The organism is Escherichia sp. KS167_9B (assembly GCF_030295215.1).
Classification (GTDB): Bacteria; Pseudomonadota; Gammaproteobacteria; order Enterobacterales; family Enterobacteriaceae; genus Escherichia; species Escherichia coli_F.
Genome location: NZ_AP025754.1, coordinates 3953421 through 4182418 on the forward strand (window position 1 = coordinate 3953421; position 228998 = coordinate 4182418).

Below are 228998 nucleotides of genomic sequence, written 5' to 3' on the forward strand. Positions count from 1 at the left end.
TCCACCGGATAGCTCTCAACATGAAACTGCTCATTCGCGGAGTAGTAACTGGCACCTTGATTGCCGCGCTTCACAATCACCTCTTTAACACCTTCTTCAAGAAAACCAGCGATTGCACGCTCCGGTGTCGAGTGTGGCGACAAGAGCAACACTTCTCCCTCGCTGGGCATATAGATATCTGTTAACTCAAGAACAAAGTGGAGGGCGTCACGCATTTCTGGAATATCGAGCATCTCTTTACGAATATTCGGGTCGAAAGAAATAACGCCACCATTTGCTTTAACGATGGTTACTGCTTTTTTTACTGCGTCTACCATATGAAATGAAAACAGGGATGAGCCCATAATATGAAAATGGGTACAGTCTTTCAGTATATTTTCATCAACATGCTGCGCCGATAATTTACCGCAAGCGGCATTCTTGATATTAAAAATAAAATCGCGATCGCCAGAGTTATGATAAGTAACAAAGGCACTCCCGGTGGCTTCCAGAGGTAAGACTGAAATCCCCCTGATATCCACACCATCAGCAGCCAGACGATGTATATTAATATCACCAAAGCCATCATTCCCCACACAGCTAATGATGCCGCACGGAACACCAAGACGTGTCACCTGGTCGATAAAAATAGCGGGCGCACCACTGGGATAAGGGCCGTTCCAGATACCTGGTTGATCAAATGGCTGGCCGATTTTACTCGCCATAATTTCAACCAGAATTTCTCCAATTGTGAAGACCTTACTCATATAATTAATTCCTTGAAATGATTAGCTACGTTTTCTTTTATTTCTTACGTCAAAATAAACGGCTACAAGAATGACTAATCCTTTAACCACCATCTGATAGAAATAGGGAACGTTCATTAAGTTCATGCCATTATTAATAACGCCGATGGTTAATGCCCCGATTACCGTCCCCACCACCGTTCCATAGCCGCCGTTCAGGCTGGTGCCTCCCAGTACAGCCGCGGCAATAGCATCCAGTTCGTAGCTCAACGCGGAATTCGGTTGCCCGGAATAGAGGCGTGAGGCGAGGATCATCCCGCTGATACCTGCCAGCACTGCAGTAATCATAAAGACTTTAATTTTCAAGCGGGTGACATTTATCCCTGAATAAACTGCCGCTTCTTTATTACCACCAGTGATATAAATTTTTCGTCCAAAGGTTGTTTTAGTAAGAATGAAGTGGTTAATCAGCAATAAGATGATTAATATCCAGATAGGAATAGGTATATAGAGAAATTCTCCATTCCCCAGCGCCAGAAAGGCATCATCTTTAATCATGATGGGCATACCATCGGTCACTATATAAGCGATACCACGGAAGATCCCCATTGTAGCAACGGTGACAATAAACGAAGGGATACCCGCTATAGCCGTCAAGCCACCATTTATCATCCCCAGAGCCAGGGCTGCAATAATGGATAATGGGACCAATAAAATAAATGGAATTCCCCATGAAGCCCCAAGCGCAGCAAATGTGCCAATCAATGCAATGGTTGAACCGACTGATAAATCAATATCGCCAAGCAAAAGTACATAAGTCATTCCATAGGCGGTAATTGCAATTATCGAAACCTGAAGAATAATATTAGTAATGTTATTGGCAGTAAAAAAACTGTCATTAATAAGACTGAACAGAATGATTAACACCACCATTCCACTGAGGATACCGCCATATTGCCTGAAGACTTTTTTAAAATTATTTGCAATGGGAATTTCCGAAGGTTTCGGACTGGCAAGAGTTTTCTCTGTCATTTAACGTACTCCTGTTGCAGCGGTCATTACCTGTGTCTGCGTTAAATTTTCACATGAATAAATATCGGCAATCGTTTTATTACGCATTACCACCAGACGATCGCTAAGTGCCATGACCTCTGGCAGTTCAGAGGACACCAGAATAATTGCTGTCCCTGCCGCAGCCAGTTGACGTATCACGTTATAGATTTCAAATTTTGCGCCGACATCCACTCCGCGCGTTGGCTCATCGAGCAATAAAATACGCGGAGTTTTCTCCAGCCACTTGGATAACACGATTTTCTGTTGATTACCGCCGCTCAGCGCTCCCACTGCCTGATGTACAGAACTCACTTTAGTGTTCATTCTGGCAATAGATTGCAGCGTCTTCGCCTCTTCTTGTCGGTGATTGATGAGTCCCATCCGCGAAGCGTTATATTGAAACGCCACATGGTGCGTGTTCATATTGACGTCGTGCATCAGCACTAACCCTTCTTCCTTGCGGTTTTCGGTCACAAAAGCAATGCCATGATCAATAGCCTGTTTGGGATTAGCGATCCTGACTTCCTTACCATCAATCAACACAGTCCCGTGATACGAAACGAGGCCAAATAGCGCCTTCATCACATCGGAACGCCCGGCCCCCACCAGGCCAAAAAATCCGAGGACTTCCCCCGGACGCACAGCGAAACTGACCTCTTTAAAAAGCGAAGGATGGGAAAGGTTTTTTACTTCCAGTTTTGCAGGAACATTTTCATCCGGCTTTTCCCCAAGACGTGCTGGCCAAATATTTTTCATTTCCCGACCAACCATTTGGGCAATCAAATGCTGGATATCACTGTTTTTCTTTTCATGCGTAGCGATATACTCACCGTCGCGGATCACCGAAATATCATCTGAAATCCGCATAATTTCATCCATGCGATGAGAGATATAAATAACCGCACAACCTCGCTGCTTTAATTTCTCAATAATGTTAAACAGAATCTCTGCTTCATTATCACTTAGCGAAGATGTCGGTTCATCCATAATCACGACATCTGCTGCATAGCTTAAGGCTTTGGCAATTTCTACCAGTTGCCTATGTGCCATCGACATATTGCCGACCATTTCCAGCGGATCCAGTGGGATGCCCAGTTCCGCGAGGAGATTCTGGCAATCTGCGAGCATTTTTTTATCGTTAATAATGCCAAAACGTCGCGGTTCATTATTGGCATAAATATTTTCCGCCACTGTCATATTATTACTCAGGCTCAGTTCCTGAAAAATAATAGCAATCCCTAACTGACGTGAATGCTGCGGATTATTAATTGTGATAGTTTCACCACGTAGTTTTATTGTTCCCTGGGTTGGCGGATAAACACCGGCCAATATTTTCATTAATGTCGATTTACCGGCACCATTCTCACCTAATAAAGTATGTACCCGCCCTTTACGTAAAGAGAGTGTAATATCTTTTAATGCCTGAACATGACCAAATGTCTTCGCAATATGCGAAACATCAAGAATAACATCCGTCATAATGACCTCGGTGTCACAACAAAACGTCGATAACGTTTTGTTGTGAAATGAAGATGTTTATTATTTACCTGTATAAACGCCGGGTTGTACCGGGATCATTTTCTCTACCGGTTTACCATTGAGGTGATCAACAGCGGCATCAATGGCTTTAGCACCCATTTGATCGGGATATTGCCGAATCACGGCCGCAAACGTTTTTTCACTATCAACGGCATCTCGCGCTTCTTTCATACCATCAAAACCAATGATTTTGATGTTGTCGTTATGCGCAGATTTCGCCGCTATAACCGCCGCCAGCGCCGCATCATCACCAAAGCCAAACAGACCATTCAGGTTGGCGTTGGCCTGCATAATGTTTTGCGCAGTCGTTAACGCTTCAGCCCGCGTTATACCCGGCTGTTCAGCAACAATTTTAATATCCGGCGTATCGCTTAATCCTTTCTTAAAGCCATCAACGCGTGCAACCACCGATTGTAGTGCAGGATAAGAAATAATGGCTACAGTACCTTTACCATTCAAAAGTTTGCCCATTAACTTACCAGCTTCAACGCCTCCCGCGTAATTATCGGTCGCAACATGCGATACGACCGGAACGCCTTCCGCGGCAACGTCAACGGTGATAACGGGAATACCAGCCTTATCGGCTTTAATTATCGCTGCCTGGACACCTTTCGAATCGACCGGAGAGATAATAATGGCATCTACCTTTTTAGTAATAAAATCCTCAACATCAGAAAGCTGTTTGTTTAAATCCTGATTGGCAATAGAGACACTTAAATTGACATTGTCTTTTTTCGCCTCTTCTTTCATTGCATTTGCGAGGTCGATATAAAAAGGGTGTTGCTGTGTTAATAATGAAGCTCCAATTTTATACTCTTTTGCCAATGAACTTTGCGAGAACAATGCCAGGCTCACCATCATAGCGGAACCAAGTAATTTAATATTTTTCATAAACAATCCTCATTGTTTTTGTAGGGTACAACGTCTTAAATTTTTCCTTCACTGCCACAGACGCCAATAATGCGGGTTACAACTTCCTTCATGGCGGCCTTTGCCGGCTGCATATAATGACGAGGATCATTTGCCGCTGGATTGTTGTAGAAATATCCTTTTAATGCATCGGCAAACGCAATTTTCAATTCTGTCGCGACATTTACTTTACAAATACCGTGGCGAATACAGAGCTGAACGTCCTGTTCCGATAGACCTGAAGCTCCATGCAACACCAGCGGAATTTCTACCAGCTGGCGAATTTGTTCCAGCCGCACAAAATCCAGACGTGGTTCATGCGCATATAAACCATGTGCAGTGCCTATTGCTACCGCCAGAGAGTCAATTTGGGTACGTTGAACAAACTCTGCAGCTGCGGCTGGTGAGGTATAAGCTGAATCTTTTTCATCCACCAGCAGATCGTCCTCCTGACCGCCAAGACGCCCTAGCTCGGCCTCAACGCTAACATCAAAGCAATGGCAAAAGGCGGTAACTTCTTGCACTCGCGCAATGTTGTCTTCAAATGGCAAATGGGAACCATCAATCATGACAGAACGGATCCCTGCGCGGACCTTGTTAAAAATGTCATCACACTCTTCATGATGATCGAGATGCAGGACTAACGGTAGGTTGTACTCGCGAGCCAGCGATTGTACTAACGAAATCAAACTTCCCACGCCGCCATAACGATAAGTACCCGGTGTTCCCGCCAGCATAACGGGAGAGCGAAGTTGTGCAGCGCTCTCAACAACTACCTGTAAAGTTTCAAGGTTATGAATGTTGAAAGCAGGGACGGCATATCCCTCTGACTGGGCTTTTCTCAGCATGTTTTTGCTTGAAATGATGTACATCGCAGCTCCTGATATTTGTCGTTCACCTTACAAAATGAAGAAAGAGAATCTTCACTTTCATTTTGAAAGCAAACTAGCACAGCAAAAGCGGTAAAAAGCGTGATGCATGTCGAATATCATCAAAATAACTTACAAAAAATAACTTAATTTGTTTTTCACTTTGCAAGTGAAACCAATAACACCTCTGCATAAATATGAATTAATTCATCTATTTTTCAATGCATTAAGCTATTTTCGTTGCGATTTCTGGCCCATGATTTCCTTTTCGAATTGTCGATATTATTGAAGGATAACTTTCAAAGAAAAATACAAGGGGCTATAGTGTTACGCATTAAAGGCCAATGAAGAGTGTTAACGTGCCGAGAAAATCGTCTAACCTACTGAAACGCAGATTAAAAATTGCAGAAATTGTTGCCGCCCAGGGTGAAATCAAAGTTGATGACTTATCTGCGCAACTTGGTGTCTCTGGCGTGACGATCCGCGGCGATCTCAGTTATCTGGAGCAACAGGGATATTTAAAGCGATCATTTGGCGGTGCTATTGCGACCCCCCTCTCCTCTGAACCAGAAGCGATACAACCGATCGCGCCATTGTCTCTGGCACAACAAATGGAAATAGCACGACATTGCGCACGGTTAATTCGCGATCGTGACACGCTATTTCTTGGACATGGGACAATCTGCCGTAAGATCATTCCATTGCTCAGCGAAGTGAAAAAACTGCGTCTGATCACCAACGATCCCGAACATGCGCTGCTGGCAAATCAGTTTATTGATGGCGAAATAATACTGGCTGGCAGTGAAATGCTGCGCCCCGACACCGCACTGGCCGGAAAACCGCTCGAACAGGCACTTCAGCATTTCACCATTACACACAGCATTCTGGAAATCAGCCATCTGGATGCTGATGGTACTTTAAATATCAACGTTCCCAGACTTGCCGCTGCCTGGCAGCTCTGTTTCGATCATGCCCAGAATAAGACTGTTATCGTTGCCGCCGATCCTGCGCCATCAACGGCTGCCATTGGACATTTGCATCAGGCAGAAAATGTGATCGTCAGCCGCAGCATTAACGAACAATATCAGCAACAATTGCAGTCGGCTGATTTCGTTATCCTTTATACCAGTAATGAGTGCTTTACCTGGTCCAATCGCGAAAGGCTTCAGGAATGAGAGGGGTTTTGTGACAATAACTATCTGCGCTATGGGCGAATTGCTGGCCGAGTTTTTGTCCCGCAACCCACATCAAAAATTCACTCAGCCTGGGGAGTTTATCGGGCCATTTCCCAGCGGTGCACCAGCAATTTTTGCTGCTCAGGTGGCAAAACTGTCCCATCGGGCCATCTTCTTCGGATGTGTTGGTAATGATGATTTTGGCCGACTCATTATAGAGCGCCTCCGTCATGAAGGTGTCATTACCGATGGGATCCATGTTATGAACAATGCCGTAACAGGTACGGCATTCGTGAGTTATCAAAATCCCCAGCAGCGGGATTTCGTCTTTAATATCCCTAACAGCGCCTGCGGTTTGTTTACTGCCGAGCACATTGATAAGGATCTGCTAAAACAGTGTAACCATCTGCATATTGTGGGCTCATCATTGTTCTCATTTCGCATGATCGATGTCATGCGTAAAGCAATAACGACGATCAAATCGGCTGGCGGCACCGTTTCTTTCGATCCCAATATTCGCAAAGAGATGCTGAGTATTCCTGAAATGGCGCAGGCTCTCGATTATTTGATTGAATATACGGATATTTTTATCCCCAGCGAAAGCGAACTCCCTTTCTTCGCGCGTCACAAAAATCTGTCAGAAGAACAGATTGTTAGCGATCTTCTCCACGGCGGCGTAAAACATGTGGCGATAAAACGCGCCCAGCGTGGGGCCAGCTATTACAAGCTTAAAAACGGAACATTACACGCCCAGCATGTTGCAGGCCACGATATCGAAATAATCGATCCAACGGGTGCAGGCGACTGCTTTGGCGCAACGTTTGTCACTCTTTTCTTATCCGGTATCCCGGCACACAAGGCGCTGCAATATGCAAATGCCAGCGGCGCGCTCGCCGTAATGCGACAAGGTCCGATGGAAGGGGTATCCTCACTGACTGACATTGAAGACTTTTTGCGGCAGCACTGAACGGCAATTTTCTGTCAGATTATTTTCCCTGCCTGAAGAGTTGCCGTAGAATTGCCCGTTTCTCGTATCCCCCCATGAGGAGGACCCCTTCCGTGGACACTCGTTTTGTTCAGGCCCATAAAGAGGCGCGCTGGGCGCTGGGGCTGACCCTTTTTTATCTGGCGGTATGGTTAGTAGCCGCTTACTTACCTGGCGTTACCCCCGGTTTTACCGGCTTTCCACGCTGGTTTGAGATGGCTTGCATCCTGACGCCGCTGCTGTTTATTGGACTGTGCTGGGCGATGGTGAAATTTATCTATCGCGATATCCCGCTGGAGGATGACGATGCAGCTTGAAGTGATTCTACCGCTGGTCGCCTATCTGGTGGTGGTGTTCGGTATCTCTGTTTATGCGATGCGTAAACGGAGCACCGGCACCTTCCTTAATGAGTATTTCCTCGGTAGCCGCTCTATGGGCGGTATTGTGCTGGCGATGACGCTCACCGCGACCTATATCAGTGCCAGTTCGTTTATCGGCGGGCCAGGAGCTGCTTATAAATACGGCCTGGGTTGGGTATTGCTGGCAATGATTCAGCTACCTGCGGTCTGGCTTTCGCTCGGTATTCTCGGCAAGAAGTTCGCGATTCTCGCGCGCCGCTACAATGCGGTGACGCTGAACGATATGCTGTTTGCCCGCTACCAGAGTCGCCTGCTGGTGTGGCTGGCGAGTTTGAGTTTGCTGGTTGCGTTCGTTGGTGCGATGACCGTGCAGTTTATCGGCGGTGCGCGCCTGCTGGAAACCGCGGCGGGTATCCCTTATGAAACAGGTTTGCTGATTTTTGGCATCAGCATTGCGCTCTACACCGCCTTTGGCGGCTTTCGCGCCAGCGTGCTGAACGACACCATGCAAGGGTTGGTGATGCTGATTGGCACCATTGTGCTGCTTATTGGCGTAGTCCATGCTGCTGGCGGCTTAAGCAATGCAGTAGAGACGCTGCAAACCATCGATCCGCAACTGGTTACGCCACAAGGCGCTGACGATATTCTGTCACCTGCGTTTATGACGTCGTTCTGGGTGCTGGTGTGTTTTGGCGTGATTGGCCTGCCGCATACTGCGGTGCGCTGTATCTCTTATAAAGACAGCAAAGCCGTACATCGGGGGATCATCATCGGTACGATTGTGGTCGCAATCCTGATGTTCGGTATGCACCTGGCCGGAGCGTTAGGTCGGGCGGTGATCCCCGATCTCACCGTACCGGACCTGGTGATCCCGACGTTGATGGTAAAAGTGCTGCCACCGTTTGCTGCCGGGATCTTCCTGGCTGCACCTATGGCTGCGATCATGTCGACGATCAATGCCCAGTTGCTGCAAAGTTCCGCTACGATCATTAAAGATCTCTATCTGAATATCCGTCCGGATCAAATGCAAAACGAGACGCGTCTGAAGCGGATGTCGGCGGTGATCACGTTGGTTCTCGGTGCGTTGCTGCTGCTTGCCGCCTGGAAGCCACCAGAAATGATCATCTGGCTGAATTTGCTGGCCTTCGGTGGGCTGGAAGCCGTTTTCCTGTGGCCGCTGGTGCTGGGTCTTTACTGGGAACGCGCCAACGCCAAAGGCGCGCTAAGTGCGATGATCGTTGGCGGCGTACTGTATGCCGTACTCGCGACGCTGAATATTCAGTACCTGGGCTTCCACCCTATCGTGCCCTCGTTACTACTAAGTTTGCTGGCTTTCCTGGTCGGAAACCGTTTCGGTACATCCGTCCCGCAAGCTACCGTTTTGACTACTGATAAATAAAGAGTTTTGCCATGCCTTGGATCCAACTGAAACTGAACACTACCGGCGCGAATGCTGAAGAACTTAGCGATGCGCTGATGGAAGCGGGTGCCGTTTCTATCACTTTTCAGGATACCCACGATACGCCTGTATTTGAGCCGCTTCCGGGCGAAACGCGCCTGTGGGGCGACACCGATGTGATTGGTCTGTTCGATGCTGAAACCGATATGAACGACGTGGTGGCGATTCTGGAGAATCATCCGCTGCTCGGCGCAGGCTTCGCGCACAAAATCGAACAACTGGAAGATAAAGACTGGGAGCGCGAATGGATGGATAATTTCCACCCGATGCGCTTTGGTGAACGACTGTGGATCTGCCCAAGCTGGCGTGATGTGCCGGACGAAAACGCCGTTAACGTGATGTTAGACCCAGGGCTGGCGTTTGGTACAGGGACTCATCCAACCACCTCTCTGTGCCTGCAATGGCTCGACAGCCTCGATTTAACCGGTAAAACAGTCATCGACTTTGGCTGCGGTTCCGGCATTCTGGCTATCGCGGCGCTGAAACTGGGTGCAGCAAAAGCCATTGGTATTGATATTGATCCGCAGGCGATTCAGGCCAGCCGCGACAACGCCGAACGTAATGGCGTTTCTGACCGTCTGGAACTCTACCTACCTAAAGATCAGCCAGAAGAAATGAAAGCCGACGTGGTGGTCGCTAACATCCTTGCAGGCCCATTACGTGAACTGGCACCGTTAATCAGCGTCCTGCCGGTTTCAGGTGGCTTGCTGGGCCTTTCCGGTATTCTGGCAAGCCAGGCAGAGAGCGTTTGTGAAGCTTATGCCGACAGCTTCGCTCTGGACCCGGTCGTGGAAAAAGAAGAGTGGTGCCGCATTACCGGTCGTAAGAATTAACTTTCGCATCACCGTATAGTGATGCAGAGCGAAGTGCGAGCAATATCACAAAAGGCACGTTAATTTGCCGATTATTTACGCAGATTTGCGTGCCAAAATTTTCATTCATAAAGAAAAATTGAGAACTTACTCAAATTTCTTGGAGTGTAAATTTTAGTCACTATTTTCTAATATGATGATTTTTATGAGTAATTATCGCGCCAAGCTCATTTTAAATGCAATTCTTTGATCCATCTCAGAGGATTGGTCAAAGTTTGGCCTTTCATCTCGTGCAAAAAATGCGTAATATACGCCGCCTTGCAGTCACAGTATGGTCATTTCTTAACTCATGCGCATCGGACAATATCAGCTCAGAAATCGCCTGATCGCAGCGCCCATGGCTGGCATTACAGACAGACCTTTTCGGACGTTGTGCTACGAGATGGGAGCCGGATTGACAGTATCCGAGATGATGTCTTCTAACCCACAGGTTTGGGAAAGCGACAAATCTCGTTTACGGATGGTGCACATTGATGAACCCGGTATTCGCACCGTGCAAATTGCTGGTAGCGATCCGAAAGAAATGGCAGATGCAGCACGTATTAACGTGGAAAGCGGTGCCCAGATTATTGATATCAATATGGGTTGCCCGGCTAAAAAAGTGAATCGCAAGCTCGCAGGTTCAGCCCTCTTGCAGTACCCGGATGTCGTTAAATCGATCCTTACCGAGGTCGTCAATGCAGTGGACGTTCCTGTTACCCTGAAGATTCGCACCGGCTGGGCGCCGGAACACCGTAACTGCGAAGAGATTGCCCAACTGGCTGAAGACTGTGGCATTCAGGCTCTGACCATTCATGGCCGAACACGCGCCTGTTTGTTCAATGGAGAAGCTGAGTACGACAGTATTCGGGCAGTTAAGCAGAAAGTTTCCATTCCGGTTATCGCGAATGGCGACATTACTGACCCGCTTAAAGCCAGAGCTGTGCTCGACTATACAGGGGCGGATGCCCTGATGATAGGCCGCGCAGCTCAGGGAAGACCCTGGATCTTTCGGGAAATCCAGCATTATCTGGACACTGGGGAGTTGCTGCCCCCGCTGCCTTTGGCAGAGGTTAAGCGCTTGCTTTGCGCGCACGTTCGGGAACTGCATGACTTTTATGGTCCGGCAAAAGGGTACCGAATTGCACGTAAACACGTTTCCTGGTATCTCCAGGAACACGCTCCAAATGACCAGTTTCGGCGCACATTCAACGCCATTGAGGATGCCAGCGAACAGCTGGAGGCGTTGGAGGCATACTTCGAAAATTTTGCGTAAACAGAAATAAAGAGCTGACAGAACTATGTTCGAACAACGCGTAAATTCTGACGTACTGACCGTTTCTACCGTTAACTCTCAGGATCAGGTAACCCAAAAACCCCTGCGTGACTCGGTTAAACAGGCACTGAAGAACTATTTTGCTCAACTGAACGGTCAGGATGTGAATGACCTCTATGAGCTGGTACTGGCTGAAGTAGAACAGCCCCTGTTGGACATGGTGATGCAATACACCCGTGGTAACCAGACCCGTGCTGCGCTGATGATGGGCATCAACCGTGGTACGCTGCGTAAAAAATTGAAAAAATACGGCATGAACTAAAGTCAAGCTGTAACGGCATGAAATTAAAGGGGCTATTTCAGCCCCTTTACTTTTTGTTGCAACCGTACTGACAACCCTTATGGTGTTTGCGCGCCATCTATCATCATGCTTCGCTGCCTTACTGCTTGTTGCTGTCGTAGTTGCTGTATCACCTTCCGGGCTAATGCATCTTCATTCATACCAGGTTCTGCCTTCACGCTGATGTGGTACTGGTCGTTGCTATGCACCGTAGTGCCACCAGAGCGGTTGGCCAGTGCAGGTGACGGCAGGGCAGCACCAGAGGCAGTGGTTGCTGCTGGCTGCTGTACATCGTCGCGGAATGGTGCGGTAAAGAAATCTTTGGTTTTCTGCCACGCACCACCAGCAACATCAGACACGGCGTTTTTAAACTCCAGTGCCTTGTTGGTCAGGTTGCCAATGTTGTCAGAAACCCAAATGATCTTATCAATCAGGAACTGAATCGGCCCCAGCACAAAATCAATGCCTGCGGCCAGCGCCTTGCCGAACTGCTGGCCAGCGTCACCGGCCTTTTTCAGTTCTTCGCCGCTGTAGCTCACCGGTTCGGCCAGTTTGGTGAACCAATCCCACGCCTTGCCAGCAGCGTCAGCAACCCACTGGAAAGCGGTTTTGACTGGTCCTAACTTATCCCACAGCGCCTGGAATTTCTCCGTTACTGGCTGCAATCCTTGCTGGATGCCCTGCAACGTGCCGGTCATGAACGCTTTGACGCCAGCCCAATTGCGGTAAATCCACAGGCCGCCAAGCGCCAGGCCGGTAATCAGGGCACCAATGCCGGTGGAAATGAACGCCGCACCGATGGCGCGCACGCCGGTAGCCACCGCAGGCAGGCCACGAGTGCTGGCCAGAACGGCGGATGCGTTCATGCGGGCAAACAGGCTGGACACGTTCAGCAATCCGCCTTTCAGGAACGTGAACGCAAAGCCAGCGGCGAACGTCGCCACACGCAGTGCCACCAGTGCACTGGAACCAATAACCACTGCTTTGGTCACGGTAGGGTATTCGCGCGCCAGTTCGGCAACCTTGCCGATAACCGGGCCAACGGTAGCCAGAACGCCGTTGAATGCTGGCAGCAGCACTGTGCCGATCGTGACGCCCAGGTTAGACACACGGTTGTTGAAAATCTTAAGCTGCGCCGACGTTTTGGCGGTGGCTGCCTCATATTCAGCCTGCATAGAACCGGCATATTTGGTCTTGTCTTTGACCATATCCAGATTCTTTTGGTACGTATCAAGCTGTGTCAGCATTGGTGCGATAGCGCCAATCGATTCCTTACCAAACAGTTGCGAAAGCGTTGCCGCCTGCATGTGTTTTGGCAGCTTGCTGATCTTGGACAGGATGACGCGGATTGTTTCATCGGCGTTCAGTTGCATTGATTTTGCAACCTGCTTGGATGTGAAGCCAAGCTGTTTAAACGCTTCACGCTGTGACTTCGTGGCGGATGCGCCAGCGGTCAGGGATAGCAGCAGGTTTTTAATACCGGTGGCCGCAATCTCATTCTGCACGCCCATACCGCGCAGCGTTGCACCCATCGCAGCGATAGAACCGGAAGCTGCACCAGCGACGCTGCCAAGTGGCCCGATGCGCTGCGTGATTTCCAGGATGTCTTTGGCTGATGCGGCGGTGTTGTTGCCCAGGTAGTTGATCTTGTCGGCCAGAACGTTCATCTGGTCCTGCGTCATCCCGAAGGCGGCGCGCATCTCTGCCATTGCCTGGCCTGCCTGGTCGGCGCTGACGTCAAAAGCCACACCCATTTTGATGGCCGATTCAGCAAACTTGGTTAGTTCGCTGGTGGCGATGCCTGATTGAGCACCAGCGGCAACAATCTTGCCGATTTCGTTGGCTGCCATCGGCATTTTGGTTGACATATCCTGGATAGCCTGGCCCATCTTAACCAGGCCGTCAGGGGTTTCGAAGTTGGCAACCTTGCGGATATCTGCCAGCGTATCTTCAAAATCCATAGCCTGTTTGATCGGTACAGCTACCGTTGCGCCAAGTGCGACAGTCCCCAGGATTCCTTCTTTGTAGCCTTGACGCTTCGCCAGGTTGCGTTCGCGGGCATCCTCCACGCGTTTCAGGCGTTCGGTGGCAGAACGAAGGCGTTCAACCTGCCCGACAACCGTTTGATAGCGGTCCTTCATGCGGGAGAATATCGCGCTATCCTGGCCATAACGCTTCATTGCTTCATTTAACTGGCGCTGTTCGCGCGACAGCTTAGAGATTGCGCTACCAATCTCGACGGTATTTTTCTTTACAGTTCCAAATGCACCACGAAGGCTGCCGGAAACGGCCCCACCAATCGTGATTGTTGCATTTAACTTCTTGTTGGCCATAATAATTGTGCTCTCAAGGAATTAATTAAGTAAATTTTCTGCAAGGGTGTGTTCACCGATTGCCCGCAAGGCGGCAGCGGCCAGTTGCAGGGCGCATTCGGTGCGGTAGTCTCGCTGTTTCTGCATTTCCTCCGCTGTGTTGCACGCCAGAACTTTTGGCAGGACCATATCCACCAGTTCAGGCCAGGGGTTTGTTCCTTCCGGTTTTGTGTGAATACGGTCCAGCATGGTGCCCCCTTATGCACTCCGTACCAGGATAGCGCCGCGCTTCACCGCCTGGCGTTTGGCCCGTTCACCGGAACTGATGCGGCTGGATGGTTGCCACTTCGTGCGTCCCAGGGCGGATGCGTGGCTTTCCGCTTCGTCACGCATGATGCGGCCCGCTTCATCGGTCATGTGTTCGAATGCGTTTAAACGGTTGCGAAGGCTTGCCAGCAGGTCGGCTGCTTCGTAGCTGATAGGGTTTTTCTCTGAAATGGTTTGGAAACGCTTTGTTTCGCTAAGGATCAAACGCGCTTCTTCTTTCATTGATTCGTACAGGTCATGTTTTTTCATAGTATTGGCCGCTAACAATAGTTGTTGATGATTAAGTGAGTGCGCGCTTTTAGGTGACAGGTGCGGCGCAACCGGTGTGGAATTAGTGGTGGTTTTGACCGTCCAGGATGACCACCAACCTGGTTCCAGCATCCATCGTCTGAGGAACGATGAAGGTTAAATTTGGCCGGTTATTTGGGGCACAGGGAACCGGTGAAACCTGTATTCTTGGCCATTATTTGCCGTTCAGCCCGCTACTCAGAAACTTTTCAATCACCTGGCTGCGTGAAGGGCGGATGCCTGTTCTGCGTTCCAGTTTGGCTTGCTCTCTTTCGACCTGGCGCACCAGGTCAGGGGCGAGGCGTACCGTTACGTGCTGGCGTGTTTCTTGTCGTTTCATGGCTTAGTACCTGTTCATCCAGCTTTCGCGCTTCTGTTTCGGGCGCTGCTCGCGGTAGTGACTGCGCACCAGGGAAGCGAGGTAATTCACGGCGCGTTCAATCTGGTACTGCTTAAGCTCCGGGTAAGCCTTGCGAATCCATTTTTCAGCAGCGTCATCGCTGTAGATGAATCCTGACCAGCCAACCGGCTGCACTACGATGCGCGGTGTGTTTTCATCACCGTGGCGCACATACATGGCCACACCTTCGATAGCTGCCAGGATTTCACCCGGCAGGGCAGCGCGCTCCGCTGCCGCTTTTTTGCTGCCCCACCACATGATCAAGCCTTCCAGAACATAGTTGAGTCAGGCACCAGTGCGGATGCGTTCACCCACACAACGATTTCAACGGCACCATTCAGCACGCGGCGGGCGGTGACGCGGATTTCATCATCCAGGGCAACGGCTGCATTGCCGAAAGCGCCAATGATTGTGCTGGAAGTCTGGCCGCTGATTTCAGCGCGTACACCGTAGGCACGCAGAACGCCGTCTTGCAGTTCCAGGCCGGTGCAATCACCGCCAACAATGGCTTTAACTTCATCAAAGCGCAGGTTTTTGGCTGCAATCTTCTGCGCCACTGCGGTGAATGACGGGCTGGCCAGCGTTTCCGCTGCGGTTTCCAGGTGGTTCAGCAGTACGAAATCAGCCAGGTCAGCAATTCCGCGTTCAATGGCGGTGTTGACCACTTCCAGCGTGGTATCGTCTGCGAAGTCGTGTTTCATCTGCTTGCGGCTAAGGGTGTAGCCCACGCCGTAAGCCGGTGCGTTGTTGTGGTTGAACGCTGATACCAGGTAAGGCAGGCCGCTCATGGTGATTTCTTCGCCGTCAGCCACTTTGGCGAACGCACCAGGGCGAACGACAACGAAGCGGTCAGCCACTTCGCGGCCAGTCGTTGCGCCGGTGTTGCCAGTCGGAGGCGTGGTCATCGGGCCAGGGATGCGGATGATTTCAGCGCCTGCCTGTGCCACCAGTGAACGTTCAGCCAGAACAGCGTTGAAGGTGGTCTGCTTGCCGCCTTTCGGGGTCAGCACGTCATTCATGGACAGGTAGCGAACTGCTGCAGGTTCCACAGGGATGAATTGAGTAATGTCACCGTTGCCATCAGTGCGAATGTGGCCGCCCTGGTGGTTCAACGCGTCGTTGATAAGTTGAGATAAAACGTTCATTAAAAATGCTCCGGTTGTTGTGCAATAAATCGTCTGGAATGACTTAAAGATATACAGTAACCAGGCCGAACACAATAGCCACAATGTGAGCTTTTTAATTTAAAATCAGTAACTTATAACCATGAATACTTGCAAATAACCAGGCATAATCCGGCGTAATCGATATTTACACATCTTTACAATTCAGCGTGTGTAAAACGTGTTCGCTTTATTTTGCAATCTCGCAAGTATGGTTCCAGTGCTTTGATAGGATTCACATAAATGATTGATTTACTTGACGTAATCATAAAGTGAGTTTTGTAGGGGCACGCACAACGCGAATTACGCGGGACCAATGCCCCCGCAGGCTGTACCCCCCTCGGAAGTACCTTGACTTTTTTGGCAGCAGATGGCGATGACACCTAATGTCACCATGACGGCGTTATGTTGGAAAGGTGTCATTAGGTGTCATAGCGGGAAACACGCTGATTATTAAAGAAAAATACAAACAAGATACTGTAATGAATGACACCTGTGACACCATGACACCCATTTCTATAAAGTATAACGACCACTGTTACATTATTGTAAGCGTCAACGGAGCACCGTATTGACGCTTATTTATTGGTGAGAACCACGTTCCATGGCAGGAGTTCGTCAACACGGTTGGAGGGCCATTCCGGCAGTACGCTCAGAATATGGCGCAGATACGCTTCCGGATCGATACCGTTCAGACGGCAGGTGCCGATCAGCCCGTATAGCAGTGCACCACGCTCGCCACCGTGATCGCTACCGAAGAACACGTAATTTTTCTTTCCAAGACAGACTGCACGAAGCGCTCTTTCCGCTGTGTTATTGTCCGTCTCCGCCAGTCCGTCATCACTGTAATAACAGAGGGCGTCCCACTGATTCAGTACATAGCTGAACGCTTCGCCCAGTCTGGATTTTTTCGACAGCGTGCCATTCTTCTCCACCATCCATTCATGCAGCGACGTCAGTAACGCTTTGCTTCGCTGCTGTCTGACTGCAAGACGCTCTGACTCTGGTAATCCCCGTATTTCATCCTCGATGGCGTACAGTTCACTGATTCGCTTCAGGGCTTCTTCTGCCGTCGCACTTTTGCTGCTGATGTATACATCGTGGATTTTTCTCCGGGCATGGGCCCAGCACGCAACTTCTGTCAGCGCACCACCTTCACGTTCTGCACTGAACAGCCTGTCATAACCTGTGAACGCATCCGCCTGCAGGATACCCCGGAAGGGGCGGAGGTGTTGCTCCGGGTGTTTCCCCTGCCGGTTCGGTGAGTACGCGAACCAGACCGCCGGAGGAGATGACGAACCCGCATTGCGATCATCCCGGACATACGTCCAGATGCGCCCTGTTTTCGTCTTTTTCAAGCCCGGTGCCAGTACCTTTACCGGTGTGTCGTCAGTGTGAAGCTTGCGGGTATTCATCACATAACGGTACAGGGCATCATTCAGCGGCATCATTAACTGGCAGCACGCGTCAACCCAGTTGGAGAGTAATGCACGGCTCAGTTCGACACCCTGTCGGGCAAAGATTTCACTCTGACGATACAGTGGCAGGTGTTCGCAGTATTTTCCCGTTAACACGCGGGCAAGTAATCCGGGGCCCGCGATACCACGCTCTATCGGGCGGGACGGCGCCGGTGCTTCAATGATGCAGTCACATTTTGTACAGGCTTTTTTTACCCGTTCTGTGCGGATCACTTTCAGGGCGCTGCTCACCAGTTCCAGCTGCTCAGTACTGACTTCCCCCAGATAATCCAGCTCGCCGCCACATTCCGGGCAACAACTTTCTTCAGACTCCAGACGGTGTATTTCACGGGGAAGGTGTGCCGGTAACGGACGACGATGGCGCGACTGTCGCAACTGGCGGGGAACCTGTGGATCGTCTTCCCGCCCACTGTAACGATCGCTGTCCTGTTCGCGTTGTTTCAGCAGGGCCTCAGCCTGTTCAACTTCACGACGCAGTTTTTCAGAACGGGTACCGAACAGCATCCGGCGCAGTTTTTCTATCTGAGCCCGCAGATGTTCTATTTCCCGTTCATCTTCTTCGATCTTTTCTTCGGCACGTGCCAGTGCAGAGCGCAGGAAGGCCTCCGTCTCTTCAACCAGACTCAGTTGCTGGTCTTTCTGACGGAGCTGGCTTTCCAGTTCTGCAATGCGAATGAGGTATTTCTGACTCATGGCCGTTTTTATAATGCGGCCAGGCGTTTTTTACAACATTGTCAGGGCGTTAAGGCGGGATGTTTTTGGCTGACGCCAGTCCAGCTTATCGAGGAGCATTGCCAGTTGCGAGCGGGTAATGGATACCTTACCGTCACGCACCGCAGGCCAGATAAACTGGCCTTCCTCCAGGCGTTTGGTGAACAGGCACAGACCATCAGCATCAGCCCAAAGAATTTTAACGGTGTCACCCCGTCGGCCACGGAAGATAAACAGGTGACCGGAGAAGGGATTAACATTTAACACATGCTGTACCTGTTCACCCAGCCCGTTGAAAGACTTACGCATATCGGTTATCCCGGCAACGAGCCAGATACGGGTACCGGATGGGAGTGAGATCATCTTCCCCTCCCGGTCAGTTCACGAATCAATACAGTGAGCAGCTCTGGTGAAGGATTTTCCAGCGTCATGTTACCGTGACGGAACTCCACCTTGCAGGAGCTGGCACTGACAGTAGTCTGAGTGGATAAGGGCGGAGTAAGAGCAGCCATCGGTTCTTTCGGCTCATCAGAGGTTATCTCTACAGGTAATAATTCAAGGCCTGCATCAGAAGTGGTTGTCACCGGAAGACGCCGTGATATACGCCCTTCGTTTTGCCAGAGTCTGAGCCATTTGAAAATAACATTATCATTGACGCCATTTTCTCGTGCAATCTGAGCCACACAAGCACCGGGTTGTGATGCCAGTTCAACCATACGAAGTTTGAATTCATTCGAATACTTTTTACGAGGTTCTTTTCGCCAGTCCTGTAATTCCATACTTAGATGTCCGTCTGTGTCAGATGGGCGTCTAAGTTACCAATTCTTGTCTAATGGCTACATACGGCGGTCGGTTTACGCTTACACATTATTACAGTGGTCGTTATTTTCTTTAAAAATGCTGTCATAGGTGTCATAGGTGTCATTAGTAATGTCGCAACCCTTGCGGGTTATGGCTTGAGAACAATGACACCTACCATGACACCTTATAAATTAATGACACCTAGGCGTCACTTTGAAAATAAAAAAAGCCCCGGCATTCGCCAGGGCAATGGGTAACAACCGTTGTGATATTATGAGCGGAGAAACGGCAAGATTTCAGCGGAATCCACTACCCTTATGCGGTAGCTGCATAGCAGGTTTTCACCCAACTTGGCCAGTTCCTGCTGCACCTCTGGCAGCCTATTGCGAGCATGGTCTACCGCTTCCTGTTCAGTGGCGAAACCTTCCATGATTTCGGTTTCGGTGTAGGTGCCGTGTTCCGGGTCAAAAGCAATGATATATACGCGATAACTCATAGTATCACCTCAAAACTGGCGGTTAGGCCCATCAAAATAGCTATGGTCTTGCTGTCCAAAAACTTTCGGTGGCATTAGGTAAAAACGCCCTTTACTTGTTCTACGTGCATCCCTTCCAGTCAGTTTTCGCAGAATGTTACCGCACTGCGTTGCCTGGGATTTTGTTGGCCGATCCTGCCCAATAGACAACAGAACATCCGTTGCAGTCATTTCTATATATGCAGCCAGGCGATCACTGTTCCAATCAAAACGCGCCAATATCATTTCTTCAATCGGGTCAGTTTGCCCGTGCTGTTCGTTCACTACTTCCAGCATGGCTTCTTCATCACGATCCAGCCACCAGCGTTCACCTGCTTCAAACCAGGAAAGAACTTCGGCCCATAATTGTTGTGTGTCTATGCCATGCTCGTAGTTAACGGCAGTTACAGGAATGGTCCACCAGCGCACGTTCCCGGTGTCATCCGCCAGGAAGTGTTTCGGGTTCACTGACGCAAAAAACACGGTGCGGCGCTGGTACTTCGATTCAAGCCGGTCATAAGGGCGGCGCAGGTCATCACGGTCCTGGCTGATAAATGCTTTGAGCTTGGCAATATCCGCCTTGCGAAACGTCGCATCCAATTCGCCTAGCTCAACAAGCCAGTGACTAATTGCGCTGGCCACGCTGTCTTTATTGCCGGGGTCAATAGTTGCTCCCACCTTAACCAGGTTGCGATTGTCAGGGGGCAGAAGCGCTTTAAACCATGCTGTTTTACCCAGTGACTGCTCGCCCTGGAAAACCAGCACGCCTTTGGACCAGAAACCCGCTTCTAAGTAAGCAGCCGCCACGGCAGACAGCAACCAACGACGCACCAGCATGGCCAGCAGATCGCGACTGTAGTCATCTGGCGTGCTGATAGTATTCAGCAGGTCTGCAAATCGGCTTCGTCCATCCCATTCACGTTGATTGATGAAATCCCTGACAGGATTATAAGTATTGCGCACAGCGATAGTTTTGATATGACCTTCAATATTACTCATTGGTAACCGGTTCAGTGCGGCGAGGCTTAAAATTTCACTCACAGCGCAGTTATCGCGAGCATCTGAACCGCCACTAACGCCAGGTACTAAAACCTCAACGTCCTTGCTAATCTCATTATATTTTGCAGAAATGCTGTAGTTATCTAATAGACGTTCAACATTAGGGCGTGTGTTTAAAGGCTGGCCATTGCTTCCAATATTTGGCCAGGTTGTCATTAATACAGGAGCCATATCGTGAATGTCTTTTACAGTTGCTGCGGCGGTTGCTCGTTCTTCTTTGCGCAGCATGCCCACCAGGCTTTCACCGCGTAGGGCGGCGTCTCTAAGCCTGTCCATGTTCCATTTTTCCGGTTCACGGTCAGTAATGCCTTTAAATAAACGGGCTTCCTTAACTCCAGCCACTGCCAGCTTGTCAGCAATAGTGCTGATTTGAAGTTGCTTAATATCACCAGCCAGATATACCCGCGCAGACCGGCGACCATCGTCGATAATTCGTAGATTATCTAAATCATCCAGTTGTCTTGGCCCAAGATAGACAGGAGGAGTAGTGTCACCGGCAACTTGTTTACCCATTCCTTCTTCCCAGCCCTTGGCATGGCTCCAAGCGTCAGAACCGGCAAAAATAATTGCTTCCGTAAAAGGGTCTTTAGGTAATAGCTTAACGTTAGGCGCGTTTCTCATATCGCACCCCGCGTTTTAACTCCAGATACATCGCCCATGATTCAGAATCGCTGATGCGAAACGGCACCAGGCTATCAGCCATAGCGGCGTGACGTGAAACAATAGTCCACGGGCGGTTTACACCTTCGCGAATGCATGCTTGCAACAATAATTGTGCTGCCGCCATACGCTGGGCGGTAAGTTCGCCAACGGTTAACTGGCGCTGTGGGTTACGCAACAGGCTGTTATAGCGACTGATAGCCTGATTTACGGTTGTTTTCTTCATAAGCCACCTCAGCGCTGTACTGGCTGGCGGCTTTCAAGCCACGCCATAACATCTTTGCGCCGCCAGGCCACGCGTTTTGGCCCTAATTTTATGCAATTAGGAAACGTGCCAGCCTGGATATAGCGCCAGATAGTCATGCGGGATAATGTTGTTAGTGTTGTGACTTGCTTAGCAGTCAGTAATTCCATCTTACGGCCCTCAAAACATGGCCGGTGGATATGTGGTCTGTAATGATTTATGATTATGTTGCGTTAACAAAGAACGCGACCATTACAGCCTTCACCGGCTTTTTGGTATTAAGGGGTTCGGTTTTCTGTTTGGCGACGTGAACCGATCCCCGCCTTATTCAAGCCCTCAGTTCTGCTGGGGGCTTTTTATTACTACATGACAATAATACTCAAATTGTATCAGCAGTAAATACCCTTTAAATTCATAAACTTAACTGCAAATAACGCTACATAACTCTATATAATCATCAATTTTTAATTATCTGATTTTAAAAGGTTTATTTTTTCTAAATATTTTATCCATTTGTCCAAGGCTAACCGTTTTTCCGGGATGTACTGGCTACGGTTGTACACCGCCATCACTCCTGGCATTGAGTGGCCCAGCAACTGTTCAACCACATGCGGGGCTATCCCCAAGTTATTTAGACTGGTGGCAAAAGTGCGGCGCAGGTCATGCAACGTCCACGGCGTTGAATGCTCTAATCGTCTGTATAAGATACGCCCCCACTGGCTGACAGCTTCGGGTTTCTTCATTTCACCAAGCAGCATTCCGCTATCAAGATGATTTTGGCGTAGCTGTAAAATAAATGGCTGTATAGATTCAGGCACGGGTCTGATGATTTTCTCCCCACCCTTGCTATGTTCTCGCGGAACTGTCCAAATCCATTCTTTCACGTTCCATTCCGACCATGTCGAAAGACGAATTTCTTGTGTTCTTGCACCAAACACTATTAGCAATTTTAAAAGCGCGGTGTAGTAAGGTAGAAACGCATATTCGCTTTTTAGCGCATTCCAAAGGCCACTAAGTTCTTCAGAAGTTAAAACACGATCACGTTTTGCCTGCTTTCTTCCAACATCAGTAACTTTGATATCCTCCAGCGCATCACTGTAAACATCGTGCAGCCTGCGGTTGTGAATCAACGCCTGCTTGCAGTTACCTAATATGTAGCCGCTTGCTACCGGCGCGACTTTTTTGATTCTGCTAAATGTCTCCATCCATCTTGCTTTAGAGCACTGTTCAAGTGGCAATTCGCCGATGAAAGGATAAATATGTCTTTCGAATTGGCGTCTATGCCTTTCAAAGTTGACCCGGTTTTCCGCCGCGTACTCATTAATCCAGCGTTCCAATGCTTCCCTGATAGTGACAGGTTTCATGGTTTTTGCTGACTCTTGGTCAAACTGGTCTTTAGGATCTAGATTATGAGCAAGCCACCGTTTGCATTGGTCGCGTTTCACCCTCGCCTCAGCAAGAGATAAGGCAGGATACTTGCCCAGCACTAGCGTCAAAGTATTGGCGCTTTTATGCTTATTCTTATAACGGAACAACCATTGGATGTTATTGGCCGGTCTCTTCTCGCCATCAAGGATTTTGCGCCTTGATGGTGTAACGCGAACAGAAAGGCTGCCACCGTCAGCAACATCAAAAGGTTTTTCGATGACTTTGCGGGTTAACGCACGCAATTGAACATCTGAGAGTTTATTTTCGGCCATAGAGTTAATGACAACCTTTTTGACAACTGTATGCAGGGAGTAACTGATAACTGATGATACAATGCGAGCCAATAAAAAATAAATATCTCGTTCTGCATCAATTATTTATGATGAATACAAATTATCTAGAGTGATAATAAATTACGTATAATGACTCTGTATTTTACAATACGGCATGAACTAATTCAGGTTAGCTAAATGCTTGATTAAAAAGGCGCTACTCGGCATGGGGAAGCGCCTTTTTTATAGGTGTCACAAAGGGAGTGACCATGAGAACAGGATGTGAACCGACCCGATTTGGTAATGAAGCAAAGACCATCATCCAGGGTGATGCATTAACCGAACTTAAAAAGATCCCCGCCGAAAGTGTAGATCTGATCTTTGCCGACCCACCGTATAACATCGGTAAAAATTTTGATGGTCTGATCGAAGCCTGGAAAGAAGATCTGTTTATCGACTGGCTGTTTGAAGTGATTGCAGAGTGCCACCGCGTTCTGAAAAAGCAGGGCAGCATGTACATCATGAACAGCACGGAAAACATGCCCTTTATCGATCTCCAGTGCCGCAAGCTTTTTACCATCAAAAGCCGCATCGTCTGGTCATATGACAGTTCTGGAGTGCAGGCGAAAAAACACTACGGCTCCATGTACGAACCCATCCTGATGATGGTGAAAGACGCAAAGAACTACACGTTCAACGGTGATGCTATTCTGGTAGAAGCCAAAACCGGATCGCAGCGCGCGTTGATCGATTATCGCAAAAATCCTCCACAGCCTTACAATCATCAAAAAGTACCGGGTAACGTCTGGGATTTTCCGCGCGTGCGTTATTTGATGGATGAATATGAGAATCACCCGACGCAAAAACCGGAAGCCTTACTGAAACGCATTATTCTCGCCTCTTCCAACCCAGGCGATATCGTTCTCGACCCGTTTGCCGGTAGCTTTACTACCGGTGCCGTAGCCGCCGCCAGCGGGCGAAAATTCATTGGTATTGAGATCAACAGCGAGTACATCAAAATGGGGCTTCGACGGCTGGATGTCGCGTCGCATTACTCTGCGGAAGAACTGGCGAAAGTGAAAAAAAGAAAGACCGGCAACCTGTCAAAACGAAGCCGGTTAAGCGAAGTTGACCCCGATCTCATTGCAAAGTAAAGGAAGTGTAAGCCTGGTTTTCAGATTATTCATTTCGTGTATATTTCCTGCCAGACTTGGTTAAACATGCACAGGCTCAGGTAATGATTCGCAAGTATTGGTGGCTCGTCGTTTTCGCTGTCTTCGTTTTTCTGTTTGATACTTTACTGATGCAGTGGATTGAACTGCTGGCAACAGAAACAGACAAATGCCGCAATATGAACTCAGTTAATCCACTAAAACTGGTTAACTGTGACGAACTGAATTTTCAGGACAGAATGTGAATTTATATGACACTTAATTCATTCGTTTGATGAATTAATTTCGTTATGTTTTCATCTGGCATGAACATTCTTAATACGTTATCGACCAGTGCGGGTGCTTGTTTATAAAGATCATAACCCGCCATATTCATTAACCAGTTTTGAACAATACCGCTGAAGGCTCCATCAATAATAATCATCACAACATCTAAATCGAGATTATTTGCTATACAACCTTGTTGCTGACATGCCTGCAATACTTCGCGGAGAGTCTGCGGATTAAAGCCCATCTTTTCGCGTATCACTCCCTCTGCCAGCATCTCATCATTAAATTCACATTTGTGATATAAGATTTTCAGCAACGCCTGCTGGCGGGGAATTTTGGCAATATATTGCAAGCCAACAATCAATTTTTCACGCAATTGCTGAAACGGGTCATGCTCTAACCCAGCAGTCAAGTGATCCTGGATTAACTCCCGCAATGAAGGCTGTTGCAACCACATCTCATTAAACAGTTGGGTCTTGTTCTCGAAGTGCCAGTAGATAGCGCCACGCGTAACGTTAGCGGCGTCGGCAATGTCGTTGAGCGTCGTCTTGCTTACGCCATGCTGCGCAAACTGGGCGATGGCAGTTTCAATCAGTTCTTGCCGGGTCTTCAGGGCTTCAGCTTTGGTTCTTTTTGCCATGATTAATTATTCAGGAAATAAATATATTCGACACAGGATGAGAAAATAGCGAAGGTTAATCTATCACCTAATGTATATTTATACGAGAGGCTAATATTGAGTTGCTATAAATCGTCAAATAAATAACATTTATTATTTACCTAAAATACATTCACTCTATCAATATATATTTCAATTTACGAAAATTTGATTCTACCTCTTTCAACCCGCGTCAAAATAAAACAGTAGAATATTAATCTTTTTTTGTGTTTATGTGCCTTGAGACGCCAGTATTCATAACTATTCCTTACATCGACGAATGATAATTTGTAGGATAGCGAACTGTATTTTTCTTTCTGCGAGTTAACGCGTTGCCTTTTTAGGTAAATAACGCGCTTTTGGTTTTTTGAGGAATAGTAATGACGAAACATGCCAGTTTTTTCCTCCTGCCCTCCTTTATTCTGATCTCCGCGGCTTTAATCGCCGGTTGTAACGATAAGGGAGAAGAGAAAGCTCACGTCGGTGAACCGCAGGTTACCGTTCATATTGTGAAAACGGCCCCGTTAGAAGTTAAGACTGAATTACCAGGCCGCACCAATGCTTACCGTATAGCCGAAGTTCGCCCACAGGTTAGCGGGATCGTACTGAGTCGCAATTTCACTGAAGGCAGCGATGTGCAAGCAGGCCAGTCTCTGTACCAGATCGATCCCGCGACCTATCAGGCAAGTTATGACAGCGCGAAAGGCGAACTGGCGAAAAGTGAAGCCGCCGCCGCCATCGCGCATTTGACGGTAAAACGTTACGTTCCGCTCGTGGGTACGAAATACATCAGTCAGCAGGAGTACGACCAGGCCATTGCTGATGCTCGCCAGGCCGATGCCGCCGTGATTGCCGCAAAAGCCACGGTCGAAAGCGCTCGCATCAATCTCGCTTATACCAAAGTGACTGCGCCAATTAGCGGACGTATCGGCAAATCTACTGTGACCGAAGGCGCTCTTGTCACTAATGGGCAAACGACTGAACTGGCGACTGTCCAGCAGCTCGATCCTATCTACGTTGATGTGACCCAATCCAGCAACGATTTTATGAGGGTGAAGCAATCCGTAGAGCAAGGAAATTTGCATAAGGAGAACGCCACCAGCAACGTAGAGTTGGTCATGGAGAACGGTCAAACCTATCCCCTGAAAGGTACGCTGCAATTCTCCGATGTTACCGTTGATGAAAGCACCGGCTCCATAACCCTACGTGCCGTCTTCCCTAACCCGCAACATACGCTTTTACCTGGTATGTTTGTGCGCGCACGGATTGATGAAGGCGTCCAACCTGATGCCATTCTTATCCCGCAACAAGGCGTTAGCCGCACACCGCGTGGTGATGCAACCGTGCTGATTGTTAACGATAAAAGTCAGGTTGAAGCGCGCCCTGTCGTTGCCAGCCAGGCGATTGGCGATAAATGGTTGATTAGCGAAGGGCTGAAATCTGGCGATCAAGTCATTGTCAGCGGCCTGCAAAAAGCGCGTCCGGGAGAGCAGGTTAAAGCCACTACCGATACCCCCGCAGATACTGCATCGAAGTAAGGCAATCTGACATGGCAAACTTTTTTATTCGACGACCGATATTTGCATGGGTGCTGGCCATTATTCTGATGATGGCGGGTGTACTGGCGATCCTACAATTGCCCGTCGCCCAATACCCAACCATTGCGCCGCCTGCAGTTTCTGTTTCGGCAAACTATCCGGGCGCTGATGCGCAGACCGTGCAGGATACGGTGACGCAGGTTATCGAACAGAATATGAATGGTATCGATAACCTGATGTATATGTCCTCCACCAGCGATTCCGCCGGTAGCGTGACAATTACCCTTACCTTCCAGTCCGGGACCGATCCAGATATCGCGCAAGTGCAGGTGCAGAACAAACTCCAGCTCGCCACGCCGTTGCTGCCGCAGGAGGTACAGCAGCAGGGGATCAGTGTTGAAAAGTCCAGTAGCAGCTATTTGATGGTGGCGGGCTTTGTCTCTGATAACCCAGGCACCACACAGGACGATATCTCGGACTATGTGGCCTCTAACGTTAAAGATACGCTTAGCCGTCTGAATGGCGTCGGTGACGTACAGCTTTTCGGCGCACAGTATGCGATGCGTATCTGGTTGGACGCCGATCTGCTAAACAAATATAAACTGACGCCGGTTGATGTGATTAACCAGTTGAAGGTACAGAACGATCAGATCGCTGCCGGACAGTTGGGCGGAACGCCAGCGTTACCAGGGCAACAGTTGAACGCCTCGATTATTGCTCAGACGCGGTTAAAAAATCCGGAAGAATTCGGCAAAGTGACCCTGCGCGTAAACAGTGACGGCTCGGTGGTACGCCTGAAAGATGTCGCACGGGTTGAACTTGGCGGTGAAAACTATAACGTTATCGCTCGCATCAACGGTAAACCGGCGGCGGGCCTGGGTATTAAGCTGGCAACCGGCGCGAATGCTCTCAATACCGCGAAAGCCATTAAGGCAAAACTGGCGGAATTACAGCCATTCTTCCCGCAGGGAATGAAGGTTCTCTACCCTTATGACACCACACCATTCGTCCAGCTTTCTATTCACGAAGTGGTAAAAACGCTGTTCGAAGCCATTATGCTGGTGTTCCTGGTGATGTATCTGTTCTTGCAGAATATGCGAGCAACGCTGATCCCCACCATTGCGGTACCCGTGGTGTTGTTAGGGACGTTTGCCATCCTCGCCGCTTTTGGTTACTCCATCAATACACTAACTATGTTCGGGATGGTGCTTGCCATCGGGCTGCTCGTCGATGATGCGATAGTGGTGGTGGAGAACGTCGAGCGCGTGATGATGGAGGATAAGCTCCCGCCAAAAGAAGCGACGGAAAAATCAATGTCGCAAATCCAGGGCGCACTGGTGGGTATCGCGATGGTGCTGTCAGCGGTATTTATTCCAATGGCATTCTTCGGCGGTTCTACTGGGGCAATTTACCGCCAGTTCTCTATCACCATCGTTTCGGCAATGGCGCTTTCTGTTCTGGTGGCATTGATTCTTACCCCAGCGTTATGTGCAACACTGCTCAAACCCGTCTCTGCTGAGCATCACGAAAATAAGGGCGGTTTCTTCGGCTGGTTTAATACCACCTTCGATCATAGCGTTAACCACTACACCAACAGCGTCGGCAAAATCCTCGGTTCCACAGGACGATATTTACTGATCTATGCACTAATTGTTGCTGGAATGGTGGTGTTGTTTTTACGTCTTCCGTCTTCCTTCTTACCTGAAGAGGATCAGGGTGTCTTTCTGACTATGATTCAGTTACCCGCTGGCGCGACGCAAGAGCGGACGCAAAAAGTGTTGGATCAAGTGACGGATTACTATCTGAAGAACGAGAAAGCGAACGTAGAAAGTGTCTTTACGGTTAACGGCTTTAGCTTCAGCGGCCAGGCACAAAACGCCGGTATGGCTTTCGTCAGTCTGAAACCGTGGGAAGAGCGTAGTGGTGACGAAAACAGTGCGGAAGCGGTAATCCATCGTGCCAAAATGGAATTGGGCAAGATCCGCGACGGTTTTGTCATTCCATTCAATATGCCAGCCATTGTTGAACTGGGCACGGCAACGGGTTTCGACTTTGAGTTAATTGATCAGGCTGGGCTGGGTCACGATGCCCTGACCCAGGCCCGTAACCAGTTGCTTGGCATGGCGGCGCAACATCCTGCCAGCTTAGTCAGCGTGCGTCCTAATGGTCTGGAAGACACCGCGCAGTTTAAACTGGAAGTTGACCAGGAAAAGGCGCAGGCATTAGGTGTTTCACTTTCTGACATCAATCAGACCATTTCAACGGCGTTGGGTGGGACTTACGTTAACGACTTCATTGACCGTGGTCGCGTGAAAAAGGTGTATGTTCAGGCGGATGCCAAATTCCGTATGCTGCCAGAAGATGTCGATAAACTTTATGTCCGCAGCGCCAACGGCGAAATGGTGCCATTCTCTGCCTTTACCACTGCACATTGGGTGTATGGCTCTCCGCGACTGGAGCGCTACAACGGTCTGCCGTCAATGGAGATTCAGGGGGAAGCCGCGCCAGGAACCAGTTCCGGCGATGCCATGGCGTTGATGGAAAACCTTGCATCACAATTACCAGCTGGCATTGGTTATGACTGGACGGGTATGTCATATCAGGAACGCTTATCGGGAAACCAAGCTCCCGCTCTGGTAGCAATTTCCTTTGTGGTTGTTTTCCTGTGCCTTGCTGCACTCTATGAAAGCTGGTCAATTCCTGTCTCGGTTATGTTAGTCGTGCCGTTAGGGATTGTCGGCGTGCTACTGGCGGCGACACTCTTTAATCAAAAAAATGACGTCTACTTTATGGTGGGCTTGCTAACGACAATTGGCTTGTCGGCCAAAAACGCTATTTTGATTGTTGAGTTCGCTAAAGATCTCATGGAGAAAGAGGGTAAAGGTGTTGCCGAAGCAACACTGATGGCAGTACGTATGCGTCTGCGTCCTATCCTGATGACCTCTCTCGCCTTTATTCTCGGCGTATTACCGCTAGCTATCAGTAACGGTGCCGGCAGTGGCGCGCAGAACGCAGTGGGTATCGGGGTAATGGGCGGGATGGTCTCTGCAACGTTGCTGGCAATCTTCTTCGTGCCGGTGTTCTTTGTGGTTATCCGCCGTTGCTTTAAAGGATAAATCAGAAACATAAAGGCGCTTTCGGGTGCCTTTATTATTTTCAGTGAAACCCATAAAAATTAATAAGATATTCTTCTACTCACTCTTTAAAAAATTTCTATAGTTCCCGCTCCCTTCACTATTTTTACAATTCACATAATTTGTCATTATTCATGCCGCAAGATTTATAACCTCCAGTGATAAAATGGCATTCAGCTCGTTAATAAGAGAGTTAACTTATTAAGCGTTAGCGTTTATTACTGAGGTAACACCATGAAAAGATTAATTCCTGTAGCATTGCTCACCGCATTGCTGGCGGGCTGTGCTCACGATTCGCCCTGCGTTCCGGTTTATGACGATCAGGGTCGACTGGTTCACACCAATACCTGTATGAAAGGCACGACTCAGGATAACTGGGAAACGGCTGGGGCTATTGCTGGCGGGGCAGCAGCTGTTGCTGGCCTGACGATGGGGATCATCGCTCTGTCGAAATAACTGAACAGGGCGCGGAGTATCGCGCTCTGTTTAACGATACAGTATCTCTCCATAAGATAAAATATTGCTATATTCTGCTGGGTAATTCCCTGCTGATTTAGCATGTTATATCGCGTTATTTCGCTGCTTTCGAAATAACGCATCAATTTAATTTTCACAATTCCTACCAGAAATATACTCACGCTAACAATCATTATTCTGCTTAGTAAAAATGCGTAAATATTTTGCGCCAAAATGTGGCGCATGTTTCATTTTCGCACCATTGCGGGGCGCTGTTTTTATTATTTCCTGTCTACACTCAGCTTATTGCGACGCGAAATCGTGCGCAAAAGCTGGCACTACTTTTGCTTATAAGAGGATGGCCACAGACAGGTAAAAGACGTTTCCCAAACGTCCTATAACGATAATTTTCGCCTCACAGGAAGCATTATGAAAAAGATGATGATAGCCACACTGGCTGCCGCCAGCGTGCTGCTTGCCGTTGCAAATCAGGCGCATGCTGGCGCGACGCTTGATGCCGTTCAGAAAAAAGGTTTTGTGCAATGCGGGATCAGTGATGGATTACCTGGGTTCTCTTATGCCGATGCTGACGGTAAGTTTTCAGGTATTGATGTAGATGTTTGTCGTGGTGTTGCGGCAGCTGTATTTAGTGACGACACGAAAGTGAAATATACCCCGCTCACTGCAAAAGAACGCTTCACGGCTTTACAGTCAGGGGAGGTGGATTTGCTCTCCCGTAATACGACCTGGACTTCCTCTCGCGATGCCGGTATGGGAATGGCATTTACTGGCGTCACTTATTATGACGGCATTGGTTTCCTGACGCACGATAAAGCGGGATTAAAAAGCGCGAAAGAACTGGATGGCGCAACAGTCTGTATTCAGGCGGGTACTGATACCGAACTCAACGTCGCCGATTACTTCAAGGCAAACAATATGAAGTACACACCAGTGACTTTCGATCGCTCTGACGAATCCGCGAAGGCACTGGAATCTGGTCGCTGCGATACGCTGGCCTCGGATCAATCACAACTGTATGCCCTGCGCATCAAATTAAGCAACCCAGCTGAATGGATTGTTTTACCGGAAGTTATCTCTAAAGAACCGCTTGGGCCGGTAGTTCGTCGTGGCGATGATGAATGGTTCTCTATAGTGCGCTGGACGCTTTTCGCCATGCTGAATGCTGAAGAGATGGGCGTTAATTCGCAAAACGTTGATGAAAAAGCGGCTAATCCTGCAACGCCTGATATGGCGCATCTGCTGGGTAAAGAGGGCGATTACGGTAAAGATCTGAAGCTGGATAATAAATGGGCTTACAACATCATCAAACAGGTGGGTAATTACTCGGAAATTTTTGAGCGTAACGTAGGTTCAGAAAGCCCCCTGAAGATTAAACGTGGGCAAAATAATCTCTGGAATAACGGCGGTATTCAGTACGCGCCGCCCGTGCGTTAAGTCGGTGTGAGGTAACGAGCGTCGCTACGGCGGCGCTCTCTTCAGCGTTATGCTTTCCGAGGTTTCTATGTCTCATCGCCGCTCAACCGTTAAAGGCTCACTCTCCTTTGCCAACCCTACGGTTCGCGCCTGGTTATTCCAGATCCTTGCCGTTGTTGCTGTTGTCGGCATTGTTGGTTGGCTATTTCACAACACTGTGACGAATCTCAGTAATCGTGGCATTACTTCGGGTTTTGCCTTTCTGGATCGCGGCGCTGGCTTCGGTATTGTCCAGCATTTGATCGATTACCAGCAGGGTGATACCTACGGACGCGTTTTCATTGTTGGCTTACTCAATACGCTGCTGGTTTCTGCATTGTGTATTGTATTCGCTTCTGTTCTGGGCTTCTTTATCGGTCTGGCACGACTTTCGGATAACTGGCTGCTACGAAAGCTTTCCACAATTTATATTGAGATCTTCCGTAATATTCCGCCGCTACTGCAAATCTTCTTCTGGTACTTTGCCGTGTTGCGCAATTTGCCCGGACCACGCCAGGCAGTGAGTGCGTTTGATCTGGCCTTTTTAAGCAATCGTGGGCTTTATATTCCGTCGCCGCAGCTGGGAGACGGGTTCCTTGCATTTATCCTGGCTGTTGTTATGGCTATAGCCCTTTCTGTTGGGCTATATCGCTTTAATAAAAAACACCAGATAAAGACCGGACAACTGCGCCGAACCTGGCCGTTCGCCGTTGGATTAATCATTGGCTTGCCTTTACTGGCGCAATGGCTTTTTGGCGCGGCACTGCACTGGGATGTTCCAGCCCTACAAGGTTTTAATTTCCGCGGCGGGATGGTTTTAATTCCTGAACTGGCAGCCTTAACGCTGGCGCTTTCGGTTTATACCTCTGCATTTATCGCCGAGATTATCCGCGCCGGGATTCAGGCGGTGCCTTATGGTCAACATGAAGCTGCCAGGTCACTGGGATTGCCCAACCCGGTTACGCTACGCCAGGTCATTATTCCTCAGGCACTGCGAGTGATTATTCCTCCATTAACCAGCCAGTATCTCAACATCGTCAAAAACTCCTCTCTTGCCGCCGCTATTGGCTATCCGGATATGGTTTCGCTGTTTGCTGGCACCGTACTAAACCAGACGGGGCAAGCCATCGAGACTATAGCCATGACCATGTCGGTCTATCTGATTATCAGCCTGACTATCTCGCTGCTGATGAATATCTATAACCGCCGCATCGCGATCGTTGAACGCTAAGGAGTCATGATGACAAAAGTATTGCTGTCTCATCCCCCGCGCCCGGCGAGCCATAACACAAGCCGCGCGATGGTGTGGGTGCGGAAAAATCTGTTCTCCAGCTGGAGCAATAGCCTGCTGACTATTGGCTGCATATGGTTGATGTGGGAACTGATCCCACCATTGCTGAACTGGGCATTTTTGCAGGCTAACTGGGTTGGCTCAACGCGTGCCGACTGCACAAAAGCAGGTGCCTGTTGGGTCTTCATCCACGAACGATTTGGTCAGTTTATGTATGGGCTTTACCCACACGACCAACGCTGGCGAATTAACCTGGCATTACTGATTGGCCTTGTTTCTATCGCACCAATGTTCTGGAAAATACTCCCGCATCGCGGTCGCTATATTGCGGTCTGGGCGGTGATTTACCCACTGATTGTCTGGTGGCTGATGTATGGCGGGTTTCTTGGTCTTGAACGGGTTGAAACCAGGCAATGGGGCGGGCTGACGCTCACTTTAATTATTGCATCAGTTGGGATTGCGGGGGCGCTGCCGTGGGGGATCTTACTGGCGTTAGGTCGCCGCTCCCATATGCCGATTGTGCGTATCTTATCGGTCATTTTTATCGAGTTCTGGCGCGGTGTACCGCTGATTACCGTTCTGTTTATGTCTTCGGTCATGCTGCCGTTGTTTATGGCAGAAGGCACCAGTATCGACAAATTGATCCGCGCGCTGGTTGGCGTGATCCTGTTTCAGTCAGCATATGTTGCGGAAGTCGTGCGAGGCGGATTACAGGCGCTGCCTAAAGGGCAATATGAAGCGGCAGAGTCGCTGGCGTTGGGTTACTGGAAAACCCAGGGGCTGGTTATTCTGCCACAGGCGTTGAAGCTGGTGATTCCTGGGCTGGTAAATACCATCATCGCACTCTTCAAAGATACCAGCCTGGTGATCATCATCGGGTTGTTCGATCTTTTCAGTAGCGTTCAGCAGGCAACCGTTGATCCCGCCTGGTTGGGTATGTCGACGGAAGGGTATGTTTTCGCCGCGCTGATCTACTGGATCTTCTGTTTCAGCATGTCACGTTATAGCCAACATCTGGAAAAACGTTTTAACACCGGGCGTACACCGCATTGAGGACACTATGAGCCAAATTTTACTGCAACCTGCTAACGCGATGATTACGCTGGAAAACGTCAATAAATGGTATGGGCAATTCCATGTTTTGAAAAATATAAATTTAACCGTGCAACCGGGAGAACGGATCGTTCTGTGTGGCCCTTCTGGTTCCGGTAAATCGACAACCATTCGTTGTATTAATCATCTGGAAGAACATCAACAGGGACGGATCGTGGTGGATGGCATCGAACTTAATGAAGATATCCGCAATATTGAGCGCGTCAGGCAGGAAGTGGGAATGGTCTTTCAGCATTTCAATCTCTTCCCTCATCTGACCGTTCTACAGAACTGTACCCTGGCACCGATTTGGGTACGCAAGATGCCTAAGAAAGAGGCTGAAGCTCTGGCGATACATTACCTTGAGCGGGTGAGAATTGCCGAACATGCCCAGAAGTTTCCGGGACAGATTTCTGGTGGTCAGCAGCAACGTGTTGCCATAGCACGTTCACTTTGTATGAAACCAAAGATCATGCTGTTTGACGAACCTACGTCTGCGCTCGATCCGGAGATGGTGAAAGAAGTGCTGGATACAATGATTGGGCTGGCGCAGTCAGGTATGACAATGTTGTGCGTAACGCACGAGATGGGGTTTGCGCGAACCGTCGCTGATCGGGTGATTTTTATGGATCGTGGGGAGATAGTGGAACAAGCTGCACCGGATGAGTTTTTTGCGCATCCTAAATCAGAGCGTACGAGGGCATTTTTATCGCAGGTGATCCATTAATTGAATGTAAGTTCGAAAAGCAAAAAGGCCATCCTTTCGGATGGCCTTTCGCTTGATTTGATGTCTGGCAGTTTATGGCGGGCGTCCTGCCCGCCACCCTCCGGGCCGTTGCTTCGCAACGTTCAAATCCGCTCCCGGCGGATTTGTCCTACTCGGGAGAGTGTTCACCGACAAACAACAGATAAAACAAAAGGCCCAGTCTTCCGACTGAGCCTTTTGTTTTATTTGATGTCTGGCAGTTCCCTACTCTCGCATGGGGAGACCCCACACTACCATCGGCGCTACGGCGTTTCACTTCTGAGTTCGGCATGGGGTCAGGTGGGACCACCGCGCTACTGCCGCCAGACAAATTCTTTTCTAATCTGCCGAACTTTAACCTAAAAAGTGGTGCTGATACCCAGAGTCGAACTGGGGACCTCACCCTTACCAAGGGTGCGCTCTACCAACTGAGCCATATCAGCACGCTTAATTTGATGCCTGGCAGTTTATGAATCACTTCGCGATTCACCCTTCGGGCCGTTGCTTCGCAACGTTCAAAAGCTTTCGCTTTTGTCCTACTCTCTTATCGAGTAGTGAACTGCCTCAAAGGTCAGTGCCATTCTTCGTAATTTGATGCCTGGCAGTTCCCTACTCTCGCATGGGGAGACCCCACACTACCATCGGCGCTACGGCGTTTCACTTCTGAGTTCGGCATGGGGTCAGGTGGGACCACCGCGCTAAGGCCGCCAGGCAAATTCTGTTTCATCAGACCGCTTCTGCGTTCTGATTTAATCTGTATCAGGCTGAAAATCTTCTCTCAATCCGCCAAAACATCTTCGGCGTTGTAAGGTTAAGCCTCACGGTTCATTAGTACCGGTTAGCTCAACGCATCGCTGCGCTTACACACCCGGCCTATCAACGTCGTCGTCTTCAACGTTCCTTCAGGACCCTTAAAGGGTCAGGGAGAACTCATCTCGGGGCAAGTTTCGTGCTTAGATGCTTTCAGCACTTATCTCTTCCGCATTTAGCTACCGGGCAGTGCCATTGGCATGACAACCCGAACACCAGTGATGCGTCCACTCCGGTCCTCTCGTACTAGGAGCAGCCCCCCTCAGTTCTCCAGCGCCCACGGCAGATAGGGACCGAACTGTCTCACGACGTTCTAAACCCAGCTCGCGTACCACTTTAAATGGCGAACAGCCATACCCTTGGGACCTACTTCAGCCCCAGGATGTGATGAGCCGACATCGAGGTGCCAAACACCGCCGTCGATATGAACTCTTGGGCGGTATCAGCCTGTTATCCCCGGAGTACCTTTTATCCGTTGAGCGATGGCCCTTCCATTCAGAACCACCGGATCACTATGACCTGCTTTCGCACCTGCTCGCGCCGTCACGCTCGCAGTCAAGCTGGCTTATGCCATTGCACTAACCTCCTGATGTCCGACCAGGATTAGCCAACCTTCGTGCTCCTCCGTTACTCTTTAGGAGGAGACCGCCCCAGTCAAACTACCCACCAGACACTGTCCGCAACCCCGATAAGGGGCCTACGTTAGAACATCAAACATTAAAGGGTGGTATTTCAAGGTCGGCTCCATGCAGACTGGCGTCCACACTTCAAAGCCTCCCACCTATCCTACACATCAAGGCTCAATGTTCAGTGTCAAGCTATAGTAAAGGTTCACGGGGTCTTTCCGTCTTGCCGCGGGTACACTGCATCTTCACAGCGAGTTCAATTTCACTGAGTCTCGGGTGGAGACAGCCTGGCCATCATTACGCCATTCGTGCAGGTCGGAACTTACCCGACAAGGAATTTCGCTACCTTAGGACCGTTATAGTTACGGCCGCCGTTTACCGGGGCTTCGATCAAGAGCTTCGCGTTACCGCTAACCCCATCAATTAACCTTCCGGCACCGGGCAGGCGTCACACCGTATACGTCCACTTTCGTGTTTGCACAGTGCTGTGTTTTTAATAAACAGTTGCAGCCAGCTGGTATCTTCGACTGATTTCAGCTCCACGAGCAAGTCGCTTCACCTACATATCAGCGTGCCTTCTCCCGAAGTTACGGCACCATTTTGCCTAGTTCCTTCACCCGAGTTCTCTCAAGCGCCTTGGTATTCTCTACCTGACCACCTGTGTCGGTTTGGGGTACGATTTGTTGTTACCTGATGCTTAGAGGCTTTTCCTGGAAGCAGGGCATTTGTTGCTTCAGCACCGTAGTGCCTCGTCATCACGCCTCAGCCTTGATTTTCCGGATTTGCCTGGAAAACCAGCCTACACGCTTAAACCGGGACAACCGTCGCCCGGCCAACATAGCCTTCTCCGTCCCCCCTTCGCAGTAACACCAAGTACAGGAATATTAACCTGTTTCCCATCGACTACGCCTTTCGGCCTCGCCTTAGGGGTCGACTCACCCTGCCCCGATTAACGTTGGACAGGAACCCTTGGTCTTCCGGCGAGCGGGCTTTTCACCCGCTTTATCGTTACTTATGTCAGCATTCGCACTTCTGATACCTCCAGCATACCTCACAGTACACCTTCGCAGGCTTACAGAACGCTCCCCTACCCAACAACGCATAAGCGTCGCTGCCGCAGCTTCGGTGCATGGTTTAGCCCCGTTACATCTTCCGCGCAGGCCGACTCGACCAGTGAGCTATTACGCTTTCTTTAAATGATGGCTGCTTCTAAGCCAACATCCTGGCTGTCTGGGCCTTCCCACATCGTTTCCCACTTAACCATGACTTTGGGACCTTAGCTGGCGGTCTGGGTTGTTTCCCTCTTCACGACGGACGTTAGCACCCGCCGTGTGTCTCCCGTGATAACATTCTCCGGTATTCGCAGTTTGCATCGGGTTGGTAAGTCGGGATGACCCCCTTGCCGAAACAGTGCTCTACCCCCGGAGATGAATTCACGAGGCGCTACCTAAATAGCTTTCGGGGAGAACCAGCTATCTCCCGGTTTGATTGGCCTTTCACCCCCAGCCACAAGTCATCCGCTAATTTTTCAACATTAGTCGGTTCGGTCCTCCAGTTAGTGTTACCCAACCTTCAACCTGCCCATGGCTAGATCACCGGGTTTCGGGTCTATACCCTGCAACTTAACGCCCAGTTAAGACTCGGTTTCCCTTCGGCTCCCCTATTCGGTTAACCTTGCTACAGAATATAAGTCGCTGACCCATTATACAAAAGGTACGCAGTCACACCCCAAAGGGTGCTCCCACTGCTTGTACGTACACGGTTTCAGGTTCTTTTTCACTCCCCTCGCCGGGGTTCTTTTCGCCTTTCCCTCACGGTACTGGTTCACTATCGGTCAGTCAGGAGTATTTAGCCTTGGAGGATGGTCCCCCCATATTCAGACAGGATACCACGTGTCCCGCCCTACTCATCGAGCTCACAGTATGTGCATTTTTGTGTACGGGGCTGTCACCCTGTATCGCGCGCCTTTCCAGACGCTTCCACTAACACACACACTGATTCAGGCTCTGGGCTGCTCCCCGTTCGCTCGCCGCTACTGGGGGAATCTCGGTTGATTTCTTTTCCTCGGGGTACTTAGATGTTTCAGTTCCCCCGGTTCGCCTCATTAACCTATGGATTCAGTTAATGATAGTGTGACGAATCACACTGGGTTTCCCCATTCGGAAATCGCCGGTTATAACGGTTCATATCACCTTACCGACGCTTATCGCAGATTAGCACGTCCTTCATCGCCTCTGACTGCCAGGGCATCCACCGTGTACGCTTAGTCGCTTAACCTCACAACCCGAAGATGTTTCTTGCGATTCATCATCGTGTTGCGAAAATTTGAGAGACTCACGAACAACTTTCGTTGTTCAGTGTTTCAATTTTCAGCTTGATCCAGATTTTTAAAGAGCAAAACTTCGCAGTGAACCTTTGCAGGTACACTCTGAAGTATTTTTTATTTAATCACTACAGAGATGGTGGAGCTATGCGGGATCGAACCGCAGACCTCCTGCGTGCAAAGCAGGCGCTCTCCCAGCTGAGCTATAGCCCCATAACATGTAGTTAAAACCTCTTCAAATTTGCGGTGCAAATTTGGTAGGCCTGAGTGGACTTGAACCACCGACCTCACCCTTATCAGGGGTGCGCTCTAACCACCTGAGCTACAAGCCTGTAGAGGTTTTACTGCTCATTTTCATCAGACAATCTGTGTGAGCACTGCAAAGCACAGTTCTTTAAGGTAAGGAGGTGATCCAACCGCAGGTTCCCCTACGGTTACCTTGTTACGACTTCACCCCAGTCATGAATCACAAAGTGGTAAGCGCCCTCCCGAAGGTTAAGCTACCTACTTCTTTTGCAACCCACTCCCATGGTGTGACGGGCGGTGTGTACAAGGCCCGGGAACGTATTCACCGTGGCATTCTGATCCACGATTACTAGCGATTCCGACTTCATGGAGTCGAGTTGCAGACTCCAATCCGGACTACGACGCACTTTATGAGGTCCGCTTGCTCTCGCGAGGTCGCTTCTCTTTGTATGCGCCATTGTAGCACGTGTGTAGCCCTGGTCGTAAGGGCCATGATGACTTGACGTCATCCCCACCTTCCTCCAGTTTATCACTGGCAGTCTCCTTTGAGTTCCCGGCCGGACCGCTGGCAACAAAGGATAAGGGTTGCGCTCGTTGCGGGACTTAACCCAACATTTCACAACACGAGCTGACGACAGCCATGCAGCACCTGTCTCACGGTTCCCGAAGGCACATTCTCATCTCTGAAAACTTCCGTGGATGTCAAGACCAGGTAAGGTTCTTCGCGTTGCATCGAATTAAACCACATGCTCCACCGCTTGTGCGGGCCCCCGTCAATTCATTTGAGTTTTAACCTTGCGGCCGTACTCCCCAGGCGGTCGACTTAACGCGTTAGCTCCGGAAGCCACGCCTCAAGGGCACAACCTCCAAGTCGACATCGTTTACGGCGTGGACTACCAGGGTATCTAATCCTGTTTGCTCCCCACGCTTTCGCACCTGAGCGTCAGTCTTCGTCCAGGGGGCCGCCTTCGCCACCGGTATTCCTCCAGATCTCTACGCATTTCACCGCTACACCTGGAATTCTACCCCCCTCTACGAGACTCAAGCTTGCCAGTATCAGATGCAGTTCCCAGGTTGAGCCCGGGGATTTCACATCTGACTTAACAAACCGCCTGCGTGCGCTTTACGCCCAGTAATTCCGATTAACGCTTGCACCCTCCGTATTACCGCGGCTGCTGGCACGGAGTTAGCCGGTGCTTCTTCTGCGGGTAACGTCAATGAGCAAAGGTATTAACTTTACTCCCTTCCTCCCCGCTGAAAGTACTTTACAACCCGAAGGCCTTCTTCATACACGCGGCATGGCTGCATCAGGCTTGCGCCCATTGTGCAATATTCCCCACTGCTGCCTCCCGTAGGAGTCTGGACCGTGTCTCAGTTCCAGTGTGGCTGGTCATCCTCTCAGACCAGCTAGGGATCGTCGCCTAGGTGAGCCGTTACCCCACCTACTAGCTAATCCCATCTGGGCACATCCGATGGCAAGAGGCCCGAAGGTCCCCCTCTTTGGTCTTGCGACGTTATGCGGTATTAGCTACCGTTTCCAGTAGTTATCCCCCTCCATCAGGCAGTTTCCCAGACATTACTCACCCGTCCGCCACTCGTCAGCAAAGCAGCAAGCTGCTTCCTGTTACCGTTCGACTTGCATGTGTTAGGCCTGCCGCCAGCGTTCAATCTGAGCCATGATCAAACTCTTCAATTTAAAAGTTTGATGCTCAAAGAATTAAACTTCGTAATGAATTACGTGTTCACTCTTGAGACTTGGTATTCATTTTTCGTCTTGCGACGTTAAGAATCCGTATCTTCGAGTGCCCACACAGATTGTCTGATAAATTGTTAAAGAGCAGTTGCGACGCGGCTTTCAGCTCACTGTCGCGAGGTGGCGTATATTACGCTTTCCTCTTTCAGAGTCAACCCTGAATTTCAGGATTTTTTCTCTTTGTTGTTACGACCATCTTGTGAAGTGTTTCACGTTGTCGTCTCAACGGAGGCGCATTATAGGGATCCCAATTTTTTGCACAAGTACTTTTTTGATCTTTTTTTCTGTTTGTTGTTTTTTCACCCTTTTTGCTGCATTCGCACACAAAACGGTGCTTTTTTGCATACTAAAAGACTTGCACTAGGCCAATAATGCACCCAAAGTCATTAGGAAATCATTTATTGTTGAGGTGAGTATGTCTGATGTTTTACGCCCATACCGCGATCTTTTTCCACAAATCGGTCAGCGCGTAATGATCGACGATAGTAGTGTAGTGATCGGTGACGTTCGTTTGGCTGATGATGTGGGGATCTGGCCACTCGTTGTGATTCGTGGTGATGTACATTATGTACAGATTGGAGCACGCACCAATATCCAGGATGGCAGTATGTTGCATGTCACCCATAAGTCCTCATACAACCCAGATGGCAACCCATTAACCATTGGCGAAGATGTCACTGTTGGTCATAAGGTGATGCTCCACGGCTGTACCATTGGCAATCGAGTGTTGGTTGGGATGGCATCAATTTTACTTGATGGTGCAATAGTAGAAGATGATGTGATGATTGGTGCGGGTAGCCTGGTCCCACAAAATAAACGGCTGGAGAGCGGATATCTGTATCTCGGTAGCCCCGTCAAACAGATCCGCCCGTTAAGTGATGAAGAGAAGGCCGGGTTACGCTATTCCGCGAATAACTACGTGAAATGGAAGGACGAGTATCTGGATCAGGGTAACCAAACCCAACCTTGATCATCTTCGCTTTGATCCTGAATCAAGCTTTCTGCTTCTTCTTCCAGGTCCCAGCGATGCTGACGAAAACTCGCTAACCACTGTTCTGGCGTATCTCCTGCAAAGCGGTTCGCCAGACTCTCTCCAGTAATAGCGCAAGTGAGCTGCATACCATTTACAAGAGCGGGAAAACAAACGCATTTTTTACTCTCGTTCCACTCTTCCCTGTCCGGAAACTGGATGGCCTGATTCACGCGGACAACTCCTCCTGCAATTGCTTTATAACTGGTTCTATGTCAGGCAGAACACCGTGCCAGAGAAGAAAGGCATGAGCCGCCTGTGCCACCAGCATCCCCAATCCATCCGCATTACGCTTTGAACCTCGCAGCTCACACCATGCCAGAAAAGGTGTTTTTCCTTTCTGATAGAACATGTCATAGCAACACATGCCTGAATGAATGAGCGATGCCGGGATCGCGGGAATATCACCACTGATGCCACTGGATGTTGCATTAATAATGAGATCGAACTCATGCCCCTCCAGTTCGTCCATACCCAACGCCTGAATACTGCCCGTGTGCGCAAACAATTTAGCCAACTCTTCCGCGCGGGATACCGTCCGATTAGTGATTGTCACCGCGCAGTCCAGAGAAAGGAGTGGAAGTAATACACCACGAGACGCCCCACCAGCGCCGATGAGTAGAATACGTAAACCTGGGCGGATAAAAGACAGACGTTCCAGATCGCTTAACAAGCCTACGCCATCGGTATTGTCACCCAGCAGGCGTCCATCTTCTAACCGCTTGAGGGTATTAACAGCACCAGCCAACGCTGCCCGTTCAGTAAGTTCATCAGCTCTGGCAAAGGCCTCTTCTTTAAAAGGCACCGTCACATTCGCTCCTTTACCACCAGCACTAAAGAAAGCGTTCAGTGTGTTAATGAAATCATTGATAGGTGCCAGCACGCGCCCATAGGGATGTTCAATATTCAATTGCTGAGCAAATTGCTGATGAATGAATGGCGATTTGCTGTGGGCTATTGGATTACCAAAAACAGCATAGTTTTCCATTATGTTACCCCTGTCGAAACAGTTCACCCGTCAGGGCATCGCGGATTTCTGAAGGATTTAAACGCCCTCCCGTTTCACCAGGCACAACCGGAAACGCTGCGCCAAATTGTGCGCGAACTTCGTCTACTGTTCGACAAGGCGGCAATCCACTCAAGTTGGCACTGGTAGAAACCAGCGGTTTACCATAAGCCTGGCACAAAGCAACCACCAACGGATGGTCGGTGACTCGTACAGCAAGCGAATCAAAGCGGCCTGTCAACCAGCGCGGTGTTGTCGCAGGCGCGGGAAAGACAAAGGTGACGGGACCTGGCCAGCGAGAAAAAATGGTTTCACGCTGCGCATCAGTCAGCATGCAGTCATCAATATAGGGTTTAAGCTGCTCGTAATTTGCCGCGATTAAAATCAGCCCCTTATCAACCGGACGCTGTTTTAGTTCCAACAGTCTCATCACTGCTGTTTCGCTATCAGGATCGCACCCGACACCGAAAACGGCTTCCGTGGGATAGGCGATGACACGTTCTTCATTGAGGACATCTATCGCAGCTGCGATAGCGTCTCCTTGCAGGTTATTATTCACGTTATTATTCCGCCGAAACCGGCTTTCCACATTGTTTACTGGCACAAAAGTGTTTTACACCCTGCGCGGTTTTCTTTTCGATGAGTAGCGGATAATGACACTCAGGGCATTCTCCGGCTATAGGTTTGAAGTTAATGGCAAATTGACACTCCGGGTAGCGATCACAGGAATGAAATGTTTTGCCATAACGGGAGCGGCGCTGGACCAGATGGCCCGTCCGACATTGAGGACAGGTAATTGCTGTTTCGTCCGGTTTATCGATAAGTTCGGTATGATCGCATTCAGGATAGTTACTGCAACCAACAAACATACCAAAGCGCCCCTGGCGTAAGACCAGATTTGCGCCGCATGCAGGGCAAATCTGCCCCTCCAGAACTTTGACGATATGTCCATCCGCTGAAGATTTCAGAGGACGGACGTAGTCACACGCCGGATACTGTGAGCATCCAAGAAACGGACCGTGTTTCCCGGATCGAATAACCAGTTCAGCCCCGCACTTTGGGCAGGACTCATTATTACGCACCGTGAACAGTGCTGATTTCGCCATAACAACTTATGCTGAATTAAAGAAATGATTAATGCAGCATACCTTCATTCACTTCAAAGAGTAATTCTTCCATTTGCTGGTACGCATTTTCGCAGCCCGGAATATTGAACAACACCATCAGGATTACCCATTTCAGGTCTTCCAGGTCGAACTCAGCGGTATCCAGCGCGAGCACTCGCTCTATCACCATTTCACGGGTTTCAAGGTTAAGCACCTGAATTTGCTCAAGGAAAAGCAGAAAACCACGACAGCTGGCATCCAGTCTTTCACACTCTTCAGGGGTATAAATACGCATGGAGAGTGGATCAGAGGCCAGTTGCATCGGTTCTGCCAGTCCTTCCTGATAATCCGCAAGCTTTTCCAGCCAAAGCAGGGCATTGTAGATATCTTCTCGATCAAATCCTGCGTCGGTAAGATCCTGTTCAAGTTTGTCTTGATCCACACGCAACTCAGCTTCTGTGTGAATATAGGTTTCAAACAAATACATTAGTACGTCGAACATGGCATGCCCTCCTCAATCGGACATAGCCGCCGGGTACAGCTGCGATCCATCCTGCTAACTCCAGTTCGAGTAGTTGAGTAACTACCTCTGGCACAGGTTGGCCGGCACGTTCAGCGACGACGTCAACAGGTGTTACCTCATCTCCTACGTTAGCCAGGAGCTCAGGAAATGGCAATGCCACGTCTTCCTGATCTGGTGAATAAAATGAATTTTCAGGCGCGTCTGGCAACCAGTGCAATCCAAATTGCAAGTTTTCCAGAATTTCTTCCGGTTCCGTCACAAGAATCGCACCTTGTTTTATTAACCAGTGAGGCCCTTCGCTTCCCGGATTCCCTATTGGACCTGGCAAGGCAAAAACTTCTCGCCCCTGTTCAAGCGCACAACGCGCTGTCACCAGCGAACCACTGCGCAAAGCAGCTTCCACCACAAGTACACCTTTACTTAGACCACTGATAATGCGATTTCTTCGCGGGAAATTGTAAGCAAGAGGTGGAACATCGAGGGGAAATTCCGAGACGAGAGCTCCGCCATGTTCAAGCAGACTGGTAGCCAGCCGGGCATGGCGGCGGGGATGAATGGTATTAAGTCCATTCCCCAATACAGCAATGCTGACGCCATTCACCTGCAAGGCCGCTTTATGCGCCACACCATCGATTCCTCGCGCCAGTCCACTCGTAATTGTCACTCCACGCGTCGCCAGAGTTTCGCAAAATAATCGTCCCCAGCGTTCGCCATACCATGAATGCGCCCGACTCCCCACTACAGCAAGCTGAAATGAATGCAATGCGCGCAGTTCTCCAGCAACAAACAGCGCACCGGGGTAATCTGCTGTCGCCAGAAGTTGGGAAGGATAAAATTCACTATCCGCTGAGATTAAATGATGGTTTGGTTGATTCAACCAACAAAGTGAGCTCTCAATACTCTTTGGCGGAAATGAAAGAAAGCGTTGTGCCTGCCGCAATGTAAGCCCTGTTTGCTGCAATACAACCGCATCAATATGCGACTGTTTTGCCAGCCAGTGAGCTATACGGACCATATCATCGCCGTACAAGCTGCTGACGCTCATTAAACGCAGCCAAATTTCTGTATCGACCATCCTTATCTCCCTGCCATAAGCAGTCTTAGCAATCTTTGCGATTGGTCAGTGATGCTGTCAATCAGAGGGGGATTTGTCTAGAATAGAAGAAATAATCTTTCTAACTCCTGAACACATCTCTGGAGATTTATGTCAGTTTTGCAAGTGTTACATATTCCGGACGAGCGGCTTCGCAAAGTTGCTAAACCGGTAGAAGAAGTGAATGCAGAAATTCAGCGTATCGTCGATGATATGTTCGAGACGATGTACGCAGAAGAAGGTATTGGCCTGGCGGCAACCCAAGTTGATATCCATCAACGTATCATTGTTATTGATGTTTCGGAAAACCGTGACGAACGGCTGGTGTTAATCAATCCGGAGCTTTTAGAAAAAAGCGGCGAAACAGGCATTGAAGAAGGTTGCCTGTCGATCCCTGAACAACGTGCTTTAGTGCCACGCGCAGAGAAAGTTAAAATTCGCGCCCTGGACCGCGACGGTAAACCATTTGAACTGGAAGCAGACGGTCTGTTAGCCATCTGTATTCAGCATGAGATGGATCACCTGGTCGGCAAACTGTTTATGGATTATCTGTCACCGCTGAAACAACAACGTATTCGTCAGAAAGTTGAAAAACTGGATCGTCTGAAAGCCCGGGCTTAAGGATAAGAATTAACGTGTCAGAATCACTACGTATTATTTTTGCGGGTACACCTGACTTTGCAGCGCGTCATCTCGACGCGCTGTTGTCTTCTGGTCATAACGTCGTTGGCGTGTTCACCCAGCCAGACCGACCGGCAGGACGCGGTAAAAAACTGATGCCCAGCCCGGTTAAAGTTCTGGCTGAGGAAAAAGGTCTGCCCGTTTTTCAACCTGTTTCCCTGCGTCCACAAGAAAACCAGCAACTGGTCGCCGACCTGCAGGCTGATGTTATGGTCGTCGTCGCCTATGGTTTAATTCTGCCGAAAGCTGTGCTGGAGATGCCGCGTCTTGGCTGTATCAACGTTCATGGTTCACTGCTGCCACGCTGGCGCGGTGCTGCACCAATCCAACGCTCACTATGGGCGGGTGATGCAGAAACTGGTGTGACCATTATGCAAATGGATGTTGGTTTAGACACCGGTGACATGCTCTATAAGCTCTCCTGCCCGATTACTGCAGAAGATACCAGTGGTACGCTGTACGACAAGCTGGCAGAGCTTGGCCCACAAGGGCTTATCACCACATTGAAACAACTGGCAGACGGCACGGCGAAACCAGAAGTTCAGGACGAAACTCTTGTCACTTACGCCGAAAAGTTGAGTAAAGAAGAAGCGCGTATTGACTGGTCGCTTTCGGCAGCGCAGCTTGAACGCTGCATTCGCGCTTTCAATCCATGGCCAATGAGCTGGCTGGAAATTGAAGGACAGCCGGTTAAAGTCTGGAAAGCGTCGGTCATTGATACGGCAACCAACGCTGCACCAGGAACGATCCTTGAAGCCAATAAACAAGGCATTCAGGTTGCGACGGGTGGTGGCATCCTGAACCTGCTCTCGTTACAACCTGCGGGTAAGAAAGCGATGAGCGCGCAAGACCTCCTGAATTCTCGTCGGGAATGGTTTGTTCCGGGCAACCGTCTGGTCTGATAGTCCACTCTTCTAAGCCCGGTCTTGCCGGGCATTTTTATACTTATGAAAAAACAACGTAATTTACGTAGCATGGCGGCACAGGCCGTTGAACAAGTCGTCGAGCAAGGGCAATCATTAAGCAACATTCTGCCACCGCTCCAGCAAAAAGTTTCCGATAAAGACAAAGCACTTCTTCAAGAATTGTGCTTTGGCGTACTGCGTACGCTTTCACAGTTAGACTGGCTGATTAATAAGTTAATGGCCCGTCCGATGACCGGCAAACAGCGCACTGTGCATTACCTGATTATGGTTGGTTTGTATCAACTGCTTTATACCCGCATTCCACCTCATGCTGCGCTGGCTGAAACGGTTGAAGGTGCTGTCGCAATTAAGCGTCCGCAACTTAAAGGGTTGATTAACGGCGTATTACGCCAGTTCCAGCGTCAGCAAGAAGAGTTATTAGCCGAGTTTAATGCCAGTGATGCACGTTATCTGCATCCTTCCTGGTTGCTGAAGCGTCTGCAAAAAGCGTATCCAGAGCAATGGCAATCCATCATTGAAGCCAATAACCAGCGTCCGCCAATGTGGCTGCGCGTTAATCGTACGCATCATTCCCGCGACAGCTGGCTTGCATTGCTGGATGAAGCAGGAATGAAAGGTTTCCCGCATGCGGATTACCCTGATGCTGTACGGCTGGAAACACCTGCACCTGTTCATGTGCTACCAGGTTTTGAAGAAGGATGGGTTACCGTTCAGGATGCATCAGCACAAGGTTGCATGGCCTGGCTTGCGCCACAAAACGGTGAACACATTCTGGATCTTTGCGCTGCCCCCGGCGGTAAAACAACGCATATCCTTGAGGTGGCACCAGAAGCGCAGGTTGTTGCGGTTGATATTGACGAACAGCGCCTCTCTCGCGTTTACGACAATTTAAAACGCCTTGGTATGAAGGCGACCGTGAAACAAGGTGATGGCCGCTACCCTTCCCAATGGTGTGGCGAGCAACAGTTTGATCGCATTTTATTAGATGCGCCTTGTTCAGCAACCGGTGTGATTCGTCGCCATCCGGATATTAAATGGTTACGTCGCGATCGCGATATCCCTGAACTCGCGCAGTTGCAGTCTGAAATTCTCGACGCCATCTGGCCGCATTTAAAATCCGGTGGAACCCTGGTCTATGCCACCTGTTCAGTGTTACCGGAAGAGAATAGCCAACAAATTAAAGCCTTTCTGCAACGCACAGAAGATGCAATGCTTTGCGAAACCGGAACACCAGAACAACCAGGTAAGCAAAATCTGCCTGGTGCCGAAGAGGGCGACGGCTTCTTTTACGCTAAGCTAATCAAAAAGTGATGAGATAACGGGTCGCGACTGATGAAAATTATCATTCTGGGTGCCGGCCAGGTTGGCGGCACACTGGCGGAAAACCTGGTTGGCGAGAACAACGATATTACTGTTGTCGATACCAACGGTGAGCGTCTGCGGACCTTGCAGGATAAATTTGACCTGCGAGTCGTGCAGGGGCATGGCTCTCATCCACGCGTATTGCGGGAGGCAGGTGCCGACGACGCCGATATGCTGGTTGCTGTAACCAGTTCAGATGAAACCAATATGGTTGCCTGCCAGGTAGCCTACTCACTTTTCAACACCCCTAATCGCATCGCTCGTATCCGCTCACCAGACTACGTGCGCGATGCCGATAAGCTATTTCATTCAGATGCTGTACCGATTGATCATCTGATCGCACCAGAGCAGCTGGTTATCGATAATATTTACCGACTGATTGAGTATCCCGGCGCGCTGCAGGTAGTGAACTTCGCTGAGGGTAAAGTCAGCCTGGCTGTGGTTAAAGCCTATTATGGCGGCCCACTGATTGGTAATGCACTTTCGACCATGCGCGAACATATGCCGCATATCGATACTCGTGTGGCAGCCATTTTCCGCCACGATCGCCCTATTCGTCCGCAAGGTTCGACCATTGTTGAAGCTGGTGATGAAGTGTTCTTTATTGCCGCTTCGCAACACATCCGCGCGGTGATGAGTGAATTGCAACGTCTGGAAAAACCGTATAAGCGGATCATGCTGGTTGGCGGCGGTAATATCGGTGCAGGGCTGGCGCGTCGTCTGGAAAAAGATTACAGCGTCAAACTCATCGAGCGTAATCAACAGCGCGCTGCCGAGCTGGCGGAAAAGCTGCAGAATACGATCGTCTTTTTTGGTGATGCATCGGATCAGGAACTGCTGGCTGAAGAGCACATCGATCAAGTTGATCTGTTTATTGCCGTCACCAACGATGACGAGGCCAATATTATGTCCGCCATGCTCGCCAAACGTATGGGCGCGAAAAAGGTGATGGTATTGATCCAGCGTCGCGCTTATGTGGATCTGGTTCAGGGGAGCGTGATCGATATTGCAATTTCACCGCAACAAGCGACCATCTCTGCGTTGCTTAGCCATGTGCGAAAAGCAGATATTGTTGGTGTTTCCTCATTGCGCCGCGGCGTAGCAGAAGCTATTGAAGCCGTTGCTCACGGTGATGAAAGCACCTCACGCGTTGTCGGCAGAGTCATTGACGAAATCAAGCTACCGCCAGGAACGATTATTGGTGCTGTAGTACGCGGCAATGATGTGATGATTGCCAATGACAATCTGCGTATTGAGCAAGGCGATCATGTAATTATGTTCCTCACAGATAAAAAGTTTATTACCGACGTCGAAAGACTCTTCCAGCCAAGTCCTTTCTTTTTGTAATTAATAAGGCGTCTTATGACGCCTTATTATTTCCCTTTGATTCTCAAGGATTAATTAAATTCATTCCTGGCAGGAAAATGGCTTAACATTTGTTAGACTTATGGTTGTCGGCTTCATAGGGAGAATAACATGAGCATTATTAAAGAATTTCGCGAATTTGCGATGCGCGGGAACGTAGTGGATTTGGCGGTGGGTGTCATTATCGGTGCGGCATTCGGGAAGATTGTCTCTTCACTGGTTGCCGATATCATCATGCCTCCTCTGGGCTTATTAATTGGCGGGATCGATTTTAAACAGTTTGCTGTCACGCTACGCGATGCGCAGGGGGATATCCCTGCTGTTGTGATGCATTACGGTGTCTTCATTCAAAACGTCTTTGATTTTCTGATTGTGGCCTTTGCCATCTTCATGGCAATTAAGCTAATCAACAAACTGAATCGTAAGAAAGAAGAACCGGCAGCCGCGCCAGCGCCAACTAAAGAAGAAGTATTACTGACAGAAATTCGTGATTTGCTGAAAGAGCAGAATAACCGCTCTTAAAAAGCCCCTGAAAGCAGAAGGCCAGTGGTAAAAAAGTGATTTACTTTCTTGCCACTGGCCTCCCAGTTTCCCCGATTGCCATGTTTTCCTTTCCGCATGTAACTACCTTTCCCCTTCTTATTTTTCTCTACACGCTGTCGGAATAAAGGATCATGTAGCAATGCTTCTATCGCATTATCTTTTATCTGTCCTTTAGTATGCTGATATCGGCTCATAAAAACTCCAGTTGGTTATTTAACGGCGCGAGTGTAATCCCGCCAGTGCAAAAAATCAACAACCACTCTTAATGCCACTCGCCCCTTGTTCAAGGGCTTCAAGAATCGAGCAATAAACACTGCTATGGGCGGTCCCACAACAGGCATCGTTAAGGCGTTGGAGGGAACGCTGCATACTCTGCAACTCGGCTATCCGTGCTTCCACTTCCTGTAATCTTTCCTGCACAATGCCTTTTGACTCCTGACAGGTATGGTGCTCAGGATCGATACGGATCGACAGCAACTCGCGGATCGACTCCAGACTGAAACCAAGTTGTCTGGCATGGCGGATAAATTTCAATCGCTGGAGATCGCTTTCGGTATACAGGCGAAACCCACCTTCGGTACGTACTTCATGCTCCATCATCTGCTGCTTTTCGTAATAACGAATCGTGTCGGGTGTTACTTCCGCCATTTTTGCCAGCTCACCAATGCGATACATACATACTCCACTAGTTATCGTTGATTTTATTCAACAACTTGTCAGCATAATCGCCGCGTAAAAAATCGGTACTCAATCCTGCTTGTCGCAGCTTTAACTCCAGTAATGACAATCGACGACTAATCTCTTGATATTGCGGATCATCGTGACGGATACCTTCGAGGATATCCATAAGATGAATTGCTTCCCTCCGTTGCTCAAGTTCTGGCGGTAAGCAACCAGCATTCTTCAACAAGCGATACCCCGCACGTAATTCTGGTGGCACGTGGGAATCATCATCCAGGATTAATGGTTCGCCGCTACCAGGTAGGTTATCAAACTCACCTTTCGCTTGCGCTTCTGCTATATGGCGCTCTGCCCACTGGTCAAGTAACCACATAAATACTCCAGGGGATGAACAAAAAGAGTACAGCTATTGTAGATAAGTGGGGATACTACGGGTATAAAAAAACCCGCCGGGGCGGGTTTTTTTACGTTGCTTCAGATTACTCTGCAGCAGCTTCTGCTTTCTCTGAACGATCAACCAGCTCGATGTAAGCCATCGGCGCGTTGTCGCCTGCACGGAAGCCACACTTCAGAATACGAGTGTAACCACCGGCACGGCTCGCGAAACGCGGGCCCAGTTCGTTAAACAGTTTTGCCACGATCTCGTTATCACGAGTACGGGCGAATGCCAGACGACGATTAGCAACGCTATCAGTCTTGGCAAGAGTAATCAGCGGCTCAACTACGCGGCGCAGCTCTTTCGCTTTAGGCAGAGTCGTCTTGATGATTTCATGACGAACCAGTGAACCTGCCATATTGCGGAACATAGCCTGGCGATGGCTGCTGTTGCGGTTCAGTTGACGACCACTCTTACGATGGCGCATGACCTTATCCTTCTCAGTAAAACCTTAACCTGTGATCCGGTTACTCGTCAGCGATGCTTGCCGGTGGCCAGTTTTCCAGGCGCATGCCCAGAGACAGTCCACGGGAAGCCAGCACGTCTTTAATCTCAGTAAGAGATTTTTTACCAAGGTTAGGCGTTTTAAGGAGCTCAACCTCGGTACGCTGTACCAGATCACCGATATAGTGGATAGCTTCTGCTTTAAGGCAGTTAGCAGAGCGGACAGTCAATTCCAGATCGTCAACAGGGCGCAGCAGGATCGGATCGAACTCTGGTTTCTCTTCTTTCACTTCAGGCTGACGTACATCACGTAAGTCAACGAAAGCTTCCAGTTGTTCAGCCAGAATGGTTGCCGCACGACGAATCGCCTCTTCAGGATCGATTGTGCCGTTGGTTTCCATTTCGATGACCAGCTTGTCCAGGTCGGTACGCTGTTCTACACGCGCTGCTTCAACATTGTAGGCAATACGCTCCACAGGGCTGTAGCATGCGTCGACCAGCAGACGGCCGATTGGGCGCTCATCTTCTTCCGAATGAATTCGGGTAGAAGCCGGCACATAACCACGACCGCGCTGAACTTTGATACGCATGCTAATAGACGCGTTCTCATCGGTCAGGTGGCAGATCACGTGCTGCGGCTTGACGATTTCGACATCACCGTCGTGGGTGATATCGGCTGCAGTCACAGGGCCAATGCCAGATTTATTCAAGGTAAGAATAACTTCATCTTTGCCCTGAACTCTCACCGCCAGCCCTTTCAGGTTGAGCAGGATTTCCAGGATATCTTCCTGAACGCCTTCTTTGGTGCTGTACTCATGTAGTACACCATCAATCTCAACCTCGGTCACCGCGCAACCCGGCATCGATGAGAGCAGAATACGGCGCAGTGCGTTACCCAGAGTATGGCCAAAGCCACGCTCTAAAGGCTCAAGGGTCACCTTGGCGTGCGTCGAACTCATTTGCTCGATATCAACCAGGCGCGGTTTTAGAAACTCTGTCACAGAACCCTGCATTGTGTCCTCTCTTTGGTACTAAGCTTTACTTGGAGTAAAGCTCGACGATCAGGTGTTCGTTAATGTCCGCAGACAGATCAGAACGCTCCGGCTTACGCTTAAACGTACCTTCCATCTTGCCAGCATCAACTTCCAGCCAGGTTGGCTTTTCACGCTGCTCAGCCAGCTCCAGAGCGGCTTTCACGCGAGACTGCTTCTTCGCTTTCTCACGAATGCTTACAACGTCATTCGGACTAACCTGATAAGAAGCGATGTTAACAACACGACCGTTTACCATAATTGCTTTATGGCTAACCAGCTGACGTGCTTCTGCACGAGTGGCACCGAAGCCCATACGGTATACAACGTTGTCCAGACGACCTTCCAGCAGAGCCAACAGGTTTTCACCGGTGTTGCCTTTCAGACGTGCTGCTTCTTTGTAGTAGTTACGGAACTGACGCTCCAGCACACCATAGATACGGCGAACTTTTTGCTTTTCACGCAACTGCACACCATAGTCAGACAGACGCGGTTTACGCGCACCGTGCTGGCCAGGAGCTTGTTCAATTTTACACTTGGTATCGATCGCGCGAACGCCAGACTTAAGGAATAAGTCGGTGCCCTCACGACGGCTCAGCTTGAGCTTAGGACCCAAATATCTTGCCATTTTCTTTCTCCAACAAACCTGGAAAACGAGGCGTTATACGCGACGTTTTTTCGGCGGACGACAACCGTTATGAGGGATCGGAGTCACATCAGTAATGTTAGTGATGCGGAAACCTGCGGCGTTCAGAGCACGAATAGTAGATTCGCGGCCTGGACCCGGACCTTTAACCATAACTTCCAGATTCTTGATGCCGTATTCTTTCACGGCGTCAGCGCAACGCTCTGCTGCAACCTGAGCTGCAAACGGAGTGGATTTGCGAGAACCACGGAAACCGGAACCACCGGCTGTTGCCCAACCCAACGCGTTACCCTGACGATCAGTGATAGTCACGATGGTGTTGTTGAAAGAAGCATGGATATGAGCCACGCCGTCAGAGACTTGTTTTCTTACACGTTTACGTGCACGAATTGGTGCCTTTGCCATTATTCAATCACCCCGATTATTTCTTGATCGGTTTGCGCGGACCCTTACGGGTACGTGCGTTGGTCTTGGTACGCTGACCGCGAACCGGGAGACCACGACGATGACGCAAACCGCGATAGCAACCAAGATCCATCAGGCGCTTGATGCTCATGCTGATTTCACGGCGCAGATCACCTTCAACGACAAATTTGGCAACTTCGTCACGCAGCGTGTCGATTTGTCCTTCAGACAGCTCACTGATCTTAACATCTTCAGCGATACCCGCTGCAGCCAGGATGGCTTTAGAACGGGTCTTGCCGACGCCATAAATCGAAGTTAATGCGATTACGGCATGCTTATGATCAGGAATGTTAATGCCTGCTATACGGGCCACTATGCACTCCTACTATTTAATATGTACGTTCCATGCTGAAAAGCCCGTTTTCAGGATACTCAAATGGAAACGCACAGACATACAAAAGATTGGCTGGCTAATCTAGCCAGCTCAACCCAACTTTGCAAGAAAAATATGCGAAAAAATCAGCCTTGGCGCTGTTTATGCTTCGGCTCGGCACTGCAAATCACACGGATGACACCATCACGCTTAACGATTTTGCAGTTACGGCATAATTTCTTGACGGAAGCACGAACTTTCATTTTTACTCTCCGTAACTTCTCGGGCGACCAATTATCGGCCGTAGCCTTTCAGGTTCGCCTTCTTCAATGCAGACTCATACTGACTGGACATCATCAGAGTTTGCACTTGAGCCATAAAGTCCATAATCACGACAACAACGATAAGCAGTGAGGTCCCACCGAAGTAGAACGGTACTTTCATTGCATCACGCATGAACTCCGGGATCAGGCAGATAAAGGTAATGTACAGCGCACCAACCAGGGTCAGGCGGGTCATTACTTTATCGATATACTTCGCCGTTTGCTCTCCCGGACGAATTCCTGGTACAAATGCACCGGACTTCTTCAGGTTATCTGCTGTTTCACGCGGGTTGAAAACCAACGCCGTGTAGAAGAAACAGAAGAAGATGATTGCAGACGCATAGAGTAACACATAAAGCGGTTGCCCAGGCTGCAAATACAGCGAAATTGTTGTCAGCCAGTTCCAACCAGTACCGCCCCCGAACCATGACGCGATGGTCGCCGGGAACAGAATAATACTGGAAGCGAAGATTGCCGGGATTACCCCCGCCATATTCACTTTCAGCGGTAAATGTGTGCTCTGTGCAGCATAGACACGACGACCTTGCTGACGTTTCGCGTAGTTTACCACAATGCGGCGTTGACCACGCTCAACAAATACAACAAAGAACGTCACTGCAAATACTAATACTGCAACCAACAGCAACACGAGGAAGTGCAGGTCGCCTTGACGCGCTTGCTCGATAGTATGGGCAATGGCTGGCGGGAGTCCCGCGACAATACCGGCGAAGATAATGATTGAAATACCGTTGCCGATACCTCGTTCAGTAATCTGTTCGCCCAACCACATCAGGAACATGGTTCCTGTGACCAGACTTACAACAGCGGTGAAGTAGAATGCAAAGCCCGGGTTAATGACCAGGCCTTGCATACCAGGCATATTCGGCAGACCGGTAGCAATACCGATCGACTGGAATATTGCCAGCACCAGAGTACCGTAGCGGGTGTACTGGCTGATCTTACGACGACCAGACTCCCCTTCTTTCTTAATTTCTGCCAACGTTGGGTGAACCACCGTCAGCAGCTGGATAATGATCGATGCCGAAATATACGGCATGATCCCCAGAGCAAAGATAGAAGCACGGCTGAGAGCACCACCAGAGAACATGTTAAACATTTCAATGATGGTGCCTCGCTGTTGCTCAAGCAGTTTGGCAAGTACAGCGGCATCAATACCAGGGATCGGAATAAAAGAGCCAATACGGAACACAATCAGCGCACCGATAACAAACAGCAGTCTGCGTTTCAGCTCGCCTAAGCCACCTTTGGCACTTTGAAAATCTAATCCCGGTTGTTTAGCCATCTGCTACTTATTCCTCGATTTTACCGCCAGCAGCTTCGATAGCAGCACGAGCGCCTTTAGTAACACGCAGGCCACGAACAGTTACCGGAGTAGTTACTTCGCCAGCCAGGATCACTTTCGCGAACTCGATCTGGATACCGATAATGTTAGCCGCTTTCAGCGTGTTCAGGTCTACAACACCGCCTTCTACTTTAGCCAGGTCAGACAGACGAACTTCGGCTGTAATCGCTGCTTTACGAGAAGTGAAGCCGAATTTCGGCAGACGACGGTACAGAGGCATCTGACCACCCTCGAAACCGCGACGTACGCCACCGCCAGAACGAGACTTCTGACCTTTGTGACCACGACCACCGGTTTTACCGAGGCCAGAACCGATACCACGACCCAGGCGTTTACCCGCCTTTTTGGAGCCTTCGGCCGGAGACAGAGTATTTAAACGCATCTCTTACTCCTCAACTTTAACCATGAAGGAAACCGCGTTGATCATACCGCGAATAGCAGGAGTATCCTCGCGCTCTACGGTGTGACCAATACGACGCAGACCCAGGCCAAGCAGCGTTGCCTTGTGTTTCGGCAGACGACCGATTGCACTGCGGGTTTGAGTAATTTTAATAGTCTTTGCCATGGTTTATTTCCCCAGAATTTCTTCAACGGATTTACCACGCTTGGCAGCGACCATTTCTGGAGAATTCATATTTTCCAGGCCATCGATAGTTGCACGAACCACGTTAATCGGGTTGGTGGAACCATACGCTTTAGCCAGAACGTTATGAACCCCAGCGACTTCCAGAACGGCGCGCATTGCACCACCGGCGATGATACCGGTACCTTCGGAAGCCGGCTGCATGAATACGCGAGAACCCGTATGAACACCTTTAACAGGGTGTTGCAGAGTGCCGTTATTCAGCGCGACGTTAATCATATTGCGACGGGCTTTTTCCATCGCTTTCTGGATCGCTGCTGGAACTTCACGCGCTTTACCGTAACCAAAACCAACGCGACCGTTACCATCGCCAACTACAGTCAGAGCTGTGAAGGAGAAAATACGACCACCTTTAACGGTTTTAGATACGCGGTTTACCGCGATCAGCTTTTCCTGCAGTTCGCCAGCTTGTTTTTCGATGTGAGCCATCTTACACCTCTACCTTAGAACTGAAGGCCAGCTTCACGGGCAGCATCTGCCAGTGCCTGGACACGACCATGATATTGGAACCCGGAACGGTCAAAGGATACATCTTTGATGCCTTTTTCCAGAGCGCGTTCAGCGACAGCTTTACCCACAGCTGCAGCCGCGTCTTTGTTACCGGTGTACTTCAGTTGTTCAGCGATAGCTTTTTCTACAGTAGAAGCAGCTACCAGAACTTCAGAACCGTTCGGTGCAATTACCTGTGCGTAAATGTGACGCGGGGTACGATGTACCACCAGGCGAGTTGCGCCCAGCTCCTGGAGCTTGCGGCGTGCGCGGGTCGCACGACGGATACGAGCAGATTTCTTATCCATAGTGTTACCTTACTTCTTCTTAGCCTCTTTGGTACGCACGACTTCGTCGGCGTAACGAACACCCTTGCCTTTGTAAGGCTCAGGACGACGGTAGGCGCGCAGATCCGCTGCAACCTGGCCGATCACCTGCTTATCAGCGCCTTTCAGCACGATTTCAGTCTGAGTCGGACATTCAGCAGTGATACCCGCAGGCAGCTGATGGTCAACAGGATGAGAGAAACCCAGAGACAGGTTAATCACATTGCCTTTAACCGCTGCACGGTAACCTACACCAACCAGCTGCAGCTTCTTAGTGAAGCCTTCGGTAACACCGATAACCATTGAGTTCAGCAGGGCACGCGCGGTACCAGCCTGTGCCCAACCGTCTGCGTAACCATCACGCGGACCGAAGGTCAGGGTATTATCTGCATGTTTAACTTCAACAGCATCGTTGAGAGTACGAGTCAGCTCGCCGTTTTTACCTTTGATCGTAATAACCTGACCGTTGATTTTTACGTCAACGCCGGCAGGAACAACGACCGGTGCTTTAGCAACACGAGACATTTTTTCCTCCGATTAGGCTACGTAGCAGATAATTTCGCCACCAAGACCAGCCTGGCGCGCTGCACGATCAGTCATAACACCTTTAGAGGTAGAAACAACTGCGATACCCAGACCCGCCATAACTTTCGGCAGCTCATCTTTACGTTTATAGATGCGCAGACCTGGGCGGCTGACACGCTGAATGCTTTCTACAACAGCTTTGCCCTGGAAATACTTCAGAGTAAGTTCCAGTTCAGGCTTGGTGTCGCCTTCAACTTTAAAATCTTCAATAAAACCTTCTTCCTTCAGCACGTTGGCGATTGCCACTTTCAGCTTGGAGGAAGGCATGGTGACCGCAGCTTTGTTCGCGGCCTGACCGTTACGGATACGGGTCAGCATATCCGCGATCGGATCTTGCATGCTCATCTGTCTTTACTCCCGTGATTCAATTGGTGACAATTACCAGCTAGCCTTTTTCAGACCCGGGATTTCACCGCGCATAGCGGCTTCACGGACCTTAATACGGCTCAACCCGAACTTCCGCAGGAAACCATGCGGACGACCTGTTTGACGGCAGCGGTTACGCTGACGAGACGGGCTGGAATCACGCGGCAGAGTCTGCAGCTTGAGAACAGCGTTCCAACGATCTTCGTCGGAAGCGTTCACATCAGAGATGATCGCTTTCAGTTCAGCGCGTTTCGCGAAGTATTTATCAGCTAAAGCTACGCGTTTTACTTCGCGTGCTTTCATTGATTGCTTAGCCATTTAGTAACCCTACCTTACTTGCGGAACGGGAAGTCAAAGGCAGCCAGCAGAGCGCGGCCTTCTTCGTCAGATTTCGCAGTAGTGGTAATGGTAATATCCAAACCACGAACGCGGTCGACTTTATCGTAGTCGATTTCTGGGAAGATGATCTGCTCACGGACACCCATGCTGTAGTTACCACGACCGTCGAAAGACTTAGCGGACAGGCCACGGAAGTCACGGATACGAGGTACAGCAATAGTGATCAGGCGCTCAAAGAACTCCCACATGCGTTCGCCACGCAGAGTTACTTTACAGCCGATCGGATAGCCCTGACGGATTTTGAAGCCTGCAACAGATTTGCGTGCTTTGGTGATCAGCGGTTTTTGACCGGAGATTGCTGCCAGGTCTGCTGCTGCGTTATCCAGCAGTTTTTTGTCAGCGATCGCTTCACCAACACCCATGTTCAGGGTGATCTTCTCGACCCGAGGGACTTGCATGACAGAATTGTAGTTAAACTCAGTCATGAGTTTTTTAACTACTTCGTCTTTGTAGTAATCATGCAGTTTCGCCATCGTACTACTCCAAATTACTTGATAGTTTCGCTGTTAGACTTGAAGAAACGGACTTTTTTACCGTCTTCGAATCTAAAGCCTACACGGTCAGCCTTGCCGGTTGCCGCATTGAAGATTGCTACGTTGGAAACCTGAATAGCGGCTTCTTTTTCAACGATGCCACCCGGTTGGTTCAGGGCCGGAACCGGCTTCTGATGTTTCTTAACCAGGTTGATACCTTCAACAATGACCTTGCCGGAAGACAGGACATTCTTAACTTTACCGCGTTTACCTTTATCTTTACCGGTTAACACGATAACTTCGTCATCACGACGGATTTTCGCTGCCATGATTCGCTCCTTAGAGTACTTCTGGTGCCAGAGAGATAATTTTCATGAACTTCTCACTACGAAGCTCACGAGTTACCGGCCCAAAAATACGCGTACCGATAGGCTGCTCGCTGTTGTTGTTCAGAAGAACACAAGCATTACCATCGAAGCGAATGACAGAACCGTCCGGGCGACGAACACCCTTCTTGGTGCGCACCACTACCGCCTTCAGCACATCACCTTTTTTGACCTTACCACGCGGAATTGCTTCTTTGATGGTGATCTTGATGATGTCGCCTACGCCTGCGTAGCGACGGTGCGAGCCACCCAGAACCTTGATACACATTACGCGACGTGCACCGGAGTTGTCGGCGACGTTCAGCATAGTCTGTTCTTGGATCATTTTAGTGCTCCGCTAATGTCAACTACTACTGAGACCCGAAAATCAGGTCGTTAAAAATCCCCATATCGAGGGCGCGGCATTATAACACCGCTTCAAGGATATGGGTAGAAAAAATAAACGGCTCATTTCTGAGCCGTTTATTCGTATCGAGAGAGTGTACTGTATTACAGAACCGCTTTCTCTACAACGCGAACCAGCGTCCAGGATTTAGTCTTGGACAGCGGACGGCATTCGCGGATTTCAACCACGTCACCGATACCGCATTCGTTGTTCTCGTCATGTACGTGCAGTTTGGTCGTACGCTTGATGAATTTACCGTAGATCGGGTGTTTCACAAAACGTTCGATAGCAACAACAATGGATTTCTCCATTTTGTCGCTAACAACGCGACCTTGCAGAGTACGGATTTTATCGGTCATTACGCACCCGCCTTCTCGTTCAGTAAAGTCTTAACGCGTGCGACATCGCGACGCACTTGCTTCAACAGGTGAGACTGTTGCAGCTGGCCACTTGCAGCCTGCATACGCAGGTTGAACTGCTCACGCAGCAGGTTCAGCAGCTCGGTGTTCAGCTCTTCAACGCTCTTCTCACGCAGCTCTTTTGCTTTCATTACATCACCGTCTTAGTTACAAAGGTGGTTTTAATCGGCAGTTTCGCTGCTGCCAGCTTGAATGCTTCACGGGCCAGCTCTTCCGGAACACCGTCCATTTCATACAGGACTTTACCCGGCTGAATCAAGGCAACCCAATACTCCACGTTACCTTTACCTTTACCCATACGCACTGCCAGCGGCTTTTCAGTGATCGGTTTGTCCGGGAACACACGGATCCAGATCTTACCTTGACGCTTAACTGCACGGGTCATAGCACGACGTGCTGCTTCGATCTGACGTGCAGTCAGACGACCACGGCCAACAGCTTTCAGACCGAAGCTGCCGAAGCTAACATCCGTACCCTGCGCCAGACCGCGGTTACGGCCTTTGTGCATTTTACGGAATTTTGTACGCTTTGGTTGTAACATCAGCGACGCTCCTTATTTACGGCCTTTACGCTGCTGCTTTTTAGGCTGAGCAGCCGGTTTTTCCGGTTGTTCAACAGCAGCCATACCACCCAGGATCTCGCCTTTGAAGATCCACACTTTAACGCCGATTACACCGTAAGTGGTGTGCGCTTCAGAGGTGTTGTAGTCGATGTCAGCACGCAGAGTGTGCAGCGGTACGCGACCTTCGCGGTACCATTCGGTACGTGCGATTTCCGCGCCGCCCAGACGGCCGCTAACTTCAACTTTAATACCTTTAGCGCCCAGACGCATTGCGTTCTGTACAGCACGCTTCATAGCACGACGGAACATAACGCGACGTTCCAGCTGAGAAGTGATGCTGTCAGCAACCAGTTTTGCGTCCAGTTCAGGCTTACGAACTTCGGCGATGTTGATCTGTGCAGGAACGCCAGCGATGTCCGCTACGACCTTACGCAGTTTTTCTACGTCTTCACCTTTTTTACCGATAACGATACCCGGGCGAGCAGTGTGAATGGTTACACGGATGCTCTTAGCCGGACGCTCGATAACGATACGAGATACGGACGCTTTAGCCAGTTCCTTAGTCAGGTACTGACGTACTTTAAAATCGCTGTCCAGGTTGTCAGCGAATTCTTTGGTGTTCGCAAACCAGGTAGAGTTCCATGGTTTTACAATACCCAGGCGAATACCATTAGGATGTACTTTCTGACCCATTGCTAGTCTCCAGAGTCTCAGCGATCGGACACAACCACAGTGATGTGGCTGGTGCGCTTCAGGATGCGATCTGCACGACCTTTTGCACGCGGCATAATGCGCTTCATGCTCGGGCCTTCGTCTACGAAAATTTTCGTAACTTTCAGATCGTCAATGTCAGCGCCATCGTTGTGTTCAGCGTTAGCAATGGCAGATTCCAGAACTTTCTTGACCAGTACAGCCGCTTTCTTGTTGGTGTAGGTCAAAATATCCAGAGCCTGCGACACTTTCTTACCGCGAATCAGGTCAGCAACAAGGCGAACCTTCTGAGCAGAAGAACGAGCATGGCGATGTTTAGCGATAGTTTCCATCTCTTCCTCCTACCTTATTTCTTCTTCGCTTTTTTATCAGCAGCGTGGCCGCGATAAGTACGAGTCGGTGCGAATTCACCCAGTTTGTGACCGACCATTTCGTCGGTTACAAATACCGGAACGTGCTGACGACCATTATGGACAGCGATGGTCAAACCGATCATGTTAGGAAAGATCGTTGAACGACGGGACCAAGTGCGCAGGGGCTTCTTGTCTCCGCTTTCCACCGCTTTCTCTACCTTCTTCAGCAAGTGCAGGTCAATAAAAGGACCTTTCTTGAGAGAACGTGGCATGGCTTATCCTCTAAAATTATTTGCTACGGCGACGTACGATGAATTTATCAGTACGCTTGTTGCTGCGGGTCTTCTTACCTTTGGTCTGAACGCCCCACGGAGTTACCGGGTGCTTACCAAAGTTACGACCTTCACCACCACCATGTGGGTGGTCTACCGGGTTCATCGCGGTACCGCGAACGGTCGGACGAACACCACGCCAGCGTGCAGCACCTGCTTTACCCAGAACGCGCAGCATATGCTCAGCATTGCCAACTTCGCCCAGAGTTGCACGGCAGTCTGCTTCAACTTTACGCATTTCACCAGAACGCAGACGCAGGGTGACATAAGCACCATCACGAGCAACGATCTGAACGTAAGTACCAGCGGAACGTGCCAGCTGACCGCCTTTACCTGGTTTCATTTCTACGTTATGAACAGTAGAACCAACCGGGATGTTGCGCATCGGCAGGGTGTTACCTGGTTTGATTGCAGCATCAACGCCAGACTGAATCTGGTCGCCAGCTTTCAGGCCTTTAGGGGCCAGGATGTAACGGCGTTCACCGTCTTTGTACAGAACCAGCGCGATGTTCGCGGAACGGTTCGGATCGTACTCAAGACGTTCAACAACTGCCGGGATACCGTCTTTGTTGCGTTTGAAGTCAACAATACGGTAAGCCTGCTTGTGGCCACCACCGATATGACGAGTGGTGATACGGCCATTGTTGTTACGACCACCGGATTTGCTGTTTTTTTCCAGCAACGGAGCAAAAGGTTTGCCCTTGTGCAGCTCAGGGTTAACCACTTTAACAACGTGGCGACGACCCGGAGATGTCGGTTTACATTTAACAACTGCCATTGTATTACTCCTCCGACTTACTCAGCGCCGCCAACGAAGTCCAGATTCTGGCCTTCTTTCAGGGTGACGTAAGCTTTTTTCCAGTCGCTACGACGACCGATACGCTGTCCGTGACGTTTAACTTTCCCTTTAACTACCAGGGTGTTAACGACTTCGACTTCGACTTCAAACAGTTTCTGCACAGCAGCTTTGATTTCTGCTTTGGTCGCGTCTTTAGCAACTTTGAGTACGATGGTGTTGGATTTTTCCATCGCAGTAGACGCTTTTTCAGAAACGTGCGGTGCACGCAGCACCTTCAGCAGACGTTCTTCACGAATCATGCCAGCATCTCCTCAACTTGCTTAACAGCATCAGCAGTCATTACGACTTTGTCGAAGGCGATCAGGCTAACCGGGTCGATACCAGTTGCATCGCGTACGTCAACCTTGTGCAGGTTGCGCGCAGCCAGGAACAGGTTTTCGTCCAGCTCACCGGTGATGATCAGCACATCTTCCAGAGCCATGTCTTTCAGTTTCTGTGCCAGCAGCTTAGTTTTCGGCGCTTCTACAGAGAACTTCTCGACAACGATCAGACGATCCTGACGTACCAGTTCGGACAGGATGCTTTTCAGCGCGCCGCGGTACATCTTCTTGTTAACTTTTTGACTGTGGTCCTGCGGACGAGCAGCAAAGGTCACGCCACCAGAACGCCAGATCGGGCTCTTGATAGAACCAGAACGCGCACGGCCGGTGCCTTTCTGGCGCCACGGTTTTTTACCGGAACCAGTTACTTCAGCACGAGTCTTCTGAGCACGAGTACCCTGACGAGCACCAGCTGCATAAGCAACAACAACCTGGTGAACCAGCGCTTCGTTGAAATCACGACCGAAGGTAGTTTCGGAAACAGTCAGCGCGCTCTGCGCGTCTTTCAATACTAATTCCATTGCTATCTCCTTACGCCTTCACAGCTGGTTTAACGATCAGGTCGCTACCGGTTGCACCCGGGACAGCACCTTTAACCAGCAGCAGGTTGCGCTCAGCGTCAACGCGTACTACGTCAAGGCTCTGAACGGTTACACGTTCGTTACCCATCTGACCTGCCATTTTCTTGCCTTTGAACACTTTGCCCGGAGTCTGGTTCTGACCGATAGAACCCGGAACGCGGTGAGACAAGGAGTTACCGTGAGTAGCGTCCTGGGTACGGAAGTTCCAGCGCTTAACGGTACCTGCGAAACCTTTACCTTTAGAGGTGCCAGTTACGTCAACTTTTTTAACGTCAGCAAACAGTTCAACGCTAATGCTCTGACCTACAGTGAACTCTTCGCCTTCAGCCAGGCGGAATTCCCACAGACCACGGCCAGCTTCTACGCCAGCTTTAGCGAAGTGGCCAGCTTCAGGCTTGGTCACACGGTTAGCTTTTTTAGCACCGGTGGTTACCTGAATAGCACGGTAGCCATCGTTAGCCAGGTCTTTAACCTGAGTAACGCGGTTTGCTTCAACTTCGATTACGGTTACTGGGATAGAAACGCCGTCTTCTGTGAAGATACGGGTCATACCCACTTTTTTACCGACTAAACCAATCATTGTTTCAACCTCTCAATCGCTCAATGACCTGATTAACCCAGGCTGATCTGCACGTCTACACCGGCAGCCAGATCCAGACGCATCAGAGCATCAACGGTTTTCTCGGTTGGCTCAACGATGTCAACCAGACGCAAGTGAGTACGGATTTCGTACTGATCGCGCGCGTCTTTGTTGACGTGCGGGGAGATCAGAACAGTGAAGCGCTCTTTGCGTGTCGGCAGCGGGATCGGACCACGGACCTGCGCACCAGTGCGCTTGGCAGTCTCGACGATTTCCGCGGTTGCTTGATCGATCAGACGATGATCAAACGCTTTCAGGCGGATACGGATTCTTTGGTTCTGCATGAGACCAGAGCTCCAATTATTTTATAAACGAAAATGATTACTCCTCAGACCCATTACGATTGATGGGAGAGTGTAACCGTTCTTACGTAGCTCCCCGATTGGGAGCATTGTTAGGTAGCCAAATTCGGCTAACTGAGGTTCAGATTGAACCTGCTGTCAACTACGACAAGCCCGCGCATTATACGCAAATCTGAGCCTGACGCAAGCATCGGGTAGAAATTAATCGCAACGCGCAGATTGCGAGCTGCATTCCACGAAATTTGTAAGGTTGTGAAGATAGCGTTTTTCACCGGAATCAGGTTAACAAATCAGCGATTTCTCTGTTGCTGAGCATCCGCAGTTATTCGATGGTGATACTCCAATTACAGAGGATGTTTTATGGACGCTACCCTTCCCTTTCTGATTTTGTACGCTTGTTTATCAGCCCTACTTTTTTTCTGGGATGCAAAGCATGGCTTGTTACCTGACAGATTTACGTGCCCGTTACTCTGGTCAGGTCTTTTGTTCTATCAGGTTTGTAATCCTGACGGTTTAGCCGATGCGTTATGGGGGGCGATTATTGGTTACGGCACATTCGCTGTCATTTACTGGGGGTATCGCATACTGCGTCATAAAGAAGGATTAGGCTATGGTGATGTGAAGTTTCTCGCCGCCCTTGGTGCCTGGCATACATGGACCTTCTTGCCACGACTGGTTTTCCTTGCTGCCTCATTCGCTTGCGGAGCCGTAGTTATTGGTCTGCTCATGAGAGGAAAAGAGTCATTAAAAAACCCGCTGCCGTTTGGGCCATTTCTGGCGGCTGCGGGTTTCGTTGTAGGCTGGGATAGTTTGCTGGCAGGCCGTTAATCTTTAACTTTTATTTGTGATTGCAGGTAATTTTGTAAACCGATTTTACCGATGAGATCCAGCTCAGTTTCGAGCCAGTCAATATGACCTTCTTCATCGGCAAGGATCTCGATCATCATATCACGGCTAACATAGTCATGAACGCTGTCGGCATACGCGATAGCCTCACGGAGATCCTTCGCGCCTTCCAGTTCTAATCGCAGGTCGGATTGCAGCATCTCCTCGACATCTTCACCAATCCCCAGTTTGCCTAAATCCTGTAAGTTAGGGATTCCTTCTAAAAACAAAATACGCTCGATATATTTATCAGCGTGTTTCATCTCATCAATAGATTCATGGTATTCGACGTCATTGAGACGCATCAGGCCCCAGTTTTTAAACATCCGGGCATGGAGAAAATACTGATTGATTGCGACAAGCTCATTTCCCAATAGTTTATTGAGATAATTTATGATTTTAACATCACCTTTCATTTTATAGTCCCTCCGCTTCCACTATTAGAGCGTAGATGGGGCTAGCGGGATGTCAAAAAATAAGCGTGGGCTTCAGGCAATCTCTTTAAATTCTGGCATCTGCATCAACTCGTCCTGCATCACTTCGCGCGCGGCGCGAATGCACTTACCGCATTGATTTCCCACAGGAATAAACTTACGCAATTGTTGGAAAGATTGCGGATGAAACTGACGGACTGCCTGGCGAATTTTTTTGTCACTTACACCATTACACAAACAAACGTACATGATTGCTCCCGTTCAAATTCTGCGCAAAGTGTAAATGAGAATGGTTATGATTACAATAGCACAGTTTAATTTGCGCCATAGTTCAGCGAGTGAAATTACGACTAAATATTTCGAGCTCAAATTACGGGCAGCAAAAAGGGCGCCGAAGCGCCCTTTTTAATTCGAAACTAATTAACGTGTAATTAGCCCAGAACTTTAGCAACAACGCCCGCGCCAACGGTACGGCCGCCTTCACGGATTGCGAAACGCAGACCGTCGTCCATCGCGATCGGGTGGATCAGGGTAACAACCATTTTGATGTTGTCGCCCGGCATTACCATCTCTACGCCTTCCGGCAGTTCGATGGTACCAGTCACGTCAGTAGTACGGAAGTAGAACTGCGGACGGTAGCCTTTGAAGAACGGAGTATGACGGCCGCCTTCATCTTTGGACAGAATGTACACTTCAGATTCGAACTTGGTGTGCGGCTTGATGGTGCCCGGCTTAGCCAGTACCTGACCACGTTCGATTTCTTCACGTTTGATACCACGCAGCAGAACACCTACGTTCTCACCAGCACGGCCTTCGTCCAGCAGTTTGCGGAACATTTCAACGCCAGTACAGGTAGACTTCTGAGTCTCTTTGATACCAACGATTTCAACTTCTTCACCAACTTTGATGATACCGCGTTCTACACGACCGGTAACAACGGTACCACGACCGGAGATGGAGAATACGTCTTCGATCGGCAGCAGGAACGGCTTGTCAATCGCACGCTCTGGTTCCGGAATGTAAGAATCCAGGAAGCCAGCCAGTTCCAGGATTTTCGCTTCCCACTCTGCGTCGCCTTCCAGCGCTTTCAGAGCAGAACCACGAACGATCGGAGTGTCGTCGCCCGGGAAATCGTACTGAGACAGAAGTTCACGAACTTCCATTTCAACCAGTTCCAGCAGCTCTTCGTCATCAACCATGTCGCATTTGTTCAGGAACACGATGATGTACGGAACGCCTACCTGACGACCCAGCAGGATGTGCTCACGAGTCTGCGGCATCGGGCCGTCAGTCGCAGCAACTACCAGGATCGCGCCGTCCATCTGAGCAGCACCGGTGATCATGTTTTTAACATAGTCGGCGTGCCCCGGGCAGTCTACGTGTGCGTAGTGACGGGTCGGGGTGTCATATTCAACGTGAGAAGTGTTGATGGTGATACCACGAGCTTTTTCTTCCGGCGCGTTATCGATCTGGTCGAATGCACGAGCAGCACCGCCGTAGGTTTTAGCCAGTACGGTGGTGATTGCAGCGGTCAGAGTAGTTTTACCGTGGTCAACGTGGCCGATAGTACCAACGTTAACGTGCGGTTTTGTACGTTCAAATTTTTCTTTAGACACGGCTATATTCCTTACTATAGTGCTCTCCCCTTCAGGAGAGAGCACGGGACTTTGGTATTAACCCTTAGGCTTATTTACCACGGGCTTCAATTACGGCCTGAGCAACGTTACTCGGCGCTTCATCATACTTCAGGAATTCCATGGTGTATGATGCACGACCTTTGGTCAGAGAACGCAGCTGAGTTGCATATCCGAACATTTCAGACAGCGGTACTTCAGCGTGGATCTTAACGCCAGTAACTTCAGATTCCTGACCTTTGAGCATACCACGACGACGGCTCAAGTCACCGATAACGTCACCGGTGTTCTCTTCCGGAGTTTCTACTTCAACCTTCATGATCGGCTCAAGCAGAACTGGTTTCGCTTTCTTAAAGCCTTCTTTAAAGGCGATAGAAGCAGCCAGTTTAAACGCCAGTTCAGAGGAGTCAACGTCATGGTAAGAACCGAAGTGCAGACGAATACCCATGTCTACTACCGGGTAGCCTGCCAGCGGACCTGCTTTCAGCTGTTCCTGGATACCTTTATCAACGGCCGGGATGTATTCGCCAGGGATTACACCACCTTTAATGTCGTTGATGAACTCGTAGCCTTTCGGGTTTGAACCCGGCTCCAGCGGGTACATGTCGATAACAACATGACCATACTGACCACGACCACCAGACTGTTTCGCGTGTTTACCTTCAACATCGGTAACTTTCTGGCGGATAGTTTCACGGTAAGCAACCTGCGGTTTACCTACGTTCGCTTCAACGTTGAATTCACGCTTCATACGGTCAACGATGATGTCGAGGTGCAGTTCGCCCATACCCGCGATGATGGTCTGGTTAGATTCTTCGTCAGTCCATACACGGAAAGACGGGTCTTCTTTAGCCAGACGGCCCAGAGCCAGACCCATTTTTTCCTGGTCAGCTTTGGTTTTCGGTTCAACTGCGATGGAGATTACCGGCTCAGGGAATTCCATACGTTCCAGAATGATCGGCGCATCCGGGTCACACAGGGTGTCACCAGTGGTTACGTCTTTCAGACCGATAGCAGCAGCGATGTCGCCCGCGCGAACTTCTTTGATCTCTTCACGTTTGTTAGCGTGCATCTGAACGATACGACCGAAACGCTCACGTGCAGCTTTCACGGAGTTCAGTACGGTATCACCAGAGTTAACCACACCGGAGTAAACACGGAAGAAGGTCAGGTTACCAACAAACGGGTCGGTAGCGATTTTGAACGCCAGAGCAGAGAACGGCTCGTCATCACTTGCGTGACGTTCAGCCGGAGTATCTTTACCGTCGTCCAGGATACCGTTGATCGCAGGTACGTCAACCGGGGATGGCAGGTAATCAATTACCGCATCCAGCATCGCCTGAACACCTTTGTTCTTGAACGCAGAACCACAGGTTACCAGGATGATTTCGTTGTTCAGAACGCGCTGACGCAGAGCACCTTTAATCTCTTCTTCAGTCAGTTCTTCACCACCCAGGTATTTTTCCATCAGCTCTTCAGAAGCTTCAGCTGCGGATTCGATCAGGTTCTGGTGCCATTCGTTAGCCAGTTCAACCATGTCTGCCGGGATATCTTCGTATTCGAAGGTTACGCCCTGGTCAGCATCGTTCCAGTTGATAGCTTTCATTTTCACCAGGTCAACAACACCGGTGAAATGTTCTTCAGCACCAATCGCCAGCTGCAGCGGAACCGGGTTCGCGCCCAGACGGGTTTTGATCTGGTTAACAACTTTCAGGAAGTTCGCACCCATGCGGTCCATTTTGTTAACGAACGCAATGCGCGGAACTTTATATTTGTTTGCCTGACGCCATACGGTTTCAGACTGCGGCTGAACACCACCAACTGCGCAGTAAACCATTACCGCACCATCGAGAACACGCATGGAACGTTCTACTTCGATTGTGAAGTCAACGTGCCCCGGGGTGTCGATGATGTTGATGCGATGCGGCTCATACTGCTTAGCCATACCAGACCAGAATGCAGTAGTCGCAGCGGAAGTGATGGTAATACCACGTTCCTGCTCCTGCTCCATCCAGTCCATGGTTGCAGCGCCGTCATGAACTTCACCGATTTTATGGTTTACACCGGTGTAGAACAGAATACGTTCGGTAGTAGTGGTTTTACCGGCGTCGATGTGCGCACTGATACCGATGTTACGGTAGCGTGCGATGGGTGTTGTACGAGCCATTTGTTTCCTCGTTTATCTTTTAGGCGTTCAATTTAAGTAGCCCAAAGCGGGCTGCTTACTGGAAGCGCCCGCCTGGTGACTAAAACTCCGAAGGGATTACCAACGGTAGTGTGCGAACGCCTTGTTGGCTTCGGCCATACGGTGAACGTCTTCACGTTTCTTAACTGCAGTACCTTTGTTTTCTGCAGCATCAGAAAGTTCGTTCGCCAGGCGCAGAGCCATGGATTTATCACCGCGTTTACGAGCAGCTTCAACGATCCAACGCATTGCCAGAGCATTACGACGAACCGGACGGACTTCAACTGGTACCTGATAAGTAGAACCACCAACGCGGCGAGACTTAACTTCTACAGTCGGGCGCACGTTTTCGAGAGCTACTTCGAATGCTTCCAGTTCAGATTTACCAGAACGCTGAGCCAGGGTCTCCAGCGCGCTGTATACGATAGATTCGGCAGTAGATTTTTTACCATCTACCATCAGGATATTTACAAATTTAGCCAGCAGTTCTGATCCGAACTTCGGATCCGGCAGAATTTTACGCTGACCAATGACGCGACGACGTGGCATGGAAATACTCCGTTGTTAATTCAGGATTGTCCAAAACTCTACGAGTTTAGTTTGACATTTAAGTTAAAACGTTTGGCCTTACTTAACGGAGAACCATTAAGCCTTAGGACGCTTCACGCCATACTTGGAACGAGCCTGCTTACGGTCTTTAACGCCGGAGCAGTCAAGCGCACCACGTACGGTGTGGTAACGAACACCCGGGAGGTCTTTAACACGACCACCACGGATCAGGATCACGGAGTGCTCCTGCAGGTTGTGACCTTCACCACCGATGTAGGAAGTCACTTCGAAACCGTTAGTCAGACGAACACGGCATACTTTACGCAGCGCGGAGTTCGGTTTTTTAGGAGTGGTAGTATATACACGAGTACATACGCCACGTTTTTGCGGGCATGCTTCCAGCGCAGGCACGTTGCTTTTCGCAACTTTGCGAGCACGTGGTTTGCGTACCAGCTGGTTAACTGTTGCCATTAAATAGCTCCTGGTTTTAGCTTTTGCTTCGTAAACACGTAATAAAACGTCCTCACACAATATGAGGACGCCGAATTTTAGGGCGATGCCGAAAAGGTGTCAAGAAATATACAACGATCCCGCCATCACCAGGCCATCTGGCTGGAGTGCTTAACCGTAAGTCTGACGAAATCAGTATAGTCAATGGGAATGATGTCGTTAGAAATTTGACCAGTCAAACCGCGGGCAATAAGGTCTTCGTTCAGGGCATAGACCTTAATGGGGGCATTACGCAGACTTTCAAGGTAGCGGTTACCGTCAACTGCGGCAGTTACACCATCTTGCAATAATAGCAGTTCGTCGCCTTCACTGAGTAGACGCAACAGCGCAGCAAAATCCGTCAGCCAGGGTGAACGATGTAATGTGTGCAGCATAAACGCCTCAAAACCTCAAAATAACATCGTAGTTGGCGAGTTCGCGGCGTAAGGCATCTGCTTCGAGCGGCGTGGCTTCGACAACAAAGGGGGTCTGCGGATCTAACCCGCGTTCGCGCAGTGAAGCCGCACAAACCCAGCACTGTTCAATGTCGTACAGACCCAACAATTTAAAAGTGGCAATGTAATCACGCGCCAGCACTGCATCGGGCTTTTGTCCTGGCAACAGCTGAAAAACGCCATCAGCAATAAAGAAGACAGCCAGATCGTCAGTTAATGCGGAAGTTGCCAGTAAAGCATCTAAACCTTCCCGGCCTGCAGCGGTACCATGAGGCGCAGTAGAAAAAACAAACGCAATTCGTTTCATCAGAACTGTACCACCCTGTCACAGGTCAGCGAGGCTTCCGCCAGCGCGCCAAGTCCACTTAAGGTAAATCCCGGCTGAAGGTTTGACGAAGCCAGCCCCAGTCTTCCGGCCTCCGTTTCATCAACAACACCACGGCGTAATGCTGCCGCTACGCAGATATTCAGCGCCACACCATGTTGCGTATTCAACTGTTGCCAACCACGCACAAGGTCAAATTCGTCGCTTGCCGGTGAGGTCAATTGGTTAGCGTTATAGACCCCTTCCCGATAGAAAAAGACGCTGCTTAGTTCATGGCCTTCTGCTATCAGCGCCTGCGCAAACTGAAAAGCACTACTCGCCTGTTGCGTACCGTATGCTGGTCCGGTCACCACGATGGCAAAACGCATTACTTATCTTGCCCCTGGAAATCACCGCTCTTGAACTGGCGGATGTAGAGATAGACAGTATGTTTGGAGATGTTCAGACGGTCAGCAACCTGGTTGATCGCATCTTTAATATCGAAGATCCCTTTCTCGTAGAGATTCAGCACGATCTGACGATTTTTGGCGTTATTAGAAACATTGCGATCGGCATTCACTTCTTCGATGGTGAACTCCAGCGTTTGGGTAACCAGATCTTCAACAGAAGAGGCAAAGTTGACGCTTGAACCGACATCCGGGGTTTCTGGCGGCACAAAAGTGCTCATAATCTGCGAGAAGGGAACATCAAGATTCATATTGATGCACAGCAGACCAATTACACGCTGTTCGCGGTTACGAATCGCGATAGTCAGGGACTTCATTAATACGCCGCTTTTGGCGCGAGTAAAGTAGCATTTAGAAACGCTGCTATCCGCTCCCGTCATATCGTGCAGCATACGTAGCGCCAGGTCGGTAATTGGCGAACCAATCTTCCGGCCTGTATGTTCACCGTTAGCAATGCGAATGGCTGAACATTTTAGATCCTGCAAAGAGTGCAAAACGATTTCACAGTGGGAGCCAATAAGCATCGCTAACCCGTCCACCACCGCTTCGTAGGATTTCAGAATATCAAAATCGGTCTGGTCGAAAGGACGTTGATCCAGTAAATCCAACTCACTGGTTTCGTTGGTTAAAAGCGACCTGGACATGAAAAAAAACACTCCTTTTCAGGAGCCTGTCGTTAACTTTTCAGGGCAGGCTCATTAATGATGCGGGTAACTAAATTAATACAGCGGAGGTTCCGCTTTCCAGCACTAATTATATCCGGCCTGTAATAAAAAAAACCGCCGCCTGGTCAGGCGGCGGTTCTTAATGCTTATTTTTTAGCAGAATCTGCGGCTTTCGCATCAGCTTCCGGCTTTGCATCAGCCTTCGGCGCTGGTTTCACATCCAGCAGCTCTACGTCAAACACCAGGGTAGAATTCGGTGGGATCCCCGGAACACCCGCTTTGCCGTAAGCCAGTTCTGGTGGAATAACCAGTTTGATCTTACCGCCTTTCTTGATGTTCTTCAGACCTTCTGTCCAACCCGGAATAACACCGTCCAGACGGAAAGAGAGCGGTTCACCACGGGTGTAAGAGTTGTCGAACTCTTTACCGTCGATCAGCGTACCCTTGTAGTTCACGACAACAGTATCGCTGTCTTTCGGTGCTTCGCCTTTACCGGCTTCTACTACCTGATAAACCAGACCAGTTGAAGAGGTTTTCACACCTTTCTCTTTGGCAAATTTCTCGCGGTACTCTTTACCTTTCGCTTCGTTATCTGCCGCGTCTTTTTCCATCTTCGCCTGAGCAGAAGACTTCACGCGAGCTTCGAATGCTTGCAGTGTCTGTTCGATCTCTTGGTCGGAGAGTTTGCTCTTATCAGCAAATGCATCCTGAACACCCGCGATCAGCTGATCTTTATCCAGTTTGATGCCCAGTTTTTCTTGTTCTTTAAGAGAGTTTTCCATGTAACGACCCAGCGAAGCACCCAGTGCATAAGCTGATTTCTGATCGTCATTTTTGAACGCTGCTTTGCTGTCAGCAGTTGTAGCAGGTTTTGCAGCTTCAGCAGCAAAAGTGATCGGTGCATGCAGGGCAACGGCCATTGTGGTCGCCAGCAGCGTTACTTTAAACAGTGATTTCATCCATATCTCCAGGATCGGGGCATCTCACCCCAGGGTTAACTATTATCAGAAGGGTACTATAAAGCGTTGTCGAACAAATCTACATACAGACACGCCCTATTATCATCTATTTTCAGACTCTTTTTGTTTAAATTAGTTTCGATGACCGCGAAATGAGTGCTGTCTCGGGCAGCAAAGTTAAGTAAAATCCGCGGCGACCATTCGACAAAAGAGGTGAATCATGCAGGATTTATCATTGGAAGCACGCCTGGCAGAGCTGGAGAGCCGACTGGCTTTTCAGGAAATCACCATTGAAGAACTGAACGTCACGGTGACCGCTCATGAAATGGAGATGGCGAAACTGCGCGATCATCTGCGTCTGCTGACCGAGAAGCTAAAAGCCAGCCAGCCGTCGAACATCGCGTCGCAGGCTGAAGAAACGCCACCGCCACATTATTGAGGCGTAAAAAAAGCGGGGATTCCCCGCTTTTTTGTCACTTTTTCGGTATTAGTGGCAACCGCAACCGCCGTTACCTTTACCGCCACAGCAGCCTTCGCCACCGTGCTCATGACCGTGATCGTGGCCATGACCACCGCAGCAACCGTCGTGGTCGTGATCGTGGTGATGATCGTGCGCACCGTGAACGTGGCCATGAGCCAGCTCTTCTTCAGTCGCTTCGCGAATCGCCACAACTTCAACGTTGAATTTCAGGTTCTGACCGGCCAGCATGTGGTTACCATCAACCACGACGTGATCGTCTTCAACCGCAGTGATTTCAACCGGTACCGGACCCTGGTCGGTTTCAGCCAGGAAACGCATACCAACCTGCAGTTCATCAACGCCCATAAATACATCTTTAGGAACGCGCTGCACCAGGTTTTCGTCGTATTGACCATAAGCGTCGTTCGCGCCAACAGCGACATCAAATTTGTCGCCAACTTCGTGACCTTCCAGCGCCGTTTCCAGGCCAGAGATCAGGGAACCGTGACCATGCAGGTAGTCCAGCGGCGCACTCACCGGAGACTCATCAACCAACACACCGTCTTCTGTACGTACCTGATAGGCCAGGCTGACCACCAGGTCTTTTGCTACTTTCATGATATCTCCTGAGCATGGGAAGAATAGTGGCGCAGATTGTAGCGGAATTCTGCAGCCGTGTACTCACTAGCTTAAAAAATCTCGGCGCATATCGCTAGTCCGGATGAAAAATCCCGATCACTTGCTCATCTTTGCGAACGTGATCGCGGGCTTCTTTGTCTGCTTCTCGCATTTGATGTCCGCACTTAACACATTCAACAATATCAATATTATTTTCGCGCCACATCGCCATTGAATCCTGCGCCTGACAGGCCGGGCATTTTGCGCCCGCAATAAAACGTTTTCGGATTGCCATCGTTATCCTCTACTCAAATTCATCCCAGCCATCCAGCTGGCGTCGTTCTTGTTGCATTTCACGCTGGAAGATCTCTTCCAGTTCGCGTCGGGCTTCCCTGGCGCGAGAAATTTGTACGGTATCGGCATGCATCGGTATGAGCTCCCGCAACATCCGCATATCCAGGCGGCGAAAATGCAGTTGCGCCCGCTGTGCCTGATGCGGATGCATCCCAAGCGTAACCAACGTCTTGCGCCCCAGCTCTAACGCACTGGAGAATGTTTCACGGGAAAACTGCGTCACCCCGGCCTGTAATAACTCATGCGCTTCCACACGTCCGCGCGCTCGCGCAAGAATATGCAAATGCGGGAAGTGCTGCTGGCATATTTCCACCAGCTTCATGGTGTCTTCCGGTTCGTTACAGGTAATGACGATTGACTCTGCGGCCTCTGCACCCGCAGAACGTAAAAGATCTACCTGCGTGGCGTCGCCGTAATAAACTTTGTAGCCATATTTGCGCATCAGGTTAACAGCACTGATATCCCGCTCCAGCACGGTAATGCGCATTTTATTGGCCATCAACAAACGACCAATCACCTGCCCAAAACGTCCGAAGCCCACGACTATGACCTGGGGTTTATCATCGTTGACCCACGGTTTTTCGTCTTCTTCTTCCGGTCCGTTAAACTGGCGGGATAGCCATTTATCCACCAGCTTCATCAGCAGCGGCGTGGTCATCATGGAAAGCGTCACCGTCACCAGCAATAGCGCCATCTGGTCGCCCTGGAATAAGCGTTGTGAAGAAGCGGTAGAAAAGAGGACAAAGGCAAACTCACCGCCCTGACTCAACACGCCAGCAAACTGCATCCGCTCTGAGCTACGCACGCCATACAGCCGCGCCAGCAAATACAGCACGAGAATTTTCACCGCCACCAGCACAACCACGCTTATCACTACCCACAACAGATGGGTATAAAGCACCCCGAGGTTGAGCGACATGCCGACAGAGATAAAAAACAGTCCGAGCAGCAAGCCTTTGAAGGGATCGATAGCCGTTTCCAGTTCATGGCGATATTCACTTTCCGCCAGCAGCACGCCCGCAATAAACGTACCGAGCGCCATCGACAACCCCAGCGCATCCATAAACAATGCGGAACCCAACACCAGCAACAGCGTCGCGGCAGTGAACACTTCCCGCACGCCAGAAGCAGCAATAAAACGGAATACCGGACGCAGTAAATAGCGCCCCCCAATCAGCATGCCGACAAACGCCAGCACCTTCATGCCGATCTTCATCCAGTCAAAATGTTCATCTGCCGATCCCGCCAGCAGCGGTACTAACGCCAGTGCCGGGATCACCGCCAGATCCTGAAACAGCAGTACCGAGAAACCTAACTGGCCGGATTCGCTGCGATTCATCCCTTTCTCACGCATCAATTGCAACGCCATTGCAGTTGAAGACATCGCAAGGCCAATGCCACCGACCACCGCCGCCTGCCAGGCGAAATCCGTCAGCATCAATAATCCCGCCAGCAACGCCGCGCTTAACAGCACCTGTGCCGCGCCTACGCCAAAAATCGAACGGCGCAGTTGCCAAAGCTTGGAGGGATTCAACTCAAGGCCGATGATAAACATCAGGAATACCACGCCGAGTTCCGAAAAGTGGAGGATCTCATCGACGTCGCTAATAAACCCTAGCCCCCACGGGCCAATTGCAATCCCTGCCAGCAAATATCCCAACACCGCGCCAATACCCAGCCGCGATGCCAACGGCACCGCAGCCACCGCCGCGAAGAGAAACAGCACTCCTGCGAGTAAAAAATCGGAACCTTCCATCAGCAGCCTCCTGGAGACAGCGGATTTGCCAGCCAGTCACCGTAGGCTCTGGCGTGACTCGCCAGCTCCTGTGCGCTTTGCCGTCTCGCCCAGTAAATAATGATGGGACTTAACCAATGCATCCGGCACATGCCCGCCGCCAGCTCAAAGGGGCGCAGAACATCGCTCATCGGGTAGCGATTCAATGCGTCATAACGGTAAGCACTTTCCGGCTCGCCGGTGGTAATCACGCTACGCCAGTACTTTCCCGCCAGTTGGTTTCCTCCCGGCCCGCTGGCAAAACCACGGCTTAATACCCGGTCCAGCCACTCTTTCAGTAGCGCCGGGCAGCTATAGGTATAAAGAGGGTGCTGAAAGACAATCACCTCGTGCTCGCGCAGTAATGCCTGCTCACGGGGGATATCAATAAAAAAATCGGGATAGTGTGCATAAAGGTCGTGCACGGTAACATTGCTGAGCTGCGTGGCCGGTTTAAGCAGTACCCGGTTTGCCACCGAGTCCTGAGATTCCGGATGGGCATACAGCAGCAAAACTTTCGCTGGCTGAGACATCATCCCCCTCCCGGTATGGTTTTTGTGTATAGTCGCTGTTTTGGGCTACCATTGCGCCCGGTGCGGCAGCTCGCCCATACATTACATTATCATAATGATAAGTTAACATAGTCTGAACATACGGCGCCTTATGATTGTTTTCTCCTCGTTACAAATTCGTCGCGGCGTGCGCGTCCTGCTGGATAATGCCACCGCCACCATCAACCCCGGGCAGAAAGTTGGCCTGGTGGGTAAAAACGGCTGTGGTAAATCTACCCTGCTGGCATTGCTGAAAAATGAAATCAGCGCCGACGGCGGCAGCTACACCTTTCCAGGAAGCTGGCAACTGGCGTGGGTGAATCAGGAAACACCAGCGCTACCGCAAGCGGCGCTGGAATATGTCATTGACGGCGACCGTGAATATCGTCAACTGGAAGCGCAGCTACACGACGCCAACGAACGTAACGACGGGCACGCCATTGCGACCATTCATGGCAAGCTGGATGCTATTGACGCATGGAGTATTCGCTCCCGCGCCGCCAGCCTGCTGCACGGCCTCGGTTTCAGCAATGAACAACTGGAGCGCCCGGTAAGTGATTTCTCCGGTGGCTGGCGTATGCGTCTCAACCTCGCCCAGGCGCTGATTTGCCGTTCAGACTTGCTGCTGCTCGACGAACCAACTAACCACCTCGATCTCGATGCTGTTATCTGGCTGGAAAAATGGCTGAAGAGCTATCAGGGCACGCTGATCCTGATCTCCCACGACCGCGACTTCCTCGATCCGATTGTTGATAAAATTATTCATATCGAACAGCAAAACATGTTCGAGTACACCGGCAACTACAGCTCGTTTGAAGTACAGCGCGCCACCCGTCTGGCGCAGCAACAGGCGATGTATGAAAGCCAGCAAGAGCGCGTGGCACATCTGCAAAGTTATATCGACCGTTTCCGTGCCAAAGCCACCAAAGCGAAGCAGGCCCAGAGCCGTATTAAGATGCTCGAGCGTATGGAGCTGATTGCCCCCGCGCACGTCGACAACCCGTTCCGCTTTAGCTTCCGCGCGCCGGAAAGCCTGCCTAATCCGTTGTTGAAAATGGAAAAGGTCAGCGCAGGTTATGGCGATCGCATTATTCTCGACTCGATTAAACTGAATCTGGTGCCGGGTTCGCGCATTGGTCTGTTAGGCCGCAACGGCGCGGGTAAATCGACATTGATCAAACTGTTAGCCGGAGAACTTGCGCCTGTCAGCGGTGAAATTGGCCTGGCGAAAGGGATCAAACTCGGTTACTTCGCCCAGCATCAACTGGAATATCTACGCGCCGACGAATCGCCTATTCAACATCTGGCACGTTTAGCACCGCAGGAACTAGAACAAAAACTGCGTGATTACCTCGGCGGCTTTGGTTTCCAGGGCGATAAAGTGACGGAAGAAACGCGCCGTTTCTCCGGTGGGGAAAAAGCCCGCCTGGTGCTGGCATTAATCGTCTGGCAGCGTCCGAATCTACTGCTGCTCGACGAACCGACTAACCACCTTGACCTCGACATGCGCCAGGCACTGACTGAAGCGTTGATCGAGTTTGAAGGCGCATTGGTTGTCGTTTCGCACGACCGCCATTTGTTGCGTTCCACCACTGACGATCTCTATCTGGTTCACGATCGTAAAGTCGAACCGTTCGACGGCGATCTGGAAGATTATCAACAGTGGTTGAGCGACGTTCAAAAGCAGGAAAACCAGACCGACGACGCGCCAAAAGAGAACGCGAACAGCGCCCAGGCACGTAAAGACCAGAAGCGTCGGGAAGCGGAGCTGCGTGCGCAAACCCAGCCACTGCGTAAAGAAATCGCCCGTCTGGAAAAAGAGATGGAGAAGCTGAACGCGCAACTGGCGCAGGCGGAAGAGAAACTCGGCGACAGCGAACTGTACGATCAAAGCCGTAAAGCGGAGTTGACCGCCTGCCTGCAACAGCAAGCCAGCGCCAAATCCGGGCTGGAAGAGTGCGAAATGGCGTGGCTGGAAGCCCAGGAGCAGCTTGAGCAGATGCTGCTGGAAGGCCAAAGCAACTGATGGCGCAGATAACGACGACCGATGCCAATGAATTCAGCAGCAGTGCTGAATTCACCCCTATGCGCGGCTTTAGCAATTGTCATCTGCAAACCATGCTGCCGCGTCTGTTTCGTCGCAAGGTGAAATTCACCCCGCACTGGCAGCGACTGGAGTTGCCCGACGGCGATTTTGTCGATCTCGCATGGAGTGAAGACCCTGCCCAGGCGAAACAGAAACCGCGTTTAGTGGTGTTTCACGGGCTGGAGGGCAGCCTCAATAGCCCTTACGCCCACGGTCTGGTCGAGGCGGCGCAAAAACGCGGCTGGCTGGGCGTGGTGATGCATTTTCGCGGATGCAGCGGTGAACCAAACCGTATGCACCGCATTTACCATTCGGGCGAAACTGAAGACGCCAGCTGGTTTTTACGCTGGCTGCAGCGCGAATTTGGACATGCGCCAACGGCTGCCGTCGGCTATTCGCTCGGCGGTAATATGCTCGCCTGTTTGCTGGCAAAAGAAGGTAATAACCTCTCGATTGATGCAGCGGTAATTGTCTCCGCGCCATTTATGCTGGAAGCCTGTAGTTATCATATGGAAAAGGGCTTTTCCCGCGTTTATCAGCGTTACTTGCTGAACCTGTTAAAAGCCAATGCTGCGCGCAAACTGGCAGCCTATCCCGGTACGCTGCCGATTAATCTCGCACAGTTAAAATCGGTACGTCGCATCCGTGAATTTGACGATCTGATCACCGCCAGAATTCACGGCTACGCTGACGCTATCGACTATTATCGTCAGTGTAGCGCCATGCCGATGCTGAACCAGATCGCCAAACCGACACTGATTATTCACGCCAAAGACGATCCGTTTATGGATCATCAGGTGATCCCGAAACCGGAAAATCTCCCCCCGCAGGTGGAGTATCAACTGACTGAACATGGTGGTCATGTTGGCTTTCTTGGCGGTACATTATTTCATCCGCAAATGTGGCTGGAGTCACGCATTCCTGACTGGTTAACAACGTATCTGGAGGCGAAATCATGTTGATTCCGTGGCAAGAACTCTCCCCCGAAACGCTGGAAAATTTAATTGAAAGTTTTGTGTTACGCGAAGGCACCGATTATGGTGAACATGAGCGTACACTTGAACAGAAAGTCGCCGACGTCAAACGCCAGCTACAGTGCGGAGAAGCGGTGCTGGTATGGTCGGAGCTGCACGAAACGGTCAATATCATGCCGCGCAGTCAGTTTCGCGAATAACCTGCAGCCGTCGGCGGACGAGATAATAATGATAGCTAAGTCATGGAGTTACTATGTCTGCCAAACATCCGGTCATTGCGGTAACAGGATCCAGCGGCGCGGGGACCACCACCACCAGTCTCGCGTTTCGTAAAATATTCGCGCAGTTAAATCTGCATGCAGCTGAGGTGGAAGGCGACAGTTTTCACCGTTACACGCGCCCGGAAATGGACATGGCGATCCGCAAGGCGCGTGATGCCGGGCGGCATATCAGCTACTTTGGCCCCGAAGCGAACGACTTCGGCCTGCTGGAACAAACCTTCATTGAATACGGTCAGAGCGGCAAAGGAAAATCACGCAAATATCTGCATACGTACGACGAAGCCGTACCGTGGAATCAGGTGCCGGGAACATTCACCCCATGGCAACCTTTACCGGAACCCACTGATGTACTGTTTTATGAAGGGCTACACGGTGGCGTCGTCACGCCACATCATAACGTTGCGCAGCATGTGGATTTACTGGTTGGCGTGGTGCCTATCGTTAACCTTGAGTGGATTCAAAAACTGATCCGCGACACCAGCGAGCGCGGGCACTCACGAGAAGCAGTGATGGACTCAGTAGTGCGCTCAATGGAAGACTATATCAACTACATCACACCGCAGTTTTCCCGCACCCATCTTAACTTCCAGCGCGTCCCCACCGTTGACACCTCAAACCCGTTCGCGGCAAAAGCTATCCCGTCGCTGGATGAAAGCTTTGTGGTGATCCATTTTCGTAATCTGGAAGGGATCGATTTCCCCTGGCTGCTGGCGATGTTGCAGGGCTCATTCATTTCCCACATCAATACATTAGTGGTGCCGGGCGGTAAAATGGGTCTGGCAATGGAGTTAATTATGCTGCCACTGGTGCAACGATTGATGGAAGGAAAGAAAATCGAGTAACTCTGCTAATATGCCGGATAAACAATTATCCGGCATCGTACTCCTGACATCAAATCACGCGGCAACCACTTCATACGAGTGAGTAATATTCACCGCTTTTTCCAGCATCAACGCCACTGAACAATATTTCTCGGCAGAGAGATCTACCGCACGCGAAACCGCTGCGTCTTTCAGGTCGCGACCGGTGACGATAAAATGCAGATTAATGTGCGTAAACAGGCGTGGTGCCTCTTCGCGGCGTTCAGAGGTCAATTTTACTTCACAATCGACCACATCCTGACGCCCCTTTTGCAGGATAGAAACCACATCGATGGCGCTACAGCCCCCCGCCGCCATCAACACCATTTCCATCGGACTTGGCGCTTTATCGCCTGAGTTGCCGTCCATTAAAATCTGGTGACCAGAGGCGGATTCGCCCAGAAAAGTTAACCCTTCGACCCACTTCACTCGCGCTTGCATTTTTGCTACTCCACTGCGTCAATTTTCCTGACAGAGTACGCGTACTAACCAAATCGCGCAACGGAAGGCGACCTGGGTCATGCTGAAGCGAGACACCAGGAGACACAAAGCGAAAGCTATGCTAAAACAGTCAGGATGCTACAGTAATACATTGATGTACTGCATGTATGCAAAGGACGTCACATTACCGTGCAGTACAGTTGATAGCCCCTTCCCAGGTAGCGGGAAGCATATTTCGGCAATCCAGAGACAGCGGCGTTATCTGGCTCTGGAGAAAGCTTATAACAGAGGATAACCGCGCATGGTGCTTGGCAAACCGCAAACAGACCCGACTCTCGAATGGTTCTTGTCTCATTGCCACATTCATAAGTACCCATCCAAGAGCACGCTTATTCACCAGGGTGAAAAAGCGGAAACGCTGTACTACATCGTTAAAGGCTCTGTGGCAGTGCTGATCAAAGACGAAGAGGGTAAAGAAATGATCCTCTCCTATCTGAATCAGGGTGATTTTATTGGCGAACTGGGCCTGTTTGAAGAGGGCCAGGAACGTAGCGCATGGGTACGTGCGAAAACCGCCTGTGAAGTGGCTGAAATTTCGTACAAAAAATTTCGCCAATTGATTCAGGTAAACCCGGACATTCTGATGCGTCTGTCTGCACAGATGGCGCGTCGTCTGCAAGTCACTTCAGAGAAAGTGGGCAACCTGGCGTTCCTCGACGTGACGGGCCGCATTGCACAGACTCTGCTGAACCTGGCAAAACAACCGGATGCTATGACTCACCCGGACGGTATGCAAATCAAAATTACCCGTCAGGAAATTGGTCAGATTGTCGGCTGTTCTCGTGAAACCGTGGGACGCATTCTGAAGATGCTGGAAGATCAGAACCTGATCTCCGCACACGGTAAAACCATCGTCGTTTACGGCACTCGTTAATCCCGTCGGAGTGGCGCGTTACTGAGTAGCGCGCCATTTTGTTTCCCCCGATGTGGCGCAGACTGATTTATCACCCCGATATCAACTATGCACTTCGACAAACGCTGGTGCTATGTTTGCCCGTGGCCGTTGGGTTAATGCTTGGCGAATTACGATTCGGTCTGCTCTTCTCCCTCGTTCCTGCTTGTTGCAATATTGCGGGCCTTGATACGCCTCATAAACGTTTTTTCAAACGCTTAATCATTGGTGCGTCGCTGTTTGCCACCTGTAGCTTGCTGACGCAGCTGTTACTGGCAAAAGATGTTCCCCTGCCCTTTTTGCTGACCGGATTAACACTGGTACTTGGCGTCACTGCTGAGCTGGGGCCATTGCACGCAAAATTGCTTCCCGCATCACTACTCGCCGCCATTTTTACCCTCAGTCTGGCGGGATACATGCCTGTCTGGGAACCGTTGCTGATCTATGCGCTGGGCACGTTGTGGTACGGACTGTTTAACTGGTTTTGGTTCTGGCTCTGGCGCGAACAACCGCTACGCGAGTCACTAAGTCTGCTGTACCGTGAACTGGCAGATTATTGCGAAGCTAAATACAGCCTGCTTACCCAGCACACCGACCCTGAAAAAGCGCTGCCGCCGCTGCTGGTGCGCCAGCAAAAAGCGGTCGATTTAATTACCCAGTGCTATCAGCAAATGCATATGCTTTCCGCGCAAAATAATACCGATTACAAGCGGATGCTGCGTATTTTCCAGGAGGCGCTGGATTTACAGGAACATATTTCGGTCAGCTTGCATCAACCGGAAGAGGTGCAAAAGCTGGTCGAGCGTAGCCATGCGGAAGAAGTTATCCGCTGGAATGCGCAAACTGTCGCCACTCGCCTGCGCGTGCTGGCTGATGACATTCTTTACCATCGCCTGCCGACGCGCTTTACGATGGAAAAACAAATTGGCGCACTGGAAAAAATCGCCCGCCAGCATCCGGATAATCCTGTTGGGCAATTCTGCTATTGGCACTTCAGCCGCATCGCCCGCGTGCTGCGCACCCAAAAACCGCTCTATGCCCGTGACTTACTGGCCGATAAACAGCGGCGAATGCCGTTACTTCCGGCGCTGAAAAGTTATCTGTCACTAAAGTCTCCGGCGCTACGCAATGCCGGACGACTCAGTGTGATGTTAAGCGTTGCCAGCCTGATGGGCACCGCACTGCATCTACCGAAGTCGTACTGGATCCTGATGACGGTATTGCTGGTGACGCAAAATGGCTATGGCGCAACCCGTCTGAGGATTGTGAATCGCTCCGTGGGAACCGTGGTCGGGTTAATCATTGCGGGCGTTGCCCTGCACTTTAAAATTCCCGAAGGTTACACCCTGACCTTGATGCTGATTACCACCCTCGCCAGCTACCTGATATTACGCAAAAACTACGGCTGGGCGACGGTCGGTTTTACCATTACTGCGGTGTATACCCTGCAACTATTGTGGTTGAACGGCGAGCAGTACATCCTTCCGCGTCTTATCGACACCATTATTGGTTGTTTGATTGCTTTCGGCGGAACTGTCTGGCTGTGGCCGCAGTGGCAGAGTGGCTTATTGCGTAAGAACGCCCATGACGCTTTAGAAGCCTATCAGGAAGCGATTCGTTTGATTCTGAGCGAGGATCCGCAACCAACGCCACTGGCCTGGCAGCGAATGCGGGTGAATCAGGCGCATAACACTCTGTATAACTCATTGAATCAGGCGATGCAGGAACCGGCATTCAACAGCCATTATCTGGCAGATATGAAACTGTGGGTAACGCACAGTCAGTTTATTGTTGAGCATATCAATGCCATGACCACGCTGGCACGGGAACACCGGGCATTGCCACCTGAACTGGCGCAAGAATATTTGCAGTCTTGTGAAATCGCCATTCAGCGTTGTCAGCAGCGACTGGAATATGACGAACCAGGTAGTTCTGGCGATGCCAATATTATGGATGCGCCGGAGATGCAGCCGCACGAAGGTGCAGCAGGCACGCTGGAGCAGCATTTACAGCGGGTTATTGGTCATCTGAACACCATGCACACCATTTCGTCGATGGCATGGCGGCAGCGACCGCATCATGGGATTTGGTTGAGTCGGAAGTTACGGGATTCGAAGGCGTAATATATTCATTGCCTGGAGCAAATCGTAGGTCGGATAAGGCGTTCACGCCGCATCCGACATCTTTTGCCTGATGCGACGCTGACGCGTCTTATTTACGCCCCAATCACCTTCGCCACCGCGTGGGCGAAACGATGCATCCCTTCATCGATATCCGCATCTTCCACCACCAGCGACGGCGCAAAACGCATCACATCAGGCCCGGCATTCAGCACCATTACGCCTGCCTCGGCACCCGCATACAGGAAATCACGCGCCCGACCTTTGTACTGTGGTTTCAGCTCTGCGCCAATCAACAGCCCCATACCGCGAATATCGCTAAACACATCGTACTGCTGATCGATCTTCTGCAAATGGTCCACAAAACGCTGGCGTTTCGCGTGAATGCCTTCCAGCACTTCAGGAGTATTGATGATATCAAACGCCGCGCCAGCTACTGCACAGGCCAGTGGATTACCGCCGTAGGTGGAACCGTGAGAACCAGGATGAAACGCAGAAGCAATCTCCGCCGTAGTCAGCATGGCGCTAATCGGGAAGCCGCCGCCTAACGCTTTGGCGGAGGTCAGAATATCCGGCGTCACGCCGTAATGCATGTAAGCAAACAGATCTCCGGTCCGCCCCATCCCGCACTGCACTTCATCAAACACCAATAATGCCTGATGCTCATCACAGAGTTCGCGCAAGCCCTGCAAAAACTCTGGCATCGCAGCCGTCACGCCGCCCTCGCCCTGAATCGGTTCAACCACCACCGCACAGGTATGATCATCCATCACCGCTTTCACTGCGTGGAGATCATTAAAGGGAACGTGGATGATGTCTGCCGGTTTTGGCCCAAAGCCGTCGGAATATTTTGGCTGCCCGCCCACCGAGACGGTAAACAGCGAACGACCATGAAAAGCGTTATGGAAGGCGATAATTTTGGTTTTGAACGGGCTATGACGCACACAGGCGTAATGGCGTGCCAGTTTAAAGGCTGTTTCGTTAGCTTCCGTGCCGGAGTTCATAAACACCACGCGTTCGGCAAACGTTGCCTCAATCAGTTTACGACCAAGACGCAGCGCCGGTTCATTGGTAAAAACGTTACTGATATGCCACAGAGTTTCGCCCTGGGTTTTTAACGCGTTCACCAGCGCAGGATGGCAATGGCCCAACGCCGTAACTGCAATGCCACCCGCGAAATCGACATACTCCTTGCCTTGCTGATCCCAGATTCTGCTGCCCAGACCTTTTACCGGAATAAACTCTGCCGGAGCATAAATCGGCAGGATCACTTCATCGAAAGTCGCGCGTGTAATTGCTGTTTGTTCAATTGCCATCTCATGATCACCCTGTTACGCATAACTCAATGTGAAATTATAATCACAAAATATGCATAAAAAATCACTGAATGGCAATCAGAAATCAGCGTTCCAGGAAATTAGCCAGCAGTTGATGTCCTTGTTCGCTGAGAATACTTTCTGGATGGAACTGCACACCTTCCAGATCCCACTGGCGATGGCGAATCCCCATAATCTCGCGGGTTTCGCTCCAGGCCGTCACTTCAAAGCACTCCGGTAATGAGTCAGGCTCCACCACCAGCGAATGGTAGCGTGTCACGGTGAGTGGATCTGCCAGCCCCTTAAATACGCCATCACCGTTATGTGTGATCGGCGAGGTTTTGCCGTGCATCACCTTTGCGGCGCGCACAACTTTGCCGCCAAATGCCTGCGCCATTGCCTGATGACCGAGGCAGACACCAAGAATCGGCAAGCGTCCGGCATAGTGACGAATAACGTCAAGGGAGATCCCGGCTTCATCTGGCGTACAGGGGCCGGGTGAGATGACAATTTTTTGCGGTTTCAGGGCGTCGATATCCGCCAGCGTCAACGCATCGTTGCGCTTAACCAACACGTCGGCCCCCAGTTCACAAAAGTACTGGTAGAGGTTCCAGGTGAAAGAATCGTAGTTATCAATAAGCAGGATCATGGCGGCTCCGGTACGAAAGAACCGCGCTATTTTACTCAGATTCCCCGGCTTCGCTTACCACTTTGCTAAATATCGTCTGCAGCGCAGTGAGATCACCCATTGCCCCACTCTGATTTGCCTGATTCCAGGCCTCTTTTTCGATACCCTGCCAGCTCAGTTGATAACCAGCATGAATCGCCAGTTGCTCGAAGAAGATCCGCTGTGCCAGACCACTTCCCGCCCGGAAGGGATGCAGGACGTTGATTTCACAATAGTAGTGTGCCAGCCGCTCGACGAACTTCGTTTTCTCCAGGCCAACCAGATACCCTTCTTCCTCCAGATCCTGCATCAGGGCATTGCCCTCTTTTTCGATATAAGCAAAGTGGCAGAACGGCGTATCGCCCTGATAAATATCAACTTCACGCAGTTGCCCCGCCCAGTCGAAAATATCCTGATACAGCTGGCGATGGAGAGTGCGCAAATGCGGTAAACCGCGCACCAGCGGACCAAGCTCAATGGTCGCAGCACGCAGCGCCGTCATTTCGTAAGCGGCCTGTTCCAGCCGCTGTTGCTGGCGGATGTTCAGCCGGTTACGCATGATATCAAGGCCAGGATAAAGATACGGATCGCGCCCTTCGCCGAATTTATCGCTCATAGTGCCTCCTCAGCTCTTCAAGGCGCGCTAAAGCCTCTGCGGCAGTAAGAGTAACTAAAGGCATCTCGACGCCTTCAAGACGGCGACTGGCCTGGAAATTACGATTACGCTGAAGCTCCCAGAGACGGGACTTTTGCTTATCGGTGAGTTTCTTCACTTGATGCCTCCCTGAACGTGTCCATTTGCCACAAGTATAAGCGGCAAATCCGGGTTACGCCGGGAGAGCAGAAGCGCGGGCAAGATTGCCCGCGCGAGAAATCATTACGGCAGGACTTTAGCGGAAAGGATAACTACCGGTTTTGACGGCACATTCTGGTACGGACCAACGTCATGAGTCGGCACCTGGGAAATCTTATCGGCAACGTCCATGCCTTTCACCACTTTACCAAATACCGCGTAACCGAAATCACGCTGACCGTGGTCGAGGAAGGCGTTATCGGCAACGTTGATAAAGAACTGGCTGGTGGCGCTGTCTTTGTCAGCGGTACGCGCCATCGCGATGGTGCCACGCGTGTTGCGCAGGCCGTTATCGGCTTCATTTTTGATTGGCGGGTTTGGTTTTTTCTGCTGCATCTGCTCGGTGAAACCGCCGCCCTGAATCATAAAGCCAGGAATGACGCGGTGAAAGGTGGTGTTGTTATAAAAACCGCTGTTCACATAATCGACAAAGTTTTGCACAGATACTGGCGCTTTTTGTTTATCCAGCTCCAGTTCGATGTTACCAGCTGAGGTTGTCAACAATACGTGCGGGTCCCCTTTCGCTGCCATTGCTGCGGGAGAAAGAGCAGAAAGAGCGAAAACAGCAGCCATCGCCGCCAGGGTCGATTTGAACATGAGATTTCCTTAACAAACAGAGCAGAAAAAAAGCAAGTGAAGAGATTCTAAATAGCCTTCAAGAACAAGGCCATCCCTTTACCTAATTTTACGTATCTGAAATATATGTAACCTGACGATCACTTTTTATTCCGTGATCAAAATCACCCTTAAAATGCAATTTAGCAACCGATTGCAATAAAACATTTAAACAGATCACAAAATCACCTAAAATCGCCCGCTCGCGGCATATCCCGCTATGCCATTTTATTTTTGAACGCAGGCCAATCATGACTAACAGCAATCGCATCAAGCTCACATGGATTAGCTTTCTCTCCTACGCACTGACGGGTGCGTTGGTTATTGTCACCGGGATGGTGATGGGAAATATCGCCGATTATTTCAATCTGCCTGTTTCCAGTATGAGTAACACCTTCACCTTCCTCAATGCTGGCATTTTAATCTCTATCTTCCTCAATGCCTGGCTGATGGAAATCGTCCCGTTGAAAACGCAGTTACGTTTTGGCTTTCTCCTGATGGTGCTGGCGGTTGCCGGTTTGATGTTCAGCCATAGCCTGGCGCTTTTCTCGGCAGCGATGTTCATTCTCGGGGTGGTCAGCGGCATCACCATGTCGATTGGTACATTCCTGATAACACAAATGTATGAAGGGCGTCAGCGCGGTTCTCGCCTGTTATTTACCGACTCCTTCTTCAGTATGGCAGGGATGATTTTCCCAATGATCGCCGCGTTTCTGCTGGCGCGCAGCATTGAGTGGTACTGGGTTTATGCCTGCATCGGGCTGGTTTACGTCGCTATTTTTATTCTGACCTTCGGCTGTGAGTTTCCGGCACTGGGCAAACATGCGCCAAAAACGGATGCTCCAGTAGCGAAAGAAAAATGGGGCATCGGCGTACTGTTTCTCTCAATTGCAGCGCTGTGCTACATCCTCGGTCAGTTAGGTTTTATCTCCTGGGTACCAGAGTATGCCAAAGGCCTGGGCATGAGCCTGAACGACGCAGGTACGCTGGTGAGTAACTTCTGGATGTCATATATGGTCGGCATGTGGGCGTTCAGCTTTATTCTTCGCTTCTTTGATTTGCAACGTATTCTGACCGTACTGGCCGGTCTGGCTGCGATTCTGATGTACGTCTTTAACACCGGAACACCGGCACATATGGCGTGGTCAATTCTCGCCCTGGGCTTCTTCTCCAGCGCGATCTATACCACCATCATCACCCTGGGTTCACAGAAAACCAAAGTACCGTCACCAAAACTGGTTAACTTTGTCCTGACCTGCGGGACCATCGGTACCATGCTGACCTTTGTCGTTACCGGCCCGATTGTTGAACATAGCGGTCCAAAGGCGGCGCTGCTGACGGCAAACGGTCTGTACGCTGTCGTCTTTGTGATGTGCTTCCTGTTAGGTTTCGTCAGCCGTCACCGTCAGCATAACACCCTGACCTCTCATTAATTGCTCATGCCGGGCGGCGCTATCGTCGTCCGGCCTTTTCCTCACTTACCCCGCTACGTACGTCTATTTCTATAAACCCTTTCATTTTGTCTATTTTTTGCACACGAATGAAATGTCAGACAATTCCGTGACTTAAGAAAATTTATACAAATCAGCAATATACCCCTTAAGGAGTATATAAAGGTGAATTTGATTTACATCAATAAGCGGGGTTGCTGAATCGTTAAGGTAAGCGGTAATAGAAAAGAAATCGAGGCAAAAATGAGCAAAGTCAGACTCGCAATTATCGGTAACGGTATGGTCGGCCATCGCTTTATCGAAGATCTTCTTGATAAATCTGATGCGGCCAACTTTGATATTACCGTTTTCTGTGAAGAACCGCGCATCGCTTATGACCGCGTACACCTCTCGTCTTACTTCTCTCACCACACCGCCGAAGAGCTGTCGCTGGTGCGCGAAGGCTTCTACGAGAAACACGGTATCAAAGTTCTGGTCGGCGAACGCGCTATCACCATCAACCGTCAGGAGAAGGTGATTCACTCCAGCGCCGGACGTACCGTTTTTTATGACAAGCTGATCATGGCGACCGGTTCCTATCCGTGGATCCCGCCAATCAAAGGTTCTGATACTCAGGACTGCTTTGTCTATCGCACCATTGAAGACCTCAACGCCATTGAATCCTGCGCCCGTCGCAGTAAGCGCGGTGCCGTTGTTGGCGGCGGCCTGTTAGGTCTGGAAGCCGCTGGCGCGCTGAAAAACTTAGGCATTGAAACCCACGTTATCGAATTTGCCCCTATGCTGATGGCGGAACAGCTTGATCAGATGGGCGGCGAGCAATTGCGTCGCAAAATCGAAAGCATGGGTGTACGCGTTCACACCAGCAAAAACACTCTTGAGATTGTGCAGGAAGGTGTCGAAGCGCGTAAAACCATGCGTTTTGCCGACGGCAGCGAACTGGAAGTCGACTTTATCGTCTTCTCTACCGGTATCCGTCCGCGCGATAAGCTGGCAACCCAGTGTGGTCTGGACGTTGCTCCGCGTGGGGGTATCGTCATAAATGATTCCTGCCAGACTTCCGATCCAGATATCTACGCCATCGGTGAATGCGCAAGCTGGAACAACCGTGTATTTGGTCTGGTAGCTCCTGGCTACAAAATGGCGCAGGTCGCCGTTGACCATATTCTCGGTAGCGAAAACGCCTTTGAAGGTGCTGACCTTAGCGCCAAGCTGAAACTGCTGGGCGTAGACGTAGGCGGTATTGGTGATGCTCACGGTCGCACGCCTGGCGCACGTAGCTACGTTTACCTCGACGAAAGTAAAGAGATCTACAAACGCCTGATTGTCAGCGAAGACAACAAAACCCTGCTCGGTGCAGTACTGGTGGGTGATACCAGCGACTACGGTAACCTGCTGCAACTGGTGCTGAATGCAATCGAACTGCCGGAAAACCCGGATTCCCTGATCCTGCCGGCGCACTCAGGTAGCGGCAAGCCGTCTATCGGTGTTGATAAACTGCCGGACAGCGCGCAAATCTGCTCCTGCTTCGACGTCACCAAAGGCGATCTGATTGCTGCCATCAACAAAGGCTGCCACACCGTTGCGGCGCTGAAAGCCGAAACCAAAGCGGGTACTGGCTGCGGTGGCTGTATCCCGCTGGTCACTCAGGTACTGAACGCGGAACTGGCAAAACAGGGTATCGAAGTTAACAATAACCTGTGCGAACACTTTGCTTATTCGCGTCAGGAACTGTTCCATTTGATCCGCGTTGAAGGCATTAAAACCTTCGAAGAACTGCTGGCGAAACACGGTAAAGGCTACGGTTGTGAGGTTTGTAAACCGACCGTCGGTTCGCTGCTGGCCTCCTGCTGGAACGAATACATTCTGAAGCCGGAACATACTCCGCTGCAGGATTCTAACGACAACTTCCTCGCGAACATCCAGAAAGACGGCACCTACTCGGTGATCCCGCGTTCTCCGGGTGGTGAAATCACCCCAGAAGGGCTGATGGCAGTGGGTCGTATCGCGCGTGAATTTAATCTCTACACCAAAATCACCGGCTCCCAGCGTCTGGCGATGTTTGGCGCACAGAAAGACGATCTGCCGGAGATCTGGCGTCAGCTGATTGAAGCAGGTTTCGAAACCGGTCATGCGTATGCGAAAGCACTGCGTATGGCGAAAACCTGCGTGGGTAGCACCTGGTGCCGCTACGGCGTTGGCGACAGCGTCGGCCTCGGCGTGGAACTGGAAAACCGCTACAAAGGCATCCGTACGCCGCACAAAATGAAGTTCGGTGTCTCCGGCTGTACCCGTGAATGTTCAGAAGCTCAGGGTAAAGATGTGGGTATTATCGCCACTGAAAAAGGCTGGAACCTGTATGTGTGCGGTAACGGCGGCATGAAACCGCGTCATGCGGATCTGCTGGCAGCGGATATCGATCGCGAAACGCTGATCAAATATCTTGACCGCTTCATGATGTTCTACATCCGTACTGCCGACAAACTGACGCGTACCGCACCGTGGTTAGAAAACCTCGAAGGCGGCATTGATTACCTGAAAGCGGTGATCATTGACGACAAGCTGGGGCTGAACGCACATCTGGAAGAAGAGATGGCGCGCCTGCGTGAAGCGGTAGTGTGTGAGTGGACTGAAACGGTCAATACGCCGTCTGCGCAGACTCGCTTCAAACACTTCATCAACAGCGATAAGCGTGACCCGAACGTGCAGATGGTGCCAGAGCGCGAACAGCACCGTCCGGCAACGCCGTATGAACGTATCCCGGTAACTCTGGTGGAGGACAACGCATGAGCCAGTGGAAAGACATCTGCAAAATTGATGACATCCTGCCTGAAACCGGCGTCTGCGCGCTGTTAGGTGACGAGCAGGTAGCGATTTTCCGCCCGTATCACAGCGACCAGGTGTTTGCGATCAGCAACATCGATCCGTTCTTCGAATCCAGCGTGCTGTCACGCGGGCTGATTGCGGAACACCAGGGCGAGCTGTGGGTCGCCAGTCCGCTGAAAAAACAGCGTTTTCGCTTAAGCGACGGTTTATGCATGGAAGATGAACAGTTTTCCGTCAAGCATTACGAGGCACGAGTGAAAGACGGCGTGGTACAGCTACGCGGTTAATTGTTTTAACGGGAGGCGCAATGCCTCCCCTTTTTGCATTGTCCTGTAATGACCTTAAGTATATTGCAGGACATTTTTTAAACTTTTTGTTTTATTTTTTGTTTTTATTTTTTAAAGGATAATCAAATGTTTACAGACACTATTAATAAGTGTGCGGCTAACGCTGCGCGCATTGCACGCCTGTCGGCAAATAACCCGCTCGGCTTCTGGGTAAGCTCCGCGATGGCGGGCGCGTATGTGGGGCTGGGGATCATCCTGATTTTCACGCTCGGTAACCTGCTCGATCCATCTGTTCGTCCTCTGGTGATGGGCGCGACCTTTGGTATCGCCTTAACGCTGGTGATTATCGCCGGTTCTGAACTGTTCACTGGACACACCATGTTCCTCACCTTTGGGGTGAAAGCGGGCACCATTAGCCACGGGCAAATGTGGGCAATCCTGCCGCAAACCTGGCTGGGTAACCTGGTCGGTTCCGTCTTTGTTGCCATGCTTTATAGCTGGGGCGGTGGTAGCCTTTTGCCAGTAGATACCAGTATTGTTCACTCCGTCGCGCTGGCAAAGACCACTGCACCGGCAATGGTACTGTTCTTCAAAGGCGCATTGTGTAACTGGCTGGTTTGTCTGGCAATCTGGATGGCACTGCGTACTGAAGGCGCGGCGAAATTTATCGCAATCTGGTGGTGTCTGCTGGCGTTTATTGCGTCCGGTTACGAGCACTCCATCGCTAACATGACGCTGTTCGCGCTCTCATGGTTCGGCAACCACAGCGAAGCCTACACGCTGGCGGGTATTGGTCATAACCTGCTGTGGGTGACGCTGGGTAATACTTTATCGGGTGCCGTATTCATGGGATTGGGTTATTGGTATGCTACGCCGAAAGCTAATCGTCCGGTTGCGGACAAATTTAATCAAACTGAAACGGCTGCCGGTTAATTATTAAGGGGTTTTTACGTGGATCATTTGCCTATATTTTGCCAATTACGCGACCGCGACTGTTTGATTGTCGGCGGTGGTGATGTCGCGGAACGCAAAGCAAGGTTGCTGTTAGACGCAGGTGCTCGCTTAACGGTGAATGCATTAGCGTTTATTCCACAGTTCACCGCATGGGCAGATGCAGGCATGTTAACCCTCGTCGAAGGGCCATTTGATGAAAGCCTTCTCGACACCTGCTGGCTGGCAATTGCGGCGACGGATGATGACGCGCTTAATCAGCGCGTCAGCGAAGCCGCCGAATCTCGTCGTATCTTCTGTAACGTGGTCGATGCGCCGAAAGCCGCCAGCTTTATTATGCCGTCGATTATCGACCGCTCACCGCTCATGGTCGCGGTCTCCTCTGGCGGTACCTCTCCGGTCCTGGCGCGACTGTTACGCGAAAAACTTGAATCACTGCTGCCGCTGCATCTCGGCCAGGTGGCAAAATATGCAGGGCAGTTACGCGGTCGGGTCAAACAACAGTTCGCCACGATGGGTGAACGTCGCCGTTTCTGGGAAAAACTGTTCGTTAATGATCGCCTGGCGCAGTCGCTGGCGAACAACGATCAGAAAGCCATTACCGAAACGACCGAACAGTTAATCAATGAACCGCTCGATCATCGCGGTGAAGTGGTGCTGGTTGGCGCAGGTCCGGGCGATGCCGGTCTGCTGACACTAAAAGGACTGCAACAAATTCAGCAGGCAGATGTGGTGGTCTACGACCGTCTGGTTTCTGACGATATTATGAATCTGGTACGCCGCGATGCGGATCGTGTCTTCGTCGGTAAACGCGCGGGGTATCACTGCGTACCGCAGGAAGAGATTAACCAGATCCTGCTGCGGGAAGCGCAAAAAGGCAAACGCGTGGTGCGGCTGAAAGGCGGCGATCCGTTTATTTTTGGCCGTGGTGGCGAAGAGCTGGAAACACTGTGCAATGCAGGCATTCCGTTCTCGGTGGTTCCAGGTATTACCGCAGCTTCTGGTTGCTCTGCCTATTCGGGCATTCCGCTCACGCATCGCGATTATGCTCAGAGCGTACGCTTAATTACCGGACACTTAAAAACCGGTGGCGAGCTGGACTGGGAAAACCTGGCAGCCGAAAAACAGACGCTGGTGTTCTATATGGGGCTTAATCAGGCCGCGACCATTCAGCAAAAACTGATTGAACACGGAATGCCTTGCGAAATGCCGGTGGCGATTGTCGAAAACGGTACGGCGGTAACGCAACGCGTGATTGACGGTACGCTCACGCAACTGGGCGAGCTGGCGCAGCAAATGAACAGTCCCTCATTAATTATTATTGGTCGGGTCGTTGGCCTGCGCGATAAATTGAACTGGTTCTCTAACCATTAATTTTACCCGGGCCAGATAATTCTGGCCCTCTTTATCACTCTTTTTATATATTCAGCAAATAAAGCATACCCTCTTAATAAATATCATTTGCTAATGGATTATATTCACCGTTACAGCGACTTACAAAATTAAGTCATTCACTCACTGACGCCAATTAAATATTCCTGTATCGTTCTTTATGAGCAGTCCGCTTATATTCATATAATCAATGAATATTAATCAATATATAATACATAGGGAATGTAAATGAACAAATTTATTAAAGTTGCACTGGTAGGTGCAGTACTGGCTACGTTAACTGCATGTACTGGTCATATTGAAAACCGTGATAAGAACTGCTCTTACGACTACCTGCTGCACCCGGCAATTTCTATTTCTAAAATCATTGGCGGTTGCGGTCCTACTGCACAGTAAGTCTCTGACAGAAATCGGCTAACGCCGGTTTAATGAGCTAACGCCCTCTGAATTTTCCGAGGGCGTATTTTTCTCCATACTCTGCGAAAACATCGTTCCCAGAATTAAACGCTGGCAATACTCTCGCGCAAAATCCGCAATACCGTCTCATCACCGCTGCGATTCGGGTTAATGCGAATTGCACAATGTTCTAATTGCGGATTCGCCTGACGAAACGTTCCGGAAAGTCGATAAAAGAGCGGCGGGATTTCATATTTCGACTCTGCACCCACCGGGTAAGGCAAGGCACCGCGCTTTTGCGCCTCTTCCAGCACTCTGGCGGCAATCGGCTGATGAAACTCGACAATCAACACCTTCGACTGCGCATTAGCAATAACGGCGCTTTTAACTTCCGCCACCGCGCCACCGTTGAGCAAGGCCAGCAACCGTTCAGATACCCCCGCCTGCACCGCGTGCATCACTGGCGCAAACACCAGACCACGCAATACTTCCAGCGCCTGTGCGCCCTGGATCTGACTGCCGCCGGAATAGAGCGTGGCGCGGATCCGGTTAATAACATCAGCATCGCCTACCACCGCGCCAACACCCTCTGGCCCAAACAGCTTGAAGCAGGAAAATGTCGAGACATTCGCCCCGCATTCACAGCCAATGCGCGCCACCTTCATCACCGCATAGTTGTCATCGGTTAAGGCTGGAACACCTGCTGCGCGCAGCGTTGCCAGCACATCTGCCAGTACATAGCTGTCCTGCGGCTGCTGGCGCGTATGCTGCACCATCGCGGCATCTGGTTGTTGCTCGTCGACGACCTGCTTCAGTGCCGACAGGTCATTAAAATCAGCAGTAATAAGCGTCAGCCCCATCTGTTCAATAATGACCTGAGTCGTCGGGTAAACAGGCGCGTCATGCACCAGAAGACGCTGCCCCGATTTGAGCAAAGCTGCCAGCCCGACGCGAATTGCTCCAGTACCCGCGCCCTGCACCAGCGCCGCCGCTGGCGCATGAAACGCATCAGCCAGCACCTGCTCCACACGCTGAGTAATGCGCGGTTGATTCAGGCCCGGCGTTAAGCCTAAATCCCCGCGGGTAAGAAACTCCGCGCCGGGAAAATGGCGGCAAATCGTATCCACCAACGCAAACTGCTTTTGCTGCGCTTCAATAAGCGTCAGGCTTTGCAAAGGAAACGTCTTCATAGGTGCCTTCTTTAAGCCGGAACGAACAGACCAAGCCAGTAAAGAACATTCAGCAGGATGCCAGTGATCATTACTGCTACGACCGGTGCCGCCATTTTCTGTACCGGACGGCCCAGGGATTCGTTGAGGAAGTAAATGGCAACCGCGATGGAGAATCCGGTATAGCCCGCCATTTTAATTGCTGCGAAAATCGAACCGACCAGCAACGCCACTTCCATCAGCATATTCATGGCGTTACGGATGTTATCCGACGCGTTACGTACCGATGGATAGCGTCCCAGCCATTTGCCGATCGAACGAAGTAACAGGACTTCCGCCGAAATAACCACTGCGCCTAATACCGCTGCAATCATCGGATTCGGCGAGAGATAGCCCACCGCATAAACAAAGGTAAAGCCCGCAACTGCATACACACCTGTTGCTAACGCGGTGGTGGCAATCAACGGCACAAAACCCAGCCCGCGCATAAATTCCGCCAGCGCCGCCTGGTTGATCAGCGTTTGTGATTGTTCCGGCGTTACACCTGCGGAATATGCTTTCTCCAGGGTGAAGATCGACACTTCACTACCAGCAAAAATCTTCATGCTGGCAACGGCGGCAATCAGCGCCCCTACGATGGCGATATAGGGTAAATTTTTGATAATCCTCGACGTACGTTCTTCAAACACCGACATACCGCTGGCATCGATGTCATTTTCATCACGATGACGCAGGTCGTGAGTTATCGCGATCCCCAGCAGCATCACCATGCCAATAAAGATTTCGATGGATTCCGGATTGAGATGCGGGAAATAGCGCACTACCACCACACGGGTCATCAACACTACCACGGCGGCGATCAGACTTTGCTTCCAGCCAAACTGGTAGAAAATCGCCACCAACGGGAACAGTGCAAAAGCTGAAACCACTGGCGAGCTTAATTCCCCCAGACTACCTAATACATCCACCGGTAGCGCGGTCAGCAGCTGGTTTACCGGCAGCAGGCAGGTGAGGATCAGTACGCCCCAGAGTGCACCAAGGCCAAACGCCATCAGGCTGTTTATCGCCAGGACACCGAGGATATCGGTAGGAAGAAAGAGTAACCATGCGTTGAGCAACCCGGTTTTCAGGGTAAAAGAGATCCCCACCGAGGCCACAAAACCAATGCTCAGACCAAAAGCGATACTCCCCGCCTCACGACGGTTCATATAGCCTTCAATCAGTTGCGGCAGGATCGGGCGGATACCGTCATGAAAAACGGCTGCCGAGCGATGCGCCAGAAGCGATGTCATACCCGTCAGGCACGCCACCACGATAATCTGAATATACAGATCCATAGTCGTGCCTTTTATTTCAGATGGTTAATCAGCATCGGAATCGCGTGTTCGACATGCTCAACGGAAAGCCCAAACGCCACTTTCCCTTCGGCGATCATTTTGGCGATATGCTCGTCTTTCGCTTTAATGCCCGGCTTGGCAATAGTGCAACTTTTGTTATAGCCAATCACCGCGATGGCAATCGACAATGCCGCGCCCGCCCCGGTATTACACGCGCCGATGTAGTAATCCAGTTGCCCGGATTTCACCTTCATCGCCGCTTCCATGTCGTTATGAATGAAAACTTCAAAACAGCCAGGAGCCGTCGCTTCAATGGTTTTTTTAATCTGCTCACGCTGTAAGCCTGCAACACCAATCTTTTTCATGAGTCTGTCCTTATTGGAAAAATTGAGAGGGAGTTTCACGTAACATCACATCCACATCGGCCTGACTGAATCCTGACTGGCGCAATTGCGGAATAAAGGTGGTTAATAAATAGTCATAGCCATAACCACCGTTGGCTTTTAAATGAGAGCGGCGCGTAATATCCATCGACAGCATGACGCGGTTCAGCAACCCACGGTCACGTAGCGCGTGGAGCATCGCAATGCGCTTTTCGTCCGGGTAGTAACTGTTCTTGCCGATGGTGTCGAACTGCACATACGCGCCGAGATCGATCATCTTCAAAATGTTGTCGAGGTTGTCTTTCAGATCGCAGTGACCAACGGTGACGCGCGAAAGATCAACTCCGTGGGCTTGCAACAGAGCCAATTGCTCCAGCCCCATCGTGCTGAACGACGTATGCGTGGAGATCGAGCGTCCGGTCTGGTTATGTGCCAGCGCGGCGGCAATAAAAACTTTCTCTTCCAGCGGCGTAATCTTTCCTTCGCTGGAGCCAATCTCCGCGATGATCCCGGCTTTCAGCTCCGTGCCATCGATACCCTGTTCAATTTCATCGACCATCTCCTGCGCCAGTTCCTGCACGCTGCGGGTCGCCACATGTTGCGGGAAAAACGCGTCCTGGTAATAACCGGTGCAGGCCACCACGTTGATCCCCGTCTCGTGCATTACATCGAGCATAAATTGTGCATTGCGCCCCATGTAACGGTTGGTCATCTCAATCACATTACGCACACCCTGTGCCATCAGGTCGTTCATCTCCTGGCAAATGAACGCATACTGATCAAGGCGGCAGTCCACGTTGTTTTTAAAGCCGGAGAGATCAATATGCAGATGCTCATGGGCGAGGGTGAAGCCCGTCGGATCAAAACTCATAGGGTGTCTCCTGCAAACCGGAGGGAGGAAAGAAAAGAGCGACCATTTTGTGGCGGTGGCGCACGGAAAAATTCACACACGGTAGCCCCCACATCAGAAAGCGTGGTGCGCACACCGAGTTGCGTGTGGACCAGCCCTTGCTGATAAACCAGCACTGGCACTACTTCACGGGTATGGTGGCTGTGACCAATGGTCGGATCGTTACCGTGATCCGCCATCACGACCAGGCAATCATCTGGCTGCATCGCCTCAACAAGCCGGACAAGGTTACGGTCAACGACCTGCAAACGTTCAGCATAACGTGCGACGTCTTCTGCGTGACCAGCGAGGTCGGTTTCCTGGATATTGGTGCAAATAAACGCCGTCGGATGCGTGTTAAATTCGTCGAGGGTGACATCCATAATCCGCTGGCTATCCACCAGGTTTTGCCAGCTCACGCCATAAGGATTGCTGACAATATCTGCCACCTTACCCACCAGCACCGTGGGCACGCCCACTTGATGCAGTTGGTGCGGCACCTGCACTTTTTCATCGACGCCGTAGCCCATATGTACGACCTGGAAGCCATTGTCATAAGCGCCAGAACGCGGCGCATTGATGCCAATAAAGCGCCCTTCTTTGCTTTCTGCGGCATCGAGAATGCGCTGACTGTCAGTTAACAGGCCGCCAAATGTAATGACCCGACCGGCCTGTACCTGCTCACGCACGATACGACCAATTTTGATTGCGTCGTCAAAAGAGATCGCAGAGAGATTGGCGGTGATGTTATAGACCTGGCCTAAATCCGCCTCGAGGTTATCGCCAATGGCAACCGACTGATTAACCCACAGAAATTGCAACTCTTCGCCACGGCGCTCAACCCGCCAGCCAGCGGTGACTAATGCCTGTTCAACACGGTCAATCACATCGCGAAAGGGCATCCGCAGCGGCGGTAACGGGCGCGTGCCTAAAATTTCCTGATGCCCCATAAAGGTATCGCCACCTTCATGTTGCAGCTCTGCCACACCCCAGGTTGCGGAGTCTGACGGCTGCATATCGCCTGGCGCATAACCTAATGCGTTGATTAGCCCCAGCTTCTCCAGCGTTGGTAGCTGCAAATGCGGCAGTTGGCTCAGGATGTGACCACAGGTATTCGCCCCGGCATCCTGTGGGCGCACCAACGTGACATCTTTCATTGCGCCTACGCCAAAGCTATCAATCACTAACACCACAAATCGCGCCATTACGCCTCCAGAGAGCTTCCAAGACTGTCATAACGACCAACGATTTCCGGTTCGCCACGGTGAATACCGGACACCAGCACCACATCGCTACGGGTGACAAAAATCTGCGTGCGAAAACAGAGCACCACTGCACTGCTCACCGGATACTCGCCTGCCAGCGGCAGGGTGTAGTCGATACTGCTGTCATCCACAGTTTTGATATTGGTTTCAGTAATCTTTTGATTTTCTGGCGTAAACACCAGCGCATGTTGCGCGTGACCACGACGGTAATAACCGCCGCCGTAGCAGTAGCTGTCGCCACGGAAGTGATGGGAAATTTCGCTCAGCCAAAGCATGGCGATACGTTCGGGTTGGTCGCCCTGCTGGTTTGCCGGAATCGTCCCCGTCAGTGCATGGCCGGGTTCGGCATGAGTCACACCGTATTCCGCCAGTAATGGCAGCGAAGTGCAGCTGGTCGCTGAAGGCGCGTTTAATTGCTCAAGTACAACTCCAGACTTCAGAAGTTGGTTACGAGCATTGACCAGCGTCTGGAGGTTCGGTGTTGGCAAAACTTTCCCGGCAGCCTCATCCCATAGCAGGCAAGGGAAATGGGTTAATCCGGCTAAATGTAACCCCGGTAGTTTCTGGATTTCAGCAACCACCTCATGCAGCGAATGCTGTGCAAAACCGCTCTCCTGCCCCGGATAAAGAAAATCATCGTCGCTATAAACTTTGAGCAGCACAGGCTGGACCCGCCCGGCCGTCACCGCTGCGGCAGAAACTTCCCGCGCTTTGTCGAGTGTAAACACGGTGATGACGTCGGTGCCCTGTTCAACGGCGTCAGAAACCTGATGACAAGGGATTTGTACCAGATGCCCCTGATGCGCCACCGGCAAACCGGCGCGGCGCATGACTCGCGCCTCTTTGTAATCCACCGCCACAATGCCGCTGTAGCCCAATGCCAGTAGTTTTTCCGCCAGCCACGGATTACGACCAAACTGCTTGGTCATCAGATACAGTTCAATGCCGTAAAGCCGCGCCGTCTCAATCAGCCGCTTACCGTTTTCCAGTATCTGATCCACGTCGATTACCCAACTGTCCGGGGCGATCTTGCCCTGTTGCCACAATCTTAGTGCGGCGGAAATCAGTGCCGGGTTCTGGCGTTTCAATGCTTCTACAAACATCTTGTTGCCTCGTTTCTGTTCCTTGAATTAAATATTCATTTTTTTGAATATTTAGGTTGTGCGACGTGGATTTGTCGGGAGCCTCAAACCTCTTCGTTAGCAGCCATCCATAATCCATAAAGGTTGGCCAGCAAATAGCCTTCTTCACACGGGTTAACTTCCAGTGCGAATTCCTTCAACAACACCTGATGCAATTGTAAAATGGCTGACCAGTGGCTGGATTGCGCCAGCTCTGCCAGCAATTCGTTATCCAGCGGCTCTATTTCTTCACCACGGCGACTGCGCATCAGTGCGCTCGCCATATGTGTCATCGCCATCATTCCTTGCTCGCTGCGCACTGGCAAATGGCATTCGGTTTCCAGTACCTTGACGACCTGCATCATGCCTTTGCAGATGTCCTTATCAATAACGCCTGCCTCGCAAAGCAGGTTGAGTCTGGTTTCCATTTCAGATGCCTTTCATTTAATAACTGGGTTCCTGTTCCCCACTCACCACTCGTTGTTGATGGGCAAGCAGGGCCTGTTTATCAACCACTGCACGCAGCAGTTGTTGCATTGGGTAATCATCGGCACGCGTTAGTATCACGGCTTCAGTAGCCTGTAAAAATCGCAGATCGTTCGTCAGTGGCATCGCTTCTAATCCCAGCATGGCCAGTTCGCTCTCCGCTACCACGTTCCAGATCACCGCATCGACATCGCCTTTAACAATGCGTTGTAAACTCTCGTGATAAGAGAGATCGACACGTTCTACATCGCTACTGCCAAAAAAGACATCGGTCATGATTTTCTGATCCGCCGAACGGTTATCCAGCCCCACGCGTTTCACGTTTGCGGACTCGCCTTTACGGCAAATCAACTGGTGCTCGCCAACGTAGGTATGCGGCCCCAACTCCAGCGCGAGGCATAAGCCTTTTTGCGTGAGATAACTTTCTGCCGCCAGTCGGGAAACCACCGCCATGTCATAGACACCGTTAAGCAAACACTCCACGCGAATATCCGCACCGCGCATGTGCGCATAATAAAAAGGAATGCCATCAAACTGAGCTTTCAGTCCACTCGCTAAACCTTCGTACAAGCGGGTATAGGGCAAGGGCATGGCACACACAACGTTGTTGATATCCACATGACTCAGCAGTGCTTTGTTATCCATTTCCACCAGATAACTGCCATTGCGCCCGCGGCGTTCAATTCGTATCGCACCGCTTGATTCCAGCGTTTTCAACGCGGCCTGCGTCAGGCCAACGGATGAATGGCATTCAGTTGCCAGTTCATCTATGGTTTTCAGTCGATTACCGCATTTTTCACCCAACAAATAACGGGCCAGTGTCGTGATGACGACGCCTTCTTTTTTGATAAACGTTCGACGCATAATATATTTTCAATAAAATGAATGTTTATATCTTCATTAAAATGAAGATAAGTGGCAACTGTGAGATGTGGAAACGGCGAGGCGCTTCACATTTTTTCGGATTATTGCAAATGAGGATAAAAAAACCGGGTTTCCCCGGTTTTTGGCATTAATGTTAAATTACGGCTTCGCCACAAAACCAATCGCTTCGTAAACCGCTTTCAGCGTCCGGGAAGCGTGTGCACTGGCTTTTTCTGCGCCGTCTTTCATGACCTGTTGCAGGAAGGCTTCGTCGTTGCGGAAACGGTGATAACGTTCCTGCAATTCAGTCAGCATACCAGAAACGGCATCAGCCACTTCGCCTTTCAGATGACCATACATCTTGCCTTCGAACTGTTTTTCCAGTTCCGGGATACTCTGGCCAGTTACCGCAGAAAGGATATCCAGCAGGTTGGAAACGCCCGCTTTATTCTGCACATCATAGCGAACTACCGGCGGCTCGTCGGAGTCAGTGACCGCGCGTTTGATTTTCTTCACGACCGATTTCGGATCTTCCAGCAGGCCGATAACGTTATTGCGATTATCGTCAGACTTGGACATCTTCTTGGTCGGCTCCAGCAGCGACATTACGCGCGCGCCGGATTTCGGAATAAACGGTTCCGGCACTTTAAAAATATCGCCATACAGCGCGTTGAAACGCTGGGCGATATCGCGGCTCAGTTCCAGGTGCTGTTTCTGGTCTTCACCCACCGGCACCAGGTTGGTTTGATACAGTAGAATATCCGCCGCCATCAGCACCGGATAATCAAACAGACCAGCATTGATATTCTCGGCATAACGCGCAGATTTGTCTTTAAACTGGGTCATACGGCTCAGTTCGCCGAAGTAGGTATAGCAGTTCAGTGCCCAGCCTAACTGCGCATGTTCCGGCACGTGGGACTGAACAAAAATGGTGCTTTTCTCAGGATCGATACCACAAGCCAGATACAACGCCAGCGTATCCAGTGTTGCTTTACGCAGCTTCTGTGCATCCTGGCGCACGGTGATCGCATGTTGGTCAACGATACAGTAAATGCAATGGTAGTCATCCTGCATGTTTACCCACTGACGCAGCGCACCCATGTAGTTACCAATGGTCAATTCACCTGAGGGCTGTGCGCCACTAAAAACGATGGGCTTAGTCATTTTTCGATTCCTGATTTTCGCTATGCGGAAGCCCTAGTGCGGGCAGAAGGTCATTGATAGACTGATAAATTACATCAGGCTGGCTAAGATCGATAGCCTCGCCGTAGTTATATCCATAGGTTAAACCAACAGAAGGGCAACCAGCTGCTTTTGCTGCCTGAATATCATTGCGTGAGTCGCCAACAAACAGCATCTGTTGTGGGGCAATGCCCATCCGCTCAGCCACCAGTAACAGTGGGTCCGGATGCGGTTTTTTGTTTTGCACATCATCGCCGCCAATGACCACGCTAAAGTATTTTGCGATATCTAAGGCTTCGAGCAGTGGCGCGACGAACGGCGTCGGTTTGTTGGTGACCAGACCTAGCGGCAGGCCTTTTGCCTGCAATGCGCCAAGCGTATCGGCAACGTGCGGGAACAAAAACGTCCCCTCTTCGGCAACCTCGCCATAGTAGCGATCGAACAGTTTCCGCAGAATACGTACCTGTTCTTCTGCCGGAATGTCGTCATCAACGGGCGGTTTACCCATTGTTTTACGCAGAGTCGCACGTTCCTGACGCGCCCAGGTCAATGCACGCTCCATCAGAACATCTGCGCCATTACCAATCCAGGTAATAACACGCTCTTCACCTGCGACGGGCAACTCCAGCGCATACAGCGCCATATCTACCGCAGCAGCCAGACCAGGAGCACTGTCCACCAGCGTACCATCGAGATCAAAAGCGACGCCGCGAATATCTTCAAACTTATTCATGACTTACCTTTGCCAGTTCACTGCGCATTTCATCAATGACCTTTTTGTAGTCTGGCTGATCGAAAATGGCCGAACCAGCGACGAACATATCGGCACCTGCCGCAGCGATTTCGCCAATGTTGTTCACCTTCACGCCGCCGTCCACTTCCAGTCGAATGTCGAAGCCAGACTCGTCGATACGACGACGTACTTCGCGCAGTTTATCCAGTGTTTGAGGAATGAAAGACTGACCGCCGAAACCAGGGTTGACGGACATCAGCAGGATCACATCCAGCTTATCCATCACGTAATCCAGATAGCTCAGCGGTGTCGCCGGGTTAAATACCAGCCCCGCTTTACAGCCATTTTCTTTAATCAGTTGCAGCGTGCGGTCAACATGCTCGGAGGCTTCTGGATGAAAGGTTATGATGCTGGCACCAGCGGCAGCGAAATCTGGCACAATGCGATCGACCGGTTTCACCATCAGATGCACATCAATAGGGGCAGTAATGCCATAATTACGCAGAGATTTCAGCACCATTGGCCCAATCGTCAGATTGGGAACATAGTGGTTATCCATGACGTCAAAATGCACGACATCAGCGCCAGCTGCCAGGGCTTTTGCGGTATCTTCACCCAGGCGGGCAAAATCAGCCGACAGAATTGAGGGGGCAATCAAATACTGTTTCATCCGCTTCTCCTTGAGAATTATTTTTTCGCGGGTGAAACGACTCCTGGTTTGTACAAAGCCAGCAGTTCGTCCACCTTTTTACGTGTGCCGCCGTTGCTGCTTATACTGCGTCGAACTTTGACGACATGCAATTTTGCGCGCTGATACCACTCACGCGTTAACATCGTATCGTGATTGGAGATCAGCACTGGAATATGGCGCTCAACCAGACCTTCGGCGATCTCCGCCAGATGCGCTTGTTGTTCAAGCGTAAAACTGTTTGTGTGATACGCCGTAAAGTTGGCGGTCGCAGACAGCGGCGCATAAGGCGGATCGCAATAGACGACGGATGCATCATCTGCGCGCGCCATGCTATCGGCGTAAGACTCACAATAGAAAAAGGCATTCTGCGCTTTTTCAGCGAAGTGATACAACTCTGCTTCCGGGAAATAGGGTTTTTTGTAGCGGCCAAACGGCACGTTAAACTCACCGCGCAGATTGTAACGACACAGGCCGTTGTAACCGTAGCGGTTCAAATATAAAAACAGTACCGCCCGACGGAACGGATCCTGGCTTTTGTTGAACTCTTCGCGGAACTGATAGTAAACCTCGGCGCAATTTGTTTCGGGAACAAACAGCTCGCGTGCGGCCTGTACGTACTCATCAGTACGCATCTTCACAATGTTATAGAGACTGATCAGGTCGCTATTGATATCGGCAAGGATATAACGAGAAAAGTCGGTGTTGAGAAACACCGACCCGGCACCTACAAAAGGCTCAACCAGACATTCGCCCTTGGGCAAATGCCGTTTAATATCATCAAGCAGGGGATACTTGCCCCCTGCCCACTTCAAAAAAGCGCGATTTTTCTTCATGCTGACTAACTAATTACACCTTCTCCGGCTGTGGAGAAAGCTCCGACAGCATCCAGCGCTTCAGGCAACTCCCGCGATGATAAACCATTGCGGGAGATAACCTTGATTACTTCAGATCGGCCTGTACCTGACGCAGCGGTTTCGCCCACGGGTTTTTGGCCTGGACATCTGCTGGCAATGTAGATACCGCTTTTTTCGCCTCTTCTTTCGAAGCGTACACGCCAGAAACCAGGACATACCACGGCTGACCATTACGCGTCGTTTCATAGACAACGTAGTTTTTCAGATTCTCTTTCTTCGCCCAACCGTTCAGGTTGTCGTAGTTAGAGGAACTGCTCAGCTGCAAAGTGTAATGGCTGGACGGTGCCGATTTCAACGAACCAACATTACCTGCGGTCTTCCCTCCAGCGGCTGGTGTTGCCGTGGTTTGCGCCGGGGATGCCGTCTGTACTGGAGCCGTAGTTGCGGTCTCTTTTGGTGCTGACGTAGAGGTCGCAGCCGGTGCCTTCGTGCTCGCCACAGGAGCAGCTGGTTCAGTACGCTTCGGCGTCTGTGCTACCGGCTTCGGTTCCGTTTTCACGGTTGCTTGCGGTTTTTTCGGTTCAATCACCGCCTGCTGGCGAGCTGGACGCGTAGTGGCCGGACGTTCAGCGGTTTGCGTTTTCGCCGTGTCACGCGATGCATTGCCATTGCGAACAGGCGCGACCGTCGCGGGTTCAGTCGGCAACGTGGAATTGACCGCCACATTATTCAACTGTTGCTGATTTTGTGGCTGGGTCAGCGCATTGTTCAGGTCACCCTGCACTTCAACACGTTGTTGACCATCCGTTGCCGCCGGGGTTTGCCCTTGAGTCGGCGTAGAAGAGATCGGCGGCAGAGAAACATCCTGCTGAGTATTTTCCGCAGACGTGGTTCCCGGCGCTGGCTGCACGCCATTCGCCTGATCGGTCGCATTGCCAGCAAGATCAATACTCTTCTCGCCAGACGCGGTTTGATCGCTGGAAGAGGTCGAGGGGGCTTTTAGCGCAGAACCGATACCGATGATCAACAGCAGGAGAACCAGAATGCCGACGCCCATCATCATATACTGACGAGAAGCGGGTTTACTGGCTGCTTTTTTGCGCTTACGCGGGCGACGCTCTACGCGCTCTTCATCCACGGTTTCATCTTCGGATTCGTCAATTTCTTCTTCGATTTCCGGTTCCTCATTGCGCTCTTTTTGCGCACGAGTCGGACGGCGATCGTCAGTGTCATCAAGTTCAATATCATCAAAATTGATCTGCGGTTCGCCACGTTCAGTACGCTCAGAACGTTCAGAAGATTGACGAGAACGACCAGTACGACGATCGCTGGGATCGGGTTTCAGCTCGTCTTCTGGTTTGAATTCATCCATTTAACACCCCACTAAAAGGTTAATGCTTACCACGTTGCAATTAACCTGAAGCTAATAGACCGCTTGATAAGCGGCCTGACCTTTCTTGTTGTTACGCTGATTGACAATCGGCAATGGCGTTAAGAACAAGCTCGTGCGAAACGCCGCTGCGAACTTCACTCTTACCAATTGCCAACGGAAGAATTAAGCGCATCTCTCCCGCAAGGACTTTCTTGTCACGCAGCATATGCGGTAAATACGCCTGCGCGGACATTTCGCGCGGCCCATTGACCGGTAACCCAGCCCGCGTGAGCAGGGTTATAATACGCTGCGTTTCGGCAGAACTAAACTGCCCGAGACGTTCCGACGTCCGCGCCGCCATCACCATACCCGCAGCAACCGCTTCACCGTGTAACCAATTGCCATACCCCATTTCAGCTTCAATGGCATGACCAAAGGTGTGTCCCAGATTCAGTAAAGCACGTAACCCGGTTTCGCGCTCGTCGGCGGCGACAACTTCTGCCTTCAGTTCACAACAACGGCGAATACAGTACGCCATTGCCGGACCGTCCAGACGCAACAACGCATCCAGATTCTCTTCCAGCCAGTTAAAAAACGCACCGTCAAGAATAATGCCGTATTTGATGACTTCTGCCAGTCCCGACGCTAACTCACGCGGGGGAAGCGTTTTCAGACAGTCGAGATCCACCACCACTGAAGCTGGCTGGTAGAACGCGCCAATCATGTTTTTACCGAGGGGATGGTTAACCGCAGTTTTGCCGCCAACGGAGGAATCGACCTGCGACAGTAACGTCGTCGGGACTTGAATGAAACGTACACCGCGCTGATAACTCGCCGCCGCAAAGCCGGTCAGATCGCCCACTACGCCGCCGCCAAGCGCCACCAGCGTAGTATCGCGACCATGCGGCTTTTGTAACAACGCCGTAAAAACGGTATCGAGTACAGCCAGGCTTTTATACTGCTCGCCGTCAGGGAGGATAACGCTATCGACGTTAACACCCGCCTGTTCAAGTACGCCGCGGACCTTATCGAGATACAGAGGAGCCAGGGTTTCGTTGGTAACCAACATGACCTGCTCGCCCGATTTCAGCGGTAAGAATGAAGCTGGTTCATTAAACAAACCAGATGCGATGGTAATTGGGTAACTACGTTCCCCGAGAGTAACGACAATCCTCTCCATAACGCGACATCCACCTTAATTACTGTACCCGCAGACGAGTGTATATAAAGCCAGAATTAGTTGCTTTCCAGCATGTGAATAATCTGGTTTGCGACCACTTTAGCGCTTTGATCATCAGTACGAATGGTCACGTCGGCAATCTCTTCATACAGCGGATTGCGTTCATTGGCCAACGCTTCCAGAACTTCACGCGGCGGTGTTTCAACGTGCAGCAACGGGCGTTTTTTATCACGCTGCGTGCGTGCAAGTTGCTTTTCGATGGTCGTTTCAAGATAAACGACAACGCCACGAGCGGAAAGACGGTTACGCGTTTCGCGGGATTTCACAGAGCCGCCGCCAGTAGCCAGCACAATACCCTGTTTCTCGGTCAACTCATTGATGACCTTTTCTTCGCGATCGCGGAAGCCTTCTTCGCCTTCTAAATCGAAAACCCAGCCCACATCAGCTCCGGTTCGTTTCTCAATCTCTTGATCGGAATCGTAAAATTCCATATTGAGTTGTTGAGCTAACTGGCGCCCAATAGTGCTTTTTCCGGCACCCATAGGCCCAACCAGAAAGATATTGCGTTTCTCTGCCATTTTTTCGGTACTACTAAGACTATTCGTTAATGATAAACCCGCTTCGCTCAGAGAGCGCCGCAGGACATGAACTGAAACCTCATAAGATATTGCGAGAGTCAGACTGAAAATTATCTCAATACTCCAGCGGGTTTGGCAACTGAATAAATCACCCATCCCTCTGCATATCTGGTCGCTGCAAGCGCGCTGCCTTGCTACCACCGCTCTGGCGATAAATCACCGGGTAAGATTAGCGTAAAAAAGACAGCAAAATGCCGCCTGAATGATAAATCATCATCATGGAACGCAGGCAGCGAAGAGCACCAACTCTCAAATCGGTACTCCTTGTATGCTAAATACCTGCGCGCGTCAAATAGATGAAACACGTTCAGCGTAAAAACATTACCGCTTTTACGGCTGTTTACTCACTGGAAACCAGTCGTGGCGTGATAAACACCACTAACTCGCGTCGTTCATCTTCTTTTCCGTCATGACGAAATAATTGCCCGAACCAGGGAATGTCGCCAAGCAACGGTACGCTATCCTGACCCGATTTATTTTTACGGGTAAAAATGCCACCCAGCGCCAACGTTTCTCCGCTTTTGACCTCGACCTGCGTTTCGATCTCCTGCTTATCAATCGCCAGCACTTCGCCATCGGCCTGCTGTAGCACCTGCCCCGGAACGTTCTGGCTGATGTGTAATTTCAGCCGGATGCGACCTTTTTGTAACACCGTGGGCGTAACTTCCATCCCCAGGACGGCCTCTTTAAATTCCACCGACGTCGCGCCACTTTCCCCGCTGGAAACCTGATATGGAATTTCGCTCCCCTGTTTAATGCTGGCAGGCTGAAGATGTGAGGCCAGCAGACGCGGGCTGGCGATAATATCCAGCTGCTGTTTTTGTTCGAGCGCGGAAAGCTCAAGATCCAGTAAACGTCCGTTGATGCGTCCAATGTTAAAACCGACATGCGTTGTCGCCGTCGCTACGGAGAGGTCGCTGCCAAGCGTGGTGACTTGCCCAACGCCACCAGTTTGTTGCGCATCAGCCAACGTCCATTTCACGCCTAACTCACGCAAACTTTTTTCATTAATGGTGACAATATGCGCCGACAGCTCAACCTGCCCGACCGGCAGATCCATTTGCGCTACCCACTGTTCAAGCGCGCTTAACGCCGCTTTGTTATCTCGCAGCAAAAGGCGATTGGTGCGTTTATCGACGGTCATACTCCCTTTGGCACTCAGTAGCTTCTCCCCCGCTTTCGCCAGTTCTCCCGCGTCGGCGTATTGCAGGGTTATACTGCGATTTTCCAGCGGCAGATTTGCCTGCGCCCGCGCCTGCTCCGCCTCCTGACGGGCGATATTGTCATTCTGCCAGGCAACGGAATGCACCGAGAGAATGTTGCCCTCCTGACGCGTTATCAGTCCGGCGCTTTTCACTACAGTTTGTAGTACTTGCTTCCAGGGAACATCTGTTAGATGTAACGACACCGTACCGCTGACGTCTGGCGACACCACCAGGTTCAACTTCTCCTGTTCAGCCAGCGCCTGCAACACCTGAGCTACCGGAACGTCATCCACCATCAGCGTCACTTTTTGCGGCTTTGCCGCCTGTACGCCGGGTATCAGCATCAACAGTAGTGCGGCTATCCATTGCTTCATTTGTATCTCCTTGCCGTTGCCACAACCATTGTGGCGGTTCGCAGTTTGTCCCGGTTCCCAGCGTTAGTGCGTCTGGCGTTAGCTGTAAGATCGTCCAGCCGTTTTCCAGCACATCGTTTTGCTGCACCCGTCGCCATTTTTTTTGCCCATCTTTTATTACACCGATGATGCGCTCGCCTCGCCCTACCATCCCCTGATAGCGCCACTGGCTAAGTTCGCTAATCCGGCATAGATCTTCCGGCGGTTTAAAAGGGTCACGCATACCGGTTAAAAGGCACAATGCAATGCCTGCTAACAACCAGCGTTTAACCCTCATGCGGCGTCTCCAGTTGTAGCGTGAACAAAAGGTCATCACCTTCCACGCTTAACGAAAAACGGCTCACGCTGACGTTGCGCTCTGCCAGCCGTGTAAATGCCGACGGCACTGCTTCCCACAGCGTTTTCAACGCCAACTCACCTCCCTGCGCGGATGGATGCCAGTAAACCAGTTGCGCGCCGGATAACTGAAAATCCAGTGGCGAAAAGGGCTGCGTTTTTTCCTCGCTGAAGGGAGTGGTGTTTACCTGGCGATACAGTGCGGTCCACTGCTGGTAATGACTTGCCCGTAGTCGAATTAATGCGTCGCTCTCTTCCTGGTGTGTCGATGACAGAAAAATGAGCGTAACTAACATCATCAACCAGAATGCCCAGCAAAGCTGGCGGAGGCGGGGTGATGTGGCGAACCACCAGTCAAAGAGCATGTCCATCGCTAACCTTCCTTGTTAACTGATACTCAAATTGCCAGCGTCCCTGCGCATCCTGCTGCGTGGCCCCCCGCTGATTGAGATGAAAAGAAGCATCCTGGCGGAGTGACGTTTCCAGCGCGTTTAACGCGGTAATGCTTGTTGTTAGCCCCTTGATCTCCAGCGTTCCCTGCTGCCAGCTTATCGTTGTCAGCCAGGCGTGCTCGGGTAAAAGCGCCGCCAGTGCTTCCAGCGCAGATTGCCAGTCACGGGTAAATTGTCGCTGGCGCTGCCTTTGCAAACGCTGCTCACGAATTTGTTGGCGCTCCAGCAAACGTGGTTTCGTTATTTGTAAGCTGTGGGCGAGTTGTTGTTCCGCCTGAAGCAAAACGGCATCTACGCGAGCTTCGGCGTTGCTTGTCAGACGCAATATTAGCGTTATCCCGACGGTCAGCAGCAGAGGCGCAACGAACATCAGCAACCAGAAACGAAGAAAAGCGGTCCGGCGTTGCTGTCGCCAGGGCAAAAAATTAATTGGCGGGTTCATCAGTACGCCTTCCCTAGCGCCAGCCCCAGCGCGATGGCAAAGTCTCCACCTGGCGGCGGTAGCGGCGGCTGACGAACAGAAACCGCCTCCCACGGGTCAAATCCGCCTTCGCCACATAGCGCGACGCTTTCGGGATCAACGGATAACGCTGCCGCCAGCTCCTTCGCGCTAGTCATCCCCACCGCCAGTTTGCGCCCCCAGCTATAGCGCGTCGCCCACAGCCACTGTTCGTTATCACGCCAGGCCAGACATTGCTGATGAGAAGGTAAAAAAGGCAGGAATCGCTGTAATGCACTGGCATCCGGGGTGATCGCACTAACATGAACACGCAACCTTTCTGCCAAAGTAAGCAGCGTTGCCAGCTCTTTGCTTTGCGCGGCAGTCACGTTATAGGCGGGACTGAGTGAGTCTTCGCTGTAATCGAAGCGCAGGGAGTCCGGATCCATATCCAGCTCGCGGGCCATCGTCCCGGACAGCCAGGCCGTTTGCTCCCGCTCACCAAGGGACATCGACGGGCGCGGAAATGACCGCTGTAATGTGCGACTGGCGGGAAACGCCAACATAATGTGATGACGCTGCGGCAGTTCGCGACTCCACGGTAACAACGTTTTAGCCAGCCGCTGTGCATCGACAATCCGCCCATCTTTGATTATGTCGTTCGCCAGCGGCAACCGCCACCAGCGTTGCAAAAAGCATTCTTTTGCGCCCCGCACGATCGCAACCGCCACCGCTTCTTGCTGTTGTAAATGCAAACCAATTTGCCAGATCTTAAATGCCATTGTGATGATCTCCTTATCACCCGTCACTCTGACGGGTATATCAATGCGTCTGGCTTGCCTTTATACTACCGCGCGTTTGTTTATAAACTGCCCAAATGAAACTAAATGGGAAATTTCCAGTGAAGTTCGTAAAGTATTTTTTGATCCTTGCAGTCTGTTGCATTCTGCTGGGAGCAGGCTCGATTTATGGCCTATACCGCTACATCGAGCCACAACTGCCGGATGTGGCGACATTAAAAGATGTTCGCCTGCAAATTCCGATGCAGATTTACAGCGCCGATGGCGAGCTGATTGCTCAATACGGTGAGAAACGTCGTATTCCGGTTACGTTGGATCAAATCCCGCCGGAGATGGTGAAAGCCTTTATCGCGACGGAAGACAGCCGCTTCTACGAGCATCACGGCGTTGACCCGGTGGGGATCTTCCGTGCGGCAAGTGTGGCGCTGTTCTCCGGCCACGCGTCACAAGGGGCGAGTACCATTACCCAGCAGCTGGCGAGAAACTTCTTCCTCAGTCCAGAACGCACGCTGATGCGTAAGATTAAGGAAGTCTTCCTCGCGATTCGCATTGAACAGTTGCTGACGAAAGACGAGATCCTCGAGCTTTATCTGAACAAGATTTACCTCGGTTACCGCGCCTATGGTGTCGGTGCTGCGGCACAAGTCTATTTCGGTAAAACGGTCGACCAACTGACGCTGAACGAAATGGCGGTGATAGCCGGGCTGCCGAAAGCGCCTTCCACCTTTAATCCGCTCTACTCAATGGATCGTGCCGTCGCGCGGCGTAACGTCGTACTGTCGCGGATGCTGGATGAAGGGTATATCACCCAACAACAGTTCGATCAGACACGCACTGAGGCGATTAACGCTAACTATCACGCGCCGGAGATTGCTTTCTCTGCGCCGTACCTGAGCGAAATGGTGCGCCAGGAGATGTATAACCGTTATGGCGAAAGTGCCTATGAAGACGGTTATCGCATTTACACCACCATCACCCGCAAAGTACAGCAGGCCGCACAGCAGGCAGTACGTAATAACGTGCTGGACTACGACATGCGCCACGGCTATCGCGGCCCGGCAAATGTGCTGTGGAAAGTGGGCGAATCGGCGTGGGATAACAACAAGATTACCGATACGCTGAAGGCGCTGCCGACCTATGGTCCGCTGCTGCCTGCCGCAGTCACCAGCGCCAATCCTCAGGAAGCGACGGCGATGCTGGCGGACGGGTCGACCGTCGCATTGAGTATGGAAGGCGTTCGCTGGGCGCGTCCTTACCGTTCGGATACTCAGCAGGGACCGACGCCGCGTAAAGTGACCGATGTTCTGCAAACGGGTCAGCAAATCTGGGTTCGTCAGGTTGGCGATACATGGTGGCTGGCACAAGTGCCGGAAGTGAACTCGGCGCTGGTGTCGATCAATCCGCAAAACGGTGCCGTTATGGCGCTGGTCGGTGGCTTTGATTTCAATCAGAGCAAGTTTAACCGCGCCACCCAGGCACTGCGTCAGGTAGGTTCCAACATCAAACCGTTCCTCTACACCGCGGCGATGGATAAAGGTCTGACGCTGGCAAGTATGTTGAACGATGTGCCAATTTCCCGCTGGGATGCAGGTGCCGGTTCTGACTGGCAGCCGAAGAACTCACCACCACAGTATGCCGGTCCAATTCGCTTACGTCAGGGACTGGGCCAGTCGAAAAACGTGGTGATGGTACGCGCAATGCGGGCGATGGGCGTCGACTACGCTGCAGAATATCTGCAACGCTTCGGCTTCCCGGCGCAAAACATTGTCCACACCGAATCGCTGGCGCTGGGTTCAGCGTCCTTCACCCCAATGCAGGTGGCGCGCGGCTACGCGGTAATGGCGAACGGCGGCTTCCTGGTGGACCCGTGGTTTATCAGCAAAATTGAAAACGATCAGGGCGGCGTGATTTTCGAAGCGAAACCGAAAGTAGCCTGCCCGGAATGCGATATTCCGGTGATTTACGGTGATACGCAGAAATCGAACGTGCTGGAAAATAACGATGTTGAAGATGTCGCTATCTCCCGCGAGCAGCAGAATGTTTCTGTACCAATGCCGCAGCTGGAGCAGGCGAATCAGGCGTTAGTCGCGAAGACTGGCGCGCAGGAGTACGCACCGCACGTCATCAACACTCCGCTGGCATTCCTGATTAAGAGCGCCCTGAACACCAATATTTTTGGTGAGCCAGGCTGGCAGGGTACCGGCTGGCGAGCAGGTCGTGATTTACAACGGCATGATATCGGCGGAAAAACGGGTACCACTAACAGTTCGAAAGATGCGTGGTTCTCGGGTTACGGTCCGGGCGTTGTGACCTCGGTTTGGATTGGCTTTGATGATCACCGCCGTAATCTCGGTCATACAACGGCTTCCGGAGCGATTAAAGATCAGATCTCAGGTTACGAAGGCGGTGCCAAGAGTGCCCAGCCTGCATGGGACGCTTATATGAAAGCCGTTCTTGAAGGCGTGCCGGAACAGCCGCTGACGCCGCCGCCGGGTATTGTGACGGTGAATATCGATCGCAGCACCGGGCAGTTAGCTAATGGTGGCAACAGCCGCGAAGAGTATTTCATCGAAGGTACACAGCCGACACAACAGGCGGTGCACGAGGTGGGAACGACCATTATCGATAATGGCGAGGCACAGGAATTGTTCTGATTAAAAAGGCGCTTCGGCGCCTTTTTCTGTTTGCTGACAAAGTGTCACTTTATTTATACCGGATACGGCGTGAACACGTTATCCGTCTGAAAATATCGATAAAAATCAATATATTGCAGGAGCCGCGCAGGCCTGATAAGCATTGTGCATCAGGCAAACTTCACGCATTTACACTCGCCCCTGCTCCTTCAACCACTCGCGCACGAGGAACAGTGCGCTGACATTACGTGCTTCGTTGAAGTCAGGATCTTCCAGCAAATCCATCATATGCGCCAGCGGCCAGCGCACCTGTGGTAGCGGCTCTGGCTCATCGCCTTCCAGCGATTCCGGGTAGAGATCTTGCGCTACTACGATATTCATTTTGCTGGAAAAGTAAGACGGTGCCATGCTGAGCTTCTTCAAAAAAGTCAGATCGTTCGCACCAAATCCAACCTCTTCTTTTAGCTCGCGGTTAGCGGCTTCGTAGACGCTTTCACCCGGATCAATTAATCCTTTCGAAAAACCTAATTCGTAGGATTCCGTTCCCACTGCGTATTCGCGGATCAGGATCAGGTGATCGTCCACAATCGGCACAATCATCACCGCTTCCCGGTTGGTTGGACGCATTCGTTCATAAACACGCCGCACGCCATTGCTGAACTCCAGATCCACGCTTTCGACGGTAAACAGTCGTGAACGGGCTACAGTTTCAACATTCAGAATGGTGGGTTTTTGTAATGATTTGCTCATCGTGGGATCTATGCTGTGAAATCAGCGGTTATTGTGCGATATCGGACACGCTTTCGGCAATGTGAATTGCATGTTATTTACATTTATGTAACTTATTAAATAATCATCCTCAAATCAAATTAAAAGTCAATAGGTTGAAATAACTCCAGGAATTTGCTGATATTCCGCCTTCAGAGGGTTTGCTATGATCAGCGGTTACTGTGATGTGCTTAATGATGCTCAAGTTAAACTCCACGCTTGCCGATAGCCAACCGCAGAATCATGTATTGTGTCCGGTGCGACTGACCACGCCTGACAGACTAAGTAAGATGGGGAAAGCATGAGCACCATTGTGATTTTTTTAGCTGCTTTGCTGGCCTGCTCACTACTTGCGGGATGGCTGATAAAAGTGCGATCCAGACGGCGTCAGCTGCCCTGGACCAACGCCTTCGCGGATGCGCAAACGCGTAAACTCACACCTGAAGAACGTAGCGCCGTTGAAAATTATCTTGAGAGCCTGACGCAGGTATTACAGGTGCCGGGCCCAACGGGAGCCAGCGCGGCACCGATCTCTCTGGCGCTGAATGCCGAAAGCAACAACGTCATGATGCTGACACACGCTATCACGCGTTACGGCATCTCTACCGACGATCCGAATAAATGGCGTTACTACCTCGATTCGGTAGAAGTCCACCTGCCCCCTTTCTGGGAGCAGTACATCAACGATGAGAATACCGTTGAACTGATTCATACCGATTCGCTGCCGCTGGTTATTTCACTCAACGGTCATACGCTGCAGGAGTACATGCAGGAAACTCGCGGCTATGCCTTGCAACCTGTTCCGTCAACACAGGCGTCTATTCGCGGGGAAGAGAGTGAGCAAATCGAGCTACTCAATATTCGCAAAGAAACGCACGAAGAGTATGCGCTAAGTCGTCCGCGCGGGCTGCGCGAAGCGTTGCTGATTGTCGCCTCCTTCCTGATGTTCTTTTTCTGCCTGATTACCCCGGATGTATTTGTTCCGTGGCTGGCAGGCGGCGCGTTACTGCTGCTGGGCGCAGGACTGTGGGGGCTATTCGCGCCCCCGGCAAAATCCTCCCTGCGGGAAATTCATTGTCTGCGCGGTACACCCCGTCGTTGGGGATTGTTTGGCGAAAACGATCAGGAACAGATCAACAATATTTCACTCGGTATTATCGACCTGGTCTATCCCGCACACTGGCAGCCCTACATTGCTCAGGATCTCGGCCAACAAACCGATATCGATATCTATCTCGACCGCCACGTAGTGCGTCAGGGGCGATATCTTTCGCTGCATGATGAAGTAAAAAACTTTCCGTTACAGCACTGGCTGCGCAGTACGATTATCGCTGCGGGCTCGCTACTGGTGCTGTTTATGCTGTTATTCTGGATCCCGCTGGATATGCCGCTGAAATTCACCCTCTCGTGGATGAAAGGCGCGCAGACCATTGAAGCCACCAGCGTGAAACAACTGGCTGACGCTGGCGTGCGGGTTGGCGATACATTGCGTATTAGCGGTACGGGAATGTGTAATATTCGCACTTCCGGTACCTGGAGCGCGAAAACCAATTCACCTTTTTTACCGTTTGACTGCTCGCAGATCATCTGGAATGACGCCCGTTCATTACCATTACCAGAATCTGAACTGGTCAACAAAGCGACGGCATTGACCGAAGCAGTTAATCGCCAGCTGCACCCTAAACCGGAAGATGAATCTCGCGTCAGCGCCTCATTACGTTCAGCAATTCAAAAATCCGGCATGGTATTGCTTGATGATTTTGGCGACATAGTACTGAAGACAGCGGATCTGTGTTCTGCCAAAGATGACTGTGTGCGACTGAAAAATGCGCTGGTCAATCTCGGCAACAGTAAAGACTGGGACGCGCTGGTCAAACGCGCTAACGCCGGGAAACTCGATGGCGTGAATGTGTTATTACGCCCAGTGAGTGCGGAATCGCTGGATAACCTGGTGGCGACCTCCACCGCACCGTTCATCACGCATGAAACAGCGCGAGCGGCACAGTCACTTAACAGTCCGGCCCCAGGCGGATTCCTGATTGTCAGCGACGAAGGCAGCGATTTTGTTGATCAACCCTGGCCTTCAACATCACTTTACGACTACCCGCCGCAAGAACAGTGGAACGCTTTCCAGAAACTGGCGCAAATGTTAATGCATACGCCGTTTAACGCCGAAGGCATCGTCACAAAAATCTTCACCGACGCCAATGGTACGCAGCATATAGGCCTTCATCCGATCCCGGATCGTTCCGGCCTGTGGCGCTATCTCAGCACCACACTTTTGCTACTGACGATGCTGGGTAGCGCCATCTATAATGGCGTGCAGGCGTGGCGTCGTTATCAACGTCATCGCACCAGGATGATGGAGATTCAGGCCTATTATGAAAGCTGCCTGAATCCGCAACTGATTACCTCTTCAGAAAGCCTTATTGAATAACACGTTTGCGCGGCAGGTTATGCTACCCTGTCGCGCAAATTGCTTCACTCTGGAGATTTCCCTCATGCATATCAACATTGCCTGGCAGGACGTAGATACCGTTCTGCTGGATATGGACGGCACGTTGCTCGACCTCGCCTTCGATAACTATTTCTGGCAAAAGCTGGTGCCTGAAACATGGGGGGCGAAAAACGGGGTCACACCACAGGAAGCGATGGACTATATGCGCCAGCAATATCACGACGTGCAGCATACGCTAAACTGGTACTGTCTTGATTACTGGAGTGAGCAACTGGGTCTGGATATCTGTGCGATGACCACCGAGATGGGACCGCGTGCCGTACTGCGTGAAGATACCATTCCGTTTCTTGAGGCACTGAAAGCCAGTGGTAAGCAACGAATTTTGCTCACCAATGCTCATCCGCATAACCTGGCGGTAAAACTTGAGCATACCGGTCTGGACGCACACCTTGATTTATTACTTTCCACCCACACATTTGGTTATCCGAAAGAGGATCAGCGGTTATGGCATGCGGTGGCCGAAGCTACGGGTCTGAAAGCTGAAAGAACGCTGTTTATTGATGACAGCGAAGCGATTCTCGATGCTGCCGCACAATTTGGTATTCGTTACTGCCTCGGTGTGACTAATCCTGACTCCGGGATTGCCGAGAAACAGTATCAGCACCATCCGTCACTGAATGACTACCGCCGCCTGATCCCCTCGCTAATGTGAAGGAGACGCCATGAAAGAAAAACCTGCTGTTGAGGTTCGACTGGATAAATGGCTATGGGCCGCCCGTTTTTATAAAACCCGCGCGCTGGCCCGCGAAATGATCGAAGGCGGTAAGGTGCACTACAACGGGCAGCGCAGCAAGCCAAGCAAAATCGTCGAGCTGAATGCCACGCTCACTCTGCGCCAGGGAAATGACGAACGAACGGTGATTGTAAAGGCGATTACTGAACAGCGTCGCCCCGCCAGCGAGGCAGTCTTGCTGTATGAAGAGACTGCAGAAAGTGTAGAGAAACGCGAAAAAATGGCGCTGGCACGTAAACTTAATGCCTTAACCATGCCGCACCCGGACCGACGCCCGGACAAAAAAGAGCGCCGCGACCTGTTACGATTTAAACACGGCGACAGTGAATAACTGTCACCTGCAAGAGAGATGATTATGCCGCAACATGACCAATTACATCGCTATCTGTTTGAAAACTTTGCCGTACGCGGCGAACTGGTAACCGTTTCGGAAACCCTGCAACAGATCCTTGAGAATCACGATTATCCGCAGCCCGTTAAAAACGTGCTGGCAGAACTGCTGGTTGCGACCAGCCTGTTAACCGCTACGCTGAAGTTTGATGGTGATATCACCGTACAACTGCAAGGCGACGGACCGATGAATCTGGCGGTTATTAACGGTAACAACAACCAGCAGATGCGCGGTGTGGCGCGCGTGCAGGGCGAAATTCCAGAAAATGCCGACCTGAAAACGCTAGTGGGCAATGGTTACGTGGTGATCACCATCACCCCGAGCGAAGGTGAACGCTATCAGGGCGTGGTGGGTCTGGAAGGTGATACCCTGGCGGCCTGCCTGGAAGATTACTTTATGCGTTCTGAACAGCTGCCGACGCGCCTGTTTATTCGCACCGGCGACGTAGACGGCAAACCGGCTGCAGGCGGTATGTTGTTGCAGGTAATGCCTGCGCAAAATGCCCAGCAGGACGACTTTGACCACCTGGCAACGCTAACCGAAACCATCAAAACCGAAGAACTGCTGACCTTACCGGCAAACGAAGTGTTGTGGCGTTTGTATCACGAAGAAGAGGTGACGGTTTACGATCCGCAGGATGTGGAGTTCAAATGCACCTGTTCGCGTGAACGTTGCGCCGACGCGCTAAAAACGCTGCCGGATGAAGAAGTCGATAGTATCCTGGCGGAAGATGGCGAAATTGACATGCATTGTGATTACTGCGGTAACCACTATCTGTTCAATGCGATGGATATTGCTGAAATCCGCAACAACGCGTCTCCGGCAGATCCGCAAGTTCATTAATGAGTATGTCCGGCAGAGAGGGCTCTGCCGGATTTTACGACGTAATGGCCTGATGCGCTGCGCTTATCAGGCCTACGCAATAATTCACAAGTTATTGTTGGTAAGATAAAGCGTCGTATCCGATAAAAGCATTGTCATTTGCTTAAGTTTATTTCCAGCGTTTCACCATCTACCGTCAGATCGCGCCACGCTTTCGGCCTCGTCCCCAGCTTTCCATCCTTCGCAGCTGTGAGTAATTTTTCTTTCGTTATTTCGTTCGGAAGTAAACTCATATCAAGCGCGTCCCATTCTTTTCTGGCTGAGTCAAAGCCATAGACAATGGCTCTGTCATCATTAAAAGCAAACAGGATCCGCTCCGCCTGACCATCACTATTCAGATCTTGCTCGACCAGTACGCAGGCGTCTTTTTCAATACAGGTCATCACGTTATAGCGATCCTGGATTAAGGCCGACCAGAATGCCGTATCCGGTTTGCCAGAGCCTGGGGCAATTAACACATTTTCGGCTAATACTTTTTCCGATACCTGTTCCTGAAGATGTTGCTCTCCATCTAACGTCATCAGCAGATCCCGTGCGCGTTTCGGGTCTTTCATATACTCGGCATCGCTTTTCAGCGACTCAAGCGCCGCACGTCCATAGCGACCGTTCTGTTCGAGCATGTAGAGACTTACCTGATCTGGCGTGTTCTTGCCGCTCTGATAACGTGCCATATGACTGTTCACACTAATGCGCATACTATCCAGCACCGGCGAATTAAGAAGCACCAGTATTACCAACACCAATAACGAAACCGCAAGGTTCACTTTGCCCTGAAGAACAAGAGGGTTTTGCCCTTTACGCCAGACGATACTGACAAAATACCCCAGCGACCATACCAGTAACACCAGCACCGCCAGCGCGCCCTGCAAGCGGTCGACAGTCCAGCCGTACTGAACGACCCGCAGCCATAACGCCCAGGCGGCGACGAACACATACAGCGGAGCAGCCAGCAGAGCGGTTTTAATCAGGCAACGCAACGGCCCCGTCCAGGGAAGTGACGCTTTTTGCGGATCGCGGACAATAGCCATTAAGATCAATTGCAAAAAGGCCAGCGTTAACAGCAACCCAGCGGCGGAGATGTGGCGAGAAATCGCGCTCAGGCCCGTAAACGGCAGGGTGATGATAAACATCAGGGTTAGCAATGATACTAACGTCAGCAACCCCGTGGCGATTAACGTGAACAACTTTTGAATAGAGTCGATTAAACGTGACTGTGTACGCGCGAGGATCACCGCCAGTGCGGTAACCAGACCTAACGTGAGATAAATAAACCAGTCGGTTGCAAAAAAGAGCGTTTTGAAAAACGTGATGCCAACAAGTTTAAACAACTCGCCCCACAGTAAAAGTACCAGCCACGTCAGGCCATTGGCGAGAAAAATCACCAGTAATATAAGTACGTTATGCCATACTGACTGGTAAAAATAGCGATAGCGGCTACTGTCATTGCGGATGCGAAGGCTTTGTTGTATCCACGGTAGCAACAACATTGCCATCAGCAGCAGATAGCAACCAAAATCCCAAAGCGCCTTTTCAGCTATCCAGGGGTTCATGCCATCAGTTTGCCACTTCAGCCAGCCGCTCATTCCCAGCGTGGCAATAAACACCAGCGCCAGCCATCCCCAAAGGCGCTTCTGTTTAAAGGAGATCACGGAGAAGAGTAAAACGGATGAAAACGCGACGGTCGCAGGCACGCCATAAACAATCCAACTGTGATTTTTTCCGGCAAGCCAGGCGATCAGTAGGTAGCAAACCAGACCCTGAAGTAATCCGGTAGCAATCATTCCCCAGCGTGTTGCGGGTGAAAGTTCAACGTTATCCATGTTAGTTATCCAGAATCAAAAGGTGGATTAATTATCGCATCCGGGCCGTAGTATTTTGCTTCTTTCAGAAAATAATCAAAAAAAGTTAGCGTGGTGAATCGATACTTTACTGATTGAATTTGCATCAATTTCATTCAGGAATGCGATTCCACTCACAATATTCCCGCCATATAAACCAAGATTTAACCTTTTAAGAACATTTTCCACACCTAAAATGCTATTTCTGCGATAATAGCAACCGTTTCGTGACAGGAATCACGGAGTTTTTTGTCAAATATGAATTTCTCCAGATACGTAAATCTATGAGCCTTGTCGCGGTTAACACCCCCAAAAAGACTTTACTATTCAGGCAATACATATTGGCTAAGGAGCAGTGAAATGCGCGTTAACAATGGTTTGACCCCGCAAGAACTCGAGGCTTATGGTATCAGTGACGTACATGATATCGTTTACAACCCAAGCTACGACCTGCTGTATCAGGAAGAGCTCGATCCGAGCCTGACAGGTTATGAGCGCGGGGTGTTAACTAATCTGGGTGCCGTTGCCGTCGATACCGGTATATTCACCGGTCGCTCACCAAAAGATAAGTATATCGTCCGTGACGATACCACTCGCGATACCTTCTGGTGGGCTGATAAAGGCAAAGGTAAGAACGACAACAAACCTCTCTCTCCGGAAACCTGGCAGCATCTGAAGAGCCTGGTGACCAAACAGCTTTCCGGCAAACGTCTGTTCGTTGTCGACGCTTTCTGTGGTGCGAACCCAGACACGCGTCTTTCCGTACGTTTCATTACCGAAGTGGCCTGGCAGGCGCATTTTGTCAAAAACATGTTTATTCGCCCGAGCGATGAAGAGCTGGCTGGTTTTAAACCTGACTTTATCGTTATGAACGGCGCAAAATGCACTAACCCCCAGTGGAAAGAGCAGGGGCTGAACTCTGAAAACTTCGTGGCGTTTAACTTAACTGAACGTATGCAGTTGATTGGCGGCACCTGGTACGGCGGCGAAATGAAGAAAGGGATGTTCTCAATGATGAACTACCTGCTGCCGCTGAAAGGTATCGCCTCCATGCACTGCTCCGCCAACGTTGGCGAGAAAGGCGATGTTGCGGTGTTCTTTGGCCTTTCCGGCACCGGTAAAACCACCCTTTCCACCGACCCGAAACGTCGCCTGATTGGCGATGACGAGCACGGCTGGGATGACGACGGCGTGTTTAACTTCGAAGGCGGCTGCTACGCGAAAACCATCAAGCTGTCGAAAGAAGCGGAACCTGAAATCTACAACGCTATCCGTCGCGATGCGCTGCTGGAAAACGTCACCGTACGTGAAGATGGCACTATCGATTTTGACGATGGTTCAAAAACCGAGAACACCCGCGTTTCTTATCCGATCTATCACATCGATAACATCGTTAAACCGGTTTCCAAAGCGGGCCACGCAACTAAAGTTATCTTCCTGACCGCAGACGCCTTTGGTGTGCTGCCGCCGGTTTCTCGCCTGACTGCCGATCAAACTCAGTACCACTTCCTCTCTGGCTTCACCGCCAAACTGGCCGGTACTGAACGTGGCATCACCGAACCGACGCCAACCTTCTCCGCTTGCTTCGGCGCGGCGTTCCTGTCGCTGCACCCAACTCAGTACGCAGAAGTGCTGGTGAAACGTATGCAAGCGGCGGGTGCGCAGGCATATCTGGTTAACACTGGCTGGAACGGTACTGGCAAACGTATCTCCATTAAAGATACCCGCGCCATTATCGACGCTATCCTCAACGGTTCGCTGGATAACGCAGAAACCTTCACTCTGCCGATGTTTAATTTAGCGATCCCGACTGAACTGCCGGGCGTAGACACTAAGATCCTCGATCCGCGTAACACCTACGCTTCTCCGGAACAGTGGCAGGAAAAAGCTGAAACGCTGGCGAAACTGTTTATCGACAACTTCGATAAATACACCGACACCCCTGCGGGTGCCGCGCTGGTAGCGGCTGGTCCAAAACTGTAATCCGATAAGTTAAGCGACGAAATCCCCCGTTTCACCAGATACGGGGGATATGTTATTTTCTGTCAGAATTAAACGGGACAAACAGATAATCCAGCGAGTGGCGTGTTTCACGAAAAAACGTATCCAGTTCAGGCTGCGCTTTTATCGCACTGGTGGGAATGAAAATATCGCAAAACGCTTTCGTCGCTTCTCTGGGACAACTCTTCGGTAAATGCAGAAAAAGCCACAAATAATCTTCTTCATACTCAATGCTATAAAAATCTTCCCAGCGAAGTATGCCCTGCTGATGAGATTCATAAAAAACAATCCCCTCGAAATAAAACGCATAACGCACGGGTTTCGTAAAAGTAACTTGCTTTGTTTTTGACTTAAAATCGTTAATTCTTCTGCTGATTAACAGGAACATTGATAAGAGGAGTGGCAACATTAATAGAAGAATTAACGTACTGATTGCGTTGAGTTTAAAGTCATGAGAAGGTTTCAACCATTGTGGGATCATGGGCAGTATAGCCAATAAGCCAGCGGTTCGGATTCCCCATTTAAACCCTTTAAAACGCTTTTTAATGTAACAGGTATAATGCTTAACGGCAGCGTTGAAGGCGGTTTGGGTGTAGTGGATTTGCACTGTGCCGAGGTAATGTGCGGTTTGTGGATCAAAGGGGCAAGGGGGGCTATTCATTCTACTCGCCAGGAGCGCTCACAGGCGCTTACGTCATCATTAATATATGCATTCAGGTAATCATTAAGATCTTTATAACGTGATTCCCCATTGCAGTCATAAACCCAGACCTCTGGCTCAACGGTACTATCTAGCCAAAGGAGAAAAACCATTTCATAACTGTAATCACTACCGGCAAAAAGTGACAGGCGATGAGAACGAAATAGTCCCAAGGCATGGTTATCCCAATTATCACTTGAAGCTACAGCATTCATTTTGATTTCATCAAGAAACGTATCTTCTATGTGTTCCTGCCAAAGCGTTTCCATGTCACTTATACTTAGCCAGCTTCCATGTGTAGCGCTTAACCAACGTCCACAATGTGCAAAACGCGCCTGCAACATAGGGCTGGCCTTCTGCCAGACACCGTTTTTCAATGTCGGGATCCGGCTATCAAACGCAGTGCTTGCAGGTTCAGGAACAACATTGAATGGGCCATCAAAGGCTAACCTATTATTTATCGCTTGCTGAATATGTTCCCTGATCATATTTTTCTCCGCGTTAGATCATTTCTGAACCATTAATTTATGGCTTATGTCCCCACGTCCTGAGATAGTAGTTTTCTCGTAAAATGGTCAGTTCAGGGAAACGAGTTGCAGCTTCATCAACCAATGGTGGAATACGATTATCTTTAACTTCAATGAGCAACAAAATAGCCTTCCTTACATTCTCCATCTTTGATGATGCAAAAAGCGGTAATACCAACTCAATGAATCCTCGGCTTTCATTGAAATCAGGCGCCTTACTCATCGCCCACAATAATGTTTGCTGACGGTCATCAGTGATACGTTCGAGAAGCGGCAGAAAAGTATCATATTTATTATACTCTGTTTCTCGTATAGCAAAGACAGCTGAGGATAGAGTGTCATCGTCAAGTTCAGGCATTATTATTAACAGTGAATGAATATAATCCTCAATATTCACCACACTATCTCTACAGGCAAAACGGAGATCTTTAATAGCAATATCACGTAATTCATCTGGCATTGTAAAATAGAGTCGAAAAATATCTGCAGCACAAGAAACTTTTTTTTGGCGTAATCTTATGAATGCCTCTTCACACAATTCTTTATCATTCTCTGTGTGGCAAACATGTTCCCAAAGGGCAAATGTTTCGGGTTCTATCTGTGGAAAACGGCATAGCGAGAATAAAATGGATCTACGTAAATCCGGGATTTTCTCAGTTAAAAACCACTCACGCAGTTGAATTTGCGTTCCTGGCAAACTTCTATCGAAACCCTTCATACTCATGCCAGCAATAAAATCGTCCAGCCAGCGTTCATACCAGTTGAGGAAATTTTTATCATATATAAAATCAAACGGATAATCTTCATCACCATCAGTCAGCATTAACCTTCCGCGATACTGCCCCGTCACCACCAGGCAAATATCATAAGTACATCCCAGGGTGAGAATGGTCAATGCGCCGTCAAAAAAACTATATTCTTCATCATCTTCTGTACGGCCAGCATTCAACACATCAACATCCTGCTGCGTCATATAAAGCGGTACAGGGCTTTCTTTTGTTATATCGCCATAAATATCTGTACCGCCTAAAGATTCAAGACCGTAGGCATGTGCCGGACCGCCATTAGCGATATAGCGAAGAAAAATTCGATATTCCCGTGGCAAAGTGACGCTATGTTTTTTCTCCCAGGAAGCTATTTCCGCCTCGCTGGCAGGCTTCGGCCATTGATATTTCCAACCTTCAGAACCGAATAACTTACATTCAGGATCCAGTGCGGCAATGCGTGGGATTTTTTCTTTTATACGAGCAATCTGTACTTGTTCTTCGTTGGTAAGTTGCATCAAGCTATTCCTTTAGTGTGCTTTTACTAATCAGGATACGCTAGCCTGCAATCAGCTTACAGTACACTTTACTTCGTATGGTGCCGATGTCTGAAACCGTATTCATTCAGTAGATACTGAGTGCACAAAATAAAACGGGAGGCACCTTCGCCTCCTGTTTTATTTACCCTTCTTTTGTCGTGCCCTGCGCCCGCGTTACCGGCACAGGCAGCCAGGCGCGAATGGAAAGCCCGCCCCGTTCGCTGGTGCCAAGCTCCAGCATGCCGTTATGGTTATCCACGATACGCTGCACAATCGCCAGGCCTAGCCCAGTGCCGCTAATGGTGCGCGCACTGTCGCCGCGGACAAACGGCTGGAACAGGTGCTTACGCTGTTCCGGCGCAATTCCCGGACCGTCATCTTCCACCTGGAACCAGGCGCGATTCGGCTCCGTGCCGCTGCTGACTTTAATCCAGCCGTTGCCGTAACGAGCAGCGTTCACCACCATATTCGCCACTGCACGTTTGATCGACAGCGGGTGCATTTTCACTTCAATGCTACCAGGGTAAAGCGCGGTTTCAATTTCCCGCTCGTAGCCACTTTCGGCAGCAATCACCTCACCGAGCACTGCGTTGAGATCCGCCATTTCCATCGGCATCTCCTGCCCGGTGCGCAGGTAGTCGATAAACTGTTCAATGATGGCATTGCACTCTTCGATATCTTTATTGATCGATTCTGCCAGGTAGCCATCCTGCTCGCTCATCATCTCGGTCGCCAGGCGAATGCGCGTCAGCGGCGTACGCAGATCATGACTTACCCCCGCCATCAGCAGCGTGCGATCATCCGCCAGTTGCTTAACACCAGCCGCCATATGGTTAAAGGCGCGGGTAACGGAACGCACCTCCGAAGCGCCATACTCACGCAGCGGCGGCGGAATAATCCCCTTACCCACCTGCAAGGCAGCGTGTTCGAGATCGACCAACGGTCGGTTCTGGATACGAATAAATAACCACGCCCCACCTATCGCCAATAGCATAATCGCCAACGTATAGCGGAACAGCGGGGAGAAATCGCCCTGATGAATTTCGGTCAGCGGCACGCGTACCCAGATATTGGGCGACAGCCAGGTTTTCAGCCAGACGACAGGCGAGCTTTTGTTGACCTCAACGCGTACTTCCGTCGGGCCGCCCAGTTGTTGCGCCATCTGATGGCTTAAGAATTCATAGTGTTGTGCCCAACGCAGGCCTGCCTCTTCGGCAGCTTCGTTGGAGTAGAGAGAGATCCCCAGCTCACGGTAGATCTCCCGACGGAAAGCGGGAGGCACAACCAACTGCGTGCCGTCCTCCAGTTGCAGTTTGTCGGTCATCAACATACGCACTTCGTATGCCAGGACTTTATTAAACTGCTGGAGGCTCGGCAAAATCGCGAAGTTCAGCACCACCAGATAAGTCGTCACCAGGCTGACGAACAGCAAGGTGACGATGAGCAATAACGTGCGGGCAAATGAACTTCGTGGCGAGAAGCGCAATCGCCTCATGCTTTAGAACCGTCCGGCACGAAAACGTAGCCCAGACCCCAAACGGTCTGAATATAACGCGGATGCGCTGGATCTTCTTCCACCATGCGGCGCAGACGCGAGATCTGCACGTCGATGGAACGTTCCATTGCGGAGTATTCACGACCACGGGCAAGGTTCATCAGCTTATCGCGGGATAGCGGCTCACGCGGATGGCTAACCAGCGCCTTCAGTACCGCAAACTCACCGCTGGTGAGCGGCATCGGCTCATCTTCGCGGAACATTTCACGCGTCCCGAGGTTAAGTTTGAACTTACCGAAAGCAATTACCGCCTCTTCCTGTGACGGCGCGCCCGGCAGTTCGTTGGCCTGACGACGCAGCACCGCACGAATGCGGGCCAGCAGTTCACGCGGGTTAAACGGTTTTGGAATGTAGTCGTCAGCGCCAATCTCCAGACCAACGATACGGTCCACTTCTTCCCCTTTCGCCGTCACCATAATGATCGGCATCGGGTTGCTCTGGCTACGAAGACGTCGGCAAATCGACAAGCCATCTTCACCAGGTAACATCAAATCCAGTACCATAAGATGGAAAGATTCACGAGTCAGCAGGCGATCCATCTGTTCTGCATTAGCGACGCTTCGAACCTGGAAGCCTTGTTCGGTGAGATAACGTTCCAGCAGCGCACGCAGGCGCATGTCGTCATCGACCACCAGAATCTTGTAGTTCTCTTGCATTCTTTGTACTCCCAAAGGTTCGCAACAATTTGTAAGCGTGTATTCTTAAAAAAGCTTACGTTCGTCACCAGCTAAATCTGGTATGAATTTCAGCCTAAATTGTTACAAAGCATATTAAACAGCAGCTTAAGTATACAATTTATTCGGCGAAACATTATTGATTCTGTTGATATGATCACGTTATACCCAATGTGCGCATTATCAAACAGACAAAGGGAATCAACGAGATGAAAACGCCCCTGGTTACCCGGGAAGGGTATGAAAAACTCAAACAAGAGCTAAATTATCTCTGGCGTGAAGAACGCCCGGAGGTCACAAAGAAAGTGACCTGGGCCGCAAGTCTGGGCGACCGCAGCGAAAATGCTGACTATCAGTATAATAAAAAGCGCCTGCGTGAAATCGACCGTCGCGTGCGCTATCTCACTAAATGCATGGAAAATCTCAAAATCGTCGATTACTCCCCGCAGCAGGAAGGCAAAGTCTTTTTTGGCGCGTGGGTGGAGATTGAAAACGACGATGGCGTGACTCACCGTTTCCGTATTGTCGGCTACGATGAAATTTTTGGCCGTAAAGATTACATCTCTATCGATTCCCCAATGGCCCGCGCATTGCTGAAAAAAGAGGTGGGCGATCTGGCGGTGGTGAATACCCCTGCCGGGGAAGCGAGCTGGTATGTTAATGCTATCGAGTACGTGAAACCGTAAGGAAGAGTCTTAACCTCCTGCCGATGGCTGGCATTTTTGCCAGCCAGTCCGTATAACTATCCCCTGATTTTTGATCCGAAAAGATGAACTCAAACCATGATGAATGATTCGTTCTGCCGCATTATTGCGGGTGAAATTCAGGCGCGCCCGGAACAGGTTGACGCTGCCGTTCGCCTGCTTGACGAAGGGAATACCGTGCCGTTTATCGCACGTTATCGTAAGGAAATCACCGGCGGTCTGGATGACACGCAGCTGCGTAATCTGGAAACGCGTCTGAGCTATTTGCGCGAGCTGGAAGAGAGACGTCAGGCAATCCTCAAGTCCATTTCCGAGCAAGGCAAACTGACCGACGAGCTGGCGAATGCTATTAACGCCACCTTAAGCAAAACCGAACTCGAAGACCTCTACCTGCCCTACAAACCTAAACGCCGCACCCGCGGGCAAATCGCCATTGAAGCAGGGCTTGAGCCACTGGCCGACCTGCTGTGGAACGATCCGTCGCACACGCCAGAAGTCGCCGCTGCACAATATGTTGATGCCGATAAAGGCGTAGCAGATACCAAAGCCGCGCTGGACGGCGCGCGCTATATCCTGATGGAACGGTTTGCCGAAGATGCCGCGCTGCTGGCGAAAGTGCGTGATTATCTGTGGAAGAACGCGCATTTGGTTTCTACGGTGGTGAACGGTAAAGAAGAGGAAGGGGCGAAATTCCGCGACTATTTCGATCATCACGAACCGCTGTCAACGGTGCCTTCTCACCGCGCGCTGGCGATGTTCCGTGGGCGTAACGAAGGCGTACTCCAGCTTTCGCTAAATGCCGATCCGCAGTTCGACGAACCGCCAAAAGAGAGCTATTGCGAGCAAATCATCATGGATCACCTCGGTCTGCGCCTGAACAATGCCCCGGCGGATAGCTGGCGCAAAGGCGTGGTGAGCTGGACGTGGCGCATCAAGGTGCTGATGCATCTGGAAACCGAACTGATGGGCACAGTGCGTGAACGCGCGGAAGATGAAGCAATCAACGTCTTTGCCCGTAACCTACACGATCTTCTGATGGCGGCCCCTGCCGGACTGCGTGCAACGATGGGCCTCGATCCGGGTCTGCGTACCGGGGTAAAAGTGGCGGTGGTCGATGCAACTGGCAAACTGGTGGCGACCGATACCATTTATCCACATACCGGACAAGCCGCAAAAGCAGCGATGACCATTGCTGCCCTGTGTGAAAAGCATAACGTTGAACTGGTGGCGATCGGCAACGGTACAGCTTCCCGCGAAACCGAGCGTTTCTATCTCGACGTTCAGAAGCAGTTTCCGAAAGTGACTGCACAGAAAGTGATCGTCAGCGAAGCAGGCGCGTCGGTTTACTCGGCTTCCGAACTGGCGGCGCAGGAGTTCCCGGATCTCGATGTTTCGCTGCGTGGCGCGGTGTCTATCGCCCGTCGTTTGCAGGATCCGCTGGCGGAGTTGGTGAAAATCGATCCGAAATCTATCGGCGTAGGTCAGTATCAGCATGACGTCAGCCAGACGCAGCTGGCCCGCAAACTGGATGCAGTAGTAGAAGACTGCGTAAACGCCGTTGGCGTCGATCTCAACACCGCTTCCGTTCCGCTGTTAACCCGCGTGGCGGGCCTGACGCGCATGATGGCGCAAAACATTGTGGCCTGGCGCGATGAGAACGGCCAGTTCCAGAACCGCCAGCAACTGTTAAAAGTCAGCCGCCTGGGGCCAAAAGCCTTCGAGCAGTGCGCAGGCTTCTTGCGCATTAACCACGGTGACAACCCGCTGGACGCCTCTACTGTTCACCCGGAAGCCTATCCGGTGGTGGAACGCATTCTGGCAGCAACACAGCAGGCACTGAAAGATCTGATGGGTAACAGCAGCGAACTGCGTAACCTGAAAGCGTCTGACTTTACTGATGAGAAATTCGGTGTGCCGACGGTAACCGACATCATCAAAGAGCTGGAAAAACCGGGTCGCGATCCGCGTCCGGAATTTAAAACCGCCCAGTTTGCCGATGGCGTCGAGACAATGAACGACCTGCAACCGGGTATGATCCTCGAAGGTGCGGTGACCAACGTCACCAACTTTGGCGCGTTTGTCGATATTGGCGTACATCAGGACGGCCTGGTTCACATCTCTTCATTGTCGAACAAGTTTGTGGAAGATCCGCATACCGTGGTGAAAGCGGGCGACATTGTGAAGGTGAAAGTGCTGGAAGTGGATCTTCAGCGTAAACGTATCGCCCTGACTATGCGTCTGGACGAGCAGCCTGGCGAAACCAACGCCCGTCGCGGGGGCGGTAATGAACGCCCGCAAAACAACCGCCCGGCAGCCAAACCACGCGGTCGTGAAGCGCAGCCTGCCGGTAACAGCGCGATGATGGATGCGCTGGCGGCGGCAATGGGCAAAAAACGTTAAACCTCCTGATTGGCCTACGGTTCGAATTTGCACAAGATCGTAGGCCAGATCAGGCGTTCACGCCGCATCTGGCAATAAACGCCATGCCTGACATAAAAATGCCGGAGAATATCTCCGGCATTTTTATTCCACAACGAAACTCACACTATATTTCGTCAATATTTATCACTTCATTAACAACTGAAACCTTAATTAAACATTAACCCGCCCTGATAATTCGCCATTCGAATTATATTTTCGCTGCGATATAACCTTGAGCCACATCAACATTCACGCAGATTATTATCTAAACCAACATTCGCACACATTTTAAGTATTGCTGATAGAAACCATTCTCATTATCATTGTACTGTTGATTATTTAATCTCTCCCTCGTTGGCAAATCATCTGGTCTCATGTCGCTGTCAAACGCCCCATGAGGTAGTTATCCAGTTAATGAGAAACAAGTAGGCACCTATGCAATACACTCCAGATACTGCGTGGAAAATCACTGGCTTTTCCCGTGAAATCAGCCCGGCATATCGCCAAAAACTGCTTTCTCTTGGCATGTTACCTGGCTCCTCTTTTAATGTGGTGCGCGTCGCTCCACTTGGCGACCCCATTCATATCGAAACCCGTCGTGTGAGCCTGGTATTACGCAAAAAAGATCTGGCCTTATTAGAAGTGGAAGCGGTTTCCTGTTAATACGGTGATAACAACAATGAAAAAATTAACCATTGGCTTAATTGGTAATCCAAATTCTGGCAAGACAACCTTATTTAACCAGCTCACTGGCGCACGTCAGCGTGTAGGTAACTGGGCTGGCGTTACCGTCGAACGTAAAGAAGGGCAATTCTCCACCACCGATCATCAGGTCACGCTGGTGGACCTCCCCGGCACCTATTCTCTGACCACCATCTCATCGCAGACCTCGCTCGATGAGCAAATCGCCTGTCACTACATTTTGAGTGGCGACGCTGACCTGCTGATTAACGTGGTGGATGCGTCTAACCTTGAGCGTAACCTGTACCTGACGCTACAACTGCTGGAACTCGGCATTCCCTGCATCGTGGCGCTGAACATGCTAGACATTGCCGAGAAGCAAAATATTCGCATTGAAATTGATGCTCTGTCGGCGCGTCTTGGCTGCCCGGTGATCCCACTGGTTTCAACTCGTGGTCGCGGTATTGAAGCGCTCAAGCTGGCGATTGATCGCTATAAAGCTAACGAGAATGTGGAACTGGTGCATTACGCACAGCCGCTGCTCAACGAAGCAGATTCACTGGCAAAAGTGATGCCTTCCGACATCCCGCTGAAACAACGTCGCTGGCTGGGCCTGCAAATGCTGGAAGGCGATATCTACAGCCGCGCCTACGCCGGTGAAGCGTCGCAGCATCTTGATGCCGCCCTCGCCCGTCTGCGTAATGAGATGGACGATCCGGCGCTGCACATTGCCGATGCGCGTTACCAGTGTATTGCTGCCATCTGTGATGTGGTAAGCAACACCCTGACGGCAGAACCCAGCCGTTTCACCACTGCGGTAGATAAAATCGTGCTCAACCGTTTCCTCGGTCTGCCGATTTTCCTCTTTGTGATGTACCTGATGTTCCTGCTAGCTATCAACATCGGCGGGGCGTTACAGCCGTTGTTTGACGTCGGCTCCGTGGCGCTATTTGTGCATGGTATTCAGTGGATTGGCTACACGCTCCACTTCCCGGACTGGCTGACTATCTTCCTCGCCCAGGGCTTGGGTGGCGGTATTAACACCGTTCTGCCACTGGTGCCACAGATCGGCATGATGTACCTGTTCCTCTCCTTCCTCGAGGACTCCGGCTATATGGCGCGTGCGGCGTTTGTGATGGACCGTCTGATGCAGGCGCTGGGCTTGCCCGGGAAATCCTTTGTACCGCTGATCGTTGGTTTCGGTTGTAACGTACCGTCGGTAATGGGCGCACGTACGCTTGATGCACCGCGTGAACGTCTGATGACCATCATGATGGCACCGTTTATGTCCTGCGGCGCGCGTCTGGCTATCTTCGCCGTATTCGCGGCTGCCTTCTTCGGGCAGAACGGTGCGCTGGCGGTCTTCTCGCTGTATATGCTCGGTATTGTGATGGCGGTGCTGACTGGCCTGATGCTCAAGTACACCATCATGCGCGGTGAAGCGACGCCGTTTGTCATGGAGCTACCGGTCTACCATGTACCACACGTTAAAAGCCTGATTATCCAGACCTGGCAGCGTCTGAAAGGCTTCGTTCTGCGTGCGGGTAAAGTGATTATCATCGTCAGCATTTTCCTGAGCGCTTTCAACAGCTTCTCTCTGAGCGGGAAAATCGTCGATAACATCAACGACTCGGCGCTGGCTTCCGTCAGCCGGGTGATCACCCCGGTCTTCAAGCCGATTGGCGTACATGAAGATAACTGGCAGGCAACTGTTGGCCTGTTTACAGGCGCAATGGCGAAAGAAGTGGTGGTGGGTACGCTCAACACCCTCTACACCGCAGAAAATATTCAGGACGAAGAGTTCAATCCGGCGGAATTTAACCTCGGTGAAGAGCTATTCAGCGCGGTAGATGAAACCTGGCAGAGCCTGAAAGACACCTTCAGTCTTAGCGTACTGATGAACCCCATTGAAGCGAGCAAAGGCGACGGTGAAATGGGTACCGGAGCGATGGGCGTGATGGATCAGAAATTTGGAAGCGCAGCAGCTGCTTACAGCTACCTGATTTTCGTTCTGCTGTATGTACCGTGTATCTCGGTGATGGGTGCTATCGCGCGTGAATCCAGCCGTGGCTGGATGGGCTTCTCCATCCTGTGGGGGCTGAATATCGCTTACTCGTTGGCAACATTGTTCTACCAGGTCGCCAGCTACAGCCAGCATCCAACCTACAGCCTGGTATGCATTCTGGCGGTTATCCTGTTTAACATCGTGGTTATCGGTTTGCTGCGTCGCGCGCGTAGCCGGGTCGATATCGAACTGCTGGCAACACGCAAATCGGTAAGCAGTTGCTGTGCAGCCAGCACCACTGGCGATTGCCACTAAGGATACAGCAATGGCTTCGCTCATTCAGGTGCGTGATTTGCTGGCATTACGGGGCCGTATGGAAGCGGCCCAGATAAGCCAGACATTGAACACTCCGCAACCCATGATTAACGCCATGCTGCAACAGCTGGAAAGTATGGGCAAAGCCGTGCGGATTCAGGAAGAACCTGACGGCTGCCTCTCTGGCAGTTGTAAAAGCTGCCCGGAAGGCAAAGCCTGTCTGCGTGAGTGGTGGGCGTTACGTTAACCTTGTTTTACTGCCTGTTTTGAAAGCCCGGTATGCGTTTGCAACCGGGCTTTTTTGCGTGCGGCTTTCCATAATAATGCAACTCTTGCAGTACAACGTAAGTTCCTCTGAAAGCGTCTCGCAGGGATGAAAACTCGCTAATGCACAGGTGTGGAGTGGCGCGTAGAGTCGCGGCATTCAAACAACAGGTGAAGGAACGCCATGAGCAAAAAGCAGAGTTCCACCCCACACGATGCGCTGTTCAAACTCTTTTTACGCCAACCGGAGACGGCGCGCGATTTTCTTGCGTTCCATTTACCGGCACCTATTCACGCGCTCTGTGATATGAAAACCCTCAAGCTGGAGTCGAGCAGCTTTATTGATGACGATCTGCGTGAAAGCTATTCCGACGTGCTGTGGTCGGTGAAAACGGAACAAGGACCGGGATATATCTATTGTCTGATTGAACATCAAAGCACCTCAAACAAACTGATCGCATTTCGCATGATGCGTTACGCCATTGCCGCAATGCAAAATCACCTGGATGCCGGATACAAAACGTTGCCGATGGTGGTGCCATTGTTGTTTTACCACGGCATTGAAAGCCCATATCCCTATTCACTGTGTTGGCTGGATTGTTTCGCCGATCCCAAACTGGCCAGACAGCTTTATGCCTCTGCATTCCCGCTGATTGATGTCACTGTCATGCCTGATGATGAAATCATGCAGCACCGACGTATGGCGCTGCTGGAGTTAATCCAAAAACATATACGTCAACGCGACCTGATGGGGCTGGTAGAGCAAATGGCCTGCTTATTAAGTAGTGGATACGCTAATGACAGACAAATCAAAGGGCTGTTTAATTACATACTGCAAACTGGCGATGCAGTACGTTTTAATGATTTTATCGATGGTGTGGCCGAACGTTCACCGAAACACAAGGAGAGTTTAATGACTATTGCGGAAAGATTGCGGCAAGAGGGGTTTCAGAAAGGTATACGTACCAACGCCCTAAATATTGCCAAAACCATGTTGGATGCCGGAGTCTCTCTTGAGGACGTTCTGCGATTTACCAGCCTGACGGTTGAAGACCTTGCTGAAATAAATCATCAATAACGTTAAGGATGGTTTTAATGACGGATGCAGAAAGAGAATATCTTATTAGTTACCTGATTGGTTATTTATTGGGTCGACGCCTGGAAGCCCTGGATATCGCCAAAAGAATGCTGTAATCCGGAGTCCCTCTTGCAGACATCATGCGCTTTACCGGGCTGTCAGAAGAAGAGTTGGCTGCGGCGAGCCAGTAAAGTTCTGTCTCGCCATTTCAACAGCTGTCTACACCCTCTGCTTCAACGCCACCAGCAGGTGACAAAACTCGTCCGGATGCGAAATAAACGGCGCATGGGCCGCTTTGGCGAAGATGTACGACTCGCTGTGTGGCCAGAGTTTATCCAGCATCGGCACCACTTTGCGCGGCACCAGACCATCGAGATAGCCATACAATCGCAAAAACGGCATGGACACGTTTTGCAGCGGCTGGCGGAGATCGACCGTTTTCAGTATTTCCAGCCCACCATTGAGCACGTCAACCTTCGGCATCGGCAGCGCCAGAACGGTTTTCTTCAGCGCTCGCGCATCCTGGCGTGCCGTTTCTGTACCCATGGTTTGTAACGCAAGGAACCGTTCTACCGTGCGCTGAAAATCGTCACTGAGTTGCTGCTGGAAACCTGCCAGCACGTCCGGTTTGATCCCCGGCCAATCGTCACGAGCACTAAAACATGGCGACGACGCCACGGTGACCAGCGCCTGAACCCGCTCGGGATGGGTTAACGCAATCTGGCTTGCCACCAGTCCGCCCAAACTCCAGCCTAACCAGATAGCTTTGTCCGGCGCTTGTCGCAGCACGACTTCAGCCATATCAGCAAGTGACATCGCACCAAATCCCTGGCTGCGCCCGAAGCCGGGCAGATCAACGAGATGCAGCGTAAAATGCGAGCTAAGTTCCTCATCAATGCAACGCCACACTTCGGCATTCAGTCCCCATCCGTGCAGCAGCACAAGATGAACATTCCCCTGACCTTTGGTCTGCCACCAGATGTTATTCATCCGCTATTGTTCTCTTTTTACTTACAAGGATGAACATATGCTAACAGTACCGGGATTATGCTGGCTATGCCGAATGCCCCTGGCGTTAGGTCATTGGGGGATTTGTTCGGTATGCTCTCGCGCCACCCGTACAGATAAAACGTTATGCCCACAATGTGGATTACCCGCAACACACTCCCATCTTCCCTGTGGTCGCTGCCTGCAAAAACCACCGCCGTGGCAAAGACTGGTCACGGTTGCCGACTATGCACCGCCGTTAAGTCCGCTCATCCACCAGCTTAAGTTTTCCCGGCGTTGCGAAATCGCCAGCGCCCTGTCACGTCTGTTACTATTGGAAGTCTTACACGCTCGTCGCGCCACCGGTTTGCAATTGCCGGACCGCATCATCAGCGTGCCGTTATGGCAGCGGCGTCACTGGCGTCGGGGATTTAATCAGAGCGATTTGCTGTGTCAGCCGTTATCACGCTGGTTGCACTGCCAATGGGATAGCGAAGCCGTCACACGTACACGGGCCACTGCGACCCAGCATTTTCTTAGCGCCCGGCTGCGCAAACGCAACCTGAAAAATGCCTTTCGCCTTGAATTGCCGGTGCAAGGTCGCCATATGGTGATAGTGGATGATGTCGTTACCACCGGAAGTACCGTCGCAGAGATTGCGCAGTTGCTTTTACGCAATGGTGCGGCGACTGTCCAGGTCTGGTGCCTTTGTCGAACCTTGTAGAGCCTCGATGATGGGCGTATTATAACCAACTAAAATAGTCAACTATTAGGCCATTACTATGATCCGTATTTCCGATGCTGCACAAGCGCACTTTGCCAAACTGCTGGCAAATCAGGAAGAAGGGACACAAATCCGCGTATTTGTGATTAACCCTGGCACGCCTAACGCTGAATGTGGCGTTTCTTATTGTCCGCCGGACGCTGTGGAAGCCACCGACACTGCCCTGAAATTTGACCTGCTGACCGCGTATGTTGATGAGTTAAGCGCGCCTTACCTGGAAGATGCAGAGATCGACTTTGTTACCGACCAGTTGGGTTCTCAGCTGACGCTGAAAGCCCCAAACGCCAAAATGCGCAAAGTAGCTGACGATGCGCCGCTGATGGAGCGCGTGGAGTATATGCTGCAGTCGCAGATCAACCCACAGCTTGCCGGTCACGGTGGTCGCGTTTCGCTGATGGAAATCACCGAAGACGGTTACGCCATTCTGCAATTTGGCGGCGGTTGTAACGGTTGTTCAATGGTCGATGTGACGCTGAAAGAAGGGATCGAAAAGCAGCTGCTGAACGAATTCCCGGAGCTGAAAGGTGTACGCGATCTCACCGAACACCAGCGCGGCGAACACTCTTACTACTAAGTTATCCTCTCTTTTATAGATTGCCCGATGCGACGCTAAAGCGTCTTATCGGGCCGTCTGCCAGGCGTTGGCGCTACATTGCCTCGGCAAATCCAGTCCCTACGTTTCCCCGCGATAATATGACCAACCTCTCATAATTTAAATTTACCCCGCTCTGGTGATTCTCAAACGCCAGATGTTACCCGTATCATTCACGCGGGTACCAAACATACTCCTGACATCTGACTACAATAATTAGTTTTAGTGGGTATCAGTCGTGGTGCCGCAATATCTCTGTTCCCGATTGGGATAATTAGAGTTTGTCGTCAGAAAATTGACGTTACCCATAACAAATGAAAGGCCAGGTAAATCATGCCATTAGTCATTGTTGCTATCGGTGTAATCTTGTTGTTGCTCCTGATGATCCGCTTCAAAATGAACGGATTCATCGCTCTCGTCCTCGTGGCGCTTGCTGTTGGATTAATGCAGGGAATGCCGCTGGATAAAGTTATTGGCTCCATCAAAGCTGGTGTCGGCGGGACGCTCGGTAGCCTTGCCCTGATCATGGGTTTTGGCGCGATGCTGGGCAAAATGCTGGCAGACTGCGGTGGTGCACAACGTATCGCCACCACGCTGATTGCCAAATTTGGTAAAAAACACATCCAATGGGCGGTAGTGTTAACCGGTTTTACTGTCGGTTTTGCCCTGTTCTATGAAGTGGGCTTCGTGCTAATGCTGCCGCTGGTGTTTACCATCGCGGCTTCCGCGAATATTCCGCTGCTGTATGTTGGTGTACCAATGGCGGCTGCGCTGTCTGTGACCCACGGCTTCCTGCCGCCACATCCGGGCCCAACTGCGATTGCCACCATTTTCAATGCCGATATGGGTAAAACCCTGCTGTACGGGACTATTCTGGCAATCCCGACCGTTATTCTCGCGGGTCCGGTTTACGCTCGCGTGCTGAAAGGTATCGATAAGCCAATCCCGGAAGGTCTGTACAGCGCGAAAACCTTCAGCGAAGAAGAGATGCCAAGCTTTGGCGTCAGCGTCTGGACTTCTCTGGTGCCGGTTGTGCTGATGGCGATGCGTGCAATTGCCGAAATGATCCTGCCGAAAGGTCACGCTTTCCTGCCAGTGGCGGAGTTCCTCGGTGACCCGGTAATGGCAACGCTGATTGCCGTGTTGATTGCGATGTTCACCTTTGGTCTGAACCGTGGTCGTTCAATGGATCAGATTAACGACACGCTGGTTTCTTCCATCAAAATCATCGCGATGATGCTGTTGATCATCGGTGGTGGCGGTGCGTTCAAGCAGGTGCTGGTAGACAGCGGCGTGGACAAATACATTGCTTCCATGATGCACGAAACCAACATTTCTCCGCTGCTGATGGCCTGGTCGATTGCCGCCGTACTGCGTATCGCGCTGGGTTCCGCAACCGTTGCGGCAATCACTGCGGGGGGTATCGCGGCACCACTAATTGCAACGACGGGTGTTAGCCCGGAACTGATGGTTATTGCGGTTGGTTCCGGTAGTGTGATTTTCTCTCACGTGAACGATCCGGGCTTCTGGCTGTTCAAAGAGTACTTTAACCTGACTATCGGCGAGACCATCAAGTCCTGGTCGATGCTGGAAACCATTATCTCGGTGTGCGGTCTGGTAGGCTGTCTGCTGCTGAATATGGTGATTTGATAATACTGACTGCCGGATGCATCGCATCCGGCATCAACCGCTCTCTACTGCTTCTTCGCAGCCGCTCTGCGCCGTCTGTCCAAATCCTTCAGCAACTTGTTCACGCCATCATCGGCAAACATCGACTCAAGCGTTGCAGAAAGCTTACGTCGCCAGTTTTTATACTGGTAACTGGTTCCGGGAATATTTACCGGTTCGGCCATATCCAGCCAGTCTTCTGGCTGAAGCCCTAACAGAGCACTGTTACTATCAGCGATATAACGTTGCAAACCACGATTAAGCATCGGCGTCATCGACATTAACGATGCCTTATGCCCCGCACGTTTTGGCAGGCAACCATGTTTATGCAGTGCATCCAGTAACCCTTGCTTCGCCAGTTCGCGATCCTGATACAGACCGCGCAATACCACTTCATCCGGGTACAGCCCCAGCGTTTTGCCCAGTGTTAAATCCCCGCTCTCCCAGTAGCCACGCAGTGTAGGCAGGTCGTGTGTCGCCGCAACCGCCATCGACTGCTCCGGATACGCTTTCGGCGCGCGGAATGTCTTCTCGTGGTCGCTTTCGAAATAGAGCACTTTGTAGGAGTACACACCGCTGCTGCGCAGTTTACCGACAATCTCTACCGGTACAGTGCCGAGGTCTTCACCAATCACCATGCAGCGATGGCGCTTACTTTCGAGTGCCAGAATCGAGAGCAGATCATCTACCGGATAGTGAACATACGCGCCCTGATCTGCCGTCTCGCCATACGGTATCCACCACAAACGCAGCATCGACATCACATGGTCAATTCGCAACGCGCCGCAGTTTTGCATATTGGCACGCAACAGCTCGATAAACGGTTCATAGGCACGCGCGGTGATGATATGCGGATCCATCGGCGGCAATCCCCAGTTCTGCCCCAACGGGCCGAGGATATCCGGCGGCGCGCCCACCGACGCTTTCAGGCAATACAACTCCCGGTCGCACCAGGTTTCTGCTCCACCCTCTGCTACGCCAACCGCCAGATCACGGTACAAGCCAATCGGCATTTCATGGCCCTGGCTTATCTCCCAGCAGGCGGCAAACTGGCTGTAAGCCAGCCACTGCAACCAGAGATAAAAATCGACGTCATCACGATGTTCTTCGCAGAACTGACGCACTTCTGGTGAATCCACGTTCTGATACATCTCTGGCCATGCAGGCCAGCCCCAGCGCATTTCGTCTTCTTTCACTTGCTGGGCATGTAACGCGTCAAACGCCGCCTGCCAGAACAGGCTGTCGCCCTGCTCTGCAACAAACTGGCGAAACGCGGCCATCTGCTCATCATCACGTTGCGCAAAACCTTTCCACGCCATCCGCAATGCTGTCATTTTCAGCGCAGTGACGGTGGAGTAATCGACCCAGTCGGCATCCCGTGCCTGTTGCAGCGTCTGTTGCGTGGTCGGTAACTGCCACCAGGTCTGAGCCTCTTCGCTAAGATGGAAATCTTCGACGGCGTTAACGTCGATATAAACCACATTTAGCCAGCGACGAGAAGACGGGCTATACGGGCTGGCACTTTCCGGATTTGCCGGATAGAGCGCATGAATCGGGTTCAGACCGATGAAAGCCCCGCCACGTTTTGCCACATCCACCAGCATCACTTTGAGATCGCCAAAATCCCCAATACCCCAGTTTTTTTCCGATCGCAGCGTATAAAGCTGGACGCAGGCGCCCCACAGCTTTTGTTTATTCAGCAACGCCTGCGGTTCGTAACAGCGTTTCGGGGCGACAATCACCCGACAATGCGCGCGCTGGTCGTCCTGGGTGAGTGTCAACGTGTGATAACCTTCCGGCAACTTCGTCGGTAAATTGAACGCTTTGCCCCCCGTTACATGGCCTTTGTACTGCGTTCCTTCTTCGGTGGTCAGCAGCCAGCTATATTCGCCGCTGCCCTCCACCGCCATCGGCATTTTTTTGCCGCTGGTATAGACCATGACATTCGGGACTGGCGTTACCGCCACTTTCGTGGCGGTACGTTGATGCATCGCGTCAAGCAAACGCCGTTTGGTTTCGGCGCTAATCGACTGCGGTTTACCGTGGGCATTGATGTAATTGGGGCTGATCCCCGCCGCCAGCGCGGCATTATCCAGACGTTTGCTTTCCATCGAGCTTCCTTAGCGTTTTGCCTGCCAGATACGAGCCTGATAATCGCGAATAGAGCGATCCGAGCTAAACATACCGCAGCGGGCGGTATTGAGGATCGCCGCGCGAGTCCAGGCCTCCTGGTCGCGGTACAGCACATCCACCTGCTTTTGTGCCTCTACATAGGCTGCGAAATCCGCCATTACCAGATACGGATCGCCGCCCTGTTTGCCGATACTGTGCAGCATCTGGTCGAAGGCATGCTTATCGCCGTCGCTGTATTTGCCACTTTCCAGCTCTTTCAATACTGCGTCCAGCACCTTATCTTTCTTCCGCCATTTCACCGGGTCGTAGCCTTTGGCCAGAATTGCCTTCACTTGTTCCACGGTATGACCAAAAATAAAGATATTTTCTTCACCAACTTTCTCGGCGATTTCAACGTTCGCACCATCCAGCGTACCGACAGTAAGCGCACCATTGAGCGCCAGTTTCATATTGCCGGTACCGGAAGCTTCTTTACCTGCAGTCGAAATTTGTTCGGAGATATCCGCCGCCGGGATCAGTTTTTCCGCCGCCGAAACGCAATAATCCGGCAGGAACACCACCTTCAACTTATCGCCAACCTGTGGATCGTTGTTGATCACATCAGCCACTTTGTTGATCGCAAAGATAATATTCTTCGCCAGGTAGTAGCCCGGTGCCGCTTTCGCGCCGAAGAGGAAGACGCGCGGTACGCGGTCAGCCTGCGGGTTTTCACGAATCTCTTTGTACAACGCCAGAATATGCAGCAGATTCAGGTGCTGACGTTTGTACTCATGCAAGCGTTTGATCTGAATATCGAAAATCGCCTGAGGATTGATTTCAATACCGGTACGAACTTTCACAAACTCTGCCAGACGGACTTTATTCGCCTGCTTGATCTCGCGATATTGCTGGCGGAATTTCGCATCATCAGCGAATTTTTCCAGATTGATCAGCTGATCGAGATCGTTAGCCCACTCTTTTTTCAGTGATTTATCCAACAGAGCCGCCAGTGCCGGGTTGCATTGTTTGATCCAGCGACGAGGGGTAATACCATTGGTGACGTTATGGAATTTGTTCGGCCACAGCTGGTGATATTCCGGGAACAGATCTTTCACCACCAGATCTGAATGCAGCGCCGCTACACCGTTCACCGCGAAACCGCCAACTACACACAGGTTCGCCATATGCACCTGTTTGTCGTGCACCACCGCCAGTTTGGCCCACACTTTGTCATCGCCCGGCCAGGTTTTCTCCACCAGCGTTTTAAAGCGAGTATTGATTTCGTTAATAATCTGCATGTGGCGCGGCAGTAAGCCTTTCACTAGCTTCACATCCCAGCGTTCCAGCGCTTCTGGCATCAGGGTATGGTTGGTGTAAGCAAAAGTTTTGCTGGTGATGGCCCAGGCGTCATCCCAGCTCATCTGATGCTCATCAATCAGCACGCGCAGCAGCTCTGGAATGGCAATAGTCGGGTGGGTATCGTTCAGTTGAATAACTTCGTAATCTGCCAGCTCGTGCAGTTTACGCCCCGCCAAATGATGGCGACGCAGAATATCCGCTACCGAACAAGCACACTGGAAGTATTGCTGCATCAGGCGCAGCTTTTTACCGGCAGTATGGTTGTCGTTTGGATAGAGAACTTTGGTCAGTTTTTCCGCGTTGATGCCCTGTTGTTCGGCACGCAGGAAATCACCGTCGTTAAATTTTGTCAGATCAAACGGATGCGCATGCGTCGCCTGCCACAGACGCAGCGGCTGCGCCACGCCATTACGATAACCGACAACGGGAAGATCCCACGCTTGACCGGTAATGGTAAATTCCGGCTCCCAGCGTCCGTCTTTCGTCACTTTACCGCCAATTCCTACCTGCACATCCAGTGCTTCGTTATGGCGGAACCACGGGTAGTTACCGCGATGCCAGTCATCCGGCGCTTCAACCTGTTTGCCATCGACAAAAGACTGGCGGAACAAGCCATATTGATAGTTAAGACCATAACCCGTCGCAGACTGACCGACAGTTGCCATTGAGTCGAGGAAGCACGCAGCCAGACGTCCCAGACCACCGTTACCCAGCGCCGGGTCGATCTCTTCTTCCAGCAGGTCAGTCAGGTTGATGTCATAAGCCTTCAACGAATCCTGTACATCCTGATACCAGCCAAGATTCAACAGGTTGTTACCCGTCAGGCGTCCAATCAAAAACTCCATTGAGATGTAGTTAACATGTCGCTGATTGGCCACCGGTTTAGCGAATGGCTGGGCACGTAGCATTTCCGCCAGGGCTTCACTCACTGCCAGCCACCACTGGCGAGGGGTCATTTCAGCCGCAGAATTTAAGCCATAACGCTGCCACTGACGTGAAAGCGCTTCCTGAAATTGCTTATCGTTAAAAATAGGTTGTGACATAGGAGTTCCACTTTTCTTAGATTTTCAACACAACGTTATCGCTAGTTTGCCAGGCTCGATGTTGACCTTCCTCATCCTGCGGGGGATTAGGCAGGGAGGAGTTGCGGGGATGAGCAAGGAAATGTGATCTCGACCACTTAAACCTAGTGCAATCCACAGGATTAGCAGCAAATCAATGCCATACAGCGCAGAAAATCTGTATCTAAGTGCAAAAAATGGCCGTTGTGTATTTTCAAAAGGCGGAAGGTAACTCTATAAATTAAGTAAAGGAGTGAAACAGTTTCATAAGTAAAACATCCAGTTTGCTCCATCTCATTCTTAATAGGTTTATTAAGATCCTCTTTTTAGATGGCTCTTTCATCAGGAATTGAGAAGACTCCCTTGCTTAAATGAAACTGATGAACATGAGGAAAATACCGTAAAACCCAGTATTCACGCTGCATCAGCGTCGTTATTAGGTGAGTTGTTAATAAACATTTGGAATTGTGACACAGTGCAAATTCAGACACATAAAAAAACGTCATCGCTTGCATTAGAAGGGTTTCTGGCCGACCTTATAACCATTAATTACGAAGCGCAAAAAAAATAATATTTCCTCATTTTCCACAGTGAAGTGATTAACTATGCTGATTCCGTCAAAATTAAGTCGTCCGGTTCGACTCGACCATACCGTGGTTCGTGAGCGCCTGCTGGCTAAACTTTCCGGCGCGAACAACTTCCGGCTGGCGCTGATCACGAGTCCTGCGGGCTACGGAAAAACCACACTCATTTCTCAATGGGCGGCAGGCAAAAACGATTTGGGCTGGTACTCGCTGGATGAGGGCGATAACCAGCAAGAGCGTTTCGCCAGCTATTTCATTGCCGCCGTGCAACAGGCAACCAACGGCCACTGTGCGATTTGTGAGACGATGGCGCAAAAACGGCAATATGCCAGCCTGACGTCACTCTTCGCCCAGCTTTTCATTGAGCTGGCGGAATGGCATAGCCCACTTTATCTGGTCATCGATGACTACCATCTGATCACTAATCCGGTGATCCACGAGTCAATGCGCTTCTTTATTCGCCATCAACCAGAAAATCTCACCCTGGTGGTGCTGTCACGCAATCTTCCGCAACTGGGCATTGCCAATCTGCGTGTTCGCGACCAACTGCTGGAAATTGGCAGTCAGCAACTGGCGTTTACCCACCAGGAAGCGAAACAGTTTTTTGATTGCCGCCTGTCATCGCCGATTGAAGCCGCAGAAAGCAGTCGGATTTGCGATGACGTTTCCGGTTGGGCGACAGCGCTACAGTTAATTGCCCTCTCCGCCCGGCAGAATACCCACTCAGCCCATAAGTCGGCACGTCGCCTGGCGGGAATCAATGCCAGTCATCTTTCGGATTATCTGGTCGATGAGGTTTTGGACAACGTCGATCTCGCAACGCGCCATTTTCTGTTGAAAAGCGCCATTTTGCGCTCAATGAACGATGCACTCATCACTCGTGTGACCGGCGAAGAAAACGGGCAAATGCGCCTCGAAGAGATTGAGCGTCAGGGGCTGTTTTTACAGCGGATGGATGATAGCGGCGAGTGGTTCTGCTATCACCCGCTGTTTGGCAACTTCCTGCGCCAGCGCTGCCAGTGGGAACTGGCGGCTGAGCTGCCGAAAATCCACAGTGCCGCCGCAGAAAGCTGGATGGCCCAGGGATTCCCCAGCGAAGCGATTCATCATGCGCTGGCGGCAGGCGATGCGCTGATGCTGCGCGATATTCTGCTTAATCACGCCTGGAGTTTGTTCAACCACAGCGAACTTTCGCTACTTGAAGAGTCACTTAAAGCCCTGCCATGGGAGAGTTTGCTGGAAAATCCGCAGTTGGTGTTATTACAAGCGTGGCTGATGCAAAGCCAGCATCGCTACGGCGAAGTAAACACCCTGCTGGCTCGTGCTGAACATGAAATCAAAGACATCAGAGAAGGCACCATGCACGCAGAATTTAATGCTCTGCGCGCCCAGGTGGCAATTAACGATGGTAACCCGGATGAAGCTGAACGGCTGGCAAAACTGGCACTGGAAGAACTGCCTCCCGGCTGGTTCTACAGCCGCATTGTAGCAACTTCGGTGTTGGGTGAAGTATTGCACTGCAAAGGGGAACTGACCCGTTCACTGGCGTTAATGCAGCAAACCGAACAGATGGCACGCCAGCACGATGTCTGGCACTACGCTTTGTGGAGTTTAATCCAGCAAAGCGAAATTCTGTTTGCTCAGGGTTTCCTGCAAACCGCGTGGGAAACGCAGGAAAAAGCGTTCCAGCTGATCAACGAGCAGCATCTGGAACAGCTGCCAATGCATGAATTTCTGGTACGTATCCGAGCTCAACTGTTATGGGCCTGGGCACGGCTGGACGAAGCCGAAGCATCGGCACGCAGCGGGATTGAAGTTTTGTCGTCTTATCAGCCACAGCAACAGCTCCAGTGCCTGGCAATGTTGATTCAATGCTCGCTGGCCCGAGGTGATTTGGATAACGCCCGTAGCCAACTGAATCGTCTGGAAAACCTGCTGGGAAATGGCAAATATCACAGCGACTGGATCTCTAACGCCAACAAAGTCCGGGTCATTTACTGGCAAATGACCGGCGACAAAGCTGCCGCCGCCAACTGGTTGCGTCACACAGCCAAACCGGAGTTTGCGAATAACCACTTCCTGCAAGGTCAATGGCGCAACATCGCCCGTGCACAAATATTGCTGGGCGAGTTTGAACCGGCAGAAATTGTTCTTGAAGAACTCAATGAAAACGCCCGCAGTCTGCGGTTAATGAGCGATCTCAACCGTAACCTGTTGCTGCTTAATCAACTATACTGGCAGGCCGGTCGCAAAAATGATGCCCAGCGTGTGTTGCTGGAGGCATTAAAACTGGCGAATCGCACCGGATTTATCAGTCACTTTGTCATCGAAGGCGAAGCGATGGCGCAACAGTTACGCCAGCTGATTCAACTCAATACGTTGCCTGAGCTGGAACAGCACCGCGCCCAGCGTATTCTCCGAGAAATCAATCAACATCATCGGCATAAATTCGCCCATTTCGATGAGAATTTCGTTGAACGTCTGCTAAATCATCCGGAAGTACCAGAATTGATCCGTACCAGCCCGCTGACGCAACGTGAATGGCAGGTCCTGGGGCTGATTTACTCCGGTTACAGCAATGAACAAATTGCAGGCGAGCTAGAAGTGGCGGCAACCACCATCAAAACGCATATCCGCAATCTGTACCAAAAACTCGGTGTCGCCCACCGTCAGGCCGCGGTACAACACGCGCAGAAACTGCTGAAGATGATGGGATATGGGGTGTGAGTTTAGCCGGATAATACGTCGGATCCGGCTTACATCTCTGCATCATTCAATGCTCACCCGCGTTACGCTGTCTGCTTCAGTCAGACTAAACCGCACTGGCAAAAAACGCTCCACCACCGCGATATTGGTCAACAGATGGCATGAGGGATGGGCGACCGTAAATTCTCCCGCCCCCGCCAGCGCCATTGGCAGTACCAGCTGGTCGGCGAGATATTCCCCCACCGCCGCCGGGCTTGCAAGGTAGCGTTTAACTTCTTGCACTAACTGTGCCGCGACCACCTCGGCACTGACTCGCTTTTCACCGACGACAAAAAAGCGTTCAGTGATATTTTCACTTTCGACTTCAAGCGAGACGGTATTACCCGGCCCCTGGTCGCGCGGCAGGTTATGAATATTTTGCTCATGCAGGGAAAAACTACCCGCCAGCGTAGCGATTTCACGCTCAGCGACATGGCGTGGCACACCAGCCAGTAGCACCTCTCCACGCATCTGCACAATGTTCCCGCGCTCGCCAAGTTGCAAAGTGTTAAACGATGCCACGGGCGAGACTTCCGTCGCCACCACCCCGCCTCCGGCAGGATAAAAACCGTGGCGTAACAGCGTGGTTTGCTGATGAATTCCTATTTTTGCCAGCAGCGGCTCCAGCACCCGGCGGATAAAATCTGCAGGCGGGGCCGACGGGTTATCGGTACCTCCGCTCACTTCAACACACGAAGGGCCATCGGCAAACCACAGCGCGGGCAGTACCGTTTGTAGTACCAGCGTGCAACTTCCGGCGCTACCAATAGCAAAGCGGTAGTCGCCACCGCGCACGGTACCGGGCCGGAAGACCAGACGCTGCGACCCCAGCTCCGCGCCCTCCACCGTTGCTCCGCAAATTTCCGTCGCCGCCTTTACAGCCGTCAGATGCTGGCGCAACAGCCCCGGTTTCGCCCGCCGCCTTCGCCCTGTGCGCCATCCAGCGCAATCATCCTTTTCATCATTTATCCTTTTACACACACCACCTGACGCAGGGTGTAGATTACTTCCACCAGATCGCTTTGTGCCGCCATCACCGCGTCGATATCTTTATACGCCATCGGGATTTCGTCGATCACTTCGGCATCTTTACGGCATTCCACATGCGCGGTAGCACGAATTTGATCTTCCACGCTGAACAGTTTTTTCGCTTTAGTACAGCTCATTACCCGCCCGGCACCGTGGCTGCACGAACAGAACGACTCTTCATTTCCCAGCCCACGGACAATAAAGCTTTTCGCCCCCATCGAACCGGGAATAATTCCATATTGACCAGCACACGCAGACACCGCGCCTTTACGCGTCACATAGATCTCTTCGCCAAAGTGCTGTTCTTTTTGCACATAGTTGTGGTGACAGTTGATCTCTTCCATCGCCAGTGTTTGTGGCTGTCTTACCGTTTTCTGCGTAACGCTCTGCAACGCCGTTACCACGTTTTCCATCATCGCATCGCGGTTAAGGCTGGCAAAAAGCTGCGCCCAGGCCACCGCTTTCAGGTAATCATCAAAGTATTCCGTACCTTCCATAAAGTACGCCAGGTCACGCGATGGCAACGTTTCAAGCGTTTCCTGCATCTCTTTTTGTGCCAGATCGATAAAGTAAGTCCCGATGGCATTACCAATTCCGCGTGAACCGGAGTGCAGCATAATCCACACCTGGTCCGACTCATCAAGGCAGATTTCAATAAAGTGGTTACCCGTTCCCAGCGTTCCCAGATGTTTATAGTTATTAGTGTTAAGGAAACGCGGATATTTTTGCGTTAACCACTGATAACCGGCTTCAAGCTCAGCCCATTTCGCATCGACGTTAACAGGCGGATGCTCCCATGCGCCTTTATCACGACGGCTACGATTATTGGAACGTCCGTGCGGCACGGCAGTTTCAATCGCCTGACGCAGCTCCGCCAGGTTTTCAGGCAGGTCAGCCGCCGTTAACGCAGTTCGCAGTGCGTTCATTCCACAACCGATATCTACCCCCACCGCCGCCGGAATAATCGCTCCTTTGGTTGGGATCACGCTACCAATGGTGGAACCTTTACCCAGGTGTACATCCGGCATTACCGCAATATGTTTGAAAATAAACGGCATCTTCGCCGTATTAATAAGTTGCTGACGCGCATCGGCCTCTACCGGCACGCCTTTGGTCCACATTTTTACCGGGGCATTTTCAGTGGTCAGTAATTCGTAATTCATTTTGTTTTTCTCTTTTCGTTGTTTGCTGTCCAGATAATTGCAACCGTCGTGCCAGAAAATTAAATAAGCAGCTTAATTTTTTAATTCATTGTTTTTAATAGATTAAATCTTTACGTCCGTAAGCGGAGATTTCCCGCAAAGCCAATTCGCCGATAATGAAATATCGTCTTTTATAAGGATATCTAAGATGCGTAAAACAGTGGCTTTTGGCTTTGTCGGCACCGTACTGGATTATGCCGGGCGCGGCAGTCAGCGATGGTCGAAATGGCGTCCGTCACTCTGTCTATGCCAGCAAGAATCGTTAGTCATCAATCGACTGGAATTGTTGCACGACGCCCGCTCACGCTCGCTGTTTGAAACGCTTAAACGCGATATCGCCAATGTTTCGCCAGAAACAGAAGTGGTGAGCGTTGAGATTGAACTGCATAACCCGTGGGATTTCGAGGAGGTTTACGCCTGCCTGCATGATTTCGCCCGTGGTTACGCGTTCGAACCTGATAAAGAAGACTATTTAATTCACATCACCACCGGTACCCACGTCGCGCAGATTTGCTGGTTTCTGCTGGCGGAAGCGCGTTACCTGCCCGCCAGGTTAATACAATCTTCGCCACCGCGTAAAAAAGAACAGCCCAACAGCCCTGGTGCGGTGACGATTATCGATCTCGATTTAAGCCGTTATAACGCTATTGCCAGCCGCTTTGCCGAAGAACGCCAGCAAACCCTCGATTTCCTCAAATCCGGCATTGCCACGCGTAACTCCCATTTCAACCGCATGATTGAGCAGATCGAAAAAGTGGCGATTAGATCCCGCGCGCCGATCCTGCTCAACGGCCCAACTGGTGCGGGAAAGTCGTTTCTGGCACGACGCATCTTCGAGTTAAAACAGGCGAGGCATCAGTTTAGCGGCGAGTTTGTGGAAGTGAACTGCGCCACTCTGCGTGGCGATACCGCCATGTCCGCGCTGTTTGGTCATGTGAAAGGCGCGTTCACCGGGGCGCGGGAATCTCGTGAAGGATTATTACGCAGCGCCAACGGTGGCATGTTGTTTCTTGATGAGATTGGCGAACTGGGCGCAGACGAACAGGCGATGTTGCTGAAAGCCATTGAAGAGAAAACCTTTTACCCGTTTGGTAGCGATCGCCAGGTGAGCAGTGATTTTCAGCTGATCGCCGGAACGGTGCGCGATTTGCGTCAGCTGGTTGCCGAAGGCAAATTTCGCGAAGACCTGTACGCGCGGATCAATCTCTGGACCTTCACCCTGCCGGGTCTACGCCAGCGCCAGGAAGATATTGAACCGAACCTGGATTATGAAGTGGAGCGCCACGCCTCACTCACCGGCGACAGCGTACGTTTTAACACCGAAGCGAGGCGCGCCTGGCTGGCCTTTGCGACATCTCCCCAGGCAACATGGCGCGGTAACTTTCGCGAGCTTTCTGCCAGCGTCACACGCATGGCGACGTTTGCCGATAGTGGGCGTATCACCCTTGAAACCGTAGAAGATGAGATAAACCGTCTACGCTACAACTGGCAGGATAGCCGCTCTTCTGCGCTTAAGCAGCTACTGGGCGCTGAAGCGGAAAACATCGACCTCTTTGATCGGCTGCAACTGGAACACGTTATCGCTATCTGCCGTCAGGCAAAATCGCTTTCCGCTGCCGGGCGTGAACTCTTTGATGTTTCGCGCCAGGGCAAAGCCAGCGTCAACGACGCGGATCGGCTACGCAAATACCTGGCGCGTTTTGGTCTGACGTGGGAAGCCGTGCAGGATCAGCACAGCTCCAGCTGAATATGATGGTCTGTCAGCACCTGCATCACGCTCGCTGGTGGCGGGGCGTCGGTGTAGACGGCATCGACCATGCTGATGCTGCCCATATTGACCATCGCATTACGGCCAAATTTCGAGTGATCGACAACCAGCATAACGTGGCGCGAGTTCTCAATAATAGCGCGTTTGGTGCGAACTTCGTGGTAATCGAACTCCAGCAGCGAGCCGTCGCTATCGATGCCGCTGATCCCCAGAATCCCGAAATCAAGGCGGAACTGGGAGATAAAATCGAGCGTCGCTTCGCCAATGATCCCACCATCGCGGCTGCGTAATTCGCCACCTGCAAGAATGATGCGAAAATCTTCTTTTACCATCAGCGTGTTAGCGACGTTGAGATTGTTGGTCACAATGCGCAAATTGCTGTGATTAAGCAGCGCGTGCGCCACCGCTTCCGGCGTGGTGCCGATATCAATAAATAGCGTCGAGCCGTTAGGAATTTGCTCCGCCACTTTGCGGGCAATACGCTCTTTTTCTTCGGTCTGGGTGGCCTTACGATCGTGCCACGGCGTGTTAACCGAACTGGAAGGCAGTGCCGCGCCGCCATGGTGACGCAGGATCAGGTTTTGCTCCGCCAGCTCGTTGAGGTCACGACGAATAGTCTGCGGACTGACGGAGAAGTGTTCCACCAGTTCTTCGGTGCTGACATAACCCTGCTGTTTAACCAGTTCAATAATACCGTTGTGACGTTGTGTTTGTTTCATTTATAAATCCCTGGAATTATTTTCGTTTTCGCGCATTAAGCGAATCAACAAAAGCCATCGCTAAACCCACGGCTAACCCGGCGATGTGTGCTCCGTTCGCCATCGACATCCCAAACAAATCAAACCATCCGGCGACAATCCAGATCAGTGCAAAGATGATTAACCCACGTTGCAGGTAAATGCCACTTTGCGGATCGCGTTCGCCGCGTAGCCAGACGTACCCCATCAGTGCATACACCACGCCAGAAAGCCCGCCAAACCACGGCCCGCTGAATTTTTGCTGCACATAGCCGCTTAACAGGGCGCTGATAAGCGTAATGACAATTAGCTTACCGCTACCGAGGCGTTTTTCCACCGCACCGCCGAGATACCACCACCAGAGCAGGTTAAAAAGGATATGCATCAGCGAGAAGTGCATTAATGCATGAGTGAAGTAACGCCAGAACTCAAATTTCAGTGTCGGATCGAATGGCCAGGCCAGCCATAACATCACTTCCTGATCACCGAGAATTTGCATGGCGATAAACACCACCACGCAGGCGATCATCATCACCCAGGTCACCGGACCTGCGCGTTCACGCAAGGCAGCAAAGAAGGGATAACGGCGATAATGCAGGCCGCTGCCGGTATGGCCCGCCTGCCAGCTGGCCGCCAGATAACGCGGATCTGCCGGGTTTTCGAGAAAACGCGCCAGCTCCGCCCGCACGCGTTCGGCCTGGGACTCATCCGCCAGCCAGACATCGCTTTGGTTATGTTGTTGAATCGTGAGGATAACACCCTGCGTCGCCATGTAATCAACAAACGCCTGCGCCACGCGGGGGTTAGCAAAAGAGGTAATCATCAACATCGTTGCTGTCGCTTATTCCACACAAAAGGGGACAGTATAAAGCGTTACGCGCCGTACGCCACCTCTGCAGGAAACTGACGCTGCCAGGCTTCAAAGCCGCCATCAATGCTGTAGACCACATCGTAGCCCTGTTGTAGCAGATACTGCGCCGCGCCTTTGCTGCTATTACCGTGGTAACACATCACCATGACTGGCGTATCGAAGTCGTTATCACGCATAAACGCGCCCAATGTGTCGTTGGTTAAATGGAAAGCCTGCACCGCATGCCCCATTGCGAAACTCTGTGGATCGCGAATATCGACCAGCACCGCCTCTTTTTCCTGCAACTTCTGGTGCGCGTCGGCAACGTTAATACATTCGAACTGATCCATGCGTCTCTCTTTCTTTACAAACAAGTGGGCAAATTTACCGCACAGTTTACGTCGAAGCGGCAGATAAACGCCATAATGTTATACATATCACTCTAAAATGTTTTTTCAATGTTACCTAAAGCGCGATTCTTTGCTAATATGTTCGATAACGAACATTTATGAGCTTTAACGAAAGTGAATGAGGGCAGCATGGAAACCAAAGATCTGATTGTGATAGGTGGCGGCATCAATGGTGCTGGTATCGCGGCAGACGCCGCTGGACGCGGTTTATCCGTGCTGATGCTGGAGGCGCAGGATCTCGCTTGTGCGACCTCTTCCGCCAGTTCAAAACTCATTCATGGTGGCCTTCGCTACCTTGAGCACTATGAATTCCGCCTGGTCAGCGAGGCGCTGGCTGAACGTGAAGTGTTGCTGAAAATGGCTCCCCATATCGCTTTCCCGATGCGTTTTCGCCTGCCGCATCGCCCGCATCTGCGTCCGGCGTGGATGATCCGTATTGGTCTGTTTATGTACGATCATCTGGGTAAGCGTACCAGCCTGCCGGGATCTACCGGTTTGCGTTTTGGCGCAAATTCAGTGTTAAAACCGGAAATTAAGCGCGGATTCGAATATTCCGACTGTTGGGTAGACGATGCGCGTCTGGTACTCGCCAACGCCCAGATGGTGGTGCGTAAAGGCGGTGAAGTGCTTACCCGGACTCGCGCCACTTCTGCTTGCCGCGAAAACGGCCTGTGGATTGTAGAAGCAGAAGATATTGATACCGGTAAAAAATACAGCTGGCAGGCACGCGGTCTGGTGAATGCCACCGGCCCGTGGGTGAAACAGTTCTTCGACGACGGGATGCATCTGCCTTCGCCTTATGGCATTCGCCTGATCAAAGGCAGCCATATTGTGGTGCCGCGCGTGCATACCCAAAAGCAGGCCTACATTCTGCAAAACGAAGATAAGCGTATTGTGTTCGTGATCCCGTGGATGGACGAGTTTTCCATTATCGGTACCACCGATGTGGAGTATAAAGGCGATCCGAAAGCGGTGAAGATTGAAGAGAGTGAAATCAATTACCTGCTGAAAGTGTATAACGCGCACTTTAAAAAGCAGCTAAGCCGGGATGATATCGTCTGGACCTACTCCGGCGTGCGTCCACTGTGTGATGATGAGTCCGATTCGCCGCAGGCCATTACCCGTGATTACACCCTTGATATCCATGATGAAAACGGCAAAGCTCCGCTGTTATCGGTATTCGGCGGTAAGCTGACCACCTACCGCAAACTGGCGGAGCACGCGCTGGAAAAACTGACGCCGTATTATCAGGGCATTGGCCCGGCGTGGACGAAAGAGAGCGTGCTGCCGGGTGGTGCCATTGAAGGCGATCGCGACGATTATGCCGCCCGCCTGCGCCGCCGTTACCCGTTCCTGACTGAATCGCTGGCACGTCATTACGCACGCACTTACGGCAGCAATAGCGAGCTGCTGCTCGGCAACGCGGGGGCGGTAAGCGACCTCGGGGAGGATTTCGGTCATGAGTTCTACGAAGCGGAGCTGAAATATCTGGTCGACCACGAATGGGTCCGCCGCGCCGACGATGCCCTGTGGCGTCGCACAAAACAAGGCATGTGGCTGAATGCGCAGCAACAATCCCGTGTGAGTCAGTGGCTAGGGGAATATACGCAGCAGAGGTTGTCGCTGGCGTCGTAAATTAACGTAAGGTGGCCAGGTCAGATTTCAATCTGACCTGAGACTGATGATAAACAAAAAACTGCCTGATGCGCTACGCTTATCAGGCCTACGTGGCTTATGCAATATATTGAATTTGCATGGTCTTGTAGGCCAATAAGACGTTCATGTCGCATCCGGCATGAACAAAGCGCACTTTGTCAACAATCTGACCTACTTTTTGAGTCAGGGAATTACCGCAAAGCCCACGCCATCATACCCAACGTAACAAAACTCAGGCACGTTCCCCACTCACTCCACTTCCGTATCTGGCTTCTATTTTTGCTACGCCACTGGCAATAATATCCCAACGCAAAACCAAGCTGTGCGCTTATTGGACCGACAAAGTCAATCCACGGTTGAGACCAAAATGGCGAAAAATTTAGTGGGAGCCAGACAACTGTCAGAAAGAAACTGCGCATATTCTCCAGCAACGCAATATTCGCTGGCGCGACATAGAAAATGATATTCCACAGGAGCAACCAGAAATAAACTGGTGCAAATACCAGCCAACAATGCAGTCTGCTTTTCAATTCAGATTGAGTTATACGAGCAAATTGCCAACCAACGCCCACCATTGCACAGCAGAAAAGCGCATATTCAGCCGATAACCATAGTTGTAATTGCAGAAGTGAAATACGCCTGATCATGAGCGGGATAGAGAACAGTATCTCTCCCAGAAAACTCAGCGTGATAACAGAAGCAGCCAGCGCAACCACCGTCGGCCACACCAACAACGGCACAATAACAAAACCAAGAATTAACGGAGGAATATAAAGTCTGATTTTATTCATCATTATTGCACTGATGATTCGTATGATGCGTCATGAATCGGCACATACCCCACATCCTCTACCAATTGCTGTCCCTGCGGGCTTAAAAACCAGTCGACGAATTTCTGCGTTTCCAGCGTAGGGGTTTCGTGCGTCACCATATAAGCATCAATCATGTACGGATAAGTGCCGTTACGGATATTTTCCTCTGTAGGTGCAACGCCATTTATAGCCAGCAGTTTGATCTGTTTGCGCATTTTGAGCATATTGTCATTCATACGTGTGACGTAATAGTGGAAAGTGTATCCAATAGAAGATGGTGTATTTTTGTAGTCGGCGACTTCGGTAATTAAACCGCCCATAAGATCGATAACAGTGGATTTTTTGGCTGGCAGCATTGGAGTATCTTGCATAACCAGTCCCTTCATAACCGTTTGGCTTCCAGAATCTTCTGGCCGCTGCCAGACTTTTATACTTTCGTCACCGCCGCCCACTTTATTCCAGCGACTCACTTTACCGCTAAAAATGTCTTTGACCTGCTGTTCGCTAAGTGAATTAACCGGGTTTTTGATATCAACGATAAAGACAAAGGCTTCGCGGGCAAACGCGGTATATTTCAGTTTAACGCCTGCTTCTTCTGCACGTTTTTTCTGTCCTTCCGACGGTTGTGCAACAAAAATAACCGTCGCGGTACCCTTGATCAGACTATCGTAGGCTTCAGCTGTTCGGGTTTGTTGCAAACCATACGCCTGCCAGGCCAGCGAGGTTCGATCCTTATCTTTTGGCTCGGGTACTAATTCATAATACGCGGAGGCATACAGCGGGTATAAGGCTGTAGCGCCGTACACTCTCGGCCATCTTGACCAATCATCGTTGTAACGTAATTCAGGTTGCCCCCGCAGAGACGTCAGTCCATGACTCTCTTCTTCCCTGACGCTGTTATAGTACCCTTCCCGGTCGACACATCCCGCCAGTAAAACCGCACCTAGCAGTAAAACGCCTATGAATTTATTCATCGCGCTGATTCCGTTCTCTCAAAAGTTATTTCATTGTTGTATGCAACGGTACATAACCCACATCTTCCACCAGACTCTGCCCCTGCGGCGTTAAAAACCATTCGACCAGTTTTTGTGTTTCTGACGTAGTATTTTCCCGCGTTACCATAAAGGCATCGACGATATACGGATATTTGCCGTTACGAATATTTTCCGCAGTCGGTGCAATACCGTTAATCGCTACTAATTTGATATTCTTGTCAGCGTTCATTTGTGTTGCGTAATAGCGGAAGGTGTAGCCTATTGAGTTGTTTGTATTACGGTATTCGGCAACAACTTTAATCATTCCCTCCATCATGCTTGCCACTTCGGTTTCCTGCGGCGAGATCATGCGGACATTTTTCATGACCTGCGATTGCATCACTGTCTGGCTGCCAGAGTCTTCCGGGCGTTGCCAGGTCTGGATCTCCTGATCGTTACCGCCAACAGTACGCCAGTTGGTAATTGCGCCACTGAAGATGTCACGCACCTGTTGGTCAGTCAGGGAATTAACCGGGTTATCCGCATTGACGATGAAAACGAATGCTTCACGGGCGAAAGGAGTGTAGTTCAAAGTGACGCCCGATTCCTCTGCGCGTTTTTTCTGCCCACCGGAAGGTTGCGCCACAAAAATAATATCGGCATCACCTTTAACAATCCTGTTATATGCATCGGGGGTACGAGAGTTCTCCAGATATTCCCAGGTGTGGAAATCTTCCGGTATAACGCTCAACGCATAAAAGGCAGAAGCATAAATTGGGTACGCCGCCGTAGCACCATCGAGTCGCAGCCAGTTTTGTGTAAACTGAATTTGCGGTTTACCACGCAGTGGCGTCAGTTGATTATTGAGTTTATCGGGTCGCCAGGCCCAGGTATCAATATTTTCACGCACACCGACGCCGGGATTAAGCTGTTTATATAAATAAGCCTGATAACCAGCGATAAAACCAAGCATAAGAAGGATAAACAGGAGGGAATTACGGCAACGTAACCCGTACGTGCCGGTTAAAGGATATCTGGTCGGCCAGCCATACCCCAGCGAAAAACTAATATGCGCACCAACGGGTATAATGACTATCCACCAGAACTCACCTCCGACTAATGAGACTAACAAAACTCCCAGCCAGGGGAGCATAAGCTCTGCCAACCAACCTGCTCCCATTTGGCGAAATTGATAATCTGCCAGATGTAGCGTGATTATCCAGCCAACCAGAGTTAACAGTGCAGGTAAAAGAAAAAAGCATTGCCGCCAGACGGCTATTTCTCTGTTTTCTGGTGCGCTATCACCGGCCCACACGCGACCAGAGAAAAATAGAATTATCGCCCCCAGCGTCAGCATAAAGACGTTGAGTAGAAGATAAATTGTTGGCGTAAAGAGAAAATTGCAAACCTCAAGAATAGCGGCAAGCCCGGCCCCCAGCATGGCAATAACCGCTGCCAAAAATTGCGTCAGTATGGGGATGCCGAAAAAAGTCATTATCAGCGAGGTCAAAATCCATTTTCTGTTTTGCATTATTCTTTCCATTCTTTCTGAATGGCGAAATTATACTCCCCCGAGTCCCCTTGCCCCTCTGGACACTTCTCCGAAATAAAGGCAAAAAAAAACGGGACCGATTTGGCCCCGTTCTATTTTTTAGTGAACTTACAATCTCACTGGATCAATATGCCAGATATGATCAGCGTACTCTTTGATTGTACGGTCTGAAGAGAAGTAGCCCATATTGGCAATGTTCAGCATCGCTTTTGCGGTCCACTCTTCCTGAAGCTCGTAAAGTTCGTCGACTTTATCCTGACAATCGACATAGCTGCGATAATCCGCCAGTACCTGGTAGTGATCGCCGAAGTTGATCAACGAATCAACCAGATCGCGATAGCGCCCCGGATCTTCCGGACTGAATATACCGCTGCCGATTTGCGTCAGCACCTGATGCAGCTCCTCATCTTTCTCGTAGTATTCACGCGGTTTGTAGCCCTGACGACGCAGTTCTTCAACTTCTTCCGCCGTGTTACCAAAGATAAAGATATTGTCAGCACCGACATGATCCAGCATCTCGACGTTCGCACCGTCCAGGGTACCGATAGTCAGCGCGCCGTTAAGTGCAAACTTCATATTACTGGTGCCGGAAGCTTCCGTCCCTGCCAGAGAAATCTGTTCAGATAGATCGGCCGCCGGAATGATCAACTGTGCCAGGCTAACGCTGTAGTTCGGGATGAACACGACTTTCAGCTTGTCGCCAATCTGCGGATCGTTGTTGATCACTTTCGCTACGTCATTGATCAAATGGATAATGTGCTTCGCCATGTAGTAAGCCGAAGCGGCCTTGCCGCCAAAAATATTCACGCGCGGTACCCACTTCGCATCCGGGTCGGCCTTGATGCGGTTATAGCGGGTGATCACGTGCAACACATTCATCAATTGACGTTTGTATTCGTGAATACGTTTGATTTGCACATCGAACAGCGCTTTCGGATTTACCACCACATTCAGCTGCTGGGCGATATACTCCGCCAGACGCTTTTTGTTCTCCAGCTTCGCCTGATGCACCGCGTGATTAACCATTGGGAAATCACAGTGTTGTTGCAGCTCATTAAGCAGGCTAAGGTCGGTGCGCCAGTTACGGCCCAGGTGTTCGTCCAGCACAGCTGAAAGCGATGGGTTCGCTACCGCTAACCAGCGACGCGGGGTCACACCATTGGTGACATTGGTAAAACGTCCAGGGAAGATTTTCGCAAAATCAGCAAATAGCGACTGCACCATCAGGTTAGAGTGTAATTCTGATACACCGTTAACCTTGTGGCTCACCACAACCGCCAGCCAGGCCATACGCACGCGACGACCGTTGGATTCATCAATGATCGACGCCCGTCCCAGCAGGTCGGTATCGTTCGGATACTGTTCCTGCAAGGTTTTCAGGAAATAGTCGTTAATTTCAAAGATGATCTGCAGGTGACGCGGCAGAATTTTACCCAGCATATCAACCGGCCAGGTTTCCAGCGCCTCGCTCATTAGCGTGTGGTTGGTGTAGGAGAAGACCTGACAACACACTTCAAATGCGTCGTCCCAGCTAAATTGATGCTCATCAATCAGCAGACGCATCATCTCAGGAATCGACAACACCGGGTGGGTGTCGTTGAGGTGAATCGCGATTTTATCCGCCAGGTTATCGTAGGTTTTATGCAACTGATAATGGCGACTTAAAATGTCCTGGATGGTCGAAGAAACCAGGAAATATTCCTGACGCAGACGCAGTTCACGCCCGGAGTAGGTGGAGTCGTCCGGATACAGTACGCGGGATACGTTCTCGGAGTGGTTTTTATCTTCCACTGCCGCGAAGTAGTCACCCTGGTTGAATTTACCGAGGTTAATTTCGCTACTGGCTTGCGCACTCCACAAACGCAGCGTGTTGGTCGCGTCGGTGTCGTAACCTGGGATAATCTGATCGTAAGCCACTCCCAGAATCTCTTCGGTTTCGATCCAGCGCGTTTTTTTACCTTCCTGCTGAATGCGACCACCAAAACGGACTTTATAGCGCGTGTTGTGGCGTTTGAATTCCCACGGGTTACCGTATTCCAGCCAGTAGTCAGGCGACTCTTTCTGGCTACCGTTAACGATGTTCTGCTTGAACATACCGTAGTCATAACGGATACCGTAACCACGCCCCGGCAACCCTAACGTCGCCAGAGAATCGAGGAAGCAAGCCGCCAGACGTCCCAGACCACCGTTACCGAGGCCCGGGTCATTTTCTTCATCAATCAGCTCTTCGAGATTTAATCCCATCGCTTCCAGTGCGCCCTGTACATCTTCGTAAATTCCTAGCGACAACATGGCGTTGGAAAGCGTACGGCCAATCAAAAATTCCATCGACAGGTAGTAAACCTGACGCGTTTCTTGCGACAACTGGGCACGGTTTGAACGTAACCAGCGCTCCACGAGACGATCGCGCACAGCAAATAATGTTGCGTTCAGCCATTCATGTTTATTGGCGACGACCGGGTCCTTGCCAATCGTAAACATCAGCTTGTAAGCGATAGAATGCTTAAGAGCTTCTACGCTAAGCGTGGGCGATGAATATGTAAACGGAGCATTCATATAGGCGTTTCCTGAAAACTATTTCAAGCGATAGTAAAGCTCACGGTACGACTTCGCCGCGACCTGCCAGCTAAAATCCATTGCCATAGCCTGACGTTGCACAAACCGCCACAGTGAAGGACGGGACCACAGTACAAAAGCACGTCGAATAGCCCGTAACAGCGACCAGGCATTACTATCTTCAAAGACAAACCCACTGGCGACGCCATCTGCAAGGTTCTCAAGAGAACAGTCAGAAACCGTATCAGCAAGCCCACCGGTGCGCCGCACTAACGGCAGCGTACCGTACTTCAATCCATAAAGTTGCGTTAAGCCGCACGGTTCAAAACGGCTGGGCACCAGAATGACGTCCGCGCCGCCCATAATGCGATGCGAAAATGCTTCGTGATAGCCAATCTGAACGCCCACTTGTCCGGGATATTCCGCGGCCGCGGCAAGGAAACCTTCCTGCAACACCGGATCACCCGCGCCGAGTAGCGCCAGCTGTCCGCCCTGCTCCAGAAGGCCTGGTAAGGCTTCCAGCACCAGGTCGAGACCTTTCTGGCTGGTCAGACGGCTCACCACTGCAAAAAGCGGCACTTTATCGTCAACCTTAAGCCCCATTGCGATTTGTAACTGGCGCTTATTCTCCGCTTTATCTTCCAACGTATCGCGGGTGTAACGCGAGGCCAACAGTAAGTCCGTCTCTGGACTCCAGATTTTTTCATCCACGCCGTTTAGTACGCCGGAAAGACGCCCTTCACGGTGACGCTGTTGCAACAGACCTTCCATACCGTAGGCAAACTGCGGTTCGGTGATCTCGCGAGCGTAGGTCGGGCTGACCGCCGTAATATGATCGGCATAGTACAGACCAGCCTTCAGGAAAGAGATTTGTCCGTTGAATTCCAGCCCATGAATATTAAAGAATGACCATGGCAATTGGATGTCATTCATGTGATGTGCATAAAACATGCCTTGATAGGCCAGGTTGTGCACAGTAAACACCGACTTCGCCGGACGCCCGCGCGCCGCCAGATACGCAGGCGCAAGGCCCGCATGCCAGTCGTGCGCATGCACCACATCAGGGCGCCAGAATGGGTCAAGCCCGCTGGCCATTTCTGCCCCAACCCACCCCAACAGCGCAAAACGCAATACGTTGTCAGTGTAGGCAAATAAGTTGGTATCGTGATACGGGCTTCCCGGACGATCATAGAGATGCGGCGCGTCAATCAGGTAAATGCCAACCCCGTTGTAATGGCCGAACAACAGCGTGATATGCCCTGCGAAGGTATCACGGCGAGATACCACCTGCGCATCGGTTACGCCACGGCGAATATCGGGAAATGCAGGCAACAGTACGCGAGCGTCAACGCCGTCTGCGATTTGTGCTGCGGGTAATGCCCCAATAACATCAGCCAGACCGCCGGTTTTAAGCAGCGGGAACATCTCTGAACATACATGTAAAACCTGCATTATCGCTCCTGTTTATGCCCTAACTTCCGTAGCATTTCGCGCGTTACCAGCACGATGCCTTCTTCTGAACGATAGAAACGACGTGCATCTTCCTCTGCGTTTTCACCAATCACCATGCCTTCCGGAATAACACAAGCACGATCAATGACGCAGCGGCGCAGACGGCACGAGCGACCTACCCATACTTCCGGTAACAATACGGCGGAATCAATGTTGCAGAATGAATTCACGCGAACGCGCGAGAACAGAACGGACTGCACCACCACCGAACCGGAGATCACACAACCGCCGGAAACCAGTGAGTTAAGGGTCATCCCGTGGCTACCGGAGCGATCTTGCACGAATTTCGCTGGCGGTAATGATTCATTGTAGGTGCGAATTGGCCAATTGCGATCGTACATATCCAGTTCCGGCACCACTGATGCCAGATCGAGGTTCGCTTTCCAGTAAGCTTCAAGCGTACCCACATCGCGCCAGTACGGCTCGGCATCCGGGTCGGATTGTACGCAAGAGAGCGGGAACGGGTGCGCATAGGCCAGACCGGCTTCGGTGATTTTGGGAATCAAATCTTTACCAAAGTCGTGGCTGGAGTTCTCATCGCGATCGTCTTCTTCCAGCAGTTCATACAGATAGTCGGCGTCAAAGACGTAGATACCCATGCTCGCCAGAGATTTGCTCGGATCGTTCGGCATTGACGGCGGGTTAGCGGGTTTTTCAACGAATTCGATAATTTTATCGTTCTCATCAACCGCCATAACGCCAAATGCGGAGGCTTCTTCAATCGGTACAGGCATACAAGCGACGGTGCAACGTGCGCCTTTTTCGACGTGGTCGATAAGCATACGCGAGTAGTCTTGCTTGTAGATATGGTCGCCCGCCAGGATCACCACATATTCCGCTTTGTAACGGCGAATAATGTCGAGGTTTTGCGTGACCGCATCTGCGGTGCCGCGATACCAGTTTTCCCCTTTCATTCTCTGCTGCGCTGGCAACAGATCGACAAACTCGTTCATTTCTTCATTGAAGAATGACCAGCCGCGCTGAATGTGCTGCACCAGAGTATGGGACTGGTACTGGGTGATCACGCCCATACGACGGATCCCGGAGTTGATGCAGTTAGACAGTGCAAAGTCGATAATGCGGAACTTACCGCCGAAGTGTACGGCCGGTTTTGCTCGCTTATTGGTTAAATCCTTCAGGCGGGTACCACGTCCTCCCGCCAGTATCAGGGCAACAGATTTCAATGGCAGCTGGCGCGCCAACATTAAGTGATCGTTCTTCTCTAAACTAACCATGACTAACTCCTTTTTTATCATCTCTGGAACACACACAATCCGTGTGCAGGTCCCTGCCAGACAGCCGTAATCACTGGGTTATCCTCTCCAGCGAATGGGGGAATGGCGTGCCACTCCCCAGCAGGTAAAACAATCTCTGTTACCTCAAGCGTGGCGTTAATTGCGATCAAAAAGCGATCCGAGAGCAGAATTTGCAGCTGTTTCGGCCCGTTTTGCCACTCATCCGTGCTTAAAGGTTGAGCATATCGATTTAGCCAACGGACATTGCCGTCGCCTTCTTCCCACCAGCGATTCTCCACCAAAGCGGGAATGCGCTTGCGCAGATGGATTAACGCGGCGGTAAATGCGGTTAAACCACTGCTTGCCTGCGACCAGTCCAACCAGGTTAATTGATTATCCTGACAGTAGGCATTGTTATTGCCATGCTGGCTATGACCATGTTCGTCACCGGCCAGTAACATCGGCGTACCCTGGGAGAGCAACAACGTTGTTAACAGGGCGTGAATGCTGTCGCGCCGCCGTTCAACCAGGTCAAGAGTACCGCCTAATCCTTCTTTACCATGATTGTTACTGTGATTGTTGTTGGTCCCGTCGCGATTTTCTTCTCCGTTTGCTTCATTGTGTTTATGGTTGAAGCAAACGCAGTCGCGAAGCGTAAAACCGTCATGCGCGGTGACGAGATTAATCGCGGCACTCGGCAGACGACCATTACGTTTAAAAACATCGCTGGAGGCAGCAAAACGCCCGGCAAACGCCCCCAGAGGCAAATCATAATGCAGCCAGAAACGACGGGCAGCATCACGGAAATGATCGTTCCACTCAGCAAACAATGGCGGGAAATTTCCCACCTGATAACCACCAGGCGCAATATCCCACGGTTCGGCAATTAACTTCACCTGCGAGAGCACCGGGCAGTTCTGAATTGCGGTAAACAACGGCGCATCCTGACGGAACTCAGGCGTACGGCCCATGACTGCCGCCAGATCAAAACGGAAACCATCGACGTGGCAGGTTTCTACCCAATAACGCAGGCAGGCGCTGGCATAATCCACCACCGCCGGATGACTCAAATTGAGCGTGTTGCCACAGCCTGTCCAATTGTGATAATCACCGTCTTCTCTTATCCAATAATAGCTACGGTTGTCGATCCCACGCAGAGAGAATAACGGACCGTCGAGGTCCAGTTCCGCACTATGGTTAAGCACGATATCAAGAATGACTTCGATACCCGCTTTATGCAGTGCTTTGATTGCATCGCGAAACTCATTCAGCGCCGTTTCTGGCGAGCAGGCATACGCCGGATGCAGCGCAAACATCGCTACCGGGTTATAGCCCCAGTAGTTACTTAACCCCATACGTTGCAGGCGTGGTTCGCTGGCAAATTGTGCCACCGGCAGCAACTCCAGCGCAGTAATGCCCAACTGTTTCAAATAGTTGATCATCACCGGATGCCCCAGGGCTTTATAAGTGCCGCGGATATCGACGGGGATCTCCGGGTGCAGATACGTTAATCCTTTGACATGGGCTTCATAAATGATAGTGCTGCCCCACGGCGTGCGCGGCGGGGCATCATCCTCCCAGTCATAGTGATCAACCACCACTACACATTTCGGCGCAATGGCGGCGTTGTCGCGATAGTCAGGTTCATTATGACCTGCGTGCAGCAGCGGGTTATCTTTAAACTCCCCGTCAATTTGCCGCGCGCAAGGATCAATCAACAACTTCGCTGGGTTAAAGCGATGTCCCTCGGCGGGTCGCCAGGGGCCATGAACGCGATAACCATAACGCAAACCCGGGCGCGCATCCGGCAGATAACCGTGCCAAATGTCGCCACTGTGCCCTGGCAAGTCATAGCGATGCTCCTGGCCATTGGCGTCAAAGATACACAGTTCTACCCGCTCGGCATGAGCGGAGAAAAGTGTGAAGTTGACGCCCTGACCGTCGTAATGCGCGCCGAGGGGTGCGGGTTTGCCAATGGCGAGTTGTGTCATTCTGCCTCCCGAACCAGCCAGATAGTGGCCAGCGGTGGTAGCGTCAGGCTCAGTGAATGCTGACGACCATGGCTGGCAATCTCATCGCTGTGAACCGTGCCGCCATTGCCTGCATTACTGCCGTGATAGTGCATGGAATCGGTATTGAGGATCTCACGCCATTTACCCGGCTGGTTAATGCCGAAGCGATAATCATGACGCGGCACTGGAGTAAAGTTACTGGCAACGATGATTTCGTTACCCTCTTTATCGCGACGCACAAAGATCAGCACCGAGCGTTCTTTGTCATCCACCACCAGCCATTCAAAACCGTACGGGTCAAAATCCAGTTCATGCATCGCTTTATGGTGGCGGTAGGTGAGGTTCAGATCGCGCACCAGACGCTGGACACCGTGGTGCCAGTTATCGCCGCCTTCCAACAGATGCCAGTCGAGGCTGGCGTCATGGTTCCACTCACGGCCCTGGGCAAATTCGTTCCCCATGAACAGCAGTTTCTTGCCCGGGAATGCCCACATCCAGCCATAGTAGGCGCGCAAGTTAGCGAATTTCTGCCATGCGTCGCCCGGCATCCGGTCGAGAATCGATTTTTTACCGTGGACCACTTCATCATGCGACAACGGCAGGACGAAGTTTTCAGTGTAGTTATAGAGCATCCCGAAGGTGAGCTTACCGTGATGATACTGACGATAAATCGGGTCGAGCTTCATATAGTCCAGGGTGTCATGCATCCAGCCGAGATTCCACTTGTACCAGAAGCCCAGACCCCCCATGTCCTGCGGACGAGAAACGCCAGGGAAATCGGTAGACTCTTCCGCCATTGTCACCGCACCGGAAACCTGCTCACCAAGAATACGGTTGGTATTACGCAAGAATTCAATCGCTTCAAGATTCTCGCGCCCGCCAAATTCGTTCGGGATCCACTCCCCCTCTTTGCGGCTGTAGTCGCGATAAATCATTGATGCCACAGCATCGACGCGCAGCGCATCAATACCAAAACGTTCGATCCAGTAAAGCGCATTACCGACAAGGAAGTTACTGACTTCACGGCGACCATAGTTGTAGATCAGCGTATTCCAGTCCTGATGGTAGCCTTCGCGCGGATCGCTGTGTTCATACAAGTTCGTGCCATCAAATTCGGCAAGCGCAAAGTCATCGGTCGGGAAGTGGCCTGGTACCCAGTCGAGAATCACGTTCAGACCAGCTGCGTGTGCGGCATCAATGAAATAACGGAAGTCGTCGCGGGTACCAAAACGGCGGGTCGGTGCATACAGGCCGGTTGGCTGATAACCCCAACTGCCATCGAACGGATGCTCGTTAATGGGCAGCAGTTCGAGGTGGGTAAAGCCCATCCATTTAGCATAAGGCACCAGTTGATCGGCCAGCTCGCGGTAGCTCAACCAGAAATTGTTGTCGGTGTGGCGACGCCAGGAGCCCAGGTGAACTTCATAAATAGAGATTGGCGCATCAAACTGATTCGCCTTTTTGCGCTCTTCAGTCTGCACAACCTTTTCCGGCAGCCCGCAAATAAGAGACGCGGTTTCCGGGCGCATTTGCGCTTCGAAGGCATAAGGGTCGGACTTCAGACGCAAGTTGCCATTGGCATCAATCATCTCGTATTTATAGAGCTGACCGTTGTGCGCCCCAGGGATAAACAGTTCCCAGATGCCGCTCTCTTTACGCAGGCGCATCGGGTGACGGCGACCGTCCCAGTAGTTGAATTGACCGACTACCGAGACCCGGCGGGCGTTTGGAGCCCAGACAGAAAAACGCGTACCCGTGACGCCATCCATAGTATCTGCATGCGCGCCTAAGGTTTCATATGGGCGCAGATGCGTACCTTCAGATAATAGCCAGGCATCCATTTCCTGGATTAGCGGACCAAAACGGTAAGGATCATCTATCAGGTTTTGCTGACCATGCCAGACAACAGCCAACTGATAGCGGAAAAAATTCTTACGTCGCGGAATGACACCGCTAAAGAATCCACGGGAGTCGAGACACTCCAGTTTTGCGAGTTTGCGCCCGGTTTTCGGTTCAATCACCCACACATCGGTAGCGTCGGGTAAAAGGGCACGGACTTCCAGTCCCGCGGTGGTTTTATGCATTCCCAGTACAGAAAAAGGATCCGCAAAATGGCCTGCAATTAGCGCGTTAATCACGTCTCTATCGATACGATCGGACATGCTTGTCTTCCTGTTTTATTGTGTCACCCCATCCAACTGAATTTTTGACTTCTGGTTGTGACATTTTTTTGACCTGAACGGCGCAGCACTCTGTGCATCCTCTCTGCGTCGTCCTCACTTCAGGTAAGGCTGTAAATACTCTTGTATTCCGCCACCCTTAAAGAATAGCCAATGCTCTATTTAACTCCCGGTAAATCATGAAACATCTGCGCTTACTCCTGTATTACGCACTAACAGGGGCGGCAACGCGCCCCAGATTTAATGAATAAAGATTACGCCAGTTGACGAAGCATCCGACGCAGCGGCTCCGCGGCCCCCCACAGCAGCTGGTCGCCCACGGTAAAGGCTGACAGGAACTCCGGCCCCATATTCAGCTTACGCAGACGGCCTACCGGCGTGGTCAGCGTGCCGGTAACGGCAGCTGGGGTTAGCTCACGCATAGTGATTTCCCGATCGTTCGGAACGACTTTCGCCCACGGATTGTGCGCAGCCAGTAGTTCTTCCACGGTCGGAATAGACACATCTTTTTTCAATTTAATAGTGAATGCCTGGCTGTGGCAGCGCAATGCCCCGACACGCACACATAAACCATCTACCGGAATTACGGAAGATGTGTTGAGGATCTTGTTGGTTTCCGCCTGCCCTTTCCACTCTTCGCGGCTCTGACCGTTATCGAGCTGTTTGTCGATCCACGGAATCAGGCTACCCGCCAGCGGCACGCCAAAGTTATCCACCGGCAGCTCACCGCTACGGGTTAAAGTTGTGACTTTGCGTTCGATATCGAGAATAGCAGAGGACGGGGTCGCGAGTTCATCTGCCACATGGCCATACAGATGGCCCATCTGGGTTAATAACTCACGCATATGTCGCGCACCACCGCCGGAAGCGGCCTGGTAGGTTGCAACGGACACCCAATCAACAAGATCATTGGCGAATAAACCCCCCAACGACATCAACATCAGGCTTACGGTACAGTTACCGCCAACAAAAGTCCTGATGCCATTATTTAATCCGTCGGTAATGACGTCCTGATTGACGGGGTCAAGAATGATGATGGCGTCATCTTTCATGCGCAGAGATGATGCTGCGTCAATCCAGTAACCTTGCCATCCGCTTTCACGAAGCTTTGGATAGATTTCGTTGGTATAATCGCCGCCCTGACAGGTCACAATGATATCGAGGGCCTTTAGCGCCTCCAGATCAAAGGCATCCTGAAGTGTGCCAGTGGTTCCGCCAAAAGACGGCGCAGCCTGGCCAAGCTGAGAAGTAGAAAAGAAGACAGGGCGAATGGCGTCGAAGTCGCGCTCTTCAACCATGCGTTGCATGAGAACGGAGCCGACCATACCGCGCCAGCCGATAAAACCAACATTTTTCATAAGCGTTTTTTTCCTGCAAAGATGTGTGCTGTATAAATGTGCCGGTCTCCTCGTGGCACATCTTTCACCATACAAAAAGCAGCCAAAGTCGCAAGTGAAATTAATCAATGATAGCGAAGCCATCAGTAATGCGACTTATCCTGCTTTGTTAGCACGCAGAAAGTCCGCGGCAATTATCAGGGAATTTGAGTTATGAATGAAATCATTTCTGCAGCAGTTTTATTGATCCTGATTATGGATCCGCTCGGAAACCTACCTATTTTCATGTCCGTACTGAAACATACTGAACCGAAAAGACGGCGGGCAATCATGGTGCGAGAGTTGCTTATTGCTCTCCTGGTGATGCTGGTGTTCCTGTTTGCGGGTGAGAAAATTCTGGCATTTCTTAGCCTGCGGGCAGAAACCGTCTCCATTTCTGGCGGCATCATTCTGTTTCTGATCGCCATTAAGATGATTTTCCCCAGTGCTTCAGGAAATAGCAGCGGGCTTCCGGCAGGTGAAGAGCCGTTTATCGTGCCGTTGGCAATTCCGTTAGTCGCCGGGCCGACTATTCTCGCCACGCTGATGTTGTTGTCTCATCAGTACCCGAATCAGATGGGGCATCTGGTGATTGCCCTGCTGCTGGCCTGGGGCGGCACCTTTGTCATCCTGCTACAGTCTTCGCTGTTCTTGCGTCTGCTGGGAGAGAAAGGGGTGAACGCGCTGGAACGCCTGATGGGATTGATTCTGGTGATGATGGCAACTCAGATGTTCCTCGACGGCATTCGAATGTGGATGAAGGGGTAACGAGGAGAGTTTTTCGAAAAGAGCCCGGTAGCGTCACAACTACCGGGCGAACAAACTTAACTCAACAGCTGGAACGCAATCATCCCGACGATGGCACCAACGGTGCCGAGGATGGTTTCCATCATGGTCCAGGTTTTCAGCGTTTCGGCTTCGGTCGCGCCGGTAAATTTACCTAACAACCAGAAACCGGCGTCGTTAACGTGGCTGACAACAATCGAACCACCGGCGATACAAATCGACAGCGCCGCCATTTGCGCACCGGAGTAGTTCAGTTGTTCAATAACCGGCATCACCAGTCCCACCGCCGTTAAACAGGCAACGGTGGCAGAACCCTGAATGATACGCACCGCCGCAGCCAGCACAAAGCAGGTGATGGCAATCGGCAGGCCCATGCCGGTTAACGCTTCGCCCAGTGCCGGACCTACGCCAGAGTCAACCAGCACCTGTTTGAACACGCCGCCTGCACCAATCACCAGCAGAATGATCCCCGCCGGTTGCAGCGCGTGACCACAAATCTCCATCACTTTGTCTTTCGGCATACCCTGACGCATCGCCAGGCCGTAAATTGCTACCAGGCAAGCGACCAGAATTGCGGTAAACGGATGACCGATAAACTCGAACCATTCGTAAGCGGTAGAGCCTTCCGGCACAAAACGCGCGGCAATGGTTTTCAGCCCCACCAGCACCAGCGGCAGCAGGATCAGCGACAGGCTGAATCCGAAGGACGGCATTTTGCCTTCGCCGAGATGCGGTTCGCTGATATCGTCAGGAATATGCAGCTCCACGTAGCGGCTGATGAAATTACCCCACAGCGGCCCGGCAATAATCATTCCCGGGATTGCCGCACACAGGCCAATCAGGATCATCCAGCCAAAGTCAGCGTTCATCTGCGATGCCAATAGCATTGGCGCAGGCCCCGGCACCAGGAACGCCGCCGCTGCCGCCACGCCTGCGAATAATGGGATTACCAGTTTCACCAGGTTCGTACCGGTGTGGCGCGCCATTGAGAAAGCAACGCTAATCAACAGGACAATCGCCACTTCAAAGAACAGCGGTAGCGCACAGACCAGACCCGCAAGGCCAATGGCATAATGCGCACGACTGTGACCGAAGGATTTGAGCATTTTGACGGCAATCTGATCGACTGCGCCGGTTTCATGTAAGATCTTGCCAAACATGGCTCCCAGGGCGACAACTACCGCCAGGAAGCCGAGGGTGCCTCCCATCCCTTTTTCCATCGTCGCTGCGATTTTATCGAGCGGCATGCCGGAAAAAAGGCCAGCCCCCATAGACACCACCATCAAAGCCAGGAAAGCGTGCATACGCGCCTTCATGACTAAAAACAGCAGCAGTAAAACAGACCCTACTGCTGTTAAAACAAGCGTTAATGTAGTCACTACTTATTTGCCTTTATTAATAACCTCAATGGTGCTTGCCACAACACCTTCCAGCGGTTGATCGATATCCACCACCAGTACATCGGTTTCGTCCGCACCCGGCTCCTGCAGCGTTTCAAACTGCGTCACCAGCATTTGGGTTTTAAAGAAATGGCCTTTGCGCGCTTTCAGACGGCTTTCAATTACATCAAAATCGCCTTTCAGGTAGATGAAAGAGAGATTCGGATTACCTTCACGCAGCAGGTCGCGATAGTGCTTTTTCAGTGCAGAACAGACGATCAGCGACACTTTATTGGTGCGCTGCATGGCAAACGCGGCGTCGTTAAGCGCCTGTAACCACGGTTTGCGATCGTCGTCGTTCAGCGGTTCGCCAGACGCCATTTTTTCGATATTGCAGCGCGGATGGAGGAAATCGCCATCAAGAAACGCGGCATGAAGTTGATGCGCCACTTCACTGGCGACTGCAGATTTGCCGCTGCCCGATACGCCCATCAAGACGTAAATGTGGTGATCATGGTTAGTCGTGCTCAAAGTGGTGCCCCCACAATACAAGAATCAGAAAATGTTACGGGTAACTGTTATCGGTAACATTGTCCAGCCGGACAAAAACAGAAGCAATATCCATCCGTGCCTTAAGTGTATAAGTGTGAGCTACTTCAAATTTGTGAGCTTAAATAGATCCGCCTGGTGACAAGGTGAAACCTAAATCTAACATTTTCGGTGTCACAGATTCGCCACGAATACGCGCCAGCAGGCGCTCAGCGCCAATGCTGCCCATCCGCTCACGCGGCGTCAGCACGCTCGCCAGCCGTGGCTCCATCACCTGACCAATGTCATGACCGTGGAAACCGGCAATCGCCATATCGTCAGGAACTTTCAGCCCCAGACGCTGACATTCAAACGCCGCGCCGACCGCCAGGTCATCATTAGTACAAAATACGCCATCCAGCTGCGGATATTCCCGCCGCGCCTGGCGAATCAGTTCAATACCGGAAGAGTAAGAAGAAGATTGCTCGACCATCACGCTATACGGCACCAGGCCTGCATCCAGCATCGCCTGCTCATATCCCTTCTGTTTGATGATAGTACGTTCGTCGAGGCGTGCGCCGAGATAGGCAATGTGACGATGCCCGCGAGCAATAATGGCGGTGGTCATCTGGCGTGCCGCTTCAAAGTTATCAAAACCGACGGCGATATCGAGACACGGCGACTTACTGTCCATCAGCTCCACCACCGGAATACCCGCTACTTCAATCATTTTTAAGGTGCGGGGCGTGTGGGTACGTTCGGTGAGAATAAGTCCGTCGATATTCCAGGAAAGCATTGATTCGAGGCGTTCTTGCTCCATTTCCGGTTTATAACCGTAGTGCGCCAGCATCGTCTGATAACCGTGTGCGTCGGTGACGCTTTCGATACCGCGTAATACTTCAGCGAAAACCTGGTTAGTGAGTGAAGGTAACAGGACGCCAATCGCCCGGCTGGTGGCGTTAGAGAGGATATCGGGTGCGCGATTGGGAATATAACCCAGTTCATCAAGAGCGGCGGCAATCTTGCCACGTAGATCGACGGAAACCTGCTCCGGGTTGCGTAAAAAACGGCTGACCGTCATTTTGGTCACGCCAACACGGTCAGCCACATCCTGAAGTACGGGTCTTTTCTTTTTCATCGTCCTGAAGGTACAAAAGAGATAGATTCTCTTAGTTTAACACGGACGCATCAGAACCTTCCCGGAGAAAACAGTGCTTGTTTATAATTATTAGATATACACTAAATCAATTGCATCGCATTGTGCTAAAGACGCGACAAAACCCCGGTCGCGTACATTAGCACGAGACCGGGGCGAGCGATGAAGCCCGCAAAAAGGCAGGCTTCAAAAATGCCGTTAAGTTTTAAACCGGAGGCAGATCGAACAGTAACACTTCGCTGTCGCTGTCAGCGTGGATGGAGATTGCCTGCTCATCCCAGATTGCCAGACCATCGCTGATCGAAGCTTTTACGCCGTTAATGGTGACATTACCTTTCACCACCTGGATCCAGACGCGGCGTTCAGCGGCAATCTGATGCACCGACTGCTCATCTTTCAGCAGCGCCCAGCGGTACAGTTCCATATCCTGATACACTTTCAATGAACCATCTCGCGCATCCGGCGAGAGCACCAGCTGTTTACCCTGTACGGCATCAAAGCGACGCTGTTCATAACGCGGCGTAATACCATTTTCTTCTGGCATGATCCAGATCTGATACAGGTGCAGACGCTCAGTGCTGCTTGGGTTGTACTCTGAGTGACGAATACCCGTACCCGCACTCATAATCTGGAACTCGCCCGCCGGAACCTGCTCTTTATTGCCCATGCTGTCCTGGTGCTCAACAGTACCTTCCAGCACGTAGGTCAAAATTTCCATATCTTTATGCGGGTGAGTGCCGAAGCCCTGCCCTGCTTCAATCACGTCGTCGTTAATCACGCGCAGCGCGGAGAAGCCCATAAAGTTCGGGTCGTAATAGTTGGCAAAAGAGAAAGTATGCCAGGAGTCCAGCCAGCCATGATTTGCATGACCACGTTCATTTGCTTTGCGTAAGTAGATCATTTGTATTCGCCCCCTGAATGATTTCGATGGGCTTAGTGTGGACCCGATCCGCCTGGGATGATAGAGGGTGAAAATTGACCCCTCTGTTCAAAAAAATTGAACTATTCGAGAGGTCATCAAACTTACTTCGCAAGAGTCACTGTGGAGGGAGAGGCTTGCTCAAAACCGCGTTCAAGGATTTCCAGATTGGTAAGAACTTCAGATTCCTTGACGTAATTTGGTGCACCGTTGGTGATGGTTTGGTACAACGCATCATAAACGCGTCCGTAATCGCCCATCTCCGGCTTCATCTCTTCTCTGACCGTAACGCCCTCGTCATTGACATACTCCAGCACACCGACCGAATCATCCGCTGCGAATCCCGGTTCGCCGGGCATAATGTTAGCCTTCAGGCTGGTTTCCTGCTGGTCGATACCGTATTTAATAAACGAACCTTTCTTCCCATGAACGATAAATTTCGGATAATCGATTTTCACCAGATGGCTGGTTTTGACGATGGCTTTTAGATCGCCATAAAATAGCTGCGCTTCAAAGGTGTCGTCAGGATTGGCTTTATTACGCAGGCTGCGGATGTCATAAGCGACGTGATCCGGGCGACCGAACAGCGAGATAATCTGGTCCATCGTATGCACACCAAGGCCATAGAACGCGCCATCCTGCGGCAGTCCAGGTTTGGTTTCTGCCACTGGGCGGTAATAGTCAAAATGGCTTTCCACTTCAACAATCTCTCCCAGCTTGCCGCTTTCAATCGCTTTTTTCGCCGTCAGAAAACAGGAATCAAAGCGACGATTCTGATACGGCGTGACGGTCAGCCCTTTACTTTTCGCCAGCGCAAACAGCTCTTTCGCCTGCGCAAGTGTCGGGGTGAACGGTTTTTCGACCAGCACATTTTTCCCGGCTTCCAGCGCGCGCTTCGCGTACTCGAAGTGGCTGTCCGCGTGGGTGCAGACGACAATCAACTTAACGTCAGGATCGTTTAGCACTTCGTCGAGATCGCTGGTGAAATGAATATGGGAATAAATGGGAGCCTGTTCTTCCGGCTTCGCATGGCGGCGAAAAATATGCGCGACATGCCAGCTATCCTTGCGGTTAAGTACATACGGTAAATGGTAACGGGTCGTGCTTTTACCAAAGCCAATAAAGGCGCAGTTGATGACCATGATTTCGTCCTTTTTAAGGTGGTTAGTTACACCTTAGCGCAAAGCGGACGTGGTTCCTACAGGAGTGCGCATAACAAACACAAGCACTTCCCGTGGATAAATTGAGAACGAAAGGTCAAAAAAAAAGCCAGCACCCGGCTGGCTAAGTAATACTGGAAGCAATGTGAGCAATGTCGTGCTTTCAGGTTCTCCGCGAGGGTCTTCCTGATCGCGAGACAATAATAATCATTCTCATTCGCACTTGTCCAACACTTTTTGCAAAAAAATGCATTTGACTCGCATTTGAAAGTCAATGATGTTGAAAGGGACATTTACCCCAAAGAGGACAAAGGAATGAGTGAGATAGTAATACGCCACGCAGAAACACGGGATTACGAGGCCATCAGGCAAATTCACGCCCAACCGGAGGTGTATTACAACACGCTACAGGTGCCTCATCCGTCAGAGCCAATGTGGCAGGAGCGACTCGCCGATCGTCCCGGCATCAAGCAACTCGTCGCCTGTATTGATGGAGACGTCGTGGGTCATCTCACTATTGACGTACAGCAACGCCCACGCCGCAGTCATGTTGCCGACTTTGGTATCTGTGTCGACTCCCGCTGGAAGAACCGCGGCGTCGCCAGCGCCCTGATGCGAGAGATGATTGAAATGTGCGACAACTGGTTGCGGGTAGATCGTATTGAACTAACGGTGTTCGTTGATAACGCGCCAGCAATTAAGGTCTATAAAAAATTCGGCTTTGAAATTGAAGGGACTGGCAAGAAGTACGCATTACGAAACGGTGAATATGTCGATGCGTATTATATGGCGCGGGTGAAATAGAGAATTTGTAATCTAAAAGCCCTCACCTACCGGGAGAGGGCTTAAGATATTAATACCCGGCCGTTAAATCATCTACCGAACGTGGGTCGGAAGCGCCGTATAACTCACCGTCCGGCCCAACCATAATACTTTGCGTACTGCCCATCGCCTCTTTTAGCGCCACTTTCTGACCTTTTGCTTCCAGCAGCTTGAGCGTATCCGGGCTAAATCCTTTCTCGACACGCAGCTCGTCCGGCAACCACTGATGGTGGAAACGCGGCGCATTGGTCGCTTCGGCGACATTCATGCCATAATCGATGCTGTTCACCACCATTTGCAGCACAGTGGTGATAATCCGGCTACCGCCTGGGCTTCCGGTGACCAGCCAGGTTTTACCATCCTTGACCACAATGGTTGGTGACATCGACGACAGCGGGCGTTTATTCGGCCCGACGGCGTTGGCATCGCCGCCCACCAGCCCGTAAACGTTCGGTACGCCCGGTTTGGCGGAGAAATCATCCATCTGGTTATTGAGCAAAATACCGCTCTCGCCCGCGACAATGCCCGTACCGAAGGTGGTGTTCAGCGTATAGGTCACCGCCACGGCGTTACCGTCTTTATCCACCACTGAGTAATGGGTAGTTTGATTACTCTCATAAGGCGCAAGCTTGCCAGGACGAATTTCGCTGGATGGCTTCGCTTTATTGATATCGATTTGATCGGCAATAGATTTGGCATAGGCTTTATTGGTCAGCGCCTGCCACGGTACTTTGACAAAATCCGGGTCGCCAAGATATTCCGAGCGATCGGCGTAGGCATGTTTCTCCGCTTCTGCCATGATTTGCATCGCGTCGGCGCTGCCAAAGCCGTATTTCTGCATATCGAAGTTTTCCAGAATATTGAGGATCTGCACGATATGAATCCCGCCGGAGGATGGCGGTGGCATGGAGTAAACCTGATACCCGCGATAATCGCCACTTATTGGTGTACGTTCGACCGCTTTATAGGCCGCTAAATCTTCTTTAGTGATCAAGCCACCGTTTTTCTGCATCTCCAGGGCGATCTGTTCCGCTATCGTGCCTTTGTAGAATTCATCCGGGCCGTTTTCGGCAATCATCTCCAGACTCTTTGCCAGATTCGTCTGTGCCAGCTTGTCGCCCTTTTTCAGCGGTTCGCCCTCTTTCCAGAAGATAGCTTTGCTGTTTTCGTGATTTGGTAGCACTTCACTGCCGTAGGTTTTGAGATCGTCTGCCAGCGCATCGTTAACGATAAAACCATCGCGTGCCAGTTTAAACGCGGGCTGCACAACTTTGTTCAGCGGCATGGTGCCGTATTTCTCCAGCGCCAACGAGAAGCCCGCTACCGTACCGGGTGTGCCAGAAGCAAGATGCGAAGTGAGAGATTTTTTGCTGTCCGGGTTGCCCTGATCATCAAGGAACATATCGCGGGTCGCTTTGGCGGGTGCCATTTCGCGGAAATCGATGGCGGTGGTATTGCCATCTTTAGTGCGGATCAGCATAAAACCGCCGCCGCCCAGATTCCCTGCCTGCGGATGCGTTACCGCCAGCGCGTAGCCCACTGCCACGGCAGCATCAACGGCATTCCCGCCCTGCTTAAGGATATCTACCCCCACCTGAGTGGCAGTGGCGTCCACAGATGCTACCATCCCCTGCTTCGCGCGTACCGGATGGAAGACATCCTCCTCCACGCCATACGAGACTGGCGGCGGCGCAGGTGGCGCGGCGACAGCACTAAAACAACTTCCTGTGAGCAGAGCAGCAATAGCCACCCGGCGTAAAAACGTCGGTTTTATCATCGTTATACTCCAGAGATTAAGGGGCAACCCCAGCTAAGCCTGGTATATAACTCTGAATTAATCCTGATGATTGCAGGAAAGGAGTAAACTTAAAGAATATCTTCAGAGGAGGATACGCGATGAAACGACTTCTGCTTTTGACGGCACTCCTGCCTTTTGTCGGCTTTGCACAGCCCATTAATACTCTGAACAACCCTAACCAGCCGGGGTATCAGATCCCCAGCCAGCAGCGAATGCAAACTCAAATGCAAACGCAGCAAATCCAGCAAAAAGGGATGCTGAATCAGCAACTGAAAACGCAAACGCAGTTGCAACAGCAGCATTTAGAAAATCAGCTTAATAGCAACTCGCAGCGGGTATTGCAGTAACAGCAGGGGGAGCTAAATCCCGCCCGGCAGCAAATGCTGCCCAACACCAACGGCGGGATGTTAAACAGCAACCGTAATCCGGATAGTTCGTTGAATCAGCAGCATATGTTGCCGGAGAGGAGAAACGGCGACATGCTGAATCAGCCCAGCACGCCGCAGCCTGATATTCCGTTGAAAACTATTGGGCCGTAAAGTTCGGGCCAATCACATCAATCGCATCGGTACAGATGCAATCCACGCCCCAGCGCAGCAACTCTGCCGCGCGCTGGGGTTTGTTGACGGTATAAACCAGAATCCGTAATCCAGCGTCTTTCAACTGCATCACTCGCGCTTTATCGAGCAACTTATGATTGAGATGAATAGAGACGCAGCCCAGCCGCGTGGTCAGTTCGCGCCAGTCGTCGCGCCACTCATCCAGCAACAAACCGCGCGGCAGTTCCGGTGCAGCCTGTTGCGCGGCTTCTAAAGCATCAATCTCAAACGATGACAGCAGCGGCGGCGTCATACCAGCCCACAGTTCGCGCGCCGCCAGCGATACCATTTTGCCCGTTAATGGACCTGTGCCAGTGGTGGGTTTGATTTCGATATTCGCCATCATCCCGTGTTCGCGACAGCGTTCCGCCACCTGAGAAAGCAACGGCAGCGGCTCACCTTTAAACGCTTTGCTGTACCAACTGCCTGCATCCACGCGCAGTAAATCCTGCCAGTTCAGTTCGCCCGCGACGCCCCAACCATTGCTGGTACGCTCGAGATTATCGTCATGCAGCAGGAAGATCTCACCATCTTTCGATAACTTCGCGTCAAATTCGATCATCTTATGACCGTATTTTGCCCCAACGTCGATTGCCGCCAGGGTGTTTTCCGGGGCCAGTTTACCGCCGCCACGGTGGGCGACGATGCGGGGATAAGGCCAGTTACTCATACTCGTTGTCCTGTTTCACCATCAAAAAGATGCAGCTGATTTTCCGGCAGATGCAGCCACAGCGTGCTGCCTGCCGTCGGGCGCTCCTGATGCGCCAGTCGCACCACCAGCTTCTGTTCGCCCCAGCGTCCGTGCGCCAGGTTATCTGCGCCGAGGATCTCCAGCGTGTCCATCACCAGCGGTATGCCACCTTCTGCCTGCGAGCTTAACGCAATATGTTCCGGGCGAATGCCAAGAGTCATTTTACGTCCGGCATACTGACGGTAGCCACCGTTTAGCGGTAGCGCCATCCCCCCATCCAGTTCGAAATGCGTGCCATCGTTATTCACGCGGCCTGTCAGCAGATTCATCGCCGGACTACCGATAAAACTCGCCACAAACAGGCTGGCGGGCTTTTCGTAGACTTCAACTGGTGTGCCAATCTGTTCAGCAATGCCGCCGTTCATCACCATTACCCGCTGAGCGAGCGTCATCGCCTCAACCTGATCGTGAGTAACGTAGAGTGAAGTCGTTTTCAGGCGACGGTGCAGTTGTTGCAGCTCAAGGCGCATCTGCACGCGCAGCTTGGCATCGAGGTTAGAGAGCGGCTCATCAAACAGGAACACCGCCGGATCGCGCACAATCGCACGGCCCATCGCTACACGCTGACGCTGACCGCCAGAAAGCTCACGCGGACGACGCTTGAGCAGGCCATCCAGCTCCAGAATACGCGCCGCTTCTTTAACACGTTCGGCAATTTGTTGCTTGCCCATGCCGCGAATTTTCAGCCCCCACGCCATGTTTTCTTCGACACTCATATGCGGATAAAGAGCGTAGTTCTGGAACACCATCGCAATCCCGCGATCTTTCGGCTCCATTTCGGTCACGCGTTGGTCGTTAATCCAGATATCGCCTTCGGTGACCCGCTCCAGCCCGGCAACCATGCGCAGCAGCGTGGATTTCCCGCAGCCAGACGGCCCGACCATCACGATAAATTCGCCATCCGCCACATCAAGGGTCAGCGGTTTAATGACCTGGGTTTTGCCATCCCAGCTTTTGGTTACTGCCTGTAATTTCAGTCCTGCCATCTTATTTCTCACTATCGACCAGGCCGCGCACGAAGGCACGCTGCATCACTAAAACAATCACCACCGGAGGGATAAGCGTTAACAACATCGCCGCCATCACCGAATTCCATTCCGTGGTGCCTTCGCCTGTAGCGATCATCCCTTTGATTCCTGCCACGGTGGTGCCGAGATCAACGTCGGTAATAATCAACAACGGCCACAAATACTGGTTCCAGCCGTAAATAAAAGTGATCACAAACAGCGCCGCCAGATTGGTTTTCGACAGCGGGAAAACGATGTCGCAAAAGAAACGCATTGGTGACGCACCGTCGATCCGCGCCGCTTCCACCAGCTCATCCGGTAGCGTCATAAAGAACTGGCGGAACAGGAAGGTAGCGGTTGCCGAGGCCATCAGCGGCAGCGTTAAACCAGCGTAGCTGTCGAGCATATTCAGATTGGCGATGACTTCTACTGTCGGGAAGATACGCACTTCAACTGGCAGCATCAGGGTGATAAAAATCATCCAGAAGAAGAGGTTACGCAGCGGAAAACGAAACCAGACAATGGCAAATGCCGAGAGCATCGAGACGGTAATTTTGCCGAGCGTAATGCTGAACGCCATCACGAAGCTGTTAAGCAACATCCGCCAGAACGGCGCGCTATTTGTGCCTACCCCGTTCACCCAGATGTTGTGGATGTTTTCCAACAGATGCGTGCCGGGGATGAGCGTCATCGGCGCGGCGTAGACGGCCTGTTTATCCAGCGTCGCCGCGACAAACGCCACGTACAACGGGAAGAGGATCACCGCGATCCCGAGGATCAGCATGGTATGGCTGAATATTGTCAGCCACGGACGGTTCTCAATCATTGGTAACGCACCTTGCTTTCAACATAGCGGAACTGCACCACCGTCAGCACGATGACGAGGAACATCAACACCACCGACTGCGCGGCAGACGAAGCCAGATCCAGTCCGGTAAAGCCTTCGCGGTAGATCTTATAAATCAGCGTCGTGGTGGCCTGTACTGGTCCGCCGGACGTGGCGGCATCGATCACCGGGAAGGTGTCGAAGAAGGCGTACACCAGGTTCACCACCAGCAGGAAGAAGCTCACCGGCGCAATCAGCGGCAGCGCAATCTTAAAGAAGCGGCGAATCGGGCCTGCACCGTCGATGGCTGCGGCTTCAATCAACGAACGGGGAATGGATTGCAGCGCGGCATAGAAGAACAGAAAGTTGTAGCTGATTTGCTTCCATACTGAGGCAAACACCACCAGGAACATTGCCTGACCGCTGTTTTGCGCATGGTTCCAGTCGTAGCCGAACTCAGCGAGAAAATGAGTGATCAGCCCGCGACCAGGGTTAAACAGGAAGATCCACAATACGGCGGCAACGGCGGGAGCCACGGCATACGGCAGCAGCATTAAGGTTTGATAGAAACGGCTGCCGCGCACGATGTACTCCACCAGCGCCGCGAAGAACAGCGACACCAGCAAACCGCTGACGGTGACAAAGGTGCTGAATTTTATCGTCGTCCAGAAGGAGTCGAGATAGTAGCTGTCATGAAACAGCGTGACGAAGTTATCCAGGCCGACAAACTGGCTGGAAAAGCCAAATGGATCGACGCTTTGTAGCGAGTACCACAACGCTTCGCCCGCAGGCCAGATAAAAAAGATAACGGTGATGATAAGCTGCGGCGCGACCAGCAAATAAGGCAGCCAGCGCGAGCGGAACACCGGACGGGATGATGACATTACGGTTAATTCCTGAACTGTGCCGGATGCGCTTCGCTTATCCGGCCTACACGCGATGCCAGGTCAGATAAGCGAAACGCATCCGACATTTCACTGGTTAAGACTTCGTAGATTTCTCAAAGCGGCGCAGTAACTGGTTCCCACGCTCAACAGCGGTATCCAGCGCCTGCTGTGGCGTCTTCTTACCGGTCCACACGCTTTCCAGCTCTTCATCCACAATCACGCGGATCTGCGGCATGTTGCCCAGACGCAGCCCTTTGGTGAACGGCAACGGCGGCTTGTTCAGCATCTGACGCGTCGCAGTATCCGCCCCTGGGTTTTTCTCATAAAAGCCCTGCTCACGGGTCAGGTCATACGCCGCTTTGGTAATTGGCAGATAACCGGTTTTCTGATGCCACTCGGCAGCGTTTTCTGGCTTCGCGAGGAAGTCGAGAAACTTCGCCACGCCGGTGTAAGTTTCTTTATCTTTGCCCTGCATCACCCACAGGCTGGCTCCGCCGATAATGGCGTTTTGTGGCGCATCTTTCGCATCGGCGTCGTAAGGCATCATACCTACGCCGTAGTTGAATTTGGCGTACTCGCGAATGTTGGCAAGAGAACCCGAAGAGGCGGTCGTCATCGCGCAATCACCGTTATAGAACTTCTCGGTAGATTCATCCTTACGCCCTACGTAACTGAAATCGCCCTTCTTGTTCATCTCTTCGAGCATGGCGATGTGTTTCACCTGCTCCGGCTTGTTGAACTCAAGCACCGCGTCCGTGCCGTCAAAGCCGTTGTTTTTGCTGGCAAACGGCAGACCGTTCCAGGCGCTAAAGTTTTCCAGTTGGATCCAGCCCTGCCAGCCGCTGGCGTAGCCGCACTTCATACCAGAGGCTTTCAGTTTCGCGGCATAGTCTGCCAGATCCTGCCAGGTTTTCGGCGGCTGTTCCGGGTCTAATCCCGCTTTCTTGAAAGCATCTTTGTTGTAATAGAGAACAGGAGTCGAGCTGTTGAACGGCTGGGAGAGTAAATGTCCGGTTTTGCTGTCGGAGTAGTAGCCTGAAACCGTCGGCACAAACTGCGACTCATCGAATTGAATCCCCGCCTCTTTAAACACGTCATATACCGGTTTAATGGCTTTCGACGCCATCATGGTGGCGGTGCCAACTTCATAAACCTGCAAAATAGCCGGCGCGTTGCCGGTACGAAATGCGGCAATCCCCGCGCTTAAATTCTGTTCGTAGTTGCCTTTATAGGTCGGTACAATTTTGTAATCCGGGTTTTCGGCGTTAAAACGTTGGGCAAGAGAATCCACCTCTTTACCCAGTTCCCCTTCCATAGAATGCCAGAACGGAATGGTCGTCACTGCCTGTGCATTCCCCATTAACGCCAGTCCGAGCGCCAGTGCTGAAGCTGTATAATGTAACGGTTTCATCGTTTATCTCTCTTGTTGTACCGAATGCGCGAATTCACGCGTTTTATGCTCGCGGGGTAACATGACATGCTCGAATTACAGAAAAATAACTTTTTTGTTACATTTGTAAGATAGTAAGGTGTCAGAAAGATGACAAGGCGGTGACGGCGTGGGTGAGGGAAATTGGGAGATGGGGCACGGATATCCCGAGAATGCACTGAAAAGAGGCGATTAACGGTCAGCTAATCGCCAGAACTCCTTACCATGAAGAGCAAAAATGGCAGCAAATTCTGCGTCCAGTTTTGCTGCCCGATGAGAGCTACATTTTTCAATTTTAACAAAAGATTGCCGCGACACTGGTCTAACGGCAAAGAAGATTTTCATTGCACCACACTCTGCTTCAGCCGTTCATTGGCGGTCTTAATCCATTCCCGGTGGTGTTTTCTATAATGAGGTCTTGAGCGTTTAGCCGTATCAACTACAGCAACATACTGCTCGTTGGCTTCACGTAACCGACTCATTTTCGCCAACATTTCCGCATAGTAAATACGTGCCTGCGGGCCGGGGTAATAAGAAACAAGCACCTCAAACTCGCTTTCCGCATCAGCGTATTTTTCTTGTGCGGCTAACGCTCTGGCAAATAACAAATGCCCGTCTGCCGACTGAAAATCGGGGTTATAACGCATCACATCTTCCAGCATCTGCTGACAGGCGGCGAACTCCTGAATAGCAAATTGCGCCTGCGCCAGGCTTAACATCATTACCGCTTCATGGGCGAAAATTCCGCTTAACGCCTGCTGATAATGGGGAACGGCTTCGTGATAACGCCCAAGGCGCGCCAGTTCGTTAGCTAACGCATAATGGTTTTGATTGGTCTCGGCAATCGCCAGCTCTTCGGTTAATTTGTGCAGGTGGCGTTCCGGGCTGATTTTGTCCTGCAGGCGCATCAGCAAAGTACGCCCGTGACGGTCAGCGCCCGTTTCAGGCAGCATAACCATGACGAAATACGCCACGCAGCCAATCACCGGAAAACAGAAGATAATAAAAATCCAGTATCGCTCTTGTCCGGAGCGATAAGCGTGAATACAGCAAAGCAGTTCAAGCATGACGACAACGGCATAATGCATGGGAGGGAACCTTTCCGTGGCAAATAAGTGGTCTGGTTTTAATCCTCCCGGTCAGTTGAAACAAGTCTGTATACGGACGAAGAACCCGGCAGAAGCTGGCTGCCGGGTATTCGATAATTTACCCGCCTAAATACGCACTTCTCACCGCTTCGTTTGCCAGCAGCGCGTCGCCAGTATCGGAAAGCACGACATGACCATTTTCCAGCACGTAGCCGCGATCCGCCAGCTTTAGCGCCTGGTTGGCGTTCTGCTCGACGAGGAAGATAGTCATCCCCTGCTCGCGCAGTTGCTCGATGGTGTCGAAAATTTGCTGGATGATAATCGGTGCCAGTCCGAGCGAGGGTTCATCAAGCAATAGCAAACGTGGGTTACTCATCAAAGCGCGACCAATCGCCAGCATCTGCTGTTCACCGCCGGACATGGTGCCTGCCCGCTGAACACGGCGCTCATGCAGACGTGGAAACAGTTCATAGACCCACTTTATGCGTTCCTGGAACTGGTCGCGTTCGGCAAAAAAGCCGCCCATCGCCAGGTTCTCTTCCACCGTCATCCGCGAGAAAACACGACGCCCTTCCGGAACAATCGCCACCGCTTCGCGCATGATTTTCGCTGTCTGCCAGTCGGTAATGTCTTTATCATCAAACACAATTCGCCCGCTGGTGGCGCGCGGGTCGCCGCATAATGTGCCGAGCAAGGTGGTTTTCCCCGCGCCGTTCGCGCCAATGAGGGTGACAATCTCGCCCTGATTGATATGCAGGCTCACCTCATGCAGCGCCTGGATTTTGCCGTAGTGGGCGCTGACTTTGTCAAAGGACAACATGACTTTTTCCATCTTATGCCTCACCTAAATAGGCACGGATCACGTCCGGGTTATTACGGATTTGCTCCGGCGTACCATTTGCCAGTGGCGTCCCCTGATTGACCACGTAAATTCTGTCTGAAATCCCCATCACCAGCTTCATATCGTGTTCAATCAACAAGATAGTGGTGTTGTGATGGTTACGCAGTTCGGCAATCAGCTCATCCAGCTCTTTCGTCTCTTTCGGGTTAAGACCTGCTGCCGGTTCGTCGAGCATTAAAATCTCCGGCTGCGTTACCATGCAGCGGGCGATCTCCAGACGGCGCTGGTCACCGTAGGCCAGGTTACTCGCCTGACGGTTAGCGTGTTCGAGCAAACCAATGCGCTCAAGCCAGGTTGCGGCGCGGTCGAGGGCTTCGCTCTGGGCGCGGCGGAAAGAAGGCGTTTTCAACAGGCCGGAGAACAGCCCGGTTTTCAGTTGCTGATGCTGCGCCACCAGCAGGTTTTCAATCACCGTCATTTCACGAAACAGACGCACATGCTGGAAGGTGCGCACCACGCCCATGCGGGCGATTTGCTGCCCCGGTAAACCTTCCAGATGCTGATCGCGCAGTAAAATGGTGCCGCCGGTGGGTTTATAGAATCCGGTCAGGCAGTTAAAGACCGTGGTTTTTCCGGCACCGTTAGGACCGATTAACGAGACGATTTCCTGCGGGTACAGTTCAAGATTGACGTTGTTCACCGCCAGCAGGCCACCGAAGCGCATCATCAGGCCGTTAACAGATAATAATGGCTGACTCATGCCTGCTCTCCTTTCGCTGCGCCGTTTTTCAGCTTGAGTTGCGGGCGCGTCATGGGCAGCAAGCCCTGCGGACGCCAGATCATCATCAGCACCATCAAACCACCGAGCATTAACATGCTGTATTCGTTGAAATCACGCATCAACTCTCGCGACACCACCAGCAAAATTGCCGCCAGAATCACCGCAAATTGCGAACCCATACCACCGAGCACCACTATCGCCAGCACAAACGCCGATTCGGCAAAGGTGAAAGATTCCGGGCTGACAAAGCCCTGACGCGCCGCGAACAGCGTTCCGGCAAAACCGGCAAACGCGGCACTGATGGTAAAAGCGGTCAGCTTGATACGACGCGGACTTAAGCCCAGCGAACGACAGGCGATTTCATCTTCACGCAACGCTTCCCAGGCGCGGCCCAGCGGCATCCGCAGTAAGCGATTAATGACAAACAGGCTTAGTACCACCAGCAGTAACGCCACCAGGTAGAGGAAGATGACGCGATCGGACGGGTCGTATTTCAGGCCAAAGAAATTGCTGAACGTATCCCAGCCGCCTTCGCGGGCGGTGCGGCTGAACTCGAGTCCGAAGAGTGTCGGTTTCGGGATCTGACTAATTCCGTTCGGACCGCCGGTGATTTCCGTGTTATTGAGCAGCAATATGCGCACAATTTCGCCGAAACCGAGAGTAACGATCGCCAGATAGTCGCCACGTAAACGCAACACCGGGAAGCCGAGCAGGAAGCCCGCCGCCGCTGCCATCAGTCCGGCAATCGGCAAACAGGTCCAGAAGCCGAGACCGTAATAGTGATTGAGCAAGGCAAAGGTGTAAGCGCCGATGGCGTAAAAACCACCGTAACCCAGTACCAGTAAGCCAGACAGCCCAACCACCACGTTCAGCCCGAGGCCGAGGATAATGTAGATCATGGTCAGGGTGGCGATATCCACCGTCCCGCGCGACACCATAAACGGCCACGCCACCGCAAGCACCAACAGTGCGACGAGGAACAGCTTTTGCTTCACCGTGGAGCCATCAATCGCGGGCAGAATAAACTTCGGCCCGGAAACGCTTTTCAATCCTTTCTGAAATGCAGGTCGCACAAGCTGGAAGAAAAAGACCACCGCAGTGCCAATAAACACCCACTGCCATCGGATGTCTGAAGCCGTATCGACCACCAGTTTGGTGCCGTCCAGCTCCAGTTGCACACCCATAAAGACGCCCGCGAGAACAAAGAACATGGCGGCAGAGAGCAGCGCCATTGCAATATGCATCGGTTTCATACTTTCTCTACCTCCGGGCGACCCAGAATACCGGTCGGCATCACCAGCAGTACCAGAATCAGCAGGGCAAATGAAACCACATCCTTATATTCCGTACTCAGATAGGCAGAAGAGAGCGCTTCCGCAATCCCCAGGATCAGGCCACCAATCATTGCCCCCGGAATACTGCCAATCCCACCGAGCACCGCAGCGGTAAAGGCTTTCATCCCGGCCATAAAGCCGATGTAGGGGTTAATTACGCCATAGAACTGACCGAGCAGCACACCTGCCACCGCCGCCATCGCCGCGCCAATCACAAAGGTCAGCGCAATCACCCGGTCAGTGTTGATGCCAAGCAGGCTCGCCATTTTCAGGTCTTCCGCGCAAGCACGACAGGCGCGCCCCATGCGGGAATAGCGGATGAAAATTGTCAGCGCCAACATGGCGAGGAAGGTAACAATCCAGATCACCGCCTGCATGGTGGTAATAGAGGCAGAGAAGTTTTCACTATGGCCCACAACCCACTGACCGTTAAACAGGCTGGGTAGCGCCACGTCGCGCGAACCTTCGGTCAGGCTGACGTAGTTTTGCAGGAAGATGGACATGCCGATTGCCGAGATGAGCGCAATCAGGCGCTTAGAGTTACGCACCGGGCGATAGGCCACCCGTTCGATACTCCAGCCGTAGGCGCTGGCAATGACGATTGCGCCGACGAATCCCGCCGCCACCAGCAGCCAGCCGGTATCAATGCCCAGCATCATCAGTGCGGCGATGATCATAAAAGAGACGTAGCTGCCAATCATATAAACCTCACCGTGGGCGAAGTTGATCATGCCGATAATGCCGTAAACCATGGTGTAGCCGATGGCTATCAGCGCGTAGGTACTGCCCAGCGTGACGCCGTTAAACATCTGCTGCAAGAAATACAAAAACTGCTCAGACATAAGGTAACCTTTCTAAACCCGCCCGCATTTTACGGGCAGTGGGATGATCACTTGGCTGCCGTGGATGAACCGTCGGCGTGCCACTGGAAGACACCAAAATCAAATCCCTTAAGATCGCCTTTTTCATCCCAGTTCAGCGGCCCAATCACGGTGTTTGCACCGTTAGCTTTTAAATCTTTCACCAGCGCCAGCGGCTCATCGCTGCCGGTACGCTCAAGGGCAGTCGCCAGAGATTGCACCGCCGCGTAGGTGATCCAGACATATGGCCCGGACGGATCTTTCTTGTCTGCTTTCAGCGCATCAACGATGCCTTTGTTTGCCGGGTCCTGGTCATAGCGTTTTGGCATAGTGACCAACATACCTTCGGCGGCATCACCAGCAATGTTCGACAGCGACGCATTACCCACCCCTTCCGGCCCCATAAACTGAGTTTTCAGGCCAACGGAACGGGCCTGGCGCAGCATCTGCCCCATTTCCGGGTAGTAACCGCCGTAGTAAACGAAGTCGATGTTTTCTTTTTTCAGGCGGGCGATCAGTGCGGAGAAATCTTTCTCACCAGCGGTAATGCCGTCGAAGAAGACGACGTTGGCATTGGCTGCTTTCAATCCGTCCTGCACCGAACGCGCCAGCCCTTCGCCATACTGTTGTTTGTCGTGAATGATGGCGATGCGCTGGGGCTTCACCGTCTCAAGAATGTATTTTGCCGCTGTTGGTCCCTGGGAAGAGTCCAGCCCGGCAGTACGCATGATGTGTTGATAACCGCGTTGAGTCAGCTCCGGGTTGGTCGCCCCCGGCGAGATCATCAAAATACCTTCATCTTCGTAGATATCTGATGCAGGTTGGGTAGAAGAAGAACACAGATGACCAATAACGTATTTAATGCCGTCGTTAACGATTTTGTTGGCGACCGCAACGGCTTGTTTCGGGTCGCAGGCGTCGTCATATTCCACGCCCACCAGCTTATCGCCTTTAATTCCCCCTTTGGCATTAATGTCTTTAATCGCCTGACGCGCGCCGTTAAATTCCATATCGCCCCACTGGGCAATCGGACCGGACATCGCGCCGACAACGGCAACTTTAATATCGTCGGCCATAGCGGTGTGTGAAATTGTCAGTGCAATCATCCCTGCGATGATAGTTTTCGCATTCCGTTTCATAGTCAAAAATCCCCATTCGTGATGTTGTGTTGCTTTGTTTTTATGTGTTAACAAATCAGACTGTACTTTTTTTATACTGCACTGTTTTTGCCTGTCTGATTAAGGGTTTAGCGCAGTGTTTTGTGATAATAGCGATTAAAATCCCTATTTTTCAGTCGATTAAGAACAGATAATATTCTGAATTTGTTGATAGATAAACAGAAAAAAGCGCCGTTGTCAGCATAAAATAACGGTACAAAGGGCGGAATAATTCACTACCATTCAGGGGATTATGCTGGACATTTTTCATTCTCTAATGTTTTTAATTTGTAATTATTGCTGTTAAAAAATTAATCACCTGCCAAAAGAAATAAAAAAGAGAAAGCCTCCGATTAAATTATTTCGCTACACTGGTTCCACTTTTGTGATTTACACGGGTTTCCCATGAAGCTGACCATCATTCGTTTAGAACACTTTAGCGACCAGGACCGGATTGACCTGCAAAAGATCTGGCCGGAGTACTCCCCTTCCTCTTTACAGGTTGACGATAACCACCGTATCTACGCCGCGCGTTTTAACGAGCGCCTGCTCGCGGCCGTGCGGGTAACCTTAAACGGCACCGATGGGGCACTGGATTCCCTGCGCGTGCGGGAAGTCACCCGACGTCGCGGTGTGGGGCAATATTTGCTGGAAGAGGTTTTGCGTAACAATCCTGGCGTTTCAGGCTGGTGGATGGCGGATGCAGGCGTGGAAGATCGCGGCGTGATGACGGCGTTTATGCAGACGCTGGGGTTTACGGCACAACAGGGCGGCTGGGAGAAGCGTTAATCGTCAAGTTTGATTTCAAAAGTGATGACCAACGAGAAATTGCCTGATGCGCTACGCTTATCAGGCCTACAATGTGTGCTGCAATTTACTGATTTCTTTGGATCTTGTAGGCCGGATAAGGCGTTTACGCCGCATCCGGCATGAAGCATGCGTACTCGATATTAGCAATTTGGCGGCAACCCAAATTGCCGATTAATGATTACTTCGCATCAGTCGCCGTGCCGTTGGCGTGCCAGTCAAATACGCCGAACTCAAAGCCTTTCAGATCGCCTTTCTCATCCCAGGTCAGCGGCCCCATCACGGTATCCACGGAGTTCGCTTTCAGGTATTTGGCGATTTCAGCCGGATCGTCAGACTGATTCAGGCCCGCCTGCAAAGATTGCAGCGCGGCGTAGGTGGTCCAGACGAACGCGCCGCTTGGGTCCTGTTTTTTCGCTTTGATCGCGTCAACAATTGGTTTGTTCGCCGGAACCTGATCGTAGTTCTTCGGCTTGGTTACCAGCAGCCCTTCCGCTGATTCGCCCGCAATGTTAGACAGCGAGACGTTAGCCACGCCTTCCGGCCCCATAAACTGAGTTTTCAGCCCTGCCGCGCGTGCCTGACGCAGGATTTGCCCCATTTCCGGGTGGTAACCACCGTAGTAAACGAAGTCGATATTCTCTTTCTTCAAACGCGCCACCAGCGTTGAGAAATCTTTTTCCCCGGCGGTGATGCCGTCAAAGAACACCACGTTAGCATTGCCTTTCTTAAGGCCGTCCTGCACCGCACGCGCCAGACCTTCGCCGTACTGCTGTTTGTCGTGAACGATAGCAATACGCTGCGGTTTCACTTTCTCAAGAATATATTTCGCCGCCGTCGGCCCCTGGTCGGAATCCAGGCCGGTGGTGCGCAGGATCAGCTGATAGCCACGGGCGGTCAGCTCTGGTGCGGTTGCTGCTGGGGTGATCATTAAAATGCCTTCGTCTTCGTAGATGTCAGACGCAGGCTGCGTTGATGAAGAGCAGAGGTGACCAATCACGTATTTAATGCCGTCGTTAACGACTTTGTTCGCCACCGCAACCGCCTGTTTCGGGTCACAGGCATCGTCATATTTTACGATTTGCAGTTTGTTGCCTTTCACACCGCCTTTAGCGTTAATATCCGCAACTGCCTGCTCTGCGCCAGTAAACTCCTGGTCGCCATACTGGGCCACCGGACCGGACATTGCGCCCACGACCGCGACTTTAATATCTTCTGCCAGAGCCATATTGCTGAATGCCAGCGCGATACATCCTGCCAGTAACGCTTTACCCTTTATATTCATCCTGAGAATCCCCATTCATCTGGTTATTACGTGTGTTGTGATGTTGTTGTTCAGCACTTTATTTCGTTTTATGCATGACTACCCGTGCTTTAGCAGCATACTCTGCTAAAACATACCCGATTTTTATGATATTGGAATAGCTATTTTGACAGTTTATTAACAATCTGCGTGGAGATTGGCGTTTTGCCGGAGGGGGTCATTGATTATTGCAGAGGCCCAAAAAATAAAAACCCCGGACTCTCATCCAGGGTTCTCTGCTTAACAGCGGTAATTACGCTTCAATAGCAGCGCGAAGTTTTTTCATCGCGTTCTTTTCCAGCTGGCGCACACGCTCAGCGGAAACACCGTAACGGTCAGCCAGTTCCTGCAACGTGGACTTGTTGTCTTCGTCCAACCAGCGTGCGCGGATAATGTCCTGGCTACGCTCATCCAGGCCCTGCATCGCGTCGGTCAGACGGTTTGCCGCCTGCTCTTCCCAGTTATCATCTTCAATGCCGTCGGCAAAGTTGGACGATTTATCCTGCAGATAGAGCACCGGAGCCATCGGCTGGCTGTCGGAATCGTCATCGGAAGACAGGTCAAAGGTCATGTCCTGTGCCGCCATACGCGATTCCATCTCACGTACGTCTTTACTGGTTACGCCCAGTTCACGGGCCACCATTTCGACTTCATCCTGATTAAACCAGCCCAGACGCTGCTTGGTTTTACGCAGGTTGAAGAACAGTTTGCGCTGCGCTTTGGTGGTCGCAACTTTGACGATACGCCAGTTGCGCAGAACGTATTCGTGGATCTCTGCTTTGATCCAGTGAACGGCGAAGGAGACCAGGCGCACACCCACTTCCGGGTTAAAACGGCGCACTGCTTTCATCAGGCCGATGTTACCTTCCTGAATCAAATCCGCCTGTGGCAGGCCATAGCCCGCATAATTACGAGCAATATGAACAACAAACCGCAGGTGAGACAGGATCAGCGTTTTAGCTGCTTCCAGATCGCCATGGTAATGCAGCTTTTCAGCCAGCGCCCGCTCCTCGTCAGCCGACAACATCGGCCACGCGTTAGCTGCCCGGATGTAGGAATCCAGGTTGCCAACTGGGGCTAAAGCTAAACTTTGCATTTTGTCAGTCATTCAAATCCTCTCAATCGATATCTTCTGGCGTTTCAGTGGTAGCAACAACTGTGCCAGAGCTTAAGAGCAACGAGGTTATCATTCACTGTTTTATCAGACCGTGATTTTATCCACAAGTTCAATGCAACGCTGTGAATAAATTACGCACAAAATGTGACATAGAGATGAAATACCGGGAAGAGACAACGGGGTCTCTTTCCCTGCTACGGAACCCATTGCAGGGAAAGAGTATAACACGCTTTTATTATTCAGGCGTAAAGTGGCGTAAATGTTGTACCGTGGCAAGCCAGGCTGCCACCCAGCCAATCATCGAGCATACCAGCAGCAATAGCAGGCATTCATCAAAAGATAAGCCATTGATATCAAACCTCGTTCCGAAAACCTGCGCCACTTCCGCAACCGCCGAAGACAAACGCAGGACCAGAATTTCCGACAAAATTAATGACAGCAATGCGCCAGAAAATCCCAGCAATGCGCCACCGTACAGGAATGGGCGCAGGATGAAACCATCTGTCGCACCAATCAGTTTCTGTACGTTAATGGAGTCACGGCGAGCAAAGATGCTCAGACGCACACTGTTACCGATGACGAGGAACACTGCCGCCACCATCAATACGCCGATCATTGCCGAAACGCGCCCGACCAGCCCGGTCAACGCCGCCAGACGGGCAAACCAGCTGTCATCCATTCGCACTTCGTCAATGCCGTTGATCTGGGTGATACGATCGCGCAAGGTATTCAGTGACTCGGTCCCCTGAAAATCGAGTTTCGGGATTACCACCGCCACTGCCGGAAGCGGGTTTTCTTCCAGCATATCCAGCGCACCACCAAAACCAGACCAGTTACGGAACTCCCCCAGTGCGTCTTCACGAGAAAGATAATTCACTTTCTCTACGCCTTGCTCGGCCTGCAACTGTGCCACCACGCCCGCAGCGGCGTCATCGTCCAGCGTTTTTTGCAGATAAACGGTGATTTGCGGTGACGGATAATACTGCGTCGCCGCCTGATTAACGTTTTTGTACACCATATAACAGACGCTGGGCAGCGTCAGGGAGATGGCGATAACCATCACCGTTAAAAACGTGGCGAACGGTTTGCTTTTCAGATCCTGCAAAGCGCCGTGGAAAGCATAGCGCACCTGTTCGTTGAAAACGTTAGTTTTGCGATTTACCGGTTTTGGCGAGGATTTCGCGCGTTTCGGCGCGTTACGACCGCCGTCGCCAGAGCCGCCGACCGATTTACGGAAGCGATCCAGACGCCCGCCAAACTGCCGGATATGATTGATTGCATCGCGCTTATTCATGGCCCACGCCTCCATGCAAGTGACCATCGCTCAGGGTGAGCATGCGATAGGAACGCCGCGAAATCAGGTTGATGTCGTGCGTTGCCATCAATACGGTTACCCCAACGCGGTTAAATTCTTCAAACAGACGTAGAATTCCTTCTGACAACGCGTCGTCAAGGTTACCGGTCGGTTCATCCGCCAGCAGTACCGCGGGCTTGTTCACCACCGCGCGGGCAATGCCAACACGCTGTTGTTCACCGCCGGAAAGCTGAATAGGGAAGTTCTTCGCTTTGTCCAGTAGCCCGACTTTATCCAGCGCCGCCGATACACGACGACGAATATCGTCACCGCTGGCACCGGCGATAATCAGGGGTATCGCCACGTTATCGTAGACAGTACGGTCCATCAGTAGATGGTGATCCTGGAAAATCATGCCAATCTGGCGGCGCAGAAACGGAACTTCACGGTTTTTCAGACGCGTGATGTCATGGCCGCTAAACCAGATTTTCCCGGCGCTGGGCCGCTCAATCCCACAGATCAGCTTCAGGAGGGTACTTTTCCCTGCGCCGGAATGACCGGTCAGAAACGCCATCTCACCCGGCTGCATATGGAACGTAACGCCCTGCAGCGCCTGTCTCCCACCGAGATAAGCCTTGCTGACATGTTCAAAGCGAATCATTGTTAATCCTCTCGGGCAAAAAGTGCCTCTATAAAGTCGTCCGCTTTAAACGGACGCAAATCCTCAATACGTTCGCCGACACCAATGTAGCGGATAGGGATACCAAACTGGTCAGCCACCGAGAAAATTACCCCGCCTTTCGCCGTGCCGTCCAGTTTCGTTAGCGTGATGCCGGTTAAGCCAACGGCTTCGTGGAACAGTTTGGCCTGGCTTACTGCATTCTGCCCGGTACTGGCGTCGATAGTCAGCATAACTTCATGCGGAGCTTCAACGTCGAGTTTCTTCATCACGCGGACGATTTTCTTCAACTCTTCCATCAAGTGCGATTTGTTCTGCAGGCGTCCGGCGGTATCGGCAATCAAAACGTCGATGTTACGCGCTTTAGCGGCCTGAATGGCGTCGAAGATAACAGAAGCGGAATCCGCACCGGTATGCTGGGCAATCACCGGAATATTATTACGCTGACCCCAGACCTGAAGCTGTTCAACCGCTGCTGCACGGAAAGTATCGCCCGCCGCCAGCATCACTGATTTACCCTGCTGCTCAAACTGACGCGCCAGCTTACCGATCGTCGTGGTTTTACCCACACCGTTGACGCCCACCATCAGGATCACGAACGGCGTTTTACCTTCAACGTTCAGCGGTTCATCGACTTTCGCCAGAATCTCACCCATCTCTTCTTTCAGTAGGCCATAGAGCGCCTCGGCATCACGAAGCTGCTTGCGGGTCGCACCTTCTGTCAGATTGGTGATAATTTTACGCGTGGTTTCCACGCCCACATCGGCGATGAGCAATTGCTCTTCCAATTCTTCAAACAGATCATCGTCGATTTTTTTACCGCGGAACAGGCTGATAAATCCGGAACCGAGGTTTTCTTTGGTTTTTAACAGACTGCGTTTCAGGCGCGCGAAGAAACCTTCTTTGGTCGGTTTTTCCTGCTCCTGAGCGATTTCTTCCACCGGCTGCTCTTCTTCTGCCGGAGGAACCACCATCACCGCCTCTTCTGCCGCTTCGGCAGCCAGCGCCTGTGCTTCCAGCTCTTCGTCGGTGATTTCGTCTTTAGCCGCTTCTTCTTCCGCCGCTTCGACAATCTCTACGGTTTCCGCTTCGGCCTGCCACTCTTCTGGCGAAACCTCTTCGGCTTTGACGTCTTCCGGCAACGGCAGCTCTTCACGCTCGATAGCCACAGGCTCTGGCGTAACTTCAGGTTCAATGACTGACGCTGGCGTTTCTTCAACTATCGTTTCCGGCTCAGTAATAACTTCCGGTTCAGCAACAACTTCAGACTGCGCTTTTTCACTTTCAGCAACCTGTTCAGTAACTTCCACAACGTCGGCAGCAAAAGTTTCCGCCTCGGCTTCAGTATGCGCCTGCGGCTGCTCTTCAACGGCTTGTTCAGAAGCCTTCGCAGGCTCTTGCGCCTGAACGATTTCTTCTACAACTGGTTGTTCGTTCTGGACTTCTGTCTCTTTTTCCGGGGTCTGCTCTTTTTGACCAAAGCCCAGCCAGGAAAAAAAGCCACGTTTTTTTTCTTTCGCCATTTGCGACTACACTCCTCGCTGTTGCTTCATGGCACAGCGTTAACGCTATGTACATAGCAGCTAAAAAAATGATGAAATAGTCTATCACTTAACTTAATTCACATCACCGCCTGCAAGTATGTGTTATCTGGCGGATTGAGCAATTTATCATGAAAAAACCGAATCATTCCGGCAGCGGCCAAATCCGCATTATTGGCGGGCAGTGGCGAGGCCGTAAACTCCCGGTTCCTGATAGCCCAGGCCTGCGCCCCACCACCGACCGCGTACGCGAAACGTTGTTTAACTGGCTGGCTCCGGTCATTGTTGACGCCCAATGTCTGGATTGCTTCGCCGGGAGCGGCGCGCTGGGGCTGGAAGCGTTATCGCGCTACGCTGCGGGGGCCACGTTGATTGAGATGGATCGCGCGGTTTCTCAACAGTTAATTAAGAATCTGGCGACACTAAAAGCAGGTAATGCACGCGTGGTGAACAGCAACGCGATGTCATTCCTGGCGCAAAAAGGCACACCGCATAATATCGTTTTTGTCGATCCACCGTTCCGCCGTGGCTTGTTAGAAGAGACGATAAATTTACTGGAAGATAACGGCTGGCTGGCTGACGAAGCCCTGATTTATGTCGAAAGCGAAGTCGAAAACGGGCTCCCCACCGTTCCGGCGAACTGGTCATTACATCGGGAAAAAGTGGCAGGTCAGGTGGCTTACCGCCTGTATCAACGCGAAGCACAAGGAGAAAGTGATGCTGATTAATATTGGTCGTGTGTTAATGCTCTGTGTTTGGGGATTTTTAATCCTCAACCTGGTGCATCCCTTCCCGCGTCCGCTGAATATTTTCGTTAACGTGGCGCTGATTTTCACCGTGCTGATGCATGGTATGCAGCTGGCGCTGTTGAAATCCACTTTACCGAAAGATGGCCCGCAGATGACCACCGCCGAAAAGGTGCGCATTTTCCTTTTCGGCGTATTTGAACTGCTGGTCTGGCAGAAGAAATTTAACGTTAAAAAATAACCTTATTGTTTGCTGACAAAGCTGACAAAGCGCGTTCCTTTATAGCTCAGCGTACCTTTATCGCCCACTGTCAGGGCGTGGTACTGCTGGGCGTCGAGGCGAAAGGTCTGTTCCATTCCTCCGCTTTGCGGTTTGAAGCTCGCCTCATAGCGCATGCTGGTACCTGCCGGTGTCACTTCCTGCTGGCGCGAACGGCGATCGTTAATCGGTTTTTCCCGCTTATTGCTCACCACCACCAACTTTTGCTGGAGTGGCGCTATATCATTATCAGCTTTTTCCCGTCGCTGTTGCATAAAACGAAACGATGCGGCGACGATAATTAAGCCAATGATAACAATAAAGAAAAGAGGTGGTTTGCTCATCTTTATCCCTCATCGGAAAATGCGGAAATAAGCATACCCTGCCAGTTATGGTGTTGTCATCCGTCCACCCTCGCCACTAAACTGGAAGCAAGACCGTAGGCATTCCGCTTACGAAAAAATAACGAATTCAAGGAACTAAGATGCTTTGGTCGTTTATCGCAGTCTGTCTTTCCGCATGGCTATCTGTGGATGCATCGTATCGTGGGCCAACCTGGCAACGCTGGGTGTTTAAACCGTTAACCCTTCTTCTCCTGCTGTTACTGGCATGGCAAGCGCCGATGTTCGACGCCATTAGTTATCTGGTGCTGGCGGGACTGTGCGCCTCACTGCTGGGCGATGCGCTAACCCTGTTGCCACGTCAACGTCTGATGTACGCCATCGGCGCGTTTTTCCTCTCACACCTGCTGTACACCATCTATTTCGCCAGCCAGATGACGCTCTCATTCTTCTGGCCTTTGCCGCTGGTGTTGCTGGTGCTGGGTGCGCTGTTACTGGCGATTATCTGGACGCGTCTGGAAGAGTATCGTTGGCCTATCTGCACGTTTATCGGCATGACGCTGGTGATGGTATGGCTGGCAGGTGAACTGTGGTTCTTCCGTCCAACCGCTCCGGCACTTTCTGCATTTGTCGGCGCTTCGTTGCTGTTTATCAGTAACTTTGTCTGGCTGGGTAGCCACTATCGCCGACGCTTCCGTGCGGATAACGCGATTGCCGCCGCTTGTTATTTTGCCGGACATTTCCTCATCGTCCGCTCGCTGTATCTCTGATAAAACTTGACTCTGGAGTCGACTCCAGAGTGTATCCTTCGGTTAATGAGAAAAACTTAACCGGAGGATGCCATGTCGACTCCTGACAATAACGGCAAGAAAGCCCCTCACTTTGCTGCGTTCAAACCGCTAACCACGGCACAGAACGCCAACGACTGTTGCTGCGACGGCGCATGTTCCAGCACGCCAACGCTCTCTGAAAACGTCTCCGGCACCCGCTATAGCTGGAAAGTCAGCGGCATGGACTGCGCCGCCTGCGCGCGCAAGGTAGAAAATGCCGTGCGCCAGCTTGCAGGCGTGAATCAGGTGCAGGTGCTGTTCGCCACCGAAAAACTGGTGGTTGATGCCGACAATGACATCCGTGCACAAGTTGAATCTGCGGTGCAAAAAGCGGGCTATTCCCTGCGCGATGAACAGTCCGCCGACGAACAACAAGAATCACGCCTGAAAGAGAATCTGCCGCTGATTACGCTAATCGTGTTGATGGCAATCAGCTGGGGTCTGGAGCAGTTTAATCATCCGTTCGGGCAACTGGCGTTTATCGCGACCACGCTGGTTGGGCTGTACCCGATTGTGCGCCAGGCATTACGGCTGATCAAATCGGGCAGCTACTTCGCCATTGAAACGTTAATGAGCGTAGCCGCCATTGGCGCGCTGTTTATTGGCGCAACCGCCGAAGCTGCGATGGTGTTGCTGCTATTTTTGATTGGTGAACGACTGGAAGGCTGGGCCGCCAGCCGCGCGCGTCAAGGGGTCAGCGCGTTAATGGCGCTGAAACCGGAAACCGCCACGCGCCTGCGTAATGGCAAGCGTGAAGAGGTAGCAATTAACAGCCTGCGTCCGGGCGATGTGATTGAAGTCGCAGCGGGTGGGCGTTTACCTGCCGACGGTAAACTGCTCTCACCGTTTGCCAGTTTTGATGAAAGCGCCCTGACCGGCGAATCCATTCCGGTGGAACGCGCGACGGGTGATAAAGTTCCTGCAGGCGCCACCAGCGTAGACCGTCTGGTAACGCTGGAAGTGCTGTCAGAACCGGGTGCCAGCGCCATTGACCGGATTCTGAAACTGATCGAAGAAGCTGAAGAGCGCCGCGCACCGATTGAGCGGTTTATCGACCGTTTCAGCCGTATTTACACGCCAGCGATTATGGCCGTCGCCCTGCTGGTGACGCTGGTGCCGCCGCTGCTGTTTGCCGCAAGCTGGCAGGAGTGGATTTATAAAGGGCTGACGCTGCTGCTGATTGGCTGCCCGTGTGCGCTGGTGATCTCAACACCTGCGGCGATCACCTCCGGGCTGGCAGCAGCAGCGCGTCGTGGGGCGTTGATTAAAGGCGGTGCGGCGCTGGAACAACTAGGTCGTGTTACCCAGGTGGCGTTTGATAAAACCGGTACGCTGACCGTCGGTAAACCGCGCGTTACCGCGATTCATCCGGCAACGGGTATTAGTGAATCTGAACTGCTGACACTGGCAGCGGCGGTCGAGCAAGGCGCGACGCATCCATTGGCGCAAGCCATCGTACGCGAAGCACAGGTTGCTGAACTCGCCATTCCCGCCGCCGAATCACAGCGGGCGCTGGTCGGGTCTGGTATTGAAGCACTGATTAACGGCGAGCGCGTGTTGATATGCGCTGCCGGAAAACATCCGGCTGTTGCATTTGCTGGTTTAATTAACGAACTGGAAAGCGCCGGGCAAACGGTAGTACTGGTGGTGCGTAACGATGACGTGCTTGGCGTAATTGCATTGCAGGATACCCTGCGCGCCGACGCCGCAACTGCCATCAGCGAACTGAGCGCCCTGGGTGTCAAAGGGGTGATCCTCACTGGCGATAATCCACGCGCAGCGGCGGCAATTGCCGGGGAGTTGGGGCTGGAGTTTAAAGCGGGCCTGTTGCCGGAAGATAAAGTCAAAGCGGTGACCGAGCTGAATCAACATGCGCCGCTGGCGATGGTCGGCGACGGTATTAACGACGCGCCCGCCATGAAAGCTGCCGCCATAGGGATTGCAATGGGCAGTGGCACAGACGTGGCGCTGGAAACCGCCGACGCAGCATTAACCCATAACCACCTGCGCGGCCTGGCGCAGATGATTGAACTGGCACGCGCCACTCACGCCAATATCCGCCAGAACATCACCATTGCGCTGGGGCTGAAAGGGATCTTCCTCGTCACAACGCTGTTAGGAATGACTGGCCTTTGGCTGGCGGTGCTGGCAGATACGGGTGCGACGGTGCTGGTGACGGCGAATGCGTTAAGATTGTTGCGCAGGAAGTAAAAGTGTTGCCTGATAGCCTCTGGCTATCAGGCTTAGTGCTGGGCCGGGAACGGCGGCATAGTCAGGAAAGCATAATAAAGCGCTAACATCAGAATGACGGAGATAACACAGCATGCAGCAACCAGGCGGGATGCTATGGATGGCCTTTTGAACATCAACCACAGGGCATAAGCAAGCCCGACACCGTTAAGTAAAGGTAAAAAAATCATTAGCCAGAGCCAACCCCAGGCAAGTACCCCCAGCCATCCCCCCACGACGATAAAAACAGGGATCAGCCAATTGGGGGTGAAGATCGCGAGCAATCCCAGCAATGCCAGACAAACTGGAATTAAATAATCCATTTGTGCATTCCATTACGTTTGCGTGCCGGATGCGGCGTAAACGCCTTACCTGGCCTACACAGGGCATCGAACTCGTAGGCATGATAAGACGCGACAGCGTCGCATCAGGCATTGCGCACCGTATCGCCAGATGCAGCTTGAACGTTTTATCCGTCCTACAAACCGGTTGCAAGCCGCAAAATTGAGCGCGATCGGTCCGCTAGCCTGATCCACCTTACCCCGATTTGCGAATCAAATAACGATAAGGCAGTCCATCGGTCTCTTTCGCAACCAGTTCGTGTTCCATAAAGGTACAAAACCCAGGAATATCGCGTGTCGTCGCCGGATCGTCAGCAATAATCAGCAACGTTTCACCTGGCTGCATATTGCGCACAGTTTTGCGCACCATCATTACTGGTTCCGGGCAGCGCAGGCCAAGTGCGTCGAGTGTGTGGTCAGGGCTGGAAAAGAGATCGGTCATTTTCTTCTCATCACATAAAAAAACGGCGCTAGTTTACGCCCTGTGAGTCCGTAAGCAAACCAGGTTAACGATTGCGTGAAAATTAACCATTGCATTGTCAACGTAAAGCAGTATCATGCGGCGGCTCGAAAAAAGGGTCAGCACGTTATTATGTTAAGGTAACAGACGTGTCGTACGTATTGGGTTCCCTCACCCCAATGGTTAATCAAAAAGGTACAATATGAACGTTTTCTCGCAAACTCAACGCTATAAGGCGTTGTTCTGGTTATCGTTATTTCATCTGTTGGTGATCACCTCCAGTAACTATCTGGTTCAGCTTCCCGTATCCATTTTTGGTTTCCATACCACCTGGGGCGCGTTTAGCTTTCCGTTTATTTTCCTTGCTACCGACCTGACTGTGCGTATTTTTGGCGCACCGCTGGCCCGTCGTATCATCTTTGCGGTGATGATCCCGGCGTTACTGATCTCCTACGTCATCTCGTCGCTGTTCTATATGGGTTCCTGGCAGGGATTCGGCGCGCTCGCCCACTTCAACCTGTTTGTCGCCCGTATCGCCACCGCCAGTTTCATGGCCTACGCGCTGGGGCAAATCCTCGACGTGCACGTTTTTAACCGCCTGCGTCAGAGTCGTCGCTGGTGGCTGGCACCGACGGCTTCCACCCTGTTTGGTAACGTCAGCGACACGCTGGCCTTCTTCTTCATTGCCTTCTGGCGCAGCCCAGATGCCTTTATGGCTGAACACTGGATGGAAATCGCGCTGGTCGATTACTGTTTCAAAGTGTTAATCAGTATCGTTTTCTTCCTGCCAATGTATGGCGTATTACTCAATATGCTGTTGAAAAGACTGGCAGATAAATCCGAAATCAACGCTTTGCAGGCGAGTTAAAGGTTCGTTATCAGAGTTGTGATAAGATGGATGAATGAGCCGTTATGGCCGTTTATCGAAAGGAAGAAGTCAATGCGCAATCTGGTTAAATATGTCGGAATTGGCCTGCTGGTTATGGGGCTTACGGCCTGTGATGATAAAGACACTAACGCTACGGCGCAGGGTTCGGTCGCGGAAAGTAACGCTACCGGGAATCCCGTCAACCTGCTTGATGGCAAGTTAAGTTTCTCGCTGCCAGCGGATATGACCGACCAGAGCGGTAAGCTGGGAACGCAGGCTAATAACATGCATGTCTGGTCCGACGCCACCGGGCAAAAAGCAGTCATCGTCATCATGGGCGATGATCCGAAAGAAGATCTGGCGGTGCTGGCGAAGCGCCTGGAAGATCAGCAACGTAGCCGCGATCCGCAGCTGCAAGTGGTAACCAATAAAGCCATTGAGCTGAAAGGTCACAAAATGCAGCAGTTAGACAGCATTATCTCCGCGAAAGGCCAGACGGCGTACTCTTCCGTTATTCTGGGTAACGTGGGTAATCAACTGCTGACCATGCAAATTACGCTGCCAGCTGACGATCAGCAAAAAGCACAGACCACCGCAGAAAACATCATTAATACGCTGGTTATTCAGTAAGTTTTAAGATGATGAGATGGCCTCAGGTACTTCCACCGGAGGCCGTTTTTTTAATCGCCACGTCAGTAATAACGCGATTGCGACCAGTCCCGCCGCCGCCAGATAAATCACCGGGACGCCCGCCCAACTCATCACCAGCCCAGCCAGTGGTCCGGTCACGCCAAGCGATAAATCCATAAATACGGTGTAAGTTGCCAGCGCCGCCCCCTGATTCTGCTGCGGCACTGCTTTTACCGCCACTACGCCCAATGCCGGGAACACCAGCGAAAACCCCGCCCCCGCGAGTAAGACGCCGATTTTCGCCATCCACGGCATAGTCGCCACGCCAACCAGTAGCAGGCCGATTATCTCAACGCTAAAGCAAATCATCGCCACATTTAAGCCGCCGATACGATTTATGCCGTTAGGGAATAACAATCGCGTTCCAACAAATGCACAGCTAAACAGCGTCAGCGCAAAAGCCGCACCGTCCCAGCCTTTAGCGTCATAAAACAATGTGATAAAGGTGGCGATAACGCCAAATCCGGCAGAAGCCAACGCCAGCGCCATGCCGTATAACCAGACGCGCCCAAGCACCGCGCGAAACGGCAGTGGTTTGCCTTTACTGGCTTTTACCGTCGGACGCGGGATCGCTAACAAAATGGCCACCAGCGCCACACCCATAATGATTAACGCTAACGCCTGCAAGCCGCCCCAGTGATAAAACACGACACCTAACGGCGCACCCATCGCCATCGCCCCGTAAGTGACAATGCCGTTCCACGAAATCACCCGCCCGATATGCAGCGAACCCACCACGCCAACGCCCCATAGGGTCGATCCCGTTCCGGCAAAACTTTGCCCAATCCCAAGGATCACGCGCCCCAGGCACAGTAATAACAGGCTGATGACGGGCAGACTGGCGGTTAATCCTGCCGTCAGATACCCCAAACCGCTCAAAAAGCAGCCGCATAAACCGAAGACGACAATCTTTTTGGGTCCCAGCAAATCGGCGTAACGTCCGGCATGAGGGCGGCTCAGCAAGGTGGCGAAATATTGCAGGCTGATAACCAATCCTGCCCAGAAAGCGCTAAAGCCCATCACATCATGGACATAGCCCGGTAATACAGCGAGCGGCAACCCGATGGTGAGGTAGCTGGCGAAGTTAAACATGACAATGGAGACAATGCGCAAATTCAGGCGCAATCCGTTTAGCGCGGGTTCGGCTACGGGTTCGGGCATGAGGATCACCACATTTTTACAACAGTGTTTCATTTTTACCACGTGCTGACGTGAAAATCAGCAGTAAGAATCAGAATATTGCTGGCGTGACTCCCGCTACACTTAATACAAAAAGTCACAAGGAAGCCCCAATGGAAACCCCTCAACCCGATAAAACGGGCATGCACATTCTGCTCAAGCTGGCCTCGCTGGTAGTGATCCTCGCGGGCATTCACGCAGCGGCAGATATCATTGTGCAGCTGTTACTGGCGCTGTTTTTTGCCATCGTCCTCAACCCACTGGTCACCTGGTTTATTCGTCGCGGTGTTCAGCGTCCCGTTGCCATTACAATTGTGGTCGTGGTGATGCTGATTGCGCTTACTGCGCTGGTCGGCGTACTGGCGGCATCGTTTAACGAATTCATCTCTATGCTGCCGAAGTTTAATAAGGAGCTGACGCGCAAACTTTTTAAATTGCAGGAGATGTTGCCTTTTCTTAATTTGCATATGTCGCCGGAGCGAATGCTGCAGCGGATGGACTCGGAAAAAGTGGTTACCTTCACCACGGCGCTAATGACCGGGCTTTCCGGGGCAATGGCGAGCGTGCTTTTGCTGGTGATGACCGTAGTTTTCATGCTGTTTGAAGTACGCCACGTCCCCTACAAAATGCGTTTTGCGTTGAATAATCCACAGATTCACATCGCCGGACTACACCGCGCCTTAAAAGGTGTTTCACACTATCTTGCATTGAAGACACTGCTAAGTTTATGGACAGGCGTAATCGTCTGGCTGGGGCTGGCGCTAATGGGCGTACAGTTTGCGCTGATGTGGGCAGTACTGGCGTTTTTGCTCAACTACGTGCCCAATATCGGCGCGGTAATTTCCGCCGTACCGCCAATGATTCAGGTGCTGCTGTTTAATGGCGTTTACGAATGTATTCTGGTCGGCGCATTGTTTTTAGTGGTCCATATGGTCATCGGCAATATTTTAGAACCACGGATGATGGGCCATCGCCTGGGGATGTCCACCATGGTGGTATTTCTTTCATTGTTAATTTGGGGATGGCTGCTCGGCCCGGTAGGGATGCTACTTTCGGTACCATTAACCAGCGTGTGTAAAATCTGGATGGAAACCACCAAAGGCGGTAGCAAACTGGCGATCTTACTGGGGCCGGGCAGACCGAAAAGTCGGTTACCGGGTTAATAGCACCTCCTGAGCAGGCAATGGCCACCGTTTATCTAACAGTGGCCATTTGATTTGAGGAAATGAAGAAACATTATTCAGACAATTAATTTATAAAAACCATTCCTTAAGTCAAATATATATAAACGCCGAATAGCGATTAAATCCCTCTCAAAGAATGCACTGATAACAATCTGTTATTTTTATTGCCTCATTTTTCTCACTCACTTATAGTTGGTCCCCGCTGGCAGTAATTTAGTCATTTCAGAAATTTTTACTCTGATGTGCACTTACTGACTTATCTCACAAGTAATTTTTTCGCTAAATAAAGAATAGTGATGCCAGCAATTACAGTTAAATCTTGCTTTACTCGTAAAAACAATACTTTAATGGGATTCTAATGAGACATTACATGAAATGGTTTGCGGCTATTGCTGTTGTGGGTGCTTTAGCGGGTTGCGCGCGTACTGCGCCAATTGATCAGGTTCACTCAACCGTCAGCGCTGGTCATACCCAGGAACAAGTGAAAAAAGCGATTCTGAAAGCTGGCGTTGAACGCAAATGGATTATGTCCGAAGCCGGACAAGGCGTAATTAAAGCACGTCAACAGTCACGCGATCATTCAGCCGAAATTCGCATTAACTACACGGCATCCAGCTACGATATCAATTATGAAAATAGTCAGAACCTGCAAGCATCAGGCGGACAAATTCATAAAAACTATAATCGCTGGGTCCGCAATCTCGACAAAGATATTCAACTGAATTTGTCGGCTGGCGCAGATTTGTAATTTCCCCTAAAGTCGGGCCGCTTCGGTCCGATAATAATTTAATTCCCTCTTAACAGGTTGTGCCCAACATGTACGAACAGGATTCTCTTAGCGCACTGGATGCGATTACCGAAGCTCAACGCATTGCCTTTGCCCCCATGCTTTTTCAAACAGCTCTCTGCCTACGTAATGCGGGTGTACTTTCATATCTGGATCGGCAAGGCAAACATGGCGCAACGCTGGCTGATATCACCGAACATAGCCATATCAACGAATATGCGGCCAGCGTTCTGTTAGATATGGGCTTAAGCGGGCGAATTATTACCTGTAAAGAGGGAATGTATTACCTGGCGAAAATCGGTCATTACCTCCTGCATGACACTATGACTCGCGTGAATATGGATTTCACCCAGGATGTCTGCTATCAGGGGCTCTTCTTCCTCGCCGATTCACTCAATGAAGGAAAACCGTCCGGGTTAAAAGTATTTGGCGACTGGTCGACGATATATCCCGCACTTTCACAATTACCAGATGCCGCTCGTGAAAGCTGGTTTGCGTTTGATCATTACTATTCAGATGGCGCATTTAACGCCGCACTGCCTTATGTATTCGCCAACAACCCCACAACATTGTACGATGTAGGCGGCAATACGGGTAAGTGGGCTTTGCGTTGCTGCAAATACAATGAAAACATCGCCGTGACGTTATTAGATCTGCCACAACAAATCGTACTAGCGAAAGAAAATATCGCGAATGCAGGTTTTTCTGATCGCATAGATTTCCATGCGGTGGATATGCTAAGCGATGCCCCATTACCGGGCGAGGCTGATATCTGGTGGATGAGCCAATTTTTAGACTGTTTTTCACCCGAACAAATAATTAGCATACTCAGCAAAATCGCCAGCGTAATGAAGCCTGGCGCAAAAGTTTGCATCATGGAGTTGTTCTGGGATGCGCAGCGGTTTGAAGCAGCATCATTTAGCCTGAACGCGTCCTCACTTTATTTTACCTGCATGGCAAACGGTAACAGCCGTTTCTATAGCGCAGAGAAATTTTACGACTATCTGAATAAAGCAGGATTTCAGGTAGCAGAGCGCCACGATAATTTAGGCGTTGGGCATACATTATTGATATGCCAAAAGAAATAATCGTCACTTAATAATTTTGGTTTACCGCGGGCGCGCGTTGATGAAATTTACATTAAATATTACCGACTGGAAGGCACTGGCGCCTGGACTTAGCGAAGCCCAGCAATGGCAAGCATGGTCGCGCCAGCCGTGGGCGGTTGACCCTGCCGCACCGTTGGCAAAATTAAGTGAACTGCCAATGATGACCGCCCGCCGTCTCAGTTCTGGCAGCAAACTGGCCGTGGAGTGCGGTCTGGCAATGCTACGCCACCATCAGCCAGACGCCGTTTTGTATACCAGTCGTCATGGCGAGCTGGAGCGCAATTACCGCATTGTTCATGCACTGGCAACCGAACAGGCGCTCTCTCCGACGGACTTCGCGCTCTCCGTACACAACTCTTCCGTGGGTAACCTGACCATTGCGGCCAAACAACCGATCGTTTCCTCATCGCTTTCGGCTGGTCGCGACACTTTCCAGCAAGGTTTGTGTGAAGTGCTTAGCCTGTTACAAGCGGGATACCAGCGCGTGTTGATGGTCGATTTTGATGGCTTTCTACCTGAGTTCTATCATCCGCAGCTCCCAGCAGAAATGCCGACCTGGCCATATGCTGTTGCGCTGGTGATTGAAGCTGGCGATGAGTGGCAATGTGAAACACAGCCAGCCATTGCGGGCAATGAAACAACACTGCCGCAAAGCATGTTGTTTTTACAGCACTATTTACAAAATTCAGATGCTTTTTCACTTCCTGGTGAGCGCGTACAGTGGCGCTGGAGCCGTAGATGAGTAAGCTGATGTCACGCCTGGAATGGACATGGCGACTGGTTATGACCGGGTTGTGTTTTGCCCTGTTTGGTCTCGGCGGCCTGCTGCTTTCTGTCGTGTGGTTTAACATATTGTTAGTTTTGGTGTGGGATACTTCCCGCCGCCGTCGTTTGGCGCGTCGCAGCATTGCCGCCAGTTTTCGCCTGTTTTTAACTGTCGCGAAAGGGCTTGGCGTGCTGGATTATCGTATTGATGGCGCTGAAATTTTACGTCAGGAACGCGGTTGCCTCGTCGTAGCTAATCATCCCACGCTTATCGATTACGTACTGCTGGCGTCAGTCATGCCAGAAACTGACTGCCTGGTGAAAAGCGCGCTGTTAAAAAATCCTTTTCTTGGCGGCGTTGTGCGGGCGGCAGATTATTTAATCAACAGCGAAGCTGAAACCCTGTTACCCCGCTGCCAACAGCGACTGGCACAGGGCGACACTATCTTGATTTTCCCCGAAGGCACGCGAACGAAGCCCGGTGAAAAAATGACGCTGCAGCGCGGGGCGGCGAATATTGCCGTGCGCTGTGCCAGCGATTTACGCATCGTGACGATCGGCTGTAGCGAGCATCTGCTGGATAAACAAAGTAAATGGTATGACGTTCCACCTGCCAGGCCGTTTTTTACGGTTGAAGTCCATGATCGGGTTGAAATCAATAAATTTTACGTTGCAACTTCACAAGAACCGGCGCTGGCAGCAAGGCAGTTAAACCGGCATCTTTTGCTTCAATTACAACAAGGTTGTTTACCTCTCTCAGGAATAAATAATGCAAGCGCTTTATCTGGAAATTAAAAACCTCATCATCAGCACCCTCAATCTGGACGAGTTGACTCCTGATGATATCGAGACCGATGCGCCGCTGTTCGGCGACGGTTTAGGGCTGGATTCCATCGATGCCCTGGAACTGGGGCTGGCAGTAAAAAATGAATATGGCGTTGTACTTTCTGCGGAAAGTGAAGAGATGCGTCAGCACTTTTTCTCTGTCGCCACTCTGGCCTCTTTTATTGCTGCACAACGTGCGTGAGGAAAGCCATCATGACAGAACAACAAACCGTCTATCAGGAAGTCTCAGCTCTGCTGGTTAAGCTGTTTGAAATCGATCCGCAGGACATCAAACCTGAAGCGCGCCTGTACGAAGATCTGGAACTGGACAGCATCGACGCCGTTGACATGATTGTGCATCTGCAAAAGAAAACCGGTAAGAAAATCAAGCCGGAAGAGTTTAAAGCAGTGCGTACAGTCCAGGATGTCGTAGAGGCCGTAGAACGCCTGCTACAAGAAGCCTGATCTGATGTCGGGCATTCGCTCGCTACCGATTATTAAACTGCTGACCGGATTATTACTGCTCGCCTGGCCGTTTGTGATTTGGCTTGGTTTGGCACATAACGGCCTGCACTGGCTGTTGCCGCTGATGGCGCTGCTGCTTTTATTGCGCCTGCGCCAGACTCGTTGCCAGGCCGAGCCGCTACAAGCCGTCACACAAATCGTCGCTGTCGTGGGTATCGCCTTGTGTGTCGCCAGCTTTCTGTTGAAAACGCACCAGCTACTGCTGTTTTACCCGGTAGTGGTTAACGCGGTAATGCTGGCGGTTTTTGGCGGTTCGCTGTGGTCGGCAATGCCAATTGTTGAGCGGCTGGCGCGTTTGCAGGAGCCAGACCTCCCGGAAAAGGGCGTGCGCTATACCCGCCACGTCACGCAAATCTGGTGCGGCTTTTTCATCATCAACGGCGGAATTGCCCTCTTTACCGCGCTGCATGGCGATATGTCGTTATGGACTGCCTGGAACGGCATGATTGCTTATTTGTTGATGGGGACGTTAATGGCTGGTGAATGGCTGGTGCGCCGTCAGGTGATGAAAAGAGATCGCTCATGAAGCAGACCTTACCGCTTGCACGCTGGCTGACTGCGCCACGCCCTGATGACACGCCCATTGCGTGGCTGGACGAAAGCACCTGGACGCTGGGCGATTTGCGTCACGATGTCTCGCAACTTATCTGCCGTTTACAGCAACAACCAGGTGAACGCTGGGCGCTGTGCTTTGAGGACTGCTATCTGTTTATCGTTGCCCTGCTCGCCACGCTACACGCCGGAAAAACACCGGTGCTTCCGGGGCATAACCGCGTCATCCAGCTTAACGAGCAACGTGAACTGTTCGATGGTGTGCTTAGCGACAGCGAACTTAACTGGCAAGGTTCATTGCTGTTGGTAGCAAGCTCCCCACAAGTCGCGACACAATCATTCACCTTTGCCGCTATAGCGCCAGACGCTTATATCGAGCTGTTTACCTCCGGTTCTACGGGGCAGCCAAAGCGGGTAATTAAACCTGTTCATTTGCTGGACCGTGAAGCAGAACTGCTGGCTGAACGATTAGGCGCACGTCTTGCCGGATGTCGTGTCGTCGGTTCCGTATTGCCGCAGCATTTGTACGGCCTGACTTTTCGCGTTTTCCTGCCAATGGCGCTGGGATTACCGCTGCACGCCGCCATGCTCTGGTATGTCGAACAGTTTGCCGCATTGAGTCACCAGCATCGCTATATCTTCATCAGCAGCCCGGCATTTTTGAAACGGCTGGATACCCAGCTTTCTCCGCCGCCCGTTCAGGTGCTTCTCTCTGCTGGCGGTGAGCTGCCGTGGCAGGACGTACAATATACCGCGAGCTGGCTGCGCGTCTGGCCTGATGAAATCTACGGCAGCACGGAAACCGGCGTCATCGCCTGGCGTTACCGCGAACAAGAGCAACGCCGCTGGCTACCCTTCCCAGGTGTGCAGTTCCAGGCCGAAGGTGAAGCATTTCGCCTCTTTTCACCGCTGATAGCGGAAGATAACGGCCTGTTACTCGATGATCTCTTGCAGTTTAGCCAGGACGGTCAGTTCCATCTGATGGGGCGTCGTGGGCGCATCGTTAAGATTGAAGAAAAACGTATTTCACTCCAGGAAGTAGAACAACGTCTGCTGGCGCTGGACGGTATTCGCGAGGCGGCGGCAGTTCCCGTTACGCGCGGCGGACGTCAGAGTATTGGCGTTTTGCTGGTGCTGGATGACGAAGCTCGCCTGCAATGGCAAAACGGCGGCGGGCACAGCCAGGAAATGGCCTGGCGGCGATTACTGCGCCCGACGCTGGAGCCAGTTGCTATTCCGCGTTACTGGCGCGTTATTGATGAAATGCCAGTAAACAGTATGAACAAGCGTGTCTATGCGCAATTACAGGAGTTATTTCATGAAGCCCCATGAAATCGAGCGCCATCAGGCACAAGTGAATCACCTTGAGATTGTTTTGCATCTCAGGGCAGATCTGTTCTGGTTTCGCGGTCATTTTGCCGTACAACCATTACTCCCTGGCGTGGCGCAAATCGACTGGGCGATGAGTTACGCGCTTGCCCTGCTCGCGCCCGGTTGGCGTTTTCACTCCATTCAGAACATCAAATTCCAGGCTCCATTGCTGCCGGATAACCGCGTCACACTCACGCTTAGCTGGCAGGAAGAACGCCAGATTCTGAGCTTTAGTTATCAGCGTCACGACGGTGACGCCCGCCACACCGCCAGTAGCGGGAAGATCCGCCTATGTCGGTAAACTTTTCTCCCTGCGTGTTGATCCCCTGCTACAACCACGGCGCAATGATGCCGGGCGTGCTGGCGCGTCTTAAGCCATTTAATCTGCCCTGTATTGTGGTGGATGACGGCAGCGATGCCGCCACGCAACAGCAACTGGATAATCTGGTTGCCGAACAGCCTGGCGTGACATTAATTCGCCTGGCAGAAAACGCAGGCAAAGGCGCGGCGGTAATGCGCGGCTTACAGGCAGCGGCAGACGCGGGGTTCAGCCATGCGGTACAGGTAGATGCCGACGGTCAGCACGCGATTGAAGATATCCCCAAACTGCTGGCACTCGCTGAACAACACCCTGCGGCACTGATCTCCGGCCAGCCAATTTACGATGACTCCATCCCCCGCTCACGGCTGTACGGGCGCTGGGTCACCCACATCTGGGTATGGGTCGAAACGCTCTCCCTGCAACTGAAAGACAGCATGTGCGGCTTTCGCGTTTATCCGGTTGCGCCAACGCTGCAACTGGCAAAACACGCCACCATCGGCAAGCGGATGGATTTCGACACCGAAGTGATGGTGCGCCTCTACTGGCAGGGAAACACCAGCTATTTCGTGCCGACCCGCGTCACCTATCCGCTGGACGGGCTTTCGCACTTTGATGCCCTGAAAGATAACGTCCGCATCTCGCTCATGCACACGCGCCTGTTTTTCGGCATGTTGCCGCGTATTCCTTCGCTGCTGATGCGCCACTCTTCCAGCCACTGGGCGCGGCAGAGCGAAGTGAAAGGATTATGGGGAATGCGCCTGATGCTGCTGGTCTGGCGCCTGCTGGGAAGAACGGCGTTTACCGCGCTGCTTTATCCGGTGGTGGGCGTCTACTGGCTCACCGCCAGCCGGGCGCGCAAAGCGTCGCAAGACTGGCTCGCCCGTGTGCGCCAGCATCAACCACAGGCAGCAAAACTCAACAGCTATCAGCACTTTCTACGTTTCGGCAACGCCATGCTCGACAAAATCGCCAGTTGGCGCGGCGAGCTGCAACTCGGGCGTGATGTGCTGTTTGCACCAGGCGCAGAAGCGGCACTTAACGTCAGCGATCCGCGCGGCAAATTGCTGCTGGCCTCGCATCTTGGCGATGTGGAAGTGTGCCGGGCGCTGGCAAAAATTCAGGGCTACAAAACCATTAACGCGCTGGTGTTTAGCGAAAACGCCCAACGCTTTAAACAGATAATGCAGGAGATGGCTCCTCAGGCAGGCATTAACCTGATGCCGGTGACGGATATCGGCCCGGACACCGCCATCCTGCTAAAAGAGAAGCTGGATAACGGCGAATGGGTGGCGATTGTTGGTGACCGCATCGCCATCAACCCGCAACGCGGCGGCGACTGGCGCGTCTGCTGGAGTTCGTTTATGGGCCAGCCTGCGCCCTTCCCACAGGGGCCGTTTATTCTCGCGTCTATTTTGCGCTGCCCGGTGAATCTGATTTTCGCCCTGCGCCAGCACGGCAAGCTGCATATTAACTGCGAAACCTTTGCCGACCCGCTGCTGTTGCCGCGTGGCGAACGCCAGCAGGCGCTGCAAAACGCTATCGATCATTACGCCGCGCGTCTGGAACATCACGCGCTCCAGTCGCCCCTCGACTGGTTTAATTTTTTCGATTTCTGGCAACTGCCGGAAGTCCAGGACAAGGAGTAAAGGGTGCTTAACGATCCCCGATTTACCGCTGAAGTCGAGCTGATCATTCCATTTCACGACGTCGATATGATGGGCGTGGCCTGGCACGGTAACTATTTTCGCTACTTTGAAGTGGCCCGCGAGGCGCTGCTCAACCAGTTCAATTACGGCTATCGGCAGATGAAAGAGTCGGGTTATTTGTGGCCAGTGGTCGATGCGCGGGTGAAATATCGCCACGCCCTCACCTTTGAGCAACGCATCCGCGTGCGTGCGCATATCGAAGAGTTCGAAAACCGCCTGCGAATTGGCTATCAGATTTTCGATGCCGAAACGGGCAAACGCGCCACCACCGGATACACCATTCAGGTCGCGGTCGACGAGCAAAGCCGCGAACTGTGCTTTGTCAGCCCCGATATTCTGTTTGAACGCATGGGAGTCAAACCATGAAATTTTTACCGCTGCTGGCGCTGCTGATTAGCCCGTTTGTGAGCGCCCTGACCCTGGACGATCTTCAGCAACGCTTTACCGAACAGCCGGTGATCCGCGCCCATTTCGATCAAACCCGGACGATTAAAGATCTGCCGCAACCGCTGCGATCGCAGGGGCAGATGTTGATCGCCCGCGACCAGGGGCTGTTGTGGGATCAAACCTCACCGTTCCCCATGCAGCTATTACTGGACGATAAACGCATGGTGCAGGTGATCAACGGTCAGCCGCCACAAATCATCACGGCAGAAAATAACCCGCAGATGTTCCAGTTTAACCACCTGCTGCGCGCGCTGTTCCAGGCCGATCGCAAAGTGCTGGAACAAAACTTCCGCGTCGAATTTGCTGACAAAGGCGAAGGCCGCTGGACGCTGCGCCTGACGCCGACCACCACGCCGCTGGATAAAATTTTCAATACCATCGATCTCGCCGGGCAAACCTATCTGGAGAGCATTCAGCTTAATGATAAACAGGGCGATCGCACCGATATCGCTCTTACCCAACATCAACTGACGCCAGCGCAACTGACCGATGACGAACGCCAACGTTTTGCCGCCCAGTAAACGCCCGGCGCTGTTATGGGGGATCATCTGCCTGGTCATGGCAGCGGCGTTGCTGATCCTGCTGCCGCAATCACGACTGAACAGTAGCGTGCTGGCTATGTTACCCAAACAGGCGATGGGCGATATTCCCCCGGCGCTGAATGACGGCTTTATGCAGCGTCTGGACCGCCAACTGGTGTGGCTGGTCAGCCCCGGTAAAGAGGCTAATCCCCTGGTCGCTCAGGAATGGCTGACGCTGCTGCAAAAATCCGCTGCGCTCGGCGATGTTAAAGGGCCAATGGATGCCGCCAGCCAGCAGGCGTGGGGAGCGTTTTTCTGGCAGCATCGCAACGGCCTGATTGACCCCGACACTCGCGCCCGACTACAAAACGGCGGTGAAGCGCAGGCGCAGTGGATCCTCTCCCAGCTTTATTCTGCGTTCTCCGGGGTAAGCGGCAAGGAGCTGCAAAACGATCCGCTGATGTTAATGCGCGGCTCGCAGCTGGCGATGGCGAAAAACGGTCAGCGTTTACGACTGATGGACGGCTGGCTGGTGACGCAGGATCCCCAGGGCAACTACTGGTATCTGCTACACGGAGAACTGGCGGGATCGTCGTTTGATATGCAGCAAACCCACCAGCTCATCACCACCCTGAATACGCTGGAAAAGGATCTGAAAACGCGTTACCCGCAGGCGCAGTTGCTCTCGCGCGGCACGGTATTTTACAGCGATTACGCCAGTCAACAGGCGAAGCAGGATATCTCAACCCTGGGCGTGGCAACGCTGCTGGGGGTGATATTACTGATTGTGGCGGTGTTCCGCTCTTTACGCCCGTTGCTGCTTTGCGTGATTTCCATCGGCATTGGCGCGCTGGCGGGAACGGTCGCCACCTTGTTGATTTTCGGTGAATTACACCTGATGACGCTGGTGATGAGCATGAGCGTTATCGGCATTTCCGCTGACTACACGCTCTATTACCTCACTGAACGGATGGTGCACGGCAATGACGTTTCGCCGTGGCAAAGCCTGGCGAAAGTGCGCAATGCCTTGCTACTGGCGCTGCTCACCACCGTGGCGGCGTATCTGATTATGATGCTCGCCCCCTTCCCCGGCATTCGCCAGATGGCGATTTTTGCCGCCGTCGGGTTGAGCGCCTCCTGTCTGACCGTTCTGTTCTGGCATCCGTGGCTGTGCCGTGGCCTGCCGGTGCGTCCGGTTCCGGCGATGGCGCTGATGCTGCGCTGGCTGGCGGCGTGGCGGCGCAATAAAAAACTGTCGCGGGGTCTGCCCGTCGCGCTGGCGCTGTTTTCGCTGGCGGGGATGTCAATGCTGCGCGTCGATGACGATATCTCGCAGTTACAGGCGCTGCCGCAGCATATTCTGGCGCAGGAAAAAGCCATTACCGCCCTGACCGGACAAAGCGTCGATCAAAAATGGTTTGTGGTTTACGGCGATTCGCCACAGCAAACATTGCGGCGGCTGGAGACATTTACCGCCTCGCTGGAGAAAGCGAAAAAAGACGGTCTTATCAGCAACTACCGCACTATTCCGCTGAACTCCCTGGTGCGGCAGGAGGAAGATTTACATCTGCTGAAAACGTCTGCCCCGACGGTAACAAAAGCGCTGCAAAATGCCGGGCTGACGGCGGTGAAACCAGATCTCAACGCCATGCCAGTGAAGGTCGATGAATGGCTGGCAAGCCCCGCCAGTGAAGGCTGGCGTCTGCTGTGGCTGACGCTGGAAAACGGCGCAAGCGGCGTACTGGTGCCGGTTGAAGGGGTTAAAAGTAGCGCGTTGTTGCAGGAAACAGCCAGCTATTACCAGGGCATTGCCTGGGTTGATCGCAAAAACACTTTTGATGAATTGTTCGCACTTTACCGCCACGTCTTAACCGGTTTGTTGCTGGTGGCGCTGGCAGTGATTGCCTGCGGCGCAGTGGCCCGCCTTGGCTGGCGCAAAGGGCTTATCAGCCTGGTGCCTTCGGTGCTTTCGCTGGGCTGCGGTCTGGCAGTGCTGGCGATGAGCGGGCAGGCGGTGAATCTCTTTTCGCTGCTGGCGCTGGTGCTGGTGCTTGGCATCGGCATCAACTACACGCTGTTTTTCAGTAATCCGCGCGGTACACCGTTAACTTCCCTACTGGCGATCACGCTGGCAATGCTCACCACCTTGCTGACGCTGGGAATGCTGGTATTCAGCGCCACTCAGGCCATCAGCAGTTTTGGCATTGTGCTGGTGAGCGGTATTTTCACCGCCTTCCTGCTTTCGCCGCTGGCTATGCCCGATAAAAAGAGAACAAAAAAATGATCAAACCCACCTTCTGGCGGGCGCTCGCCCTGACCGCTACGCTTATCCTCACCGGCTGTAGCCACTCGCAACCGGAACAGGAAGGCCGCCCGCAGGCGTGGCTGCAACCTGGCACACGCATCACGCTGCCTGCGCCGGGGATTTCACCCGCCGTCAATTCCCAACAACTGTTGACTGGCAGCTTCAACGGCAAAACCCAGTCGCTGTTGGTGATGCTTAATGCCGACGACCAGAAAATCACCCTTGCCGGACTGTCATCAGTCGGCATTCGTCTGTTTCTGGTGACCTACGATGCGCAAGGGCTACGCGCCGAGCAATCCATCGTCGTCCCACAGTTGCCGCCAGCAAGTCAGGTGCTGGCTGACGTAATGCTCAGCCACTGGCCGATTAGCGCCTGGCAACCGCAACTTCCCGCAGGATGGACACTTCGTGACAACGGTGACAAACGCGAACTGCGTAACGCCAGCGGCAAACTGGTCACGGAAATCACCTATTTGAATCGCAAAGGAAAACGCGTGCCAATCAGCATTGAGCAGCATGTCTTTAAATACCACATCACCATTCAATACTTAGGTGACTAATATGATTTATATTTCCGCCGTTGGCATGATCAACGCCCTGGGAAATAATCTTGATGAGATCGCAGCCAACCTGACTCGCGGTGTTGCTCCCGGAATGCGCCCACGCGCAGGCTGGTTGCAGGGGCATCCGCAGGCGGTCCTGGCTGGCGTGGATGGCGAGCTTCCGCTTATCCCGGAAAAATTCGCTGCGCACCGCTCGCGCAACAATCAGATCCTGCTGGCGGCGCTGGCGCAGATCCAGCTGCAGGTTGATGACGCCATCGCAAAATATGGCCGCGAGCGCATCGCGATTGTGCTTGGCACCAGCACCTCCGGCCTGCATGAAGGCGACACGCACGTTAACCTGCGCACCCACGGGCAGCCAAGCACCACATGGCACTATGCACAACAAGAACTCGGCGATCCGTCGCGTTTTCTCAGCCACTGGCTGGCGCTCGACGGCCCGGCATATACTCTTTCAACCGCCTGCTCTTCCAGCGCCAGAGCGATGATCAGCGGGCGCAGGCTTATCGAAGCGGGGCTGGTCGATGCCGCCATTGTGGGTGGCGCAGACACTCTGAGCCGGATGCCGATTAACGGTTTTCACAGCCTCGAATCGCTGTCGCCCACCTTATGTCAGCCGTTCGGTCGTGACCGTGCGGGCATCACCATTGGCGAAGGCGCGGGGCTAATGCTGCTGACCCGTGAACCGCAGCCCATCGCGTTACTGGGCGTTGGTGAATCAAGCGACGCTTATCATATTTCGGCCCCGCATCCGCAGGGCGAAGGGGCGATCCGCGCTATTAACCAGGCGCTGAACGATGCGCAGCTTACGCCGGATGAGGTGGGCTATATCAACCTGCACGGCACCGCCACACAACTCAACGACCAGATTGAATCAATGGTGGTTAACGCCCTGTTTGGCGAACGCGTACCGTGCAGCTCCACCAAACATTTGACCGGACACACGCTGGGCGCGGCGGGCATTACCGAGGCGGCAATTAGCACGTTGATCTTAGAGCGTGATTTACCGCTGCCCGCTCAGGACTTCAGCCTGTCGCCACGCGATCCCACGCTGCCACCGTGCGGCATTATCGAAAAACCACAGCCGCTGGCACGTCCGGTGATCCTGTCCAATTCTTTCGCCTTTGGCGGCAATAACGCCAGCATTCTGCTCGGGAGGGTTTCGTGAGCCACTATTTATCACCCGGCGCTTATCTGCCCCACGATGCGCCCATGTTGCTGCTGGAAGAAGTGGTGAGCGTCAGCGATGACAGCGCCGTGTGCCGCGTGACGGTTTCGCCCAGTGGTGTACTGGCACCGTTTCTCGACCCGGACGGCAATCTCCCTGGCTGGTTTGCCCTTGAACTGATGGCGCAAACCGTCGGCGTCTGGTCTGGCTGGCATCGCCACCAGCAGGGCAAAAACAGTATTGAGTTAGGGATGGTACTGGGCGCGCGTGAATTGCTTTGCGCCGCTGGCATTCTGCCCGCAGGCCAGACGCTGACCATTACCGTCAAACTGCTGATGCAAGATGAACGCTTCGGCAGTTTTGAGTGCAGCATCAACGACGGCGAGGCAACGGGCCGCATTAACACCTTCCAGCCGACTGCGGAAGAACTTACCACCCTGTTTCAACAAGGAGCGTCCTGATGAGTCGTTCAGTTCTGGTTACTGGTGCCAGCAAAGGCATTGGTCGCGCCATCGCCTGCCAACTGGCGGCAGACGGCTTTAACATTGGCGTTCACTATCACCGTGACGCCGCAGGCGCTCAGGAAACGCTGAATGCCATTGTCGCCAACGGTGGTAACGGGCGTTTGCTCAGTTTCGACGTCGCAAACCGCGAACAGTGTCGGGAAGTGCTGGAGCACGAGATCGCGCAACACGGTGCCTGGTACGGCGTGGTTAGTAACGCCGGGATCGCCCGCGATGCCGCTTTTCCGGCTTTAAGCGATGACGACTGGGATGCGGTGATCCACACCAACCTCGACAGTTTCTACAACGTCATTCAGCCGTGCATTATGCCGATGATCGGCGCACGCCAGGGCGGACGCATCATCACGCTGTCCTCGGTTTCCGGCGTAATGGGCAATCGCGGCCAGGTGAACTACAGTGCTGCCAAAGCCGGAATTATCGGCGCAACAAAAGCACTGGCTATCGAACTCGCGAAGCGCAAAATCACCGTCAATTGCATCGCGCCGGGGCTTATTGATACCGGGATGATCGAAATGGAAGAGAGCGCTCTGAAAGAGGCAATGTCGATGATCCCCATGAAACGCATGGGCCAGGCGGAAGAAGTTGCCGGGCTTGCCAGTTATTTAATGTCTGATATTGCGGGTTACGTCACCCGCCAGGTTATTTCCATCAACGGAGGGATGTTATGACACGTCGCGTAGTGATTACAGGAATGGGCGGCGTGACTGCCTTTGGTGAAAACTGGCAGGACGTTTCCGCGCGTTTGCTGGCGTATGAGAACGCAGTGCGCAAAATGCCGGAGTGGCAGGTTTACGATGGCCTGCATACCCTGCTTGGCGCGCCGATTGATGATTTTACGCTACCGGAGCACTACACCCGTAAGCGTATCCGTGCGATGGGCCGCGTGTCGCAAATGTCGACCCGAGCCAGCGAGCTGGCGTTAGAGCAGGCAGGGTTGATTGGCGATCCGATATTAACCAGCGGCGAAACGGGCATTGCGTACGGTTCATCGACCGGCAGTACCGGTCCGGTGAGCGAGTTCGCCACCATGCTGACTGAAAAGCACACCAATAACATCACTGGCACCACCTATGTGCAGATGATGCCGCACACCACCGCCGTTAATACCGGGCTATTTTTTGGCCTGCGCGGGCGGGTGATCCCAACCTCCAGCGCCTGTACCTCCGGCAGCCAGGCGATCGGCTACGCGTGGGAAGCCATTCGTCACGGTTATCAAACGGTGATGGTTGCTGGTGGCGCCGAAGAGTTATGCCCTTCAGAAGCGGCGGTATTTGATACGCTTTTCGCCACCAGCCAGCATAATGACGCGCCGAAAACCACCCCTTCACCGTTCGATGAAAACCGCGACGGGCTGGTGATTGGCGAAGGCGCAGGCACGCTGATTCTCGAAGAACTGGAGCACGCCAAAGCGCGCGGTGCGACCATTTATGGAGAAATCGTCGGCTTTGCCACTAACTGCGACGCCGCGCATATCACCCAACCACAGCGAGAAACCATGCAGTATTGTATGGAGCAATCGCTGAAAATCGCCGGGTTAAGCGCACAAGATATTGGCTATATTTCAGCGCATGGCACGGCGACCGATCGTGGTGATATGGCAGAAAGTCTGGCGACAGCAGCCATTTACGGTGATAATGTGCCGCTCTCCTCGCTGAAAAGCTATTTTGGTCATACGCTTGGTGCCTGTGGCGCGCTCGAAGCCTGGATGAGTCTGCAAATGATGCGAGAAGGCTGGTTTGCGCCTACGCTAAACCTGAATAAACCAGACCCTAACTGTGGCGAGCTGGATTACATCATGCATGAAGCGCGCAAGATTGATTGTGAGTTTTTGCAGAGTAACAACTTTGCCTTTGGCGGCATTAATACATCCATCATCATAAAACGTTGGCCCTGATATGTATCGGATAGTTCTGGGGAAAGTTTCGACCTTAAGCGCAGCTCCACTGCCACCGGCTTTACGCGATAAAGCACCGCAAGGTCCACGGCGCGAACGCTGGCTGGCGGGGCGTGCATTGCTTTCACACACGCTTTCCCCGCTACCTGAGATCATCTATGGCGAACAAGGCAAACCTGCATTCGCGCCGGAAACGCCGCTATGGTTCAACTTAAGCCATAGCGGTGACGATATTGCCCTACTGTTGAGCGATGAGGGCGAAGTCGGCTGCGATATCGAAGTGATTCGCCCGCGTGCCAACTGGCGCTGGCTGGCGAACGCGGTGTTCAGCCTCGGAGAACATGCCGAGATGGACGCCGTGCATCCAGATCAGCAACTGGAAATGTTCTGGCGCATCTGGACACGCAAAGAAGCTATCGTTAAACAACGTGGCGGCAGCGCCTGGCAAATCGTCAGCGTAGACAGCACCTATCAGTCCTCGCTGTCAGTCAGCCATTGTCAGCTTGAAAATTTAAGTCTGGCGATCTGCACCCCTACTCCCTTTACGCTCACCGCCGACAGTGTGCAATGGATCGATTCAGTTAACTGATCAGCCCATCCGACTGCCCATCTATTGATCCAGAACAGGTTATCAGTATGACGAATACTTAAAATCGTCATACTTATTTCCGCCATCTATTTTAATCCATTGGGGTTACCATGTTCTCCACACTCCGCCGCACTCTATTTGCGCTGCTGGCTTGTGCGTCTTTTATCGTCCATGCCGCTGCACCAGATGAAATCACCACCGCCTGGCCGGTGAATGTCGGGCCACTAAACCCGCACCTTTACACACCCAACCAGATGTTCGCCCAGAGCATGGTTTATGAACCACTGGTGAAATATCAGGCAGACGGTTCGGTGATCCCGTGGCTGGCAAAAAGCTGGACCCATTCAGAAGATGGCAAAACCTGGACCTTCACCCTGCGTGATGATGTGAAATTCTCTAACGGTGAACCGTTTGATGCAGAGGCCGCGGCAGAAAACTTCCGCGCTGTGCTCGACAACCGTCAACGTCACGCCTGGCTGGAGCTGGCAAACCAGATTGTTGATGTCAAAGCTCTCAGTAAAACCGAGCTGCAAATCACCCTGAAAAGCGCCTACTACCCTTTCCTGCAAGAACTGGCCCTGCCCCGTCCTTTCCGCTTTATCGCCCCCTCGCAGTTTAAAAACCATGAAACCATGAATGGGATTAAAGCGCCGATTGGCACCGGGCCGTGGGTTTTGCAGGAATCGAAACTGAATCAGTACGATGTCTTCGTCCGTAACGAAAACTACTGGGGCGAAAAGCCGGCGATTAAGAAGATCACTTTTAACGTCATCCCAGACCCGACTACCCGCGCAGTAGCGTTTGAAACCGGCGATATCGATCTACTATACGGTAATGAAGGGCTATTACCGCTCGATACCTTCGCCCGCTTTAGCCAGAACCCGGCTTACCACACCCAACTGTCACAGCCGATCGAAACCGTGATGCTGGCGCTCAATACTGCCAAAGCCCCCACCAACGAGCTGGCCGTACGTGAAGCGCTCAATTACGCGGTAAACAAAAAATCGCTGATCGATAACGCGTTGTATAGTACCCAGCAGGTCGCCGACACCCTGTTTGCCCCTTCCGTGCCCTATGCCAATCTCGGCCTGAAACCGCGCCAGTACGATCCGCAGAAAGCGAAAGCGTTGCTGGAACAAGCAGGCTGGACGCTGCCCGCAGGCAAAGACATCCGCGAGAAAAATGGTCAGCCGCTGCGCATTGAACTGTCGTTCATCGGCACCGATGCGTTAAGCAAATCAATGGCCGAAATCATTCAGGCTGATATGCGCCAGATTGGCGCGGATGTCACGCTGATCGGCGAAGAAGAGAGCAGTATCTATGCTCGTCAGCGCGACGGTCGTTTTGGCATGATTTTCCACCGTACCTGGGGCGCGCCATACGATCCACACGCCTTCCTGAGTTCAATGCGCGTACCGTCGCACGCTGACTTCCAGGCACAGCAAGGTTTAGCCGACAAGCCACTGATTGATAAAGAGATTGGCGAAGTGCTGGCGACACACGACGAAACACAACGTCAGGCACTGTATCGCGACATTCTGACCCGTCTGCATGACGAGGCGGTTTATCTGCCCATCAGCTATATCTCAATGATGGTGGTTTCAAAACCGGAACTGGGTAACATCCCCTACGCGCCGATCGCCACCGAAATCCCGTTCGAACAGATTAAACCGGTGAAACCTTAATGTTGCGTTATGTATTACGCCGCTTTCTGCTGCTGATCCCGATGGTGCTCGCCGCCTCGGTGATCATTTTTCTGATGCTGCGCCTCGGCACCGGCGACCCGGCGCTCGATTATCTGCGTCTGTCTAACCTACCGCCGACGCCGGAAATGCTGGCGTCTACCCGCACCATGCTGGGGCTGGATCAGCCGTTGTACGTGCAGTACGGAACCTGGTTGTGGAAAGCGCTGCATCTTGACTTTGGTATCTCATTCGCCAGCCAACGCCCGGTGCTGGACGATATGCTGACCTTCCTGCCCGCCACGCTGGAACTGGCGGGCGCGGCGCTAGTGTTAATTCTGCTCACTTCCGTGCCGCTCGGCATCTGGGCGGCGCGCCATCGCGACCGCCTGCCGGATTTCGCCGTGCGTTTTATCGCGTTTCTTGGCGTGTCGATGCCTAACTTCTGGTTGGCGTTTTTACTGGTGATGGCATTTTCAGTGTATCTGCAATGGCTGCCCGCGATGGGTTACGGCGGCTGGCAGCATATCATTTTGCCTGCGGTTTCCATCGCCTTTATGTCGCTGGCGATTAACGCGCGTCTGCTGCGCGCCAGCATGCTGGACGTCGCCGGTCAGCGTCATGTGACCTGGGCGCGGCTGCGCGGCCTGAACGACAAACAGACCGAACGCCGCCATATCCTGCGCAATGCCTCGCTGCCGATGATCACCGCCGTGGGGATGCACATTGGCGAACTGATTGGCGGGACGATGATTATCGAAAACATCTTTGCCTGGCCGGGCGTCGGGCGATATGCGGTGTCGGCGATTTTCAACCGTGACTATCCGGTGATCCAATGCTTTACGCTGATGATGGTGGTGGTTTTTGTGGTCTGTAATTTGATTGTCGATTTGCTCAACGCCGCGCTGGACCCGCGCATTCGTCGTCATGAAGGAGCGCACGCGTGAACTTTTTCCTCTCTTCTCGCTGGTCGGTACGCCTGGCGCTCATCATTATCGCCCTGCTGGCACTGATTGCGCTCACCAGCCAGTGGTGGCTGCCATACGATCCCCAGGTCATTGATTTGCCGTCGCGTCTGCTTTCTCCGGATGCACAGCACTGGCTGGGCACCGATCACTTAGGACGCGATATTTTCTCACGGCTGATGGCGGCGACCCGTGTGTCGCTTGGCTCGGTAATGGCATGCCTGCTGTTGGTGCTGGCGTTAGGGCTGATTATTGGCGGCAGCGCCGGGCTGATTGGCGGGCGCGTTGATCAGGCCACCATGCGCGTGGCGGATATGTTTATGACCTTCCCGACGTCGATTCTGTCGTTCTTTATGGTCGGCGTGCTCGGCACCGGGTTGACCAATGTGATTATCGCCATCGCCCTGTCGCACTGGGCGTGGTACGCGCGCATGGTGCGCAGTCTGGTGATTTCACTGCGCCAGCGCGAGTTTGTGCTGGCATCACGGCTTTCTGGCGCAGGCCATGTGCGGGTGTTTATCGATCATCTGGCGGGCGCGGTGATCCCTTCACTGCTGGTGCTGGCGACGCTGGATATCGGCCATATGATGCTACACGTCGCGGGGATGTCCTTCCTCGGTCTCGGCGTGACCGCCCCGACCGCCGAATGGGGCGTGATGATTAACGATGCACGTCAGTATATCTGGACCCAGCCGCTGCAAATGTTCTGGCCGGGACTGGCGCTGTTTATCAGCGTGATGGCCTTTAACCTGGTGGGTGACGCACTGCGCGATCATCTGGACCCTCATCTGGTGACGGAGCACGCACACTAATGCCGCAACAGATTGAACTACGTAATATCGCGCTACAGGCCGCGCAACCGCTGGTGCACGGCGTATCGTTAACCCTGCAACGCGGGCGCGTGCTGGCGTTAGTCGGCGGTAGTGGTAGCGGGAAGTCGCTGACCTGCGCTGCGACGCTGGGCATTCTGCCCGCTGGCGTTCGCCAGACGGCGGGGGAAATTTTGGCCGATGGCAAACCGGTTTCTCCCTGCGCCCTGCGCGGTATCAAAATTGCCACTATCATGCAGAACCCGCGCAGTGCCTTTAATCCGCTGCACACCATGCACACGCACGCGCGGGAAACTTGCCAGGCACTGGGGAAACCCGCCGATGACGCCACGCTTATCGCCGCTATAGAAGCGGTAGGGCTGGAAAACGCCGCACGCGTGCTGAAGCTGTACCCGTTCGAGATGAGCGGCGGCATGTTGCAGCGCATGATGATTGCGATGGCAGTGCTATGTGAATCACCGTTTATCATCGCCGATGAACCGACCACCGATCTTGATGTAGTAGCGCAAGCACGCATTCTGGATCTGCTGGAAAGCATTATGCAAAAACAAGCGCCGGGAATGCTGCTGGTTACCCATGATATGGGCGTGGTAGCGCGTCTGGCAGACGATGTGGCGGTAATGTCTCACGGTAAGATTGTTGAGCAGGGCGATGTCGAAACGCTGTTTAATGCCCCCAAACATGCGGTAACGCGCAGCCTGGTTTCTGCTCACCTCGCGCTTTATGGTATGGAGCTGGCATCATGACTTTACTTAACGTCTCCGACCTTTCACACCAGTACGCACACGGTGGATTCAGCGGTAAGCACCAGCATCAGGCAGTGCTCAATAACGTTTCGCTGACCCTAAAAAGCGGTGAAACCGTCGCCCTGCTGGGACGCAGCGGCTGCGGAAAAAGTACCCTCGCGCGGCTGCTGGTAGGGTTAGAGTCGCCCTCACAGGGAAATATTAGCTGGCGCGGCGAACCGTTGGCGAAACTCAATCGCGCGCAACGTAAAGCGTTCCGCCGTGATATTCAAATGGTGTTTCAGGACTCCATCAGCGCCGTGAATCCGCGCAAAACCGTGCGCGAGATCCTGCGTGAACCGATGCGCCACCTGCTGGCGCTGAAAAAATCGGAACAACTGGCGCGCGCCAGCGAAATGCTGAAGGCGGTCGATCTTGACGATAGCGTGCTCGACAAACGCCCACCGCAGTTAAGCGGCGGTCAGCTCCAGCGCGTCTGCCTGGCACGTGCGCTGGCGGTCGAACCGAAACTGCTGATTCTGGATGAAGCCGTTTCCAACCTTGATCTCGTGTTACAGGCGGGCGTCATTCGCCTGCTGAAAAAGCTGCAACAGCAGTTTGGCACCGCCTGCCTGTTTATCACCCACGACTTACGTCTGGTGGAGCGCTTCTGTCAGCGGGTGATGGTGATGGATAACGGGCAAATTGTCGAAACCCAGGTAGTGGGAGATAAATTAACCTTTTCCTCTGACGCCGGACGTGTGCTACAAAACGCGGTATTACCCGCATTCCCA

At 51.6% G+C, this 228998-nt stretch carries 235 protein-coding genes, 3 tRNA genes, 4 rRNA genes and 3 pseudogenes (2 of these 245 cut by a window edge); 90 read left to right on the forward strand and 155 right to left on the reverse strand.

Annotation, left to right across the window (positions count from 1 at the left end; translation table 11 throughout):
• The 5 genes in view from QUE34_RS19810 to QUE34_RS19830 are tightly spaced (at most 60 nt apart) and all read right to left on the reverse strand, a layout consistent with a single transcriptional unit that may run on beyond the window.
• Positions 1-746, reverse strand: the 5' portion of a protein-coding gene (locus QUE34_RS19810; protein WP_000048610.1) for a sugar kinase. Its footprint begins 217 nt before the window's first position; 746 of the gene's 963 nt are visible here — the first part of the coding sequence; it begins with the start codon at positions 744-746; the stop codon falls past the left edge of the window.
• A gap of 21 nt (positions 747-767) precedes the next feature.
• On the reverse strand, positions 768-1757 hold the full coding sequence (locus tag QUE34_RS19815) for an ABC transporter permease (protein ID WP_032303859.1): 990 nt from the start codon (positions 1755-1757) through the stop codon (positions 768-770).
• Positions 1758-3257 (reverse strand): sugar ABC transporter ATP-binding protein, encoded by a 1500-nt coding sequence (locus QUE34_RS19820; protein ID WP_032185214.1) that lies wholly within the window; start codon positions 3255-3257, stop codon positions 1758-1760.
• 60 nt (positions 3258-3317) lie between these two features.
• On the reverse strand, positions 3318-4208 hold the full coding sequence (locus QUE34_RS19825) for a substrate-binding domain-containing protein (protein WP_039021318.1): 891 nt from the start codon (positions 4206-4208) through the stop codon (positions 3318-3320).
• Positions 4209-4243: 35 nt separating this feature from the next.
• Positions 4244-5098, reverse strand: coding sequence for a tagatose bisphosphate family class II aldolase (locus tag QUE34_RS19830; RefSeq protein ID WP_032303863.1), 855 nt, complete (start codon positions 5096-5098; stop codon positions 4244-4246).
• 341 nt (positions 5099-5439) lie between these two features.
• Between QUE34_RS19830 and QUE34_RS19835 the strand changes: the two genes are divergently transcribed.
• From QUE34_RS19835 to fis, 7 genes are all read left to right on the forward strand, one after another.
• On the forward strand, positions 5440-6270 hold the full coding sequence (locus QUE34_RS19835; protein WP_000843960.1) for a DeoR/GlpR family DNA-binding transcription regulator: 831 nt from the start codon (positions 5440-5442) through the stop codon (positions 6268-6270).
• A 31-nt stretch (positions 6271-6301) separates the two neighbouring features.
• Positions 6302-7237, forward strand: a complete 936-nt coding sequence (locus QUE34_RS19840) for a sugar kinase (protein WP_032303864.1) — start codon at positions 6302-6304, stop codon at positions 7235-7237.
• Between the two features lie 92 nt (positions 7238-7329).
• Positions 7330-7572, forward strand: a complete 243-nt coding sequence (locus tag QUE34_RS19845; RefSeq protein ID WP_032303865.1) for a YhdT family protein — start codon at positions 7330-7332, stop codon at positions 7570-7572.
• Positions 7562-9013: a sodium/pantothenate symporter gene (gene panF, locus QUE34_RS19850; protein ID WP_001175714.1), complete on the forward strand. Its 1452-nt coding sequence runs from the start codon at positions 7562-7564 to the stop codon at positions 9011-9013. Before QUE34_RS19845 ends, panF begins: the two co-directional genes overlap by 11 nt.
• Before the next feature lie 11 nt (positions 9014-9024).
• Entirely contained in the window at positions 9025-9906 is an 882-nt protein-coding gene (prmA, locus tag QUE34_RS19855) for a 50S ribosomal protein L11 methyltransferase (RefSeq protein WP_032303866.1), read from the forward strand.
• A 328-nt stretch (positions 9907-10234) separates the two neighbouring features.
• Positions 10235-11200 carry a tRNA dihydrouridine synthase DusB gene (gene dusB / locus QUE34_RS19860; protein ID WP_001219652.1) on the forward strand — a complete coding sequence of 322 codons (966 nt, stop codon included), beginning with the start codon at positions 10235-10237 and terminating at the stop codon, positions 11198-11200.
• 25 nt (positions 11201-11225) lie between these two features.
• On the forward strand, positions 11226-11522 hold the full coding sequence (gene fis / locus QUE34_RS19865; protein WP_000462905.1) for a DNA-binding transcriptional regulator Fis: 297 nt from the start codon (positions 11226-11228) through the stop codon (positions 11520-11522).
• A 77-nt stretch (positions 11523-11599) separates the two neighbouring features.
• Here fis and QUE34_RS19870 read toward each other — a convergent pair whose 3' ends face one another.
• The 14 genes from QUE34_RS19870 to QUE34_RS19935 form a co-directional block, all read right to left on the reverse strand.
• Positions 11600-13873 (reverse strand): phage tail tape measure protein, encoded by a 2274-nt coding sequence (locus QUE34_RS19870; RefSeq protein ID WP_053897538.1) that lies wholly within the window; start codon positions 13871-13873, stop codon positions 11600-11602.
• A 21-nt stretch (positions 13874-13894) separates the two neighbouring features.
• Positions 13895-14101: a hypothetical protein gene (locus QUE34_RS19875; protein WP_000887032.1), complete on the reverse strand. Its 207-nt coding sequence runs from the start codon at positions 14099-14101 to the stop codon at positions 13895-13897.
• Positions 14102-14110: 9 nt separating this feature from the next.
• Positions 14111-14560: a hypothetical protein gene (locus tag QUE34_RS19880; protein WP_000892848.1), complete on the reverse strand. Its 450-nt coding sequence runs from the start codon at positions 14558-14560 to the stop codon at positions 14111-14113.
• Between the two features lie 82 nt (positions 14561-14642).
• A complete protein-coding gene (locus tag QUE34_RS19885) occupies positions 14643-14807 on the reverse strand; it encodes a hypothetical protein (protein WP_000828579.1) in 165 nt (54 codons plus the stop codon).
• Positions 14808-14810: 3 nt separating this feature from the next.
• A complete protein-coding gene (locus tag QUE34_RS19890) occupies positions 14811-15125 on the reverse strand; it encodes a hypothetical protein (RefSeq protein WP_000270230.1) in 315 nt (104 codons plus the stop codon).
• A gap of 2 nt (positions 15126-15127) precedes the next feature.
• Entirely contained in the window at positions 15128-16012 is an 885-nt protein-coding gene (locus tag QUE34_RS19895; RefSeq protein WP_001101855.1) for a hypothetical protein, read from the reverse strand.
• Between the two features lie 596 nt (positions 16013-16608).
• Entirely contained in the window at positions 16609-18201 is a 1593-nt protein-coding gene (gene tnpC / locus QUE34_RS19900; protein ID WP_000080223.1) for an IS66 family transposase, read from the reverse strand.
• 30 nt (positions 18202-18231) lie between these two features.
• Positions 18232-18582, reverse strand: a complete 351-nt coding sequence (tnpB, locus tag QUE34_RS19905; RefSeq protein WP_000624677.1) for an IS66 family insertion sequence element accessory protein TnpB — start codon at positions 18580-18582, stop codon at positions 18232-18234.
• Positions 18579-18998, reverse strand: coding sequence for an IS66-like element accessory protein TnpA (tnpA, locus tag QUE34_RS19910; RefSeq protein WP_000422696.1), 420 nt, complete (start codon positions 18996-18998; stop codon positions 18579-18581). Before tnpA ends, tnpB begins: the two co-directional genes overlap by 4 nt.
• A 293-nt stretch (positions 18999-19291) precedes the next feature.
• Positions 19292-19516 carry a hypothetical protein gene (locus QUE34_RS19915; RefSeq protein ID WP_024218758.1) on the reverse strand — a complete coding sequence of 75 codons (225 nt, stop codon included), beginning with the start codon at positions 19514-19516 and terminating at the stop codon, positions 19292-19294.
• 9 nt (positions 19517-19525) lie between these two features.
• Entirely contained in the window at positions 19526-21214 is a 1689-nt protein-coding gene (locus QUE34_RS19920) for a VapE domain-containing protein (protein ID WP_198321360.1), read from the reverse strand.
• Positions 21198-21479, reverse strand: a complete 282-nt coding sequence (locus QUE34_RS19925; protein WP_000754198.1) for a hypothetical protein — start codon at positions 21477-21479, stop codon at positions 21198-21200. Before QUE34_RS19925 ends, QUE34_RS19920 begins: the two co-directional genes overlap by 17 nt.
• Positions 21480-21487: 8 nt before the next feature.
• Positions 21488-21667, reverse strand: coding sequence for a helix-turn-helix transcriptional regulator (locus QUE34_RS19930; protein ID WP_001439227.1), 180 nt, complete (start codon positions 21665-21667; stop codon positions 21488-21490).
• Between the two features lie 294 nt (positions 21668-21961).
• Positions 21962-23197 (reverse strand): tyrosine-type recombinase/integrase, encoded by a 1236-nt coding sequence (locus tag QUE34_RS19935; protein WP_000829625.1) that lies wholly within the window; start codon positions 23195-23197, stop codon positions 21962-21964.
• Positions 23198-23466: 269 nt separating this feature from the next.
• Between QUE34_RS19935 and yhdJ the strand changes: the two genes are divergently transcribed.
• A complete protein-coding gene (gene yhdJ, locus QUE34_RS19940) occupies positions 23467-24351 on the forward strand; it encodes an adenine-specific DNA-methyltransferase (protein WP_001258939.1) in 885 nt (294 codons plus the stop codon).
• An 83-nt stretch (positions 24352-24434) separates the two neighbouring features.
• Complete coding sequence (locus tag QUE34_RS19945; RefSeq protein ID WP_001295275.1) at positions 24435-24614, forward strand: DUF2556 family protein; 180 nt, start codon at positions 24435-24437, stop codon at positions 24612-24614.
• A 2-nt stretch (positions 24615-24616) separates the two neighbouring features.
• Here QUE34_RS19945 and acrS read toward each other — a convergent pair whose 3' ends face one another.
• Complete coding sequence (gene acrS / locus QUE34_RS19950) at positions 24617-25279, reverse strand: multidrug efflux transporter transcriptional repressor AcrS (RefSeq protein WP_001129503.1); 663 nt, start codon at positions 25277-25279, stop codon at positions 24617-24619.
• Between the two features lie 398 nt (positions 25280-25677).
• Here acrS and acrE point away from each other — a divergent pair, with 398 nt between their 5' ends.
• From acrE to QUE34_RS19985, 7 genes are all read left to right on the forward strand, one after another.
• Complete coding sequence (acrE, locus tag QUE34_RS19955) at positions 25678-26835, forward strand: multidrug efflux RND transporter periplasmic adaptor subunit AcrE (protein WP_105268618.1); 1158 nt, start codon at positions 25678-25680, stop codon at positions 26833-26835.
• Between the two features lie 11 nt (positions 26836-26846).
• Positions 26847-29951: a multidrug efflux RND transporter permease subunit AcrF gene (gene acrF, locus QUE34_RS19960; protein ID WP_032303869.1), complete on the forward strand. Its 3105-nt coding sequence runs from the start codon at positions 26847-26849 to the stop codon at positions 29949-29951.
• 252 nt (positions 29952-30203) lie between these two features.
• Positions 30204-30425 carry a putative periplasmic lipoprotein gene (locus QUE34_RS19965; protein WP_000825639.1) on the forward strand — a complete coding sequence of 74 codons (222 nt, stop codon included), beginning with the start codon at positions 30204-30206 and terminating at the stop codon, positions 30423-30425.
• A gap of 429 nt (positions 30426-30854) precedes the next feature.
• Complete coding sequence (locus QUE34_RS19970) at positions 30855-31880, forward strand: amino acid ABC transporter substrate-binding protein (protein ID WP_032303870.1); 1026 nt, start codon at positions 30855-30857, stop codon at positions 31878-31880.
• A 67-nt stretch (positions 31881-31947) separates the two neighbouring features.
• Entirely contained in the window at positions 31948-33129 is a 1182-nt protein-coding gene (locus QUE34_RS19975; RefSeq protein ID WP_032185226.1) for an amino acid ABC transporter permease, read from the forward strand.
• A gap of 9 nt (positions 33130-33138) precedes the next feature.
• A complete protein-coding gene (locus QUE34_RS19980) occupies positions 33139-34242 on the forward strand; it encodes an amino acid ABC transporter permease (protein ID WP_032185227.1) in 1104 nt (367 codons plus the stop codon).
• Positions 34243-34249: 7 nt separating this feature from the next.
• Positions 34250-35008, forward strand: coding sequence for an amino acid ABC transporter ATP-binding protein (locus tag QUE34_RS19985; protein ID WP_032185228.1), 759 nt, complete (start codon positions 34250-34252; stop codon positions 35006-35008).
• Between the two features lie 230 nt (positions 35009-35238).
• Here the strand turns inward: QUE34_RS19985 and rrf (QUE34_RS19990) are convergent.
• From rrf (QUE34_RS19990) to QUE34_RS20020, 7 genes are all read right to left on the reverse strand, one after another.
• A 5S ribosomal RNA gene (rrf, locus tag QUE34_RS19990) occupies positions 35239-35354 on the reverse strand.
• Between the two features lie 39 nt (positions 35355-35393).
• A tRNA-Thr gene (locus QUE34_RS19995) sits at positions 35394-35469 on the reverse strand.
• 153 nt (positions 35470-35622) lie between these two features.
• A 5S ribosomal RNA gene (rrf, locus tag QUE34_RS20000) occupies positions 35623-35738 on the reverse strand.
• A gap of 95 nt (positions 35739-35833) precedes the next feature.
• A 23S ribosomal RNA gene (locus QUE34_RS20005) occupies positions 35834-38739 on the reverse strand.
• 183 nt (positions 38740-38922) lie between these two features.
• Positions 38923-38998: transfer RNA gene (locus tag QUE34_RS20010), tRNA-Ala, on the reverse strand.
• 42 nt (positions 38999-39040) lie between these two features.
• Positions 39041-39117: transfer RNA gene (locus QUE34_RS20015), tRNA-Ile, on the reverse strand.
• Between the two features lie 68 nt (positions 39118-39185).
• Positions 39186-40727 (reverse strand): 16S ribosomal RNA (locus QUE34_RS20020).
• Together the 16S, 23S and 5S rRNA genes with 3 tRNA genes alongside form the textbook arrangement of a ribosomal RNA operon.
• A gap of 472 nt (positions 40728-41199) precedes the next feature.
• Here QUE34_RS20020 and QUE34_RS20025 point away from each other — a divergent pair.
• A complete protein-coding gene (locus QUE34_RS20025; RefSeq protein ID WP_001286209.1) occupies positions 41200-41754 on the forward strand; it encodes a gamma carbonic anhydrase family protein in 555 nt (184 codons plus the stop codon).
• On the opposite strand, the gene QUE34_RS20030 is transcribed toward QUE34_RS20025, so the two are convergent.
• The 6 genes from QUE34_RS20030 to dprA are packed head-to-tail and all read right to left on the reverse strand — an operon-like array spanning position 41730 to position 45524.
• Positions 41730-41987: a DUF1488 family protein gene (locus tag QUE34_RS20030; RefSeq protein ID WP_001070585.1), complete on the reverse strand. Its 258-nt coding sequence runs from the start codon at positions 41985-41987 to the stop codon at positions 41730-41732. The genes QUE34_RS20025 and QUE34_RS20030 overlap by 25 nt on opposite strands.
• The gene (gene aroE / locus QUE34_RS20035; RefSeq protein WP_000432883.1) at positions 41984-42802 is read right to left on the reverse strand and encodes a shikimate dehydrogenase; all 819 of its coding nucleotides are present in this window, start codon (positions 42800-42802) and stop codon (positions 41984-41986) included. The genes QUE34_RS20030 and aroE overlap by 4 nt, the downstream gene beginning before the upstream one ends.
• A 4-nt stretch (positions 42803-42806) precedes the next feature.
• Entirely contained in the window at positions 42807-43379 is a 573-nt protein-coding gene (gene tsaC / locus QUE34_RS20040) for an L-threonylcarbamoyladenylate synthase type 1 TsaC (protein WP_001353637.1), read from the reverse strand.
• 4 nt (positions 43380-43383) lie between these two features.
• The gene (locus QUE34_RS20045; RefSeq protein WP_032185250.1) at positions 43384-43926 is read right to left on the reverse strand and encodes a DNA topoisomerase family protein; all 543 of its coding nucleotides are present in this window, start codon (positions 43924-43926) and stop codon (positions 43384-43386) included.
• Positions 43927-43954: 28 nt separating this feature from the next.
• Positions 43955-44428: a DUF494 family protein Smg gene (gene smg, locus QUE34_RS20050; protein ID WP_000460672.1), complete on the reverse strand. Its 474-nt coding sequence runs from the start codon at positions 44426-44428 to the stop codon at positions 43955-43957.
• Positions 44400-45524 (reverse strand): DNA-protecting protein DprA, encoded by a 1125-nt coding sequence (dprA, locus tag QUE34_RS20055; RefSeq protein ID WP_000228564.1) that lies wholly within the window; start codon positions 45522-45524, stop codon positions 44400-44402. Before dprA ends, smg begins: the two co-directional genes overlap by 29 nt.
• 129 nt (positions 45525-45653) lie before the next feature.
• Here dprA and def point away from each other — a divergent pair, with 129 nt between their 5' ends.
• From def to mscL, 5 genes are all read left to right on the forward strand, one after another.
• Positions 45654-46163, forward strand: coding sequence for a peptide deformylase (gene def, locus QUE34_RS20060; RefSeq protein WP_000114984.1), 510 nt, complete (start codon positions 45654-45656; stop codon positions 46161-46163).
• Positions 46164-46177: 14 nt separating this feature from the next.
• Entirely contained in the window at positions 46178-47125 is a 948-nt protein-coding gene (gene fmt / locus QUE34_RS20065) for a methionyl-tRNA formyltransferase (RefSeq protein ID WP_000004455.1), read from the forward strand.
• Between the two features lie 45 nt (positions 47126-47170).
• A complete protein-coding gene (rsmB, locus tag QUE34_RS20070; protein ID WP_103254004.1) occupies positions 47171-48460 on the forward strand; it encodes a 16S rRNA (cytosine(967)-C(5))-methyltransferase RsmB in 1290 nt (429 codons plus the stop codon).
• Between the two features lie 21 nt (positions 48461-48481).
• The gene (trkA, locus tag QUE34_RS20075) at positions 48482-49858 is read left to right on the forward strand and encodes a Trk system potassium transporter TrkA (RefSeq protein WP_000691382.1); all 1377 of its coding nucleotides are present in this window, start codon (positions 48482-48484) and stop codon (positions 49856-49858) included.
• A gap of 129 nt (positions 49859-49987) precedes the next feature.
• Positions 49988-50398 (forward strand): large-conductance mechanosensitive channel protein MscL, encoded by a 411-nt coding sequence (mscL, locus tag QUE34_RS20080; protein WP_000022442.1) that lies wholly within the window; start codon positions 49988-49990, stop codon positions 50396-50398.
• On the opposite strand, the gene arfA is transcribed toward mscL, so the two are convergent.
• From arfA to rpsJ, 31 genes are all read right to left on the reverse strand, one after another.
• Positions 50395-50613, reverse strand: a complete 219-nt coding sequence (gene arfA / locus QUE34_RS20085) for an alternative ribosome-rescue factor ArfA (RefSeq protein WP_000092697.1) — start codon at positions 50611-50613, stop codon at positions 50395-50397. The genes mscL and arfA overlap by 4 nt on opposite strands.
• Before the next feature lie 55 nt (positions 50614-50668).
• A complete protein-coding gene (gene zntR, locus QUE34_RS20090; protein ID WP_103254003.1) occupies positions 50669-51094 on the reverse strand; it encodes a Zn(2+)-responsive transcriptional regulator in 426 nt (141 codons plus the stop codon).
• 10 nt (positions 51095-51104) lie between these two features.
• Complete coding sequence (locus QUE34_RS20095; RefSeq protein WP_046076530.1) at positions 51105-51473, reverse strand: DnaJ family domain-containing protein; 369 nt, start codon at positions 51471-51473, stop codon at positions 51105-51107.
• Positions 51474-51579: 106 nt separating this feature from the next.
• A complete protein-coding gene (rplQ, locus tag QUE34_RS20100; RefSeq protein WP_001216368.1) occupies positions 51580-51963 on the reverse strand; it encodes a 50S ribosomal protein L17 in 384 nt (127 codons plus the stop codon).
• Positions 51964-52003: 40 nt separating this feature from the next.
• The gene (locus QUE34_RS20105; RefSeq protein ID WP_103254001.1) at positions 52004-52993 is read right to left on the reverse strand and encodes a DNA-directed RNA polymerase subunit alpha; all 990 of its coding nucleotides are present in this window, start codon (positions 52991-52993) and stop codon (positions 52004-52006) included.
• Positions 52994-53018: 25 nt separating this feature from the next.
• Positions 53019-53639, reverse strand: coding sequence for a 30S ribosomal protein S4 (gene rpsD / locus QUE34_RS20110; RefSeq protein WP_000135224.1), 621 nt, complete (start codon positions 53637-53639; stop codon positions 53019-53021).
• A gap of 33 nt (positions 53640-53672) precedes the next feature.
• Entirely contained in the window at positions 53673-54062 is a 390-nt protein-coding gene (gene rpsK / locus QUE34_RS20115) for a 30S ribosomal protein S11 (protein WP_001029684.1), read from the reverse strand.
• A 16-nt stretch (positions 54063-54078) separates the two neighbouring features.
• A complete protein-coding gene (gene rpsM, locus QUE34_RS20120) occupies positions 54079-54435 on the reverse strand; it encodes a 30S ribosomal protein S13 (RefSeq protein ID WP_000090775.1) in 357 nt (118 codons plus the stop codon).
• Between the two features lie 146 nt (positions 54436-54581).
• Positions 54582-54698 carry a 50S ribosomal protein L36 gene (gene rpmJ / locus QUE34_RS20125; protein ID WP_000868187.1) on the reverse strand — a complete coding sequence of 39 codons (117 nt, stop codon included), beginning with the start codon at positions 54696-54698 and terminating at the stop codon, positions 54582-54584.
• 31 nt (positions 54699-54729) lie between these two features.
• Entirely contained in the window at positions 54730-56061 is a 1332-nt protein-coding gene (gene secY, locus QUE34_RS20130; protein WP_001118861.1) for a preprotein translocase subunit SecY, read from the reverse strand.
• A 7-nt stretch (positions 56062-56068) separates the two neighbouring features.
• Positions 56069-56503 carry a 50S ribosomal protein L15 gene (gene rplO, locus QUE34_RS20135; RefSeq protein WP_001238917.1) on the reverse strand — a complete coding sequence of 145 codons (435 nt, stop codon included), beginning with the start codon at positions 56501-56503 and terminating at the stop codon, positions 56069-56071.
• A 3-nt stretch (positions 56504-56506) separates the two neighbouring features.
• Positions 56507-56686 carry a 50S ribosomal protein L30 gene (gene rpmD / locus QUE34_RS20140; RefSeq protein WP_001140433.1) on the reverse strand — a complete coding sequence of 60 codons (180 nt, stop codon included), beginning with the start codon at positions 56684-56686 and terminating at the stop codon, positions 56507-56509.
• Positions 56687-56689: 3 nt separating this feature from the next.
• Positions 56690-57193, reverse strand: a complete 504-nt coding sequence (rpsE, locus tag QUE34_RS20145; protein ID WP_000940121.1) for a 30S ribosomal protein S5 — start codon at positions 57191-57193, stop codon at positions 56690-56692.
• A 14-nt stretch (positions 57194-57207) separates the two neighbouring features.
• Positions 57208-57561, reverse strand: a complete 354-nt coding sequence (gene rplR / locus QUE34_RS20150) for a 50S ribosomal protein L18 (protein ID WP_000358960.1) — start codon at positions 57559-57561, stop codon at positions 57208-57210.
• A 9-nt stretch (positions 57562-57570) separates the two neighbouring features.
• Positions 57571-58104, reverse strand: a complete 534-nt coding sequence (rplF, locus tag QUE34_RS20155; protein WP_000091945.1) for a 50S ribosomal protein L6 — start codon at positions 58102-58104, stop codon at positions 57571-57573.
• A 12-nt stretch (positions 58105-58116) separates the two neighbouring features.
• Entirely contained in the window at positions 58117-58509 is a 393-nt protein-coding gene (gene rpsH / locus QUE34_RS20160; protein WP_000062611.1) for a 30S ribosomal protein S8, read from the reverse strand.
• Positions 58510-58542: 33 nt separating this feature from the next.
• Positions 58543-58848, reverse strand: a complete 306-nt coding sequence (gene rpsN / locus QUE34_RS20165) for a 30S ribosomal protein S14 (RefSeq protein ID WP_001118930.1) — start codon at positions 58846-58848, stop codon at positions 58543-58545.
• Positions 58849-58862: 14 nt separating this feature from the next.
• A complete protein-coding gene (rplE, locus tag QUE34_RS20170; RefSeq protein ID WP_001096200.1) occupies positions 58863-59402 on the reverse strand; it encodes a 50S ribosomal protein L5 in 540 nt (179 codons plus the stop codon).
• A gap of 14 nt (positions 59403-59416) precedes the next feature.
• Positions 59417-59731, reverse strand: coding sequence for a 50S ribosomal protein L24 (gene rplX, locus QUE34_RS20175; RefSeq protein ID WP_000729185.1), 315 nt, complete (start codon positions 59729-59731; stop codon positions 59417-59419).
• 10 nt (positions 59732-59741) lie between these two features.
• Positions 59742-60113, reverse strand: coding sequence for a 50S ribosomal protein L14 (gene rplN / locus QUE34_RS20180; protein ID WP_000613955.1), 372 nt, complete (start codon positions 60111-60113; stop codon positions 59742-59744).
• 164 nt (positions 60114-60277) lie between these two features.
• Entirely contained in the window at positions 60278-60532 is a 255-nt protein-coding gene (gene rpsQ / locus QUE34_RS20185) for a 30S ribosomal protein S17 (protein ID WP_000130100.1), read from the reverse strand.
• Positions 60532-60723, reverse strand: a complete 192-nt coding sequence (gene rpmC / locus QUE34_RS20190) for a 50S ribosomal protein L29 (protein ID WP_000644741.1) — start codon at positions 60721-60723, stop codon at positions 60532-60534. The genes rpsQ and rpmC overlap by 1 nt, the downstream gene beginning before the upstream one ends.
• Positions 60723-61133 carry a 50S ribosomal protein L16 gene (gene rplP, locus QUE34_RS20195; protein ID WP_000941212.1) on the reverse strand — a complete coding sequence of 137 codons (411 nt, stop codon included), beginning with the start codon at positions 61131-61133 and terminating at the stop codon, positions 60723-60725. The genes rpmC and rplP overlap by 1 nt, the downstream gene beginning before the upstream one ends.
• Positions 61134-61145: 12 nt before the next feature.
• A complete protein-coding gene (gene rpsC, locus QUE34_RS20200; RefSeq protein WP_000529945.1) occupies positions 61146-61847 on the reverse strand; it encodes a 30S ribosomal protein S3 in 702 nt (233 codons plus the stop codon).
• 17 nt (positions 61848-61864) lie between these two features.
• Positions 61865-62197: a 50S ribosomal protein L22 gene (rplV, locus tag QUE34_RS20205; RefSeq protein WP_000447529.1), complete on the reverse strand. Its 333-nt coding sequence runs from the start codon at positions 62195-62197 to the stop codon at positions 61865-61867.
• Between the two features lie 14 nt (positions 62198-62211).
• The gene (gene rpsS, locus QUE34_RS20210) at positions 62212-62490 is read right to left on the reverse strand and encodes a 30S ribosomal protein S19 (RefSeq protein ID WP_001138117.1); all 279 of its coding nucleotides are present in this window, start codon (positions 62488-62490) and stop codon (positions 62212-62214) included.
• Between the two features lie 16 nt (positions 62491-62506).
• Positions 62507-63328: a 50S ribosomal protein L2 gene (gene rplB, locus QUE34_RS20215; protein ID WP_000301864.1), complete on the reverse strand. Its 822-nt coding sequence runs from the start codon at positions 63326-63328 to the stop codon at positions 62507-62509.
• A gap of 17 nt (positions 63329-63345) precedes the next feature.
• Positions 63346-63648 carry a 50S ribosomal protein L23 gene (gene rplW / locus QUE34_RS20220; RefSeq protein ID WP_000617544.1) on the reverse strand — a complete coding sequence of 101 codons (303 nt, stop codon included), beginning with the start codon at positions 63646-63648 and terminating at the stop codon, positions 63346-63348.
• Entirely contained in the window at positions 63645-64250 is a 606-nt protein-coding gene (rplD, locus tag QUE34_RS20225; RefSeq protein WP_000424395.1) for a 50S ribosomal protein L4, read from the reverse strand. Before rplD ends, rplW begins: the two co-directional genes overlap by 4 nt.
• 10 nt (positions 64251-64260) lie before the next feature.
• A complete protein-coding gene (rplC, locus tag QUE34_RS20230) occupies positions 64261-64890 on the reverse strand; it encodes a 50S ribosomal protein L3 (protein ID WP_000579833.1) in 630 nt (209 codons plus the stop codon).
• Positions 64891-64922: 32 nt separating this feature from the next.
• Positions 64923-65234 (reverse strand): 30S ribosomal protein S10, encoded by a 312-nt coding sequence (gene rpsJ, locus QUE34_RS20235; RefSeq protein WP_001181004.1) that lies wholly within the window; start codon positions 65232-65234, stop codon positions 64923-64925.
• Between the two features lie 378 nt (positions 65235-65612).
• On the opposite strand from rpsJ, the gene QUE34_RS20240 reads away from it, so the two are divergent.
• On the forward strand, positions 65613-66080 hold the full coding sequence (locus QUE34_RS20240) for a prepilin peptidase (protein ID WP_000340159.1): 468 nt from the start codon (positions 65613-65615) through the stop codon (positions 66078-66080).
• On the opposite strand, the gene bfr is transcribed toward QUE34_RS20240, so the two are convergent.
• The 11 genes from bfr to fkpA form a co-directional block, all read right to left on the reverse strand.
• Positions 66077-66553 carry a bacterioferritin gene (gene bfr / locus QUE34_RS20245; protein ID WP_000675515.1) on the reverse strand — a complete coding sequence of 159 codons (477 nt, stop codon included), beginning with the start codon at positions 66551-66553 and terminating at the stop codon, positions 66077-66079. The genes QUE34_RS20240 and bfr overlap by 4 nt on opposite strands.
• A gap of 72 nt (positions 66554-66625) precedes the next feature.
• The gene (gene bfd, locus QUE34_RS20250) at positions 66626-66820 is read right to left on the reverse strand and encodes a bacterioferritin-associated ferredoxin (RefSeq protein WP_000289090.1); all 195 of its coding nucleotides are present in this window, start codon (positions 66818-66820) and stop codon (positions 66626-66628) included.
• Positions 66821-67002: 182 nt separating this feature from the next.
• Positions 67003-68187, reverse strand: coding sequence for an elongation factor Tu (gene tuf / locus QUE34_RS20255; protein ID WP_000031783.1), 1185 nt, complete (start codon positions 68185-68187; stop codon positions 67003-67005).
• 70 nt (positions 68188-68257) lie between these two features.
• On the reverse strand, positions 68258-70372 hold the full coding sequence (gene fusA, locus QUE34_RS20260; RefSeq protein ID WP_000124703.1) for an elongation factor G: 2115 nt from the start codon (positions 70370-70372) through the stop codon (positions 68258-68260).
• 96 nt (positions 70373-70468) lie between these two features.
• Positions 70469-70939, reverse strand: coding sequence for a 30S ribosomal protein S7 (rpsG, locus tag QUE34_RS20265; RefSeq protein WP_001138043.1), 471 nt, complete (start codon positions 70937-70939; stop codon positions 70469-70471).
• Between the two features lie 96 nt (positions 70940-71035).
• A complete protein-coding gene (rpsL, locus tag QUE34_RS20270) occupies positions 71036-71410 on the reverse strand; it encodes a 30S ribosomal protein S12 (RefSeq protein ID WP_000246815.1) in 375 nt (124 codons plus the stop codon).
• Between the two features lie 125 nt (positions 71411-71535).
• Entirely contained in the window at positions 71536-71823 is a 288-nt protein-coding gene (gene tusB / locus QUE34_RS20275) for a sulfurtransferase complex subunit TusB (protein WP_000903377.1), read from the reverse strand.
• Between the two features lie 7 nt (positions 71824-71830).
• The gene (gene tusC / locus QUE34_RS20280) at positions 71831-72190 is read right to left on the reverse strand and encodes a sulfurtransferase complex subunit TusC (protein WP_000820714.1); all 360 of its coding nucleotides are present in this window, start codon (positions 72188-72190) and stop codon (positions 71831-71833) included.
• Positions 72190-72576, reverse strand: a complete 387-nt coding sequence (tusD, locus tag QUE34_RS20285) for a sulfurtransferase complex subunit TusD (RefSeq protein ID WP_001209697.1) — start codon at positions 72574-72576, stop codon at positions 72190-72192. The genes tusC and tusD overlap by 1 nt, the downstream gene beginning before the upstream one ends.
• Positions 72576-73298: a helix-turn-helix transcriptional regulator gene (locus QUE34_RS20290; RefSeq protein WP_000091466.1), complete on the reverse strand. Its 723-nt coding sequence runs from the start codon at positions 73296-73298 to the stop codon at positions 72576-72578. Before QUE34_RS20290 ends, tusD begins: the two co-directional genes overlap by 1 nt.
• 167 nt (positions 73299-73465) lie before the next feature.
• Positions 73466-74278, reverse strand: coding sequence for an FKBP-type peptidyl-prolyl cis-trans isomerase (gene fkpA, locus QUE34_RS20295; protein WP_000838261.1), 813 nt, complete (start codon positions 74276-74278; stop codon positions 73466-73468).
• A gap of 220 nt (positions 74279-74498) precedes the next feature.
• Here fkpA and QUE34_RS20300 point away from each other — a divergent pair, with 220 nt between their 5' ends.
• On the forward strand, positions 74499-74717 hold the full coding sequence (locus QUE34_RS20300; protein ID WP_001153615.1) for a protein SlyX: 219 nt from the start codon (positions 74499-74501) through the stop codon (positions 74715-74717).
• A gap of 48 nt (positions 74718-74765) precedes the next feature.
• Here QUE34_RS20300 and slyD read toward each other — a convergent pair whose 3' ends face one another.
• The 4 genes from slyD to kefG all read right to left on the reverse strand — a co-directional run bounded on the left by slyD (position 74766) and on the right by kefG (position 78017).
• Complete coding sequence (gene slyD, locus QUE34_RS20305) at positions 74766-75356, reverse strand: peptidylprolyl isomerase (protein ID WP_000861334.1); 591 nt, start codon at positions 75354-75356, stop codon at positions 74766-74768.
• A 94-nt stretch (positions 75357-75450) separates the two neighbouring features.
• Positions 75451-75651: a YheV family putative zinc ribbon protein gene (locus tag QUE34_RS20310; protein WP_001007730.1), complete on the reverse strand. Its 201-nt coding sequence runs from the start codon at positions 75649-75651 to the stop codon at positions 75451-75453.
• A 9-nt stretch (positions 75652-75660) separates the two neighbouring features.
• Positions 75661-77466 carry a glutathione-regulated potassium-efflux system protein KefB gene (gene kefB / locus QUE34_RS20315; RefSeq protein ID WP_000399122.1) on the reverse strand — a complete coding sequence of 602 codons (1806 nt, stop codon included), beginning with the start codon at positions 77464-77466 and terminating at the stop codon, positions 75661-75663.
• Positions 77466-78017, reverse strand: a complete 552-nt coding sequence (gene kefG, locus QUE34_RS20320; RefSeq protein WP_000081823.1) for a glutathione-regulated potassium-efflux system ancillary protein KefG — start codon at positions 78015-78017, stop codon at positions 77466-77468. The genes kefB and kefG overlap by 1 nt, the downstream gene beginning before the upstream one ends.
• 130 nt (positions 78018-78147) lie before the next feature.
• Between kefG and QUE34_RS20325 the strand changes: the two genes are divergently transcribed.
• Genes QUE34_RS20325 through QUE34_RS20340 form a run of 4 tightly spaced genes read left to right on the forward strand, consistent with a single transcriptional unit; the run spans position 78148 to position 82218 of the window.
• Positions 78148-80061: an ABC transporter ATP-binding protein gene (locus QUE34_RS20325; RefSeq protein WP_000634783.1), complete on the forward strand. Its 1914-nt coding sequence runs from the start codon at positions 78148-78150 to the stop codon at positions 80059-80061.
• A complete protein-coding gene (locus QUE34_RS20330; RefSeq protein ID WP_032303898.1) occupies positions 80061-81083 on the forward strand; it encodes a hydrolase in 1023 nt (340 codons plus the stop codon). The genes QUE34_RS20325 and QUE34_RS20330 overlap by 1 nt, the downstream gene beginning before the upstream one ends.
• Positions 81077-81295, forward strand: a complete 219-nt coding sequence (locus tag QUE34_RS20335; protein ID WP_000907089.1) for a YheU family protein — start codon at positions 81077-81079, stop codon at positions 81293-81295. The genes QUE34_RS20330 and QUE34_RS20335 overlap by 7 nt, the downstream gene beginning before the upstream one ends.
• A gap of 53 nt (positions 81296-81348) precedes the next feature.
• Positions 81349-82218, forward strand: coding sequence for a phosphoribulokinase (locus tag QUE34_RS20340; protein WP_032185285.1), 870 nt, complete (start codon positions 81349-81351; stop codon positions 82216-82218).
• 54 nt (positions 82219-82272) lie between these two features.
• Here the strand turns inward: QUE34_RS20340 and QUE34_RS20345 are convergent, their stop codons facing one another.
• Positions 82273-82677: an OsmC family protein gene (locus tag QUE34_RS20345; protein ID WP_001148911.1), complete on the reverse strand. Its 405-nt coding sequence runs from the start codon at positions 82675-82677 to the stop codon at positions 82273-82275.
• Positions 82678-82978: 301 nt separating this feature from the next.
• Between QUE34_RS20345 and crp the strand changes: the two genes are divergently transcribed.
• Both crp and QUE34_RS20355 read left to right on the forward strand, forming a co-directional pair.
• On the forward strand, positions 82979-83611 hold the full coding sequence (crp, locus tag QUE34_RS20350) for a cAMP-activated global transcriptional regulator CRP (protein WP_000242755.1): 633 nt from the start codon (positions 82979-82981) through the stop codon (positions 83609-83611).
• Between the two features lie 50 nt (positions 83612-83661).
• Positions 83662-85752 (forward strand): YccS/YhfK family putative transporter, encoded by a 2091-nt coding sequence (locus QUE34_RS20355; RefSeq protein ID WP_002431759.1) that lies wholly within the window; start codon positions 83662-83664, stop codon positions 85750-85752.
• A gap of 92 nt (positions 85753-85844) precedes the next feature.
• On the opposite strand, the gene argD is transcribed toward QUE34_RS20355, so the two are convergent.
• The 5 genes from argD to ppiA all read right to left on the reverse strand — a co-directional run bounded on the left by argD (position 85845) and on the right by ppiA (position 89182).
• Positions 85845-87065 (reverse strand): bifunctional acetylornithine/succinyldiaminopimelate transaminase, encoded by a 1221-nt coding sequence (gene argD / locus QUE34_RS20360; protein ID WP_032303900.1) that lies wholly within the window; start codon positions 87063-87065, stop codon positions 85845-85847.
• 85 nt (positions 87066-87150) lie between these two features.
• Positions 87151-87714: an aminodeoxychorismate synthase component 2 gene (gene pabA / locus QUE34_RS20365; protein ID WP_032303901.1), complete on the reverse strand. Its 564-nt coding sequence runs from the start codon at positions 87712-87714 to the stop codon at positions 87151-87153.
• 31 nt (positions 87715-87745) lie between these two features.
• Positions 87746-88348 carry a putative adenosine monophosphate-protein transferase Fic gene (locus QUE34_RS20370; protein WP_032303903.1) on the reverse strand — a complete coding sequence of 201 codons (603 nt, stop codon included), beginning with the start codon at positions 88346-88348 and terminating at the stop codon, positions 87746-87748.
• On the reverse strand, positions 88338-88505 hold the full coding sequence (gene ficA, locus QUE34_RS20375; protein ID WP_000736860.1) for a FicA/YhfG family antitoxin: 168 nt from the start codon (positions 88503-88505) through the stop codon (positions 88338-88340). The genes QUE34_RS20370 and ficA overlap by 11 nt, the downstream gene beginning before the upstream one ends.
• Before the next feature lie 104 nt (positions 88506-88609).
• Positions 88610-89182: a peptidylprolyl isomerase A gene (gene ppiA, locus QUE34_RS20380; RefSeq protein WP_000477225.1), complete on the reverse strand. Its 573-nt coding sequence runs from the start codon at positions 89180-89182 to the stop codon at positions 88610-88612.
• A 269-nt stretch (positions 89183-89451) separates the two neighbouring features.
• On the opposite strand from ppiA, the gene tsgA reads away from it, so the two are divergent.
• From tsgA to QUE34_RS20410, 6 genes are all read left to right on the forward strand, one after another.
• A complete protein-coding gene (gene tsgA, locus QUE34_RS20385) occupies positions 89452-90633 on the forward strand; it encodes an MFS transporter TsgA (RefSeq protein ID WP_105268541.1) in 1182 nt (393 codons plus the stop codon).
• 261 nt (positions 90634-90894) lie between these two features.
• Positions 90895-93438, forward strand: coding sequence for an NADPH-nitrite reductase large subunit (gene nirB, locus QUE34_RS20390; RefSeq protein ID WP_000049213.1), 2544 nt, complete (start codon positions 90895-90897; stop codon positions 93436-93438).
• A complete protein-coding gene (nirD, locus tag QUE34_RS20395; protein WP_000084764.1) occupies positions 93435-93761 on the forward strand; it encodes a nitrite reductase small subunit NirD in 327 nt (108 codons plus the stop codon). The genes nirB and nirD overlap by 4 nt, the downstream gene beginning before the upstream one ends.
• A gap of 126 nt (positions 93762-93887) precedes the next feature.
• Positions 93888-94694: a nitrite transporter NirC gene (gene nirC, locus QUE34_RS20400; RefSeq protein WP_000493563.1), complete on the forward strand. Its 807-nt coding sequence runs from the start codon at positions 93888-93890 to the stop codon at positions 94692-94694.
• Between the two features lie 18 nt (positions 94695-94712).
• Positions 94713-96086: a siroheme synthase CysG gene (cysG, locus tag QUE34_RS20405; protein WP_032303904.1), complete on the forward strand. Its 1374-nt coding sequence runs from the start codon at positions 94713-94715 to the stop codon at positions 96084-96086.
• A gap of 246 nt (positions 96087-96332) precedes the next feature.
• On the forward strand, positions 96333-96500 hold the full coding sequence (locus tag QUE34_RS20410; protein WP_001031834.1) for a YhfL family protein: 168 nt from the start codon (positions 96333-96335) through the stop codon (positions 96498-96500).
• Between the two features lie 104 nt (positions 96501-96604).
• Here the strand turns inward: QUE34_RS20410 and QUE34_RS20415 are convergent, their stop codons facing one another.
• The 20 genes from QUE34_RS20415 to hofM form a co-directional block, all read right to left on the reverse strand.
• Complete coding sequence (locus QUE34_RS20415; RefSeq protein ID WP_286338871.1) at positions 96605-97690, reverse strand: aminotransferase class I/II-fold pyridoxal phosphate-dependent enzyme; 1086 nt, start codon at positions 97688-97690, stop codon at positions 96605-96607.
• A gap of 11 nt (positions 97691-97701) precedes the next feature.
• Positions 97702-99006, reverse strand: coding sequence for a YhfT family protein (locus QUE34_RS20420; protein ID WP_032303906.1), 1305 nt, complete (start codon positions 99004-99006; stop codon positions 97702-97704).
• A gap of 11 nt (positions 99007-99017) precedes the next feature.
• On the reverse strand, positions 99018-99371 hold the full coding sequence (locus tag QUE34_RS20425) for a DUF2620 domain-containing protein (RefSeq protein WP_000719728.1): 354 nt from the start codon (positions 99369-99371) through the stop codon (positions 99018-99020).
• A gap of 10 nt (positions 99372-99381) precedes the next feature.
• The gene (locus QUE34_RS20430) at positions 99382-100260 is read right to left on the reverse strand and encodes a phosphotriesterase-related protein (RefSeq protein ID WP_032303907.1); all 879 of its coding nucleotides are present in this window, start codon (positions 100258-100260) and stop codon (positions 99382-99384) included.
• Positions 100257-101483 carry a phosphopentomutase gene (locus tag QUE34_RS20435; RefSeq protein WP_103253572.1) on the reverse strand — a complete coding sequence of 409 codons (1227 nt, stop codon included), beginning with the start codon at positions 101481-101483 and terminating at the stop codon, positions 100257-100259. The genes QUE34_RS20430 and QUE34_RS20435 overlap by 4 nt, the downstream gene beginning before the upstream one ends.
• On the reverse strand, positions 101483-102646 hold the full coding sequence (locus QUE34_RS20440) for a YhfX family PLP-dependent enzyme (RefSeq protein WP_032303909.1): 1164 nt from the start codon (positions 102644-102646) through the stop codon (positions 101483-101485). Before QUE34_RS20440 ends, QUE34_RS20435 begins: the two co-directional genes overlap by 1 nt.
• Before the next feature lie 83 nt (positions 102647-102729).
• Positions 102730-103092, reverse strand: a complete 363-nt coding sequence (locus QUE34_RS20445; RefSeq protein ID WP_000450045.1) for a hypothetical protein — start codon at positions 103090-103092, stop codon at positions 102730-102732.
• A gap of 16 nt (positions 103093-103108) precedes the next feature.
• Positions 103109-104014, reverse strand: a complete 906-nt coding sequence (gene yhfZ / locus QUE34_RS20450) for a GntR family transcriptional regulator YhfZ (protein ID WP_103253573.1) — start codon at positions 104012-104014, stop codon at positions 103109-103111.
• Positions 104015-104173: 159 nt separating this feature from the next.
• A complete protein-coding gene (gene trpS, locus QUE34_RS20455) occupies positions 104174-105178 on the reverse strand; it encodes a tryptophan--tRNA ligase (RefSeq protein ID WP_000165543.1) in 1005 nt (334 codons plus the stop codon).
• Positions 105171-105929: a phosphoglycolate phosphatase gene (gene gph / locus QUE34_RS20460; protein ID WP_001031720.1), complete on the reverse strand. Its 759-nt coding sequence runs from the start codon at positions 105927-105929 to the stop codon at positions 105171-105173. Before gph ends, trpS begins: the two co-directional genes overlap by 8 nt.
• Positions 105922-106599 carry a ribulose-phosphate 3-epimerase gene (gene rpe / locus QUE34_RS20465; RefSeq protein WP_000816280.1) on the reverse strand — a complete coding sequence of 226 codons (678 nt, stop codon included), beginning with the start codon at positions 106597-106599 and terminating at the stop codon, positions 105922-105924. Before rpe ends, gph begins: the two co-directional genes overlap by 8 nt.
• 17 nt (positions 106600-106616) lie before the next feature.
• A complete protein-coding gene (gene dam / locus QUE34_RS20470) occupies positions 106617-107453 on the reverse strand; it encodes an adenine-specific DNA-methyltransferase (RefSeq protein ID WP_000742143.1) in 837 nt (278 codons plus the stop codon).
• A gap of 106 nt (positions 107454-107559) precedes the next feature.
• Positions 107560-108846, reverse strand: a complete 1287-nt coding sequence (damX, locus tag QUE34_RS20475) for a cell division protein DamX (RefSeq protein WP_032303912.1) — start codon at positions 108844-108846, stop codon at positions 107560-107562.
• Positions 108847-108937: 91 nt separating this feature from the next.
• Positions 108938-110026 (reverse strand): 3-dehydroquinate synthase, encoded by a 1089-nt coding sequence (gene aroB, locus QUE34_RS20480; protein WP_000439850.1) that lies wholly within the window; start codon positions 110024-110026, stop codon positions 108938-108940.
• A 56-nt stretch (positions 110027-110082) separates the two neighbouring features.
• Positions 110083-110604, reverse strand: a complete 522-nt coding sequence (gene aroK, locus QUE34_RS20485; RefSeq protein ID WP_000818618.1) for a shikimate kinase AroK — start codon at positions 110602-110604, stop codon at positions 110083-110085.
• Positions 110605-111004: 400 nt separating this feature from the next.
• On the reverse strand, positions 111005-112243 hold the full coding sequence (hofQ, locus tag QUE34_RS20490; RefSeq protein WP_072001002.1) for a DNA uptake porin HofQ: 1239 nt from the start codon (positions 112241-112243) through the stop codon (positions 111005-111007).
• Positions 112155-112559: a DNA utilization protein HofP gene (hofP, locus tag QUE34_RS20495; RefSeq protein WP_001264139.1), complete on the reverse strand. Its 405-nt coding sequence runs from the start codon at positions 112557-112559 to the stop codon at positions 112155-112157. Before hofP ends, hofQ begins: the two co-directional genes overlap by 89 nt.
• Entirely contained in the window at positions 112549-112989 is a 441-nt protein-coding gene (hofO, locus tag QUE34_RS20500; protein ID WP_032303915.1) for a DNA utilization protein HofO, read from the reverse strand. Before hofO ends, hofP begins: the two co-directional genes overlap by 11 nt.
• Positions 112973-113512 carry a DNA utilization protein HofN gene (hofN, locus tag QUE34_RS20505; RefSeq protein ID WP_039020609.1) on the reverse strand — a complete coding sequence of 180 codons (540 nt, stop codon included), beginning with the start codon at positions 113510-113512 and terminating at the stop codon, positions 112973-112975. Before hofN ends, hofO begins: the two co-directional genes overlap by 17 nt.
• Positions 113512-114291: a DNA utilization protein HofM gene (gene hofM / locus QUE34_RS20510; RefSeq protein WP_001354999.1), complete on the reverse strand. Its 780-nt coding sequence runs from the start codon at positions 114289-114291 to the stop codon at positions 113512-113514. Before hofM ends, hofN begins: the two co-directional genes overlap by 1 nt.
• A gap of 119 nt (positions 114292-114410) precedes the next feature.
• On the opposite strand from hofM, the gene mrcA reads away from it, so the two are divergent.
• On the forward strand, positions 114411-116963 hold the full coding sequence (gene mrcA, locus QUE34_RS20515) for a peptidoglycan glycosyltransferase/peptidoglycan DD-transpeptidase MrcA (protein WP_032303918.1): 2553 nt from the start codon (positions 114411-114413) through the stop codon (positions 116961-116963).
• A gap of 168 nt (positions 116964-117131) precedes the next feature.
• Here the strand turns inward: mrcA and nudE are convergent, their stop codons facing one another.
• The gene (gene nudE, locus QUE34_RS20520) at positions 117132-117692 is read right to left on the reverse strand and encodes an ADP compounds hydrolase NudE (protein WP_000045742.1); all 561 of its coding nucleotides are present in this window, start codon (positions 117690-117692) and stop codon (positions 117132-117134) included.
• A gap of 319 nt (positions 117693-118011) precedes the next feature.
• On the opposite strand from nudE, the gene igaA reads away from it, so the two are divergent.
• The 4 genes from igaA (at position 118012) to hslO (ending at position 122195) form a co-directional block, all read left to right on the forward strand.
• Complete coding sequence (igaA, locus tag QUE34_RS20525; protein WP_103253576.1) at positions 118012-120147, forward strand: intracellular growth attenuator protein IgaA; 2136 nt, start codon at positions 118012-118014, stop codon at positions 120145-120147.
• 64 nt (positions 120148-120211) lie between these two features.
• Positions 120212-120880 carry a GMP/IMP nucleotidase gene (yrfG, locus tag QUE34_RS20530; protein WP_001353628.1) on the forward strand — a complete coding sequence of 223 codons (669 nt, stop codon included), beginning with the start codon at positions 120212-120214 and terminating at the stop codon, positions 120878-120880.
• Between the two features lie 10 nt (positions 120881-120890).
• Positions 120891-121292, forward strand: a complete 402-nt coding sequence (hslR, locus tag QUE34_RS20535) for a ribosome-associated heat shock protein Hsp15 (protein ID WP_000660487.1) — start codon at positions 120891-120893, stop codon at positions 121290-121292.
• Between the two features lie 24 nt (positions 121293-121316).
• Positions 121317-122195, forward strand: coding sequence for an Hsp33 family molecular chaperone HslO (gene hslO, locus QUE34_RS20540; protein ID WP_001135574.1), 879 nt, complete (start codon positions 121317-121319; stop codon positions 122193-122195).
• A gap of 134 nt (positions 122196-122329) precedes the next feature.
• Here the strand turns inward: hslO and QUE34_RS20545 are convergent, their stop codons facing one another.
• The gene (locus QUE34_RS20545; protein ID WP_286338872.1) at positions 122330-124054 is read right to left on the reverse strand and encodes a DUF4153 domain-containing protein; all 1725 of its coding nucleotides are present in this window, start codon (positions 124052-124054) and stop codon (positions 122330-122332) included.
• 378 nt (positions 124055-124432) lie between these two features.
• Here QUE34_RS20545 and pckA point away from each other — a divergent pair, with 378 nt between their 5' ends.
• Positions 124433-126055: a phosphoenolpyruvate carboxykinase (ATP) gene (pckA, locus tag QUE34_RS20550; RefSeq protein WP_032303922.1), complete on the forward strand. Its 1623-nt coding sequence runs from the start codon at positions 124433-124435 to the stop codon at positions 126053-126055.
• Positions 126056-126107: 52 nt separating this feature from the next.
• Here the strand turns inward: pckA and QUE34_RS20555 are convergent, their stop codons facing one another.
• The 5 genes from QUE34_RS20555 to ompR all read right to left on the reverse strand — a co-directional run bounded on the left by QUE34_RS20555 (position 126108) and on the right by ompR (position 130814).
• Positions 126108-126734, reverse strand: a complete 627-nt coding sequence (locus QUE34_RS20555) for a hypothetical protein (protein WP_032303923.1) — start codon at positions 126732-126734, stop codon at positions 126108-126110.
• A complete protein-coding gene (locus tag QUE34_RS20560) occupies positions 126731-127261 on the reverse strand; it encodes a hypothetical protein (protein WP_000617565.1) in 531 nt (176 codons plus the stop codon). Before QUE34_RS20560 ends, QUE34_RS20555 begins: the two co-directional genes overlap by 4 nt.
• 37 nt (positions 127262-127298) lie before the next feature.
• Complete coding sequence (locus QUE34_RS20565) at positions 127299-128582, reverse strand: SMI1/KNR4 family protein (protein ID WP_032303924.1); 1284 nt, start codon at positions 128580-128582, stop codon at positions 127299-127301.
• A gap of 163 nt (positions 128583-128745) precedes the next feature.
• Positions 128746-130098 carry a two-component system sensor histidine kinase EnvZ gene (envZ, locus tag QUE34_RS20570; RefSeq protein WP_001253709.1) on the reverse strand — a complete coding sequence of 451 codons (1353 nt, stop codon included), beginning with the start codon at positions 130096-130098 and terminating at the stop codon, positions 128746-128748.
• Entirely contained in the window at positions 130095-130814 is a 720-nt protein-coding gene (gene ompR, locus QUE34_RS20575) for an osmolarity response regulator transcription factor OmpR (RefSeq protein WP_001157751.1), read from the reverse strand. Before ompR ends, envZ begins: the two co-directional genes overlap by 4 nt.
• Positions 130815-131041: 227 nt before the next feature.
• On the opposite strand from ompR, the gene greB reads away from it, so the two are divergent.
• The 7 genes and pseudogenes from greB to QUE34_RS28660 form a co-directional block, all read left to right on the forward strand.
• Positions 131042-131518, forward strand: a complete 477-nt coding sequence (gene greB, locus QUE34_RS20580) for a transcription elongation factor GreB (RefSeq protein ID WP_000856744.1) — start codon at positions 131042-131044, stop codon at positions 131516-131518.
• A 96-nt stretch (positions 131519-131614) separates the two neighbouring features.
• Positions 131615-133936, forward strand: coding sequence for a Tex family protein (locus tag QUE34_RS20585; protein ID WP_032303925.1), 2322 nt, complete (start codon positions 131615-131617; stop codon positions 133934-133936).
• A gap of 456 nt (positions 133937-134392) precedes the next feature.
• Positions 134393-134620, forward strand: a complete 228-nt coding sequence (feoA, locus tag QUE34_RS20590) for a ferrous iron transporter A (protein WP_001200455.1) — start codon at positions 134393-134395, stop codon at positions 134618-134620.
• Between the two features lie 16 nt (positions 134621-134636).
• Positions 134637-136958 (forward strand): Fe(2+) transporter permease subunit FeoB, encoded by a 2322-nt coding sequence (gene feoB / locus QUE34_RS20595; RefSeq protein ID WP_000737014.1) that lies wholly within the window; start codon positions 134637-134639, stop codon positions 136956-136958.
• Positions 136959-136968: 10 nt separating this feature from the next.
• The gene (gene feoC, locus QUE34_RS20600; RefSeq protein WP_000157586.1) at positions 136969-137205 is read left to right on the forward strand and encodes a [Fe-S]-dependent transcriptional repressor FeoC; all 237 of its coding nucleotides are present in this window, start codon (positions 136969-136971) and stop codon (positions 137203-137205) included.
• Between the two features lie 201 nt (positions 137206-137406).
• Positions 137407-138300 carry a recombination-promoting nuclease RpnA gene (rpnA, locus tag QUE34_RS20605; RefSeq protein WP_032303926.1) on the forward strand — a complete coding sequence of 298 codons (894 nt, stop codon included), beginning with the start codon at positions 137407-137409 and terminating at the stop codon, positions 138298-138300.
• A gap of 122 nt (positions 138301-138422) precedes the next feature.
• Positions 138423-138491 (forward strand): annotated as a pseudogene (locus QUE34_RS28660) (Rpn/YhgA-type helix-turn-helix domain-containing protein); the annotation flags it as partial.
• Between the two features lie 28 nt (positions 138492-138519).
• Here the strand turns inward: QUE34_RS28660 and bioH are convergent.
• Positions 138520-139290, reverse strand: a complete 771-nt coding sequence (gene bioH, locus QUE34_RS20615) for a pimeloyl-ACP methyl ester esterase BioH (protein ID WP_032185313.1) — start codon at positions 139288-139290, stop codon at positions 138520-138522.
• Positions 139291-139327: 37 nt separating this feature from the next.
• Here bioH and gntX point away from each other — a divergent pair, with 37 nt between their 5' ends.
• The 3 genes from gntX to gntT all read left to right on the forward strand — a co-directional run bounded on the left by gntX (position 139328) and on the right by gntT (position 142313).
• Entirely contained in the window at positions 139328-140011 is a 684-nt protein-coding gene (gntX, locus tag QUE34_RS20620; protein ID WP_001355000.1) for a DNA utilization protein GntX, read from the forward strand.
• 58 nt (positions 140012-140069) lie between these two features.
• Positions 140070-140645 carry a Fe-S biogenesis protein NfuA gene (gene nfuA, locus QUE34_RS20625; protein WP_000619389.1) on the forward strand — a complete coding sequence of 192 codons (576 nt, stop codon included), beginning with the start codon at positions 140070-140072 and terminating at the stop codon, positions 140643-140645.
• A gap of 351 nt (positions 140646-140996) precedes the next feature.
• Positions 140997-142313, forward strand: a complete 1317-nt coding sequence (gntT, locus tag QUE34_RS20630) for a gluconate transporter (RefSeq protein WP_001131758.1) — start codon at positions 140997-140999, stop codon at positions 142311-142313.
• Positions 142314-142357: 44 nt separating this feature from the next.
• On the opposite strand, the gene malQ is transcribed toward gntT, so the two are convergent.
• Both malQ and malP read right to left on the reverse strand, forming a co-directional pair.
• Entirely contained in the window at positions 142358-144442 is a 2085-nt protein-coding gene (malQ, locus tag QUE34_RS20635) for a 4-alpha-glucanotransferase (protein WP_032303927.1), read from the reverse strand.
• Between the two features lie 9 nt (positions 144443-144451).
• Entirely contained in the window at positions 144452-146845 is a 2394-nt protein-coding gene (gene malP / locus QUE34_RS20640; RefSeq protein WP_032303928.1) for a maltodextrin phosphorylase, read from the reverse strand.
• A gap of 623 nt (positions 146846-147468) precedes the next feature.
• Between malP and malT the strand changes: the two genes are divergently transcribed.
• Positions 147469-150174, forward strand: coding sequence for an HTH-type transcriptional regulator MalT (gene malT, locus QUE34_RS20645; RefSeq protein ID WP_000907017.1), 2706 nt, complete (start codon positions 147469-147471; stop codon positions 150172-150174).
• Positions 150175-150216: 42 nt separating this feature from the next.
• On the opposite strand, the pseudogene rtcA reads toward malT, so the two are convergent.
• Positions 150217-151154 (reverse strand): annotated as a pseudogene (rtcA, locus tag QUE34_RS20650) (RNA 3'-terminal phosphate cyclase).
• Positions 151155-151157: 3 nt separating this feature from the next.
• On the reverse strand, positions 151158-152384 hold the full coding sequence (gene rtcB, locus QUE34_RS20655; RefSeq protein WP_286338873.1) for an RNA-splicing ligase RtcB: 1227 nt from the start codon (positions 152382-152384) through the stop codon (positions 151158-151160).
• A gap of 187 nt (positions 152385-152571) precedes the next feature.
• Here rtcB and rtcR point away from each other — a divergent pair, with 187 nt between their 5' ends.
• Positions 152572-154170 carry a DNA-binding transcriptional regulator RtcR gene (gene rtcR / locus QUE34_RS20660; protein ID WP_032303930.1) on the forward strand — a complete coding sequence of 533 codons (1599 nt, stop codon included), beginning with the start codon at positions 152572-152574 and terminating at the stop codon, positions 154168-154170.
• Here rtcR and QUE34_RS20665 read toward each other — a convergent pair.
• From QUE34_RS20665 to glpE, 3 genes are read right to left on the reverse strand one after another with little or no spacing between them, the layout of a single operon-like run.
• Entirely contained in the window at positions 154152-154910 is a 759-nt protein-coding gene (locus QUE34_RS20665) for a DeoR/GlpR family transcriptional regulator (RefSeq protein WP_000815098.1), read from the reverse strand. The two genes, rtcR and QUE34_RS20665, sit on opposite strands and share 19 nt — an antisense overlap.
• A gap of 16 nt (positions 154911-154926) precedes the next feature.
• Positions 154927-155757: a rhomboid family intramembrane serine protease GlpG gene (glpG, locus tag QUE34_RS20670; protein WP_000928723.1), complete on the reverse strand. Its 831-nt coding sequence runs from the start codon at positions 155755-155757 to the stop codon at positions 154927-154929.
• 44 nt (positions 155758-155801) lie between these two features.
• A complete protein-coding gene (gene glpE / locus QUE34_RS20675) occupies positions 155802-156128 on the reverse strand; it encodes a thiosulfate sulfurtransferase GlpE (protein WP_000371928.1) in 327 nt (108 codons plus the stop codon).
• 189 nt (positions 156129-156317) lie between these two features.
• Between glpE and glpD the strand changes: the two genes are divergently transcribed.
• On the forward strand, positions 156318-157823 hold the full coding sequence (glpD, locus tag QUE34_RS20680) for a glycerol-3-phosphate dehydrogenase (protein WP_286338874.1): 1506 nt from the start codon (positions 156318-156320) through the stop codon (positions 157821-157823).
• 212 nt (positions 157824-158035) lie between these two features.
• Here the strand turns inward: glpD and QUE34_RS20685 are convergent, their stop codons facing one another.
• From QUE34_RS20685 to asd, 9 genes are all read right to left on the reverse strand, one after another.
• On the reverse strand, positions 158036-158638 hold the full coding sequence (locus tag QUE34_RS20685; protein WP_123057645.1) for a hypothetical protein: 603 nt from the start codon (positions 158636-158638) through the stop codon (positions 158036-158038).
• Positions 158638-159630 carry a PstS family phosphate ABC transporter substrate-binding protein gene (locus QUE34_RS20690; RefSeq protein WP_103253579.1) on the reverse strand — a complete coding sequence of 331 codons (993 nt, stop codon included), beginning with the start codon at positions 159628-159630 and terminating at the stop codon, positions 158638-158640. Before QUE34_RS20690 ends, QUE34_RS20685 begins: the two co-directional genes overlap by 1 nt.
• 25 nt (positions 159631-159655) lie before the next feature.
• Positions 159656-161164, reverse strand: coding sequence for a PstS family phosphate ABC transporter substrate-binding protein (locus QUE34_RS20695; RefSeq protein WP_123059893.1), 1509 nt, complete (start codon positions 161162-161164; stop codon positions 159656-159658).
• 126 nt (positions 161165-161290) lie between these two features.
• On the reverse strand, positions 161291-163738 hold the full coding sequence (gene glgP / locus QUE34_RS20700) for a glycogen phosphorylase (protein WP_103253581.1): 2448 nt from the start codon (positions 163736-163738) through the stop codon (positions 161291-161293).
• 18 nt (positions 163739-163756) lie between these two features.
• A complete protein-coding gene (glgA, locus tag QUE34_RS20705; RefSeq protein ID WP_001197646.1) occupies positions 163757-165190 on the reverse strand; it encodes a glycogen synthase GlgA in 1434 nt (477 codons plus the stop codon).
• Positions 165190-166485 carry a glucose-1-phosphate adenylyltransferase gene (glgC, locus tag QUE34_RS20710; RefSeq protein WP_000253975.1) on the reverse strand — a complete coding sequence of 432 codons (1296 nt, stop codon included), beginning with the start codon at positions 166483-166485 and terminating at the stop codon, positions 165190-165192. Before glgC ends, glgA begins: the two co-directional genes overlap by 1 nt.
• A gap of 17 nt (positions 166486-166502) precedes the next feature.
• Positions 166503-168476, reverse strand: coding sequence for a glycogen debranching protein GlgX (glgX, locus tag QUE34_RS20715; protein WP_103253582.1), 1974 nt, complete (start codon positions 168474-168476; stop codon positions 166503-166505).
• Positions 168473-170659, reverse strand: a complete 2187-nt coding sequence (gene glgB / locus QUE34_RS20720) for a 1,4-alpha-glucan branching enzyme (RefSeq protein WP_001283722.1) — start codon at positions 170657-170659, stop codon at positions 168473-168475. The genes glgX and glgB overlap by 4 nt, the downstream gene beginning before the upstream one ends.
• 272 nt (positions 170660-170931) lie before the next feature.
• Positions 170932-172035 (reverse strand): aspartate-semialdehyde dehydrogenase, encoded by a 1104-nt coding sequence (gene asd / locus QUE34_RS20730; RefSeq protein ID WP_000799956.1) that lies wholly within the window; start codon positions 172033-172035, stop codon positions 170932-170934.
• Between the two features lie 192 nt (positions 172036-172227).
• Between asd and yhgN the strand changes: the two genes are divergently transcribed.
• The gene (yhgN, locus tag QUE34_RS20735; protein ID WP_001002544.1) at positions 172228-172821 is read left to right on the forward strand and encodes an NAAT family transporter YhgN; all 594 of its coding nucleotides are present in this window, start codon (positions 172228-172230) and stop codon (positions 172819-172821) included.
• 56 nt (positions 172822-172877) lie between these two features.
• Here yhgN and gntU read toward each other — a convergent pair whose 3' ends face one another.
• The 5 genes from gntU to QUE34_RS20760 all read right to left on the reverse strand — a co-directional run bounded on the left by gntU (position 172878) and on the right by QUE34_RS20760 (position 177963).
• Positions 172878-174218: a gluconate transporter gene (gntU, locus tag QUE34_RS20740; protein WP_286338875.1), complete on the reverse strand. Its 1341-nt coding sequence runs from the start codon at positions 174216-174218 to the stop codon at positions 172878-172880.
• A gap of 3 nt (positions 174219-174221) precedes the next feature.
• A complete protein-coding gene (gntK, locus tag QUE34_RS20745; protein WP_000108321.1) occupies positions 174222-174749 on the reverse strand; it encodes a gluconokinase in 528 nt (175 codons plus the stop codon).
• Between the two features lie 139 nt (positions 174750-174888).
• Positions 174889-175884: a gluconate operon transcriptional repressor GntR gene (gene gntR / locus QUE34_RS20750; RefSeq protein ID WP_286338876.1), complete on the reverse strand. Its 996-nt coding sequence runs from the start codon at positions 175882-175884 to the stop codon at positions 174889-174891.
• 223 nt (positions 175885-176107) lie between these two features.
• Complete coding sequence (yhhW, locus tag QUE34_RS20755) at positions 176108-176803, reverse strand: quercetin 2,3-dioxygenase (RefSeq protein WP_032303938.1); 696 nt, start codon at positions 176801-176803, stop codon at positions 176108-176110.
• 122 nt (positions 176804-176925) lie between these two features.
• A complete protein-coding gene (locus QUE34_RS20760) occupies positions 176926-177963 on the reverse strand; it encodes an oxidoreductase (RefSeq protein ID WP_032303939.1) in 1038 nt (345 codons plus the stop codon).
• A 333-nt stretch (positions 177964-178296) separates the two neighbouring features.
• Between QUE34_RS20760 and yhhY the strand changes: the two genes are divergently transcribed.
• Complete coding sequence (gene yhhY / locus QUE34_RS20765) at positions 178297-178785, forward strand: N-acetyltransferase (protein ID WP_032303940.1); 489 nt, start codon at positions 178297-178299, stop codon at positions 178783-178785.
• A gap of 49 nt (positions 178786-178834) precedes the next feature.
• Here yhhY and ggt read toward each other — a convergent pair whose 3' ends face one another.
• Positions 178835-180580 carry a gamma-glutamyltransferase gene (gene ggt / locus QUE34_RS20770; protein ID WP_032303941.1) on the reverse strand — a complete coding sequence of 582 codons (1746 nt, stop codon included), beginning with the start codon at positions 180578-180580 and terminating at the stop codon, positions 178835-178837.
• A 119-nt stretch (positions 180581-180699) separates the two neighbouring features.
• Between ggt and QUE34_RS20775 the strand changes: the two are divergent.
• Positions 180700-181140: pseudogene (locus QUE34_RS20775) on the forward strand (DUF2756 family protein).
• On the opposite strand, the gene ugpQ reads toward QUE34_RS20775, so the two are convergent.
• The 11 genes from ugpQ to livK all read right to left on the reverse strand — a co-directional run bounded on the left by ugpQ (position 181127) and on the right by livK (position 192143).
• Positions 181127-181870 carry a glycerophosphodiester phosphodiesterase gene (gene ugpQ, locus QUE34_RS20780; RefSeq protein ID WP_032303943.1) on the reverse strand — a complete coding sequence of 248 codons (744 nt, stop codon included), beginning with the start codon at positions 181868-181870 and terminating at the stop codon, positions 181127-181129. The pseudogene QUE34_RS20775 and the gene ugpQ sit on opposite strands and share 14 nt — an antisense overlap.
• Entirely contained in the window at positions 181867-182937 is a 1071-nt protein-coding gene (ugpC, locus tag QUE34_RS20785; RefSeq protein ID WP_032303944.1) for a sn-glycerol 3-phosphate ABC transporter ATP binding protein UgpC, read from the reverse strand. Before ugpC ends, ugpQ begins: the two co-directional genes overlap by 4 nt.
• 1 nt (position 182938) lies before the next feature.
• Positions 182939-183784 carry a sn-glycerol-3-phosphate ABC transporter permease UgpE gene (gene ugpE, locus QUE34_RS20790; RefSeq protein ID WP_000572172.1) on the reverse strand — a complete coding sequence of 282 codons (846 nt, stop codon included), beginning with the start codon at positions 183782-183784 and terminating at the stop codon, positions 182939-182941.
• Positions 183781-184668 (reverse strand): sn-glycerol-3-phosphate ABC transporter permease UgpA, encoded by an 888-nt coding sequence (ugpA, locus tag QUE34_RS20795; RefSeq protein WP_000099289.1) that lies wholly within the window; start codon positions 184666-184668, stop codon positions 183781-183783. The genes ugpE and ugpA overlap by 4 nt, the downstream gene beginning before the upstream one ends.
• Before the next feature lie 97 nt (positions 184669-184765).
• The gene (gene ugpB / locus QUE34_RS20800; protein WP_000803190.1) at positions 184766-186082 is read right to left on the reverse strand and encodes a sn-glycerol-3-phosphate ABC transporter substrate-binding protein UgpB; all 1317 of its coding nucleotides are present in this window, start codon (positions 186080-186082) and stop codon (positions 184766-184768) included.
• A gap of 359 nt (positions 186083-186441) precedes the next feature.
• Positions 186442-187188 (reverse strand): tetratricopeptide repeat protein, encoded by a 747-nt coding sequence (locus tag QUE34_RS20805; protein ID WP_032303945.1) that lies wholly within the window; start codon positions 187186-187188, stop codon positions 186442-186444.
• Positions 187189-187306: 118 nt separating this feature from the next.
• Positions 187307-188020 carry a high-affinity branched-chain amino acid ABC transporter ATP-binding protein LivF gene (gene livF, locus QUE34_RS20810; RefSeq protein WP_000416895.1) on the reverse strand — a complete coding sequence of 238 codons (714 nt, stop codon included), beginning with the start codon at positions 188018-188020 and terminating at the stop codon, positions 187307-187309.
• 1 nt (position 188021) lies between these two features.
• Positions 188022-188789, reverse strand: coding sequence for a high-affinity branched-chain amino acid ABC transporter ATP-binding protein LivG (livG, locus tag QUE34_RS20815; RefSeq protein ID WP_000082101.1), 768 nt, complete (start codon positions 188787-188789; stop codon positions 188022-188024).
• The gene (livM, locus tag QUE34_RS20820; RefSeq protein ID WP_000803807.1) at positions 188786-190063 is read right to left on the reverse strand and encodes a branched chain amino acid ABC transporter permease LivM; all 1278 of its coding nucleotides are present in this window, start codon (positions 190061-190063) and stop codon (positions 188786-188788) included. The genes livG and livM overlap by 4 nt, the downstream gene beginning before the upstream one ends.
• Complete coding sequence (gene livH, locus QUE34_RS20825; RefSeq protein WP_001295097.1) at positions 190060-190986, reverse strand: high-affinity branched-chain amino acid ABC transporter permease LivH; 927 nt, start codon at positions 190984-190986, stop codon at positions 190060-190062. The genes livM and livH overlap by 4 nt, the downstream gene beginning before the upstream one ends.
• Before the next feature lie 47 nt (positions 190987-191033).
• A complete protein-coding gene (gene livK, locus QUE34_RS20830) occupies positions 191034-192143 on the reverse strand; it encodes a high-affinity branched-chain amino acid ABC transporter substrate-binding protein LivK (RefSeq protein WP_001353622.1) in 1110 nt (369 codons plus the stop codon).
• A 423-nt stretch (positions 192144-192566) separates the two neighbouring features.
• Between livK and panM the strand changes: the two genes are divergently transcribed.
• Complete coding sequence (gene panM, locus QUE34_RS20835; protein WP_105268546.1) at positions 192567-192950, forward strand: aspartate 1-decarboxylase autocleavage activator PanM; 384 nt, start codon at positions 192567-192569, stop codon at positions 192948-192950.
• A gap of 199 nt (positions 192951-193149) precedes the next feature.
• Here the strand turns inward: panM and livJ are convergent, their stop codons facing one another.
• From livJ to ftsY, 5 genes are all read right to left on the reverse strand, one after another.
• Positions 193150-194253 carry a branched chain amino acid ABC transporter substrate-binding protein LivJ gene (gene livJ, locus QUE34_RS20840; protein WP_001022009.1) on the reverse strand — a complete coding sequence of 368 codons (1104 nt, stop codon included), beginning with the start codon at positions 194251-194253 and terminating at the stop codon, positions 193150-193152.
• A 271-nt stretch (positions 194254-194524) separates the two neighbouring features.
• Positions 194525-195379 carry an RNA polymerase sigma factor RpoH gene (rpoH, locus tag QUE34_RS20845; RefSeq protein WP_000130217.1) on the reverse strand — a complete coding sequence of 285 codons (855 nt, stop codon included), beginning with the start codon at positions 195377-195379 and terminating at the stop codon, positions 194525-194527.
• Between the two features lie 244 nt (positions 195380-195623).
• Positions 195624-196682 carry a permease-like cell division protein FtsX gene (gene ftsX / locus QUE34_RS20850; RefSeq protein ID WP_001042007.1) on the reverse strand — a complete coding sequence of 353 codons (1059 nt, stop codon included), beginning with the start codon at positions 196680-196682 and terminating at the stop codon, positions 195624-195626.
• Positions 196675-197343 (reverse strand): cell division ATP-binding protein FtsE, encoded by a 669-nt coding sequence (gene ftsE, locus QUE34_RS20855; protein ID WP_000617723.1) that lies wholly within the window; start codon positions 197341-197343, stop codon positions 196675-196677. Before ftsE ends, ftsX begins: the two co-directional genes overlap by 8 nt.
• A gap of 2 nt (positions 197344-197345) precedes the next feature.
• Complete coding sequence (ftsY, locus tag QUE34_RS20860) at positions 197346-198884, reverse strand: signal recognition particle-docking protein FtsY (RefSeq protein ID WP_103253583.1); 1539 nt, start codon at positions 198882-198884, stop codon at positions 197346-197348.
• A 149-nt stretch (positions 198885-199033) separates the two neighbouring features.
• On the opposite strand from ftsY, the gene rsmD reads away from it, so the two are divergent.
• The gene (gene rsmD, locus QUE34_RS20865; protein WP_000743193.1) at positions 199034-199630 is read left to right on the forward strand and encodes a 16S rRNA (guanine(966)-N(2))-methyltransferase; all 597 of its coding nucleotides are present in this window, start codon (positions 199034-199036) and stop codon (positions 199628-199630) included.
• Positions 199620-199889, forward strand: coding sequence for a DUF1145 family protein (locus QUE34_RS20870; protein WP_032185343.1), 270 nt, complete (start codon positions 199620-199622; stop codon positions 199887-199889). Before rsmD ends, QUE34_RS20870 begins: the two co-directional genes overlap by 11 nt.
• A 2-nt stretch (positions 199890-199891) precedes the next feature.
• Here QUE34_RS20870 and QUE34_RS20875 read toward each other — a convergent pair whose 3' ends face one another.
• The gene (locus QUE34_RS20875) at positions 199892-200251 is read right to left on the reverse strand and encodes a DUF2500 domain-containing protein (RefSeq protein ID WP_000042870.1); all 360 of its coding nucleotides are present in this window, start codon (positions 200249-200251) and stop codon (positions 199892-199894) included.
• 140 nt (positions 200252-200391) lie between these two features.
• On the opposite strand from QUE34_RS20875, the gene QUE34_RS20880 reads away from it, so the two are divergent.
• On the forward strand, positions 200392-201018 hold the full coding sequence (locus QUE34_RS20880) for a lysoplasmalogenase (RefSeq protein ID WP_000964718.1): 627 nt from the start codon (positions 200392-200394) through the stop codon (positions 201016-201018).
• 72 nt (positions 201019-201090) lie between these two features.
• On the forward strand, positions 201091-203289 hold the full coding sequence (zntA, locus tag QUE34_RS20885; protein ID WP_032303951.1) for a Zn(II)/Cd(II)/Pb(II) translocating P-type ATPase ZntA: 2199 nt from the start codon (positions 201091-201093) through the stop codon (positions 203287-203289).
• Positions 203290-203321: 32 nt separating this feature from the next.
• Here the strand turns inward: zntA and QUE34_RS20890 are convergent, their stop codons facing one another.
• Both QUE34_RS20890 and tusA read right to left on the reverse strand, forming a co-directional pair.
• Positions 203322-203630, reverse strand: a complete 309-nt coding sequence (locus QUE34_RS20890) for a hypothetical protein (RefSeq protein WP_032303952.1) — start codon at positions 203628-203630, stop codon at positions 203322-203324.
• A gap of 214 nt (positions 203631-203844) precedes the next feature.
• Positions 203845-204090: a sulfurtransferase TusA gene (gene tusA, locus QUE34_RS20895; protein WP_000130623.1), complete on the reverse strand. Its 246-nt coding sequence runs from the start codon at positions 204088-204090 to the stop codon at positions 203845-203847.
• A 220-nt stretch (positions 204091-204310) separates the two neighbouring features.
• On the opposite strand from tusA, the gene QUE34_RS20900 reads away from it, so the two are divergent.
• Positions 204311-204976, forward strand: a complete 666-nt coding sequence (locus tag QUE34_RS20900; protein WP_001100467.1) for a 7-cyano-7-deazaguanine/7-aminomethyl-7-deazaguanine transporter — start codon at positions 204311-204313, stop codon at positions 204974-204976.
• A 72-nt stretch (positions 204977-205048) separates the two neighbouring features.
• The gene (dcrB, locus tag QUE34_RS20905) at positions 205049-205606 is read left to right on the forward strand and encodes a phage sensitivity protein DcrB (RefSeq protein WP_032303955.1); all 558 of its coding nucleotides are present in this window, start codon (positions 205049-205051) and stop codon (positions 205604-205606) included.
• 3 nt (positions 205607-205609) lie between these two features.
• Here dcrB and QUE34_RS20910 read toward each other — a convergent pair whose 3' ends face one another.
• On the reverse strand, positions 205610-206860 hold the full coding sequence (locus QUE34_RS20910; protein ID WP_001322923.1) for an MFS transporter: 1251 nt from the start codon (positions 206858-206860) through the stop codon (positions 205610-205612).
• A 98-nt stretch (positions 206861-206958) separates the two neighbouring features.
• Here QUE34_RS20910 and QUE34_RS20915 point away from each other — a divergent pair, with 98 nt between their 5' ends.
• The 25 genes from QUE34_RS20915 to nikE all read left to right on the forward strand — a co-directional run.
• Positions 206959-208008, forward strand: coding sequence for an AI-2E family transporter (locus QUE34_RS20915; RefSeq protein ID WP_000449758.1), 1050 nt, complete (start codon positions 206959-206961; stop codon positions 208006-208008).
• Positions 208009-208399: 391 nt separating this feature from the next.
• Positions 208400-208777 carry a hypothetical protein gene (locus QUE34_RS20920; protein ID WP_001306335.1) on the forward strand — a complete coding sequence of 126 codons (378 nt, stop codon included), beginning with the start codon at positions 208400-208402 and terminating at the stop codon, positions 208775-208777.
• A 68-nt stretch (positions 208778-208845) separates the two neighbouring features.
• Positions 208846-209904, forward strand: coding sequence for a methyltransferase (locus tag QUE34_RS20925; protein ID WP_000273198.1), 1059 nt, complete (start codon positions 208846-208848; stop codon positions 209902-209904).
• 40 nt (positions 209905-209944) lie between these two features.
• On the forward strand, positions 209945-210667 hold the full coding sequence (locus tag QUE34_RS20930) for a beta-ketoacyl synthase chain length factor (RefSeq protein WP_032303956.1): 723 nt from the start codon (positions 209945-209947) through the stop codon (positions 210665-210667).
• Entirely contained in the window at positions 210664-211485 is an 822-nt protein-coding gene (locus QUE34_RS20935; RefSeq protein WP_032303957.1) for a lysophospholipid acyltransferase family protein, read from the forward strand. The genes QUE34_RS20930 and QUE34_RS20935 overlap by 4 nt, the downstream gene beginning before the upstream one ends.
• Positions 211460-211717 (forward strand): phosphopantetheine-binding protein, encoded by a 258-nt coding sequence (locus QUE34_RS20940; protein ID WP_001148686.1) that lies wholly within the window; start codon positions 211460-211462, stop codon positions 211715-211717. The genes QUE34_RS20935 and QUE34_RS20940 overlap by 26 nt, the downstream gene beginning before the upstream one ends.
• Before the next feature lie 11 nt (positions 211718-211728).
• Complete coding sequence (locus QUE34_RS20945; protein WP_000139646.1) at positions 211729-211980, forward strand: acyl carrier protein; 252 nt, start codon at positions 211729-211731, stop codon at positions 211978-211980.
• Between the two features lie 4 nt (positions 211981-211984).
• A complete protein-coding gene (locus tag QUE34_RS20950) occupies positions 211985-212566 on the forward strand; it encodes a COG4648 family protein (RefSeq protein WP_032303958.1) in 582 nt (193 codons plus the stop codon).
• Positions 212563-213924 (forward strand): AMP-binding protein, encoded by a 1362-nt coding sequence (locus tag QUE34_RS20955; protein WP_032303959.1) that lies wholly within the window; start codon positions 212563-212565, stop codon positions 213922-213924. The genes QUE34_RS20950 and QUE34_RS20955 overlap by 4 nt, the downstream gene beginning before the upstream one ends.
• Positions 213911-214264 carry an ApeI family dehydratase gene (locus tag QUE34_RS20960; RefSeq protein WP_032303961.1) on the forward strand — a complete coding sequence of 118 codons (354 nt, stop codon included), beginning with the start codon at positions 213911-213913 and terminating at the stop codon, positions 214262-214264. The genes QUE34_RS20955 and QUE34_RS20960 overlap by 14 nt, the downstream gene beginning before the upstream one ends.
• Positions 214255-215931, forward strand: coding sequence for a glycosyltransferase family 2 protein (locus QUE34_RS20965; RefSeq protein WP_032303962.1), 1677 nt, complete (start codon positions 214255-214257; stop codon positions 215929-215931). Before QUE34_RS20960 ends, QUE34_RS20965 begins: the two co-directional genes overlap by 10 nt.
• Positions 215932-215934: 3 nt before the next feature.
• Positions 215935-216357, forward strand: coding sequence for an acyl-CoA thioesterase (locus tag QUE34_RS20970; protein WP_000930889.1), 423 nt, complete (start codon positions 215935-215937; stop codon positions 216355-216357).
• Positions 216354-216959, forward strand: coding sequence for a LolA family protein (locus tag QUE34_RS20975; RefSeq protein ID WP_000670564.1), 606 nt, complete (start codon positions 216354-216356; stop codon positions 216957-216959). The genes QUE34_RS20970 and QUE34_RS20975 overlap by 4 nt, the downstream gene beginning before the upstream one ends.
• Positions 216928-219243 carry an MMPL family transporter gene (locus QUE34_RS20980; RefSeq protein WP_032303963.1) on the forward strand — a complete coding sequence of 772 codons (2316 nt, stop codon included), beginning with the start codon at positions 216928-216930 and terminating at the stop codon, positions 219241-219243. The genes QUE34_RS20975 and QUE34_RS20980 overlap by 32 nt, the downstream gene beginning before the upstream one ends.
• A complete protein-coding gene (locus tag QUE34_RS20985) occupies positions 219240-219824 on the forward strand; it encodes a DUF3261 domain-containing protein (protein WP_103253585.1) in 585 nt (194 codons plus the stop codon). The genes QUE34_RS20980 and QUE34_RS20985 overlap by 4 nt, the downstream gene beginning before the upstream one ends.
• Before the next feature lies 1 nt (position 219825).
• On the forward strand, positions 219826-220995 hold the full coding sequence (locus tag QUE34_RS20990; RefSeq protein WP_032303965.1) for a beta-ketoacyl-[acyl-carrier-protein] synthase family protein: 1170 nt from the start codon (positions 219826-219828) through the stop codon (positions 220993-220995).
• A complete protein-coding gene (locus QUE34_RS20995; RefSeq protein WP_000020250.1) occupies positions 220992-221456 on the forward strand; it encodes a hotdog family protein in 465 nt (154 codons plus the stop codon). Before QUE34_RS20990 ends, QUE34_RS20995 begins: the two co-directional genes overlap by 4 nt.
• The gene (locus QUE34_RS21000) at positions 221456-222187 is read left to right on the forward strand and encodes a 3-ketoacyl-ACP reductase FabG2 (protein WP_000091660.1); all 732 of its coding nucleotides are present in this window, start codon (positions 221456-221458) and stop codon (positions 222185-222187) included. The genes QUE34_RS20995 and QUE34_RS21000 overlap by 1 nt, the downstream gene beginning before the upstream one ends.
• Positions 222184-223413, forward strand: a complete 1230-nt coding sequence (locus tag QUE34_RS21005; RefSeq protein WP_103253586.1) for a beta-ketoacyl-ACP synthase — start codon at positions 222184-222186, stop codon at positions 223411-223413. Before QUE34_RS21000 ends, QUE34_RS21005 begins: the two co-directional genes overlap by 4 nt.
• A gap of 1 nt (position 223414) precedes the next feature.
• Complete coding sequence (acpT, locus tag QUE34_RS21010; RefSeq protein ID WP_032303967.1) at positions 223415-224002, forward strand: 4'-phosphopantetheinyl transferase AcpT; 588 nt, start codon at positions 223415-223417, stop codon at positions 224000-224002.
• Between the two features lie 110 nt (positions 224003-224112).
• A complete protein-coding gene (gene nikA, locus QUE34_RS21015) occupies positions 224113-225687 on the forward strand; it encodes a nickel ABC transporter substrate-binding protein (RefSeq protein ID WP_032303968.1) in 1575 nt (524 codons plus the stop codon).
• A complete protein-coding gene (gene nikB, locus QUE34_RS21020) occupies positions 225687-226631 on the forward strand; it encodes a nickel ABC transporter permease subunit NikB (RefSeq protein ID WP_000947080.1) in 945 nt (314 codons plus the stop codon). The genes nikA and nikB overlap by 1 nt, the downstream gene beginning before the upstream one ends.
• On the forward strand, positions 226628-227461 hold the full coding sequence (nikC, locus tag QUE34_RS21025) for a nickel ABC transporter permease subunit NikC (protein ID WP_001008971.1): 834 nt from the start codon (positions 226628-226630) through the stop codon (positions 227459-227461). Before nikB ends, nikC begins: the two co-directional genes overlap by 4 nt.
• Entirely contained in the window at positions 227461-228225 is a 765-nt protein-coding gene (gene nikD / locus QUE34_RS21030; protein ID WP_103253587.1) for a nickel import ATP-binding protein NikD, read from the forward strand. Before nikC ends, nikD begins: the two co-directional genes overlap by 1 nt.
• Positions 228222-228998, forward strand: partial view of a nickel import ATP-binding protein NikE gene (gene nikE, locus QUE34_RS21035; protein WP_032303969.1) — the 5' portion only. The gene runs 30 nt beyond the window's last position; only the first 777 of its 807 coding nucleotides appear in the window; it begins with the start codon at positions 228222-228224; the stop codon falls past the right edge of the window. The genes nikD and nikE overlap by 4 nt, the downstream gene beginning before the upstream one ends.

Excerpts from the sequence above, each read along its gene's own strand:
- QUE34_RS19815 (WP_032303859.1), bottom strand. The coding sequence starts at position 1,757 with ATGACAGAGAAAACTCTTGCCAGTCCGAAACCTTCGGAAATTCCCATT.
- QUE34_RS19820 (WP_032185214.1), bottom strand. The coding sequence starts at position 3,257 with ATGACGGATGTTATTCTTGATGTTTCGCATATTGCGAAGACATTTGGT.
- QUE34_RS19825 (WP_039021318.1), bottom strand. The coding sequence starts at position 4,208 with ATGAAAAATATTAAATTACTTGGTTCCGCTATGATGGTGAGCCTGGCA.
- QUE34_RS19830 (WP_032303863.1), bottom strand. The coding sequence starts at position 5,098 with ATGTACATCATTTCAAGCAAAAACATGCTGAGAAAAGCCCAGTCAGAG.
- QUE34_RS19835 (WP_000843960.1), top strand. The coding sequence starts at position 5,440 with ATGAAGAGTGTTAACGTGCCGAGAAAATCGTCTAACCTACTGAAACGC.
- QUE34_RS19840 (WP_032303864.1), top strand. The coding sequence starts at position 6,302 with ATGGGCGAATTGCTGGCCGAGTTTTTGTCCCGCAACCCACATCAAAAA.
- panF (WP_001175714.1), top strand. The coding sequence starts at position 7,562 with ATGCAGCTTGAAGTGATTCTACCGCTGGTCGCCTATCTGGTGGTGGTG.
- prmA (WP_032303866.1), top strand. The coding sequence starts at position 9,025 with ATGCCTTGGATCCAACTGAAACTGAACACTACCGGCGCGAATGCTGAA.
- dusB (WP_001219652.1), top strand. The coding sequence starts at position 10,235 with ATGCGCATCGGACAATATCAGCTCAGAAATCGCCTGATCGCAGCGCCC.
- fis (WP_000462905.1), top strand. The coding sequence starts at position 11,226 with ATGTTCGAACAACGCGTAAATTCTGACGTACTGACCGTTTCTACCGTT.
- QUE34_RS19870 (WP_053897538.1), bottom strand. The coding sequence starts at position 13,873 with ATGGCCAACAAGAAGTTAAATGCAACAATCACGATTGGTGGGGCCGTT.
- QUE34_RS19875 (WP_000887032.1), bottom strand. The coding sequence starts at position 14,101 with ATGCTGGACCGTATTCACACAAAACCGGAAGGAACAAACCCCTGGCCT.
- QUE34_RS19880 (WP_000892848.1), bottom strand. The coding sequence starts at position 14,560 with ATGCTGGAACCAGGTTGGTGGTCATCCTGGACGGTCAAAACCACCACT.
- QUE34_RS19885 (WP_000828579.1), bottom strand. The coding sequence starts at position 14,807 with ATGAAACGACAAGAAACACGCCAGCACGTAACGGTACGCCTCGCCCCT.
- QUE34_RS19890 (WP_000270230.1), bottom strand. The coding sequence starts at position 15,125 with ATGTGGTGGGGCAGCAAAAAAGCGGCAGCGGAGCGCGCTGCCCTGCCG.
- QUE34_RS19895 (WP_001101855.1), bottom strand. The coding sequence starts at position 16,012 with ATGAACGTTTTATCTCAACTTATCAACGACGCGTTGAACCACCAGGGC.
- tnpC (WP_000080223.1), bottom strand. The coding sequence starts at position 18,201 with ATGAGTCAGAAATACCTCATTCGCATTGCAGAACTGGAAAGCCAGCTC.
- tnpB (WP_000624677.1), bottom strand. The coding sequence starts at position 18,582 with ATGATCTCACTCCCATCCGGTACCCGTATCTGGCTCGTTGCCGGGATA.
- tnpA (WP_000422696.1), bottom strand. The coding sequence starts at position 18,998 with ATGGAATTACAGGACTGGCGAAAAGAACCTCGTAAAAAGTATTCGAAT.
- QUE34_RS19915 (WP_024218758.1), bottom strand. The coding sequence starts at position 19,516 with ATGAGTTATCGCGTATATATCATTGCTTTTGACCCGGAACACGGCACC.
- QUE34_RS19920 (WP_198321360.1), bottom strand. The coding sequence starts at position 21,214 with ATGAGAAACGCGCCTAACGTTAAGCTATTACCTAAAGACCCTTTTACG.
- QUE34_RS19925 (WP_000754198.1), bottom strand. The coding sequence starts at position 21,479 with ATGAAGAAAACAACCGTAAATCAGGCTATCAGTCGCTATAACAGCCTG.
- QUE34_RS19930 (WP_001439227.1), bottom strand. The coding sequence starts at position 21,667 with ATGGAATTACTGACTGCTAAGCAAGTCACAACACTAACAACATTATCC.
- QUE34_RS19935 (WP_000829625.1), bottom strand. The coding sequence starts at position 23,197 with ATGGCCGAAAATAAACTCTCAGATGTTCAATTGCGTGCGTTAACCCGC.
- yhdJ (WP_001258939.1), top strand. The coding sequence starts at position 23,467 with ATGAGAACAGGATGTGAACCGACCCGATTTGGTAATGAAGCAAAGACC.
- QUE34_RS19945 (WP_001295275.1), top strand. The coding sequence starts at position 24,435 with ATGATTCGCAAGTATTGGTGGCTCGTCGTTTTCGCTGTCTTCGTTTTT.
- acrS (WP_001129503.1), bottom strand. The coding sequence starts at position 25,279 with ATGGCAAAAAGAACCAAAGCTGAAGCCCTGAAGACCCGGCAAGAACTG.
- acrE (WP_105268618.1), top strand. The coding sequence starts at position 25,678 with ATGACGAAACATGCCAGTTTTTTCCTCCTGCCCTCCTTTATTCTGATC.
- acrF (WP_032303869.1), top strand. The coding sequence starts at position 26,847 with ATGGCAAACTTTTTTATTCGACGACCGATATTTGCATGGGTGCTGGCC.
- QUE34_RS19965 (WP_000825639.1), top strand. The coding sequence starts at position 30,204 with ATGAAAAGATTAATTCCTGTAGCATTGCTCACCGCATTGCTGGCGGGC.
- QUE34_RS19970 (WP_032303870.1), top strand. The coding sequence starts at position 30,855 with ATGAAAAAGATGATGATAGCCACACTGGCTGCCGCCAGCGTGCTGCTT.
- QUE34_RS19975 (WP_032185226.1), top strand. The coding sequence starts at position 31,948 with ATGTCTCATCGCCGCTCAACCGTTAAAGGCTCACTCTCCTTTGCCAAC.
- QUE34_RS19980 (WP_032185227.1), top strand. The coding sequence starts at position 33,139 with ATGACAAAAGTATTGCTGTCTCATCCCCCGCGCCCGGCGAGCCATAAC.
- QUE34_RS19985 (WP_032185228.1), top strand. The coding sequence starts at position 34,250 with ATGAGCCAAATTTTACTGCAACCTGCTAACGCGATGATTACGCTGGAA.
- QUE34_RS20025 (WP_001286209.1), top strand. The coding sequence starts at position 41,200 with ATGTCTGATGTTTTACGCCCATACCGCGATCTTTTTCCACAAATCGGT.
- aroE (WP_000432883.1), bottom strand. The coding sequence starts at position 42,802 with ATGGAAAACTATGCTGTTTTTGGTAATCCAATAGCCCACAGCAAATCG.
- QUE34_RS20045 (WP_032185250.1), bottom strand. The coding sequence starts at position 43,926 with ATGGCGAAATCAGCACTGTTCACGGTGCGTAATAATGAGTCCTGCCCA.
- smg (WP_000460672.1), bottom strand. The coding sequence starts at position 44,428 with ATGTTCGACGTACTAATGTATTTGTTTGAAACCTATATTCACACAGAA.
- dprA (WP_000228564.1), bottom strand. The coding sequence starts at position 45,524 with ATGGTCGATACAGAAATTTGGCTGCGTTTAATGAGCGTCAGCAGCTTG.
- def (WP_000114984.1), top strand. The coding sequence starts at position 45,654 with ATGTCAGTTTTGCAAGTGTTACATATTCCGGACGAGCGGCTTCGCAAA.
- rsmB (WP_103254004.1), top strand. The coding sequence starts at position 47,171 with ATGAAAAAACAACGTAATTTACGTAGCATGGCGGCACAGGCCGTTGAA.
- trkA (WP_000691382.1), top strand. The coding sequence starts at position 48,482 with ATGAAAATTATCATTCTGGGTGCCGGCCAGGTTGGCGGCACACTGGCG.
- mscL (WP_000022442.1), top strand. The coding sequence starts at position 49,988 with ATGAGCATTATTAAAGAATTTCGCGAATTTGCGATGCGCGGGAACGTA.
- arfA (WP_000092697.1), bottom strand. The coding sequence starts at position 50,613 with ATGAGCCGATATCAGCATACTAAAGGACAGATAAAAGATAATGCGATA.
- zntR (WP_103254003.1), bottom strand. The coding sequence starts at position 51,094 with ATGTATCGCATTGGTGAGCTGGCAAAAATGGCGGAAGTAACACCCGAC.
- QUE34_RS20095 (WP_046076530.1), bottom strand. The coding sequence starts at position 51,473 with ATGTGGTTACTTGACCAGTGGGCAGAGCGCCATATAGCAGAAGCGCAA.
- rplQ (WP_001216368.1), bottom strand. The coding sequence starts at position 51,963 with ATGCGCCATCGTAAGAGTGGTCGTCAACTGAACCGCAACAGCAGCCAT.
- QUE34_RS20105 (WP_103254001.1), bottom strand. The coding sequence starts at position 52,993 with ATGCAGGGTTCTGTGACAGAGTTTCTAAAACCGCGCCTGGTTGATATC.
- rpsD (WP_000135224.1), bottom strand. The coding sequence starts at position 53,639 with ATGGCAAGATATTTGGGTCCTAAGCTCAAGCTGAGCCGTCGTGAGGGC.
- rpsK (WP_001029684.1), bottom strand. The coding sequence starts at position 54,062 with ATGGCAAAGGCACCAATTCGTGCACGTAAACGTGTAAGAAAACAAGTC.
- rpmJ (WP_000868187.1), bottom strand. The coding sequence starts at position 54,698 with ATGAAAGTTCGTGCTTCCGTCAAGAAATTATGCCGTAACTGCAAAATC.
- secY (WP_001118861.1), bottom strand. The coding sequence starts at position 56,061 with ATGGCTAAACAACCGGGATTAGATTTTCAAAGTGCCAAAGGTGGCTTA.
- rplO (WP_001238917.1), bottom strand. The coding sequence starts at position 56,503 with ATGCGTTTAAATACTCTGTCTCCGGCCGAAGGCTCCAAAAAGGCGGGT.
- rpmD (WP_001140433.1), bottom strand. The coding sequence starts at position 56,686 with ATGGCAAAGACTATTAAAATTACTCAAACCCGCAGTGCAATCGGTCGT.
- rpsE (WP_000940121.1), bottom strand. The coding sequence starts at position 57,193 with ATGGCTCACATCGAAAAACAAGCTGGCGAACTGCAGGAAAAGCTGATC.
- rplR (WP_000358960.1), bottom strand. The coding sequence starts at position 57,561 with ATGGATAAGAAATCTGCTCGTATCCGTCGTGCGACCCGCGCACGCCGC.
- rplF (WP_000091945.1), bottom strand. The coding sequence starts at position 58,104 with ATGTCTCGTGTTGCTAAAGCACCGGTCGTTGTTCCTGCCGGCGTTGAC.
- rpsH (WP_000062611.1), bottom strand. The coding sequence starts at position 58,509 with ATGAGCATGCAAGATCCGATCGCGGATATGCTGACCCGTATCCGTAAC.
- rpsN (WP_001118930.1), bottom strand. The coding sequence starts at position 58,848 with ATGGCTAAGCAATCAATGAAAGCACGCGAAGTAAAACGCGTAGCTTTA.
- rplE (WP_001096200.1), bottom strand. The coding sequence starts at position 59,402 with ATGGCGAAACTGCATGATTACTACAAAGACGAAGTAGTTAAAAAACTC.
- rplX (WP_000729185.1), bottom strand. The coding sequence starts at position 59,731 with ATGGCAGCGAAAATCCGTCGTGATGACGAAGTTATCGTGTTAACCGGT.
- rplN (WP_000613955.1), bottom strand. The coding sequence starts at position 60,113 with ATGATCCAAGAACAGACTATGCTGAACGTCGCCGACAACTCCGGTGCA.
- rpsQ (WP_000130100.1), bottom strand. The coding sequence starts at position 60,532 with ATGACCGATAAAATCCGTACTCTGCAAGGTCGCGTTGTTAGCGACAAA.
- rpmC (WP_000644741.1), bottom strand. The coding sequence starts at position 60,723 with ATGAAAGCAAAAGAGCTGCGTGAGAAGAGCGTTGAAGAGCTGAACACC.
- rplP (WP_000941212.1), bottom strand. The coding sequence starts at position 61,133 with ATGTTACAACCAAAGCGTACAAAATTCCGTAAAATGCACAAAGGCCGT.
- rpsC (WP_000529945.1), bottom strand. The coding sequence starts at position 61,847 with ATGGGTCAGAAAGTACATCCTAATGGTATTCGCCTGGGTATTGTAAAA.
- rplV (WP_000447529.1), bottom strand. The coding sequence starts at position 62,197 with ATGGAAACTATCGCTAAACATCGCCATGCTCGTTCTTCTGCTCAGAAG.
- rpsS (WP_001138117.1), bottom strand. The coding sequence starts at position 62,490 with ATGCCACGTTCTCTCAAGAAAGGTCCTTTTATTGACCTGCACTTGCTG.
- rplB (WP_000301864.1), bottom strand. The coding sequence starts at position 63,328 with ATGGCAGTTGTTAAATGTAAACCGACATCTCCGGGTCGTCGCCACGTT.
- rplW (WP_000617544.1), bottom strand. The coding sequence starts at position 63,648 with ATGATTCGTGAAGAACGTCTGCTGAAGGTGCTGCGTGCACCGCACGTT.
- rplD (WP_000424395.1), bottom strand. The coding sequence starts at position 64,250 with ATGGAATTAGTATTGAAAGACGCGCAGAGCGCGCTGACTGTTTCCGAA.
- rplC (WP_000579833.1), bottom strand. The coding sequence starts at position 64,890 with ATGATTGGTTTAGTCGGTAAAAAAGTGGGTATGACCCGTATCTTCACA.
- rpsJ (WP_001181004.1), bottom strand. The coding sequence starts at position 65,234 with ATGCAGAACCAAAGAATCCGTATCCGCCTGAAAGCGTTTGATCATCGT.
- QUE34_RS20240 (WP_000340159.1), top strand. The coding sequence starts at position 65,613 with ATGGACGCTACCCTTCCCTTTCTGATTTTGTACGCTTGTTTATCAGCC.
- bfr (WP_000675515.1), bottom strand. The coding sequence starts at position 66,553 with ATGAAAGGTGATGTTAAAATCATAAATTATCTCAATAAACTATTGGGA.
- bfd (WP_000289090.1), bottom strand. The coding sequence starts at position 66,820 with ATGTACGTTTGTTTGTGTAATGGTGTAAGTGACAAAAAAATTCGCCAG.
- fusA (WP_000124703.1), bottom strand. The coding sequence starts at position 70,372 with ATGGCTCGTACAACACCCATCGCACGCTACCGTAACATCGGTATCAGT.
- rpsG (WP_001138043.1), bottom strand. The coding sequence starts at position 70,939 with ATGCCACGTCGTCGCGTCATTGGTCAGCGTAAAATTCTGCCGGATCCG.
- rpsL (WP_000246815.1), bottom strand. The coding sequence starts at position 71,410 with ATGGCAACAGTTAACCAGCTGGTACGCAAACCACGTGCTCGCAAAGTT.
- tusB (WP_000903377.1), bottom strand. The coding sequence starts at position 71,823 with ATGCTGCACACATTACATCGTTCACCCTGGCTGACGGATTTTGCTGCG.
- tusC (WP_000820714.1), bottom strand. The coding sequence starts at position 72,190 with ATGAAACGAATTGCGTTTGTTTTTTCTACTGCGCCTCATGGTACCGCT.
- tusD (WP_001209697.1), bottom strand. The coding sequence starts at position 72,576 with ATGCGTTTTGCCATCGTGGTGACCGGACCAGCATACGGTACGCAACAG.
- QUE34_RS20290 (WP_000091466.1), bottom strand. The coding sequence starts at position 73,298 with ATGTCCAGGTCGCTTTTAACCAACGAAACCAGTGAGTTGGATTTACTG.
- fkpA (WP_000838261.1), bottom strand. The coding sequence starts at position 74,278 with ATGAAATCACTGTTTAAAGTAACGCTGCTGGCGACCACAATGGCCGTT.
- QUE34_RS20300 (WP_001153615.1), top strand. The coding sequence starts at position 74,499 with ATGCAGGATTTATCATTGGAAGCACGCCTGGCAGAGCTGGAGAGCCGA.
- slyD (WP_000861334.1), bottom strand. The coding sequence starts at position 75,356 with ATGAAAGTAGCAAAAGACCTGGTGGTCAGCCTGGCCTATCAGGTACGT.
- QUE34_RS20310 (WP_001007730.1), bottom strand. The coding sequence starts at position 75,651 with ATGGCAATCCGAAAACGTTTTATTGCGGGCGCAAAATGCCCGGCCTGT.
- kefB (WP_000399122.1), bottom strand. The coding sequence starts at position 77,466 with ATGGAAGGTTCCGATTTTTTACTCGCAGGAGTGCTGTTTCTCTTCGCG.
- kefG (WP_000081823.1), bottom strand. The coding sequence starts at position 78,017 with ATGTCTCAGCCAGCGAAAGTTTTGCTGCTGTATGCCCATCCGGAATCT.
- QUE34_RS20325 (WP_000634783.1), top strand. The coding sequence starts at position 78,148 with ATGATTGTTTTCTCCTCGTTACAAATTCGTCGCGGCGTGCGCGTCCTG.
- QUE34_RS20330 (WP_032303898.1), top strand. The coding sequence starts at position 80,061 with ATGGCGCAGATAACGACGACCGATGCCAATGAATTCAGCAGCAGTGCT.
- QUE34_RS20335 (WP_000907089.1), top strand. The coding sequence starts at position 81,077 with ATGTTGATTCCGTGGCAAGAACTCTCCCCCGAAACGCTGGAAAATTTA.
- QUE34_RS20340 (WP_032185285.1), top strand. The coding sequence starts at position 81,349 with ATGTCTGCCAAACATCCGGTCATTGCGGTAACAGGATCCAGCGGCGCG.
- QUE34_RS20345 (WP_001148911.1), bottom strand. The coding sequence starts at position 82,677 with ATGCAAGCGCGAGTGAAGTGGGTCGAAGGGTTAACTTTTCTGGGCGAA.
- crp (WP_000242755.1), top strand. The coding sequence starts at position 82,979 with ATGGTGCTTGGCAAACCGCAAACAGACCCGACTCTCGAATGGTTCTTG.
- QUE34_RS20355 (WP_002431759.1), top strand. The coding sequence starts at position 83,662 with ATGTGGCGCAGACTGATTTATCACCCCGATATCAACTATGCACTTCGA.
- argD (WP_032303900.1), bottom strand. The coding sequence starts at position 87,065 with ATGGCAATTGAACAAACAGCAATTACACGCGCGACTTTCGATGAAGTG.
- pabA (WP_032303901.1), bottom strand. The coding sequence starts at position 87,714 with ATGATCCTGCTTATTGATAACTACGATTCTTTCACCTGGAACCTCTAC.
- QUE34_RS20370 (WP_032303903.1), bottom strand. The coding sequence starts at position 88,348 with ATGAGCGATAAATTCGGCGAAGGGCGCGATCCGTATCTTTATCCTGGC.
- ppiA (WP_000477225.1), bottom strand. The coding sequence starts at position 89,182 with ATGTTCAAATCGACCCTGGCGGCGATGGCTGCTGTTTTCGCTCTTTCT.
- tsgA (WP_105268541.1), top strand. The coding sequence starts at position 89,452 with ATGACTAACAGCAATCGCATCAAGCTCACATGGATTAGCTTTCTCTCC.
- nirB (WP_000049213.1), top strand. The coding sequence starts at position 90,895 with ATGAGCAAAGTCAGACTCGCAATTATCGGTAACGGTATGGTCGGCCAT.
- nirD (WP_000084764.1), top strand. The coding sequence starts at position 93,435 with ATGAGCCAGTGGAAAGACATCTGCAAAATTGATGACATCCTGCCTGAA.
- nirC (WP_000493563.1), top strand. The coding sequence starts at position 93,888 with ATGTTTACAGACACTATTAATAAGTGTGCGGCTAACGCTGCGCGCATT.
- QUE34_RS20410 (WP_001031834.1), top strand. The coding sequence starts at position 96,333 with ATGAACAAATTTATTAAAGTTGCACTGGTAGGTGCAGTACTGGCTACG.
- QUE34_RS20415 (WP_286338871.1), bottom strand. The coding sequence starts at position 97,690 with ATGAAGACGTTTCCTTTGCAAAGCCTGACGCTTATTGAAGCGCAGCAA.
- QUE34_RS20420 (WP_032303906.1), bottom strand. The coding sequence starts at position 99,006 with ATGGATCTGTATATTCAGATTATCGTGGTGGCGTGCCTGACGGGTATG.
- QUE34_RS20425 (WP_000719728.1), bottom strand. The coding sequence starts at position 99,371 with ATGAAAAAGATTGGTGTTGCAGGCTTACAGCGTGAGCAGATTAAAAAA.
- QUE34_RS20430 (WP_032303907.1), bottom strand. The coding sequence starts at position 100,260 with ATGAGTTTTGATCCGACGGGCTTCACCCTCGCCCATGAGCATCTGCAT.
- QUE34_RS20435 (WP_103253572.1), bottom strand. The coding sequence starts at position 101,483 with ATGGCGCGATTTGTGGTGTTAGTGATTGATAGCTTTGGCGTAGGCGCA.
- QUE34_RS20440 (WP_032303909.1), bottom strand. The coding sequence starts at position 102,646 with ATGTTTGTAGAAGCATTGAAACGCCAGAACCCGGCACTGATTTCCGCC.
- QUE34_RS20445 (WP_000450045.1), bottom strand. The coding sequence starts at position 103,092 with ATGGAAACCAGACTCAACCTGCTTTGCGAGGCAGGCGTTATTGATAAG.
- yhfZ (WP_103253573.1), bottom strand. The coding sequence starts at position 104,014 with ATGCGTCGAACGTTTATCAAAAAAGAAGGCGTCGTCATCACGACACTG.
- trpS (WP_000165543.1), bottom strand. The coding sequence starts at position 105,178 with ATGACTAAGCCCATCGTTTTTAGTGGCGCACAGCCCTCAGGTGAATTG.
- gph (WP_001031720.1), bottom strand. The coding sequence starts at position 105,929 with ATGAATAAGTTTGAAGATATTCGCGGCGTCGCTTTTGATCTCGATGGT.
- rpe (WP_000816280.1), bottom strand. The coding sequence starts at position 106,599 with ATGAAACAGTATTTGATTGCCCCCTCAATTCTGTCGGCTGATTTTGCC.
- dam (WP_000742143.1), bottom strand. The coding sequence starts at position 107,453 with ATGAAGAAAAATCGCGCTTTTTTGAAGTGGGCAGGGGGCAAGTATCCC.
- damX (WP_032303912.1), bottom strand. The coding sequence starts at position 108,846 with ATGGATGAATTCAAACCAGAAGACGAGCTGAAACCCGATCCCAGCGAT.
- aroB (WP_000439850.1), bottom strand. The coding sequence starts at position 110,026 with ATGGAGAGGATTGTCGTTACTCTCGGGGAACGTAGTTACCCAATTACC.
- aroK (WP_000818618.1), bottom strand. The coding sequence starts at position 110,604 with ATGGCAGAGAAACGCAATATCTTTCTGGTTGGGCCTATGGGTGCCGGA.
- hofQ (WP_072001002.1), bottom strand. The coding sequence starts at position 112,243 with ATGAAGCAATGGATAGCCGCACTACTGTTGATGCTGATACCCGGCGTA.
- hofP (WP_001264139.1), bottom strand. The coding sequence starts at position 112,559 with ATGAGGGTTAAACGCTGGTTGTTAGCAGGCATTGCATTGTGCCTTTTA.
- hofO (WP_032303915.1), bottom strand. The coding sequence starts at position 112,989 with ATGGACATGCTCTTTGACTGGTGGTTCGCCACATCACCCCGCCTCCGC.
- hofN (WP_039020609.1), bottom strand. The coding sequence starts at position 113,512 with ATGAACCCGCCAATTAATTTTTTGCCCTGGCGACAGCAACGCCGGACC.
- hofM (WP_001354999.1), bottom strand. The coding sequence starts at position 114,291 with ATGGCATTTAAGATCTGGCAAATTGGTTTGCATTTACAACAGCAAGAA.
- nudE (WP_000045742.1), bottom strand. The coding sequence starts at position 117,692 with ATGAGCAAATCATTACAAAAACCCACCATTCTGAATGTTGAAACTGTA.
- igaA (WP_103253576.1), top strand. The coding sequence starts at position 118,012 with ATGAGCACCATTGTGATTTTTTTAGCTGCTTTGCTGGCCTGCTCACTA.
- yrfG (WP_001353628.1), top strand. The coding sequence starts at position 120,212 with ATGCATATCAACATTGCCTGGCAGGACGTAGATACCGTTCTGCTGGAT.
- hslR (WP_000660487.1), top strand. The coding sequence starts at position 120,891 with ATGAAAGAAAAACCTGCTGTTGAGGTTCGACTGGATAAATGGCTATGG.
- hslO (WP_001135574.1), top strand. The coding sequence starts at position 121,317 with ATGCCGCAACATGACCAATTACATCGCTATCTGTTTGAAAACTTTGCC.
- QUE34_RS20545 (WP_286338872.1), bottom strand. The coding sequence starts at position 124,054 with ATGGATAACGTTGAACTTTCACCCGCAACACGCTGGGGAATGATTGCT.
- pckA (WP_032303922.1), top strand. The coding sequence starts at position 124,433 with ATGCGCGTTAACAATGGTTTGACCCCGCAAGAACTCGAGGCTTATGGT.
- QUE34_RS20555 (WP_032303923.1), bottom strand. The coding sequence starts at position 126,734 with ATGAATAGCCCCCCTTGCCCCTTTGATCCACAAACCGCACATTACCTC.
- QUE34_RS20560 (WP_000617565.1), bottom strand. The coding sequence starts at position 127,261 with ATGATCAGGGAACATATTCAGCAAGCGATAAATAATAGGTTAGCCTTT.
- QUE34_RS20565 (WP_032303924.1), bottom strand. The coding sequence starts at position 128,582 with ATGCAACTTACCAACGAAGAACAAGTACAGATTGCTCGTATAAAAGAA.
- envZ (WP_001253709.1), bottom strand. The coding sequence starts at position 130,098 with ATGAGGCGATTGCGCTTCTCGCCACGAAGTTCATTTGCCCGCACGTTA.
- ompR (WP_001157751.1), bottom strand. The coding sequence starts at position 130,814 with ATGCAAGAGAACTACAAGATTCTGGTGGTCGATGACGACATGCGCCTG.
- greB (WP_000856744.1), top strand. The coding sequence starts at position 131,042 with ATGAAAACGCCCCTGGTTACCCGGGAAGGGTATGAAAAACTCAAACAA.
- QUE34_RS20585 (WP_032303925.1), top strand. The coding sequence starts at position 131,615 with ATGATGAATGATTCGTTCTGCCGCATTATTGCGGGTGAAATTCAGGCG.
- feoA (WP_001200455.1), top strand. The coding sequence starts at position 134,393 with ATGCAATACACTCCAGATACTGCGTGGAAAATCACTGGCTTTTCCCGT.
- feoB (WP_000737014.1), top strand. The coding sequence starts at position 134,637 with ATGAAAAAATTAACCATTGGCTTAATTGGTAATCCAAATTCTGGCAAG.
- feoC (WP_000157586.1), top strand. The coding sequence starts at position 136,969 with ATGGCTTCGCTCATTCAGGTGCGTGATTTGCTGGCATTACGGGGCCGT.
- rpnA (WP_032303926.1), top strand. The coding sequence starts at position 137,407 with ATGAGCAAAAAGCAGAGTTCCACCCCACACGATGCGCTGTTCAAACTC.
- bioH (WP_032185313.1), bottom strand. The coding sequence starts at position 139,290 with ATGAATAACATCTGGTGGCAGACCAAAGGTCAGGGGAATGTTCATCTT.
- gntX (WP_001355000.1), top strand. The coding sequence starts at position 139,328 with ATGCTAACAGTACCGGGATTATGCTGGCTATGCCGAATGCCCCTGGCG.
- nfuA (WP_000619389.1), top strand. The coding sequence starts at position 140,070 with ATGATCCGTATTTCCGATGCTGCACAAGCGCACTTTGCCAAACTGCTG.
- gntT (WP_001131758.1), top strand. The coding sequence starts at position 140,997 with ATGCCATTAGTCATTGTTGCTATCGGTGTAATCTTGTTGTTGCTCCTG.
- malQ (WP_032303927.1), bottom strand. The coding sequence starts at position 144,442 with ATGGAAAGCAAACGTCTGGATAATGCCGCGCTGGCGGCGGGGATCAGC.
- malP (WP_032303928.1), bottom strand. The coding sequence starts at position 146,845 with ATGTCACAACCTATTTTTAACGATAAGCAATTTCAGGAAGCGCTTTCA.
- malT (WP_000907017.1), top strand. The coding sequence starts at position 147,469 with ATGCTGATTCCGTCAAAATTAAGTCGTCCGGTTCGACTCGACCATACC.
- rtcB (WP_286338873.1), bottom strand. The coding sequence starts at position 152,384 with ATGAATTACGAATTACTGACCACTGAAAATGCCCCGGTAAAAATGTGG.
- rtcR (WP_032303930.1), top strand. The coding sequence starts at position 152,572 with ATGCGTAAAACAGTGGCTTTTGGCTTTGTCGGCACCGTACTGGATTAT.
- QUE34_RS20665 (WP_000815098.1), bottom strand. The coding sequence starts at position 154,910 with ATGAAACAAACACAACGTCACAACGGTATTATTGAACTGGTTAAACAG.
- glpG (WP_000928723.1), bottom strand. The coding sequence starts at position 155,757 with ATGTTGATGATTACCTCTTTTGCTAACCCCCGCGTGGCGCAGGCGTTT.
- glpE (WP_000371928.1), bottom strand. The coding sequence starts at position 156,128 with ATGGATCAGTTCGAATGTATTAACGTTGCCGACGCGCACCAGAAGTTG.
- glpD (WP_286338874.1), top strand. The coding sequence starts at position 156,318 with ATGGAAACCAAAGATCTGATTGTGATAGGTGGCGGCATCAATGGTGCT.
- QUE34_RS20685 (WP_123057645.1), bottom strand. The coding sequence starts at position 158,638 with ATGATGAATAAAATCAGACTTTATATTCCTCCGTTAATTCTTGGTTTT.
- QUE34_RS20690 (WP_103253579.1), bottom strand. The coding sequence starts at position 159,630 with ATGAATAAATTCATAGGCGTTTTACTGCTAGGTGCGGTTTTACTGGCG.
- glgP (WP_103253581.1), bottom strand. The coding sequence starts at position 163,738 with ATGAATGCTCCGTTTACATATTCATCGCCCACGCTTAGCGTAGAAGCT.
- glgA (WP_001197646.1), bottom strand. The coding sequence starts at position 165,190 with ATGCAGGTTTTACATGTATGTTCAGAGATGTTCCCGCTGCTTAAAACC.
- glgC (WP_000253975.1), bottom strand. The coding sequence starts at position 166,485 with ATGGTTAGTTTAGAGAAGAACGATCACTTAATGTTGGCGCGCCAGCTG.
- glgX (WP_103253582.1), bottom strand. The coding sequence starts at position 168,476 with ATGACACAACTCGCCATTGGCAAACCCGCACCCCTCGGCGCGCATTAC.
- glgB (WP_001283722.1), bottom strand. The coding sequence starts at position 170,659 with ATGTCCGATCGTATCGATAGAGACGTGATTAACGCGCTAATTGCAGGC.
- asd (WP_000799956.1), bottom strand. The coding sequence starts at position 172,035 with ATGAAAAATGTTGGTTTTATCGGCTGGCGCGGTATGGTCGGCTCCGTT.
- yhgN (WP_001002544.1), top strand. The coding sequence starts at position 172,228 with ATGAATGAAATCATTTCTGCAGCAGTTTTATTGATCCTGATTATGGAT.
- gntR (WP_286338876.1), bottom strand. The coding sequence starts at position 175,884 with ATGAAAAAGAAAAGACCCGTACTTCAGGATGTGGCTGACCGTGTTGGC.
- yhhW (WP_032303938.1), bottom strand. The coding sequence starts at position 176,803 with ATGATCTACTTACGCAAAGCAAATGAACGTGGTCATGCAAATCATGGC.
- QUE34_RS20760 (WP_032303939.1), bottom strand. The coding sequence starts at position 177,963 with ATGGTCATCAACTGCGCCTTTATTGGCTTTGGTAAAAGCACGACCCGT.
- yhhY (WP_032303940.1), top strand. The coding sequence starts at position 178,297 with ATGAGTGAGATAGTAATACGCCACGCAGAAACACGGGATTACGAGGCC.
- ggt (WP_032303941.1), bottom strand. The coding sequence starts at position 180,580 with ATGATAAAACCGACGTTTTTACGCCGGGTGGCTATTGCTGCTCTGCTC.
- ugpQ (WP_032303943.1), bottom strand. The coding sequence starts at position 181,870 with ATGAGTAACTGGCCTTATCCCCGCATCGTCGCCCACCGTGGCGGCGGT.
- ugpC (WP_032303944.1), bottom strand. The coding sequence starts at position 182,937 with ATGGCAGGACTGAAATTACAGGCAGTAACCAAAAGCTGGGATGGCAAA.
- ugpE (WP_000572172.1), bottom strand. The coding sequence starts at position 183,784 with ATGATTGAGAACCGTCCGTGGCTGACAATATTCAGCCATACCATGCTG.
- ugpA (WP_000099289.1), bottom strand. The coding sequence starts at position 184,668 with ATGTCATCATCCCGTCCGGTGTTCCGCTCGCGCTGGCTGCCTTATTTG.
- ugpB (WP_000803190.1), bottom strand. The coding sequence starts at position 186,082 with ATGAAACCGTTACATTATACAGCTTCAGCACTGGCGCTCGGACTGGCG.
- QUE34_RS20805 (WP_032303945.1), bottom strand. The coding sequence starts at position 187,188 with ATGCATTATGCCGTTGTCGTCATGCTTGAACTGCTTTGCTGTATTCAC.
- livF (WP_000416895.1), bottom strand. The coding sequence starts at position 188,020 with ATGGAAAAAGTCATGTTGTCCTTTGACAAAGTCAGCGCCCACTACGGC.
- livG (WP_000082101.1), bottom strand. The coding sequence starts at position 188,789 with ATGAGTCAGCCATTATTATCTGTTAACGGCCTGATGATGCGCTTCGGT.
- livM (WP_000803807.1), bottom strand. The coding sequence starts at position 190,063 with ATGAAACCGATGCATATTGCAATGGCGCTGCTCTCTGCCGCCATGTTC.
- livH (WP_001295097.1), bottom strand. The coding sequence starts at position 190,986 with ATGTCTGAGCAGTTTTTGTATTTCTTGCAGCAGATGTTTAACGGCGTC.
- livK (WP_001353622.1), bottom strand. The coding sequence starts at position 192,143 with ATGAAACGGAATGCGAAAACTATCATCGCAGGGATGATTGCACTGACA.
- panM (WP_105268546.1), top strand. The coding sequence starts at position 192,567 with ATGAAGCTGACCATCATTCGTTTAGAACACTTTAGCGACCAGGACCGG.
- livJ (WP_001022009.1), bottom strand. The coding sequence starts at position 194,253 with ATGAATATAAAGGGTAAAGCGTTACTGGCAGGATGTATCGCGCTGGCA.
- rpoH (WP_000130217.1), bottom strand. The coding sequence starts at position 195,379 with ATGACTGACAAAATGCAAAGTTTAGCTTTAGCCCCAGTTGGCAACCTG.
- ftsX (WP_001042007.1), bottom strand. The coding sequence starts at position 196,682 with ATGAATAAGCGCGATGCAATCAATCATATCCGGCAGTTTGGCGGGCGT.
- ftsE (WP_000617723.1), bottom strand. The coding sequence starts at position 197,343 with ATGATTCGCTTTGAACATGTCAGCAAGGCTTATCTCGGTGGGAGACAG.
- ftsY (WP_103253583.1), bottom strand. The coding sequence starts at position 198,884 with ATGGCGAAAGAAAAAAAACGTGGCTTTTTTTCCTGGCTGGGCTTTGGT.
- rsmD (WP_000743193.1), top strand. The coding sequence starts at position 199,034 with ATGAAAAAACCGAATCATTCCGGCAGCGGCCAAATCCGCATTATTGGC.
- QUE34_RS20870 (WP_032185343.1), top strand. The coding sequence starts at position 199,620 with ATGCTGATTAATATTGGTCGTGTGTTAATGCTCTGTGTTTGGGGATTT.
- QUE34_RS20875 (WP_000042870.1), bottom strand. The coding sequence starts at position 200,251 with ATGAGCAAACCACCTCTTTTCTTTATTGTTATCATTGGCTTAATTATC.
- QUE34_RS20880 (WP_000964718.1), top strand. The coding sequence starts at position 200,392 with ATGCTTTGGTCGTTTATCGCAGTCTGTCTTTCCGCATGGCTATCTGTG.
- zntA (WP_032303951.1), top strand. The coding sequence starts at position 201,091 with ATGTCGACTCCTGACAATAACGGCAAGAAAGCCCCTCACTTTGCTGCG.
- QUE34_RS20890 (WP_032303952.1), bottom strand. The coding sequence starts at position 203,630 with ATGGATTATTTAATTCCAGTTTGTCTGGCATTGCTGGGATTGCTCGCG.
- tusA (WP_000130623.1), bottom strand. The coding sequence starts at position 204,090 with ATGACCGATCTCTTTTCCAGCCCTGACCACACACTCGACGCACTTGGC.
- QUE34_RS20900 (WP_001100467.1), top strand. The coding sequence starts at position 204,311 with ATGAACGTTTTCTCGCAAACTCAACGCTATAAGGCGTTGTTCTGGTTA.
- dcrB (WP_032303955.1), top strand. The coding sequence starts at position 205,049 with ATGCGCAATCTGGTTAAATATGTCGGAATTGGCCTGCTGGTTATGGGG.
- QUE34_RS20910 (WP_001322923.1), bottom strand. The coding sequence starts at position 206,860 with ATGAAACACTGTTGTAAAAATGTGGTGATCCTCATGCCCGAACCCGTA.
- QUE34_RS20915 (WP_000449758.1), top strand. The coding sequence starts at position 206,959 with ATGGAAACCCCTCAACCCGATAAAACGGGCATGCACATTCTGCTCAAG.
- QUE34_RS20920 (WP_001306335.1), top strand. The coding sequence starts at position 208,400 with ATGAAATGGTTTGCGGCTATTGCTGTTGTGGGTGCTTTAGCGGGTTGC.
- QUE34_RS20925 (WP_000273198.1), top strand. The coding sequence starts at position 208,846 with ATGTACGAACAGGATTCTCTTAGCGCACTGGATGCGATTACCGAAGCT.
- QUE34_RS20930 (WP_032303956.1), top strand. The coding sequence starts at position 209,945 with ATGAAATTTACATTAAATATTACCGACTGGAAGGCACTGGCGCCTGGA.
- QUE34_RS20935 (WP_032303957.1), top strand. The coding sequence starts at position 210,664 with ATGAGTAAGCTGATGTCACGCCTGGAATGGACATGGCGACTGGTTATG.
- QUE34_RS20940 (WP_001148686.1), top strand. The coding sequence starts at position 211,460 with ATGCAAGCGCTTTATCTGGAAATTAAAAACCTCATCATCAGCACCCTC.
- QUE34_RS20945 (WP_000139646.1), top strand. The coding sequence starts at position 211,729 with ATGACAGAACAACAAACCGTCTATCAGGAAGTCTCAGCTCTGCTGGTT.
- QUE34_RS20950 (WP_032303958.1), top strand. The coding sequence starts at position 211,985 with ATGTCGGGCATTCGCTCGCTACCGATTATTAAACTGCTGACCGGATTA.
- QUE34_RS20955 (WP_032303959.1), top strand. The coding sequence starts at position 212,563 with ATGAAGCAGACCTTACCGCTTGCACGCTGGCTGACTGCGCCACGCCCT.
- QUE34_RS20960 (WP_032303961.1), top strand. The coding sequence starts at position 213,911 with ATGAAGCCCCATGAAATCGAGCGCCATCAGGCACAAGTGAATCACCTT.
- QUE34_RS20965 (WP_032303962.1), top strand. The coding sequence starts at position 214,255 with ATGTCGGTAAACTTTTCTCCCTGCGTGTTGATCCCCTGCTACAACCAC.
- QUE34_RS20975 (WP_000670564.1), top strand. The coding sequence starts at position 216,354 with ATGAAATTTTTACCGCTGCTGGCGCTGCTGATTAGCCCGTTTGTGAGC.
- QUE34_RS20980 (WP_032303963.1), top strand. The coding sequence starts at position 216,928 with ATGACGAACGCCAACGTTTTGCCGCCCAGTAAACGCCCGGCGCTGTTA.
- QUE34_RS20985 (WP_103253585.1), top strand. The coding sequence starts at position 219,240 with ATGATCAAACCCACCTTCTGGCGGGCGCTCGCCCTGACCGCTACGCTT.
- QUE34_RS20990 (WP_032303965.1), top strand. The coding sequence starts at position 219,826 with ATGATTTATATTTCCGCCGTTGGCATGATCAACGCCCTGGGAAATAAT.
- QUE34_RS21000 (WP_000091660.1), top strand. The coding sequence starts at position 221,456 with ATGAGTCGTTCAGTTCTGGTTACTGGTGCCAGCAAAGGCATTGGTCGC.
- QUE34_RS21005 (WP_103253586.1), top strand. The coding sequence starts at position 222,184 with ATGACACGTCGCGTAGTGATTACAGGAATGGGCGGCGTGACTGCCTTT.
- acpT (WP_032303967.1), top strand. The coding sequence starts at position 223,415 with ATGTATCGGATAGTTCTGGGGAAAGTTTCGACCTTAAGCGCAGCTCCA.
- nikA (WP_032303968.1), top strand. The coding sequence starts at position 224,113 with ATGTTCTCCACACTCCGCCGCACTCTATTTGCGCTGCTGGCTTGTGCG.
- nikB (WP_000947080.1), top strand. The coding sequence starts at position 225,687 with ATGTTGCGTTATGTATTACGCCGCTTTCTGCTGCTGATCCCGATGGTG.
- nikD (WP_103253587.1), top strand. The coding sequence starts at position 227,461 with ATGCCGCAACAGATTGAACTACGTAATATCGCGCTACAGGCCGCGCAA.